Source organism: Pedobacter alluvionis (genome assembly GCF_003664035.1).
Taxonomy (GTDB): domain Bacteria; phylum Bacteroidota; class Bacteroidia; order Sphingobacteriales; family Sphingobacteriaceae; genus Pedobacter; species Pedobacter alluvionis.
Genome location: NZ_RCCK01000012.1, coordinates 115,344 through 346,029, shown reverse-complemented (window position 1 = coordinate 346,029; position 230,686 = coordinate 115,344). Strand labels below are relative to the sequence as shown.

Here is a 230,686-nt window from a genome sequence, read left to right as displayed (position 1 = left end):
TTAAAAAAGTATCTCTAAAAACTTCCTGATGCATTTTGTACCAGGTTTCAGCATCTTGTGAAAAACGTTTTAAAAGTTTCTCATTTTTAATATAATAATAGATCTCAAAATGGGGCGTTTGCAAAACTTTAAAGTCGAGTTTTTTATACCTTACCTTGTTTTGTCCGAAATATTGGGCCTTAACAGAAAAAGAAAGAATAAGCAGGAGCAATAAAGAAGAATATCGCCTTAATAAAGTAGAGCCTATTTTCATATGTGTGGTTTTTAGTAATGATTGTTCAATAATTTACGAAGATGAAACGGTAAAAAATCTGGAAATAAAAATAGCAATTGTTTAAAAGAGTATTAAAAATTTAACACTTTTTAAAATCCCACTACCTATTTTACACAGGCAGTGAGCTATTTTGGTTTATTTCGGTCCAAAAAACTATTGCTGATTGTTATCTTCGTTTTTCTTTTTTTCCTTTTCTTCCTGACGTTGTTTTCTCCGAAGTTCACGTTCCTCTTTTCTGGTTAGTGGCACAGTAGGGGTAACGGGATTTTGAGCAGGCTCTGTTTTATTTTCTTCTTTTTTAACTTCGGGTTCATTGTTTAACGGTTCCGTAGTAACGGGTACTTCGGCAGGAACGGTAAAATCAGTAGAATCAACGGTTACGCTGTCAGTTGATGTTGTATCCCTGATAATTCTTGGACTAGGGCAATTGTAAGTGCGGGTAATATCAACTGTTGCTTTAGGGAAAGGCCCATAAGTATATCCTGATTTCGGATCGAGGTAAACTTTTTCCATAAACTTAGCAAAAATTGGCAGGGCAGTTCTCGATCCTTCACCTTGCTCGCCATTTTTAAAGTGGGCTGTTCTTTCATCACAACCTACCCAAACACCAGTCACCAGATCTTTGGTTAAGCCCATGTACCAGGCATCCACATAATCAGAAGAAGTACCGGTTTTACCACCAATCTGGTTATTTTTCTTAAACAGGTCAGGCCATTCCCATAAGGCCTGGGAAGTTCCTTCAGGTTCTTCCATACCACCACGGAACATATAGGTCATTAACCAGGCAATTTCTTCAGTTAAAACCCTTTTTGTTTTAGGTTTAAATTCATCTATTAAATTGTTATCCTGATCGGTAATTTTTTCTACCAATATGGGATCGGTTTTAATCCCCTTATTCATAAAGGTAGCGTAAGCTTTTACCATCTCGTAAACGGTAACATCATTTGATCCTAAACTTACCGATGGTACAGATTCCAGGTGGCTGTCAATACCACATTCGTGTGCATATTTAACCACGTTATCCCAGCCCACCTTTTCGGTTACCTGGGCAGTAATGGTATTCACTGATTTTGCCATGGCCCAGCGTAAGCTCATTTCGCGGTAGGAAACACTATAATCGGCATTTTTTGGCTCCCAATATTTCGTTTGGCCTTTATCCTGGTAAGCAATTTTAACAGGCTTATCGGTAAATTTATCACAAGGACTCATGCCTTGTTCTAAAGCGGTTAAATAAGCAAATGGTTTAAAAGTAGAACCCGCCTGGCGTTTAGATTGATTTACGTGATCGTATTTGAAAAACTTATGGTCTATACCGCCCACCCAAACTTTAATTTTTCCGCTTGCAGGCTCCATAGTCATCATTCCCGTATTCATGATTTTTCCGTAATAACGGATCGAATCTAAAGTAGAGAATAAAGTATCGCGATCGCCTTTATATGTGAAAATCTGCATTCTTTTCTTTTTATTGAAATAGGCAATAACAGAATCTGGATTGTTAGGGAACTTCTTTTGCAAGAGTGAATAAATCGGAAGGTTTTTCATTGCCCTGTCAGGATAATCAACCTTTTGCTTTTCCGAATCGTACCAGGGATCTTCTTTGCCCCAAACACTATAAAACCTGCGTTGCAAAATCCTCATCTCATCGGCAACCGCTTCTTCGGCATAACCCTGTAGTCGAGAATCGATGGTCGTGTAAATTTTCAATCCATCTTCATAAAGGTCGTAACCATTATCAGTACACCATTTCTCTAAATATTTTGCCACAGCTGCCCTTAAATAAGAGTCACCATCACTGCCATCCTGCATTTTACCTTCTTTCAGTTTAACAGGCTCCTTTGATAATTGTGTTAAACTATCCTTGCTGAGGTATTTGTACTTGTTCATTTGCGCAAGCACTACATTTCTTCTTTCCAAAGCCTTTGCAGGATTTTTAGTTGGATTATATAAGGTTGTTCCCTTTAACATCCCCACAAGCATAGCTGCATCTGTAGTAGCTAAATCTTTTGTCTCTTTATCAAAGTAAATCCGGCTGGCCGTTTTTATTCCGTATGTATTATTACCGAACGAAACGGTGTTCAGATACATGGTGATGATATCATTTTTAGAATAGTTGGATTCTAACTTTACAGCTGTCATCCATTCCTTTAGTTTTACTATTAAGGTTCTAACTAAAGGTATTTTAATCAATAATCCCTGCGATTTATTATAACGTGTACGGTAAAGGTTTTTTGCCAGCTGCTGGGTAATGGTACTGGCTCCACCATCCTTTCCCAAACCAATAACTGCTCGGCCAACTGCCTGCACATCGATACCCCAATGTTTATAAAAACGCACGTCTTCAGTAGCAACCAGAGCATGTATTACACTAGGTGCAATATCATTGTAATTTACAGGCGTTCTGTTTTCTTTAAAATATCTGCCAATCAGTTTTCCATCTGCAGTGTAAAGTTCAGAACCAACACGCAGGGTAGGTGCTTTAATATCCCGGACACTTGGTGAGTAGCCAAATAGCCATAAAAAATTTAATTGCAGGGCAGAAAAGAAAATTATTATAAAAAATAAAAATATTGTAGAATAACGTAAGTACTTGTTCTTTATCTCTTTAAACATATTGGATAAGATGATCTTTAGGTAAAAGCTGTGGCGTTAAATATAAAAAACTCTCTATGCAAATTAACGTATTTAATTTACTTATTTTTTAGTTCTATATTTAAATTAACGATGCATCGATTTATCTAAAATAATACATGATTATGAAGAACGAATTTAAAGGGTTAATTGTACAGGGTGGTGAGAAATTTTCTTTAAAAAATCATAAAACTGATTTTACTGGTAGTTATAACAAAGAAAAAGCTAAAGATGCATTGGTGAATTCGAAAATAGAATTAAACCATTTACAGGAGAAATTATATGCCTCAGGCAAACATTCTGTTCTGATCATTTTTCAGGCGATGGATGCTGCAGGTAAAGACAGTGCCATTGAGCACGTTATGAGCGGACTAAATCCGCAGGGATGCCAGGTTTATAGTTTTAAAGTTCCTACACCAGAAGAATATGAGCACGATTTTTTGTGGAGACATTATAAAGCTTTGCCAGAACGCGGTAGAATAGGCATCCATAACCGTTCGCATTACGAAAACGTTTTGGTTTGTAAGGTACATCCCGAATATATTCTGAGCGAAAATATTCCAGGTTTTGATGATGTTAAAGAGATCCGCAAAAGTTTTTGGCAGCAGCGCTACAATAGCATTAAAAATTTTGAAGAGCATTTAACCGCTAATGGAACGGTAATTTTAAAGTTCTTTTTAAACGTGAGCCAGGATGAGCAAAAACAACGCTTTTTAGAACGTATTGATGATCCTACCAAAAACTGGAAATTCTCTTCAGGTGATATTAAAGAAAGGGCTTTGTGGGATAAATATATGGATGCGTATGAAGATGCAATCAATGCAACAAGTACAGAAGAATCACCCTGGCACATTATACCCGCTGATAAAAAATGGTTTACCCGGCTGGCTATTAGTGAGATTATTGTAGAAAAGTTAAAAAGTTTAGATCTTGAATTTCCGGTACTTGGAGAGGAAGAAACAGCCAAACTGAGTGAAACCAAGCGTATTTTGCTAAGTGAGTAAAAAAATGCAGGCCTATAAGCCGGGTTCTGTTTCCTGATTGCTCAGGCTTCTATCATTTATCCAGTATAAACGTTGCCGTTTATCTCTAACGACCTACCCACTAACATCGGACGGGCAGCCCTTTATCCCGGCATAAAGTCGGGATGTTAGCCTATTTGGTCTTTCAACTCCCGGGGTTTACAAACCACTGCAGTCGCCTGCAATGCTCGTGCGCTCTTACCGCACGTTTTCACCCTTACTCCGACATAAGCCAGAGCGGTATATTTTCTGCTGCACTAATCCGTAATTCAGGTTTTCATTCCTGAATCCCTTTCCGTTAGAAAGCGGGATGCCCTGCGTTGCCCGGACTTTCCTCTCTTCCGATTTTATTCGAAACAGCGATAGAACAGCCTGCATTTTGCGCAAAGATGGTTTTTTTTGACCACAAAAGACACAAAGAGCACAAAGATTTTGTATTTATTTACAATCCTGCAAATCTTTTGAAACCTTCGAATAAGGTACAAAGCCTTGCTTATTACCAAATGAATTGGTAATGAAAACCATTACCTGTGCCACATCAATATCAGCTAATTCAGGGAAAGCTGGCATTTTTTCTTTGTATTCCTGACCATGAATGATCAAAGATTCGTTTGCACCGTTTTTAATAAAACAGGCTAAACGAGCTTTGTTTACCTTTAAAAATACCGAATCGGTAAGTGGGGGAGCAAGTTTACCTAATCCTTCGCCGTTTACACCATGGCAGTTTTGGCATTTGGCTTTATAAATATCTTTTCCGTTCGACATGTAATTTTGCAGATCGATGGTTTCCTGATTTTGACAGGAAACAATGATGCCTATAATAAAAAGGGAAAAAACTGAATTGATAATGTACTTGCGCATGGATGTTTTGTAGTGAAAATCATCCTTTCGATCCGATAGCTAGCGGATCGAAAGGATGATTAAATATAACTTTACTTTTTATATTCGGCCAACAAAACGGGAATATCTTTTTTCAACTGCTCTACCTGATCTTCTTTGGTGCCATCGTAAGCACCGCGGATGCGCCTGTCTTTATCAATTAAAACCAGGTAACCCTGGTGAATATAACCATCTTTAGCAGTACTGTCTTCGCCAACTGCCACTAAGTAGTTTTTTTCGGCCAAAGTGTATACGCTATCTTTTGTACCATAAAGAAATTGCCATTTCGGACCATCTACGCCTAATTTTTGAGCGTATTTTTTTAAAACATGAGGTTTGTCATATTTAAAATCAATTGTATGTGATACAAACATTACATCTGGATTGCTTTTAAAGTCATTATAAACCGTCATTAAGTTACGGTGCATGGTAGGACAGATGGTGGTGCAGGAAGTAAAAAAGAAATCGGCCACATAAACTTTGCCATCCGTTGACTTATTGGTCGTTACAATGCTATCCTGGTTTAAGAAAGACCAAGCAGGAATCGTTTGGTAAACCGTATCAATTTTTTCTACACCTGCAGCATCTTTAACGGTTTCTGCATGGCGCTCGCCATAAAATGGAAGTTTTCTTTCTTGTTTGCAAGATGCGAATAATAAACCTACGCTTATAAGGATTGTGATATAGCTGATATTTTTCATTGTATTATAATTGATTAATATGTTTCAAATTTACTGTATTTTGTTTTTTACTTTTTTATAAAAATCATTAAGCCGAGCAAGCTAACGGTTAAAATTAACAAGGCCGCTAATAAGATAAAGAAATCACGAAAGTTTTTCCCTGCCCAATCCAGGTAATGGAATTTGTGCAGAAAAGCAAAAGAATACCCTTCGTAACGATCGGCATCTGCAATTTTTGCAGCTAAACGGGATGTTTTTGTGTCGATATATAAATTTGTGTGATTGGGAGTGTTATACGTTAGTTTTACAACAGGGAGGCGTTTAAAAACAAACCCATATTCTCTATCATCGAATTTATAGAGTACGCTGGTTTTTATTAGTTTCGCTTTGCAAATGTCATTTTCAGTAACGTTTGAAGTACAACATTCCATTTCGGGCTCATCTGTATCTTCTGATTTGTTTTCAAATTTATTTGCTAAGAATTTAGCATATTCGAGATTACCGTTGTTGAGTTTCGAACTATCTTTTGCATTGATATAAATCGTTTCTTCCGGTAAATCTTCGGTCTTATTGTAGAATACTTGAAAATATACCTGTTTTTTAAACTTTACAAGGGAAATATTGCTCAGGCGGTTCAAATCTAAATTTAAAATGTTATTGGGTATTTTAAGTTCACTAATATTGATGTTTGGCTGGTAAACTATATTTTGAATGGTATTTGAGTTAAGCTTATTCATAATATGATAAGCTCCGCTAAATGCAAAGGTTAATGTTAATAAAGAAATGCAAATTCCAATCTGACGGTGGTAAAGCCTTAAGAAACCAATTTTGCTTCCCTGTTTTGGTTTTTTAAATTTTTTCCAGAGCACACCATAAATTAAAATACCACTTAAAGCAGATAAAGTAATAATGGACAATAAAGCTACCATAATACAGGTTTTAACCACGTTATTACTGATTGCTTCTAAAAATGACCAGCTATGGAAATTATCAAACAGCCACAAAAAGGTTTTTCTTGCATCGGTATTAAAGGTAGCCAATTGAGAAGAGGCTGTTTCTACATAAACATCCATGGCATCTTTTCGGTTAAAACTTACTTTCCAAACCGGAAGATATCTGTTTACATATTTATATTGCTGACTAAAACTTGTTTGAACAGTAATTGATTTAATTTTACTCGAACGGTCTGCGATAAAATAACGGGCCAGATATTCAGCATAACGTTCGTCTCCATTACTTAATGCTATTCCGGTTGTTGTATTAAAATAGTGTAAATCTCCCTTGATACTTTTAAGCTGATAATAGGTTTGCTGATCGAAATTTACTATCCTGAAGTTTTTAAATTCCTGGATATTATTTTTAAGCAAAACATCCTGAAATGTGAGTTTAATCTGCCCCTTATTGATGGGTTTTGGTACTAAAATCTGATGGGCAATTTGAGGCTTAAACCAATTGGACAGAAAAGGATGCATCAATCCGGATAATGTCCAGAAAATAACAGGAATAACTGTAATAAGCCCAATAGTACGATGCCATTTGTACATATTACGCTTGACGCTTTGTTTAAAATTTGATGTTTTATTATTCATCTTTAAAATTTTTTATTTTAAATGAAAGAGGTAAATGAAAACCTGATGCGATCTGATGACATCTTTTGGTACTTCTATTTTTTCCCTGCAAAATTATATTGGATTCCGAACACGAATGTTCTTGGTGCCGCAGGAGTAAAGGTGCTTGTATCTGTTGCATTATTTCCTCTGGTAACATTTGTTGCGTAAAGTGTATTTCCTAAATTCATTACATTACTATATACTTCCACACCTTTAATTTTATACCCAATCCGGTAGTTTAGTAGCGTATAACCATCATATTTAACTGTGTTTATCTGATCCTGGTAGTAAGAAGATAAATGTTGCAACTCTATAGACATCCGCAGATTTGGCAATTGTTTTGGATAATAGTTAAACTCTGTATTGTATACCCAGCGCGGAGCAGATGGCATTTCGTAATTGTTCAGATTCTGTAGGGCATCTTTAGGATTATCACTTACCTGAAAACTGATGAATTTGTGTATGGCAACTGTGCCGCCAAAACGGAAAGAAAATTGAGGCCCAGGATTAGCGGTTATGCCAAATTCAATTCCACGATGCAAAGTTTTTCCCGCCGATTGATAATCGGTTGAATTATCTGGTTGACGGATACTTAGCAATTCATTAGTGCCATTCATTTGGTAAATAGCAATATCAGCATAAACTTTATGGTTAATGAATGTTGCCCAACCTCCAAGCTCATAATTCTGGAAAGTTGCAGGCTCCAGGTTATAATAAAACTGAGCAGGACTGGTGTTAGGCTTTGCTCTGAAAATTGCAGTTAAAGCGGTTGGCGAAAAACCTTGTGCGTAATTGGCATATAGCCCTTTCTCCTGATCGATCTGATAAGTTAAACCAATTTTAGGCGTTAACTTACTATATGCTTTTTCTCCGGAACTGTTGTCTAAGTTATTTATATAGGTAAAACTCATCCTGTCATATCGGAGACCTGTAGAAAATCTTATTTTTTTTACCAGCTCGAAATCATATTGCAGATAACTTGCGGCATTGCGGATTTTGGCATTGTAATCAGATAATTCAATATCCGGACGTTCTTCTTTAAGGCTATATTTTTCAACCGATTTTCCATCAGGACGAAGTTGTGCAATTAAATCAGTTTGATAAGCCCAATAGTCGTTTGGAGAATAATCAAACATGGCCCCGGCAATTAATTTTGAATTTAAGAAATTGAAATGTTGACTGTGCTGCGCAATAACACCATAGCTGCTGAAATTGTTAGCATTAATTTGACCACTTGCAGTAGTTTGGCCTGTTTTCCATCTGATACCATAGGAAGGATTTTGCCCTAATTGATCGTTTCTGTTAAAAATGGTAATAAATGATTTAGCATTTTCATTCCATTCATGTTCAAGGGTTAACCGTGTTCTGTTCGCATCCGATTTGCGGTAAGCAAAATCAGATGTACTCAGGTAGTTTCTACTATAAAAAGCAATACTATCTACACTACCACTCATTTGGGAGTTGTATTTGCCGTAAATAAAATTACCAATTAAGCGTGTTTTAGGAGTGAAATTATATTCTAAACGGGCATTTATTGTTTGTTTATGATAGTCAGAAGTGGTCATCCACGAATTGGTTTGTTTACTGGTTAAACCTCCAATGTAGAATCCAAATTTTCCAATTGTAGCACCAGTGCCAAACTGAAACCGCTTATATCCCCAGTTATCAAATTGAAATCCTGCTTTAGCAGTAGGAACTGTTGTTGGTCTTTGCATGATAAAATTAACTGCACCACCAATAGCTTCTGGTCCGTAGATGGATGAAACCGGACCTTTAACAACTTCGATAGAACTAACCGTATATTGATTAATTTGTAACAGGGCATTGTGATTAAAAACACCCATGGGTCGAATAGGAACACCATCTTCCATATATAAATAATACGGGTTGGTTGTAATTGGCTGTCGGATAGACATCATGTGTTGTTCATTGCCTAAATCGACCATCAAAACACCAGGTGTCTTATTTACCACCTCGAATAAAGTGGTAGCTTTCGTCTCGTCGATTAATTTCGCACTAAGTTTCGTTATTGCAATGGGCGTTTCGCTACTTAACGAAGCTTCTCTATTTGCCGTAACCATAACACTCTGCAAAGTTCTGGAATCGGTTGTTAATTCTATATTTTGATTGTTGTAAGCTTTAATTTCTACATTTTTATAACTGATGCAGCTAATTAAAATATCTGGTGAAGCCTGGCTGCAAGTTAATTCGAAATAACCTTCATTGTTGGTTTTTGTAATGTTAACACTATTTTTTTCCTTAACCAGCGCGGCAACAACAGGTTCCTTTGTTTGCGCATCGTATATTTTTCCTTTAATTGTTTGGGCGTATGCAGCAATATTAAGGCATAGCAAAATGCCTGTTAGTATTTTGAATTTCATTCATTAAAAATTGGGTGGTGATTAATAGTTTCAAACTAACCAGCTGGATAACATTTGTATTTTATAGATAAACATGGCTGCTTAACGCCTGATTGGCATTAACTGGTGCTTTCTATTTGATGTTATTAGTGGTTATAATTAAAAATTAACCCAATTTTGGAGGATGGAATATGGATATGGAAAGATCTTTAACCGGTTTTTCGATGTAAAGATTTTCTGAAGTGATGATGAAATAAGGAATATGATGGTTCAATGCAATAGTCTGAAATCTGGGTTCAGCCTCTATAACTCTTTTAAGGTTTTCCTGAGCCTGTTTATTTTTACCATCAAGGTCTTTCAGTTTTTTTGCAAGGAAACACTGTCCATCACAATGTAATTCAGGATGCTCTTTATTAATACAGAATACACTGGTAATGTATTCTTTGTTCATTTTATAACCAGAATAAATCACCAATTGCATGAAACCGTTGCTAACGGTGCATATAATGATCAGATATATTAAGATTTTTTTGAACATGGTATTGCGCTGCAAAAGTATTAAAGAAATTGGTTGCAGCAAAGGAAAATAAAAATTGGCTGAGTTTAAACTTTAAAGTATAACTTAAAATTGATATAAGGTGATGTTTTTCAGGAATTTAAAGTATTTAAGATTTAACGTATAAAGTTCTAAATCATGAAACATTGCGGTAGATGCAATTAAAGCATCTGGAAGATTAAGATTGTGTGATAAAGAAAATTGCTCCACTAATTTTACTGCTTGTGTGGATATTGGAGAAGAAATGGGTAAAACCACTAAATTATTGATGTCTTTTCTTATTAAACTTAATTCTTTTTTGTTTCTGGCTCCATAAAGTAATTCTGCACAAGTAACATCCGAAATTGCAACGCTGTTTTGACCAATGTTTTTAAAAGTTTCAATGACGGTATCATTTCCTTTATAAATTTCAATAAAGATGTTTGTATCACACAGAACCATTATCTTTTCCAGGCTTTATCACGAAGTTCTTCCGAGTTAATATCGTAGTCACTCCAAATACCTTTGGATAAAGAAAATTCTATCACTTCAGTTGATTTCTCCGCATTAGTGATTCTTAATTCAGCATCAATATCCCATGATTTCAAAAAGTTTAGTAAAGCATCAATTTTGCGCTGTTCTAAATTGTCTTTTAAGATTATCTCCGTCATGATATTATTTTTATTGTAAATATAAGAAATCTATTTTTATTGATTTGACTTCCTTAAAAGGCTGTACGGTTCGTGTCTTACAAGTGATTCTAATATATTTTTGAGTTTGTGCAGCAGACTTTACCTGCGCTTTTAGTTAAAGTAATTTTTTTCTATCTTGCCATACACAAAAATGAAACCTATGAAATTATTTAAAACTATCGCGGTGATGATGGTATTGTCATCATGCGCCAAAAAAGAAGTTCCAGATGTACCTCCAACCTTTAGTGATCCAGATTGGACCAGGCTCGAGATTGCCGATGGGAGAGAAGCCCATGCTGTTTACGGGAATATTGATGATACATTAATGGTATCTACCTTAACTGAAATTTATCAAACTACTGATAGGGGCAAAACCTGGAAAAAAACAAAAGTAAATAATCAACCGATTTATGGTTTTCTATCTGTAAAGGATACTATTTTTGGCTTACAGGCAAACAGCCTGAAGGATAAAGCCGGTCAGAAATTGGCAACTTTTAGTCAGTATTTTAGTTTAGATAAGGGATTTACATGGGATTGGAGCACTAAATTTGGAGTTTCGGAACAGCGATCTCAGGCATTTGCTAGCGTCTCTGTAAATAACCAGTTTAAAATTAAACTTAAAGAAAATATAGAATCTTTTGATGGTGGTCCGGCAAACGGCTCTGGCTATGTTCTTAAAAGTGATATCGAAGTTTTTAAAAACGGAACTTCAAAAATACTTCCGGTCCCATTTGATAACCAGATTACCAATCTACATGTAGATAAACTGGGAAGGCTTTATGTTTCTGCAACACGCAGTATCCATGATAAAAACACAGGCAAATATGTTTCAACTGAAAAGAATCAGCCTGCTATTATTTATATTTCTAAGAAAAATGTAAGAGAGTTGATTGATTAATTAATAATCAGTAGAAAATAGTGTCGTCATTACGAGCGGACCCGATAGTATCGGGTGTAGTGCAGTTGAAAAATCTATCCAGAAAGATCTCTCCATTCCACTGCGTTCAGTCGAGATGACGACACTATAGCAAACTATGCCTGCAAATCGGCCATTACCGCTTTAATTTTTTCTCCAAGCTGTGCATTAACCGAATCAAAATCTTTTCTATCTGCCAAAGGCGCATTTACACTACAATAGAACTTAATCTTAGGCTCCGTACCACTCGGACGTGCAGAAACGATACTTCCATCTTCAGTAATAAATTGCAAAACATCCGAAGTCGGGTAATCCAGTTTAGTTACTTTTCCTGTTGCTAAATCTGTTTCCTGACTCAATTCGTAATCTTTCAATACTGAAACTTTAGAACCGCCTAATGTTGCAGGAGGATTTTCCCTGAATTTAACCATCATGGCTTTAATTTCTTCAGCACCTGATTTACCTTTTTTAGTCAACGAAACCAGATCTTCTTTATAAAGGCCATATTCTACATACATATCCAATAAGGCATTGTATAAACTTGCACCTTTATCTTTGTAATAAGCAGTCATTTCAGAGATAAAAGCTGCAGAAACTACTGCATCTTTATCGCGTACTAAATCGCCGATCAAATAGCCATAGCTTTCTTCGCCACCACCAATAAAGTATTTTTTGCCTTCCAGCTCAGTCATTAACTGACCGATATATTTAAATCCTGTTAAGGTATTGTAATAGGTTACATTTTTCTTTTTGGCAATCTCTTCGATCAGGTTAGAGGTTACAATGGTTTTCACAATAAACTGGTTACCATCTAATTTGCCGCTATCTTGCCAGGCTGATAATAAATAGTTAATTAACAGACTACCTGTTTGGTTACCATTCAGTAGCACCCATTCGCCATCATTATCTTTTACGGCAATACCCACACGATCCGCATCTGGATCAGTTGCCAAAACTAAATCAGCATCAATCTCTTTTGCTTTGTTCATCGCTAAAGTTAATGCTTCTTTTTCCTCTGGATTTGGATAAACCACAGTTGGGAAATTTCCGTCTGGTGTGCTTTGCTCTTCAACTAAGGTTACGTTGGTAAAACCAAATTGAGCTAGCGCTTTAGGCACCAATGTGATTCCCGTTCCGTGGATAGGTGAGTAAACAATTTTTAAATCATGCTGTCTTTTAATGGCTTCCGGAGAAATTGAAAGCGCTGCAATACCATCCAAATAAAGTTTATCTACATCTTCACTAATTAATTCAATATTTGAATCTACACGATCAAATTTTACTTCATCAATGCTTTTAATCTTGTTTACTTCATCAATTACCAATTTATCATCAGGAGAGGTAAACTGGCCACCGTCTGCACCATAAGCTTTATAACCGTTATATTCTTTAGGATTATGCGATGCGGTTAACATGACTCCACTTTTACAACCAAAATGGCGCACAGCGAAAGAAAGCTCTGGCGTGGGTCTTAATGCAGAGAAGAAATATACATGAATCCCGTTTGCTGAAAAAACATCAGCTGTAATTTTAGCGAAATAATCAGAGTTGTTGCGACTATCATGCGCAATGGCCACTTTGATTTTCTCGTTCGGATATTTATTGTTTAAGTAGTTGGCCAATCCCTGTGTCGCAGTTCCAATGGTGTATTTGTTTATCCGGTTGGAACCTGCCCCCATTACACCGCGTAAACCGCCTGTTCCAAACTCTAAACTTCTATAAAATGCATCTGTTAATTCTGTAGTCGCATCTTTATTTACAAGAGCCTGAATTTCTGCCTTTGTATTTTCATCATAATTCCCACTTAACCACTGATTAATTGTGGCTTGCGTTGATTGGTCAATTGCCTGCATTGAGCTGTTTTTTTAATTTAATATCTGGTGTTGAACAAATTTAAATGAATGATGTTTGGTTGAAACCTATTTATTTCAACTCATCCAAATTTTATTTTGTTGAGGGTGTTGCTTTTAAGCTTGTTTTGCTTATTTTCACGCCCCGATACAATAATAAAGAAATTCCGGTATTAAAGTAAAATCATCTTAACTTTTTCACAATCCAAAAGGGATTATGTAAAGTTTTGGCAGTTTTTATCACAGTTAATAATAATTTGAGTAGATGAAAATATTAAAATTTGGGGGTACATCTGTTGGTAGCCCCGAGCGCATGACGAAGTTATTGGATATCATAGATCCAAATGAAGAACAGATTGTAGTGTTATCAGCCGTTTCTGGAACTACAAATAGTTTAGTAGAGATTTCTAATTATTTTTTAGCCGGAGATAAGAAGAACGGAAGTACCGCCGTAGAAAATTTATATCAAAAATATAAGGATTTCGTAATTGAACTTTTGCCCGCTGCTGATTTTCAGGAAATGGGAAATGAAGTGATCGATTACCATTTTAGCTTTTTAGCCGTTTTAACCAATGATATTTTCACTTCAATTGAGGAAAAAGTAGTACTGGCGCAAGGCGAATTATTGTCTACCACTTTATATCACATCTATTTGAAGTCAATTGGAATCGAATCCGTATTGTTACCCGCATTGGATTTCATGAAAACGGATGAAGATAACGAGCCTGATATTCCGTTTACCACAAAGCACTTAACATCTTTGCTGGAAGAGCATAAAGACAATAAGTTATTTATTACGCAAGGGTACATCTGTCGCAATAGTTTTGGCGAAGTAGATAATCTGCGTCGTGGTGGTAGTGACTACACAGCCTCATTGTTAGGTGCTGCGATTCTGGCCGAAGAAGTTCAGATCTGGACGGATATAGACGGTATGCATAACAATGATCCACGTATTGTTAAAGGCACCAGGCCAATTGCCCGGTTATCATTTGATGAAGCAGCTGAGTTGGCTTATTTTGGTGCAAAGATTTTGCATCCTCAATCGGTTTTCCCGGCACAGAAATATAAAATTCCGGTTCGTTTATTAAATACGATGGAGCCTTCTGCGGCGGGTACTTTGATTACGCATGATAGCGAAAAAGGGAAGATTAAATCAATCGCTGCTAAAGACGGGATTACTGCAATCCGCATCCAATCTAGCCGCATGTTATTGGCTTATGGTTTCTTACGCCGTGTTTTTGAAGTTTTTGAGCGTTACAAAACACCAATCGATATGATTACTACTTCTGAGGTGGCCGTGTCATTAACCATTGATGAAACAGCTCATTTACCGCAGATTATCGAAGAACTGGAAAGTTTCGGAACAGTAGAAGTAGATACCAACCACAGTATTGTGTGTGTAGTTGGCGATTTCGGATCAGAGAAACATGGTTTCGCCAGCAGGGTTTTGGAAGGTTTAAAACACATTCCAATCCGTATGATTTCTTACGGAGGAAGCAATTATAATGTATCGCTTTTAATTTTAAGCGAGTATAAAACTGAGGCTTTAAGAAGCTTGCACAATAGATTATTCGAATAAGAGAAAAAAGGCGCCAATTACTACCATTAATCCGATAAGGAAGTGAAAAGCCAAAAAGCTTGATGGTAGTAATCCGTTTTTGTATTTTTTGTAGGAGTTATACAATCCCGCAGAAAGAATAAGAATGATAAATATGGCAGCTGTTATCTTCATTTTTTGATAAATAAAAGGAACAGTACAATAAAAAGTAACACGATAAAAAATCGGATTTTTCCATTGTATTGTTTCCGGGTAATTCTTGCATGTTTTAAATCCAGGTGGTTACCCAAATAAACTAACCCGAAGAATAAAATTAAAATTATAATAAGGAATTTGAACATGTTCGCCGATAAAGATATATCAAAGTTTAACAATATTGAAACGCCTTTTTACTACTATGATACCGATCTGTTGCAAAAAACCTTGCATACCTGTGCAGATGCAGCGGCTCCATACCATTTCCATATCCATTATGCATTAAAAGCGAACTTCAATAGTGTGCTGTTAAACCAGATCAAAGAAATTGGTTTCGGTGCAGATTGTGTGAGTGCAGGAGAGGTGAGAAGAGCTGTTGAAGTAGGTTTCGATCACAAAAAAATCGTTTTTGCCGGAGTAGGCAAATCGGATAAAGAAATCAACGAAGCTCTTGATCTTGATATTTTCTGCTTTAACGTAGAATCTATCCAGGAGCTTGAGGTGCTAAACGAACTGGCTGCTGCAAAAGGAAAAGTGGCACAGGTTGCTATCCGCATTAATCCAAATGTTGATGCCCATACTCACCACAACATTACCACGGGTTTAGATGAAAATAAATTCGGAATTAATTCATGGGATTTACCGGAATGTGCGGAGACTTTAAAAGCTTCGCCAAACCTTAAATTTATCGGCATTCACTTCCATATTGGTTCACAAATTACCAATCTGGATGTGTATAAAAACCTTTGTGTACGTGTAAATGAATTTGCAGCCTGGTTTGAAGATAAAGGATTTAACCTTAAAGTGTTAAATGTTGGTGGTGGCTTAGGGATTGATTATTACAATCCCGATCATCAAATTCCAGATTTCGAATCTTACTTCAAAATTTTTAACGAGTTTCTGACTGTTAAACCTGGTCAGGAAGTGCATTTTGAGCTGGGTAGGGCTTTAGTTGGACAATCAGCATCATTAATTACAAGAGCACTTTACATTAAAAAAGGAAAGAAAAAAAACTTCGTGGTTTTAGATGCAGGGATGACCGAATTGATGCGACCGGCTTTATATCAAGCTTATCACAAAATCGAAAACTTGTCTCAAATCTCAAATCTCAAATCTCAAACCTCAGTTAAATACGATATTGTAGGACCAATCTGCGAAAGTACTGATTGTTTTGGTAAAGAAGTTGAGCAGCCAGAATCTTTCAGAGGTGATATTTTTGCCATCCGTAGTGCAGGTGCTTACGGAGAAGTAATGGCTTCCAAATATAACCTTAGGGATGCCATAAGATCGGTTTACAGTAACGAAATCTAATATCAATCGCCGATACGCAGAACAAATGCTACAAACGTATCGGCGATCTTTTAGGCAATAAGGTGTTAAAACCTGAGGCCAACAGAAAACCTGATGTTAAAGGGTTCTCCTTCAACAAAGAAATAGTTATTCCCGGCATACGGGAAATCAGTTGTAATATCCCCGGAAGAAATATAACGTTTATTCGCCAGGTTATCTGCAATTACCCTAACCCAATATCTCGGATTTGTAAAGCTTACCCCAGCATCAAACTTGGTGTAATTAGGTAAGAAAATATCCCGCTGACTAATTGCAGAGAGTTTTGCAATACTGGTTTGGCCCGCACTCAGTGAAATTTTATTATATCCCTTTAATGGAATGCTGTATTGAATCCAGGTGTTAAAAATTTGTTGAGGCACATCAGGCATTTTTTGTCCTATAATAGAAGGATCGTCTGGCGTAGGATCAAGGTTATTGTCTTTCGTAATTTTAGCATCTACATAGGTGTAATTCGCCACTAATGAAAGGCGATCGGTAATGTTTCCAATCACATCAACTTCAACCCCGTTACTCACTACCTCTCCCAATTGCAGGTAATAAGCTACAGCGCCCGCAGCAGCTGTATAACTTCTAAAATCCCTGGCAGATACATTTTGTTTTGCCGAATGGAAACCATTTATGGTGGTCAGCAGCTTTCCATTAAACCATTTTTTCTTAAAACCAAGATCGAAGCTATTTCCGAATTGAGGGTCTATAGGTCTTGTTCCGGTAACTGTCCGTTGTCCTGCCGTTGCACTGGCTGTAGTTTCAGTTACGACCTGACCCGTTTGCGGAACAAAAGATTGGTCATACAAAAAGTAGATGGATGAAGTAGAATCAGGAGTAAAAGTTAGGGCTAAACGTGGTGAAAAGGCGTGTTGCTTGTATTGATCAGGTGTACGTGGGCCTCTTGTGGTGGTTAAAATATTCTGATTTCTGTATTCTGTATACCGCGCTCCAACTGTCAATAGAAATTGATTAAAGGCAATATTGTCATAAACGTACGCTGCCGTGTAATGAATTTTATTTTCCTGCCTGATGGATCTTTTGGTTACAGCTACCATATTTGGATCGACATCATAATTCGGATTGTTGCGGTCGAACGCGATAGGATTAGTTCCGTAATAGGTTGAAAGCGAATCTTTTCCTTTAGTATAATCGCCACCAACCAGGAGTGTATGTTTAAACTGCCCGGTGTTAAATTTACCATTCAGAAATAAGTTGGTGTTATAGGTTTCACCTAACAAATTAGAATTACTGGATATCCGCTTGGTTTTACCCGCATCATCAAAGCTGATTGAAGTTCTGTTATTTGATGAAACCATATACCATTGCGTAGAAGGAGCCTTCACATAATTAGACTGGGAAGTTAACTGCCAGTTCGAATTGAATTTATGAACGGCTACAAATCTGCCCGTATGTGTTTGTGCAACACTCAACGGAAGGCCAATACCTGCGCTGTAATTTACGCCAATCGGATCTTGCAATACATCTTTATCCTGGCGAAGTTTATTAATGGATGAACCATTTTTTACTTCACCGCGAATGTAATTATATTCGGCAATGACATAAGTCCGCGGGCTGAAGTTATACTGAACTACAGGAGCAATCACATATTTCTCCGTTTTCATGTTGTTCAGGTAAGAATTTTGCCGCTGATATGCTGCGTTGAAACGATAAGAAAACCCTTTGTCTAAAGCTTTACTGCCAACATCAACTGTAGATCTGAAAAGGTTGTAATTACCTCCGGTAAGCTGCACATTCAGTAGCTTTTCTTTCGGTGTTTTGGTAGAAATGTTTAATGTTCCGCCGGGTTCGCCAACAGCACTGATAAATCCGGCCGGACCTTTAATAAATTCCAGATTTTCAATTAAGGCTTCATCATCAAGTGTTGCACCAAGCACCAGCCGGCTGGGCATCCCGTTAATAGTGGTAGCGGCATTAAACCCTCTGATTTTAATGGAAGCAGAATTGTCAAAAGGGGAACTGTTGTATCCGAAATAGATTCCGCTGGCATTCCTGGCCATGTCTTTTAATTGAAAACTTCCTTGCTGCTGTATCAATGCAGAAGAAATACTAATAATGTTTTGAGGCATCTGAAGTAGTGGAATCTGCATTCTCAAGGCTGCCGATAAGGTGTCTTTTCGTAATTTAACAGCTTTTTTTCCGGCAATACTAATTTCTCTTAACTGCTGCGTTCTGTTAGAATCTAATGTAGATTTCGTTTTGCTTTGCTGTTGTGCAAATAGCCGGGGAATGCAAATAAGGGTGATTAATAACAAGTAAAGTTTTTTCTTCATTTCTGTAGTCTTATTAAATTGATGGTAATTGTGTTATAATGGTAATTTGATTTTTGTACTTAAGAATAGGATAGAGAGGGAGATCATCAGCAACCCAAGGATGTCTGTTAAGATATTGGTGTTCTTTCCAGGAGTTGGTTGCATTTTAAATTCGGGAAGATGATGTAGGTCAGCAAGGCTTAAATTTTTATTATGAATAATATAATCTGTCATGAAATCGACCCATGTTTTTTGAAATTGATTGACCTGGTTTTGATAAGATAAATAATCCGTCAGGCCACTTTCTGCTATTGAGTTCAGCAAGTATTGTGTTTTCGTAGCCGGATTAATCCAGCTTAATTTAGCTGAAATCAAATTTTGCTTTCGCGGATACTGATTGTAATGTATTATCACCGAAGTCATTTTCCTGCCCAGAAGATCATAATAAGCACTGAAACGAACGGTGCTATTCTCGCTGGTATCCGCAGCGCTTTTTAAGGAATTATATTTTGGGTGATTCGCATAAAACGTATCAATAAGCGCTTGTTTAGGCATTGCCCAAATGGCTTCGCTGTTTTCACGTAAAGCAACGGCTTCATCCGTTTTTAATGGAATAGGATACTTCTGGCGAATGAAGGCGTTGGTAAGGGCAGGCAATACCAGGAGAAAGAAGCACCATGCAGCCAGTAGGTAGAGTGCATTCACAGCAGAACTTTTGCCGAGTTTGATCAGCATTAAACAGATTGAAAACCAGAATGCCAGATATACTGTAACGGTAAAAAACCATAATAAGGAAGTAGTCAGGTTAAAGGAACTGAGTTGCGAATCACTTATGATTCCGATAGCACTCAGCAACCAGGCCAGTAATGCCACCACGGTAAAACGAAAGCCAAGTTTATAAACGATGATGCGTTTAGGATGCTCTCCCTGAACAGCCAACAGGCGATCAGTTTGTTGTTCTTTCTCTTTCGACCAGGTATTATATGATAATGCGATAGCCAATAATGGAAAAAGGTAAATGATCACATAGGCGAGATCGAAATTTCCGGCTGCGAGCATTTCCGGATTGGCAATTTCAGCATTTGGCGCATTTACTGCATTTCTTTTTCGGGTAATTACTTCATAATAAGGTAATATATCCCTTTGTCCTACAGATAGTGACGATAGTGTTGCAGGTTTGTGTACCGCATTGAGCGGATTCCGGTATTCAATCACAGATGGAATTCCCGCCTGTGCATAGCTGGTTTTTCCTGCTGAGGTAGTGGTATCTGCCTTAAAATTTTTAGCCAGCTCATTAAATTTCTGATCGTAATTTCGTTCCAGACTATCAATAGCAGTAAGCTGTTTTTTAGTTATATGGTAACCATCATAGATGCTGTAGAGACCTGTTAGAAAGAAGAAAGCAATTAAGCACAATACCAATCGCTGCCTGAGAAGCATACGCAGCTCAAATTTAAATATAATTTTAAGCAGGTTCATAATGGCGGGTTAGAGAACGTGAAGCAATAAACTGGAGCAATGCGGCGAGTAGCAGAATCCATCCGGCTATAGCATATAGTCCAATCTGGTTTAACTGAATTACCTTATGGGTAGGTGGAAGCTGATCATCAAAGTTTTGAAGCCGTGCAAAATACTTAGGACCTAGGATATACTCTCCCTTTACATCTTTACTGTGCATGGCCAGCTGCAGATTCAGCTTTTTAATTAAATGATTGCGGTAAGTTTGCGCCTGTTTAAAAAAATATTGGTGATGATAATAGTCTGTGCCAGAGAGCGCCATCGAAATCCGTTTGATGGAGAGAAACGGATTAAAGATTCCCGCTATCGTTAAAAAGTTCTGTTGTTTATCAAATTGTTCTGCTACCTGCGCCAGATAATGGTTAAACACCATATTACGATAATCCTCATGGTATTGAAATGTTAAACCCTCAACATTAAAAGGAAGCTCACTAACGGAGTCTGCATGGTAATTTTTAAGAATATTGTTAACGAAACGTTCCCCACGTTCTGCATAAGGATCATGGCCATTAAGCCCCTTTCTGTATCCTTGTTCAACAAGCTCAGTAAAAGCAGCGCGAGACATAGGCGGATAGCTGCGATCGGCAATTCCGGTGAGTAATTTCGGCGAAATGATGCTCATTAATATCCAGCAGCTCAAGGCAGTTAAAAGTGCTTTTCCAGAATTACCACTGCAGGCTGAAATCAATATGCCCAGCAAAGCAATGAATAAAAAATACAATAGAAATGCTAATATCATCCAAAGTAATCTGGTGAGCAGTATGTCAGATCCGGGAGAGATCAATAGCATCATGATCATCAATAAAAAGATCGGTAAAACCACTGTTATGATAAAAAGGTAACTTGAAATTACCTTAACCCATATTAACCTTGAAGTGCTTAATCCCTGAGCCAGCAGCATTTTCAATGTACCCTGTTCTTTTTCTATGGTAATGCTGGTTGCTGTGATGAAAAGGATTAGTAACGGAATGAGCAATTGCAAAATCAAAGCAAGTGTAAGCCTGCCGAAACGCATGGAACTATCATTTCCTTCCGCATTTGCTGCGTCAGGTTCGTGTTGCAGATGGGCTTCAATACGGTAGGTATTCCCGGCATAGTCATCTAATCCGGTATCAAATACGTTTAACAGATTGATCGATTTAAAAAGGTAGGTGCCAAAGTGTGCGGCATCATGTGGATTCCGTTGTTGATGTGCCCATTGCTGCCTGAAAATTGTATTGGCCTCAATTCTTTGCTTGTGCGCCGATTGATAATCTAAATATGTACAAATGGCAGCCGCAATAAAAAGTGTCCAGATCATTACCGTAGAGATGAGCATCGTCTTGTTCCGGTAAATCACCAGCAACTCTTTTTTTATCAGCATTTGCCAAATGGCAATGTTGTTTTTTTTCATTAAAAGATTAATTTAATAATGCATCAAAGTTGCATTATATTTTACATATTTGCAACTACATTGCATTTACGGTTTTTAAAATTTATTATGGTTAAAGATTTTATCCGCAGGAGAAAGTACCCGTTTTATAAGCAGCCAGATGCCATGGATTGTGGTCCGGTTTGCCTTAAAATGGTTGCTGGTTATCACGGTAAGAATTTTTCCATGCAGCATTTAAGAAAGCTTTGCAAAATCGGGAAGCAAGGCACTACAATGCTTGATTTAATTGATGCCGCAGAAAACATTGGCTTCAAAACCATGGCTGCAGAATTGGAATATAATAAACTACACAGATTACCCATGCCTTGCATAGTTCACTGGCAAAAAGAGCATTATGTGGTGGTTTATGAAGTAAATGATGAATCAGTCTATCTTGCAGATCCGGCACTTAACGGTAAAATAAAATTAGATACAGCTGCATTTTTATCGGGCTGGAATATTAATGATAATGCACAGATTGGCCGGGTATTGTTATTAGAAACAACCCGTTCATTTCATGAAATGGATAGCAAGCCGGAACATAAAACTTCATTGTGGAATCTGGTTCCTTACCTAAAATTACACCGAAAAGGCTGGTTCCCGATAGCGGTGAGTTTGGCACTGGCCAGTGGTTTCTCACTCGTGATTCCTTTGCTAACCCAAATGATCGTAGACAAGGGAATTCAAGGAAAAAATACCAATTTGTTATTGCTGATTTGTTTGGGACAGCTGATGCTTTTTTCTGGCCGGATGCTGATGGATTTTGTTCGGGGGAGGTTGTTATTTAGAATTGGTGCCCGAACGAGCATCACCATGCTGAAAGATTTTCTGGCAAAACTGATGAAATTGCCCTTTTCATTTTTTGACAACCGGCAGGCGGGAGACAATATGCAGCGCGTGAACGATAATCAACGCATAGAGGAATTCCTGACCAACTCACTCATCAATTTTATTTTATCGGCAATTACCTTAATTGTACTTGGCGGCATTTTGCTTCATTACAACTGGCAGATTTTTCTGCTGTTTATTGTCGGCGCTGGCATCAGCGTGATCTGGTCTAACTCTTTTCAACAAAAGCGAAAAATGATTGATCAGAAGAAGTTCAAGGTACTTTCTGCCAACCAGCAATTGCTCCTGGAAATTTTCTATGCCATGCAGGAAATCAAATTAACAGGGAGTGAAGAAGAAAAAAAACAGCTTTGGGAAGGATTACAAGATCAATCATTCGATCTCAAACTTGAAGCATTACAACTTGATCAGCGGATGCAGGGTGTTGGTGCTTTTATTAACGAGGTAAAGAACGTGCTGATCACTTATGCTGCATCCATGCTGGTGATCCATGATCAGGTAACATTGGGTGGTATGCTGGCCATTACTTATATCTGTGGGCAGTTAAATGCTCCGGTAAACCAGTTAGTGGAATTTTCAAGGGTTTCGCAAAATGCAGCATTCAGTTTATTGCGTATAGATGAAGTGCAACAAGAAACTGAAGAAGATTTTGGCGTTGATGATGAAGTGAATGGGGATGGACCAGTGGATATTGAGCTGAATCAGGTATCTTTTCAATATGGGGGCAAACACAGTGCCCAGGTATTAAAAAATGTCAGTTTGAAAATTCCAGCCGGAAAAGTAACAGCTATTGTGGGTACCAGCGGTAGCGGGAAGACAACATTAATTAAGCTTTTACTCAAATTTTATGCTTCATCGGCAGGCAGTATTGAAATTGGTACGCAAAAAATTGAAGCCATTAATGCCAGATCATGGAGAAAACATTGCGGTGTAGTGATGCAGGATGGATATGTTTTCATGGATACCATTGCCAATAATATTTTTGCAGGCGCGGAGGTTAAAGATTTTAATCGTCTTCATGAGGCAGCTACAATGGCCAATATGCATGCTTTTTTCCTGAAAATGCCCTTCGGCTATGAAACCGTAGTCGGTAGAGATGGATTTGGCTTAAGTGAAGGCCAGAAACAGCGCCTGTTAATCGCCAGGATGATTTACCGTAATCCGGATTACGTTTTTCTTGACGAAGCCACTAATTCATTAGATGCACAGAATGAACTTTCCATCGTAAATAATCTCAATACTTTTTTTCAGGGCAAAACGGTACTGATCGTTGCCCATAGACTCAGCACGGTAAAAAATGCAGACCAAATTGTAGTGCTTCAGCAAGGTGAAATTAAAGAAGTTGGTACGCATCAGCAGTTGCTTCAAATCAAAGGACACTATTACCACCTGATCAAAAATCAACTTGAACTCGGCCAATGATCTTCCATTAACCTATAAACCATCTTATGTCAGTCAGAATTTTCCCTTATTCCTTAGTTCGATATGCGAATCTTAACCACGATGTATTCAATCAGCTTACATGGCATCAAGGCGAAAAGCTGATAGAAACGCACCATGGCTACCTCAAAAGAAGGGAAGAATTAAAAAATACTATATGTGATAGCTTATTTCCGATCATCAGTGAACAAACCAACGATCAATTGAGGCAACAGTTAATCAATCTTAAAAGGAAAATATTTAATAACAAACACGTAGATGCAGAACAATCGACGCTTATAAAAGACTTGAATTCCATATCATTATCTGAATCTTTTGAAGCTTATCTGTTAAATGAATCCCTGATCAACAATTTTTTTGAGGTAAACAAGAAGCTATTTAACCACGAATCAACATTACATCAAAAAATTGTTCAGCAAATGGCATTAAACCCTGCGCTGCAAAATGGCTTAATGTTATCCAGCCCAGTGCTTTACACCCAATTGAAAAGTTTTGTAACAAAAGACCCGGAAAATTTTAAGCAAAAAGAGCTCCGAATGGAATTTAGTTTATTGCGGTATCTCAGCCGGATGGCTTTCAAAACTTCGCCATTTAGCAGCTTTACTTTTACTGGCGTGATGACCACCAGTACTCATCCGGTAAACCATCCAAATAAAAATCCTAAAGTTCTGAGTAAGCTGAAACTGAACAATATTCTCTTCGAATACTTACGATCCATACTGAGGCAACATCCGGTATTGAATGAATATTTATCGCTGAAAATTAATATCACAGCAGAAATCAAAGGTGATAAAATACAATTCCTGACTAATTTCAACAACATTGAATCCTTTCAGCAATTGCCTGCAAATCGGCTGCAACTGTTGATTGTCAATTATTTTCATCAAAACCACCAATCAGTTACTTTAGCAGAATTAATAAAATATCTGTCAGATCACGTAGAAAATGCCAGCCACGAAAGCATTAAAGCTTATATCATAAAATTGATCAACACCGGCCTGTTCGAGCCGGGCTTTGGCTTTTCCGGGATGGATGAAAACTGGGACGTAAAACTAATGGCGTTTTTTAAATCTGTACCAGAGAAAAAACACTTAGTAAAGCCTTTAATCAGCCTTTTCGAATCATTGCAAATTCACCGTGAAAGCTATGCAGCAGCAGCAACTAGTGAACGCTATGTTATTTTACAGCAGGCAGAAAGTGCAGTGAACAGCACTTTTCTTCAATTACAAAAAGAAGCAAACTTACCTTACTATACGAGTGCTGAGGAGAAAAAAATCATCGGAGAAAAAGAATCCAAAAATCAAGAGGCCTTTTTAACGAACAACTTTATTCCTTACTATTTTTCGGCACGCAATATTTTTTTTGAAGATTGTTTTACAAGTGAAACTGAAGCATTGCCTGAAAAGGGGATAGCTGAGTTTGCTTCTAAAACGAATGCGCTTGCCAAATTTCTGCTGCCGCTGGATGTGATGCGAAAAGAGCGGATCAAGATGCGCGATTTTTATATTAAACACTATCCTGAACATGAAAAGATAAAAATAACCGAGTTTTACCGGGATTACTATTTTTATGTTAAAAAGCCCGAAAAGGAGCAGGTAAGCCAGAATGACCAGGCATTATCAGATCCAATGCCCTGGAAGACAGCTGTTCTTACCAAACTGGCGCAACAAACTACTTTAGATGATTCATTAAACCTGACCGCTGATTTTTTCGCAGATTTACCTGTTCAACCTGATCTTGGAGAAATTTTATCGGCAGGCGCTTTTGTACAATTTTATGCCTGCGAGGAACGAGCCAAGCTTTACGGGGTAATCAATTCGCTTTTGCCCGGGATGGGAAAGGTAAGCGGAAGATTTCTGTCTTTGTTTGATTCAAAAATACAGGAAGATTTTATCGCTCAGAATGAGTCATTAAATCCAGAAGTAATTAAAGCCGAACTAAATGATGCCTCAACTTTTAACGCAAACATTCACCCTCCTTTGCTAAGTCACGAGCTTACGCTTCCCTCTGGAAATAATATCTATCCTGCAGATCAGCAAATTAATGTTGGTGATTTAAGGGTTTGCCTTGATTCAAATACGAACACCCTTAAACTATGGCTAAATGATCATGAACTCTACAGCTATGATTTGAGTTTGGAATCTTTTTATAACCGTTCTAACTTATACCAGTTATTGGCGCACTTTAATCCTGATGCAAGGATTTCATTACAGCCTTTTATCCAGCTGATCGATCAGTATGAGCTAGGCAGATTTGCAAATTCAGCGCCTGACATTTACCTGCTTCCGAGAATCACATTTGAAGAAACAATAATCATCAGGAGAAAAACATGGAGAATAAAAATTGCCGTAATCCCTGTTCAGCAAACAATGGAGGCTGATTTTGAATATTTTATTCGCTTACATAACTGGTTCGAATTGCAGAAAATACCAATAAAATTCTTTTTGTTTCTAAGGAAACGTGCTTATCAAAACAAAGCTGTAAATGGCGAAATCAACAAAAAAGAAGGTTTGCATGATGATTATAAACCACAATATTTAGCTTTAGATAAGCCGCTGTTTGTGTCTATGTTTAAACGACTTTTGGCAAGAGCAGGAAATAACATCACCATAGAAGAGGTACTTCCGGAACCTGTGGAAGGTGGAGTTAAAGAATATTTAATGCAGTGGTATAATGGATAGCACAATCAAACCAATAAGTTATACCTGGTTCAGTCTGCATATTTACTATACCGGAAATGCTGATGAGCTTTTGATACAGGCCATTGCGCCCTTCATCAGTAAATGGAAATTTTGTTTTTTTGCTGATTCGCCCTGGTTCTTTATCCGCTATTGGGAAGGAGGGAGTCATATTCGGTTGAGACTTCATGCCAATTCGTTTTACCATGAACAGATTACCAGTTCATTAAGTAATGATCTTTGTCAATTTCAAAGTACTTCTTTCTGGGTGGAAAAAGTCCTGTCCATTAAGTACGATCAGGAGATTAGCCGTTATGGGAACGTGGAAAGTATCACCTGGGCAGAACAGCATTTTGCCGCTTCATCTACCTATGTTTTAAACTGGTTACTGATTAGGCGAAATAACAGTCAGATTACTCTACAGGCGGTAAAGCTTCATCTTGTTCTATTATTCTGTGCCGGATTAAAGCCCGAAAAAATCATCAGGTTATGTGATTTTTTTATAAACGGATGGTTACCTAAACTTTATCGCCCAGGTTTGCCGATGAAACATGAAAAGTCATTTTGGCTCAATCAATTTGAACAGGCATTTTCATCCAAAAAAGAAATAGTTTGCCTGGCAGCTGCCTCTTTCTGGGAAGAACTTGCCGCAGAAAGTCTTAATGATGATTTAGCAAAATATATGATGTGCAGTCAGAAAGTTATGGATCAGTATCAAACAGCAGAATTTGATGAATTTAAATTCCAGGAAATCATTTCAAGCCTAATGCACATGACCAATAATCGCCTTGGCATTGCCAATCAGGAAGAAGCTTACCTGATGTATGTGATCAAAACCTGCATCGAATATCTTTTTCAAATGTATCATTCCAATTAAAATCTATGTTTACAGCTGCTCAGATTGAAGTTTTTAACAATCATCTTTATGAAATAAAGAATGATTTGCTCTTGAATAAAAAGGAAAACGCAGACGAGGCCTGGTGGCCAACCCCTTATTACATCAATCCGGATGAATATGCCTTTCAGGAAAGCTATGACATTTTTAATGGCAATTGCGGCATTGCTTTATTCTTTCTTGAACTTTATCGTTTTGACCAAAGCAAAGCGCACATCAGTTTAATTGATAAAATGATGAACAGAATGATGAAATCTGAAGCCATCCTCAAACCCAAATTCTTTGCATTCTACACCGGACTTGGTGGAGTGATTTATACAAATTTAAAGATTTACGAAGCAACCGGAATCCAGAAATATCTGGATAATGCAATGCTATTAACATTATCCAACCAAATTCAGCTTAGCACGGAATTACTGAAAACTGATTTATTAAGTGGTTATACAGGTAATTTGCTGGTATTCACTTTACTTTATCACCACAGCCAGCATGAAGAAGTTTTACGATTGATTCATTTGCTCTTAGACCGTTTGATTCAGGAAGCACGGGTATCAGAGATGGGTTTGAAATGGGATTATCATCAATCGAAAAAAGCATACGATAGCATGACCGGGTTTTCTCATGGGGCATCAGGTATTGCATATTGTCTCATGCAATTGAGTATGTATTTTGATGCACCAGGTTTGTTGTATCTGGCGGAAGAAGCGTTGGCTTATGAAATGCAATATTATCATGCCCCCGCAAATAACTGGCTTGATTTGCGGATAGGCAATTATGAACTTTCAAAACCAGGCGCACATCTCTGGCAACTAGAAACTTTTATTTCAGATATGGCAGGGGCGAATGCCTGGGCACATGGTGCGGCAGGAGTGGGTTTATCAAGGAGTCTTGCATTTGCGCTCACTGAAAAAGAAATCTATTCAGAGCATTGTAACCGCACACTTGAAAAATGTTTATCAGATCTTCAAAACAAACCCCGGCCAGATTTCACTTTGGTAAGCGGCTACAGCGGAATGATTCCGTTTTTGATGTGCAATAAAGACAGAGAGGGAATAGCTGATTATATTTGTGATGCGATTGAAGGAGCCATTAAACAATATCGAAAAACAAATAGCTACAGCGAATACCTATCATCTGGAGCAGATGATTATGGTCTTTTCTCAGGAAAAGCCGGTGTAGGTTATGTGCTTTTACAGCTGATAGCTGGAGATCAATCTGATTCAGTGGCAAAACCAGCTTTACCCAAACCTGCGAAAATAATTAATCTGGAAGGAAGGTTCTCAACGGTTGATATTAAACAGAAGATTTTTTCGTCATACTTCAAAAGAACTATTGGAAAACTTGATCTGTTAGGTATCAGCATTAGCGCACTATATGAAGTGAAGAATATTGATGAATTTAGTGATGTGTTATCTGTCAGAATCAGCCAGATAGCGGGAGCGCATGAATCAATCGGACAATCATTCCGGTTGGAATCAGAGCTATTGAAGCTATGGAAACTTCATAAAGGTTATTTTAGTTATCAGCAACAAAACATTTACCTTAGAAAAAAGGCAGAAAGTGCCAATCAAAAATCAGATTCCGATTTCATGGTACTGAATTTAAAACTGAGTGATCATGTAAAATATTTCGGAGAAGATGAAAACGGTAGTAAGCTTCTTTTATATAGCCATGAAAGTGGTGTGGAAGAAATTAAAATCGGAACCTTTTCAGCCATCATCGTTGAATCTTTGGTTAATAGGAAAATGAAAACATCCCAATTAATTGATGAAATTACCCACGAATATTTTAAACCAGCTACGGAAAAGGAACAAATCAGTCAAAAAATTGTATTACAAATCCGCCTGTTGTTAATGAGTGGTTTTTTATGTGTAGAGGAATAAACAAGGCGCCAAATGGCGCCCTGAAATTGAATTAAGTAACTAGCAGATTACCGTGGTACATCTTACCGGTGGGGTATGATGGTCATCTGTTTGTTCAGTGTGTGTAGGTTCTGATACATTACCTAAACCACCCGATAAACGCATCGCAACTTCACTGTCAATACTGGTTACAAAACTTTCTAACTGAAGGTCTTCTAAGCTCAATGTGATTTTTTCTGATTGATTTTTCATAAAATAAGTGATTAAATATGATGCCTACTGGTGGTTACGGGGTTTCGGCTTATCCCCGGTTGCAACAGTACTAAGATAATCAATCGCAACTATGTTGCAAAATAAATAATATATTTATCGCTACATTGTTGCAATTAAATTTAGGCCAGATTTATTAAAAACTTAAGGCATTTGCTTAATAGGAGACAGGAAGAAATGAAGAGATAAAAAGACAGCTGAGTTATTTTCGCTTTCCAGATGCGATGAATACAATTACACCCGCCACTAAAATAATACCACCTGCGTAAGGAGGCCAATTCACGGACTTTTCTTTATCGGCAGAAATTTGAATGGGGCCGGCATCAACCAGCTTTTCTTTTTTGGTATAGGTAAAACCTGTCCAGATCAGCATAGCAATGCCTACAACGATTAATATAATTCCTAATGTTCTGTTCATAATATTTTATTTCTATCAGAACAGTAATCGCTTCGATAAGTTTTTATTAGAATTTATAACCCAATGAAATCTTGCTTGCCAGATTTATATTTTCGGCTATTTCAAGTGAAAGCGTAATTTTTTTTACATTTAAGAAGTAGCTAAGGTTCCAAGCTTCAGAGCCTTTAATTATTTTATCAAGATCTGCGAGATCACCGTATCTAAAACTGTTAGCTAGTCCTGGTGTTCCACCGATGAAAAGCCTGAAAGCATGTCTAATATCGTGATTACTTCTTCCTCTAAAGATCACTTCTGTCGATAAACCTGTGGTCCAAAATCTTTTCCTATTTGAAACACCTGCATAATTGTAAACTTTACCACTATAAATTTCTTCCCTGAAATCAGCGTACGCTCCACTTTCGGCGCTTAAAGAGTTTTCCCAATTGATAAATCTGAAATCTGTATTTCCATTAGCAGACATGCTATTCAAGCCTATAGAAGTTCTCAGGCCAAAGCCATACATGGTTTTGTTAAAAGCAGAAGGGTAATCTGAATTAGTATCATTAACATTATCTGGATAAGTATTTTCTGCACTGCCCATATAACCAAATACGCCATAAGCAATATGAAATCCTTTAAAAGTATGGGCACGATTGATATTCAGCATACCCAATTCAAATGAAATACTACCATTTCCCGGAGAAGATGCCCCGGCAAAACTTGCTGATGCATGTATTAAAGATTTAACACTGTCGGCTTCCATCGGACGAGGCAGATAGCCCATATTATTTCCAGGTAAAGCAGGGCTAAGGTATGTTCTGCAAGAACTTGATAAAATGATTAAAAGCAGAGAAAAAAGGAGAGCATTAATTTTAGTTTTCATTTTATTTATTCGTCAAAAAAATCAACCAAGCCACCCAGGAAATATTCCTGAATGCCTGAGGTAAAATCTTCATAATCTTCATCAGGGATATTGGTTTGTTTAAACTCCAGTGAAGTTCCTTTTTTATCTTCGTGGAGTTTGATGGTAACAATAGAAGGTTCGTTTTCTTCTCCAAAGTACCATTGCTGCACAATTTGTTTGCCGTAAGTAAATTCGATGTTTTTGCCCGTAATATCTCCATCCCAGAAAGAGAATTCCGTTCCGGGTACTTCTTCAAATTCCACTTCAGCACCTGTCCATAATTTTATGCTGGTTTCTTTGGTAAGGGCTAAATAAACTTCTTCAGGTGGTGCAGGTATGTAGGTGTATTTTTTAAAGTCTTTCATTTTCTTCTATATCTATTGTTTCTTGATTTTTAATAATATTTTCTTCTTGTTCCAGATTATTAATTCTGAAATTTTCATTTAAATCCTGGATTACTGCCTTTCTCCAGTCCGCATCGGGATAAGAAAATACAAAGGTTTGTTTAACACGTTCCGATTTTAAGAAATATGTGATCCAAATAGCAGCAAAAATACCAATTCTGAATACAGAATAAAATTCTGAAGCTCCCAAAATTTCGTTATTTACCAGCTTATTGATATAGATACTCGCTATAGTATCTAATAAAGTAATTAAGAATGAAAAAATAAGGAAGGTAATGTAATATTTTGGAAAAAAATCCCTTCGCTTATAAAACGATACTAATATAAAAATGCTAAAAACAAATAACATCACATTAAATACAACTGTAAATATTACCGACAAATTAAGTAAAAGTGAATGTGCATTTAATTGGATGCCTTGCCATATCTTATCCGTATAAATGTCTTGCTTTAATGCCGCAACCAGTATAATCAGTGGATTTAGTGTAATGCCGATGCCTGGTATAGCTAACCAGCCCCCTAATCTCCATGCATTTTTAATAGAATCCAGATTAACTTCTGTTTTTCTGGTGTAAAGATAAATGGCAATAAATGTGGAGAGTAAAAGTGCCACAAATCCGATTCCAAGTAATTTGAGATTTAGTCCGTCATTTTCAATGGGGCCTGTTCCACCCCAATAAATGCCATAAGATAGTGTATTAAGTATTTCTTTACTATCCTTTATATAATCGTTTATGCTATTAGTTTGTAAAACAGGAGTGAAATTTTGATAATAATACGTTAGTGTTAAAGTATTGAATTTCGCGTTGGCACTGTATAAAAACCTGTAATTCTCATTGTCGATATTTATATTTTCATTCTCGAAATTCCAAATTTCAGGCAGGATAATCCTTACTTCCTGTTCAATGGTACATGGAAATTTTAACGAGAGCGGAGCATTTCTAAATTTCTTGATCGATACAATCTGTTCATTAATCAGATCGCCATAAAAGTAAGCCAAGCGTTTTGATTGGTCAGTTTCGCTACGTGTCCATAAACTATCTATTTCATACGTTTCAGTTACAGATATTATATTTTCAGCTTCATTATCTTTGATCTCAATCGGATCTTTTATGGTTAATCCAGGATAAAGATTTGAATAATACTTTACATAAGATTTTTCAATATTATCTGCTCCCTCATTGTTTAAATTGTCTCTAAAATTATCAGCATAATTGTTCGAATAATCACTGGTAATGCGAAGCGTAGATTTACTTGTTCCAGAGGTATCGCCAACATTAAAAACTACTAATGATTTTAGCTTACCAAGGTTCTGTTGAGCAGTTTCAGTTAATTCTTTATTGCCATCCTTTATCACCAGAACTTTTGCGGTGTATGGAAAGTAATTATTAAAAATAGGTCCACGCTGATTGGCAACAGTTGGATCGATGTAAATTTTTCTATCGTCAAATTCTGCAACTACTGTCTCATGATTAAACACGCTGGGGCTAGGTAACAATGATGCTGTTTCTTTCTTAAGATAAGTATTAAGAAATACCGGATATGCGTTAATACCATTAGCTTTTAATAAATTACATAACAAAGTTGATTTATCTTTGCAATCTCCGTATCGTTGCTTTAATATCTTTTCCGGACTATTTGGGCGGTGCGAATACTCACCGATCTCAATGCCCATGTACCTTATTTCATCCTGCACAAATCTTGTTGCCAGTTCAAGATACTTTTCTTTATTTCCCTTAGCTTTAAGTTTTAATTCTGCTACTTTTTCGTTTATAATGGGAGATTTTTTAGCGTTAAATTGTTGTAAACTCAGTCCCCAGTCTACAATTTCTTGCCAATTGTTATATTCTGATATTTGAACCCTTGCAAATGGATCAAAATCGGAAGGCTCAAAATCATTTGATGGGTAGGTTTTTGACATTGAATTTTGCCACTCAAAAACATTTAAGCCTTTTACAACAGATCTTTTTAAAGGAGGTACACTATTAAAATTCTTAGTTCGGATATTTCTGCCTGGTTTAAAAATGATGTTGTTATAAACGTTAACAATCTGACTGCTACCTTCGAAATAAATGGTGTTTGAGTACTTAGGAAACACGGGATTACTTCCCTGGATCGTGTACGCATATTCAATCCGATCACCCTTTCTAATGTCATCCAATATTAAGTAAGCTGTATATAAGCCACTGTATATAAACCGTGATAATTCTTTTTCATTTTGCAGGATTTTGAAATTCTGTAAAATGAGTTTATCCATTGGCTTATTGTCGCGCCAGATTGTCAATTTATGAAATACGAGCTTTTCGTAACTTGGATCATAAGAAACAGATATCTCAGAGCCATTTTGAACACCGGTACCATTACTGATTTCTCTTATAATGTGCGAATACTGTTCTTTTGTTTCTAAATTGTTCTGTTTTTCAAAAAGAAAAAGATAATATCCATCCTGAATATTTTTGTAAGCTGGTTTACTGTTTACCACCTTTACTGTTTGTAGCCAATCAGGTAATTTCGCATTTATAGCAACCTTTCCTTTTTGCGCAAAAGCCAAATTGGCCATCGCTAAAATAATACAAACTGAGAGCGTAATTTTTTTTATCATATCTATTTAAAAGCGTTTAATCCGGTCACATCCATTCCCGTAATCAGTAAATGTATATCATGTGTCCCTTCGTAGGTAACCACCGATTCTAAGTTCATCATGTGTCGCATAATCGAGTATTCCCCCGTTATACCCATTCCGCCAAGCATTTGGCGGGCATTACGCGCAATATCCAGTGCAATTTCTACACTATTTCTTTTGGCCATTGATATTTGTTCAGCCGACGCCCTGTTTTCACTTTTCAATACGCCAAGACGCCAAACCAATAACTGACCTTTAGTAATTTCAGTCACCATTTCGGCCAGTTTCTTTTGTTGAAGCTGAAAACCGCCAATTGGTTTTCCGAACTGAACACGCTCTTTTGAGTAACGCAAAGCGGTATCGTAACAGTCCATTGCTGCGCCTAAAGCGCCCCATGCAATCCCATAACGCGCCTGATTTAAGCAACCCAATGGTCCTTTTAATCCGCTGATTTCGGGAAAAATATTTTCTTTTGGAACTTTAACATTGTCAAAAACCAATTCACCAGTTGCCGATGCACGTAAGCTCCATTTGTTGTGCGTTTCGGGTGTAGAAAATCCCTCCATTCCTCGCTCTACAATCAAGCCCCTGATTTTTCCAGCTTCATCTTTTGCCCAAACCACAGCAATATCAGCAAAGGGTGCATTGCTGATCCACATCTTTGCTCCATTTAGAATATAATGGCTCCCGGCATCTTTAATGTTGGTTACCATGCCCCCCGGATTGGAGCCATGATCAGGTTCTGTTAAACCGAAACAACCCATCATTTCGCCGCTGGCTAATTTAGGAAGATATTTTTTACGCTGTTCTTCGGTTCCATAGGCATAAATTGGGTACATCACCAATGAACCCTGAACAGATGCCGTAGAGCGAATACCTGAATCGCCACGTTCTATTTCCTGCATCAAAATTCCATAAGCCGTATAGTCTAATCCGGCACCGCCATACTCAACCGGAATGGTAGGACCAAAAGCACCAATATCGGCCAGGCCTTTTATTAAATGTTTCGGAAATTCTGCTTTTTGTGCGTAATCTTCAATAATTGGGCTCACTTCTTTTTTTACCCAATCTCTGGCCGTAGCACGGATTAATTTGTGCTCATCGGTTAATAATTCATCTAATAAATAATAGTCTGGCGCCTCGTACAGGTCTTTTTTTACTGATTTGCTCATGTAATTTTGTATTATCTGGTTAAGAAACCGCGTTCATTTCAAAGGTAACAATTTACGGCAAGGGGCATTATATTCATGAATAAAAATTTAATTTTGCAACTTATAGAACATACATGAACCATTTCAAACAAACAGTAGCTTTAAAAGATGTAAAATGTTTCGCCCTGCATGGTTATTATCCGGAAGAGCAACTGATTGGAAATCATTTTGTTGTAGATTTAGAAACAGAATTTACACCACAGGGTTTTGATGACGAACTGGTACAAACCGTTAATTACGAGGATTTGAATCACATCATCCTTGAAGAAATGAAACATACACAAAAGCTTTTAGAAAGCGTTTTGAAGAATATCATTTCGAAAGTGATTGAATTGTATCCCTTTGTTGAAACTGTACAGGTGAGTATGAAGAAATTAAACCCACCAATGCCTGGCCAGATCGGGCATTCCTTTGTTAAGCTTACTTACAAATCAGCCAATTAAAATGAATTTTACGAAGATAAATGCTGAAATTTTAGCAGAAATTAAAGCTGCCATTGGAGCAGATAAAGTTTTTACTGATGCGGAAAGTTTAGAAAATTATAGTCATGACGAAACGGAGGATTTGCGTTACCAACCAGAGTTGGTGGTAAAGCCAACTTCGCCTGAAGAAGTTTCTGCTGTATTGAAAATCTGTAATGCCCACCATGTTCCGGTTACGCCCCGCGGTGGTGGTACGGGTTTAAGTGGAGCTGCTCTGCCGATTTATGGTGGTGTTTCCCTATCAATGGAAAAATTTAAATCTATCATCGATATTGATACCGAAAACTTACAGGCAACTGTTGAACCAGGTGTGATTACTGAAGAGTTTATTAATGCAGTAGCCGGGAAAGGTCTTTTGTATCCGGTTGATCCAAGCAGTAAAGGCTCTTGTTTTATTGGTGGTAATGTGGCTCATGGTTCAGGTGGACCAAGGGTAGTAAAATATGGCACCATACGCGAGTATATCTTAAATCTTGAAGTGGTTTTGCCTAATGGCGATATCATCTGGACAGGCGCAAATACTTTGAAGTATGCATCAGGCTATAATTTAACACAGTTAATGATCGGTTCGGAAGGTACTTTGGGAGTGGTAACAAAAATTGTGACCAAGTTATTGCCAAAGCCTACCCAGTCGGTTTTAATGATGGGCGCTTTCAGCACAAATGAAGATGCCTGTGCGGCGGTTTCGGCAATTTTTAGAGCTGGCGTTACGCCATCGGCCCTGGAATTTATGGAACGGAAAGGAGTGGAGTGGGTAATCAAATTCGACGACATCAAATTTGATTTAAAAGATGGCGTGGCCGCTCTATTAATGATTGAGTTTGATGGTGATGATTTAGATGATATTTTCAAAAACTGCGAGAAAACAAATGTGGTTTTAGAAGAACACAACTGTACAGAAGTATTATTTGCAGATACTGCAGCTCAAAAGGAAGAATTGTGGCGGATGAGAAGAACCATGGCCGAATCGGTAAAATCCAATTCTGTATACAAAGAGGAAGATACTGTTGTGCCGCGGGCAGCTTTACCTCAACTCATTAATGGAATAAAAGAAATTGGCACAAAATACGGTTTCGAAAGTGTTTGTTATGGTCACGCCGGTGATGGAAATCTACATGTAAACATCATTAAAGCAGGCATGAGTGATGAAGACTGGAAGAACAAACTCAAATCCGGTATTGCCGAAATATTCGAATTAACCACGACTTTAGGTGGGACACTGTCTGGCGAACATGGAATTGGCCTGGTACAAAAAGAATTTATGCCAATTAAGTATTCAGAAATCCACCTTAATTTAATGCGCGGTATTAAAAATGTTTTCGATCCGAATGGAATATTAAATCCTGGGAAGATTATGCCTGATTAATTTTATTCGTCACCCTGAACTTGTTTCAGGGTCTTAATAGTAACCAGTATATTAAGATGCTGAAACAAGTTCAGCATAACGAGTTCTATTCAATTATTTTAACTGCTCAAAAGCCAGCATTTTCTGCTTTTCTTCATCCGGGATAGCTGTAGGTTTGCCTGTAGTATAATTAACTGCAATGCAAACGGTTTTACCTTTACTGCAAATTACTTCTTCAGTCCCTTTTAGTTTCACAATCTGGTAATCCAGGTCAAAACTGGTATTACCAATCCTCGATGTTTTTACATGTATGGCGATTTTATCATTCAAAACAATAGGTAAAATGTAATCCAGTTCTGCATGGGCAATCACGATTCCGGTTTTCTTCCAGTTCCATTTTATAATTTCTTCCCAATATTTGGATCTGGCAATTTCTAAATAGGTAAAGTAAATGGAATTGTTTACGTGCCCCATCATATCGAAATCAATAAAGCGCAAATGGATATTGGTTTTATAGTTGAATTCGTCTGAAAAAGCCCTGATATCTGTCAATTTGTCTTTTGATTTAGGTTTATTTTGCCAAAATGTCTTTAAAATCATAAATTTTTGGTTTGGTATATAAGTTGAATATGGTGTATTATCAATTTAAAAATTAAAAAAATAAAGGATAAGCGATATGACACTAGTAAATTTTAACAACAGAACCCGTAACACAGCTCCTTACTTTAACAATGTTTTTGATTCATTGTTTAGCGATGCAGTAAGTAAAAACAAATTGGTTGATAAATCACCAAATGTAAACATTTATGAAAATGAAACTGCTTATGTAATTGAACTGGCTGCTCCAGGTTTGAAGAAAGAAGATTTCCAGATCAATTTAAAAAAAGACACACTTTCTGTTTGGGCAGAAGTTAAAAAAGACGAAACCCAGGTAACTAAAGATTTTACGCGTAAAGAATTTGATTACAGCTCATTTGCAAGATCATTTAATTTACCAGACAGTGCTGATGGTGATAATATTACTGCTGAATATAAAGACGGGATCTTATCAATTAACATCAGCAAAAAAGACGATGCTAAATTACAGCACAAAGAAATTATAGTATCGTAATAAAAATATTCTCGAAAGAGGGTTTTTCATAATAGTTTAGTTTTTTCAAAGATTATGAAGCTTGCATCAGGTGAATTTGATACAGATGCGATGGATAACTGACGCAGGTTTCATAATAGGTTTAAGTTTAGGTTTTATAAGGTTAATGCTGGATGGCATTAACCTTATTTTTTTTGCTCATATCGTCATGCTGAATTTATTTCAGCATCTTTTCTGCAAAACAGAACCTTATCCCATGTAAAAATCGAGACAGGATTACGAATCCCAGCAGTAGTATTTAGATTGATTTTAAGTTACATTCTTAAAATCACGTTAATCTCATTTTTCGTACTTTTGCGGCATGGAGAGAGAAATTCTGGATACAAAGCGTAAAGCACTAAAAATAAATCTTGACCCACGAATTTACGGCACTTTTGCCGAGATAGGAGCTGGACAGGAAGTTTCACGAAACTTTTTTAATGCTGGCGCAGCATCTGGAACAGTTGCCAAAACCATGTCGGCTTACGATATGACTTTTAGCGATGCCATTTACGGAGCAGAAACCAATGGCCGTTATGTAAGTCAGAACCGGCTTTTACAGATGCTTGATCATGAATTTGGCTTACTCAACGAGCGTTTATCAGGCGAGAAATACGAAAGCCGTACTTTTTTTGCCTTTGCTGATACTGTAACAACGCTAAATTACAAACGCACCAATGAACCACATGGTTGGGTTGGAATCCGTTTCCAAAATGAGCCGGGTGGTTTACCAAATGAAATATTCTTTCACGTCCGTTTGTTGGATACTGACGTAAATATGCAACAGCGTGTGCTCGGTATTATTGGTGTAAACTTACTTTACGCGGCTTTTTACTATTATCAGGATCCTAAAATGATGGTAGAATCGCTGGCTGATAACTTAACCATCGGATCGGTAGAAATCGATTTAATTTCAGTTAAAGGACCTGCTTTTCCAGGCGTAGATAATATCCTGCTTAATCTGTATATGATTATGAAAGATTTCTCGGCCGCTGCCATTTTCGACGCTGACGCACATCCTCGTCAGGCTAAAGATCTTTTGTATAAAAAGGATATCATGATTTTGAGGACCAAATATGGTCAGAAATCATTGCCTAACTTTAATTTATTCAATAAAGCTACTGATCAGTTTAAACGTACCAATAAAGTAGAAGAGGGGAACTTAGCGGTAATGATTGAGGTTTTGTTAACCAACGTTTTAACGGATGAACAAGAAACCCCTGATAATATTGACCTGGAAACAGTGGCTAAAAGAGCACAGGAAATGTGCGATACGGGTAACATCGTAATCGTATCTAACTTTACCCGCCAAAACCGTTTGGCGAAATATTTGGCAAGGTGCAAGCCTAAGAGTGTGGGATTGGCAACAAACATCAATAACTTAAAATTCGTGTTCAATTCTAAAAACTTCACCGGCGAAAACTACTCTGGCCAGTTATTGAGTTACGTAAACGATATGTTTAATACTAATGTGCGGTTATTTGCTTACCCTTTCCTGGATAAAAAGACCAATCAGGTAATTACTACAGCCAATATGCCAATAACACCTGAAGCTAAACCCTTGTTTGATTTTCTTTTGATAAACGGATATATTACTGATATTAAGGATTATAGTGAGGATGAAGTAAAAACAGTTTAGAGCTACATGCTGTCATTCTGAGGAACGAAGAATCTCTAAGCTATTTGTAAAAATTTAAGCTTTTCCACTGCTTGCTTTTAGACTTGTGGGTTATCAGGAAAATGTGTATTTATCGTTTACAGATTCTTCACTACGTTCAGAATGACAAGTTGCGCTAATTAAATTATTTAATCAACTTTTCAATTACCTGCTTATAACTATCGCTTACCGGCAATTCCTTATCATCAATAAACAAAGCATTTTTTCTAATTGATGTTATTTGATTAATATTTACAATAAATGATTTGTGGATCCTTTCTAAATAAGCTGGCAATTGTTCTTCTATACTTTTCATACTCATACGCACCACTGCGGCTTTTGGACTTGTAGAGGTATGGATCTGGATATAATCTTTGAGCCCTTCTATGTAGGTAATCTCATTAAAACTAATTTTCATTAAACTGTAGCCAACATTTACAAACATATAATCCTGTTTGGGTAAGTTGTTATGTTCTGCCGATTGTTTGAGTTCGTACAGGTCTTTAGCTTTATTGCAGGCTTTCATAAAACGATCGAGCGATACCGGTTTCATTAAATAATCCACCACATCAAGTGCAAAGCCGTCCAAAGCATACTGTTTATAGGCTGTAACAATAATTACCATTGGCTTTTTAACCAAGCTCTGGATAAACTGTAAGCCGGTAATACCCGGCATCTGGATATCGATAAAAATGAGATCTATCGATTGTTCCTGCATGATTTTATTGGCAGCAAAAGCATCATCACAACTGGCCACTAATTCTAAAAAAGGAATACGGCTGATGTTGTCAGCCAGTAATTGCAGGGCTAAAGGCTCATCATCAATGGCTAAACATTTTATCATACTGTTAATTTTAAAGTGAGGCAAACATTAAACCAGCCATTTTTTTTCTCAATTTCCAGCTGATGCTCTTTACCATAAAGTAAATTTAACCTTCTGCTTACATTTGCAAGGCCAATGCCCGATGCAGCATCTTTTACCTCAGTATCATCTTCGCTAAATTTATTCCGGACAGTAAACGTCAAAAGTTCGTTTTCTGTTTTTAAATCAACAAAAATCTGCGGTTTTTCGATCATGCCAACGCCATGTTTAAAAGCATTTTCAATAAACGGGATCAGTAACATAGGTTCAATTTCATCAAACTCTCTTTCTATATCAATGTTTGTTTCTATAACTATTTTTTTGCCGAAACGTTGTTTTTGCAGATCGATATAAGCCTTCAGGTATTCGGTTTCCGTTTTGATGGATACTTTTTCTTCATCGGTTTCATAAAGCATATATTGCATCAAACCGGATAATTTCATCACCGTTGGCTCCAATTCGTTACTTTTTAGTCTTACCAGCGCCACAATGTTGTTTAAAACATTAAAAATAAAGTGTGGGCTGATCTGCGAACGTAAAAATGAAAGTTCAGTTTTCATGTTCTCTTGTTCGCGCTGCAAAGCTCTTTTCTCTTCGTTAATCCGGTCAGAAATCATGGTAAAAGCCGCACTGGCTGCAATAGTCAACAAAAATGTTGGTGTATTAAACCAAAGTGTACGGCCAAGGTTGAAATCAAAATCAGGCAGTAAAATCCTGAATAATATAGAGTGAATGGTAATGGCCAAAAGTAAACAGCCAACAAACGATAAGCCATACCACAAATATTTCTTTCTATAAAAAAATGATGGAATTAAAACCTTATTATTTAAATAAAATATAGCAATCCAGTAAAAGTAACTGATGAAATTTAAGCGCAGGAACTGGTTTTCTTCATAACTGCTTAGCGGGTGAGGGGGACGGCTACGGTTAACATTAATTATATAAGGTAAAGTGATCAAAACCACCCATACCAGAATATGAAGGGTAATTTTTATCCACTTTTTGGAGAAATTAATTGTCATTATTTTTGCTTTGGCGCTTTGCATCGCTAAGTTATTATTTATTATGTTTTTACGCTTTGTCACGCTGAATTTATTTCAGGGATTATGTTAAAATGCTTTAAGATCCACGCTTGTGCGGGGATGGCGTTAGCATTAGTGCTTATCGCTATTCGTATCTTAATGCATCAATCGGATCTAAATTAGAGGCTTTTTTTGCTGGATAATAGCCGAAGAAAACACCAGTAATGGCACATACAACAAAGGAAATGATAATTGAAGATTCTGCGATTAAAATCGGCCAGTTTAAGAAATAGGAGATGAGGTATGCTGAACTTACACCCAAAATTACCCCGATAATTCCACCGGTAATACTAATTAATATAGCCTCAATTAAAAATTGCATCAAAACATCTTGTCCACGAGCCCCGATAGACATGCGCAGACCGATTTCGCGGGTACGTTCGGTAACCGAAACATACATAATATTCATAATCCCAATACCACCGATAAACAGTGAAATACCTGCAATAGCGGTTAAAAGTACGGTAAGCATGCTGCTGGTTGAACTGATGGTGCTAATTAACTCGGCCTGTGTACGGACTTGGAAATCGTCGGTTTCTGCCACAGTTAACCTGTGGCTTTCTCTTATAGCATCCGAAATTTCGGTTGTAGCAGCTGCGCTCGAAGCTTCGGTAGTGGCAGAAGCATAAATACTCTGTAGGTAATTGGTTGCCGTAATTCTCTTTTGTACAGTAGTAAAAGGGGCAAGGATAATATCATCCTGATCCTGGCCAAAATTACTCTGTCCTTTAGGTTCTAAAATACCAATTACCTGAAAAGGAATATTTTTAAACCTGATGATCTGCCCGATTGGGTTGCTTCCGTCAGGAAATAGGTTATCGATTACGGTTTTACCCAACAAGCAAACCTTGGCAAAGCTTTTCACATCATTTTCAGAAAAAAGAATACCATCCTGAAGTTTTAATTGGCGGATGTTCAGATAATCCGGACTCACCCCTGTAATGGTGGTTGGCCAGTTATAACCACCTTTAATGGCCTGTCCGCTGGCAGAAACCACAGGCGATAAACCATTTATATTTTTAGATTGTAATTTTTGAATCGCTATAATATCTTCCAGTTTTAAAGTCTGGATGCTGCTTCCCTGCAAACGTACACCGCCAGGTTCATTGCTTTGGGGCATGATGGTAATCATGTTCGAACCCATTCCTGATAATGAAGACCTGATACTTTGTTTCGAACCTTCACCAATGGCCATCATGGCAATTACTGCGGCCACACCTATAATGATGCCAAGCATAGTTAAAAAAGCACGTAGCTTATTTCTTTTTAATGCCCTAAAGGCAATCTTTAATAAATTTATAATGCTCATGATCTTTTCAAATTAGTAATCATCCGATTCTGGTAAATTAGCAAGTGCCTCTTTGGCCGAACGTTGATTTTGGTTAATGCTGTCCTTTTGGATTTTTCCGTCGCGAAGCATAATGGTCCTGGTACTAAAAGCAGCGATATCAGGCTCATGCGTTACAAAAACAATGGTTTTTCCTTCTGCATTCAGTTCCTGCATCAAAGCCATAATCTCATAAGAGGTTCGGGTATCCAGGTTTCCCGTAGCCTCATCGGCCAAAATCATCACCGGGTGATTAACCAAAGCCCTGGCAATGGCTACACGCTGCTGCTGACCACCAGAAAGCTGACTTGGGGTATGATCAAAACGCTCTGCAAGTTTTACCGATTCGAGTGATTTAATGGCTCTTTCTCTTCGTTCTTCCGCTGTAATGGTTTTGTTGTAAAATAAGGGCAATTCAACATTCTCCAGTGCCGATGTTCTTGGTAACAGGTTATAAGCCTGGAAAACAAAGCCGATCTTGGTATTACGCAAACCAGCCAGTTCGTCACGGTTTAAGCTTTTCACATCAACACCATCAAGCAGATAACTGCCTTCAGTAGGCTTGTCTAAACAACCCAGAATGTTTAAAAGTGTCGTTTTACCCGAGCCACTACTGCCCATAATGGTTACAAATTCACCCGCCTTGATATCAAAAGTGATTCCTTTTAAAGCCCTAACGGTTTGATCGCCCATTACAAACTCACGTTTTAAATCGTGTATATCTAATATCTTCTGTTCCATTATTTCCTTCTGTTACCGCCTGGGCGTTTTGGCATAAAAGGACTAGATTGACCTTGTGCTGCCGCCTGACTTTTACCCGTGCGCTGTGAACCTGTAATCACTACATCTGCTGCTGCTAATCCTGATAAAACTTCAACATGTGTATTGTCGTTTATACCGGTTTTAATTTTCTTCTGCACCAATTCTTTCGGACTTTTTTGTACCCAAACATAAGCCTCGTCTGCTCCGGCAGGTTTCCTTTCTGGATTAACCCAGGTCATTTGATATTTACCCGCTAAAGTTGAATCAGGAGCAAACTTTATAGCTTTGGTAGGAATAAGCAGCGCATTATTCACCTCTTTAGTGAAGATGGTGATATTTGCTGTCATACCGGGTTTTAACTTATTCGCATCATTTGAAGTATTGATGATGGTTTTATAAGTAACCACATTAGAGGAAATGGACGGACTTAACCTGATTTCTTGTATTATTCCCTTAAAGGTATCGTTTAAAAAGGCATCAACAGTAAATGTTGCTCTTTCTCCCTTTGAGATGTCGCCTACATCAGCTTCATCTACAGAGGCTTCTACCTGCATTTTAGTCAGATCTTTAGCAATACTGAAAATGGTTGGTGTGCTGAAGCTGGCTGCTACGGTTGTTCCCTCACTAACACTTCTTGAAAGCACCGTTCCATCAATGGGAGAATAAATGCTGGCCAGTGACAGATTCTTTTGAGCAGAAGCAAGTTGAGCCTTAATGCTATTAACCGATGCTTTTGAAGCATTATAGGTATATAGTGCATTATCATAATCGGCTTTGCTCACCGCACCTACCTTATACAGGTTGCTTTGCCGGCTGAAATTACCCTGCTGGTAAACCAATGCACTTTGAGCACTTACCAGATTAGCCTGATATTGATTTACAGTAGCTTCGAACAGGGTTTTATCCAATTCGGCCAATAACTGTCCTTTTTTAACCTTCGAGTTAAAGTCTGCATAAAGTGTTTTAATGGTTCCCGAAACCTGGGTACCTACAGCTACCGTGTCTACCGGTTGCACTTTTCCTGTGGCTGTAACATTTTCTGAAATATAACCCATTTTAGGTTTTTCGGTTTCGAGAACAACCACCTGTTCTTTTTTGCGCAGCGCGAAGTACCAAACAGCAAATAATGCAACTGCGATACCGATGATAATAAATATTGTTTTCTTTTTCATGATTCAAATATTAAGTAGACTAGGCGGTTGCCATCATCATGTATTTTAGTTAGTAATAGGAACTCCTGTATAAAAGTTATAGATTTTGGTATAAAGGCTTGCTGTATATTTTGCCTGAACAAAGGCCTGTAATGCCTGCACATATAAATTTTTCTGTTGCAGGTTTTCTACAATGTTATTGGTACCTTCTTTTAAAGCTGCGTTAGAAATCCTTAACGCCTCGCTTGTATATTTAAACTGCTCTTGCGCAGCGGCATATTGGCTGTTTGCATTTTGTACGTTAATGTAAGCGCGTTCTACATTTTGAGTCAACGTTGTTTTGGCATCTAAAAGCGATAAACGGGCCTGCTCAATGCCGATATTTGCTTTCGCCACATTTGTTTTGGTTACTTTTCTATCAAAAATCGGAATGGAAAGTGTTAAACCTAAGTTTTGATAAAAACTATTATTTAACTGGTATCCATAACCACCGATATTATTATTGTTATAGCCTGTATTTAGCGATCCTCCTAAACTCAGCGTTGGGCGTAAGGTTGATTTTGCTTTGGCCAGTTCGGTGCTTTGAAGCTGGATATTCAATTCTCCGCTTTTAATTTCTGGACGGGTACGCAAGGCTTGATCTTGTGCCGAGGCTAAATTATCCAATGCTGGAGCAACGGCAACGGTATCGGTTGTACTTACTTCGAAAGGTGTATTTGTAGGAATTTGCAACAGTTGCTTTAAGGTTAAAATATTTTGCTGTAAAGTATTTTTTGCAGTAACCAACGTATATTTATCGTTGGCATAAGTGGCCTGCAACTGCAATAAATCTTTTTTGGCTATGGTTCCAAATTTAAATTGCTGTTCTGATTGTTTAACCTGGGCCTCGCTGGTGGTCAACAGATCTTTTAAATAAGTGATATTTTCTCTGGCCAATAAAATATTCAGATAGGCCTGGGTGATGGAGATGGTAATATCGTTTTTAGCTGCTTCTACCGATAAATTTGCGGTTTGCAGGCTGAGTTCTTTGGCCTTAATGTCGTTTTTTAAATAACTTCCATTGTAAAGCGTCATATCTGAACTTAAGCCAAAACCACTTGTATTTTGCAAACCGGATTTATAATTGGTAATGGCTTGTGAAACATTTCCCGATAAATTTGGGAGTACAGCGGCTTTTGAAGCAATTAAATTTTGCTCAGCAGTTTGCGAACTCAGCTTTAAGGTATTGATGTTGATGTTTTTTTCTTTGGCATACTCGATAGCCGTTTTCAGATCCCAAACCTGTGGGATATCCTGAGCTCTGGTTTTGTAGCCCGCACCAAGCAAAATGAGTGCGACAATATATTTAATGTATCTGCTCATGGCGAATAAATTTTGTGTCTATGAACTATTAAACACAAAAATATATCCGGTTAAGGCCGCATTTTAACAATTGAGACCAATGCAGAAAATGCTGCGACGAAAGGTTAAAACTTTGAGATTAGTCAGTTTTGAGTTTTAACAGAAAGAGTAGGCTTGTATGTTATTTTGACCATGATAAAGCTCGTCATTTAGATCGGATCCGATGCTATCGGGTGCAACGCAGCCGAGAACCACGTAAGTGCTCAGCGAAGCTAAATCTATCGAGGTAGATCTCTCCATTCCACTACGTTTCAGGCGAGATGACGAAAATACGAATGGTAAAATAAGTTAAACCGTTCGTAATACCGACCCGGTTTCATTCACTATAAAAGTATGTCGTACACCACATTTCAATGCAAAATTATTACGTTGGTGACCAACCGGAAAATCGAATGCGATAGGGTAGGTATACTCTTTGACCTTTTCCAGCACAATATCATAAATGGTTTTGCCAAATTCTTCGCCCGCATCATCAGGTTTGATTTTAAAACCACCAACAATTAATCCCTTTAGGTTTTTCAGTTTGCCGCTTCGTTTTAGGTTCCACAACATTCTATCAATGCTGTAGAGGTATTCCCCAGTATCTTCGATGAAAAGGATTTTACCTTTTGTATCTAAATCAGAATCGCTATCCGCAAGTGTTTCGATGATACTCAGGTTTCCGCCTACTAAAATGCCATCAACTTTTCCTTGCCGGTTATTCATGTTAGAAGGAGCGGTGTAACCCATTTGCTCACCACTTAAAGCATTTTTTATGGATAAAATCGTTTCAATCTGTATGGGTTCAGCTTTACTCCAATCATCAGGAAAACTATTGCACATTTTGGAGTGGATAGAGGCAATGCCGTAATTTTTTGCCAAATGGCAATGTAAAACAGTGATATCACTAAAGCCAATAATCCATTTTGGCTTTCTTTTGAATAAAGAGAAATCGAGTTTATCGATTATCCGTACAAAACCATAACCACCACGGGCACACATAATGGCATTTATATTTGGATCATCGAGCATTTGCTGAAAATCCGCTAGCCTTTCATCATCGGTACCGCCATAAGTAAAATCGCGTTTGCCAATGGTATCGCCAATTTTTATGGTAAAACCCCAACTTTGCATTTGTAAAACAGAAGGCTGAATCTGTTCCAGGGTAATGTATCCCGCCGGACTTGTTATTCCAATAGTATCGCCAGGTTTCAAGTATGGTGGGATTTTAAAAGATGAACTTTCATTTTCTACTGTACTCGCCAAGGTTTTAAAAGCAGGAAATACAGTTGCAGCTGCTATAAATGAAGAAAGGAAATGTTTTCTGTTCATCTAAAATAGGATAGTGGAATTGATATGGCCAAATATATGATTTAAAATTCTTGCATAAAGAAAAGGGATTTATATCCATAAATCCCTTTTTTAAACCAAACAAATTAATCTGTAAAAGATTAGTATAATGTGAATTATATAAATAACCACGAATGAAATAAAATGTTTTGAGATTTTGAAAAAAGATTAAAGCACTAATATTTATTTGTTCATGAAAGAACTTTCTGTGAGATCATTTACTTTTCTGAATCACTGTATTTGCTAAATAGCCCTGATGGAAACGGAAATACTTTTTGGCTACACAATATTGTATTTGTGAATACATTTCCAAAAAGATTGCAGTGAACAGCAGGACCAAGCCCTGACCATAGGCACTGAAACTGCGCTTCTAAATAATCAAAAAGTTAGGATATTTGGTGGAGATCCTTCGCAGTGCTCAGGATCATGGCATTTACATAAAAGGTAAAGGCTACCCATCGCGGATAGCCTTTGCTAACAACAAAACAAATATAAGATAACCAAATCTTGCCTGATTGAGCAGAATCAGGATAAAGTGTTATGAGATACACTTTGCGGCCTAGTAATGGATTCGAACCATTATAAAGAGTTTATGAAACTCTAACCTTCCAATCGGTCAACTGGCCTTATTTTTATAACTGCTTTAGTGCTAAATAATCTTTCAGCTCTAAAATTTGTTCTTTATTTAAACTATCTTCATCCGTTACAATTATCGGTTCTTCAGTTTCTGTTTGCAACGGATAAATGAGTTTCGGATATTCAGCTATGGCTGGGTACTGAAAATAAATCGACATGATTTTATTGTTTAATTGTTCAACATATTTTTTGTTAATGATTAATGATGAGCAAATATAAAAATAAGTATATAAAATCTATAGATTTAGTAGTTTTTATGTTAAAAAAACATTCCAACTAACTCATTTTCAGCATAATAATTTTTATTTCAGTTCAATTTTATTGAAATATTGAGCTGAAGTTGATAACCCTATCAGGAATAGTTCAATTTTTCCTTCTGATCTATTTTCAAGCCTTTAAATTCAATTTCAGAAAAGCTAATTATTTTAAGGATATTTGCAGTTCAAACATTAAAATAGTAATTGTGTCTTTAGATAAATTAAAACTTAGCAAACCACTTGTAGCGGCCATGACTGATGCAGGATTTTTAACTCCAAAAGAAATCCAGTCCAGAACAATGTCGCGTATTTTAGGTGGACAAGATGTTATAGCGGTGGGACCAGAGGGTTCGGGAAAAACAACAACTTATGTTTTAGCTACTTTAATGAAGTTGAAGTACGCTTTTGAGGAAGCACCAAGGGCTTTAATTTTAGTACCAGATGCAGAACATGTAGATCATGTTTTGGAACAATTTAAATTATTAAACCGTAATAGTACATTTAGAATTTTGGGAATTGATAGCCGCGGTGCTGTTGATACCCAAATGAATGAAATAACAGATGGCTGCGATATTATTGTAGCGGTACCAGACCGCGCCCGTGCCTTGTACCTTAAATTGGCATTAAACACGAATAAAATCCAGTTGTTTATAGTAGATAATGCAGAGCTTATCGTTAAAAAAGGCCTGCAATTACCAGTTGTAGAATTAGCAAACAGTGCTTATAAATCTCAGCATGTGGTGTTTACCGAGGTAATGCACGAAAAATTGAACCACATGATTTCGCCTTTCATGAAAGATTCTACCACAACCATTGAGGTTGATGAAATAGGCGAAAAGCAAGCAGAAGTTTATCAGCAGATGCTTTATCTGGTACCGAATTTCAGAACAAAGCTAAACCTGTTAACCTTATTATTGGGCGATACTGAAATTTTTGATAAAGTTGTGGTTTTTGTAAATACACGTTTAACCGCACAAACAGTTTATAAAAACTTTAATCAGCATAAAGAAGGTGAGATTAGTATCTATCGCTCGCTGTTTTTTGATGATAAAGGTTATGATGATATTGAAGACTTTAAAGATAATTCTGAAGCCAGAGTTTTAATCGTAGCCAACGAGAATTTAGGCGAACTTAATATTGAAGGAATTCCTTTTATCGTGCACTTTGAATTGCCAGAGCAGAAGGAAACTCTAACTCAGCGCATAGTTAAACATGGCGATGAAGATGTAGTGGCCATTACTTTTTCTACCGATATTGAATTGATTGAGGTAAAAAAAATTGAGCAGGCTATAGGCCAGAAACTGGAGGTAATGGAATTACCTGAAGATTTGAAAGTGGTTGATGCTGCTGATAAACCGAAGAAAAAGAAGGGTGCCGAAGAAGATGAATCTTCTGAGCGCGGCGCTGCATTTCATGAAAAGAAAGCCAGCAACCTAAAAAACTACAATTATAGCGCAGGCACTAAAGCCAAAATGACTTATAAGAATAAAAAGGGATTGTCTTAACAACTGGGCGTCACCCTGATCCGATAGCTATCGGATTTATTTCAGGGTCTATTCCGCCAATAAAGTTCCTGAAACAAGTTCAGTATGACGATTTCTACTATATAAAAAAAGCTCCTCAGATATTAATCTGAGGAGCTTTTTCATTAACTGTTGTTTACGATTAGTATAAAGTAAACTCTACACGACGGTTTTGTTGACGGCCAGCTGCAGTTTTGTTTGTTGCAATTGGTTGGTCAGGTCCGTAACCTGTAGCTTCAATTCTTGATGCATTTGCACCTTGAGATACTAAGTAAGCTTTTACTGATTCAGCTCTGTCTTTAGATAAACGTAAGTTTAACTCTCTGCCACCAGTATTATCAGTATGACCAGCTAATTTTAAGCTGAAGTTTTTGTCTACCAATAAACCAGCAACACGGTTTAAAGTAGTGTAAGATTTAGAACGGATAGTTGATTTACCCAAATCGAATTCTAAGTTAGAAATCGCATCTTTAACCACTTTACGATCTTCTTCAGTAATTACTCTGGTTTCTTTAATTACTTCACGTTTAACTTTGATTGGGCAACCAGAACCATCAACAACTGTACCTGATGCAGTACCTGGACATTTGTCGAATTTGTTTGCTACACCGTCATTATCGTCATCACCAAGATCCTTGGCATATTGCTCTCTATCGCGTTGTGCATTTTGCTCAGCGGTTGATAATGCTCTTCTTAATTCAGCACTTTCTTCAGCACTTTGCTGACGTAAGTTAGCCAATGAGCTATAGTTTTGTAACTGAGGTTTTTCTTTACTGCCTAAAGCAAATTCTAAACCTGCGTGTGCATAAGCAAATCTGTCGTTAGTACCACTGTTAACTCCATCAAACTTAGCAGATTTAACAAAATTTACATCGTAACCTAAATCTACATTGATACCTTTGGCAACACCCAATTTAAAACCGGCACCTACTGGTACAAACCAGCCTTCTCTGTAATAACCTGCATCTTGTGTGTTAGCTGGCATAGTTGTAGCACCAGATGACATGTAACCAGCACCGGCTTTTAAGTAAGGGATTATTACCGCATTTTCGTTATTGATGTTAATGTTGGCAACGTTCCAAACTGCTGATAAAGCTCCAGACCATTGGATGTTAGTTTTGTAACCTGTGTTTGCGGCATAAGTAGTATTTCCTGCAGCATCAACACCATTTGCAATTCTTAATTCTTCAACTTTACCTGCAAGGAAATCTGCTTGGATGCCTAATTGAGGTAAAATTTGTTTTTTAATGTAACCACCATAACCGATGTGTTCTACTGGAGTTTGAAATTGGTGATTAGAGTTGCCAAAAATAGTTCTTGGGGTTAGCAAACCTCCATGTACACCTATTGACCAGGTACGGAACTCTTTAGGAGAGAAACGTCCAGTTGTGCTTGTAGTTGTTGGTGTATCCTGGGCAAACAATTGTGATGATAAACCCAATAATGCAACCAACATTGTTGATTTTGTAATTCTCGTATTCATGTTATTCTATTTTTAATATTAGTGTCTTAACAGTTTTTTTATCGTACTGTTTTGCATGGTCTAAGAAAAAATCTTGCCAAACACCATATATTTTATACAAATATCATGTTATCAGAAGATTACGGGTGTAAATTAATTTCACAAAAATGTTACTATGTAACTGAAATTATGTTAGTTTTTGTATAGTATTCTGAACAAAACCTAAAAAAGGTCGTTTATGAAGTCATTAAAATTCTACTTGTGTAATTGGGTTTTTCTTATTGCTCTATAACATCTCTTTGTTTTTCACTGTGAAAAAAGTTTGATAAATTATAACCTCAGTTTAGCGAAGAAATCCCAAAATACTATTCCGGCAGAAATTACGATGTTAAAAGAATGTTTGGTTCCAAATTGCGGAATTTCGATGCATTCATCAATTTTAGCCATTACCTCATCGCTAACACCATCAACTTCATTCCCGAAAATAAGCGCATATTTTTTATTGGGATCGGGTGTAAAAGTATTTAGCATCGTGCTATTCTCTGCCTGTTCAATGGCAATAATTTCATATCCTAAATCCCTAAGGGCATCAACGGCCTGTAAAGTGTCTGTATAGTGAATCCAATCTACAGATTGAGTAGCACCCAGAGCCGTTTTTTCAATTTCGCGATGTGGTGGTTGTGCTGTAATGCCGCAAAGTATTACTTTTTCTAAAGCAAATCCATCAGCAGTACGGAATATTGAACCAACATTGTGCATACTGCGCACATTATCCAAAACCACTACAACAGGCAATTTTTCCTGTGCTTTAAAAGCTTCAATATCCGGACGGTTTAACTCGTCTAATTTTAATTTTCTCATTATTTTTTAAAGTGATTACACCGATGAGGTATAATTACGAATCTGTGGTTATCTGTGGTTAATATATTACAACTTAATTGGACCATTACCAATTTCGCTAATATAAATTGCTGCAGGGTAGCCGATATTAGCTACGTAATAATCTGTTAAGTGTTTTGCAAAGTCTTCTTCGTAACCTTTCTCCAGCAATGCAATTGCACAACCACCAAAGCCAGCGCCTGTCATTCGTGCACCGATTACATGGTCATAGCTGGTACAGAAATCTACTACAGTATCCAGTTCTTTACCGCTTACTTCATATAGTGTTCTTAACGATTCATGTGAGGCATACATCAGGCGGCCAAATTCTTCCAGGTTTCCGCCGTTTAATGCTTTAGCAGCCAAATGAACCCGATCATTTTCTTTAACTACATGTGTTGCACGGTTTAAAATAGTTTCATCTGTTATTAAATGGCTGTGTAAAGCAAACTTTTCAGCGTTAAGCTCACAAAGATAGTGAAGTGTAATTTCTTCGTTTAATAGCTTTAAGGCTGTTTGACATTCAGCAACACGTTCATTATATTTAGAATCTGCCAGTTCGCGCGGTTTATTGGTATTGATGATGGCCAGCACATAGTTGCCTAGATCAATATCAACCATTTTATATTTTAAAGTCTCACAGTCTAAAACAATCGCTTTGTTTTTTTCGCCGAAAGTAACCGCAAACTGATCCATTATGCCTGAGTTTAAGCCAATAAAATCATTCTCCACCCGTTTTGCAATCTTAACAAGATCTAATCGGTCGTAACCCAGGTTAAAATAACTGTTTAAAGCATAAGCCGTAGCGATTTCAATCGATGCAGAAGAAGATAGCCCTGATCCGATGGGGATATTTCCATAAAAAAGAAAATCCAGTCCGGTGATCTCTTTTCCATCTTTGATCATTTCATTAATTACACCTATAGGATAATTGGTCCAATGGCTACCATCTTTTCCATTTAAAACATTGCTTTCAACAGTCGTTTCCATCTCGAAATTCAGGCTCTTAAACCTAAATTTGTTTTCATTATTAGGCGCAATGGCCAACCAGGTTCCCAGGGTAATGGCACAGGGCATTACCAGACCGCCGTTGTAATCAATATGCTCGCCAATGAGGTTAACGCGACCGGGTGTAAAATATATGGCATCGGCTTTTTTATGGTATTGCGCTGCAAATTTTTCCTCAAGGTTAATATTCATTTGGCTAAAATATATTTATTAAAAGCATTAATAGTAGTATGTTTGTTTAGGATACAAAAGCCCTAAGTTACAATTTATGAGCGTTCAGCAAATACCTACCGGAAAAATTATTGATGGCGAAGAAGTTATCGCAATCGAACTAACCAATAGTAAAGGCACTTATGTTAAAATATTCAATTATGGTGCGATCATTAATAAATTCATCGTTAAAAATGCCAAAGGCGAAATGCAGGATATTGTATTGGGCTTTGATACTTTCGACGAATACCTTAATCCGGATTACCTAAACAAGTATCCATATCTGGGCGCTGTTGTGGGACGTTATGCTAACCGCATCAAAAATGGCCGGTTTACCATTGATGGAGAAGACTATCAACTGGCACAAAATGCTGGTACTGATACGCTGCACGGAGGTATAGAAGGCTTTGATAAAAAAGTTTGGGATATTGTTGAAGTGGGCGAAGGGCCACAATCGTCGGTTACCTTACAATATGAAAGTGTGGATGGCGAAGAGAATTTCCCGGGCAACCTAATCATCGACCTTACTTTCGAACTTACCGAAAATGATGAATTGATTTTAAGTTATGAAGCAGAGGCTGATCAGGCTACTGCAATTAATTTAACACACCATGGTTATTTTAACCTGGCACCAGATGGTGGAAATATTAAAAACCACAAACAGCAGATTTTTGCATCAAATTACCTTGAGCAGGACAGTAATTATTCGGTAACAGGCAAATTGATCCCTGTTGAAGGTACGCGCATGGATTTTACAAAATCTAAAGCGATTGGGCAGGATTGGGATGAGGAAGAAGGTTACGACCAAACTTACGTTCTGGATAAAATCTATGGCGATTTATCGCTGGCAACCAAAACAATTGAAGAAGAAAGTGGTTTAGTTTTAAGCGTATATACAACAGAACCGGTAGCACATCTTTATACTTCAAAATATTTGGATGTAAAAAATGGTAAAGGCGGAAGAGATTACGGCAGCTTCGGTGCTTTTTGCGTGGAAACACAGCATCACCCCAATGCCGTAAATATCCCTGAATTTCCAAGTACTATATTAAGACCTGAAGATTTTTACACGCAAACCACCATTTACAAAGTTTCATTAAACAAATAATTATGTTCACTATCGAAAACATTCGGGCAGCAGAATCAAAAATTAAAACTGGTTCAGATTTCCCGCAGTTTATAAAAGAAATTAAGGAATTGGGTGTGAAACGGAACGATGTTTATGTAAGCAATGGCTTATCGATCTATTTTGATGACGAAGATAATGCACAACAGGTGAGTCCTGATGAATATCCAACTTTGGTTATTAATGAAGAATCTTCTGCCGGAAAATTGGAACACGCTTTAGAAGTACATCAACAAGGTGAAACAGATTATATTACCTTTTGTAAACAGGCGGCAGATGCGGGAGTGGAAAAATGGGTTACTGATCTTGATGAGATGACCTGCACTTATCTGGATACAGAAGGAAATGAACTGGTAAAAGAGAAGATACGAACAGCATAAATATGGAGGCCCGAAATTTCGGGCCTTTTTATTTCTCTACAATCTTCGTCTTGACCAAAGTAAAACGTAGTGGAGATCTTTTAAGAAGATTTATTTAAGTGGAGTCAGATGTTAACATCTGACTTTTCAGTTTTTTGGATAAGTTGTTAATTTTAGTGCTTTATAGGTTATTAATGGTTTATTTTAACCACCTGAGACATCTTTGTGCACTAGAGGTTATACTGGTTGATTGATCAGCCTTAATTAAATCCTTTCCAACACCGTTTTAATGGCCTGTTCTACAATTTTATCAGGCTCATTACTGAATTCGAATTTCACACGACTGGCCAAAATAGCATTTACAGAAAGTGCTTTATGCCCCAAAACTTTTGCTAATGCATAAATCCCTGCTGTTTCCATTTCTAAATTGGTAATGCGGCACTGATTGCTCTGAAAACTATTGATAAGTCCGATGAAATCGGGAACTGCATTTTTCGCCCGTACTATCCTGCCTTGTGGAGCGTAAAAACCTGGAGCAGTAATGGTGATGCCATGAAACATATCTTTACCAATGGTATTCAACAGGCCTTTATCTGCAGCTGTTAAATAGGGGTTGATGTTTTTTAAATGACCAAAATGTCTCTTGATGTCATCCATTAAAAGCTGCTCTTCACCAGACGGTTGCTGTAGGTAATAATTCATTAAAGCATCCATGCCCAGGCCGTGTGAGGAAGCCAAAATGGTTCCCATTGGGATATCCGGCTGAACGGCTCCTGATGTGCCTACACGGATAATATTCAGTGAGGTCAACTCTTTTTTTACCTCTCGGGTATCGAAATTAACGTTTACCAGCGCATCCAGTTCATTAAAAACGATATCAATGTTATCTGTACCAATACCCGTTGAAAGTACAGTTACCCTTTTTTTACCTATAAAACCGGTGTGGGTAATAAATTCCCGCTTTCCTTTTTTAAATTCTATCTGGTCAAAATATTTACTCACTTCGCCAACACGGTCTGGGTCGCCAACTGTAATTACGGTATCTGCAATATCTCCAGGCAGAAGATTTAAGTGATATATACTGCCATCAGGATTGATGATTAAGTCGCTTTCGGATATTTTCATATTTGGTTTATATTGTCCCAGCAGATTTGGCTAAAACAGATTTATCTGTGTTGATCCTTTTTATCTGTGGTTACTAATCGTAATCTAATCCCTTTATACATTTTTTGGTTCCCTCAGATTTCGCAAATCAACGCAGAACTAGTGTCTGTGGTTATTAAATTGTGCTGAGATATTTTAATTTAACACCTTCAATTTTATCAAATTTACTCAAAACCTGATTGAGTTGTGCTTTTCTCACTTCAAATTTCAATATACAATTGGTGTCAAACTGTTGTGCTAAAATATGCAGATTTCCCTCCTTGCTCAATTTCATTACATCATTCATCTGTAGGTATTCGAAATGGGCTTCATACACATCATTAACCGTTTTGTTAATGATTTTTGAAGCTTTAATTGCTTCTATACTAGCGTTTTTATACGCGTTAATTAAACCTGGAACGCCTAGTAAGGTGCCTCCAAAATAACGCACAACTACAATTAAGACATTGGTAATGTCTTCTGATAATAAACAGTTCAGGATAGGCCGGCCAGCCGTACCTGAAGGCTCTCCATCATCATTCGTTCTATAAACAGACCGATCTGGCGTTAAACGGTAAGCATAACAAAAATGATTCGCTTTTACATTTTCTGCGCGAAGTTTAGCAATAATCGGCTTCAATTCTGCCTCACTGCGCATCGGATAAGCATAAGCAATGAATTTGCTACCCTTATCTCGAAATATACCTTCTGAGGTATTTTCGATTGTTTTATAAGAATCATCGAACAGCATTTTGTGATAGTGTAATGAAGATAACGGCGGCAATGGCCAAAATTATACCTGCGTAATTTAATTTGTTCAGCTTTTCTTTAAATACAATTACGCCAATTAAGGTACCTGCAATAATTACCCCTAAATTCATGGCTGCAAAAACTGTTGAGGGATTCTCTGCCAGTGCTTTGTGCGCTTTCATGTAAAAAAGAATGTTGCCAAAGTTAAAAAAGCCCAAAATCAGTCCACAAACAACATTAACCAATTGTAATTTTATTTTTCCCGAAATAACCATAGTGATCACAATTAGAAACGATACAACGAATGAAAGGCTGAAAACGGTGAAAAGTGAGGTCGTATAAGGTAATTCTTTGTATAATGCAATTTGTTTAAAAAGGACATCGATTACGCCAAAACCGACAAAAACCATAATAGGGAAAAGCAAGCTTCCTTTGCTGCCTTTTTCCTGATCGGATTTTCGTGAAAAAGTTAAGAAAATAGCCACGAAACCTAGCGCAAGACCAATAATTTTAAGATTATTGAAATCTTCTTTAAAAATAAAATAAGCCGCCAGTATTGGAATAAATAGCGACAAGCGTTGTGCAATGTCGGTTTTAACAATGCCAAGATTCTTTACTGATGCAGCAAGGAATAAAAATATCGACGGCAATAGAATAGCCAGCGCAATATAAATAGGCCATGGTGCGGTAGAATTAATCAGTTTAACATCTGGCTTAAAAAAAAGAAAACATAAGCTTAATGCAACCAGATAATTAATGGTAACGGCCTGAATTATACTGATCTGATACCGCTTGGCCAACTTTAATAATATAGCAACCGTAACGCTACAGCAAATGCTTAAAATAATGTAGATCATTTATTTATGTCGTTTAGATAGATAGAGAGTTCGTCATTTCCGGTTTGTATGGTTTCCTGCAGACTTCCATTAATGTTTGGAGAAGAAACTCCATCACTCCAGCTGGTTGATGAAGTAAAAATACGCGCTTCATCCCATAAGTTAGTATTTAGAAATTGATTTAAAATATTGGCGCCCCCTTCAATAATTACAGATTGTATATCCATCAGGTAAAGCTGAAAAGCAATTTTTTGTGCTAAATAAAAGTGCATATCTTCCATCTGGATATAATGGATATTGTCAACAACATCTGTTTTAACCTCATTAAAGATAATGGTTTTGGCCGCTGCATTAAAAATATGATTGCTTAGTGGCACCTGAAGGTTTTTGTCGATGACGAGACGTATGGGGTTTTTACCAGGCCACTCACGAGAAGTTAACTGTGGGTTATCCATAATCGCAGTCTGTTTGCCAATCAGGATTGCGTCTTCTTCAGTACGCCACTGGTGTGCTAATCGCTTGGCTAAAGCTCCGCTGATCCACTTTTGGTGGCCATCTTTAGTTGCAAAATAACCATTGGCTGTTTCGGCCCATTTTAAAATGATGTAAGGCCTTTGTTTTTCGATCCTGGTAAAAAACCTTCTGTTGAAATAACGGCAATCATCGTCCAGAATTCCACTTACTACTTCAATTCCAGCATTTTTAAGTTTTTCGATTCCTTTGCCATCAACGCTTGAAAAAGGATCTCTATTGCCAATAACTACTTTCTTTAACTGGTGTTTTACCAATAAATCTGCACATGGAGGCGTTTTACCAAAATGTGCACAGGGCTCCAGGTTAACGTAAGCTGTTGCCTGTTTTAGCATGGCCTCAGCCTCATCTCCATATTGATCAAATACAGCTTTAACGGCATTGGGTTCGGCGTGCGATTTTCCATATCCCTGATGATATCCTTCTCCAATAATTTTGCCGTCTACAACAATCACACAACCAACCATAGGGTTCGGACTAACGTTCCCCAAAGCTAAGGCCGCCAGGTCAAGACAACGTTTTATATAAAATTCATCGCTCATTAGCGCAAAAGTAGTAAAAAAAGAGTCATGGCTCTTATCAAAAGAGCGCTGTTATCATCTCAATTAAGTAATTTTGTATGTATGAAGGTAAGAGAATTAGCCGAACATTATGAACTGGAACTTGGCGCTTTATATGATAGTAATGAAGCAAAAGCATTATTTACTATTGCAGCCGAGAAGGTTTTAGCTCTATCTTCAGGTAAACTGATCATGCAAAAGGATATCGACATCAGCTTTATCAATGTGCAAAAACTATTGAGCATTCTTAACGACCTGCAGATTGGAAAACCTATTCAGCATATTCTGGAGGAAGCACATTTTTACGGTTCTGTTTTTAAGGTTAACGAACAGGTGCTTATTCCAAGGCCTGAAACAGAAGAATTGGTAGATTGGATCATTTCAGTTTGCAATACTCAGTTTTCAGTTAACAGTTTTGAGTCACCGAAAAGGCTAAATATGCTTGATATTGGAACTGGATCTGGTTGTATACCAATAACCCTTAAAAAACACTTACCAAACACTCAGGTAGCTACATTAGACGTATCTGTCGATGCTATCGAAGTTGCAAAACAGAATGCCAGGCAAATCGGTGTTGAAATCAATTTTATTACAGCAGATATTTTAACATTTCAATCTGAAGAAAAATTTGATGTTATCGTAAGTAACCCACCTTACATCAGGGATTTAGAAAAAATAGATATGCATAACAACGTGTTAGTATATGAACCACATCTGGCTTTATTTGTGAGCGACGAAAACCCCTTAATTTTTTATAAAGCAATCGCTGATTTTGCTAAAACCAATCTAAAACCTAATGGACAACTTTTCTTTGAAATTAATGAATATTTAGGTAAAGAAACTATTGAAATGTTAGCTGCTAAGGGATTTACTAATATCGAGTTAAGACAAGATATGCAAGGGAAAGATCGGATGGTTAAAGCAGGGGTTTGATGAGAAATAGTCGGGAGTCTGACGTCGGAGGTCCGAAGATATAATGTACTATTAAATCCTTAATATTCTTAACTTCTTAATGGTGAGGAAAATGTTACTACATCAGCTGTCCGAAAGTCCAAAGATTTAGGCCATAGAAAAACAAAACATTAAACTTTTGTGTCTTTTGTGCCTTTTGTGCCTTTGTAGTTAAAAAAAACCACGGATACACCGAAAATTATCCGTATTTGGTATACACCTTAATCATCACCATAATCTAAAAACCATCAACACTTAAGCCCTCGGATGAAATTGCGTAATCACCTCTCTCAAATAATCTCTATCAATGTGCGTATAAATTTCTGTGGTGGTAATACTCGAATGCCCCAGCATTTCCTGCACTGCACGCAAATCAGCGCCACCTTCAATTAAATGTGTCGCGAATGAATGCCTTAAAGTATGTGGACTGATCGTTTTCTTTAATCCCGTAGAAATTGCCAGGCTTTTGATCAGGTTAAAAATCGAAATACGAGAAAGTTTAGCACCAGAACGGTTTAAAAAGATAAAATCTTCATGCCCTTTTTTAATATTTGCATGTACCCGAACTTCATTAATGTAAATGTCGAGCAGTTTTAAGGCTACACCTCCAATGGGTACCAGACGCTCTTTATTTCCCTTTCCAAGTACTTTAATAAATTCGATCTGCGGAAAAAGACTGGAGATTCTAAGTTCTGTTAGTTCAGTAACACGTAAGCCACAGCCATATAATACTTCCATGATGGCTTTGTTCCGCATCCCTTCGGGTTTTGAAGCATCTATTGCAGCAATCAACTCATTAATTTCGTGGATATTAAGCGTGTCAGGTAATTTTCGGCTCAGTTTGGGCGCTTCCAATAATGCAGTAGGATCATTACTGATTATATCTTCGAGCATTAGATAAGAGAAAAAAGCTTTTAATCCTGATATTACCCTTGCCTGTGTACTTGCGAGCATACCAAGCTCATTTAACCATGAAATGAAAGATTTTAGGTCTATTATGGTAATGTCGCTTAATTTGGGTTCTTCATTTAAAGATTGGAAATACTGGATCAACTTATCAATATCATTGAGGTAAGCTGCTATAGAATTGCCAGATAGCGACCGCTCTAACTTCAGGTACGACTTAAATCCTTTAATATATGATGGCCAAAGCATGCTTTTATTTGAGATTTTTTATAACATTGCAACGTTACAACATTATATTATGAAAATACAAATTATTAATGGCCCAAACTTAAATCTATTGGGCGTTCGTGAGCCATCTATCTACGGAAATACCAGCATTGAAGATTACATTAAAGAATTAAAATCAGTTTATCCGGAAATCGAAATTGAATACTACCAAAGTAATGTGGAGGGCGAAATTATTAATAAACTACATGATGTAGGTTTCAGTTATGATGGGGTAGTGCTTAATGCTGGTGGTTATACGCATACTTCTGTAGCCATTGCTGATGCCATTGCCGCTATTAAAACGCCAGTGGTTGAAGTGCATATTTCAAATATCTATGCCCGTGAAGAATACCGCCATGTTTCGTTGACTGGAAAAAACTGTCAGGGGGTTTTAACCGGGTTTGGAATAAAAGGTTACCGTCTGGCTATCGAAAGTTTGTTGGTTTAAATTATCTTAAAATGTTCAAAAATCTAATCTTTATCGCTCTTTTATTTACTGCTCTTTTTGGTTATGCGCAAGAAAATCCCATCAAGAAAAATGTATTGAACGAACAATCTGTTGTAAGAGGAGAAGACGGTCTGGTGTATCCGTTTAATGCCTGGAAAAAATTGATGCAAACGGGCAAGTATGGCATTAAAAGCCGGAAAACTGTTACCGAGAGCGGTCAGCCAGAATATTTGATTTATGAGTTATCGGCTGAGCAGAAATCAGCTTATATGGATAAGATCCCAAAACCAAGAGCTAGCGATTCTTTTAGGGAAGGCGATTTGTTTAATGGCTTAAAAATTACCGATATGAATGGTAATAAATACGATTTAAGAGATAGTACAGGAAAAATTTTCGTGCTTAATTTCTGGTTTATCAATTGTCCTCCATGTAAAAGAGAAATTCCACAGTTAAATGAACTGGTAGCTAAATATAAAGACAATAAAGATGTGGTTTTCCTGGCCATTGCTTTGGATGAAAAATATGATCTGAAAAGTTTTCTTAAATCGACCGCCTTTGATTATAACATTGTGGATGGTGGGAGGTATATAGCCAATAAATATGGAGTTAAAGGTTATCCAACCCATGTTGTGGTTGATAAAAAAGGTTATATCGCCTTTAGTACATTGGGTTTGGCATCCAATACTATATACTGGGTAGAAAAATCAATCAATGAATCTTTGAAGTAGTTTGCCCTAGGACCTTGATCTCGAGCAGTGTATAACGTAGTCGAGAAATCTTTTAAAAAGGATGCTAATTTTTCCGCAGGCTGTCTTATAAATATTGTCATCCTGAGCTTGTCGAAGGACCTGTCTCAAATGTCTTACAAGGCGTTTCGACAGGCTCAACGTGACAAATTCAAAGTGAGATACAGCCTCATGATTATTCTCGATCTATTTTAACTTCGAAAAATATTTAACTTTCTTAATAAAAAATGCCCAAACAACACTATTGTTGTATACTCCTGTATGTTTGGAGTACTCTTTTTGAACCAATTTTCTTTTTTTATTTGTTTTTGACAAGGATTTAAGAAAATGCCAGTGTCCTTTGGTTACTGCCATGGTGAATTTAGGTTTTCCCGTTAGCAGAAAATGCCACCACGCAATAAAATCGATAAACATGCGAATAGTAATCCTGAAAATAGCATCACCTGCAGGTAGGTTTTTTTGCATAATAATCAGGTTATTCCTGAAATTGAGATAAGTTTTAAAAGGATTTTCAGTTTGTAATGTTCCGCCGCCAACATGGTACACTTCAGCATCCGGACAATACATAATTTTGTAGTTCAGGTTCTTTAAACGCCAGCACAGGTCTATTTCCTCCATGTGCGCAAAAAGATCGGCGTCCAATCCACCAGCTTCTCTCCAGCATTTGCTTTTAATGAAAAATGCCGCCCCACTGGCCCAAAAAACCTCAGTTTTATCATTGTACTGACCATTGTCTAACTCATAGACATTGAATAACCTTCCGCGACAGAAAGGAAAGGCATAAATGTCCAGATAACCTCCGGCAGCGCCTGCGTATTCGAACTGGTTTTTGTTCATTTGCCATTTAATTTTGGGCTGTGCTGCTGCAATCTGTGCGTCACTTTCCATTAGGCTTATGATAGGTTTAATCCAGTTTGGAACAACTTCTACATCCGAGTTGAGTAAAATAAAATAATCGGCTTCTACACGTTCTAAAACTTTATTGTAGCCTCCTGCAAATCCATAGTTCTGATCATTTTGGATAATTTTAACAGTTGGGAAGTTTTCTTGTAAAAATGAAACTGAATCATCTGTTGAGGCATTATCGCCCACAACAATTTGTAGGTTATCATATTCGGAAAGCAAAATTCCGGGTAAAAACTGCTTTAAATATGCTTTTCCATTCCAGTTTAAAATTACAACGGCTACTGATGGGTTCATTCTTTTTATTCGGGTTTAAATTTCCAGCGCTTATGGCTCCAGAGCCAGTATTGAGGCTGTTCTTTTATAATGTTCTCTAAAAATTTAAAGTGCAGGTCAGTAATCTCAAATTCTTCCATTTTTTCAGGTTCGAGGCACATGGGCAACACTTCTACATGGTAATAACCTTTTTTAGCCACACTTACCTTAAAGTAATATATCGGTCTTTTGGTTGATTTTGCAATTTTTTCTACACCTAAAAGTGCAGCAGTAGGCTGATTTAAAAAATCTACAAAATATTTGGTTTCTTCTCTGGTAGGAGATTGATCGCTTGCAAAACACAAAAGTGTAGGTTCATTTTTATAGGCGGCCATGCCACGTAGCGTTTGTCGCATAGCAATAAAAACATTGCCATACTTGGTGCGCATACGATCAAACCAGGTTTCGAAAATTTTATTTTTGATGGGTTTAAAAATCACCATGGTTTTGGCCGATATACTCAATCCAAGTGCTAAGGTGCCTAATTCCCAGTTGCCATAATGTCCGGTACAGGCCAGTACACTTTCACCTCTTTTAAAATGATTTTCCAGTTGCTCCAAACCGGTAAACTTTACTCTTTTTAAAGTTTCGGCTTTAGAAATACTGGTCATTTTGATGATTTCAAAAATAAGTTCGGCCAGGTACAGGAAGAATTTTTTCTCAATGGCTTTTATTTCAGCAGCAGATTTTTCGGGAAAAGACTGGGTTAAATTTTGTCTGACAACTTTTTTTCGATAGCCTATTACGTAATAAAGCAGATAATATAGTAATCTTGCAAAAAAAAACAGCAAAGGCAGGGGGAGCAGCGATAACAGGTACAAAAAAAATACGCCAACGTGCGCAATCCCTCTTTTAATCATTATTTTTAAAACGTTTCAGCTACAAACATAAATTTTCAAATGCAGAATACAGCTATACTTCCATTATTTTATCTTCCGCCAGTTGGTTATTTTAGTTTATTGCAAAAACTGGGAGAGGATTTTTTAATTGAAAAACATGAGCATTTAGCCAAGCAGACTTACCGTAACAGGGCCAGTATTTATTCGCCCAATGGCAAACTTGATATTACCGTTCCGGTGGTTAAAGGTGCTAAAACACATACGAAAATGAAGGATGTGCGGATCAGTTACGATTTTAACTGGCAACGTTTGCATTGGTTGAGTTTAGAAAGCTGTTACCGGAGTTCTGCTTATTTCGAGTTTTACGAAGATGAACTCTCGCGTTTTTATACCAACAAATTTGAATTTTTGTTCGATTATAACTTCGAACTTTTAGAGTGGTTAAACAAAAAACTAAAGCTGAATAAGAGCTTTGAGGTAACAGGAGAATATTTTGATGACATCAAACCAGAATTGGATTTCCGTTCGGCCATGAATCCTAAAAAACAGGAAGATATTGTAAACAATAAGTCCTATTATCAGGTTTTTGAAGATAAACATCAATTTTTACCCAACTTAAGTATTGTTGATCTGTTATTTAACCAGGGCCCCCAAGCCCGGCTATATTTGTAACATATGGGAAAAAGCAAGCCACGTAACCGTCATAAACACTATAAAGTTCCAGCGCCTGGCACCAGTCCGGGTTTGTACGCCATCGATGAAGATGCATTAAAGCCACACATTGTATTGCACACTTATAATGATAAGAGTTATAAGAAAACCGAACTGGAAAACATCAATAACATCGATAAACTAATCGAGAACAAAGATTTTTATTACTGGTTTGATATCAAAGGTTTGGCTGATCCCAATATATTTGAAACCCTCTACGATAAACTAGACATTAGCAGGCTCGTGCTTGAAGATATTACGAGCTCTTATCAGCGGCCTAAACTGGATGAATATGATAATGATAAGTATATTTTTTCAGTAAGCAGGCATTTATATTTAGGCGAGGATAATGTACTCTGCAATGATCAGATTTCCTTTATTTTATCGGAACGGACATTGATTACCTTCCAGGAAACTTATGCAGATTGTTTTGAACCGGTAAGGAAACGTTTGGAAATAGGGAAGGGCAACATCCGCATTGGTGGCAGCAGTTATTTAATGTATGCCATCATGGATGTGATTGTAGATAACTATTTTGCGCTTTTGAATTTTTGGGGCGAAGAATTAGATGCGATTGAAGACCGCTTATATGATCATCCTGATAAAAGAATCATGTACGATACACAGGCCATAAAAAGATCTTTGATCACCATTAGAAAAGTAACCTGGCCGGAAAGGGATAAATTGAATGATATTATTCGCACAGACAGCCCTTTAATATCTGACCTGACCAAAACCTATATGAAAGATGCTTACGACCATTGCATCCAGATTATAGACTTTATAGAATCTTTAAAAGAGATTGCATCTGCCAATATTGATATGAACTTATCGATCATCAGTAATCGGATGAACGAAATTATGAAGGTATTAACCATTATTTCATCCATATTTATCCCATTAACCTTTATTGCAGGGATTTACGGTATGAACTTCAGCAGGGAAGACCCCGCAACCGGAAAAATACTGAAAGATAACATGCCGGAATTATATGCTGAACATGGTTATTTATACACCTGGATTGTGATGGGAGTGATAGCTGTTATACAGGTAATTTACTTTTGGCGTAAAGGTTGGTTTAAATAAAACTTTATTTTTAAAATGTACCAGTTTTTGGTAACTTTAATAATATTTTAATATTAAAACAATGGGACGAAATACATCTATGGCTTTAGGAGATCATTTTGAAAATTTTGTTGATGAAAGGATTTCCGAAGGAAGATTTAAAAATGCAAGTGAGGTTATTCGGGCAGGGTTAAGATTATTGGAAGATCAAGAAAACAAAATCAAAATTTTAAGAGAAGCACTTCAGGTGGGAATTGATAGTGGAATGGTTAAGGATTTTGATCCTAAAAAACATCTTGAAATGTTGAAAGCCAAAAAGAGGAAAAATGGCTAAGTTCTCTCTTAGTAACAAAGCGCTTGAAGATTTAAGCGAAATTTGGGATTACACTTATGATGTCTGGTCTGAAAATCAAGCAGACAAATATTATAAGCTACTGATTGGATTTTGTATTCAGATTGCAAAGAAACCTGAAATAGGTAGAAACTATAAGGAGACAAGCCAAAATGTATTAGGATTCAAAGCTGGTGAACATATCATTTTCTATCTGATAATTGATAATGGAGAAATCGAAATAGCTAGGATTTTACACGCTAAGATGGATTTAGGAGCTAAAATGACAGAACTTTAATTGTACTGTAAATGACTAACATTAAAAGTCACTTATTGTAAAAAACAATTTTTAATATATGTAGCTTTAGGGCTTTTTGGTTAGGTTATAGATGCAGTCATTCGAAATAGATAAAAGCGACGTACTCAAAGTTAAAAATGCAATTTTAGCTGGTGATGAGACATTAAAAATAGTTTTAGAGGAATATCATGCCTCAGAAATTGCGATTTTGTTCGAACGTTTGGATAAATCTGAACAACGGCATATTATTAACCTTCTTCCAACCGAGATCGCTTCCGAGATTATTTCGGAAATGGATGAAGAATCTCATCCGGAAGATTTACTTTTTGAGCTTCATCCCGATAAACGTACCGAAATTGTTGAGGAGCTGGATTATGATGATGCGACAGATATTATTTCGCAACTGGAAGATCACGAGCAGAAAGAAATTCTGGAAGATCTTACCGAAGATCATGCTTCAGAAATCAGAAACCTTTTAACTTACGACGAAAAAACCGCTGGTGGTTTGATGAACACAGAACTGATCTGTGTAAACATCAACCTCACCAAAAAAGATGCAATTGACGAGATCATTCGCCAAAGTGAGGAAATGGAGGAGTTTTATACCATTTATGTGGTAGATGACGAGGAGATTTTTAAAGGCATTGTCTCGTTAAAAGATATTATCAAGGCAAAACATAACGCCAAAATAACTGAATTGGTTAAAATAGATGCCGTTTACGTGCATCCCGATACCGACCAGGAAGAAGTAGCCAACCTCATTTCTCAATATAATTTAACCAGTATCCCGGTAATAGATGATCATCAGAAATTATTGGGAAGGGTAACTTTTGATGACGTGATTGATGTAATGGAAGCGGAAAGTACAGAAGATATCTTAAAAATTTCAGGGGTATCGGAAGATGAGGAATTGAGTGGTAACTGGGTAGAAGCGGTAAAATCGCGTTTACCATGGTTGATCATCAACCTGGGCACGGCCTTCCTGGCATCATCAGTAGTTCGATATTTCGATCCAACCATTAAACTGATTCCTTCCTTAGCAGCTTATATGACCATTATTGCCGGGATGGGCGGAAATGCTGCTACCCAGGCACTTGCAGTAACCGTACGGCGTATTTCGTTGTACGATTTAACAGATAAGCAAGCTTATAGAACCGTTTTAAAGGAGTTTACCGTAGGCTTGATCAATGGGGCATCAAACGGATTAATTGTATTTATTTTTGCATTCTTTTTTGATGGGAACCCAATGCTCGGTTTGGTTATCTTCCTGGCTATGACGGGTAATCTGGTTATTGCAGGTATCACTGGTGCAGGTATTCCACTTATTTTAAAACGCGTAGGTATTGATCCTGCCATTGCATCATCTATAATTATTACTACTTTTACCGATGTTTTTGGCTTCCTATTAATTTTAGGATTGGCCAGCAAACTTTTACTATAATCAGGATTTGCTTGATTTTAGGAGTTCGGTATCTTTATCCGAAAGACTGAATTGGCTGCCTGTTAATTAACTAAGACGAATAAAATTAAATCTGTAAAATCTGATCCACATGCAAACAACAAGACACGATTGGACAAAAGAAGAAATATACGACATTTATAACAGGCCATTTTTAGATCTGGTTTACGAAGCTGCAAGTATCCACAGAGAGAATAAAGATTACAATGAAGTTCAGGTAAGTTCATTAATTTCGATCAAAACGGGTGGCTGTGCAGAAGACTGCAGTTATTGCCCCCAGGCAGCCCGCTATCATACCGATTTAGAAGTACAACCTTTAATGCAGGTTGGCCAGGTAGTTAGCGCTGCCGTTAAAGCAAAAGAGGGTGGGGCGTCACGTTTATGCATGGGCGCTGCATGGCGTGAAGTACGCGATAACCGCGATTTTGATCGTGTGATCGAAATGGTTAAGGCTGTGAATGATATGGATATGGAGGTTTGTTGTACATTAGGTATGCTAACCGAAAATCAGGCACAACGTTTAGCCGACGCTGGTTTATATGCATATAACCATAATATCGATACTTCTGAAGATGATTACAAACGCATTATCTCTACAAGAACTTACGATGACCGTTTAAATACCATTAAAAATGTGCGTAAAGCTAAATTAACGGTATGTAGTGGTGGCATTATCGGTTTAGGTGAAACAGTAGAAGATCGCGTTTCGATGTTGCAGACCTTATCAAACATGGAAAAACATCCTGAATCGGTTCCCGTTAATGCTTTGGTGCCCGTAAAAGGTACTCCTTTAGAAAATCAGCCACGCGTTCCAATCTGGGATATGGTGAGGATGATTGCTACTGCACGGATCGTAATGCCAAATTCGGTAGTGCGCTTATCAGCTGGAAGAAATGAAATGAGTACGCTGGAACAGGCTTTCTGCTTTATGGCCGGTGCAAGTTCTATTTTTGCAGGCGATAAATTATTAACTACGCCAAATCCTGCTTTTGTAGATGACATGGCCATGTTTGAACTATTAGGTCTAAAAACCCGTGATGCCTTTAAAAATGGCAGACCCGCAAATACAAGGATTGAACAAGAAGCTATTTAACTAGAAAGTATAATCCAAAAAAAGTCCCGACTAAAACCGGGACTTTTTTGTTACTATTTTTTTATAAATAGTGGTGTCAGATATTACTATCTGACATTAAGTTAACTCCTATGTTAAAGTCAGATGGTAGCACCTGACCTCACACCTAAGTAAGATGCGCTTTACTATACCGCAGTTACCCTTACTTCAATATTTCCTTTTGTTGCTTTCGAATATGGGCAGGCACGATGTGCCTTATCAGCTAAAGCTTGTGCTTCCTCATGAGAAATCCCCGGAATATGAACATCCAGATCAGCAGAAAGTACAAAAGAGTTTCCGTCTTTATTAAACGAAACCAATACTTTCACATTTGCTTCGCTAATATCAACACCTTCACGTTCTGCAACTGAGCCTAAGGCTCCCAGATAACATGGTCCCCAGGCAGCAGCAAAAAGCTCTTCGGGGTTTGTAGCACCTCCTTGTCCTCCAAGTTCTTTTGGTTTTCTTAAATCGAAATCTAAAATACCATCACTCGATTTAATGTGTCCGTCTCTTCCTCCAGTAGCTGTAACTTCAGCTGTATATAGCTTTTCCATCATAATTTGTTAATTGATTAAGTTTAACAAATTATACTTGTCTTTGTTTTTAACAGCCATAAAGACTGCACAATCATAATGCCACGGATAGACAAAACTTAATGAAGCGGATTGTTGGTGCAGCTATCAGAAATGTTGTAAAGATCTGGAATAATTTGCTTTGCAATTTTCCATTTCAGCAAGCGCTTAGGTGACCACTAAGCAAGACGGCTTTTTGTTGACTAAAGTTTTATTTTTACCGATAGTTTATAGATGTCGTAAGCAACTTTCTGGATCAGATCGAATTGCTCCGGAATTAAATCTTCTCCTTTTTTTACCCCTAAACCATTATCGTTTAACCTGATTAATGGCACATTATCAATGGTATCGGTACCTTTTTCCAGATTATCAATAGAAGTATCCAATAGATAATTGGTGTTATTGGCAATAGGTTTTAGGTTATCGAAACTCTCGAAGATAAATTGGTGCTCCTTATTGTAGAGCGAAAGTGTGGCAACATAAGAAGACAATAAGTGACTTAAAGCTGTAAACTGATGCACCTCTTTTATAAACAGCTGTTTGCTTTTGGGTTCAGAAAACATTCTTTGAAACAGGGAAGCCAAATTTGCCGTGCTTACATACACTTCTTTTCGAGCCAGTTTATATTCCGTTCTGTTATAATTTTTCTCAAAATACAACTTAATCACTTGTTCATAATAAGCCTTATTTGCTTTTAGGATGTTGATCATAGCCTCTTTGAGCTTTTCATACTCCCAGGTTGGGAATAAAGAATAACTGGCCAATAACGCAATTCCAGAGCCTATAAAAGTATCATAAATCCGCTCACTAGCCAGCGCTATAGATCCCATACCCAGAAAATCAAACAGGATTAAGATATAGGGTGTCATAAATAGAACACTCACTACATAATTTTTCCTTTGGAAACTATAACAGCCAATCATACAGATTAAAAGGATCACGAATAAAGTATTCCGATCGTGAATGTAAGTTATTACGGCCATACCAATAAACGCCCCAATTGTGGTGCCGATTAAACGTTGATAGTTACGTTCTTTTGTTAAACTAAAACCCGGTTTCGAAATTACCAGGATGGTGAGCAGAATCCAGTAGCTATGAGAGAAATCGAGAATTTGAGCTACTATAAAACCCAAAAGCATCACCACAGTAACCCGTAACGAATGCCTGAAAGTAGAAGAAGTATAGGTTAGATTCTCTGTAAACAGTTTAAAATCGAATTTTTGTCTGGTGATAAATTTCTCTGTATCTACATCAGCTTGCCGAATATCTTTGCTGTTTCTGATTTTAAAATAGCTAAAAATAGTTTTAACTCTCGATAGAATATTCTCAATGTTCACCTCAATGTTTTTTAAGGCAATAATACCCAAAGTATTGTACTCCTGATTTTGATTGTTCTTTTCCAGATTATTAATCTTAATCTTTAACCTTTCAATCTCAATCAGTAAACGTTTTGAAACAACAGGTGTTCCACCACTTTTTAATGCAAATGATATATCGTCAAGAGCGTAAGAGATCCGTTTAATGGCCATCTCATAGTCTGATAATATACCTGCTTTATCAAACTGATCATGCAACTGCTGGTAATTATAATAGGTAGACATTACCTGCTCGAACAGATCGACCATATCTACAAATACCAATAATAAAAATCTGCCCTCGGGAGTAGAATCTCTTACAATTTCGCGGGTTCTAAATAGTAATTCTCTTACCGCATCCTGTTTCTCATGAACTGAGACCTGGAGTTGTAATAAATCCGAATAGGTTTTATCGTAATTATTGTTCTGATGGTAAAATTTGGCCTTCTCCCTTAAAAATTCTGCAACTTCTAAAATAGAATCACTTAACGATTGCTGTACCAAACGGAAAGGACGTAACCTATACACAAAATAGCTTAAACCAGTATACCAAAGTCCACCAGCCATAACCATAAAAGCGTATAATAATACTTCTTGCCATGGACGGATATCATCAATGCTCAATACCATAATCAGTAAAACTGCAGTACCAACTGATGCAGCCCTAACCCCATAGATGTAAAACATCGAAAACACAAAACTTGATACTGCCAGTAGAAAGCCAATAAAATAATGGTTCTTATTTGTAAGACCTGTGATGATGGAAAAGGTAAATATGAGTGCAGTGGTAATCAGCATGGCATTTCTCCGGTGCACCATAGGCCCCGGACTATCAACTACGCTTACACACAAAGCTCCTAAAGATAAAGTCATGCCGTACTTTAACATGCCAAACTGGGCAAAAATTAAAGAGGGGAGCAGAACACCGATGGTAATTCGGAGACCGTCGGCAAAATACGTACTCAATAAAAAGTCTTGTATATTTCTAATGGGTTGCCTAATCTGCATGTTACAAAAATAACATAATAGCGAAGTTTTTTGTTGTGAATAAAATTAAGTTTTTTGCCTTTTTTTTTATTTTTAAGCTGAAAAATGGTAACTCTCTGATTGATAAATTGATAAGCAATGTTTATAAGTTCAATTGTTATTATTGTTAATAACCTTATAAGATGCTGTAATTTTATAGTAAAAACAACGATTATGAAAATTCAACATGTTGATAACCAGTATTTTTAAGTGGATAACTTTGTTTATAAAAACGTTCATTTTTCTCTTGACAAAAGTGTGTTTTCGTGCTAAATTAGATCATATCAAATACGAAGTACTTTGAATTCTGATAAAACAATCCAAAAGAGATAAGGAACCGAAAGGGGAATTGTTTCGGATAGTTTACAGGGAAAACGATTAATTTCAGAAAGGGTTAACCGAGTAAGAATATACATGACCACCGCAAGGTTGGAGAATGAGAAAATCGAACAGGCCCAAACAGAGCTTATGGAAAACTCAGAAGTTTACGGACGGAAGAGTTGGAAATAAATTTTCACGGATCGCAAAAGTTGCAAAACCTAACGAAAACGGAAAAATCAAAGTAACAAGAATTAGATGCTTTAAAATACGACTACGGTTGTTTTTAGAGTTAAAACGGGGAAAGAATCGAAAGAAGACTTCCCCGTTTTTATTTTGTCCAGGATTTTGGCTAATGATCTAAAAAAGAATAGTCAATTTTTCTGCTAATTCTTCTTAAAATATTAAATTTACCAAATGGCCAAAAAAGGTAAATCAATCTCCAATCCATCAAAAAAGATATTCGTTTTAGATACCTCGGTTATTTTATATGATCATGATGCGATAAATAACTTCCATGAGCATGATGTAGCCATTCCCATCCAGGTTTTAGAAGAACTTGATAATTTCAAAAGTGGTAATGACACCCGGAACTTCGAGGCCAGAAGTTTTATCCGTCTGATAGATGAAACTTCAAAACAAAAACTGATCAGCGACTGGATTTCGCTAAAAAGTCCGGATTCGGGCAAATTTAGGGTAGTGCTGAACGAGAAACCTTTAATTGTAGATGCAGAGAACATTTATGGAAAAGGAAAAACAGACCATAAAATTTTAAATGCTGCATTAAGCTTAAAAGAAGAGCATCCTGATAAAAAAGTAGTGCTGGTATCGAAAGACATTTGCCTGAGGTTAAAAGCAAAAGCCCTGGATTTAAACGCAGAAGATTACGAAACAGGAAAGATTAAAAATGTAGATGAGCTTTATGCGGGCAAAACAGAGCTGGTTGATTTCCCGATCGAAGTGATAGAAGAGGTAAAAAAACATGCTTTTATAGATGCAGGTGAATTGGGATTACCGCCAAAAAATGCCAATCACTTTTATATCCTTAAAAATAAAAGGAAAACCGCCAACGTATTTTACAATAATAGCTTAAAAACGATTTCGACCGTTTCTACAGATGCTATTTTTAAGATCAAACCCAAAAATATAGAGCAGGCATTTGCCATTCATGCTCTTTTAGATCCCGAAATCAAGCTGGTGAGCATCCAGGGTAATGCAGGAACCGGAAAAACCTTATTGGCGCTAGCCAGCGCTTTAGAACAGCGTAAAAATTTCAGACAAATTTATGTTACCCGGCCGATCGTTTCATTGAGCAACAAAGATATAGGCTTTCTCCCAGGCGACGCAAAATCGAAAACAGATCCTTTTATGGCACCGATATGGGATAACCTGCGTTTTATTAAGGAACAGTTTATTGGTGATGATAAAATGTCAGAAAAAATTGATGAGCTGATCACGACGGAAAAAATAGCCATTGCCCCTTTGGCCTTTATCAGAGGCAGAACGCTGACTAAAATTTTCTTTATCATTGATGAAGCTCAAAATCTTACGCCACATGAAGTTAAAACAATCATTTCGAGGGCAGGAGAGCATACTAAAATTGTTTTTACAGGCGATATCTACCAGATTGATACACCATACCTCGATTCAGAAAGTAATGGCCTGTCTTATTTAATCGAAAACGCGAAAAATCATCCCCTTTATGCCCATATCACTTTGCAAAAAGGCGAAAGGAGTGAATTAGCGAATTTAGCGAATGCCTTACTTTAGTTTATTCTAAATACAAAACTTATATTTCTTAACCACTAAAAATTCTATTCTATTGGGCTCCATGTTCTCTTTGTTCTTCATCATTATTGCCATTCGGGTAATGAATAAATATCTGGATAAAGATTCTGGTAAATTAACTGTTATGGATAACCCAAATAACGGGACTAATAAAATTGAGAATTTTAGTCCTCTGGTTTTTCATCTAGTTATCATTGCATTGATTTTAATTTCATGTTTCACACCAGGAATTTTAAATGCAGAAAGAATCAAAATCCTGATAGCTGATGGTGTTTTTCAGTTTGTAAGTACAATGCTGATTGTGATCATTGGATTGATAAATCCTTTTATATCTTTTTCACCTGAAACAAGATCAAAACTCGAACAGAAAGCCTCTGAAACTGATTTTGAATGGATGAAATGGCTTTTAGTAAGTAAGAACTGGCAGCTATTGAAAGCGTTTTTTTGTATTGCGATAGTTGCTTATTTTATTTACAAAGGTTATCTGGTTATTCCAAACCTGAACCAAGGAGTGCTATCAGGAATTGCAATCTTTTTAATTTTGTTTTTTGTATTCGGAAATCTCATTCAACTGATTAAAGATCCGGTACTTTTTAAAAGAAAAACTCTGTTCAGGTTATCAATGCTTTATCGCTCATTTAAGCTTTCCTTTTTTATATCGGCAGGATCAATCCTGGCCATTTTTTTGACTGCTACAATCCTTAAATTAGATATTGATAAGCTGGTAAATATCCAGGGGATAATTCTTTTGGTTTACAATGTGGTTATGGCTTATAACGAATACAGGGTATTAAATGCTTAGCTTAATGGTATTTTCTTAACGACCTAAGCGCTATAAACAACCCAATTAATGTTAACATGGCACTCAATATAACGGTGCTCCCGGAAAGCAAAGGTATTTGCCTTCTATAAAATAGAGCAATGGACCGTCTTATTTGATTGAAAATGCGAAAAACCGACCGCTCTATGCCCATATTATCCTCCAGAAAGGGAAGTGCAGCTATTAGCGAATGAACTGTTATAGTGATTTGTTTCCCACAAATTCCGCAGAAAAGGTGCGCAGATTTAAGAGGATTTTTATAAATGTTAGTGTGGAACTTTTAGCTGCCAAATATGATCTGTATAATCTGCGTTTTTTATCTTCTCGAATCTGCGGGAACTAATTAATGATATTTCTTCAAACTTCTTAAACAAATAAATAACCCAATTAACGTTAACACAGCACTCAATATAAACGGTGCTCCTGGAAAATAAACAGGTGCTTTGCCTTCTATAAAATAAGCGAAAATATGCGTCATCACCCATGGTGCAAATATCGCAGCCAAACTTTGTAAACCAGTTAAAACGCCTTGCATTTCGCCTTGTGCATTGGATGGGATCTGATTAGATATTAAACCCTGCATCGCTGGTCCGCCGATTCCGGCCAAACCGTAAGGGAGCATAAAGGCAAACATCATCCAGCCTTTTGACGCAAAAGCAAAGGCCGTAAAGCCGATTACATATAAAATAAGACCAAAGTAAACCGCTTTCTTTTCTCCAATTTTTGGCAAAATTACCCTGATTAATCCTCCCTGTACAATTCCGATCACCAAACCCACGAAACCTAACGAATAACCAACCCATGCCGCATCCCAGTCGAATTTTTCCATGGTATAAAATGTCCAATTCGATTGAACCGAGTGACTTGCGAAGTACAATAAGAATAATGTAATCATCAGCCCCAGTAAAGCAGGATATTTACCGATACTAATCAATGAGCCTATGGGGTTTGCTCTTTTCCATTCGAAAGCCCTGCGTTTTTCAACCGGTAATGACTCAGGTAATATAAAATAGCCATAAAGCCAGTTAATCAAAGATAAACCTGCAGCAACCATAAAAGGAACACGCGTACCAAAATGACTGAATGCACCACCTAAAACCGGACCTAAAATAAAGCCTACGCCAAAAGCAGCACCAACCAGACCGAAATTCTGCGCTCTTTTCTCAGGCGACGAAACGTCAGCAATATAGGCCTGTGCAGTAGTAAAACTCGCTCCGGTAATGCCTGCGATAATCCTTCCTACAAACAACCAGGTAATGGAAGGGGCGAAGGATAAAAAAATATAATCGATACCTAAGCCGAACAAAGAGCTTAATAATACTGGCCTTCTTCCGTACCGATCGCTCATCGCACCGATAATTGGAGAGAATATAAATTGCACCGATGCGTAAGCAAGGGTCAGCCAGCCCCCATATTCTGCTGCCAACCCGAAACCGCCACCGGTAAAATCCTGTATAAGTTTAGGTAAAACCGGAATAATGATCCCAAAACCTGTAAAATCGATCAGGAGGGTTACCATAATAAAACTCATTGCAGATTTTTTTTCGGTTGCCATTTTATAAAAAGTTGAAAAGCAAAAGTATTAGAATTACCTAAGAATGTAAATTTTAGTTCTATAAACCTATCAGGTTTCAGCCGAAATGTTTGATAAAGAACCCTCGTTTATAAACCTGATATAGCGAAAAGCCCACAACGAGCGAGGACTTGGAGCGGTAGCAGGGCTGCAGACCGCCACTAAGATAGAACCCTACATTTCAAAAAAAATGTCAATCCAATCTGACAAAGCTTACATTTTTTAAAATCTAAACAGGTCTGAATCAAAAACTCTTAAATTGGCCTTTAATAACTTAAAATTGCATTGGGAGTGAAAAACCTATAACAAAGGTCAAAAATTTTCCACAATGCCTTAGTTCGGCATAATTTTGTTAAATTCGCAAGGTTATAGTAATACCCTTTTTTAATATCGTTTTAAGTAGCGAGAATAATAATTTATGGCAGAAGATTTAGAAAATCAGCAGAACGACAAAATCATTCAAATTAACATAGAAGAGCAGATGAAATCGGCTTACATTGATTATTCAATGTCGGTAATCGTATCGAGGGCTTTGCCTGATGTACGTGATGGATTAAAACCAGTTCACCGCCGTGTGCTCTACGGCATGTTGGGTTTAGGTGTAACCAGTGGAAAACCTTATAAAAAATCTGCCCGTATTGTGGGTGAGGTTTTAGGTAAGTACCACCCACACGGTGATGCATCGGTATATTTTACCATGGTTCGTATGGCTCAGGATTGGAGTTTGCGTTATCCAATGGTAGATGGTCAGGGTAACTTTGGTCACATTGATGGTGACTCTCCGGCTGCAATGCGTTATACTGAGGCACGTTTTAGCAAACTTGCCGAAGAAATGGTTGCAGATATCAATAAAGATACAGTAGATTTTCAATTAAACTTTGATGATACAGAGCAGGAGCCAACGGTTTTACCCGCAAAAATACCTAATCTTTTAGTTAACGGTTCTTCTGGTATTGCGGTAGGTATGGCCACCAACATGGCGCCACACAACTTAACTGAAGCAATTGATGGTGTGATAAACTATATCGACAATAGAGATATTACGATAGAGGAATTAATGAAGTTTGTAAAAGCTCCCGATTTCCCTACAGGTGGTATTATTTATGGTTATACCGGTGTAAAAGAAGCATTCGAAACTGGTCGTGGACGTATTGTAATGCGTGCAAAAGCAGAGATCGAAAACATTAAAGACCGTGAAGTAATTATTGTTACCGAAATTCCGTACCAGGTAAACAAAGCACAAATGATTGAGCGTACTGCTGAATTGGTTGGCGAGAAAAAACTGGAAGGTATATCGAACATCAAAGACGAATCGAACAAAGATGGTATCCGCATCGTTTATGAAATTAAACGTGATGCAAATGCTTCTATCGTTTTAAACAACCTATATAAGTATACAGCTTTACAAACCTCTTTCAGTGTAAATAACATTGCATTGGTAAAAGGCCGTCCACAGATGTTGAATCTTAAAGATTTAATTGTTCACTTTGTGGATCACCGTCATGATGTAATTGTTCGTCGTACCAAATACGAATTGGCAGAGGCTGAAAAACGTGCACACATTTTAGAAGGTTATTTAATTGCTTTAGATCATTTAGATGAGGTAATTAAATTAATCCGTGCATCAGAAACGCCAGAGGAAGCCCGTTTAGGCTTAATGGAGAAATTCGGGCTAAGCGACCTTCAGGCACGTGCGATTCTGGATATGACATTGCGTCGTTTAACAGGACTAGAGCGTGATAAGATTAAAGAAGAATACGCTGAATTAATGAAAACCATCGAATACTTGAAATCTATTTTAGCAGATGAAGGTTTGCGTATGCAGATTATCAAGGATGAACTGGAAGAAGTGAAACAGAAATTTGGCGATGAACGCAGAACTACAATCGTTCACTCAGCCGAAGACATGAGTATGGAAGATTTCATCGACGATGAAGAAGTTGTGATCACCATTTCTCACGAGGGTTATGTTAAACGTACGCCAGCAAGCGAATTTAAAGCGCAAGGAAGGGGCGGAAAAGGATCTAAAGGCAGTAACTCAAGAAATGAAGATTTTATTGAGCACATGCTGGTTGCTACCAACCACAATTATATGTTGTTCTTTACCGAAGCCGGAAGGTGTTTCTGGTTGAGGGTGTACGAAATTCCGGAAGGTTCGAGAACCAGTAAAGGAAGAGCGATACAAAACATCATCAACATTCCGAAAGAAGAGAAAATTAAGGCCTATATCAAAGTTAAAAACCTTAAAGACCAGGAATATTTAGAGAACAATTTCATCATCATGTGTACTAAAAAAGGTACCATTAAGAAAACTTCTCTTGAAGCGTATTCACGTCCACGTGTAAACGGTATCAATGCCATTAACATTAATGAAGGCGATATCTTATTAGAAGCTTGTTTAACCAACGGTGAAAGCGAAATTGTAATGGCTTTACGCTCAGGAAGAGCCATCCGTTTCAATGAAAAAACCGTTCGTCCGATGGGTAGAACAGCTACTGGTGTACGTGGTGTAAGGCTTGCACACGATCAGGATGAAGTTGTTGGCATGATTGCTGTAAACAATCCTGAAGTTACGGTGTTAGTAGTATCAGAAAAAGGTTACGGAAAACGTACTGATATTGAAGATTACCGTGTAACCAACCGTGGCGGTAAAGGGGTAAAAACAATTAACGTTACTGAAAAAACAGGGCAATTAGTTTCTATAAAAGACGTTACTGATAGCGAAGATTTGATGATCATTAACCGTTCAGGCATTGTAATCAGAATTCCGGTATCAGCATTAAGGGTAATGGGACGTGCCACGCAAGGGGTTCGTTTAATATCGTTAAAAGGTGATGATGAGATTGCATCGGTTACTAAAATTGACCACGAGGAAGACGAAGAAGAAACAGTAGATTTAACAGATGTTGTAGTTACAGACGGTGAAGAAATAGAAGCAGATACTACTCCGGAAGCTGATGATACTGAAGAAGAGGGCGAATCAGATAACGAAACGGAAGAAGAAAATTAACTAAAATTAAGATTAGAATAAAAATTATGAAAAGAGTATTTCTAAGTATATTTCTAGCAGGTGCGGTAAGCGCTGCTTTTGCTCAGAAAAGTGAAGTAAACGCGGCAAAAAATGACTGGGGTTTATTCCAGTTAACTTCTTCAAGCGCTACAACTCCATTGGCAAAAAAACTTGAAGCGTTAGCTAAAGGCCTGGCCCATACTGATAAAGCCATTGCGGATGAAAAATCTAAAGTAATGCCAGAAGCATGGTCTTACCGTGCGCTATTTGCCTCTTCTGCAGCGATTTTAGATTCAACCAGTACTGCAAACGCTGATGCAAATTTGAAAATTGCACAAGAAGCTATTGTTGAAGCAAAAAAACTGGATACTAAAGGTGCTGAAAAGGACAACATCAGTTCAGCTGAAACGAATGTGAGTAATGCAGTTAGAAACGCTGGTGTAATTGCTTACAACAAAAAAGATTACAAAACAGCTTACGAGAAATTTGTTGCTGCAACGGTAATTAACCCACAAGATACTGCGATGTATTTAAATGCTGGTATTGCAGCAAGAAATATTGAAGATTATCCCGGTATGATTACTCAGTTTAAAAAAGTGATCTCTTTAAACTCACCACAGTCTAAAGATTTATATTCTGAAATTATCAATGCTGTTCTAAGCAAGCAGAAAGATACTACAGCTGCTTTGGCCGTTATTAAAGAAGCAAGTGCAAAATTCCCTGAAAATACCGACTGGATTAAAACTGAAACCCAGATATATATTGATAGGGGTGATGCAGCAAAATCTGAGCAAATGTTGGTTGCTTTAGCAGCAAAAGAGCCAAATAACCCTAGCTATCAGGTATTATTAGGCAATATTTATTTCAGCCAGGCTTTAAAACTACAGGCCGATAGAAATAAAATCGATCCTAAAAAAGTAAAAGAATTTAACGAAGTAACCGGTAAAATGAATGCTTTGTTAGATAAATCACTTCCATTTTACAAAAAAGCTTTAGAAGTTGATGCTAAAAACCAGGGTGCATTAGAAACATTGAAAACGATCTATGCTTTTAGAAATGACACTAAAAATTACGAAGATGTCAAGAAACGTTTAGATGCATTACCTAAACAATAATTCTGATACGATTTAAAAAAAGAGCCCTGAAATTTCGGGGCTCTTTTTTTTATGTTTATTTTTATGGTTTATTACGGTTTTATCACATCAATACATTATGCAGAATTGCCTTAAAATATCTTTAACCGCTTTAATTTTCGTCTCTTTTAATGCTGTAGCCCAAAAAAGTCAGATCCTGATTGCCAGAAATTCAGTCGGCAAACTTCAGGCATCTATAGCCAACAAAGAAGATGAGAAAAAGCAGTTAAGCATCATTACAGAAGGCTTAAAATCGATAGAATCTGCTGAAAAAGATAATAAAACCAAAAACTGGACAGAAACCTGGTCTATAAAATCTTACCTTACCTCATTTGCATCACTGATTGATACCGACCCGAACAATGCAAATAAATTTTATGACAGCGCAGTAGAGGCGGTTGCCAAAGCAAAAGCATTAGACCGTTACAATGATAATGGGGGACTTATTAAAGCGTCTGATCACAACATTTTAATCAAAAAGCAGGATAAGGGTAATGAAGCTTATTTTAACAACGAATTTAAAGAGGCATTTGCCGACCTGAAAGAAGTTTCAGATAATTTTCCTGCCGATACTACTCTGGCGTTAAATACCGCGATTTGCGCATTAAATATTCAATCTTACGATGAATCTTTAACTTATTTTAAACGTGCAAAAGAAAATGGAATTAAAAATCCATCTGTTTTTCAGAAAATGGCTCAGATGTACGTAGTGAAATCAGAAAACGAAACCGCTATCAAAACTTTAGAAGATGGATTGGTTTTAAATCCATTTAACCGTTTTTTAACGAACGATTACATCAATCTTTTGCTTGACACAGAAAATTATAGTAAAGCACAGGGATTGATCGAAAATAATTTAAAAGTGGAAAAAGGAAATAAACTGCTTTATTTTCTATATGGTTACCTGCAACAGGTTGGTGGAAATAATGCTACAGCAATTTTAGCTTACGATAAAGCTTTAACCACAGACCAGAATTATTTCGATGCCTTGTACCAATTGAGTTTAGCTTATATCAATACTGCGAATGAAACTTTGCGCAAAAGCGATGCGGACAAAACCGAAAAATATAAAGGTCTAATTAACCGTGCACAATTTGCTTTACAACGTGCCAACGAAATTAATCCAAACGATAAGAAAACTGTACAGTTGCTGATTGATATCTATAACAAAAAAGGCGCAACAGATAAGGCACAGGAACTTAACCGCAAACTTCAGGAACTGTAATTTTATAGGAAATCTAGAGAGGATAGGATAGTGTTCGAAAACACAACTTAACATAATATTAATTATAAGACAAAATTAATATTATGTTATACCGGTAATTACAAAAGCTAAATATCAGTTTAAAATATAGTGTCTAAAACAATTCCGGTAAATAAATTTTTAATGTCATCAGATATAAAAAATTATATTTGGTAAATCTATAATCTAGAAATGTACTTGCCCACTTTCCATACTTTGCTACCTGGGATGAAATTTGGATAAGTGAAAATCATGCGACTAAATTGGCCAAAGTCGGTAAAACAATACAAAAGTTCCTACAGATGCAAAACGAAAACAAGGCTGGTGGCGTCCTTCTCAAATTGCATTTAGATGCAAGTGGTAATCATGAAATAAAAGATGGTCAAATCAAATTTATAAAATATTCAAATCCTGATGAAAAGATATTCATCAAAGACATGGTTAGCTCTAGAGACGATTCAACAACTTTAATTTTGATGATGTACAATTTTCTAACCAGAAAATTTGCAATAACTAGCTAATTACCTTTTATTCAATTACCAAAACAATCAGAATCATTTTGAAACGTATCCCTTATCTTAAGAGTACATTTCACCAAAGTGATTCATTTAAGGATCAGACAAGGTTTAATCAAACAATTTACAGCATTAACTTGTACTAAAACCATGTACGACCATTATAGCTTCGAAGATGCAGCCACTTATCAGATTGAACTCGCCAAACAATTAAAATTTCATCAACTTGAGAGAATTCAAACCATCGCAGGTGCTGATATTTCTTTTAATAAAAACAGCACCACGATGTATGCAGGAATTGTAATCTTAAGTTACCCGGAAATGGTTTTAAAATCATTCGCCTTAGAAACTTATGAAACTAGTTTTCCATACAAAGCAGGTTTTTTGGGTTTTAAGGAAGTTCCGGCATTATTAAAAGTTTGGGAATTGATAGTCGAAAAACCAGATGTTGTGGTATTGGATGGCAATGGGATTTTGCACCCACGCCGTATGGGTGTTGCTTCACATTTTGGTATTTTGGCTAATCAAGCTACAATTGGCTGCGCAAAAAGTCTCTTGCACGGAAAAGATCATCAGCCAGAAAATGTCAGATATAGCACAACAGAAATTAAAAATAATTTAGGTGAACTCCTTGGTTTTGCATTGAAAACAAAGATCAATTGCGCACCTGTTTATGTATCCGCTGGTCATTTAATTACTGCTGATCAAAGCTTAGCGATCATAAAAAACTCTGTCGGAAATTACCGCATTCCCGAACCAACCCGCATGGCCCACAATATTGTAAATGATTTTAGAATTGGAAAACTGAAAGCTGGTTTTCACGAGGTATCAGCACCGCTAACTTTGTTTTAAAAGCCAGTCGTCATTGCGAGAAGGCTTTTTCAGCCGACGAAGCAATCTTACAACGCTCGCTAAGGCTTGTGCTTTAAGATTGCTTCGTATACCTTATAATGATGACAGTTCTATATAATTTTAAACCCAGTTAATCCCTTTTTTTAGCAACTGCAACGTTTTATATTCATCCGAATCTACTTCTGGTTGAACATTATAACCCCAGTTGGCCTGTGGTGGTAAACTCATTAAAATAGACTCAATCCGTCCATTGGTTTCTAAGCCAAATTTTGTTCCGGAATCGTAAACTAAATTAAATTCTACATAACGGCTACGGCGTTGGTATTGCCATTCTTTCTGAGCTTCAGTAAATTCTTTATCCCGGTTACGGTCGATTAATTCGGTATAAATCGGCAAAAATGTTTCACCAATATTAATGGAGAAATCTAAAATCTGTTCCCAGGATAAATTGGTGTTTTCAGGTTTTAAGCGATCGTAAAAAATACCACCAATACCGCGGGTTTCTTCACGGTGTTTAATAAAAAAGTAATCATCAGCGTGTGTTTTGAATTTTGGATAAAATTCAGCACCGAAATCGTCACAAGCCTGTTTTAGCTTATGGTGAAAGAAACGGGCATCGTTTTCGAAAACATAATGCGGCGTTAAATCGATACCGCCACCAAACCAACGTGTTTCTTCATTGAGTTCAAAATAGCGGATATTCATATGAATAATTGGAACCAGCGGATGATTTGGATGAATCACAATTGAAACGCCTGTAGCAAAAAAATCATCTTCTGTCACATTAAAGGCTTTTTTTACCGCTTCCGGAAGCTTTCCATGTACAGCAGAGAAATTTACACCACCCTTTTCGATAATTGCACCATTTTGCATAATCCGCGTACGTCCGCCTCCCCCGCCGCTTCTCTCCCACAGTTCCTCTTCAAATTTTCCTTTGCCATCGGCAATTTCCAATCCACGGCAAATTTCATCCTGAATTTGCTTATATCTCGCTGCTACTTCTTCTTTAAACATGACGGCTTTTCTATTTCTATACAAATTTAAGCCTATTAAAGCAGCTATATTGATTTATGTTTAGATAGTACATTTTATTGACATTGCGGTTAGTTCCTAGTTCAGAGTGCTAAAACTAATATTCTAAATAATTAAGGTCTTTATTAAAGCTTTCTTTTAAATAGACCACAGAAATCATGGCGATCACGGTAACAATTCCCATAACGATAAAACCAGCCGAAACTATGTTATAACGGTGCACAAAAAATTCGAAAGCAAATGTAATTGGAATTAATGCCCCGCGTACAAAGTTTGGCGCCGTGGTGGTAACGGTCGAACGGATGTTAGTACCAAACTGTTCAGCGGCAATAGTAACAAACGTTGCCCAATAGCCAACTGCAAAGCCCATAAACAGGCAGATCAGGATAAAACTACTTTCGGTTAAACCTGTACTGGTTAAATAAATAATTACTGTAATTACAGACAGACTTTGAAAAATAAGTACTGTTTTTCTGCGGGACTTTAATACCTGTGCCAAAAAGCCGCATACCACATCTCCAATAGCAATACCAAAATAAGTATACATAATCCCGGTACCCGCATTCAATAAATCTTTTGCGCCCAGTGCTTTCCCTATTTCTGGCGATTGGGTAACCAGAATACCTACAATAAACCAAAGAGGAAGCCCTAAACAGATACAGGCCAGGTATTTTAAAAACCGCTTCCGGTTAGAAAAAAGCATAAAAAAGTTGCCTTTGGAAACTTCTGAACTTTGCTCAGCATGTTTAAACATACCCGATTCGAAAGTACCTACACGTAAGAGCAACAAAAGCAGGCCCATACCGCCACCTACAAAATAAGAGGTTTGCCAGGTAAAATGTTTGCCGATTGTGGCTGCTGCTGCTGCTCCCAGTAAACCGATGCCAGCTACCACCATCGTTCCGTATCCACGTTTTTCTTTGTCCATAGTTTCGGTAACAAGGGTAATTCCTGCTCCTAGCTCTCCTGCCAAACCAATACCCGCTATAAGCCTGATAATCGCATAAGTGTGTACATCCGTAGCAAAACCATTGGCTAAATTTGCTAACGAATACATTAAAATTGATCCAAATAATACTTTGATTCTGCCGAATTTATCACCGATGATTCCCCAAAGCAAGCCACCAAGCAATAAACCGAACATCTGCATATTGATTACATACTCCCCTTCGGTACGCATGTGTGCTGCAGAAACACCGATATCGGTAAAACTTTTTACCCTTACAACAGAAAATAGAACAAGATCGTAAATATCGACGAAATAGCCCAGAGCAGCTACAATAACTAAGAAAATTACATTACTGCTGTTGGTTTTTGCTTGAGGGTTCATTTAATTATTTGGTTTAAACGCTGAAAGTACGCAATAACACAAATATTTAAAATAGATTTTTCAAAATAAAAGCCACTCTGCGTTAGAGTGGCTTTTAAGATCCTACATAGTAGGGTTCTTTTTTGTAGTGTCAGTTGGCATTTTTGTTGTCGTGTCTGGCATTTTTTTAGATGTTGTATCCATTGGTGCCGTAGTTGTCGAATCCGTTTTAGTGCTGTCTGAAGAACCAGCCATATTTTTTGACGAATTGCATGCTGATGTGGCTATCATAAGAGAACCCGCAAAAGCAAGACTTAAGATTATTTTTTTCATAGTTTTTATTGTTATCTATCATCCTAACAACCTTTTAATCATTTGGTTTTATTTTTTTTCTTCAAAAAGGACATTTTTCAACAAATAACACTGATTGTTAAGAGATTATAGTGAAAACAACTACTATCTGTGATGGATCTTTAATTTATTCTGCAGCCTCGAGATATATTTTCAATTAAAATCAAATTATAACCACGACTATCCAAATCTGTTAAAGCGTCGCTAAGGGTATCATAACATGCATGATCTAAATTACTGAAATATTACTAAAACAACACGGCCAAAACTTTAAAAGGTGATAAAACTTTCTGATATTAGTAAGTATGATAATTTCTCAAAATACCCTTAAATGGGTAATGCGTTTTTACCCACCCCTATTTTTTCAACGCATTTGGGTTCAGAGATTTGAAAATGAATTTAGAAGCTGTACAGTTAAGCTTAGCAAGAGTTTTCTGAATAAAAATTATAACGGTTCTATTTTTGGAGGCACTATTTATGCAGCTACTGACCCGTTTTATGCCTTGTTATTTGATCAGTTAATGCAACGTCGGGGATTTAAAGTCCGTGTTTGGTTAAAGAGCGCCTCTATACAATATTTAAAACCTGGTCGTTCTACATTATATTTTACTATAACAGTAACTGACGACATGCTTGCTGAAGCTGAACATGCCTTAAAAACCATTGGAAAGTTTGTAAAAGCCTATCCCATGGAAATAACCAATAAGAATGGTGAACTGTGTGCGACCGTAATGAATGAAGTATATATCCGAAACCTGCATCAGGGCGAAACGCCCAGAGTTGCTTACTAATTTTTAGATTATGCCGAGTATTAAGAGTTTAATTTTGCAGGGTGAGGGCGTTATGCTCGATTTTAAGAAAACCATTACCAATACCGAGAAAATTGCCAAGAGTCTGGTTGCTTTTGCTAATAATAAAGGTGGTAAATTATTAATTGGTGTGGCCGATGATGGATCTATTAAAGGTGTGAAATCAGAAGAAGAAGAAAAATATATGATTTTAACTTCTGCGCATCAGTTCTGTAAGCCTGCGATTGAACCTTACTTTGAGGAAATTTATGTTGACGATAAATTAGTGCTGGTAGTTAATATTCCTGAAAGTGATACCAAACCGCATTATGCACTTGATGATCAAAAAAAATGGTGGGCTTATATCCGCATTGATGATAAAAGCGTTTTAGCCAGTCGGATTATTGTTGAAGTCCTTAAACAGGAATATAAAAATGACGGCGTGTTAATCTCTTACTCGGAGAACGAGAAAAAACTGCTCGAATACCTGGAGCAGAATGAAAAAATAACACTGAAAGAGTTTAGCAAACTATTACGCAGTTCGTACCGCAAAGCGCAAAAAGTATTGGTTAATTTAATCCTGACCAATGTAATCAAATCGCATACTTCAGAAAAAGAAGAATATTTTACAGCGGTGAGGTAAGGGGCTTTTTCTTGATGGTCGTCATCCTGAACTTGTTTCAGGATCTATTTTACTCGTATTATAGTGATATCAAAGCTAGTAGGAAAGATGCTGAAAGCATGACGAACGAGAGGGCCTCTTGCTAGGAAAACTGGCTGCCAAGAATTGGTCAACCTGAACTTGTTTCAGGGGCTGCTATACATTAACTTTTCTACATCTCTACTTTTTGAGCTTTAAAAAAGCGACCTTTGCAAACTATGTTTTCTAAAATTTACACCAGGTATAAACCTTATTATAAAGAAAATCTTCACTTGGCGCTGCCAATAGTAGGTTCTCAGGTTGGTCATACTTTGGTTCATATGGCAGATAGTATTATTGTAGGTCATTTTACGGATACCATTCAATTGGCTGCTGTTTCGCTGGTTAATAGCATATTCATGCTTATTTTAGTAATAGGATTAGGTATTTCTTATGGTTTAACGCCACTTATCGCACAAGAAAACGGTAGGCAGAATTATGATGAATGCGGAAAACTTCTGTCAAACAGTTTAATCATTAATATCTGTATAGGCATATTTTTATATGTACTGGTTCAATTGGGGATATTTTTTGTCATCGATCGACTTGAACAAACTCCTGAAGTAGTACGCTACGCAAAACCCTATCTGAATCTTTTATCAATTTCAATTATTCCATTATTGATTTTTCAGACCTTTAAACAGTTTGCTGAAGGCTTAGGCTTTACCAAACAGGCGATGTTCGTTTCGATCTGGGGAAATGCGCTCAATATCATCCTCGGAATTATTTTCGTGAAAGGTATGTTCGGTATCAAATCGATGGGTGTTAGCGGTGTTGGTTTAAGTACTTTAATTGACAGGGTTTTAATGGCTACAGTAATGTGTTTTTACGTTTTACGTTCGCAGTATTTTAAAAAGTACCTGACGAGTTTTAAAGCCACGTTTTTTGATAAAATAAGGGCAATTAAAATTGCAAAGATCGGAATGCCGGTTGCCATGCAATACTCTTTCGAAATCAGTGCTTTTAGTGGAGCAGCAGTCCTTATTGGTACGATTGGTGCAACAGAACAGGCTGCACATCAAATCGCGATTAGTTTAGCCGCAATGACTTATATGATTGCCAGTGGTGTAGCTTCTGCAGCGACCATTAAAACTGGAAATAACTTTGGAAAGAAAAATTTTGACGATTTACGTAAATCTGCTATAGCCAGTTATCACGTTATTTTACTGTTTATGTGCTGTACAGCGGTAATTTTTGTATTGGCAAATAAGATGATGCCCTTTATTTATACCGAAGATGCAGCAGTAATTCCTATTGCAGCACAACTATTAATTATTGCAGGCTTTTTTCAATTATTTGATGGTACCCAGGTAGTGGGATTAGGTGTTTTACGTGGCATAGGCGATGTCAACATTCCAACCTTTATTACTTTTTTAGCCTATTGGGTAGTTGGAATCCCTATTGGTTATGTATTGGGATTTCATTTTAACTTAGGCGTTAATGGCATTTGGTATGGGTTAACACTAGGTTTGCTAACAGCCTCTATCCTATTGTTTTTAAGGTTTCAGAATAAAACGAGAAGTTTGAAGGTGGAGCAGATGCGTCCTTAGATAAATTCGTCGTTTCGACCGCAGTGGAGAAATCTATCAAACAGAATTTCTTATGGATAGATTTCTTCATTTCTTCGCTCCAGTCGAAATGATGTGACTAAGTAATAAAACGAGAAATTTGAAGATTATTAATTGTCATTCTGAGCGCAGCGAAGAATCCCTTAACAAAGAGAGTGGATCCTGTGACTTTCCCCAGGCTCAACAGAAGATTGAAGTTAATATACGCTGAGTCAAAACAGATTCTTCGCTGCGCTCAGAATGACATCAAGTGCTACTTTCCTCCAACATTCACCACAACACCAATGGTAAAGATAGAATTACCAGCTGACATGTATTTGCGGTTCTTTAATCCGATATTACTGCTCGTGGTATATTGTAACTGAAAGGTTTTGCTCAGCGCCATACGCGTAAAAAAAACCGGCTCAAAGAAAATATTGTCTTCTTTTGGTTGAACAACTCCATTTAAAAAGAAACGGTCCATTTTAATATGACTGATTCTCAGTGCAGTACCATAATTGATCGGAAAATCGGTTCCAAATAAACGCAGGTTATTTTTCTTTTTCGAACTATAGTTTACCTGTAAAAATGTTTTTCTGTAATCTACATCCTGAACCTCATTGCTAATCAGCACGTCATCCTTAAAATCGCGGAAAGTAATATCGCTCCAACCTTTTCCTACTCCTGCATAAATCTCAATAATCCGGTTATTGTCTGGTCCAAAAGTATCAAAGTAACCACCGCCAATCTCAATTAATTTATGTCCAAAATCTTTGGTTTTTCTTTCGCTGTTCATTCTTGAGCCACTAAACAATAAACCAACATGGTCTGACACGGCATAAGCACCATTAACACTGGTATTACCTTTTAAAGAAATGTGCGCACCGCCACTAAATTCACCCTGTTTACTTAACATAGGCGTATTTGGAACGTTTGGCATATAAACTGAAGAACAACTGGCTGCGAAAAGCACTAAAACGGGGAGTGTAAAACGTAAGTATTTAATCATAGATGTTATATAAACAGATTTTGGTGTTAAAAATTGTGCTAAAGTTCCATTTTCATGAAATCCATCACTCTTTTAAATTCCTCATGCAGACCGGCTTTTAAATGGATTCTTTCCTTTGTAACGGGGTGAATAAACTCCAATTCAGAAGCATGCAGCAACATGGTGGTCATATCCCATTGCTCCTTAAAAAACTTATTCTGTTTGTTGCAGCCGTGTGTCCTGTCGCCAATAATTGGATGTAAGATATGGCTAAAGTGTCTTCTTAATTGGTGCATTCTTCCGGTTTTAGGGGTAGCTTCTACCAATGAATAACGTGAGGTTGGATGTTTGCCAAAAGCTACTTCAACCTCTGCTTTTTGAAGTGTTCTGAACGAGGTGAAAGCATCTTGCATCGTTCCGTTTTCTTTAGCTAATGGATAGTCAATATCCATGGTGTCAGGCGTGAAACCACGCAGAATAGCCAGGTATTTCTTATCTGTCTCTGCATTCATAAATTGTTGATGCATAGCTATTTCAGAAGGTTTATCAAAAGAAAATAATAGGATTCCACTCGTCTTTCTATCTAAACGATGGACCGGACTAACGTGTTTACCCACCTGATCTCTGAGTAACTGAAGTGCAAATTCGGTCGCATCTCTGGCAATTGATGATTGATGCACCAACAATCCGTGGGGTTTATTAATTGCAATTAAATTTTCGTCCTGATAAATGATCTCCAACATATTGCCGCGAAGATAAGGATATTATAGTTTTCGCATCAAGGCCTAGGTAAATAAATCAAAAGCCAATCGGTAGGTATTGCAATGCGCATCAACGATTTCTTTAATATCTGCTGAATACCCTCCGCCCATACTAACCTGTAAAGGCAAGTTTTTATCTTGACAGGCCTGCAGCACCATCCTGTCGCGTTCCTTACATGCGACTTTGCTGAGTGAAAGTTTACCCAACTTATCGGTAGAAAGTACATCCACTCCTGATAAATAAAACACAAAATCAGGTTTGGCTCTTTCGAAAGCCTTTTTTAGATTGACTTTTAAAATAGAGAGGTATTCTTCATCCTGTACGCCATCATCTAAAGGAATATCCAAACTGGAAATTTCTTTTCTAAAAGGGAAATTTTTATCGCCATGCATCGAAAAAGTAAATACCCGTGTCTCATTTTGAAAGATTTCTGCTGTTCCATTTCCCTGATGAACATCTAAATCAATAATTAAGATACGATTGGCTAATTTTTTAGATAACAAGTAATTAGCAGTAATAGCCTGATCGTTTAATAAACAAAAACCTTCGCCCCAGTTACTGCCGGCATGATGTGTACCTCCTGCAACATTAAAGGCAATGCCGTTACTTATTGCAAAATGAGCAGCATCAATTGTTCCTTGGGTAATCCTCAGTTCGCGTTCTAAAAGTTGCGCATTTAAAGGAAAACCTATCCGTCTTTGGTCTTTAGCTGAAAGTGTTAAATCCCTGAGCTGTTCCCAGTATGCTTTTTCGTGAGACAGGAGTATAATATCTGCGGAAACTGGCTCCGGGCTAAATAAATTATGCGATGTTATAGTTCCCTCGTGCAAAAGCTGTTCAGGTATCAATTCATATTTCAACATCGGAAAACGATGCCCTTCAGGTAAAGGGTGTGCGTAAAGCGGATGCCAGGCAATCTTGATCATTAGCCTAAAATCTCTCCTACGTGTTTTTCGATATTGGTACAAATCTGATCTACCGGTAGATCATTCGCATCATAGCCAAAAGGGTTTTCTATTTCTTCAGCTATCAGCTCCAAACTCGCTAATACATAGAGGATAAAGGGAACAATTGGCACCACAAAATAACCTAAACTGAACACCCAGCCAAAGGGTAAAGTGACCACATAAACAAAAATAAATTTTTTAATAAATGCGCTGTAAGAAAACGGGATTGGAGTGTTTTTAATCCTTTCACAGGCGCCGCAGATATCGGTAAACTGATTAAAGTCACTGGAAAGAACAATAAACTGTTCCTGCGAAATCGAACCTTTTTCTAACAACCCGTATAATCTGTTGGTTAAACTACCTGCTATCTGGTTTGGAACATGTTTGCCTTCTTTAACTGCTATCAATAAGCTGTTCTTCCCAAAATACATTTTTTCTCTTAAATGTTCTTTTAGTGCAAAAGCATATTTAGGGATGCCGTATTCAAAAAAGCGAACATCCTCATCAGTCAGTTTAAGCGCTTTAATCTTTAAAGCCAGGTTACGGCTTACATTGGTTAACGATCCAAGCAGTTTCCTGCCTTCCCACCACCTATCATAAGCCGTATTAGTTCTGAAAACCAACAAAAGAGACAAAACAAAGCCCAATAAGCTATGCATCATGCCAATATTGGTTACATTACTAGTTTTAGAAAGCTGAAAGTAATTCAATTCAGCATAAGCAACCAGCCCCGAAAATATAGCTACCCCAAGCATTAAAGGCCAAAGCTTTCTAAAGGTGTCGCTTTTATCAATATGAAAAATGAAGGTACTCCAGTCTTTAGGGTTGTAGTTAATCATTTTTTATTCTTTTCGACGTTAAAATATCTTTACTCACTTTTAGTAGCGCCTGTCCGGCCATGAAAACATCTTCGAAAGAGTTATAAAGTGGAACAGCACTCAATCGGATCACATCAGGTTCACGCCAATCACCAAGGATATGGTTGGCCATTAAGCCATCAAAAATCTGTTTACCATTGCGTTGAGCGATGATTGATAGCTGTGCACCTCTATCTTTAGCTAACTTAGGTGTGATAATTTTATATTGCTCAAATCCTAAATCCTTATTTACTTCGTTTATAATGAATTCGAGATAACCAGTTAAAGTAATACTTTTCTCTCTTAATGGTGCTATGAAACCTGCTTTTTCGAAAATCTGTAGCGAAGCATGGTACAAGGCCATTGGCATTACCTGTGTACAGCTCACCTGCCAACCATCAGCTCCTGCTTCCGGAATAAAGCCTTTTTCCATTTTAAAACGTTTGTTTTCCTGATAGCCCCACCACCCTGCAAAGCGATTCAATTTAGTATTGCTGAAATGTTTTTCGTGAACAAAGATTCCGCTTATTCCCCCTGGACCTGAATTTTGATATTTGTATGAGCACCAGCAGGCAAAATCAACATCCCAATCGTGCAATTTTACAGGAACATTACCTGCGGCATGCGCCAGATCCCAGCCTACAATTGCCCCGATTTCATGGCCTGCTTTGGTAATGGTTTCCATGTCGTACCATTGGCCGGTATAGTAATTTATCCCGCCAAATAAAACCAAAGCGATCTCATCTGCATTTTCTTTGATTTTAGCTAAGATATCTTCGGTATGGAGTATTTCCTCACCTTCTTTAGGAAAAACCTCTATAATCGCTTCTTTTGGATCAAAACCATGAAACCTCACCTGGCTTTCTATCGCATACTGATCGGACGGGAATGCTCCGCCTTCCATAATGATTTTGAAACGTTTGCCTTTGGGCTGATAAAAGCTAACCATTAACAAATGGAGATTTACAGTCAAAGTATTCATCAGGCAAACTTCAGCTGGTAATGCCCCAACAATCGGGGCCATTAACTTTTTAAGTGCCTTATGGTAGAACATCCAGGGTTCGTTTCCATCAAACCATCCTTCCACAGCATAGTTTGCCCAGTTATCAAGCTGACCTTTTAAAACTTCAGATGCAACTTTAGGTTGAAGCCCTAATGAATTGCCACACAGATAAATAAAATCTTTTCCGTTGTAGTTTGGAAATAAGAACTGAGATCTGAAATGACGGAGCTGATCAGCTTCATCAAGTTTTTGTGCGAATGATAGGTTATTTTCGAAATTCATTGGCTCAAAACTACAAAAAAAGCAGGCATTGTTCCCAATCCTGCTTTTCGATTTATTTAATGCTTTTAAAATTTAATTGTATCGTGCTTACCTAAGTCTGGCGTATCACCAGTAACAACTGCTTTTAACATGCTGAATAATACAACAATTTTAGACGATGAAGCATCCCAGTATTCTGCCTCTTCCGGAGTAACTTTAATCAGGATTAATCTTGGGTCTTCGACTCCATCCGGAAACCATGCTTTCACAAATGGTGAGAAATACGCTTCTTTACGAACTTTATCATCTACAAGCTCAGCTTTACCCTTAACGGTAAGGTATGTATTATTGGATGGATCGCTGTAGGCCAGCAATACATTATTTTCTTTTGAAATTTCTTTTGATTTCAGCGAATATTCGTTTGTGTAAAACCACAAACTACCATCGTCTTCGATTTTCGCAGTTCCCATTGGTCTGCTTCCAAATTCATCTGATGAAGAAAATGTGGTAAACATACACGTTCTCACACTTTCGGCCATTTCTTTAAGGATAGCTATATTTTTCTCGTTTTTCATCTTTATTTTGTTTTATAAAGACAACAGGAAGTGCGGTAAAATGTTTCTGGTAATTAAACCTTATTTGGTTTACTTACATATTTATTACCTTTAAGAAAGAATCGCCAGGGCAGCAAAGCATGCTCTTTAGCATAAGCAATACCTACACGCGGTGTAGCCGCAATATCTTCTTCATTATATTTTACACCATGATCTTCGATCCAGATATCACCACCAGAAAGATTTTTTGCGTTAAAGGCTTTATCGATCCCTAATGCTTTTGCCGCAGATCCGGGGCCAGCCGAAATAGCACCTTTTGTATGTGGCATATTTCTCCGTTCTTCAATAATTTCTATACCGATCAGCGGTTCTATACCTCTGATCAAAACGGCATGAGGATCATTTTCAATTGAGGTAACCACATTAAAAAGATGATGCATACCATAACAGAGATACACGTAGGCAATGCCACCTGCGCCATACATGGTTTCGGTGCGGTTGGTACGGCGACCGCCATAAGCATGAGACGCTTTATCTTTTATTCCAAAATAGGCTTCTGTTTCTACAATAATTCCTGCAGTAATTTCATCGCCAATTTTAGTATACAAAACCTTTCCCAGCAAATCTTTTGCAAGACCTACAACATCCTCATTCAGGTAATATTCAGGTTTTAATTTCAATATCAGATATAAATTATCTATTTAACAAAATATGAATAACCTGGTCTAAATAAGCCTGGTCTGTCTCATCAAATTTATTCAACACTTCACTATCCACATCTAAAACACCAATCACTTCATCATTTACAATTAGCGGCAAAACAATTTCTGATTTCGAAGCAGATGCGCAGGCAATGTGTCCGGGAAACGCATCAACATCAGGAACAATAATAGCTGCTGCCTGCTCCCATGAAGCCCCGCACACTCCTTTTCCTTTTTTAATCCTTGTGCAGGCCACCGGACCCTGAAACGGACCCAATACCAGTTCATCCTGTTTCACCAGATAAAAACCTACCCAAAACCAACCAAACTGTTCTTTTAGTGCAGCAGCAACATTTGCCAGGTTGGCTATTAAATCTGTTTCACCGTATAATAGTGCCTCAATTTGAGGAATAATGGATTGATATTGTTCTTCTTTTGATATGTTCCGGGTAATGGTTAAATCTTCTGCCATGTTTATTGCGTTTACAGCCAAAGTTAATCATGATTTACCAAACGCAACTGTAAAGATGATTTAATGACGAAAATTTGAACGACAACCTATTTCTAAAATTATTAGTTTTGAGCCTTATCAATTTAATTAATGATTGTAGCCTTAACCATTACGAAATTCCATCGCCTAACCATTCCTTTTGCATTTATCGGCATGGCGGTTTTAAGATTGCCGCTATGGCTAAATAAAACATGTAGATTCTGGAAATTAATGGGAAGCGGAAAAGATGCTCAGGTAGATCTTGCTCCAGATTATAAGCATTGGGCGGTACTTACTGCCTGGGATAATAGAAACGATTGTGATCGTTTTTACGATAATTCTTTTGTTGTAAAATGGTTTAATTTTTTTGGAATTGAAAGTTTAACTATATTATTGGATCCTTTATACAGTCATGGCTTATGGTCAGGAATAGAGCCGTTTAAAGCTTCAAAAAATAAGATTAAGTACCAGGGTAAAATAGCAGTGATAACCCGCGCAGCTATTAAATTTAATAAATTAAAAGAGTTTAGGCAGAATATAGAACGGGCAGCGAATGCCATGAGAAATGCTCCTGGATTTGTTCTTTCGGCCGGAGTTGGTGAAAATCCTTTTTTTGATCAGGCTACATTTTCCATCTGGACAGATGCAGATAGCATGAAAAATTATGCTTATAAATCATTTGACCATTCTGATGTGATTAAACTCACCAGAGAGCGCCAATGGTACAAAGAAGAACTCTTTGCCCGTTTCGCTATTGTGGATAGTTGGGGTACACTTAATGGAGTATCTGTTGAATTGTAAATAAATATAAAATAAATGAGAGTAGTAGCAGAACTTCCACATCTGGAATGTAAGATTACCATTTTTTCGATGAACCAGAAATTCATCATCAAATTTGAGCAAGGTACTTTTGAGCAAAGTTATAAATTGGCCGAGCTTGACCTGAGTGGAGGAGGCGTAAATGATGTATTCGAAATTTTGGATGAAGAATTTATACAGACTGTTATTGCTAAGTTTAAAATTATGCGAGCTGATTTTACGGCTGCGTATAACAGGCATCAATATTAGTAATAATCTATTTAATTAACTGATTTACAATATATTATATTAGTATATAAAATTATATTCTGAATTTAAGGATATTTTTGGCGCTAAAATGATGTGCTATTGATAGCTTTTATTAAGATAAAGTAATATAAGTTATTGATATATTGATCTTTGAATCATTATACAAAATATAATTTCGACACTTGATTTAGCCAAATAAATGGGAGGTTTAGTGATTTTGGGATGAATATATGTAAATATCGGATTAGAAAGATCGTCATTGCGAGGTGCGAAGCAATCTTAATGTACACGCTAGTAGGTATCGTTTTAAGGTTGTGTTGTCGTTCCAGCAATGACGATCGATCTGTACCTATCATCATACCCCCTCTGTTTTTTAAGCAATACCTTTTGATATAAGCAAAGCTGCGCATAAATAAAATCTGTGTTTATCTGTGCGCATCTGTGGTTAATTGGTAAATTTATCGGCTGGGACCGAAATAAGGAAATGAAGGTTTAAACAGAAACCACTGTATCGTGTACTACTACCCTATACCAGTTTTGAGAGAATTTTTCAACCGCATCTAAATGTGTTTTATCTTCCTGGTAAGCATTATGATCCGCAACATTTGCAAATGTAATAGTTAGCGAATAGGTAAAAGAGTTATCGGTTACGGGGCGTACGGGCGTATTAGCTGCTAGTCCATAACTTAATGTTTTAATATATTTTATTGGTTTTAAACTTTCGAAGAAGTTGGCGAAATCTGCAATTTCAGTTTTAGTTAGTTGAGGTTTTAACCAGAACATTACGAAGTGTTGAATCTGTTCTTTATCAGCGGTAGGGATTTCTGTCATGGGTTCTTTTTTCTTTAAATATATTAATCATTTTTTATTAGACATAAAAAAAAGTCCTGATGTAAACCAGGACTTTCAAATCTTTTAAAAAAAGATTAGTTTTTAGGCTGTACCCGACCAGATTTTCTGTCTTCGCCTCTACCGATTAAATAACCGCCACCAGCTCCAACTAATCCGCCGATTATAGCACCTCTACCTTTTTTCTTATCAATTAAAGCACCACCAACTGCTCCTGCTGCACCACCGATAACTGCACCTTTAGCTGCGTCGCTCCAACCTTTTTTCTTCGCAGTTGGTTGCGTACCACCATAAGCAGCACTTGAGCTACCACCAGAGCTTGCATACGATCTTGATGATCTTGACGATGCTGCTCCTGCCTTTCTGGCTGCTGCTAATTCTGCCTGGTGTTTAGCTTCTTTTTCTTGCTCTGCTTTTGCTACTTCTGCTTTTTTAAAGCTATCTAACCTTAAACTGTCTTTTACTGCTTTAATTGCTAATTCCTTTTCAGCTTGTTGTTGTTTTAATGCAGCTTCTTCTTTTGCTTTATTGTTACAAGCAAATAAAACTGAAGAACTTAATGCGATTACTACCAATATCTTTTTCATAACTTTTAATTTTTAAATGACACTTGTTCAGCTACCTAACCTCGCTAAACAGGTTTCAATGGATGTGTGATTTAGTTAATTAACAGTACTAAGAAAAAATGATGCCAAAATGTTTTGAAAATGGAAAATTATTCCACTAAGTCGGAATACCAGAAGCCGGAAAGTGCTGAGGTTGAGCATGGAGAATCTTCATTTTCATCCGTTTTCCTTGGTGTATTATAAGTTCTGAATACCTTCTCACCTATGGTAAAAGCTATTTTATTCCTAAATATTGGTCCCTCAAAGGCGAAAGTATGAAACTCTCCGTTTTCTCCGCAAGGGTCAATTTCTGCAGGTAATTGATTAATTAAATCCATGCTGATTACTTTTCCACAAAAGTTTTCGAGATTTTGTTGCGTGCAAACAATGATGGTTTTATAGCTCAGGTTTAAGAATTCTTCAATTAATTCTTTCGTATTTTTCTGCCACAATGGGAAGATTGCAGTAATTCCTATTTCTGCTAATTTGTTTTCGCGGTATTTCCGTAAATCTTCCAGAAAGATATCACCAAAGATTGAGTGGGTAATGCCTTCTTCTTTAAACTTAGTGAGGTGCTCTTTCATTGTACGATCGTAGGTTTCCATATCAGGCATTTCTCCTAAACGGATCTGATACAATGGAATACCAATGCTTTCAGCTTGTTTAATCAGCAGGGCTTCTCTAACACCATGCATAGATACCCTATTGTACTTTTCTGTAACCGTGGTAATGAGGTAACGGATTTCTATAGTTTGGTCTAGTAAGGCATAGTGGAGTGCCAAAGTACTGTCTTTACCTCCGCTCCAGTTAAAAATACAAATCTTTTTATCTGGCATTTGACAAAAGTTCTTTTAGCTCTGCAACACCTTCGACTGCATTTTTCTCGATGTTGATTACGTTTTTATAACGTTTTACATCTGGTGTCTTAGGATCAATGATGTATTTGTCGATCACAGATGGCACAAAGTCTATCAGGCCTGCTGCCGGATAAACGGCTAATGATGTACCAATAACTGCAAATACTTCAGCCTGTTTACAAAGTTTAGCCGCTACTTCTATCATCGGAACGGCTTCACCAAACCAAACTACATGGGGCCTGAGCTGAGAACCGAGTTCGCATAACTCGCCCATTTTAATTTCAGCGCCTGTAATGGGATAAACTAATTCTGATTTTAAATCGGATTGCGATTTAGTAATTACACCATGAAGATGGGTAACTTTAGTAGAACCCGCCCTTTCATGCAAATCATCAATATTTTGGGTAATAATTTCTACATCAAAATCTTTTTCCAGTTCTGCCAGTAAATGATGGGCATGGTTGGGTTTTGCCGCTAAAACCTGTCTTCTTCTTTCGTTATAGAACTCCTGTACTAATTCCGGATTTCTTTCCCAGGCTTCTGGTGTAGCTACATCGTATACATTATAACCTTCCCAAAGGCCATCAGCATCCCTAAAAGTTTTTAGCCCACTTTCAGCACTAATCCCTGCTCCTGTTAACACAACTATCTTCATATAATATTATACTGATTGTAGTGATTGCGCGTAATTAATAAACTTCTTAGCCATATTTTCATCAGCTTTAAAAATCTCCGGGTGGAACATACAGGCTAAAGCTTCAATACCTTCTACCAAAGTACCAATGCTTGGCTGGGTAAACATATCAAAGTCGGCAATATAAACCTGATTATTTTTTACCGCTTCTAAATTATCCCATCCTGGTTTCGAGGTCAGCAGCGCCATTTCTTCGAGACTTCTTTTTTGATCAAAACCACATGGGGCAATCACTAAAACCTCGGGATTATACTTCAGAATCTTTTCCCATTGGGTAACAATCGAATCACCCGCAGGGTTCGAAAGCATATCAATACCACCAGCTGCAGCAATCTGAAAAGGAATCCAATGTCCGCAATTATAGATCGGTTCGATCCATTCCATCAGCATAATCCTTTTTAAAGGTGCGCGGTTGGCCCTAAGCTGATCTAAAATATAATCTGTTTTCTTTTTTAGGGCTGCAAGGTAATTTAAAGCCACTTCTTCTTTACCTAGAGCTTTTGCAATGGTAATAGCGCATTCGAATACATCCTGTAAGTTGTTTGGTGATAAAGGAACCAGCGTAGGTGTTTTGCTTAGCTTCATTACTGCGGTTTCGGTACAAACGGTATCGATGTTGCAAACTTCACATATATCCTGTGTAAAAACTACATCCGGTGAAATACTTTCTAACAGCTCATCATCTACCCAATACAAACTTTTGCCTTGTGCTTTAGAGGCTGAAAAAATCCGATCTATTTCGATACTCGAATAGTTTTTGCCTTCTAGTATGCAACGGACAACTTTTGGTTGATCTGCGGCCTCTTTAGGACATTCGAATGTTACGCCATGCAGATAGTCTTGCAGGCCCATATCGTAAATCATTTTGGTAGCAGCAGGTAAAAAAGAAACAACTTTCATGTGGATGTAAGATGTAATAGGTAAAATGGAATTGATTTTCTAAGTTAAAAAAAATCCTCTTTTGAATCGAATCAAAAGAGGATTTCTATTTTTTTGTTTGGTGAGCCACCAATCAGTTAATTATAACTTTTGCGTTTGCAGCTTTAATACCGGGTATTTTGCTTTCAAGATTTCGAAAGCTCCGAAAAGTAATGCAGCGTAAATCACTGTCCCTTCTAAGAATCTGATCTCGAATGGAATGGCTTTAATTAAACAATCTATAAAACCATTTAAGTTTTGAGTAAAGAGTGGGTTCTTATACCACGAACCGATATCGCTTATTATCCAATGGATAAACACGATTACAATTGTAGATAGTAATAAGCTGGCAATATTTACTTTTTTTAATAAAAAACGACCGGCTAAAACCATTAATGCAATTGCAAGGTATGTCCAAAGTTCCTGAACTAACAATATATCTACATACTGTTTATAAATGGTTGTATAAAGCACCAGATCACTTAAAAATAAACTCAATAACGGAAAAGCAAATGCTTTGAGATGATCTTTAAAATAGGCTCCTCCAAATAAAGCTACTGCCCCTATTGATGAGAAATTGGCGAACTTTAATTCATCAGAGTTGAATGTTACCAATAAACGGAATCCCGTTATGGCCAATATCATCAACAGCAAAATTAATGTGCGTGGATTAAATTTTAAATGAGACATTTTATTTTGGTTAATACGTATGCTGCAAAGTTAAATTTTATTAGCGGATATTAAAACTTACACCTGTATTAAAGTTAAAGCCCGGTGTATTGTAGCCAATAATTTCAGTATATTTTTTGTTCAGGATATTTTTGGCATCAAAAAATACTTTCACGCGTTTTTTAGCCAGGGCATATTCTACATACGCATTTAACAGGTTATATGATGGCATCTCTTCATCTAAATAAGATATAAAATTGGTATCGAAACGTTTGCCAAAATAACGGAAGTTGACACTTGCATATAGGTTGCTGGTTGCCTGTGCACCTGCATTAATGCCGAAGGTGTGTTTTGGTCTACGGATTAAAAAATTGGTTGTTCCGGTATTTCCTTCAACAAAAGCATAGTAACCATTAATATTGAAAACACTGAATTTTGCCGCTGGCTCAACCTCAAAACCTTTATACTTTTGGTTACCCTGATTAATATAACCAGTGGTGTAAACGATGGCATCGGTTAAATCGCGTTTAAAACCTGTAATGCGTAAAGTAAATGCCTCTTCATCGATATTTAAGTTTACACCAGCCTCATAATTTTGAGATTTTTCTGGTTTCAGATCAAGATTGGCACCATATTGACCAAACAACATATTCAGTGTAGGTACTTTGAATGCAGTAGATACTGTTCCAAATAATTTTACTTCTTTAATGATGTTAATGCTTGGGGTAACAGAATAGGTATAGTTTTCGCCATATTGATCATGTTTATTGTAACGTCCGCCTACTTCGAGGTTAAAAATGCTTAAATCATGTAAGAACAATGATCCATAAGCAGCGAAGATATTGGTTGTTGGGTTTTTGGTATCAGTAACCAACTTCATTTTTCTATTGTCTATACCAACAAGTAAATCTAATTTACTACCCAGTTTCTGGTTATAGAATAAATCAACTACATTAAGCCTTCCGAAGTTTAAAAAATTACTTGGAAAACCTGCATAACTAGACTTTACATCATTCGAATTGCTCTCGTTGCTATAATTTAGCGTTATTTTACCAGTACTGAATTTATATTCAGAGTTAAAGCCTGCACTGAACTGCTTTAAAATAGATTTATTGGTTGGCAAGCCATCGGTAAACGCATCTTCATCTATTTTATAATTGCCATAGAAATAACGCAGAAAAGGATTAACGGAGAAATGTTTGTCGAGTTTAATCCCGAAATTGGCATTTAAACCATCTGTTTTAAAGCCGTCTTTATCAAACATGGCTGCACTTCCAACTGGTGCTATGGCTTCAGAAATACCATCAGTTTTGAAATGTGTGTAATTGATGTTGTAAGAAAAACCTTCTACACCACCATTTAAGCCGATAGTTCCTTTGTAAGTTTCAAAACTTCCTGCACTGGCAACACCGTAAATGGTATTTCCTTTAGGCCCACCCTTTTTAGTTACGATATTGATTACACCTGCAACGGCATCCGATCCGTAAATGGTAGATTGACCGCCTCTTAAAATCTCGATATGATCGATCTGGTCAATGGAGAACAGACGTAAATCAAATGTACCGCTAATGCTTGAAGGATCATTCTGTACAATACCATCTATTAATACTAAAGTATAACCACTAGCCGATCCCCTGAAAAAGATACTTTTGTCTTTTCCCTGGTTGCTGTTTCCTCCGCTGATGATGATACCAGCCTGTTCATTTAATAAATCGGGTAAAGATTTGCCGTTACTGCGCTCCAATACTTCGCGACTGATGATAGTGACCACTTTTCCGGTCTGGGATTGTTTCTGGTCATTTTTTGTTGCAGAAATTACAACATCTTTAAGCTGCAAACTATCTTGAGTTTGAGCATTAGCCATCTGGCCAATCATTAACTGCGCTAGCCCTAAACTGGCTACAGTTAGCATTCTTTTTTTGTTCATTTGATTGTGAGTTTTGCCCACAGCCAACAGATTAGAAAAGGAAATGAAAATACGAAAACCGTTAAGTACCTCAATCCTAGCTTCAATCCCCGAAAGCTATGAAATTAAACGCTAAAGGCAGGTCTTCTGACTTGCTCCCGTTTTTTCCGTCTTCCCGCTCAGTAGTTAATTGGGCAGTGACTTAAGAATTGAAAAACGTTACAGAGCTTACAGCTGCGGGACAGTTACAGATTTACACTGTATTCCCTTTTAATCCCGGTTGTAAGCCGGGAACCAAAAGCAGCGCAAAGGTAGTAAAAAGAGCACAACAATAGTAAAATACGAATGTTGATGAATTTAGTTTTTCATAACCTGTTAAAAAACATGCAAATGAAAAAGGCCTGCACCAGGCAGACCTTCATAATTGAGCTGTTGTTTATAGGTAGATAGTTACAATTTATTTAATCCCTAAATCAACCGCACCTTTAACTTCGGTAGAAATTTCGCCTAAACTACCTGCATCTGCACTTTGGCCAGTATAAACTTTTACAAAATCGATCGTTTTCAGATCCACTTTACTTCCATTTTTATCAACCGCCCATGATAAGTCCAAGCTGTTATATAAGTTGGTTTTGTAATCATCGCCTGTAGAGTAGCTATCGGTATAACCCCAGTCAAAAGGAGAACTGATAATGATGCTACCTACTTTACCTGTTGATGGCGGTAGCAAAGTTCCTTTAAAGGTTATGTTTTCCTGATTTGCTGCAAATTCAGGATAAAAATTATGCTTATGAAAATTGTTAACCTTTACTTCGCCACTATTTCCCTGGTTATCTTTCCAGGTTACATTGGCAAATGCTTTAGGGTTGGTGTAGGTAATTTCGTAATTTTTAATGGTGGTAGTTTTGGTATACTCGCTTCCAGCCAGCTCATACCATTCATCGTCGGCAAGGCCGTTACCATTACTATCTTGACTAACCATTACAATACCAGGTTCTGAAAAATGATAAGGCGCACCTGATGGATTGCCGTAAATGGCCAAATCGTTACCTGAGTTATTCACTACTGAGTGATCGAAGCCAAAAATAATGTAACCACCAAAACCACCTAAAGAGATCAGGTTCGTGGTGCTTCCAATTAATTTCTGCGCTTGTTCTGGTTTACCAAGTGTTTCGTTCACAAACTGACCGGGAGCTGGTAAATATTCAAAAATACGACTGATGTATCTACTGCTGTTTGCTGTAATATCTACCACAGGAACCGGAACAGTAATGGTATAGGTATGTTTAAATTCGCCAGCTTCGTTGTAACCTTTATATGCTAAAATATAGGTGCCAGCTTTTGTGGCCGTAAAGTTAAAGTTATATAAAGTGCTTACTACTTTACCATCTAATTTCCACTCGTGCTGAAAAGCTTGTCCGTTATTTGTACCCGCACTAAAAGTAGTTATTGCTGCTACTTTAGCCTGCAAAGCACCTGCCTTGATCAGCAGATTTACATCTGGAGCCATTTGTTTATCTTTTTTGCAACTAAATAGGAACAGGCAGAAAAGCAAGGCGTAGCTTATTGATTTTTTCATTGTGTGTGTTTTGTATGTTATTTAAATAAGAATGTAATGTGTGCCGGAATATCGCCAGTGGTAAACGAAAACTTCTTTTTACCTGCTTTATCGAAACAGTAAATGGTACCAGGGCTTACGTAATCTTTTGCATCTGTTAAAAAAATATCTCCAGATGAAGGATCTACTTCAATTCCATATGGAGTAGCTATCAAAGTTTCTGTTCCATCCGTAATAAAATTATTGCTGACAATGGTTTCATCTTTTACATTCAGTTTAACGTATGTGCTTTTTTGTGTCGCATAGCTGTAAGAATATAAATAAGCATCATCACCATTTATGGAAAAATTACTAACTGGAATTTTAAAATCTTTTTTTATCAGATCTGTTTTTGTATCAATAACAAACAAACTTGGATTAATGATATACTCACCGCTTTGGTCCATTTGACCTCTCGAAGAAACATATATGTCGCCATATTGATCTGCACGTAAACGATCTAGGTTAATAGCCACATCTATTTTTTTAATTTCTGTATTGTTTGTTAAATCAATTACAGAAACAGTGCGGTCATAATTTGGATAGTTATAACCGCCAGAGTTGGCCACATACAGTTTATTGCCTACAACCGCCATTTCTTCAGGTTGGTTACCTACCATGATTTTGGTTTTAATGGTGCTTAAAGCAGTAGTATCAACCATGGCCACATAGCCATCATAAGAGGTGATGTAAGCAAAGTTCTTATAAAAGGTTACATATCGCGGGTTATTGATTTCCAATTTGGCTACCTGCCTGGCATTACTGGCGTTCAAGATTTCAACTTTATTGCTTCCGTTAACCACCACATACATTTTGGCACCATAAATCTTAATGTCGTTACCTACATCACCAAGCCCTAAAGTAACAGCTGGGTTAGCAGTACCAAATATATTCCTGGTGTATTTACCATCATCATAGCTATAATAATCTAACGATGATTTGTTAGAACCCCAGTTTCCTTCATTTAAAACATATAAGCCTTTTACTGTTAATGATGGGGTTTTGGCTCCCTGTTCCGAATCTTCATCGAACGGAGTGTCCTTTCTACAGGCAAATGCAAGGGCAGTTAAAAGCAAAAAGCCTGTAAGTTTAAAAAAATGTTGTAATTGGTGTTTCATATTGTGATATTAAATTGGTTTAAAAATTAGTGGATAAAGTAAAACGGTAGTTTCGGCCAGGCATCGGATAATTTAGTACCACATCGTAATACTGGTTAAAAACATTATTGATTTCGGCATTGAAAAAGAACCTGGTTTGTTGGCACGCGAAATTTGCACCAATAGCTAAATCATGCGTATACCAGGGTTTAACATAGTTAGCGGTTATATTGGCTTTTTGGCTATACCTTTCGCCAGTGTAGATATAGCTATAATTAAATGCCAGATTTTTATAATCAATGCCAAACCTTGCAGATCCACTGTGAACAGGAATGTAAGGGATCTGATCCCCGTACCTAAAAGCAGTTGCACTAATATCTACAGCCTTTTCGAAGGTATAATTGGCACTTGCTTTTAACTTTAGCTGGGCAGCAAAATCCCAAACAGTCTGAATATTCGTTTCAAAACCTTTAATCTGTACACGATCTAGGTTAACCATTGTCCATCGGCCTAAATTATTACCCGGAATGGCTACAATTTTATCTTTTACCAGATTATAATAGGCATCAGTCTGAATGGATAAATAAGCCAAACGCTTACCATTTGATGTATGTCCGTAAGTAAAACCTAAATCGTACTGCTTGGTATATTCTGGTTTGAGTTTGGTATTGCCAATAAATGTATAATACAAATCGTTAAAAGTTGGCATTCGGAAAATAGATTTGTAAAAACTCCGAATGCGGAAATCTTTGCTTTGGAAAGGTTGCCACGAGGCCATTAAACTTGGCGTATATTCTTGCCTGTTGGCAGATTGATCGCCGTTCTTAACTTGCTCTGCAATCAGGGTTGCCAAAATATTACCTTGCACAATTAACCTGTTCAAATTCAAGGCACTAGCCAACACCACTAAACCAGTATTGCGGCTTGGGTAAGCAAAATCGTATAAATTGGCATCTAGTCTTTGCAAACTATAATCGGTGGCGAGGGAAATCTCCCAAATTTTAGATATTTTATACAGATTGGCTGCAGAAATATACCATTCGGTTTCGGTATAGCGGTTGTCCAAAAAGCCATTTTGTATTTTAAATTCCGGATCGAGGTAGCGCATAAAACTGTAGGCATACTTCGTGTTGAACATAAAATTGTAGCGCGCACTTTTTTTATTTTGGTATGAAGCCTGAACAAAACTATTATCATCCCATTGGCGTTGCGTAAAGGTGAACCTGTTCGAAACAATAGCTCCGGGCAATCCACGGGCCGAATTGTAGTTATATAATTTAATGTTCCATTTACTGCTATCGGGTAATAATCCAGACAAAGTAGCTTCTACCCTTGCCGATTTAACATCGCTATTGTTCCGGATAATGGTCGTATCATAAGCAAGTTCCTTATACCTGAACCTATATTTCCCATTTGATTCTAAATAGCTGACATCAATAAGGAAGGAGATTTTATTGCTGATTTTTTGTTTATAACTAAGATTTGGATTAATTAATCCAAAAGAACCAGTTTTAAAACTAGCACCAAAACCATACTTTTTCCCGGAAATAAAAATAGGTTGCGCAGTTTTGAGATAAAGTGCACTTGCTGCCGCAAAACCTTTGGCCGGCATCAGCAGCTCAGGCTTCTGACCAACGTAAATGGCAATTTCTTCGAGATTATCTAACGAAAATTTGCCTAAATCTACCTGACCGTTTTGGGCATTACCCAACTGAATACCATCGTAAAATACAGCCGTATGGTTACTGCTCATGCTCCTTACGTTAATGGTTTTTAAGCCTCCAACCCCACCATAATCTTTTAATTGTACGCCTGAAAAGTAGCGAATAGCATCTGCAACCGATAAACTGTTAAGTCTTTTTAAATCATTTCCGTACAATACTTGTACCGGCACCGGAGATAAATTGATTACTCCATTTTTATATTCGGTGATTTTAACCTCGTTAAGTTGATTGATCTTAGCTGTATCAACCTGCCCCACAGCAGTATTTGGCAAAACAATTCCAATACCCAATATGGATGCGAAAGCATAATAAAACCTGATGTTTACTAAAACACCTTTAATTTTAATCATTTGATTGTGAGTTTAACCCACAGCCAACAGATAGAAAAGAAATGAAAATACGAAAAACGTAAGTACCTCACCCCTAGCTTCAATCCACGAAAGCTATGAAATATAATGCTAAGGCAGGTCTTCTGACTTACTCCCGGCTTTCCGGCCTTCCCATTCCGACGTGTCGGGACAGTGGCAAATTGATTGGAAATCCGTTAAGGAGCTTACAGCTGCGGGACAGTTACAGATTTACACTGTATTCCCTTTTAATTCCGGGTGTAAAGCCGGAAACCAAAAGCGCTGCAAAGGTAAGAAAATTAAGCAAGATGTAAAATGCATGATGGAAAATGGTGCTTTTAATAGAAAAACCTAAATTAGGAATCAATTTTTTTCAACTATGAGAATGACTTTAATCCTTGATTTATCAATGATCTGCATACCTGTTATGGAGCAAAAAACCGATACTTTTTTTAAAGTTAATGGAAAGCAAGCCTGCACTTTTTGCTGATCTACTTAATCATCCTCATAAAAACCAGATTCTTTATACTCAGTTAACCGCAAGAAAATGTACCAACCAGATCTAAGCAGATTTAAACTCGATTATTCTTACTGAGATTAAATATTTAAGCCTTTATCAAGTTTATTGCGTATAAATTGTATAAAAAACTATACATTAATTAAAAAATAATATATTCGCATTTCAAAAATTAAAGAATATATCTCTAATGGCTAAATTATTAATAATTGACGATGAGCGTGCGATAAGGAGTACCTTACGCGAAATTCTGGAATATGAAAATTATGATGTTGAAGATATCGACAACGGTATCGACGGCCTCGAAATGATCAAAAAAGGAAATTTCGATTTGGTTCTTTGCGATATCAAGATGAATAAGATGGACGGTATGGAAGTGCTCGAACAGGCACAGCTTATCAAGCCAGACTTACCTTTTATTATGATATCTGGTCATGGAACAGTTGAAACTGCCATTGAAGCCAGCAAAAAAGGAGCTTTCGATTTTATTTCGAAACCACCTGATTTAAACCGTTTACTGATCACTGTACGTAATGGTTTAGACCGTGGAAATTTAGTTACTGAAACCAAGGTTTTAAAGCGTAAAGCAAGTAAAACCCGTGAGATTTTAGGCGAATCAGAATGCATTTCTAAAATTAAGGAAACCATTGAGCGTGTTGCGCCAACCGAGGCCCGCGTATTAATTACTGGTGCAAATGGTAGCGGTAAAGAATTGGTAGCGCGTTGGTTACACGAGAAATCCAACCGTGCTGATAGTCCTTTAATCGAAGTAAACTGCGCTGCTATTCCCTCAGAACTAATCGAAAGTGAATTATTTGGTCACGAGAAAGGATCTTTTACCTCTGCTGTTAAACAACGTATAGGTAAATTTGAACTGGCTAATGGCGGAACTTTATTTTTGGATGAGATTGGCGATATGAGCCTCTCTGCCCAGGCAAAAGTTCTACGTGCTTTGCAAGAGCATAAAATTTCGCGTGTGGGTGGTGAAAAGGAAATTGAAGTAAATGTGCGTGTTTTAGCAGCAACCAATAAAGATTTATTAAAAGAAATTGAAGACGGTAACTTCCGGATGGATTTGTATCACCGCTTAAATGTAATCAATATCCATGTTCCACATTTAACAGAGCGTACGGATGACATCCCTGTTATTGCCCAAAACTTTTTAGAAAATATCTGCAGCGATTATGGAATGCCGGTTAAGAAAATAAATGAAGGTGGTATGGCGGCTTTACAGGCTTTACCATGGACAGGTAACGTACGTGAGTTACACAATATGATTGAGCGTTTGATTATTTTAAGCGATAAGGTTATTACAGAAAATGATGTACGTGCCTTTGCTAATCCAGGCGGTGGTACAAACATTGGCGCCGCAACCAGTACACAAATTGCAGGTGCTGGCGGATCTAACCTGGCTTCTTCTTTCGATTCGTTTAATAATTTTCAGGATTACAAAGATTATGCGGAACGCGAATTCATCAAATTTAAGTTGGAAAAAAACAACTGGAATGTATCAAAGACAGCTGATGAAATAGATATCCAAAGAAGTCACTTATATAGTAAAATTGAAAAGTTCGGCTTAAAAAGAGCGGAATAAGTTGAACTAATTTACAAATCGTCATCTCGACTGAAGCTTAGCGAAATGGAGAGATCTATTAAATTATTTGCTAATAGATTTCTCCACTACGGTCGAAAGGACGATATCACAGGATTTAGGGGTTATCCCATATAGTCATTCTGCCTCATCAGCAATGCCCTGTATTTATTAAAGATAGCTGCTTTAGAAACAAAACCTAAATAATGGTTCTGTTCGGTTAGTACCGGTAAAATCCATACATTATCCTGTTCCATTTTCTCCAGAACCATTTTAAGTTCATCGTTTTCTGTAATGGTATTCGGTGCAGACTGGACCAAATGAGACGCCATTAAATTCCCCTTATCAGGATGGTTGATCATCTCATTAAATAATTCTTCAATATAAATAATCCCCTTAAAATCACCCAGCTCATCAGTAACCGCACAGATATTTTTATGCGATTGCAAAATTTCATTCATCTTAACCGAAATCAGGTCATTCATCTGTAACTTAGGATAACTTTTCTCAATCAGGTATTTCAGTTTCATCTGGTTTAAAACAGTGGTATCTTTATCTTCATGAGATAATAGTTCTCCCTTATCGGCCAATGCTTTAGTATAAATAGAATGTTTCTGAGAACTGCGGTTAATGGCGTAAGATATTGCAGTAGTAATCATCAATGGCACCATTAAAATATATCCTCCCGTAATTTCAGCAATCAGAAAAATACCGGTTAAAGGCGCATGCATAATGGAGCCCAAAGCAGCAGCCATACCAGCCACAATAAAATTAGAAACATTTAGCTGTGCTATTCCTGACAGGTTCACCACATAAGCAAATATAAACCCGATTAAACCGCCCATAATTAAACTGGGTGCAAATGTACCTCCATTTCCACCTGCACCTAAAGTAACCAAAGTCGCTATGGATTTCATGAAAATGGTTACCAGAGTAAACAACACTACTATAGCCGGAATGGTGTTATAATCAGCAAAAATACTATTATTGATGACTGTATGATAATCACCTTTTAGCAAGCCTTTTATCGTGATATATCCTTCACCGTATAAAGTTGGAAACAGAAATACCAAAGCTCCCAACATCAAACCACCTACAATTACTTTGGTATAAGGATGTTTTATTTTATAAAATAATCCTTTTACAGCATAATTGGCTTTGGTAAAATAGATGGAGAACAAACCAATAAAACAAGCCAGTATGACATAGTAGAATAAAGCATTAACCTTCCAGCCTTCAGTAACCAAAAAGAAAAGCTGCTGGGTATAAAATAGTCTTGCTACTACTGCTGCTGTTGCGGCGGATAGTAAAAGCGGAATAAATGCAGGAATGGTAAATTCGGGCAATAGAATTTCGATGGCAAAAACAATCCCCGCTACCGGGCTATTAAATGCTCCTGCAATACCAGCGGCTGCACCACAAGCCACCAGCATGGTAATTTCGCGGTACGATAAACCCAATACACGGCCAAGATTGGATCCAATGGCTGATCCACTGGTTACAATAGGCGCTTCCAAACCTGTCGAGCCACCAAAACCTACCGTAACTGCTGCGGTTATGATCTGCGAATAAATATTGTGTGCTTCTACCTTACTCGATTTTTTTGAAATAGCATAAAGTAAAGGAGTTAATCCTGTTTCGAACTTCGTTTTACGGATAAAGTATTTGATGTACAGTACTGTTAATAAAATACCGATCATCGGAAAAATAAAATACAGGTAGTATTTGTATTTCCAATGCCAATCAGACTGAAGAAATTCTTCGATGTGGTGGGTTAAACTTTTTAAAGCAGCGGCAGCCAATCCGGCTAAAATCCCGACAATTACGGCAAGGATAACTAAGAAATTACGGTTTGATATTTTAGATTTCCGGTACTGGTTAATCTTATCAAGGTAATTTACAAATCTGATGTACATTCTATTGTTTTTTAAATAGAGGGCGATGCCCAAAAGTAACAAAAACAAAGAGAGAAGCCAATTTAAAGGCCTCTTTTATGCATCAAATTTGTCCAATAATTTAATTAATGTTGCAAAATCTTTAGGGTATGGCGCATCGATTACAATATCCTGATCGTTAAGTCCTTTAAAAACCAAATGGCGGGCATGTAAAGCAAAACGTTTCATGATTGGTTGCTCCTCTTCACCCTTGGTTAATTTATAACCTCTTTTAATTGAAGAAAGAAAAACCGGTTTACCTTTATACATATCATCACCCACAATAGCCGCCCTTTGCGTAGCCAGGTGAATACGGATTTGGTGCATGCGGCCTGTTATTGGCTTACATTCCACCAAAGTATAGTGTTTATAATATTTTAACGAGTCGAAAATAGTCTCTGCTCTTTTGCCTTCTGCCCTATCAATAGTTACATTTTTATTGCCATCGTTCAAGATCGGCAGATCAACTGTTAACTGATCGAAAATGACATGTCCATCTACTACCGCATGATAGGTTTTATTCACTTTTCTTCTTTCAAATTGCATGGAAGCATGGCGGTAAGCTTCAGGGTTTTTAGCAATAATTAAAGCACCGGAAGTTTCTTTATCCAAACGGTGACAAACCTGTGCATCATCGCTGTATTGTTTAGCCAGACGTAACACATTGGTCTCTCCAGATCCTCCTCGTTCATCGAGTGAGGCTAAAAATGGAGGTTTATTGATCACAATAAAATCGTTGTCTTCGAAAAGAATAAGGTCTTTAAAATTTGGAAACTTCAAGCTGTGCTGTAATTAATGAAGCGCAAAAGTACGATTTTATTTTTTCTTACAGTCGACGTTGCCCTTAATTTATTCATCTTGCCAGCGCGGGTAATCGTCCTTTAGACTGAAGCGCAGCGAAATGGAGAAATCTGAATCATCAATTTTTTCTACAGCAGTCGAAATGAAAAACAAAAAAAAGCCGCCCCGATGTTTGATCAGAACGGCTTAATACCTTTAGCTTTTATAATTTAAGAAAGTTCAAACTTATAACCTACTCCTTTTACGGTTGATACATAAGTTTCACCTAATTTTTCTCTAAGTTTACGAATGTGAACATCGATAGTCCTATTAGTTACCACTACTGAATCTTCCCAGATATTTTTTAGGATCGATTCGCGTGTATAAACTTTTCCTGGTTTTGACGCCAGTAAATACAAAAGCTCAAATTCTTTTTTGGCCAATACCACTTTGTTACCGCCTTGAAAAACCAAATAAGCTTCACGGTCGATTACTAAATCTCCAATTTCCAATTTGTTCTCAGATACTTCTTCCGTACCAGTATTTCTTCTTAGAATAGCATTTATACGGCTCACTAAAGCACGTGGTTTAATTGGTTTTGCGATATAATCATCAGCACCTACATTAAAACCTGCAATTTCTGAATACTCTTCACTTCTGGCGGTTAAGAAAACCATAAATGTATTCTTAAACTCGGGTATTGCACGCATTAAACGGCAAGCCTCAATCCCATCCATTTTAGGCATCATAATATCCAGGATAATCAAATCCGGATGTACCTTTTTCGCAACAGTAATTCCTTCCTGGCCATTGGTAGCTGTGAAAACCTGATAACCTTCTTTTTTAAGATTATATTCAATAAGCTCCAGAATATCTGGTTCATCATCAACAATTAATATTTTCTGACCTGCGTTGTTCATAGTTAAATATTTGTTACGAAAGTAGTGTCTATGATGCAATATTTAGTTAAGTCTAAGTTAAGAAATTGTTAATTACTTAAATTAGTTTAACATGGAATTTTTTTTAACGTAACGTTTTAGCTAAAAAGCCTTCCAGTTCGTCGCCACGCAAGTTTTTAGCTACTATTTTTCCAGCAGGATCAACCAGATAAGAAGTTGGGATGGCTTGTACCTGATATTTTTTTACCGTTTCGCCGTTAAAGTCTTTTAATTCTGATACATGTGTCCAGGTTAATCCATCTGCTTTCACTGCACCTAACCACGCAGCCTTATCAGTATCTAACGAAATGCCAATAATATCGAAGTTCTTATTTTTATATTTATTGTAAACTTTAACTACATTCGGATTCTCCTGGCGGCAAGGCTGGCACCATGATGCCCAAAAGTCGATCAACACATATTTTCCTTTATAATCTGATAAACTTACCGGTTTGTTCTCTGCTGTATTAATGGTAAATGCCGGAGCAACCTGCCCCACCTGAACCGCTTTTAAAAGCGCCATCTGTTTTACAAAAGCATCAACCGTAGCATTGCCTTTAATTTCTTCTTTAACTTCATCAGCAAATTTTACCAGTTCTGCTTCAAATTCTTGTGGACTTAAAGTATTCATGGCATAGAAACTGGCTAACGTACCTTTATTGTCTTTAGCAAATTTTATAATCTGTGTATTCAATTGGTTGATATAAGATTCGTACTGAGGTTTCATCGATTCTAATACAGCGGCCCTGTTTTGAGGTTGTGTTGCCACTTTTGCTTCAAAATCGGCCTGTAGTTTTTCTACCTGTTTGGCAAAATTATTTCTAATGGCATTCAGTTCTGATAATTTTTCCACCTCATTCGCTCCTGAAATTTTATACGCCATGGTTTTATCAGCCAAATCAGCTTGTAATTTAATGTCGTCGCCATTTTTTGCAATTAACATAAACTCATGGTTACCTACCGATACCCTAAAGAAATCAACCGATGGCGTTTTACGGATGAATTTAAATTCACCTTTTTCTGATAAATTAGTTGAATCGATTGCAACCATATTGCTGTTTTGCATGCCGTATAAAAATACTTTCTTCTCCTTACCCGGATTCTGGAAAGTTCCGTCAATCGTAAAGCTATCTTTAGATTTACATGCAGTGAAGGCAATCGCGATCAGCATGATCAGGCTCAATTGTTTTAGTCTCATTATTTCAGTTTTTCAAGTATTAATTCATTTAATTTTTTAGCATCGGCTTTTCCTTTGGCTAGTTTCATTACCTCACCAACAAACAAACCTAAAACACCCTTTTTACCTTTCTTGTACGCTTCTACCTGTTGAGGGAATTTATTTAACACTTCATCAATAAAACCACTTAATTCGTCTCCATTTTCAGAAATAAGTAAGTTTAATGATTGCGCTAAATGGGTCACGTTTGCATTTTCCTTTGATTCAATAGCTGGCAATAATTGTTGAATGGCAATCTGTTGGGTAATTTTTTTATCATCAACCAAATTAATTGCCTCCGCTAACTGCTCAGGTTTTACTTTAAAATCGGTAATGCCAATCCTTTTTTCATTTAAAACAGCCCTTATTGGACCGATTAACCAATTGATCAGGCTTTTTTTATTGTTTACAACCGGTTTGGATGTATTAAAATAAACCAGAAGATCTAAATCCTCTGCAAATAATGCTGCATCTGCCTTGCTGATTCCAAAATCGGCAATCAATTGCTCTGAAATTTCATTTGGCAAAGCGGGCATCAATGATTTGATCTCTGCCAGCCAATCATCTGAAATATGAATGGGTTGTAAATCAGGATCAGAAAAATAACGGTAATCATTGGCTTCTTCCTTGGTACGCATTGGAGAAGTAGTCCCTTTATCAGCATCAAAATTCAAGGTACTCTGAATAATCCTTCCTCCATTGCTAATCACTTCTACCTGACGGCCAAATTCAAAATCCATTGCCCTACGTACGTTACGCATCGAGTTTAGGTTTTTTACTTCGCAGCGGGTTCCAAATTCGGTAGTGCCTTGCGGGCGTATAGAAATATTGGCATCGCAACGTAAACTGCCTTCCTCCATATTGCCGTCACTTACATTTAAATGCCTTACCAGTTTCCTGATTTCACTCAGCAATACCGAAGCTTCTTCCGAACTGCGAATATCGGGTTCGGTTACAATCTCGATTAATGGTACACCTGCGCGGTTCAAATCAACCAACGAATAGTTATCGTCCTGATCATGAATACTTTTTCCAGCGTCTTCTTCCAGATGTATTCGATTGATTCCAACTTTCTTCTTAGAACCATCAGCCAATTGAAGTTCTAAAAAGCCATTTACACAGATTGGTTGATTATCCTGAGTAATTTGATACCCTTTTGGCAAGTCTGCGTAGAAATAATTTTTCCGGTCGAAATGATTGATCTGGTTGATGGTACAATTTAAAGCTAAACCAATACGGATTGCTTTGGCTACTACTTCTTTGTTTAACTTAGGTAATGCCCCAGGCAATGCCAACGAAACCGTAGATATATTTTGATTAGGTAAAGCCCCAAAAGATGCACTATCAGCAGAAAATATTTTCGTATTTGTATTTAACTGAACGTGGATCTCTAATCCTGAAACGAGTTCGAAAACAGTTTGGGGGCTTGTTTCTTGTAAAGGCATTTAAAGCTTCTTATTGTTATAAGTTTTATTAACCAAAGGTTACAGTTCAATACAGATTTAATCTATGGTTAAGTATTAATGTGTCAAATATAGTTATTATTTAGTCTTTCGTTAAAAAAGGCTTGATGGAGAAATTTTTAAAAACTCCTGCCAGGGCAATCCGCCTGCTCCAACTAAAAGAATTTTATCTGGCTTATACATTTTACTAAAAGCGTCCATTCCAGAAGTGCCTGTAACCAATCCTGTACTTTTAACTTCTATGCCGATTACTTTACCACGTTTTTCTAAGATGAAATCTACTTCATCGTTTCTGTGTCTCCAATAAAATACTTTGTAACCTTCTACAAAAGAATGATTTAACAGGTGCGCACCTATTGATGATTCGACCATTCTCCCCCATTCTGCCGGCTGTTTTCTGATCTCTTCGAAGAATTCATTTCTTTGAGCGCTTACCAAAGCATTATTATGCACCTGGAATTTTGGACTGGATGAACGCTTACGGATTACATCAGCAGCAAATTTTTCAATACCACCCAGCAAACCTGCGGTATCTAATAATTGTAAATAATGCGACAATGTTGTGGTATTGCCTGCATCAGAAAGTTGGCCTAATATTTTGGTGAAAGACAGGATCTGACTGGAATACAGACAACCCAATTCAAACAAACGTTTCATTAAAGCAGGTTTGTCTACACGGGTCAGCATTAAAATATCTTTCGAAATACTGGTTTCTATCAATGCATTAGAGACATAGTTTTTCCACCGCTCTTCATCGTTAATTAAGTCCGCAGAACCTGGGTAACCACCAAACCATACATATTGTTCGGCAGTAAAACCAAAAGCACTTTCCATTTCAGCAAAACTCCAATGTCCTAAATAAGTTAATTCGAATCTTCCAGCTAATGATTCAGTTAGTCCTTGTTGAATGAGCAGTCTGGAAGATCCTAATAAAATTACTTTCAAGTTTACTCCATTACGCATGTCTTCATCCCATAGGCGCTTCACAATTTCACTCCAGTTGTCAATTTTCTGAATTTCATCAATAACAAGAAGATATTCATTAATCCCGGGTTCTTTTAATAGTTCTCTGGTATTAAACCATATTAGTTCGATCCAGGTTCTATCTGAAGCAGCAACAGCATCTGCAGACTCAAATATACAAGGCATATCAATTTCCTTGATCAATTGACTTATCAAGGTTGTTTTGCCTATCTGCCTTGGACCCACAAGCACTTGAATAAACCTTTTTGGTTCATTCATTACCTTTACAAGTTTCTGTAAATAAGACCTTTGGAACATATTTTACAATTTACTCAATGTATTGAGTAAAATTACTCAATGTCTTTAGTAATTCAAAATAATTGCTAATATTCTAATCAAAATGCTTATAACTATAATAACATTATTGTAATGTTAAAGGTAAAAATTTTTAAATAAATATCTGTTATTGAGTTAATTATACATGTTTTAACAAATTACTCAATAAGCTGAGTAAAATTACTCAGTTACTTATATAATCGTTAAAGAATGTTAAATAGTGTTGCTTTTAACTAAACCAAAGCCAATTGCTATTGTCTATCCAGGTAACACACAAAAGAAACCTTTAATTAAAAAACATTATGAAAAAGTTAGTTTTATTTACTGCAGTTTTGATGGTTTCATTACTCAGTATAAACAATGCAAAAGCACAGGTTAGCTTAAATATCAATATTGGTGCTCAGCCAGTTTGGGGTCCAACAGGATATAATCATGTAGACTATTATTATTTTCCTGACATAAATGCCTACTATTATGTACCTACTGCACAATACATTTACCCTAACGGCGGACGTTGGGTTTGGGTAAGCAACTTGCCCGCCCAATACAGGAACTTTGATTTATACCACGCCTATAAAGTGGTGATTAATGAGCCAAAACCGTATTTGAGAAACAATATTTATGTAACCAGATACAGTAAATATAAAAATTATGGTGGTCGCCAAAGCATTATAAGAGATAGCCACGATACCAAATACTATGTAGTAAAAGGACATCCTAATTATAACCAAAGGCCGGTAAGAAACGTCACAGTTATCAATAACCGCCCTAATCGTGTAGTGCGAAAAAACGTAATAAGACCTGCTCAAAATAATGGACGTCCTCAATTTAACAATGGTCGAGATAACCGCCCGGATAGGGATAACAGAAAAGGCCGTGATAACGAACGCCATTAAAATTAATATTTAGTTGTGGTTAAAGGAGTTTCGAAAGAGGCTCCTTTTTTTATATGTCTGTTACAATAGAAGTTTTGGCACAGCATTTGAATTATTGAAGTACACACAAATAAATAGATTATTATGAAAAAGCTATTCATCATTTCCGCGATTTTAGGTATCGTGGCTTTAACATCTAATCAATCTAACGCTCAGGTAAATATTAGTGTAAATGTTGGTAGTCAACCAAACTGGGTTCCTGCAGGTTACCAAAACGTTAATTATTATTATCTACCAGAAGTACAATCTTATTATTACGTACCGCAAAGGCAGTTTGTTTATTTGAATGGCAACCGATGGACAAGATCGAGATATTTACCAGCAAGGTACAGAGGTTATGACCTGCGTCACGGGCGTAAAATTGTAATGCACGGAAATAACCCATATCGCTATTATAACACACATAGAGTAACCTATGTTAGCCACAACAACTATTACCGTTCATCATACGGTGGTGGCGATAGGATCAGATATCGCGGACTAAAAAATCATTACAAACCTCATCATGTAGATCGCAGGCATCATGATAGAAGGGTAAATCCGGGTTTATCCTTCAGAGGACACCAAGAAAAACATGGTCATGGTCATGGCAGACATTAAACTAAAAAAGAGGCTTTTAGCCTCTTTTTTAGTTTAACAGCATCGTCACCCTTAGTTGATTTCAGGGTGTATTTTAATTTGCTAGTGACTTGGTATAAAACTCTCAGCTTTTTCCAAAACAGCTTTTAATCCCGCTGGATTTTTACCGCCTGCTGTAGCATAGAAAGGCTGTCCACCGCCGCCGCCTTGGATTTCTTTACCCAATTCGCGAACAATATTTGATGCATTTAATCCTTTCTTTACCAGGTGATCAGAAAGCATTACCGTTATTCCCGGTTTACCATCAATTTCTGTAGTGAAAACCAAAAACAGGTTATCAACCATATCTTTCAAAGAAAAAGCCAGGTTTTTAATGGCTTCGGCACTTTGCAGATCGATGTGTTCTGCAATCAGGTTGATTCCATTAATCCCTCTTACATGGTGAACAATTTCATGTTTTAAAGTATTTACGCGCTCTATTGTCGATTTTTCTATTTCCTTTTTCAGTTTTGAATTCTCATCCAATAAAGCCTGAACAGAAGCTGATAAATCTTTACTTCCGTTTAATAAAGCTTTTAACTGTCCTAATTCTTTTCTTTGATCTAAGAAAAACTGCTCTGCTTTATCAGCTGTAATGGCTTCAATACGGCGAACGCCTGCGGCAACGGCGCTTTCAGAAACAATTTTGAAAGAACCAATCTGCCCGGTTGCTTTTACATGTGTACCTCCGCAAAGTTCTTTAGAAAAATGATCGTCAAAAGTAATCATACGAACAAAATCGCCATATTTTTCACCAAACAGAGCCGTTACACCACTTTCAATGGCATCCTGATAAGGAACATTACGTTGTTCTTTTAACTTAATGTTCTGACGAATTTTCTGGTTCACAATTACTTCAATCTGTGCTAATTCCTCGTCAGTAACTTTAGCAAAGTGAGAAAAGTCGAAACGCAGGTAATCTGCATTAACCAATGAACCTTTCTGGTTAACATGTTTGCCTAAGACCTGTTTAAGGGCTGCATGCAATAAGTGTGTGGCAGAGTGGTTGTCTTCCGTTAAAATACGTTTATCTTCATCTACAACTGCCCAGAATTTGCCTTCCAGATTATCGGGTAGGATATCGGTAAAATGAACGGTTAGGCCGTTTTCTTTTTTGGTATCAGTAATATCTACCCAAAACTGGCGGCTATGGTCTTCTAAACGGCCAGTATCTCCTACCTGACCACCACTTTCGGCATAAAAAGGTGTCTGGCGTAAAACAATTTGGTATTGTTCTTTGCCTTTGGCTTTTACTTTACGGTATTTTAAAATTTCTGTTTCGATTTCTAAGTCATCGTAGCCTACAAATTCGCTTTGATCTTCTGTATTTACAACAATCCAATCGCCAGTATCTATGGCTGTTGCCGCGCGGCTATCGTCTTTTTGCTTTTTCAATGCCTGTTCGTAGCCAACCAGATCAACGCTCCAGCCTTTTTCTCTAGCCATTAATTCTGTTAAATCGATTGGGAAACCAAAAGTATCTGATAATTCGAAGGCAAAAGCTCCTTCAACCATACCGTCAGTAGCCTGATATTTTTCAAAACGTTGAATTCCTGTAGATAGGGTTCTCAAGAAAGAAACTTCTTCTTCCAGTACTACTTTCTGAACGAAATCCTGTTGTGAAATCAGTTCATCAAATACACCTTTAAATTGCTCAGCCAATAAAGGAACCAATTGATTTAAGAAAGGCTCTTTAAAGTTTAAAAACGTATAAGCATAACGTACGGCCCGGCGTAAAATCCTGCGGATAACATAACCTGCTTTATTATTTGATGGCAATTGACCATCGGCAATAACAAAAGAAATGGCACGGATGTGATCGGCCATTACTCGCATGGCGATATCTGTTTTCTCGTCGGTACCGTATTTAATTCCAGATTTCTCCGCAATAAACTGAATCATTGGCTGAAAAACGTCCGTATCGTAGTTAGAGGTTTTTTCCTGTAAAACACGTACCAGGCGTTCGAAACCCATTCCGGTATCAACGTGTTTAGCTGGTAAACTTTGCAATGAACCATCTTTTAAGCGGTTAAACTGCATAAATACATTATTCCAGATTTCGATTACCTGAGGATGATCTGCATTTACCAAGGTAGCACCATCAATTAAAGCTTTTTCTTCGTCGGTACGGCAATCTACATGGATTTCAGAACATGGCCCGCATGGTCCGGTATCACCCATTTCCCAGAAATTGTCTTTTTTATTTCCAGGTAAAATATGGCTTTCATCCACATATTGTTTCCAAAAGTCATAAGCTTCCTGGTCTTTTTCCAGGCCTTCTTTTTCATCGCCTTCGAAATAGGTAACATATAATTTTTCCTTCGGGATTTTGTAAATCTCAGTCAGTAACTCCCAACTCCAGGCAATGGCTTCTTTTTTAAAATAATTGCCGAAACTCCAATTACCCAGCATTTCGAACATGGTATGGTGGTAGGTATCAATCCCCACCTCTTCCAGATCGTTATGTTTGCCTGAAACACGTAAACAGCGCTGGGTATCAGCAACACGAGTATACTTTATGGTGGCCTCCCCTAAAAACAGATCTTTAAACTGGTTCATACCCGCATTGGTAAACATTAAAGTGGGGTCGTTTTTAACCACAATCGGTGCGGAAAGAACAACATGATGTTGTTTCGATTCAAAAAAACTAAGGAATGCCTGTCTAATCTCTTTTGCTGTCATTTCAATATTATTGGAGGGAACAAAATTAAAATTTTATTGCGTTAATAAGGAAAAATCGAGCTACATTTGAATACTTTAATTAATCGATATAAAACACTCATAATCAACTATAAAATATGCCTTATAAAGAAAGAGACATTAATAAGATGTATTATACCATGGGTGAGGTGACTGAAATGTTTAATGTCAACGCATCGCAGATCCGTTTTTACGAGAAAGAATTTGATATCCTCCAACCCAAAAAAAACAAGAAAGGTAACCGCCTTTTCACACCAGAAGACATTGAAAACCTAAAAATTATTTTCAACCTGGTTGATGAAAAAGGTTTTACACTAAAAGGTGCCAAAGATTATTTAAAAAACAATAAAACAGGTGTTAGAGAGAATCAAAAGATTATTGATTCATTAGAAAAACTGAAAAGTTTTTTAGTAAATCTGGCAGAAGAACTGTAAGCACGCTATTCTCTTATACATAGATCTCTTTGAGTTCATTTAAGTAATTAAAAAAATACATTTTTTGTAGTTTTTTTAATTATTTCCTTATCTTAGGATTACCAATACAAAATCACCCTATTTTTTTATTAACCAGTTTAACCCCTGCTTATGAAAATATGGTATGTATTGTTGCCTGTCCCTTTTCCCTATTCTTTAGTTCCCAAAAAGCATTTGGGTGTCGGTTTATCTGCATTAGTTCGTAATGGGCTGCTGCAAGCAAATCCCTTTAGAGATACCTTGTTCCGTAGCCGGGATCTGATCATCTCATGGATAACTGACCTTTATCATAAATTTATAACTGGAAGTGGTTATGCATTTAAAATCTTAACTGTTGCCTTTGTAATAATTGGATTTATGGCAAATGCCCAAACCAACACACAGGAAACAGCTATACGTGATATTTTGGAAAGCATGGCTGAAAATCTCCCCGATGATTACGATATGACCGAGTTGGTTGATGTATTGGAGAAATATCGGAAACACCCAATTAACCTGAATCGCACTTCGGTAGAAGAATTAAATACTTTGGTATTCCTGTCTCCATTACAGATTGGCAATTTCTTTACCCATTTAAAGGAAAATGGTGCGCTTGCTGATGTGCTGGAATTACAAAGCATTCCTGGCTTTGATATTAAAACGATTCAAATGCTGCTCCCATTCGTAACATTAACCAATATCACCGAATATCAGCAGCTCAGTTTTAGAAACCTCGTGCATACTGGTGAAAATGACCTGATGGTGCGCTTAGCGCAAACTTTACAAAAACAAAGAGGTTATACTGATTTACCAGGCAACAGGTATTTAGGTTCGCCAGAGCGATTTCAGATGCGATACCGGTATCAATACAGTTCAATTCTATCGGCAGCCATAACTTTAGATAAAGATGCAGGAGAAAAATTTATTGGTAGGCCTTTCGATTTTTATTCAGGAAATATTGCACTATTCAAATTAGGTAAATTGAAAAAATTGGTAGTTGGCGATTATACACAACAATTTGGTCAGGGCTTAACCTTATGGTCGGGTTTTTCTTTTGGTAAAGGACCTGATGTAACCAGTGTAGCTAAAAAAGATTTGGGGTTAAGGCCTTATAATTCTACAAACGAATATTCCTTTTTTAGAGGCGCTGCCGCAACGATTAATTTATTTAAGAATGTAGATATTACTCCATTTATTTCGTTCCGCAATCTTGATGCGAGTCAAAAGTTAGATGCTGAAGGAAATTTAGTTCAGTCGACGATTAATCAAACTGGCTTGCATAGAACGCCTACTGAGATTAAGAATAAAGGTGTTTTGGCACAGTGCGTATTTGGCGCAACGATTCAATATACCAAAAACGAACTTGCTGTTGGAGCAATTGCTTATCATACCAATTATAAGAATCGTTTTATTACGCAAACTGCAGCTTACGATCGGTATAGTTTCACAGGTAAATCATTAACTAATTTAGGTTTATATTATAATTATACCTATAAAAATATGTACCTCCATGGTGAAGGAGCAAAAGGTTTGGGCGGTGGCTTTGCCTATATTAATGGTGTACTCATTAGTTTGTCGTCATCAGTTTCTGCCGCCTTAACCTATCGCAATTATGCTAAAGATTACCACAGTTTCTTTAATCAGGCAGTATCCGAATCGAGCGAAGCCGTAAATGAAAGAGGATTGTATGCGGGCTTAAATGTTAACCCAAATAAACATTGGGCCTTTTCTTTCTACGGCGATTTATTTCGGTTCCCCTGGTTAAAATACCGGGTTGATGAACCTTCAAAGGGCTACGAAGTTTTAGCTCAGGCCATTTATATGCCAAGCAAAACCTTTAAAATTTTAGTTCGGTTTAAATCAGAAAATAAACAACAAAATACAGATCTTGATGTTCCTGTAAACTTTTTAGACCCTGTAAAAAGAGAAGGTTACCGGACCGAGGCAAATTGGCAACTGAACAAGAATTGGCATTTTCAAAACCGGATAGAGGTTTCTCAATATAAAAAGGGAAGTGCAAACAGGGAATTTGGCTATCTTATTTATCAGGATATTGACTATTCGCCAATGTTCGCTAAGCTAACCGGCAATGTAAGATTTGCCTATTTCAATACGCCTAGTTACAACAGTAGAATTTACGCGTATGAAGATGATGTTTTATACAGTTTTGCTTTTGGATTGTATAATGGAAGGGGTTTTAGGACCTACCTCAACCTTAAATACAATGTAGTTAAAAAACTAAATGTTTGGATCAGATATGGGTTATTTGTTTATAAGGACGTAAACACAGTAGGTACTTATCTGGACGAAATTAAAGGGAATAAAAAATCGGAAGTTAAAATTCAAGTACGCTATCAATTTTAAACAATGTTTAAGACCGAGTATATTTTTGTCAGGATCTTGTTTCCTTTTATTTTGGGCATCTCTATTTTTTATTTCTTCCCGGCCTTAGCATATATTAAATGGTTGACCTTAACGCTAGTTGTTGTTTTACTGAGCATTCTATTTTTAAACGTTACTTATAAAAGATTCAATATCTATCGTTACAAAGGTGCAGTTGGTATTTTGATTTACATACTTTTTTTCAACCTTGGTAGTTTGTTTTGCCTGTTTAATAACGAAAGTTTAAACCAAAGTTACTTTGCAAAAACCAATTGCAATTATTTAAAAGTTTGGGTTAACAATGAGCCTCAGCAAAATGGCAATATTGTGCGCTTTAAAGCAAAGGTAAGATCTGGATATCAAAAAGATAAACAGATCAGCTTATCAGGACAAATGCTGCTTACCGTAAAATTAGATAGCCTTAAACCTATCCAACTAAAGTATGGAGATGAAATGATGATTTCGGTTAGCCATACCGAAGTGGAACCGCCATATAATCCTGCAGAATTTGAATTTAAAGCCTGGCTAGGCAGTCAAAATATTTATCATCAGGCATTTATAGATCAGAACCATATCGTTAGCACCAAAAATAATGTTGGTAATCCGATCATAAAGATGGCCTTAAACTTAAGAGAAAAGCAAGTAGCAAAATACAGAAAATTAATTAAAAGTGACGAAGCTTTTACTGTGGCCTCTACCCTTATTTTAGGTTACCGTGCCGATTTAAGTAAAGAAACTTTATCGGCCTATTCCAAAACAGGAACCATTCATGCTTTATCGGTATCAGGAGCGCATGTAGCTATTATCTATGTTGTTTTAGATTTTATGTTCTTCTTTTTGAATAAGAATAGGGCATTAAGAATAGTTAAACTACTACTCCTCTGTACTTTGATTTGGGGATATGCTTTGTTAACCGGATTATCGCCTTCTGTTGTTCGCTCAGCTATCATGATCAGTATTTTAATAACGGCTAAAGTTTTATCTAAGAAAACCAATAGTTATAATGTTTTAGCCTTTTCCGCATTTTGTCAACTCGTTTACAATCCTTTTTTAATCTGGGATGTTGGATTTCAACTCTCCTACCTGGCCGTATTTGGACTAATTTATCTTCAACCCAAAATCTACAACCTTCTTTATACTGAACATAATTGGATAGATAAGTTATGGAGTTTCACATCCATGTCTTTAGCGGCACAAATAGTCACGTTTCCATTAAGTATTTACTATTTTCATCAGTTTCCATTTTACTTTCTCTTTGCTAATCTTTTCATCACCATCCCATTAATATTAATGATGTATTTGGGGATTTTAGTATTAATTCCATCATTCGGGTTTCTGGCGCCGATTTTTGAATGGATCATAAATTTTACGAATGCTGTATTAAAATGGATTGCCAGTTTGCCTTATGCCAGCTTTTCATCAATATGGATTAATCTGCATGAATTTGCCTTGTTGAGCCTTTCGCTAGGATTGTTTATTTATGCATTGACAAAATTTAACAAACAACTTTTATTCTCTTCTTTATTTCTATTTGTTTGTTATCAACTTTTGATTGTGCGCGATGATCTAAAGGTTTTTCACCAGAGAAAAATCATTTTCTTTTCCCTAAGAAAAAATTATGCGGCTGCGTTTATTAATGGAAAAGAAGCTGTTTTAATTTCAGATTTAAATAGTGAAGATAAAAACTATGTCTTCTCTATTCAACCAGCATTAGCCCAATTACAATTAAAGAAGATATATTTTATTAATTTCAAGAAAGACACCGTTTTGGGACAATTTATATTAAAGAACAACCAGATTGCCTTTTTTCAATATAGGATACTTTTGATTGACGAAAATCTGAACAACAAAAAGATAAATGGAAATGCTATTTTTTCAAGTATCTGGTTAAGCGGGAATACTAAATTTAATTTAGCAAAAATGGATGTTGATGTAAAATATAAAACTGCAATAATCGATGCCTCTAATAAGGATTATAAAATTCAGATCCTAAAGAAGCACATGGAGAATAATGATAAAGATGTACATGTTTTAAAGAAAAATAAAGCATATTTGGTGCAACTAAGCCAATAACATGGAAAATCTGGTTTTATATCAGGTTGCTGAAAGAATAGCAACAATAACAATCAACCGGCCCGAAAAGAGAAATGCGTTAAACCCTCAACTTATCGCTGAATTAACTACCGCATTTATAAGGGCATCAGAAGATGATCAGGTAAAAGTGGTCATATTAAATGCAAATGGTGATGCATTTAGTGCTGGAGCCGATTTAGCATATCTTCAGCAATTACAGCACAATACATTTGAAGAAAACGTAGCCGATTCTAATCATTTAAAAAAACTATTTACCACTATTTATTACTTAACAAAGGTGGTTATTGCTCAGGTTGAAGGTCATGCCATTGCTGGTGGCTGTGGTTTAGCGACCATCTGTGATATTATTTTTGCTACTCCTGAAAGTAATTTTGGTTATACTGAAGTGAAAATTGGTTTTGTACCCGCTATAGTTTCCTGTTTTTTAAAACAAAAGGTGAGCGAATCCATCATCAAGGAAATTTTACTAACTGGAAAAACTTTCTCTGCAGAGCAGGCATTAAAATATAATTTGATAAATTTTGTAACAAATTCATCCGATATTCGTCAAAAAACGGGAGAATTTGCACTAAGTTTGTGCAAGGAGAGTTCAGGTAATTCATTAATGATTACGAAACAATTGATTAACCAAACTGTTAATCCACACTTAGAAAAGAGTTTGGAGATTGCGGTACAGATCAATGCCCGTGTAAGAGAAAGTGAGGATTTTAAAAAGGGGATTTCTTCATTTTTGAAAAAAGAAAAAATTAATTGGTAAATAACTTAAACTAAAATAAAAACATGTTCAAATCAATCAAAACTAGTGTTGTAGCTTTAATCTTAGTAAGTACTGCTATAATTGCTCATGCACAAAAGAAAATTGCTGAAGGTACTTTGGTATTTGCTGTAACCGCTAATGGCGCAACAACCGACGTTAAAACTAAATTTAACGGCAACTTAACTAAAATAGAAATTGAAAATGGGCCTGCCATGGTTAACATTATTTCAAATACGGCAGATAAAACCGGATTATTATTAATTGACGTTCCTGTAGCTCAAAAACAGTTTGCAGTAAAGGTGAGCAAAGCAGAAACAGAAGCACAGGAAGCTTTATTGCCAAAATATTCTGATTATAAAGCAACTGGTGAAAAACAAACAATTGCTGGATTAAGTGCTGAAAAATATACCTATAAAGATGACAAAGGTGCAGTTCATGAATTATGGGCAACAAAAGATATTGATATTGCTTCAGTTACCAATGGTGGTTTTTTTAAAGGCTTAGGTGCACTTCCTGTAAAATATTCTGCGTTAATTAATGGAGTAAATTCAGATCTGGTACTAAAATCTCTTTCTGAAGCCAAAGTTGGAGCCATTAGCACTGAAATTCCTGCCGGTTACGAAGTAGTAACTATGGAAGAATTGAAAGCCATGCAAGGTGGTGGTGAATAATTAACCAATTCCAGATAATTTACGGCTTTTTAACTGCCGGCTTTTTATTTAAATTAGCCGAAAAGTTAAAAAGCTTTTTTTATGCCCCAAAATTATATATGATTAAAAACTTATTACTCAGATTATCAATTGCCTGCATGGCAATATGTACGCTAATTGATGCAAAAGCCCAAAGTATCAACTGGGCAAAAGATGGTAACTCCTACTACCAGATTGCAAGCGGAGAAATTATTTCGGTTACCCTCCCTAAAAGCGACAAAAAAACAATTATTTCCAGAACGTTATTAACACCAGCAGGAAAAGGTAATGCCATTGCGGTAAGAAGTTTCCAATTGTCGGATGATGGTACAAAAGCATTAATTTACACCAACAGTAAAAAAGTTTGGCGTTATGATACCCGTGGCGATTATTGGCTGGCAGATTTAACCGCTAACAAGATTACCCAGATTGGAAAAGATAAACCTGCATCATCTTTAATGTTTGCAAAATTATCGCCCGATGGAAGTAAAGTAGCTTATGTAAGCAAACACAATTTATATGTAGAAAATATTGACGGAACTGGCGCTAAAGCCTTAACCACTGATGGCGCAGACCGCATGATCAATGGTACTTTTGATTGGGTTTATGAAGAGGAATTTGATTGCCGTGATGGTTTTAGGTGGAGTCCGGATGGGAAATCTATTGCTTATTGGCAGATTGATGCGACCAAGATCAAAAACTTTTTGATGATCAACAATACTGATTCGATTTATCCGTATACTATTCCGGTTGAGTATCCAAAAGTGGGCGAAAATCCATCTGCTTGTAAAGTTGGCATAGTTGATATCGCCACTGCGAAAACAAACTGGTTAAACGTTCCGGGCGATAATATCCAGCATTACATTCCACGGATGCAGTGGGTGCCAAACAGTAACAACATTATTTTACAACAGCTTAACCGTGAGCAGAACGAAAGTAAAGTGTTTATCTGCAATGCCAGTACCGGAGATGCAAAAGCGGTTTATACTGAAAAGGCAAAAGCCTGGATTGATGCACAGGATGAATGGAAATGGTTAAACGACAATAAAGAATTTACCATCGTATCAGACAAAGACGGTTGGAACCATTTGTATAGAATCAGTATTGATGGAAAAAAAGAAACATTGGTTACAAAAGGTAACTATGATGTAATTGATGTGAAGTTGATTGATGTAAAAAACAATATGGTTTATTTCCTTGCTTCACCAACAAATGCCACTCAGAAATATCTTTTTAAAACGAAGTTAGATGGCAAGGGAAAATTAGAGCAGGTTACCCCTTCTGTTTTACCAGGAACACATAATTATGATATTTCTCCAAATGCAGCTTTTGCCCGTCATACGTATAACAGTTCAATCGTAAGGCCAATTACCGAGTGGATGAATTTTACTACCGGGAATCCATTTACGATGGATGGAAGCATAACTACCCAATTATCAAAACAGGAAGCTGCTAAAAACAAAGTTGAATTTTTCAAAGTAACCACCGAAGATGGCATTGAAATGGACGGATGGATGAAAAAACCTGATAATTTTAATCCTGCTAAAAAATACCCGGTTGTATTTTATGTCTATGGTGAACCTGCTTCTCCTACAGCAGCGGATACTTATGGCGCAGGAAGAAACTTCTTATATGCTGGCGACATGGCCAAAGATGGTTATATCTATATTTCAATGGATAATAGAGGTGCCCCTGTACCAAAGGGAAGCACTTGGCGTAAAAGTATTTATAAAAACATCGGCGTGCTTAATATCCGCGACCAGGCCATGGCAGCTAAAAAACTATTGGCGACTAACGCTTTTATGGATAAAGACCGTGTAGCCGTTTGGGGCTGGAGCGGCGGCGGTTCATCTACCTTAAATCTAATGTTCCAATATCCAGAAATTTACAAAACAGGTATTGCAATTGCAGCGGTTGGTAATCAATTAACCTACGATAATATTTATCAGGAGCGCTATATGGGTACCCCTCTCCCAAGTAAAGAGGCGTATATTAAAGGTTCTCCTGTTACTTATGCTAAAAACTTAAAGGGAAATTTATTGTATATCCATGGTACCGGCGATGATAATGTACACTATCAGAATGCCGAAATGTTGATCAATGAACTGATTAAAAACAAAAAGGTTTTTCAACTGATGAGCTATCCTAACCGTACACACAGTATCTCAGAAGGTGAAGGAACAAGCGAACATTTATCGTTAACCTACACCAAGTTTTTAAAAGAAAACTGCCCTCCGGGAGCAAGATAGAAAATTTTAAAAAGCAGCTTTCGGGCTGCTTTTTTTTATGCGATAAAACTTTGGGTAAGCATAGCGGTTACAATAGCTATCCCGAAACTTAACAAAGTTCCGATCAGTACGTATTCGGTTAGTTTCAGATCGTGTTTTTCTTTTAGGTCGCCAAACCTGAATATCGATTTTGCGGCAAGTAAAAAACCAACAGCCTCAAAATGATTGGTAAGTATAAACAGAAAAATCAATGTCCTTTCCAATATCCCAATGTATTTACCTGCATTCTCTAATGATTTTGGGCTGTCGGGCTGATTGTCCGGGATCCATTTAGCAATGATCACCTTCATTACAATCGATGTAGGCATGGTTAAAAACAAAGCACCTGAAATTAACACCCAGGTATGTGGATCGTTTAAAAAACCAATATCCAGGCTTCCTTTATAGAAAAGATGCCACACGGCCACAATCGAGCTAAGGTGCAAAACCTGATCAGCAAAAAATAGTAGACGGGTATTTTTATGGGTCTGAAATATGGATTTTAACGCATCAATGATCAAATGGATGATACCTATTGTTAAAGCCGTTTTCCAAACATCAAAACTTAAAAAAATAACAAATATCAGAGCCACATGTATCATTACATGTAAATAGAGCTTGGTTGATTTTAATTTTCTGCTCTCTTTATCTTTTACCCAGGTATTTGGCTGCAAAAAGAAATCACCGATTAAGTGGGCAATAATAAGTTTGATTAAATAGATATCCATTATTTCAAAATCGTCTGGTTCAATTTTTTACGGTAAAGCCTGTCCATTTCCATTATTTCGGTATAATGTGCGCGTTTTAGCGCTTCGCTTACCGAAGATTGCGTTCTGCCTGAAATGGCTGCAAGTTCGCTTTGTAACAGGTTTTCATTTTCCAGCGCAAGTTTTACCATTTCTGCGGCTACTATCCCCCAGCTATCCATGGCAATTAACGACAGTTTAATTATGATATTAATTTCTTCATCAAAATCAGGAAAATCCGTTTTAATGGCTAAGTTGGTTTTAGCCTGCTTTAAACTATCAAAGGCTGCCCCCGAGTTGATAAAGGCATCTCCACTTGATTCGGAAAGCTTTTTACGCTTATTTTTTATCCCGCCAATACCAATGCCCATCCTTACGTCGGCAGGTTTATTTACCCTTATACATGCTTTTAAATAAGCAGCCACCTTAATTGCATTTTCCGGCTCAACCTCAACCTGAAAACTATCCCCACGAAAGATTTCCCACTTGCCATGTTGGCCTGAAGTTGCTTTTAACGCTGTTTTTAAGCTCAACAACCAGCTGTTTTTAATCTTTCTCGAACCTACAATATCACCTGTTACAATACAAATCATACTACAATATCGAATATATTATTCATATTTCAAAAATAATATCGGCTAATTAGCCGATATTTCAATTTATCTGGTAATTAGCCGATATTTTAAATTATCGGGTTTTTAGCCGATATTAATTTAAAACTAATCAATAAATTTATTGTTTACTAGCTATGGCACTAATAGAATTTACCAAAAGAGGGATTTACTGTAAGCAAGGCAATTTTTATGTAGACCCTTGGTGGCCTGTAGATTATGCAGTAACCACACATGGGCATAGTGATCATGTTCGTTTTGGAAATAAATACTATCTCTGCCATACTTTAACAAAGCCTATCATCAAACGCAGGATCAGCGAAGATTTAAATGTAGAAACATTGGAATATGGAGAAAGCATTACCCGTAATGGCGTGAATATTTCATTTTTCCCTGCAGGGCACATTATTGGATCGGCACAGGTACGGCTCGAATATAAAGATGAAATTTGTGTTATCTCTGGTGATTATAAAATTGAAGATGACGGCATTACCACGCCTTTCGAGCCTGTAAAATGCCATTCTTTTGTTTCTGAAAGTACTTTTGGCTTACCTGTTTACAAATGGCAAAAGCAGGAAATTGTTTTTAATGGCATCAGGAGCTGGATAAGTGATAATATTACACAACAAAAAACAAGTGTATTAATTGCCTATAGTTTGGGCAAAGCACAACGTTTAATTAAAAACCTGGCTGGTGATATCCCTATTTATGTACATAACAGTATTGCTAACCTGAATGAAGTAATTATTGATGCAGGTGTAAATCTTCCCAAAACTATCCGAATTACTCCTGAAACCACTAAAGATGAATTACAGAAAGGAATTGTAATTGTACCGCCTGCCATGCGGGATAGCCGCTGGATTAAAAACTTAACCCACCCGGTTACTGGTATATGTTCCGGCTGGATGCAAGTTCGGGCGCATCGCCGTTGGCAAAGTGCCGATGCAGGCTTTGCGCTGAGCGACCATGCAGACTGGCCCGGCCTAATGGAAGCTATTACTGCAACAGGCGCAGAAAAAGTATACGTTACACATGGTTTTACAGCTGCTTTTAGCCGGTTTTTAAACGATGCAGGTATAGAAGCTGCTGAAGTGTTAACTAAGTTCGGGCAAGAGGATGATGAGGAAAATAAAGTAGATTTGGTTGATCAAAACGAAAATAAATAAGGATGAAACGTTTTGCCCAATTGATCCAACAGCTCGAACTGAGCAATAAAACCAATGATAAAATTTCGGCATTGGTTAATTATTTTAACTATGCCGATGATAAAGATAAAGTATGGGTAATTGCCTTATTTACGGGTAAAAAACCTAAAAGACCAATTAAATCAGCCCTGCTTAAATACTGGGCGATAGCCATTACCGAAACACCAGAATGGTTATTTGCCGAAAGTTATGCCAATGTCGGCGATTTAAGCGAAACCATTGCTTTATTATTACCCCCTGCCGAAAACACATCAAATTTACAATTGCATACATGGATAGAAGAGTTGCACGATTTGGAAGGTAAAGATGATGAAACGAAAAAAGAATTTATTTTAAATGCCTGGAATAAACTAGAAACACAAGAACGTTTTATTTTTAACAAACTAATCTCTGGAAATTTCAGGATTGGTGTTTCCAATAAAATGCTGGTTAATGCGCTGGCTAAACAGAGTAGTTTAGATAGTGCGCAGATTATGCACAGCATCATGGGTAAATGGAATCCTTATGAAATTACCTTTCACGAACTGATCAATGGTATCCATGTGAATACCGATAATTCCTGGCCTTACCCCTTTTGCCTCGCGTATGCTTTAGAGCAGGAACCTGAAAAACTGGGCGATATTTCCGAATGGCAGGCCGAATGGAAATGGGATGGTATCCGCGGGCAGATTGTAAAACGGAATGGAGAACTCTTTATCTGGAGCCGTGGAGAAGAACTGGTTACAGAACAGTTTCCTGAGTTGCATTTTATGATCGATGTTTTGCCTGATGGCGTGGTTTTGGATGGCGAAATACTGGCTGTGCAGGATAAACAGGTGTTATCATTCAGTACATTACAACAACGCTTAAACCGTAAAACAATTAATAAAAAACAATTGGAAGAAGCTCCTATTGGATTTTTTGTTTATGATATTTTAGAATATGAAGCCAAAGATTTCAGGCAGGAACCTTTAAGTATAAGACGAAAAATACTTGAGCAATTGAACGGTGATTTAGATGAAAGTCCGGTGATAATATCTCCGGTAATCAATTGCAGTTCGTGGGAAGAATTGGCTGATTTAAGACAAACTTCGAGATCGATCAACAGCGAAGGGATTATGCTTAAAAAATTAACCTCTCATTATCACAGTGGAAGAAAACGGGGCGATTGGTGGAAATGGAAAATCAATCCCTACACGGTTGATGCGGTAATGATCTACGCCCAAAAAGGAAGTGGCAGAAGGGCTAACTTTTTTACCGATTATACCTTTGCAGTTCGTGATGGTGAAAACTTAGTCACGATTGCAAAAGCCTATTCGGGCTTAACAGATAAGGAAATTAAAGAAGTAAATTCGTTCGTAACCCGTAATGCAATTGAAAAATTTGGACCGGTACGTACAGTAAAACCCGAACTGGTTTTCGAAATTGCTTTTGAAGGAATTGCGGAAAGTAAACGGCATAAAGCAGGTTTAGCTTTACGTTTTCCACGTATATTGCGTTGGCGAAAAGATAAAAAAGCAGATGAAATTAATACTTTGGAAGACTTGAGGCAGTTGTTACAATCTACCTTGTAATGCGATTCCATGGCCTGTGTCCTCATAGACCATTATCATAACTCAAAGATTTCGGTCAGTGGGGACACAGACCGAGGAAATAGGTATTTTTAAACCTCGCAGGTTTTAAAAACCTGCGAGGTTTTGAGGACACAGACTGAGGGGTGGTTTAGCTTGAACAGCTTGCCTGGCGATTTTAAACCCGACAGGAGCGGCACCCTTTTTTGCTAGAATATAATTGATGTCAAAAGAAAAATCACAAAAAAGGTAAAGCGTATGGCGGGACTGCTGTAACCGAAGGAGTACTATTATTGCTTTTCAAAAAAAAATTAAGCCATGCTTTGTGTCTGCACAGACTATAATTCGAGAATTTTCGGTCTGTGAGGACACAGTCCGAGGAATATAACTATCAAAGAAACAGTATTTAATCATGGATCAAACCAAAACCAAAGGTTATAAAAAGATAAAAGCCTGGCTAAAGACCAATAAACGTAAGCCTTTTCAGTTTCAGGAAGATGCCTGGCAGTATTATCTGAATGGTTACAGTGGTTTGGTAAATGCGCCTACAGGTTTTGGGAAAACATTTTCTTTATTTCTAGCAGTAGTGATTGAAGCTTTAAATGCCTCAGAAGCGAACAACAAAAAAGCGAAAGATCGTTTGCAGTTAATCTGGATTACCCCACTCCGCTCTTTGGCTAAAGATATTGCAAGGGCCATGCGCGAAACTTTACTGGAGCTGGAATTAGATTGGCACGTTGGTGTGCGCAATGGTGATACCTCTCAGGCAGAAAAATTGCAGCAGAAAAAATCGATGCCAGAAATTTTATTGATTACCCCGGAAAGCCTGCATTTGTTACTGGCACAAAAGGGTTCCTCAACCCTATTCCGAAATCTTAAATGCATTGTGGCGGATGAATGGCATGAACTTTTGGGCAGTAAACGGGGTGTGCTGGTTGAGTTAGCCGTTTCTCGAGTTAAAGGCTTACAAAAGCTTGAAAAAAATCAGTTTTTAAGGATTTGGGGGATATCAGCAACCATTGGAAATATTGAGGAAGCGCTTGATGTGCTCGAACCTAATATCGAAGCCAAGCGGATTATTGTTAAAGCTGATTTAGAAAAGAAAATCGTAATTAAATCCATTATACCCGACGATATTGACACACTACCCTGGGCAGGGCATTTAGGCTTAAAACTGGCCTATAAATTATTACCCATTATCGAGAAAAGTAAAACGACCTTAATTTTTATCAATACCCGCGGACAATCGGAAATGTGGTATCAGCATTTGTTGAATATCGAACCGGAACTGGCGGGGAGAATTGCCATACACCATGGATCGATAGATTTTGAGCTTCGTAACTGGATTGAAGATGCCTTACATACGGGACAGCTTAAAGCCGTTATTGCTACTTCCTCGCTGGATTTGGGGGTAGATTTTAAACCTGTTGATACCGTTGTTCAGGTAGGATCGCCAAAAGGTGTTGCCCGTTTTTTACAAAGGGCGGGCCGCTCTGGCCACTCCCCGCATGAGGTATCTAAAATATATTTTTTACCTACTCATGCTTTAGAACTGGTTGAAGCGGCAGCAATTAAAGAAGCGGCTAAAACCAACAATATAGAAAGCAGAGAGCCTTTTATTATGGTGTTTGACACCTTAGTTCAATACCTGGTTACATTGGCCATAGGCGACGGATTTGATGATAAAGTTATTTATGAAGAAATTAAAAATACACATGCTTTTAAACTTATTCTTCCTGAAGAATGGACCTGGGTTATGCAATTTATCACCTCTGGAGGAGATAGTTTAAGTGCTTATACCGAATTTAAAAAGGTAGTTAAGGATGAAGATGGGCTTTGGAAAGTGAAAAGCAGGCAATTGGCCATGCGACACAGGTTACATATCGGAACAATCGTAAGTGATGCGATGCTGAAAGTCAAATTCATTTCTGGCGGTTATATCGGAATGGTGGAAGAATATTTTGTTACCCGTTTAAAAGCCGGAGATAATTTTCGTTTGGCCGGACGAGTTTTGGAGTTTGTTCAGGTAAAAGACATGACGGTTGTAGTAAGATTAAGTAAACAGAAAAACGCAATTTCGCCAAGCTGGAATGGCGGCCGCTTACCCCTATCTTCCAATTTAGGATCAGTTTTAAGAAAAAAATATAATGAGGCGTTGGATAAAACCCATCAGGATGAGGAATTAGATTCTGTTTATCCACTATTCTTATTACAGGAAAAGCGATCTCACGTACCCAAAAACGACGAATTACTGATAGAACTCATCAATAACAAAGAAGGTTTTCATCTCTTTGCCTATCCATTTGAAGGGCGTTTGGTGCATGAGGTTTTGGCAGCGCTGGTAGCGTATCGTTTAAGTAAATTGCTACCCATCAGTTTTTCTATTGCCATGAACGATTATGGCTTTGAGCTTTTGAGCGAAATAGAAATTCCAATGGACGAATCGATTGCCTACGAGGTTTTTTCACCTAAGAACTTAACCGAAGACATTACGCTGAGCATCAATTCAACTGAAATGGCAAGAAGGAAATTTAGAGATATTGCCTGCATTTCCGGACTCGTTTTCCAGGGCTATCCGGGCAAATATGTAGCCAATAAGCACCTCCAGTCATCTGCTGGTCTATTTTTTAATGTTTTTAGCGATTACGATAAACATAATTTACTTTTGCGACAGGCTTACGATGAGGTTTTTTATCAGCAACTGGAAGAACCCAGGTTAGCAGACGCTTTAGAAAGGATTCAGAATGGAGCGATTATTATCACCAATCCGAAAAGTTTTACGCCACTATCTTTTCCAATCAAAGTAGACAGTTTGCGGGAAAATATGAGTTCAGAAGAATTAGAACAGCGGATTGCCAGAATGAAGGCCGAATCTGAGAAAATTAAATAAATACATCTTCTTGCGACCTGTCGAAAATTAAAAGATCCTTCGACAAGCTCAGGATGAAATAGCATAAAATAAATGACCATTACAAGCCAGGGTGAAGAACTGATTTTAGATAAAGAAAGGGCTTTATTTTTACCCAAGCATCAACTTTTAGCCATAAGCGATTTGCATTTAGGTAAATCCGCACACTTCCGTCAGGCCGGTTTGCAAGTACCTGCTACCATTGCGCAAACAGATCTTCAGCGTTTAAGTTTATTGATTAAACAGTATAACCCAAAAACACTGCTGATTAATGGTGATATGTTTCATCATGGTTTGAATACCGATATTGATGAATTTTTAGCATGGAGAAAACAATATCAGGAACTTAATCTTCTATTGGTAAAGGGGAATCACGACAGACTTTCGGGTGCCAATTATGCTGCGATGAACATCGAAATACATGAATCAAATTATTGTTTAGGGCCTTTCTGTTTTATCCATGATGCACCCAATTGTACCGATGAAGAATTGTATCCTATCAGTGGCCATATCCACCCAGGTGTAACTATAGTGGGTAAAGCGAAACAAAGATTAAAATTTCCTTGTTTTTATTTCGGCAAGGATTATGCTGTTTTACCTGCTTTTAGCTTGTTTACAGGGCTTTATACTATCTATCCGAAAGCAAACGAACGTATTTTTGCGGTAACGCCTAAAAGTGTTGTAGAAGTTTAGTGGCTAAGCATGTGTATCAATCACCTGCTTCAATTGCGAAGCTTGTAAAACACCACTTTGCCTCCATACCTGCTTTCCTTTTTTGAACAGAATTAAAGTAGGAACACTTTGAACATTGAACGATGAAGCGGCTGGTTGATTTTTATCGATATCTACTTTAATAATCGATACTGAATCTCCCAACTGCGATTTTAATTGTTCCAAGATCGGTTTCATCATTTTACAGGGACCACACCACTCAGCAAAAAAATCTACCAATACAGGTTTATCACCGTTAATTAAATCTGAAAACTTAGACATGATATTTATCTTTATTTAGAAACAACAAATAATTGGATTGGTTTTTAACTTAAGAAGTCAAGTTTTTTTAAAACTTGACTTCTTAATGTATTTTCGCTCTGAAAATCAGCGATTATTTAAGCGCTTATTGGCAATTCTGCAGCTAAGGCAGCAACCCAACCTTCAAACAAAGCTTTTTCGATTTTGATTACTTCAGCTGCATGATTTTCCCAATCGTCAGAAAAACTAACCAATTGATTCATCATTTCTTCAAGGTGCCCTTCCTCTTCCAAAATAATGGATTTTACGTTCACCTTGCTTTTAGCTTCATCTAAAACGGCCTGATAAATTGGATACAGTTCATCTGCACGCACTTCGATGGCGTAAGTCACAAATAAATACGCCGCGAATTTTAAGTCGTAACCGGAAAGATTAAATACAGCTTTTAAATAACGGCAAACCGCAATATCTAAAGCATGTAAATAGTATTTTGTATGATTTGGAGATAACAGCTCGGCATTGGTATAAGTTTTACAAAGCGCGTCGTCAATCTTCGAAATTTGCTTTTTTAAATAATAAGCATGACGATGTTCTTCTGCAGCATGTTTAAGAATAATCAGGTTTACATTTTCTTTATGCTCAGAAGCTGAAATCTTCTTTGCACCTGCATTTTCCATATAAGATAACGTATTTAACCATTTGGCATGCAATACGTTATCCGAAACTATCGATTTTAAATTTGACGCTAACATTCTTGATTGTTAAACTGGTAATTGTTGGTATCAAGCCAACTGAAAACTTTTAATTGAAAACTGCAAACTGATTAAATTTCTCTGTTCAGGTCCCAGCTTTCTAAATAATCTGCAACTCTCCGTACAAACATTCCTCCAAGAGAACCATCTACAACCCTGTGGTCGTACGATAATGATAAAAACATCATATGCCTGATCGCAATCACATCACCGTGCTCGGTTTCCAACACTGCAGGTTTCTTCTTAATGGCGCCCACTGCCAAAATTGCCACTTGTGGCTGGTTAATAATTGGCGTGCCCATTACATTTCCGAAACTACCCACATTGGTTAATGTAAAAGTTCCACCTTGCGTTTCATCAGGCTTTAATTTAGAGTTTCTCGCTCTAATAGCTAAATCATTAACTGCTTTTGTTAAGCCAACTAAATTTAACTGATCAGCATTTCTAATTACAGGAACAATTAGATTTCCACTTGGTAAAGCAGCAGCCATACCAATATTGATATCACGCTTTTTGATAATCTGTGTGCCATTAACTGAAACATTGATCATCGGGAAATCTTTTATTGCTTTAGCAACTGCCTCTACAAATATTGGAGTAAATGTTATTTTTTCATTTTCACGTTTCTCGAAACTGTTTTTTACTTTATTACGCCATAAAACCATATTGGTTACATCGGCTTCAACAAAAGAAGTAACATGCGGAGAAGTGGTTTTACTCATTACCATATGATCGGCAATCAACTTGCGCATCCTGTCCATCTCAATAATTTCGTCGCCACCACTCACACTGGTTGTTGAAGTTTTATTTACAACCGGTGCTGAACTTACTTTATTTTCTACTATTTGGCTTGTTGGTGGTGCAGGTGGCGTTAAAACAACTGTTTTGGTTTTTGAAATGGATTCTCCATTATTTTTATCAGCGATATATACTAACAAGTCATCTTTAGTTAACCGTCCGTCAGCACCAGAGCCTTTAATCGCATCTAACTCAGCTAATGAAATATTTTCTTGAGCAGCAATACTTTTAACCAGAGGGGAATAAAAGCGTTCAGACGCGCTGAAATCAGTTGCTACGTTCGCATTTTCTGATGGTAGTTGTTCAATACCGGGAATAGTCTCAATTTTTTCTTCAGCTACTGGTTTTTCTGCAACTGGTGCTTCAGTTGTAGCGTCCTTTCCGCCTTCGGTTTCAATAATGGCAATTACATCGCCCACCTGGGCAACTTCATCTGCAGCAAATAACTGTTTTACCAATTTACCGGCAACCGGAGATGGAACTTCAGAATCTACCTTATCGGTAGCGATTTCCAGAATGGTATCATCTAAATCAATAGAATCACCTGGTTGTTTTACCCATTTAATCACCGTTGCTTCCGCAACACTCTCACCCATTTTTGGTAACAATAGTTCGTATTGAGCCATATTAAATTACAGTATTTTATATTGGTAACGCTACAAAAATACAGTTTTTATTCTTTCTAAACTGTTTCTTTAAGGAGATTTAATAACATGGCCAATGCCGATGCAGCAGAACGTTCAATGTTTTGAATCCGTTTGTTACTGAAATTAAACACCTTAGCTACAGTTTTGTTTTTTGAAGAAATTGCAATCCATACCGTACCAACCGGTTTATCGTCTGTTCCACCCCCCGGACCAGCTATGCCACTAACGGCAATGGCGTAATCGGTTTTAAAATGTTTTATTGCGCCTTCGGCCATTTCGGTCACAGTTTGCTCACTTACGGCACCGAAGGTGTTTAACGTACTTTCTTCTACGCCAAGAATAGATTCTTTAAGTTCGTAGGCATAAGCTACTGCCCCACCCCAATAAACCGAAGAAGAACCAGCATGTTGTGTAATTAAATGGGCAATGTATCCACCGGTACAGCTTTCTGCTGTCGATAAAGTAAGTCCTTTACTTTTCATGAGGTTCAGAATCGCTTTTTCCAGGGGAATATCTTCATCGGTTACCACAAACTTATTCACTTTTGATATGATCTGTTTAGCGTAAACTTCAACCTCTTTGTTCAATTCTGTTTCATTATCGCCTTTGGCTGACAAACGTAAACGTACCTGCCCTAATTTTGGCAGATAAGCCAGTTTGATATGCGCCGGTAAGCTATCTTCAATTTCCTCAATCTCTTTGGCCAGAAATGATTCGCCTATATTTGCCGTGAGTATGGTTTTGTGAACAATAAAGGGCAACTTAAATCTGCTTGTAATTCTGGGTAGAATTTCATCATCCATCAGGTACATCATCTCGTAAGGCACACCTGGCATGGATACAAAAATGGTGTTGTTTTGTTCAAACCACATGCAAGGCGCAGTACCATTTTTATTTACAATAACCTCACAACCATCAGGAACATCGGCTTGCTGAATATTAATATCCAATAAAGGACGTTTGTATTTTTCGAAAATCTGACGAACCATTTCCAATGCACCAGGATCATTACGGAAGCCCATATTGAAATACTTTGCCAAAGTTTTCTTGGTAATATCATCTTTGGTGGGGCCTAGACCACCAGTAATTAAAACAAGATCTGCACGTTTTTCGGCAAGTTCGAGCGCTTCTAAAATATGTTGTTCATCATCAGAAACTGAAGTAATCTGCTTAACGGAAACGCCAATTAAATTTAACTGTTTAGCCATCCAGGCAGAATTGGTATCAACGATTTGGCCAATGAGTATCTCATCGCCAATGGTAATTATTTCGGCTAGCATAAATTTATCGGTATGTGCTGTAAAAACCTTGTCTTTTGCTCAATTTCAAATCCTGCAATATTGATGCCTTAACTTTTATGGTAAGAGAATAACTTTTGTAAGCACCAAATGGAACCCATTGTACACTCATATCCCAACAATGTAAATCGCGATAAATAGCTAAATTCATTGGTGTTAAACCATTATTCTTAAAATCGTAACCAGATTGAAAAGTAACTTTCCACTTTGGTGTTAAGTTAACATCGCCATTAAATGTTAATGTGTTCGAAAGGCTGGTCGTGTTTCCGTCATTTTGATATTGGAAACTATAAGCAAACGAGAAGTTCCAGGGAATGTTAAAATCAACGAAGGCATTCGGATCACGACTTATAGCCGCCAATTGTTCTGACTGTATATCAGTCAACCCTTTTTTATTGGCTGCTTCACCTAATTTATCGTTAGCCTCATTTTTACGTTTTAACGCTTCTGGGTTTAAACTGTAATCGAACGAGAAGCCAAAGTTGGTTAAACGGGGTAAAAATTTACCTTTTTGAAAAAATAAACGATCTTCTCTAATTTTTGAAGACAGGCCATTAACCAGGGTATCTTTAAGTGAATATGGATCTAATGTTCCATTGTAATTTATCCCCAATTTATCTGTAAACTGCGACCGGCCACTAAAACCAATGGTAGATAATTTGTAGGATGTAGCCAGGAAATTATATGAACCACTAAAACTCAAACCCTGGATGATTGGGATCTTTTTTGAGCCAGTTCCGGTTGTATCATTCTTATTCCTCACCTTTAGTTCAACGGTATTATCCAAACCAAAACCAATTGACGCGTTGGGGCCACCAAAAGAACCTGGCTGTGCCATACCATCAAAAATAGAATATTTTAAAGGTTGCCCGCTGATGTAAATTTGATTTCCATCCTGATTTATTGCGGGTCTAAAAGGCCCTGCCCCTGCTTTGGTAAAATCCGGAGAGTAAGAGAAAGATACATTTGGGGTCATTACATGCCTCATTGCCTGTATCTTACCGGCCGGATTAAAATCTCTTCTTCCGTAAATTTTAGTCGACATACTTGTTGACAAACTATAACTTCCTGCTCTTTTAAAGCCACTGATGGTATCTTCCCTAAATGAAAAAGTATTGTCGGCATAACTGGTGTATCTTCTATTTACACTCTGGAAATTCCAAACTTCGTTGTAGGTACCGCCCAAACTAAAGTTAAGATATTTCAAAGCTGTGAACGACATATTTATAGGAATACTGTGCGAAAAACCACTCCTTAAACGTTTTAAACCATCATTTTGAAAAAGCAAACTATCAAAAGTATCAATGCGATTTGTTCCCTGTAAGCTATAACCTACCGTAATTTTTTGATACCATTTTTGCTCGCCTACTGCATTTTTAGAACTAAATGGGTTAAATGTAGGCACGTTGAAAGTCATTTCAGGTAATCTAAGCGATATTGCTCTTGTACTTAAAGTCTGATCACTTGATGCAGCCAAAGAGAAATTCATGCCGTTAGAATAAGCCTTAGCATAACTGATACTACTACTTGTCGAGTTGGTTGCTATCGTATTAATATCGTAAGAAGCACCAGCAGCGGTATTTTTATAGTATCCTCTTCTTCCCGTTGATACCAATCTTACACTTGCACTAAATGTAGTACCAGGATTGGCATTGGCATTTTGGCTATGGCTCCAGTTAATACTAAAGTTTTTGGTGGGGTTTCTAAAAGCCTCAGTGCCTTCTAAACCATCTTTAAAACTAGAGTAAGCTAAGTTGATATTACCATTGTATTTATATCTTTTGGTATAATTACTCAGTACGCTCGTTTCATAAGAGCCGTTGGTATAAATAGAACCTAAAAGTTTAGCATCCCAATAATCGTTTAATCCGAGATAATAACCACCGTTTTGTAAGAAAAATCCCCTTGTTGCATCTTCGCCTGGTGTGGGAAGGATTACACCTGATGTTCGTTTATTTGGTTTAGGAAAAAATGCAAATGGCAGCCCCAGGAAAGTAGGAATATCTTCAATAATCATGTAAACTGGTCCCGTAATAATCTGCTTTTCCGTTACTACCCCTTTAGAAATCATTAATCCAAAATGAGGATGTGGAAGATTACAGGTACTGTACATTACATTTTTAATGTGCAACTCATCATCTATCTGCTTTTTACTCTGTCCGCCAGAGAAGAAACCACCTTCCTGCTCAGAAAAAACACCATATACCTTGGCCCGGGTTGTTTCTGAATTGTAAAAAATAGAATCGGCTATGGCAGTTCCTTCGGCACCTGATTTAAAAATCGGTTTCCCGCTATATCTACCAGTTTTTGGATCTTTAACACCACGGGCGAAAATAGAATTTTGCTTTTTATCATACTTGATAAAGGCCGCATCTAGCTCAAAATCACCGTATACCACCCTTGCATTTCCGTATAAATAGACAATACTTTTATCGGCACTCATTTTTACCGAATCCTCTGCTTTGTATTCTACTTTCTGGTCAATACTGCTGTTATTTTTGCCTGTCTTTTTAGTGGTATCCTTTTTGGTTGTGTCTTGCCTGATGATTTGTTGCAATGAAAAATGAGAAAATGCGTTAGCTTTACCAACAACAAGTGTTAATAAAATGACAGATATTAGTAAAATAGAGCTCTTCAGGAGTTTCAAATTCGTGTTTGAATGTTATTTTTGCACCGATGTTTAATCAAAAACGTTCAAAATTAGTGAAAAATATACCATTGATGTATCTTAAATCCATTTTAACAATTATTATTTATTTAGTGTTATCAAATTCATTTGATAATCAGGTGTTTGCGCAGGAATATAAAATTAAAACAATTGTGATCGACGCCGGTCACGGTGGTAAAGATGGTGCAACGCATGGAGTGTATTCTAAGGAAAAAGATGTGGCACTTAAAACCGCATTAAATCTTGGCCGGGCGCTTCAGGATAGTTTGAAAGATATTAAAGTTATTTATACCCGCGAGTCGGATGTGTTTATTCCTTTATATGAGCGTATCAATATTGCAAATAATGCAAAGGCCGATTTATTTATTTCCATTCACTTAAATGATATGCCTGTTAGGGTATCAAGAGTGGTAGATTATTATAAGAAAGTACGGGGTAGAAAAGTACCCGTTTACAGAACCGTTACCTCTAAGAGCACCTCAACAAGAGGAACGGAAACCTTTGTATCTGGAACAGGCCGTTTAGGTGAACAGGATGAAGTGATCAAAAGAGAAAATGCATCCATGTTTCTGGAAGAGAATTATCAGAAAAACTATGAGGGTTTTATTGCGAATACCCCCGAAAGTGATATTATGTTATCCTTAATGAAACAAACGAATAGAGAGAGAAGTTTAAAGTTTGCTTCAATGCTTCAGCAGGAATACGTTAATGCTGGCCGGATCAACCGGGGCGTACAAGAGAAAAGCCTTGCCGTTTTGGCTCGTGCAGCGATGCCCGCCGTATTAACAGAAATAGGTTTTGTGAGTAATCCGGAAGAAGAGGACTATATGAACTCTCCTGAAGGACAAAATGAAATTGTAAGTGGCATTATTAAAGCGATTAAAAATTATAAACGTATAGCCGAAACATCATTTTAAATATCCTTTAATATCCCGAATGCATGAAGATTAAACTTCTGATTACAATATTCTTATTTTCGTTACTCGTTGTTGAAAAAGTACCCGCTCAGGGATATAAGATCAAAACAATTGTTATTGATCCTGGCCATGGAGGAAGAAAACCTGGAGCCTCCGGTAGTTTTTCGAAAGAAAAAGATATTTCGTTGAAGGTTGCTTTGAAGCTAGGTGCATTATTAAACGAGGAAATGCCTGAAATTAAGATAATTTTCACACGTAAAACAGATATAGACGTTGATTTATACAGAAGGGCCGAAATAGCGAACGAAGCTAAAGCAGATCTTTTTATATCCGTACATTGCAATTCAATGCCTCCAGGCAACAAGCATATTAAAGGTGTTGAAACATTGGTTGCAGGATCGCACCGGTTAAAGGAACAAGATGCGGCCATACGCGAGAATGCCGATATTAAATTGGAAAAGAACTACAAAAGTAAGTATGATGGTTACGATCCGGGTAATCCGAGTAGTTTTATTCTTTTATCGCTTTTAAAAAATACCTTTCGAGACAAAAGCATTAAATTTGCAAAATTAGTACAGAACAGTTATATCAAACGGGATGAGCGATTTAGCCGCGGTGTTAAAGAACAGGGGGTTTTGGTATTGCAACGCTGTGGTATGCCTGCAGTTTTAACAGAAGTAGGTTTTATCTCGAATACAGAGGAAGAAAAATATATTAATTCTCAAAAAGGACAGAACGAGATCGCCAATTCTATTTTGGAAGCAATAAAAACATACAAAAAAAATATTGAGGTTAAATAAGTGGCATTATAAATGATAGTTATTTTAACTTTGAAAAAAAATATAAATCAGATACCAAACAAATAGTGCCGCCTTTATGTATTTATAGGGTTTAGCACAATAAAAAAATAATACGCTCTAACAAGTGAAGAAAACAGATCTCAGCACTTGTAGCCATTAAATAAAACACTCATGAAGATTAAGAACGAAACCAAAGTAGGTATTTTAGCTGCATTTGCCATTGCTTTATTAATAATTGGATATAATTTTTTAAAAGGAAATTCAATTTTCTCAAGTGAAACTACATTATATGCAAAATATACCAGGGTTGACGGTTTAACTGTATCAAAACCTATCCTTATTAATGGTTATCAGATTGGCCGCGTGGCTAAATTGGAGCTACAGGGAGACGGTAGCATTATCGCTACGTTAAGCGTAAACAGTAAGTACGAAATTCCCGAAAACAGTATTGCGCGCTTAGAAGGTACAGATCTTTTGGGTAGCAAGGCTATTGTAATGTCGTTAGGTAACTCTAAAAAAATGGCTGAAGATGGTTTTACCTTAAATGCTAATGTAGAAAAAGGTTTAATGGAGCAGGTACAGCCGGTTCAAAAGAAAGCGGAATTAATCATCGGTAAAATGGATTCTATTTTAAGTAGTGTCAATTCTATCCTGAACCCTAACTTTCAGAAAAACGTTGATAAAAGCTTTAATAGTATTGCGGGTACATTAGCTTCGTTAGAAACAACCTCGAAAAAAGTTGATGGTTTAGTAGGTTCGGAAAGTAAACGTATTGAAGCTATCTTTAGGAATGTAGAAGGCATTACTGCAAACTTAAATAACAACAACCAAAAAATAAGTGATATTTTAACCAATATTAATACCGTTACCGATAAGTTTGCTGCTGCAAACTTTAAACAGACTTTAGATAATGCAAACAATGCTATTGCTGATTTACAAAGCGTAATTTCTGGAATTAAAAGTGGAAAAGGCAGTTTAGGATTGTTACTAAACGACGATAAAATGTATCAGAATTTAAATAATGCTTCAAAAAATCTTGATGAATTAATGATTGATTTGAAAGCTAACCCTAAGCGTTATGTTCACTTCTCTGTATTTGGAGGTGGCAATAAAAAAGATAAGTAATTAATTTTTATAAATGCGAAAGCCTTACAGTTTTAAATTGTAAGGCTTTTTTTATGGCGTTCGTCATGCTGAATTTATTTCAGCATCTAGCCCCTGAAATAAATCCGATAGCTATCGGATCAGGGTAACGTCTCGACATTACATCATTTTTTAATTATTATTAAAGATAATCTGACTCGGGTTAAAGTTGAAAGGTCCTTCCCTCAACAGCTAACTCCGTATTTTCGAAAACAGACTGTGCTTCTTCTAAAAGCATTTGTAAGGTTTTGTAACGTGAAGAAAAATGGCCAATGAGTAATTTCTTAGCTTCACTAATTTTTGCTACCTCTGCTGCCTGCAAAGCGGTAGTGTGATGTGTTTCTTTAGCCCTGTCCAATAAGTCGTGCATAAAGGTAGCTTCGTGGTATAAGGTATCGCAATCTTTTATAGTAGCAAAGTAACTTTCGTCAAACAAGGTATCCGAGCAATAGGCATAACATCGCGGTGCATCTGGCTCGGTAGTGTAATCTTGACTGCGCAAAATATCGCCATTGGGCAGTTCTACATCAATTCCTTTTTTTAAGGCTGTATAATAAGCCATAGGCACTTCATCAGTCTTCTCTTTTATTAATTTACGTTGTCGTTTCTTTTGCTGAAAGATAAAGCCTGTAGTAGGGATACGGTGATTTAAAACAATGGTTTTAACTATTAAATCGTTATTCTCGAATATCTGTATTGACTGATCGGCTTCGATTGGAAAAAACTCAATTGGATACCTCAACATGGTATCGGAATGTTTAAACTGGATTTCTAAAATTTCCAATAAAGGTGTGGGACCAAATATCTGCATGGGTTTTGACCTGCCATTTAAATGCAAACTGGAGAGCAATCCGATTAAACCGAAATAATGATCGCCATGTAAGTGGCTGATAAAAATATAATCTATACGGGCTGCTTTAAGGTTGTATTTAGCCAATTGTTGTTGTGTACCTTCACCACAATCAATCAGGTAATATTTTTCATTACAATTTAACAGTTGTGCAGAAGGATTCCTGTTAAATACAGGAGTTGCAGAACTGCTTCCTAAAATTGTAACTTCAAATTTCATCATGATAAGATATAAAAAGCCTCGTAGATCTTTAGAAACTACGAGGCCGGAATGTTATTTAAATATTTTGTTATTTAGCGCCTCTAAACTCTTTCTCTAACTCATCCATAAAGATAAAATCAGTAGCTTCATCTATTGTATTAACAAACGTTACAGATTGAAATATGTTTGATAATTCGATAATTGATGCCAGCTCATCATTAATTCCGGTTACAATAAATAATCCGCCTACCGATTTGCAAAGCCTGTCGCCAACCAATAAGCAGCTTAAATCCTGTGCATCACTACACTCTGTAACATAACTTAAATCAACAATTATATTCTGAAATCCCTCTGCATTAAGCAAATAGAACTCTGATTTTAAACCTGGGGCGTTGTCATTTGTAAACTTATGTTCTTCTAACTTTAAGCTTACATATTTATCGTGTTTATCTACTGAAAATTTCATCTCTCTAATCTTTATGGTACTAATGTATAAATTTCTTTCGAATTTAAAGTGTTTCTAAAGCCTTTAAAACATTAGTCTCAATGCGGCTTGAAATCGCATCAGCATCAGCTTTTATAAAGGTCTCCCCTACAATTTTTTCATAAAGTTCAATGTAACGTTCTGAAATTGAATTTACGATTTCAGGTGTCATATCTGGTACAACTTGTCCATCTTTTCCCTGAAAACCATTTTCAATTAGCCATTTTCTAACAAACTCTTTTGAAAGTTGTTTTTGTGGTTCATTGTTACCCTGGCGATCCTGGTATCCTTCAGCATAAAAATAACGGGAAGAATCTGGAGTGTGAATTTCGTCGATCAGGTAAATTACACCATCAGCCATACCAAACTCGTATTTCGTATCAACTAAAATCAATCCGCTTTTTGCAGCAATCTCGGTTCCCCTTTGGTATAAGGCATGCGTATATTCTTCTAACTTTTCGTAATCGGTTATGGAAACAATGCCTTTTGCTAAAATATCTTCTTTTGAAATGTCTTCATCATGCCCAACTGAAGCTTTGGTTGTTGGTGTAATAATTGGCTGAGGCAATTTATCATTTTCTTTCAATCCATCAGGCAAAGAAACGCCACATACCGAACGTTTCCCCGCGCTATATTCACGCCATGCGTGACCTGCTAAGTAACCTCTGATTACCATTTCAACCTTAAATGGCTCACAGATACGGCCAATGGTAACCATTGGATCTGGCACGTCTAAAACCCAGTTGGGAACGATGTCCTGAGTAGCTGCTAAAAATTTAGCTGCAATTTGGTTTAACACCTGTCCTTTAAATGGAATGGCTTCAGGCAATACGACATCAAAAGCAGAAATACGGTCAGATACCACCATTACCATAAACTGGTCGGCTATAGTGTATACATCGCGGACTTTACCCTTGTAAAAATTACTTTGATTTGGAAAATTGAAATGAGTTTCTTTAAGTGCTTTCATGAGGGGATAAAAATAGGAAAAAAGTGTGAAAGTCCGAAGTGTTGAGTCCATAGTCCAAAGTCAATTTAGACTCAAGACTATAGACTAGCGACTCAGGATTCAACTATTGAATATCACCGTAAGCTTTCAAGATATCTTTTACCAATTTATGTCTTACCACATCTTCGCCGCTTAAGTAAATAATATCGATACCTTTAATATCTTCTAAAATCCTTAAGCCGTTGAATAAGCCAGACATTTGTTTTTTAGGTAAATCAATCTGTGTAACATCACCTGTAACAATAAATTTTGCGGTTGGGCCCATACGGGTTAAAAACATTTTTAACTGCATATCGGTAGCATTTTGAGCCTCATCTAAAATCACAAAGCAATTATCTAAGGTACGGCCCCGCATAAATGCCAGGGGTGCAATTTCTATTGTACGGTTTTCGATGTAGAATTTCAATTTCTCAGCAGGGATCATATCATCTAATGCATCGTATAGCGGGCGTAAATACGGATCGATTTTTTCCTTTAAATCGCCTGGTAAAAACCCCAGGTTCTCTCCTGCCTCAACCGCCGGCCTGGTTAAAATGATGCGTTTAATTTCTTTGTTTTTTAAAGCCCTAACCGCTAGTGCTACTGCAGTATATGTTTTTCCCGTCCCGGCAGGACCTATGGCAAACAGAATATCGTTTTTAGCAATACTACTTACCATTTTACGCTGATTTGCAGTTCTTGCTTTTACCAACAGACCGTTTGTGCCAAAAACAATTACTTCTCCTCCACTACCTGTTGGTTGTTCTACATCTTTTTTTGCAACGCCCGCTGCCTTTGCACCTAATATTGTTTCCACATCATTATTGCTTAATGAGCTGTATTTTTCAAGGTGCGCAATTAGTTGATTAAACTTCTCTTCGAAAGCCTTAAGTTCCTGTTCATCACCGAGAACCTTAACCTCACTACCTCTCGCAACAAGTTTTAACTTTGCGAAAGCGCCTTTAATCATTTCGTAATTCTCATTGTTCGGCCCCCAAAAGTGAGCAGGATTTACGGTATCCAGGGTTAATTTTAATTCGTTCAAACTGTAGTATTTTAAAAAGTTATCGGGGTATTATTAATTAAAATTTGAATATTTGCAGACGCTTAGGCCTGTACACAAGAATAAGCAATAATAATGAATTTTTAATGGGGATTATTACTTTAACAACAGATTTAGGTTCAAAAGATTTTTACCAGAGTGCCCTTAAAGGTAGTCTGTTGAGTCTTATGCCTAATGTTAATTTAGTTGATATTACCCACGAGGTTCCATCATTCAATATTTCGTACGCTGCCTTCGTTTTAAAAAATGCTTATCCTTACTTTCCGAAGAATACGGTGCACCTAATCGGCATCGATTCTGTATACAGCGAAAACACCAAATATATTGCTGTAAAGCACCGTGATCACTTTTTCGTAGGGGCTGACAATGGCATTTTCTCTCTTCTTTTTGATGATGTTCCTGAAGATGTGGTAGAGCTGAACATTATGCAGGATCTTAAGTACCTGCACTTCCCCTTGGTTGATATTTTTGTTAAGGCAGCAACACATCTGGCCAAAGGTGGCAAACTGAAAGACATCGGTTTACCTGTAGCAGAGATTGAACAGAAGATGCTTTTACACCCTGTAATTGAGCGGGATGTGATCCGCGGAAGTGTAGTGTACATTGATACTTTTTGCAATGTGATTACCAATATCACCAAAGATCTTTTTACCAAAATACAGAAGAATAGAGATTTTACGCTTTATTTTAGAAAAAGTGAAACCATTACACAGCTAAGCTGGCACTATAATGAAGTGCCGGAAGGCGAAAAACTTTGTCTGTTCGGCATTAGTAACCATCTGGAAATTGCCATTAATAAAGGAAAGGCAAGTGGATTGTTAGGGTTACATCTTGGTGATATTGTAAGGGTTGAATTTCATTCTTAAAAGCGAAAAGACCAAAGATAAAAGACTAAATCGAAAAAATCCATATAGAAATTATCGTCCTTTCGACTGAAATGGAGAAATCTATTGCCAAACTTATTTCCAGATAGATCTATCCGTTCCCTTGTACTTCAGTCGAGATGACGAATATTTTGGGAACTTTGCATTACAAATGAACTAATGACGACCGAACCAATAAAACAACTTCTACTCTTTTCGCGTTTATATCTACATGAAGAAATATTTTTATCTGCTCTCGCTTATCTTATTTAGTGTCCAGGCTTTTGCACAACAGGATACTGCCGCTTATGCAGCACAACGCATTAAAGTAAATTCACTGCTTCAAGAACGAAGTGCAAAATTTGGCCAGTATGATGAAAGTTTAGCGCAGCGTTCAGGCATTTTTGGGTGGCAAACGAAGAAAGACATCAAAAATTCTAATGAAATTCTCCGTCAGGTGGTTTTAACCGACAACAATATTTTTAAGGAACTGAAAGTCTTAATGGATTATAAAGATTTGCAGAACCAGCAGAAAGTAGCTGTGGCAGATAATTCACAGGAACGCATAGAACGTTATATGCAAACCATTAAAAAATTACAGGATCAGAACGCACAGCTTAAAGAAGATTTAGAGAAAAAAAATAAAGGAGGTTTATCAACCTATATTATTGTCTTTTTGATTTTAATAATGGCTGGCGGATTTTATTTCTTCAATAGAAAACTACAGAGGTATGAAAAAAGGACTGTTTAAAATCTTGGCGAAGATAAACAAAGTAGTTTTGCCAAGTCTTTATAAAAAGGATCCCAATAGGCTGACTACTTTTCAGAAAGCGATTTTAGGCTATCGGTATTGGGTTACAACAAATGCGTTGGACTAGTTTAGAAAAGAGGCTGTATCATAAATTGTAATTCAATTGAATTTGTCACGTTGAGCCTGTTTAAACGCCTTGTAAGACATTTAAAACAGGTCCTTCGACAAGCTCAGGATGACAAATCTATATTTATGAACAGCCTCTTAAAATATTATTATTTCTTAAAATGCTCAATAATCAATGTAGCCAATTCCGTACCAATACGTTCCTGTGCTTCGTTGGTTGACGCACCAATATGCGGCGTTAAAGATATTTTAGGGTGTGTTAAAATCTCTGCCAATGGTGTAGGTTCGTTATCGAAAACATCTAAACCTGCAAAAGAAACCTTACCAGAGTTTAAAGCTTCAATTAAAGCTTGCTCATCAATTGTTCCACCGCGTGAACAGTTTACAATGCCTACCCCATTTTTCATTTTAGCGAATTCTGCTGCACCTAAAATCGGTTTTTCAGCAAATGGAGTATGTAAGCTGAAGAAATCACTTCCTGTAATTACCTCATCTAATGAAACTGTTTTAATTGGAATACTTACCGATTTGCCACCCTGGAATTCCAAAGTAATTTCAGATTCAGATGGATATAAATCGTAGGCTAATACATTCATGCCTAAGCCTAAAGCCACTTTTGCAGTTGCACGGCCAATACGACCAAAACCAATAATACCGATGGTTTTTCCGCTTAATTCAGTTCCTTTAGCATAAGCTTTTTTAAGGTTATTGAATTGTGTAGCGCCTTCAACAGGCATTTTACGGTTTGCATCCTGTAAAAACCTGATACCGGTAAATAAATGTGAAAAAACCAATTCGGCAACTGATAATGAAGATGCAGCAGGCGTATTTACCACTGCAACACCTTGACTGCGTGCATATTCTACATCGATATTGTCCATGCCAACGCCACCTCTACCAATTAATTTGATATTTGGTACAGCATCAATTAATTCTTTTCTAACTTTTGTTGCGCTACGGACAGTAATGGCATCGTAGTTTTTTAAAGCTTCGGCTAATTTATCCTGAGGAATGGTTTCTGTATCAACCTGGAAACCTGCTTTTTCTAATAATTCTTTTCCGATCGGATCAATCCCATCGTTTGCTAATATTTTAATCATTTTATATATGATTGCACAGATTTGATTGATTACACCGATTAAATAATCGCATTAATCATCTGTGGTTAAAATTTAAATTAATTTGCTTTTGCTTGTTGTTCCTCAAATATCTGCATGGCCTCGACCAAAGCATGAACACTTGTAATTGGCAAGGCATTGTACATCGAAGCGCGGAAACCACCTACACTTCTGTGGCCTTTAATCCCCACAATACCTTGTTCTTCTGCATATTTCAAAAATGGTTTTTCCAATTCTGAATTTTCCATTACGAAACAAATGTTCATTCTGGAACGGTCTTCAACTGCGCAAGTTCCTTTAAACAATGGATTACGATCGATCTCCCTGTAAAGTGCCTCAGCTTTTTGTTTGTTCTCTTTTTCAATTTCTGCTACCCCACCTTTAGATTTTAACCAACGAAGGTTTAATAATGCAACATAAATAGAGAAAACCGGAGGTGTGTTATACATTGAACCGTTATCGATATGCGATTGATAGTTCAACATAGATGGAATTTTACGGTCAATTTTACCTAAAATTTCATCTTTAACAATAGCAATGGTTAAACCTGCTGGACCAACATTTTTTTGCGCACCGGCATAAATTAAATCGAACTGAGAAACATCGATTACACGGCTCATGATATCTGATGACATATCGCAAACTACAGGAACATCGGTTTTAGGTACTTCGAAAAGCTCTGTTCCATAAATAGTATTGTTTGAAGTATAATGGAAATACGCACTATCAGCAGGGATTTCAAAATCTTTCGGGATGAACGTATAATTCGCATCCTTAGAAGATGCAACTACATTCACATTGCCGATAAATTTAGCCTCTTTTAATGCTTTGGTTGCCCAAACACCAGTGTCTAAATAACTTGCTGTTTGCCCATCGCCCAATAAGTTCATCGGAACCATCGCAAACTGTAAACTTGCACCACCTTGTAAAAATAAAACGGAATAACCCGACGGCACATTTAATAATTCTTTTACCAACTTATCAGCTTCAGCAACAACTGCCTCAAATTCAGTTGTTCTGTGCGAAATCTCTAAAATTGATAATCCATCGTTAAAATCTAAAACAGCCTGAGCTGCTTGTTTAAACACTTCTTGAGGTAAAATACAAGGGCCTGCGCCAAAATTATGCTTCATCTTATTATATAATGTTTTATGGGCGTAAATGTAAAATTTTTATAGCAGTTATGCCCATAAAATCGTCACCTAAAAAATTAAATTTTGTTAAAAAAAAGCTATAAATTGATTGATTTATTGCTGTTTTTGCAATTAAATCGTTTAACTGAAATGAGCCGGAACAAACCTGTCATATTTCGTAAACCTGTTAGGTTTAAATGGAGCAAATCAACTCCTAATACAAGCTCTGTAAGATAATACGATCTGAAAATTACACTAATCATTCCGCGGGGTTTCCAAAATTTGAAGATTCTCCCGGATCAGTTAGCAATTCTCAATCTGCAGTTTGCATTTATCGGTTCGCGATTCTCAATTAACGATTTACAATTAAGTTCATAGGAAGAATTAAAAAGCCTTTTAGGACTAAACTTAGTTTTTCAACTTCACAATTAACTTTAAATTAAATTGCCGGCCGGTTAAATAATTTGGTATGGCATATTGTACATTATCTACATCTTTTAGCCAGAGATAAGAAACGGTATTATTGAGATTCAGCATATTAAAAACCTCAAAAAACAAAATTACAGCATTAAAATTTCTATCCAGAAATTTTGGTTTATGTATAGCTGCATCATCTAAAAAATCCTTTGAAAATCCGATATCAACCCGCTTGTAAGATGGAATGTAAAACTTGTCTAAATACCTGGGTGTTTGCGATGGTCCAATTGGCAAACGCGAACCATAAAGTGCATTAAGGTGAACCTTATATGTCGGGCTATTCAAAAGCCTGTCCTGAAAAAATATGGAAAAATTCAGGCGTTGATCTGTTGGCCGTTTTAAGTAGCCCGGATAAATTGTGGTTCCATTTTGAACATAACTATCATCAATAATATCTTCATTGGCATGCATTACCGACATTCTGAAATAAGAAACCAAATCTTTAACAAACTCGCCACCAATACTGAAATCAGCACCGTAAGCGTAGCCACGCGACACTTCGTTCGCCAGGTATTTAATTCTCAGGTTATCTATTTTATATGGAATCAATCTGTCTGAATATTTAAAGTAAGCTTCTGAAGTAAACTTTAACCTTGTGCCTAAAGCATCAAAGGCATATTCGTAACCCAGCGAAGTATTATAAGAACTTTGCGCTTTTTGATTGATATTTAATTGTCCTGAAAAATCGCGTATAGTACGGTATGATGGTGGTTGTTTGTATACACCTGCAGAAAACCTCAGAATCTTATTGTTCGAATTTGGCCTATAGGCGATCAATATCCTCGGGCTGATCAGTAATTGTTTACTTAAAGAGCTATAAGTCGACCTTGCTCCCAGCTGTAATTCTGCAGAACCGGAAAGCGAATAACTATCCTGGATATAAGCGCTATAATTGCTGATATCAAGATTGTTTTTAACATTGATTACGTTTTGCAAAACAATGTTTTTGGAGTTATTGGGTAAGATAAACCCAGCAGAATCGGTATAATTGTATTCGTTTAACTGATCCTTATATAAAGATTTATCGAATTTTAAGCCCCAGGAAAAAACATGGTTATCAAAATTCTGGTCGACCTTAATTTCAGAAGCAAAAATTTGGGTATTTAAACTATTTCTTCCATAATTATAATAGCTACCAATCCCCTTGTTTTTACTTACCGGTCCAAAATTCTCCCTAGGAAAGCTATTATCCACTTCGTCAAAAATATAGCTGCCGTTAATATCAAAACGTTCCCTTTCAATAGTGTTAAAATAGCTATTGATAAACTTGATGACCAAATTTGGTTCTGGCGAGTATGTTGCGGTAACAGCGCTACCTGAGGTTTGGTAATCGTCAATCTCCTGTCCAGTGTAATCAACGTTTAACCTTAATGTAGTGCTTAAAGTACCAAACTGAGTTTCTCTGTTTGTGGGCACCAGTTTAAACTGCCCAAGATTAAAACTTCCCAAATAACTGATATTGAATTTCGGCGAAAAATCGTACTGATAAAGCAGCTGTGCATCGGCAAAATTAGGACTATAACTACCTTGCTCATCTTGTTTAATCAGCACGCTCGAATTATTTTTATAGCGTAAGCCAGCCAATAAAAAACTGTTTTTAAATATCCTTTTTGTAATTAACGAGGTATTTAAAAGACTGGTGCTAAAAGTAGTTTGATTGCTATCTGGTTTATCGTATCTGATATCTAAAATAGAAGAAAGTTTATCGCCATATTTCGCTTCAAAACCACCGGCAGAGAACTTTGCTTTACTGACTAGGTCTGAATTGATAAAACTCAGCCCCTCTTGCTGTCCGTTGCGGATCAATACTGGCCGATTAATTTCTACATCGTTAATATAAATAAGGTTTTCATCAAAATTGCCTCCCCGAACGCTATATTGGGCACTTAGTTCGTTATTTGTAGATACACCAGGCAGCGTTTTGAGCATGCTTTCAAAATTACCAGAAACCAATGGCATGGAGGATACATCTGCAATATTTATGGTAGTGGTGTTACTTAGCTGATTCTGTTTATTGGTGATGTTAACCTGCTCTAACTCATTAATATTAGCGATTAAGTTCACTTGTTTAACAATCCGCGCACCTGAACGTTCATTAAATTTGATGGTTTGGGGCTGGTAACCTAAAAGAGAATATTTAATGCTAAATGTTTTCGATTTTGAATAAATGGTATATACACCAAATTCATCAGTAACTGTTGATTGCGCCTGTCCGAGAACGATAACCGTAACTTGGGATAGCGGTAACTTTTCATCGCTATAAACTATCCCGGAAACCCTAACTAAAGGCTGCGCTACAGCAAAACTACAACCGACAATTAAAAGGAGAAGGATTAGCCGAAATTTGAGCATTTTTAGTATCGAGATAAAAGTATTAAGTATCAAGATAAAAGTATCGAGATAAGGCATTAATTATCAAGACAATTATAACGCTATACTCCTTATCATTAGAACAATTTAGCAATAAAAACAATTAAATGCTTATACTACTGGTTAACTGTTTCATCTTAGCAATCATTTCCGTTGGGTCATCCGTCGCGAAAATTGCATTTCCGGCTACAAAAGCATTGGCACCTGCTGATACTAATGTAGCAATATTTTGTAAGCCAACACCACCATCAACCTCTATAATCAAGTTTTCGTTTACACCTTGAATCAAGGCTTTTAAATCTTTAATTTTCTTATAGGTATTGTGAATGAACGCTTGTCCTCCAAAACCTGGATTAACCGACATAATCAATACCAGGTCCAGATCTTCAATCACATCCTGTAATAAGGTTACGGGAGTATGCGGGTTCAACGCTACACCTGCCCTGCAACCAGAAGCTTTTATTAATTGAATCGTTCTATGCAAATGCGTGCAGGCTTCGTAATGTACGGTGATACGGTCAGCACCTGCTTTCGCAAATTCACCGATAAATTTATCCGGCTCAACAATCATTAAATGTACATCCAAAGGTTTGATAGCATGTTTTTTTACAGCAGCCATTATCGGGAAACCAAAAGAAATATTTGGCACGAAAACACCATCCATTACATCAACGTGGAACCAATCGGCCTCACTTTGGTTAATCATTTCAATATCGCGCTGTAAGTTGCCAAAATCGGCAGAAAGTATGGATGGGGCAATAATATGTTTCATATTTATTATGTTTCGTCATTACGAGGCACGAAGTAATCTATGCGACTGTGATGCCAAAAGAGATTGCTTTGTGCCTTGCAATGAGGATTTGTATTTTGGTTTTTACTAAGTATGCAAGTTACAAAATCATTTTAAACAAATTAGGTTGCAACAAAAACCATTTCAATCAGACTGAATAATACGATTAGATCTGCTTTCCAGGAATAATTTTGTTGAAAAAAAATGGTTATTTTAGTGATAAATAAAAACAATATTCTTATGAAAACAAAACAATTAATTTTTGCGGGTCTCGCGATTCTTATCGTGAGCGTAACTTTTGGTTTTACAATGAATAAACCTAAAACACTTCTCAAAGTTGGCACAATTAAAAAAGCAGTACGTCCGCCCGGACCAGGCATTCTCATTACTGCAATGGCTGGGAGTAATTATGGTGATTACCATTGTGCAGAGGTTGTATCTGTTTTTGTAGCTAGTGCAGAACACAAAATTAAAACGGGTACACCTATATACACGAATTCGCATTTAACAACTCCATGGCCTAATGGAATAATAACAAATATTACAACAGGCAATTCTTATTTTGTCATCAATGGGATTATTATGGGGGCAGCGACTCCTTGTTAAAAAATACATTACATAATAAAAGACCCTTTCAGTGTAAAACTGGAAGGGCCTCGAATATTTAAAGTCCCTTTAGGGGATTTAGGGGTTACGCTTGTGGCGCTGCTGGTTTTTCTGGTCTTGGCAATAAAACTTTGCGGGAAAGTTTCATTTTACCTTGTTTATCAATGTCTAACAATTTAACTTCGATTTTATCACCTTCTTTTAATACACCGTCCATAGTTTCTAAACGCTCCCATGAAATTTCAGAGATGTGTAATAAACCATCTTTACCTGGCATAACCTCAACAAATGCACCAAACGGCATAATTGATTTTACTTTACCCTGGTAAACTTCACCAATTTCTGGTTTGGCAACAATGTTACGGATACGTGTAACCGCTGCATCAATAGCTGATTTGTTATCAGCAAAAACTTCTACAATACCTTTACCATCAACTTCTTCTATAGAGATTGAAGCACCGGTTTCGCGTTGCATTTCCTGGATAATTTTACCTCCAGGGCCGATAATTGCACCAATAAATTCTTTATCAATAGTTAAAGAAACAATACGTGGAGCGTGTGGTTTGTAATCTTCGTTAGGGCTGCTAATGGTTTTCTTCATCTCGTTTAAGATGTGTAAACGACCTTCTTTAGCCTGTAACAAAGCTTTAGTTAAAACTTCGTAAGATAAACCATTGATTTTTAAATCCATTTGACAAGCAACGATACCGTGTTCGGTGCCGGTTACTTTAAAGTCCATATCACCTAAATGATCTTCATCACCTAAAATATCAGAAAGGATTGCATATTTACCAGTTTTCTCATCGGTAATTAAACCCATTGCGATACCAGAAACCGGAGATTTGATTTTAATACCAGCATCCATTAATGCTAATGTACCAGCACAAACAGTTGCCATTGATGAAGAACCATTAGATTCTAAAATATCGGAAACGATACGGATGGTATAAGGATTTGCTTCACCTTGAGGCAATACTTTTTTTAATGAACGTTGTGCTAAAGCACCGTGACCAATTTCACGACGGCCAGCGCCTCTGTTTGGTCTAACTTCACCAGTTGAGAAACCAGGGAAATTATAGTGCAATAAGAATTTGTTGTAACCATTAAAGAAAGCACCATCAATCATTTGCTCATCATCTTTGCTACCTAAAGTAACTGATGTTAAGGATTGAGTTTCGCCACGTGTAAATACAGCCGAACCGTGAGCAGCAGGTAAATAACCAACTTCACTCCAGATTGGACGGATTTCTGTAGTCTTACGACCATCTAAACGGATACCTTCGTCTAACAATAAATTTCTGATGGCATCGTACTGAACATCATGGTAATAATGTTTAGCCATTGCTTTAGTTAAATCTGCAGTATCTTCTGGCATTGCTTCGAAGAATTCGTTAATGATTGCAGTGAAACCTTCTTTACGAACATCTTTATTGCCACCAGCTTTCGCTACAGCATAAACTTTATCGTAAGTATCAGCATAAACTTTAGCTTTTAAATCAGCATCATGATCTTCGTGGTTATATTCACGTTTAACCGTTTTGCCTGTCGCCTCTGTTAATTCAACCTGAATAGCACATTGAACTTTAATTGCATCGTGTGCAAATTTTAAAGCCTCAACCATTTCGTCTTCCTGAATTTCATCACACTCACCTTCAACCATGCCTATGTCGTTAGCTGAACCGGCAACCATAAATTCTAAAGTTGCGCGTTCTAATTCGCTGGCTTTAGGATTGATAATTAATTTACCATCAATTTTAGCCACACGTACTTCAGAAATCGGACCGTTGAAAGGAATATCAGAAACTGATAATGCAGCAGATGCCGCTAAACCTGCCAAACAATCCGGCATAATATCTTTATCAGCAGAGATTAAAGAGATCATCACCTGGGTATCAGAGTGATAATCACTTGGAAACATTGGGCGTAAAGCTCTATCTACCAAACGGGATATTAAAACCTCGTAATCAGATAACCTTGCTTCACGACGTAAAAAGCCACCTGGAATACGACCGGTAGCCGCGTATTTTTCTTGATAATCAACCGATAAAGGTAAAAAATCAGTACCTGGTTTAGCGCCAACAGTAGATACAACAGTTGCTAACAACATCGTATCGCCCATTTTCACTACAACCGAACCATCAGCTTGTTTAGCCAATTTACCAGTTTCGATTTCTACAATTCTGCCATCGCCCAAATCGAACGATTTTTTTATTACATTCATTTAAATAGAATTATGGTGTGTTTTCCTCTTTCTACACACCGTTGTTTATATATGTTTTTGTTTTTGCAAACGAAGATAAGGTTTAAAAAGCCTATTTATAATAAATCCCGTTAAATTATTTAACAGGAAATGTAAAAAGCCATTCCCTGAAGAATGGCTTTCGCTGATAAAATTCGCTTATTTTTGTTTAATGATATCACGAAGCGATAAAGCTTTGATGATAGCACGGTAGCGCTCAATATCTTTTTTGTATAGGTAAGCCAAAATACCGCGGCGTTTACCTACCAATTTTTGAAGTGACAACTGAGTAGAGAAATCTTTACGATTTTTCTTTAAGTGTTCTGTTAAGTGCGCAATACGGTATGTAAATAACGCTACTTGACCTTCTGCAGAACCCGTGTTAGATTCTACTTCGCCGTGTTGTTTAAAGATTTCGGCTTTCTTTTCTGGACTTAAATACATTCTTGAATAATATTAAAGCAATAAAAATTAATTAATTGTGGCGCAAAGATAAGGTTGTTTTTGGTTAAAAACAAGAGGTGTTTTTAATTAACTTGAATCAGATAAGCCAGTAGAAATTCGTCATCTCCTGAAGCGTAGCGAAATGGAGAGATCTATCTTCATAGATTTCTAGACTGCGTTGCACTCCGCTCGAAATGACGACTCGAGACTTATAATCGCAAATATTTTAATGCTTTTGACTAAAAAACTAATCTTACTCTATGACGATTGCACCAGGAAAGATTAAAAATTAAATCATCAGAATAAAGATTAAACTGTTACTTCTTTATCAAAAGACATAAAGCAATTATATGGTTGGCTTACGAATTACAAGCCCCTTGCCTTGCGGAGATTTTAATGGCTTGCCCCCCGTTCATGGTAACTGAAATGTAATTAAGCTGCAGAACCAAAAAAAACCGTTGCTCGGAGGTACGACTCAAATAAACAGCATCACGTTCCTCAACAATTATTTCGCGTGGAGTATTGACATCGTATAATTTGAGTTTTCCCATTTCATATAAAAAATACAAAAAAAGTAAGTAATACTTTACCTTTCTTCACATTTAGTAAGCAATACTTTACAATCAAGCTTTATTTATACTTTTGCAAAAACATTTACCCTTGGAAAAGAATCAATACAGCATTTTCGAAAGTGAATTACGTGTCCGTCCGGATGATATCGATATGTTTAATCACGTACATAACAGCAAATACCTGGATTATGTACTGGCAGCACGTTATGAGCAAATGGAAAAGTTCTACGGCATGCCCTGGGAGCATTTTACCAAACAAGGTTTAGGCTGGGTAGTAAGTCACGTCGATATTAATTTCAAACGCCCCCTGCTATTGAACGATTTAATGCTGATCAGAACCGGAATCTTAGCTATGAATGATAAAGGCTGCTCTGTTCAGTTCGAAATTATTAATCATAAAACGGGCAAAGTGGCTTCAGATGGTATTTTTGATTACGTACTAATTGATTTAAATACCGGTAGAGGAACAAAAGTTAACGAAGAAATGATTAAGGCCTATAGTATTTAATATTGATTACACAGATTAAATAGATTAGAAGGATTATAATTCTGTGGATTCCGTGTTTCCGTGGCAAAAAGAAATCGCAAAATTTAATCAATCCCTTGAAAATTGGTCATCAAAACTTGACAATTCAAAATTTTAGCTATCTTTGCTTTATCAAAAAGACCAGAGCCATGATAGTATCTGCAATCCGTTTGAGGTTTTAAGTAACTGAGGATTCCCTCCATTTCAATTTTAGGTATGTGCGCTTAACCGCGTATCATTGGTTTATACATCACAATTTATTTTTATTATATGTCACAGTCTACAAAGGCACAGGGCAAACTATCGTCATTTTTCGATATTCTAATCCAGTCCTTAAAAGGTCACGAAGTTGATCTCACTTCCATTAGTATAAAACGCGCCATTATTTTATTGGCCATTCCCATGATGCTGGAAATGGCTATGGAATCAGTTTTTGCCTTGGTTGATTTATATTTTGTTGGCCATCTGGAAAATAGTAGCCATGCCATACAAACCGTTGGTTTAACGGAATCAGTGTTAACCATTATTTACTCATTAGCCATTGGTTTGAGTATGGCTGCAACTGCAGTAGTTGCACGTAGAGTTGGCGAGAAAAACCCAGAGGCGGCATCAAAAGCCGGAATGCAGACTATTCTAATAGCGGTTTTCGTAAATGTTATCATCAGCATCCTGGGTTTAATTTACGCCAGAAATATCCTATTGCTCATGGGGGCCTCAACTGAAACAGCAGAACAGGGTGTGCCATTTGTTCGGATCATGATGGGTGGAAGTATAATTATTGTACTCTTATTCTTAATCAATGGAATTTTTCGAGGTGCAGGTAATGCAGCTATCGCAATGCGGAGTTTATGGATCGCCAATATTGCCAATATCATCCTCTGCCCTATTTTTATTAACGGTTTTGGACCAGTGCCGTCATTTGGTTTAACGGGCGCTGCAATTGCAACCACAATTGGTCGTGGTTTGGGGGTTAGCTACCAGGTATACAATTTATTTAGCGGTAAAAATGCGCTTAAGATACGTATCAGCCATTTTATTCCAGATTTTACGCAAATTAAGGCGATTGTTAAGATTGCTGCTCCAGCTATCTTTCAGTTTGTAATTGCAAGCTGCAGCTGGGTGTTCTTAGCGGAACTGGTTGCTACTACTGGTGGTGATACGGGATCGGCAGGTTACCAAACTGCACTACGGCTGATGATGTTTTTTATGTTACCTGCCTGGGGCTTGAGCAATGCAGCTGCAACTTTGGTTGGACAGAATTTGGGTGCGGGCCACATAGATCGTGCTGAAAAGTCCGTTTTCCAGACCTTAAAATACATTTTGATTTTTATGGCGGTAGTAAGTGTACTCTTTCTTACTTGTGGGCATTTGTTCGCTGCATTTTTTACCTCGGATGAAAAGGTAATAACTATTGCCAGTAAGGCCCTTAAGATTATGAGCCTTGGTTTTGTGATTTATGGAGCTGCGATGGTTTTTAGCAGTGCATTCAATGGTGCCGGCGATACCTGGACGCCTACAAAAATTAATGTTTTTGCATTTTGGCTGTTCCAAATTCCTTTGGCTTACTTCTTAGCGAAATATTTAGAACTGGGTCCAACCGGAGTTTTTATTGCTATACCAACGGCAGAGGCTGGAATTGCTGTAGCTGCTTACTTCTTATTTAAAAAAGGTAAATGGAAGAAAATTAAGGTTTGATTTTCACCTCAGATAGGCACAGTTGAATTGCTAATTGAATATGATCTGTGTTTATCAGTTGTTAATTAAGCACCGGATAATAAATCCTTTCAAAAGAATTACTACAGATGGTTAATAAACCTGATTGGAACGAACACGCAATGCAATGGAGTAAAGTGAAAAGCAGGACTACTGTAGCCGAAAAGCCACTGTATTTGCTTTTCAAATCAAAGTGCTTGGGGTGGATATTTTCTAGATTAAAAATTACCTTAAAAAACATATCTTTGTGCAAAGATGAAGCATATACGTAATTTTTGCATTATTGCACATATCGACCACGGTAAGAGCACCCTGGCTGATAGGTTATTAGAATATACAGCGACGATTTCGCAGCGTGAAGCGCAGGCGCAATTGCTCGACAACATGGATTTAGAGCGTGAGAGAGGCATAACGATTAAAAGTCATGCCATACAAATGAACTATAAGGTTGGTGATATTGAGTACAATTTTAACCTGATTGACACACCTGGACACGTAGATTTTTCGTACGAAGTTTCTCGTTCCATCGCTGCCTGTGAGGGTGCATTACTAATTGTAGATGCTTCGCAAGGGATTCAGGCTCAAACCATTTCCAATTTATACCTGGCTTTAGAGCACGACCTTGAAATTATCCCGATTTTAAATAAAATGGATTTGCCCGGGGCTATGCCTGAGGAAGTTAAAGACCAGATTATTGATTTAATTGGCTGTAAACGTGAAGATATTATTCCTGCGTCTGGTAAAACAGGTTTAGGGATTCCTGATATAATTCAGGCCATCGTAGACCGCGTTCCTGCTCCTGTTGGAGATCCGGAAGCACCTTTGCAAGCGTTGATTTTCGACTCTGTTTTTAACTCATTCAGAGGGATTATCGCTTATTACAAAGTGGTAAATGGCGAGATTAAAAAAGGTGATAAAGTAAAATTTATCAATACAGGCAAAGAATACCTGGCTGATGAGGTTGGTATTTTGAAGCTGGATATGGCACCTCGTAACGTGGTTAAAACCGGCGATGTGGGTTACATTATTTCTGGCATTAAAGAAGCCAGAGAGGTAAAAGTTGGTGATACGATTACAACTGTGGCCAGACCGTCGTTAGATGCCATTCAAGGTTTCGAAGAGGTTAAGCCAATGGTTTTTGCAGGGATTTACCCTGTAGATACTGATGAATTTGAAGAACTGCGTGAGGCGATGCATAAGTTGCAGCTGAACGATGCTTCTATCGTTTTCGAACCGGAAAGTTCTGCGGCCCTTGGTTTTGGTTTCCGTTGCGGTTTCTTAGGAATGCTTCACATGGAGATTATTCAGGAGCGTTTAGAGCGTGAGTTCGATATGACTGTAATCACAACGGTTCCCAACGTATCATACATTGCACACACTACAAAAGGTGATGAGTTTATCGTAAATAATCCATCTGATTTGCCAGATCCAAGTAAACTGGATTCGGTTGAAGAACCTTACATCAAAGCAAATATTATTACCAAGTCTGATTTTGTTGGCCCTATAATGTCGCTTTGTATCCAAAAACGAGGAGCGATTATTAATCAATCCTATCTAACATCTGACAGGGTTGAGTTGGTTTTTGAGATGCCAATGGCCGAAATCGTATTCGACTTTTATGACAGATTAAAAACACTTTCTAAAGGATACGCTTCGTTTGATTATCACCAAATCGGTTACCGTAAATCTGATTTAGTGCGATTAGATTTATTGTTAAACGATGAGCCTGTTGATGCGTTATCATCACTAATTCACCGCAGCAACGCTTACGATTTCGGAAAGAAAATTTGCGAGAAATTAAGAGAATTAATCCCTCGTCAACAATTCGAGATTAAAATACAGGCTTCAATTGGAGCTAAAGTTATTGCCCGCGAAACGCTTAGTGCTTTACGTAAAGATGTAACGGCTAAATGTTATGGTGGTGATATTTCCCGTAAACGTAAGTTATTGGAAAAACAGAAAAAAGGTAAAAAACGTATGCGTCAGGTGGGTAACGTAGAAATTCCACAGACAGCGTTTATGGCAGTTTTGAAATTGGATTAAAATAGAATCAAGATACAAGTATCAGGTATCAAGATTCTCGCAAATTTAAATAATAGTTAAAATTATAAAGAGCAATCAAGTAGACCATTTAGTCTTGATACTTGGTACTCACTACCCGATACTTTTAAAATGAAATTATTAGACGGTAAATACGTATCAGAAAAAGTTAAAGTTCAAATTGCGGAAGAAGCCGCTGAATTTTTAAATAAAAACGGTCGCAAGCCACACCTGGTTGCCATTTTGGTTGGTAACGATGGCGGCAGCGAAACCTATGTAGCGAGTAAGATGAAAAACTGTGAAAAAGTTGGCTTTAAATCATCACTACATAGATATGATAACTCGGTAACAGAAGCAGAATTATTGGCAAAAATTGAAGAAATTAATCAGGATGATGATGTGGACGGATTAATTGTTCAGTTGCCTTTACCTAAACATATTGATCCGGAAAAAGTAACTGAAAAGATCGATTATCGTAAAGATGTAGATGGTTTTCATCCTGTAAATTTGGGCAGGATGATGCGTAATCTACCTTGCTTTATTCCGGCAACGCCTTATGGTATTTTATTGATGTTGCAAGAATACGGTATCGATACTACAGGAATGCACTGTGTTGTTGTTGGTCGTAGTAACATTGTGGGTAGCCCAATGAGCATTTTAATGGCCCGTAACGCAAATCCAGGCAACTGTACGGTAACACTTACCCATTCACGTACTAAAGATTTAAAAGAGCAGGTCTTACAAGCAGATATTGTGATTGCCGCAATTGGTAAAAAGAATTTTGTTACGGCTGATATGGTAAAACCTGGCGCTATTATTATAGATGTAGGTATCAACAGGGAAACTTCTACAGAAACCAAATCTGGCTTTAAGTTATTTGGAGATGTAGATTTCGATAATGTGGCACCTAAAGCCTCTTACATTACGCCTGTTCCGGGTGGTGTAGGCTTAATGACGATTGTAGGCTTATTAAAAAATACATTGGCATCAGCCAGGAAAGAAATATACTCTTAAGGTTGAGGATTTAAAGACAGAAGGTCTAAGACAAAGCTCAAAACAAAAAACAAAAGCGGTTCATATATTTGAGCTGCTTTTTTTTTACGTATACTATTTTTAAATTATACGTGTATTTTGTATATTTGTTTTATAAAACAACAAGACAATGGATGCTAAACTAACATTAAGCTTTAACCAAAACGTAGTTGATAGGGCAAAAAAATACGCTGCTGAAAACAACATCAGTCTTTCTCGCCTGGTAGAGCATCTATTAACACAGGTTACTGCTAAAGAGTACAAATCTTTAGAAGACTTTCCAATTTCGGATTGGGTGAGTATGGTTGCTGAGGGTGAAGTAGAATATAAAAAAACACCAAAACCAACACGTAAAGTTTCAAAAGATGAATTCTTTTCTTCTAAAAAGTAATCGATGGAGATATTTTTAGATGCGAATGTTCTTGTTTCTGTATTGAATAAGGAATATCCTCTTTATACCTACTCGTCGAGAATTTTAAGTTTAGCATCGCATCCAAATTTTGAAATTTATACTTCTCCACTTTGTTTAGCTATAGCATTTTATTTCGCAGAAAAAAAGCATAAATCACATTTGGCCAAACAGAAAATCGATTTGCTTTGCCAACATATTAAAATTGCAGGAAATTCATCAAAAAGTGTTTTGGATACCTTGTCGAACAAATCAATTCACGATTTTGAAGATGGTTTAGAATATTATGCTGCCAAATCTGTTAATTGTAAATGTATTATCACAGAAGATATTGAAGATTTTTATTTCTCAGAAATTGAAATTTTGAACTGTCAGGAATTTTTTAAAAGATATTTGCTAAATTGAGTTTATAATAGACTCGGCAATCTGATCTGATAGCTATAGGATTTATTTCAGGGGCTTAATTAGAGAGCTGTTGAAATAAATCAGCCTGACGGGAATAGATCATCCCCAAAGTTTACTCCACCAGCTTTCTTCAAAACCGATATAGAGACCATCTTCACGTAACTCAGTTGGATAGATATTGATATAGTCGCCCTGTCCTTCGGCTCCCCTGCCTGTAGTTAAACTATATTCATATCGATGGATTGGGCAAACCAGGTTTCCGTTTTTGCACCAGCCACCACTAAAATGGCCACCAGCATGGGGACAGTGAGATTGGGTAGCAATGATTTCATTTTTATTGTTGATCAGACAAAGCTGTTTTCCTGCAAGCTCAATTGTTTTAATTGTATCAGGTTGAGGAATTTGATTCTTATTTAGCGCCTTAAACCACTTCATTCTGCTAAAATACTGCAAATAAATATCACTCTTGTTTCATCTTTCTATTAAATTTCAAAAGAGGAACAGCATCACCATATTTTTTTAGGATATTTGCATCCTCAAAAATGAAACAAGAAATACCAGAAGACGGCACATTACTTCCTTTAATGGAAGAATTTTATACTATACAGGGCGAAGGATTTAATACTGGTAAAGCAGCTTATTTTATCCGTTTAGGAGGCTGCGACGTGGGTTGCCACTGGTGCGATGTTAAGGAAAGCTGGAACGCCGAAATGCATCCACTTACCCCAGCTGATGTAATTGTAGAGAATGCCGATAAATTTCCGGGTAAAGCTGTTGTAATTACCGGTGGTGAACCCTTAATTTATAATCTTGATTATTTAACCAACAAATTAAAAGAAAGAGGTATCCTTACCTTTATCGAAACGTCTGGTGCTTACCCACTTTCCGGAAATTGGGATTGGATTTGTTTGTCGCCAAAGAAATTCAAAGCACCAAGGCCAGATATTACACCATTTGCACACGAATTAAAGGTTATCGTTTTTAATAAAAGTGATTTTAAATGGGCAGAAGAATATGCCGCAATGGTATCTCCTACCTGCAAATTATATCTTCAGCCAGAATGGTCTAAGTCAACAGAAATTACTCCATTAATTATTGAGTATGTAATGGCTAATCCTAAATGGGAGATTTCCTTGCAAACACACAAGTTTTTAAATATTCCTTAAATTACTTTACATTAGCTTTAATAACCAATGTTAATGTATGAGGTTTTGTCTATTCTTATTTTTGAGCCTATTCAGTTTTAATACTTTTGCTCAGGTTTCGGGTAATAAAAAAGCGCAAAACTTTTTCGAAAAAGCAAATCTATTCATTCAAAAGCAAGATTACACCTCGGCAGAACAGGTATTAAAAAGTGTTGTTGAAGCTGATCCTTTATTTCAAAATGCTTATATACTGCTAGCTGGAGTTTGCAAGGCACAAAAGGAATATCAGGATGCCAGAACGGCCTACGAAAAAGCGATATTAATTAATAAAGCGGTGGCTCCCGAAATTATTTATAACCTCGCAGAAACAGAATTTGCTACACAGGATTATTTAAAAGCAAAACAGCATTTTAGTGATTTTTTGATGCTAGATTCCTCATCTGATAGAGTAAGAAGAGCAAAAAAATACCTTTTAGACTGTGATTTTGCTACCATTGCAATAAAGAAACCGGTAAAATATAGCCCGATAAATTTAGGTGAAGGTGTAAATACAAATGATGCGGAATACTTCCCAGCAATAACTGCTGATGGCGAAACCCTGGTTTTTACCCGCCAGATTAATGGAAATGAAGATTTCTGGACGTCACAGCTTAAAAATAATTCATGGAGTATTGCTACTCCCTTGTCAAGCAAGATTAATACGACTAAGTACAATGAAGGTGCCCAAACCATTTCGCCTGATGGGAAATACCTGTTTTTTACAGGATGCAACCGACCAGATGGTTTAGGCAGGTGTGATATTTATGTTTCTCACCGTGAGGGGAAAGATTGGGGTGAGCCTTATAATGTTGGTCAGCCCGTTAATTCTGAATTCTGGGAGTCACAGCCTGCTATTAGCCCCGATGGACGGACTTTATATTTTATTAGCAACCGGCCTGGCGGATATGGTGGTTACGATATTTGGAAAAGTACCATTACTGATGATGCCAAATGGGAACCTGCCATTAATCTCGGGCCGGAGATCAATACGGTTTTCGATGAGAATACCCCTTTTCTGCACGTAGACGGTAAAACTTTGTATTTTTCTTCTAATGGTTGGCCAGGTTTCGGGAATAAAGATATTTATTATAGCAGAATGGATAATGAAGGCAAGTGGCAAAAGCCAATTAATATCGGATATCCAATCAACTCTTTCGAAGATGAGAGCGGCTTGGTAGTGAGTGCCAATGGCAATTCTGGATTATTCTCATCAAACTTAAAAGGTGGTTATGGCATGCAGGATATTTACAGTTTTGGCATCCCTGAAATAGCTAAACCGCTAAAGGTATCTTATGTGAAGGGAATTGTAAGAGACCTGGATACTAAAAAAACGATCGAAAGCAACGTTCAGGTCGTAGATCTGAAAACCAATAAAACTGTTTTCGATGATTATACCGATCCAGAAACTGGTCAATTTTTAGCTGTAATGCCTGTTGGAGGTAATTATTTGTTTAACGTAAATGCCGAAGGCTACATGTTTTATTCTGAAAACTTTGAGCTCAAAGCTGGGAACATTAATAAACCTTACCAGATTGAAGTTTACATTGAAAAAATAAAGCAAGGCGGAAATGTAACCTTAAGAAACATTTTCTTCGATACCAATAAGTTTAATCTTTTACCCGCCTCTATTCACGAATTGGATCTGCTTATTGATTTTTTGCATCAAAATGAAAAAGTACAGATTGAAATTCAGGGACATACCGATAATATTGGTGATGATAAATTGAACGAAAAGTTATCTTTTAATCGAGCCAACGCCGTTTACGAATACCTGATTAAAAAGAGTATTGATGCAAAAAGGCTTACCTTTAAGGGCTTTGGAGCAAGTAAACCGATCGCTAATAATAAAACTGAATCGGGCAGGAAAAACAATCGTAGAACTTCGTTTGTGATTACTAAAATATAGTACATTTTATTTATGGAAAAAGAGATTGAAATTGAAGATTACGATATAGAAATTATAATGTTGGAGCAATATAAGCATCTCAATATTATACTAGAAAATTCGTATTGTACAACTTGCAAAAAGACATCAACCATTACAAATTATAAATCTTATTTAAATAAATTGAATGATATTATTTTGAGAGGTTTTTGTCTTAAATGTGGAGGGCCTGTAAATCGGTATATCGAAACCGGAGAAAATATTCAAAGCGCAGCGGTTGCTGAGCATATTAAAAATGTGCTTAAAATTTCAAAGAATAAGAAGTTTTAGAAACTAGAATTTCTCTTTGGAACAATATTTTGTGTAACTCCTTATAAACAAATCGTTAACAAAATAATTTTCAAAAATGCTCAGCCAATTTATACTTTTATAACATGGACAATGTAAAACCACTACCCGACTTATCAGCAGAAGAACAACGTGTTTTAGGCTCTTTAATAGAAAAAAGCCGCACTACACCCGATTATTACCCAATGACTATAAATAGTTTAACGGCTGCATGTAACCAAAAAAGTTCGAGGAATCCTGTGGTAAATTACGATGAGGAAACCATAACTTTAACGCTAAACCAACTTAAAATAAAAGGTTTAATTTCCACAGCTACAGGAGGATCTAGTCGCGCAACAAAATATAAACATAATCTGGCTATTGTTTATCCCTTATTACCTTCGGAGTTGGCTATTATCTGTCTGTTGCTTTTACGTGGTCCATTAACACCCGGGGAAATTAATAGCAATTCGGGAAGATTATATGAATTTGAAAGTATAGAAGAAGTTTTAGAACAGCTTCAAAAATTATCAGATGAAGAACCTGTCTTTGCAAAACAACTGCCCAAGAAAGCTGGTCAGAAGGAAGCTCGTTTTGTGCATCTTTTAGGCGAACAGGCTGAAATCACTACAGCACCTGATACCGAAGCGGTAGCTGTATCGCAGTTTGATCCCACTGAACTGGAAAACAGAATAGAAAAATTAGAACTGGAAATTGAAGAATTAAAAGAGTTGGTTAATTTGTTGATGGATAAATAACTAGTTCATTAGTGTTTGTAACTCATCATCATAACTAAAAGTCAGTATGAGCGTAGTCGAAGATCCATGACAAATTAAGCTACAAGTGCTTTCATTTTAATTCCATGTTTTGAAACTAATCTAAGATAGATTTCTCCAAAGTTTTTATCATGTTTAACGGCTACTAAAGCAGGTAAATACATTGCCTTTCTAAGATGCCTGTTTCCCTTCTTAGATATTTTTGGTTTTCCTTTTACTGATGTTCCTGATTGTTTTTCTTTCACGTCCAAACCAGCATAACTTGTAAGTTGCTTTTTATTTCTGATCAGCTCAAACCCATTTGTTTCAGCCAAAATAATTATGACGGTAAGTTTCCCAATTCCTGTTATACTACAGATACGTTTTATTTCTGTGCTTAGATTAGCATCACCATTGACAATCATCTCCAAATCAGCTTTTATTTCTTTTTCTTGCTTATTCAACAGATGAATCCTTTAATTAAGTCGTTGCAGGCTGCGTTCATTCGGTTCCACTTCAGACTTTTCAGCATGGACCTGGTTCTTTACAACAACGCGTTCACTTACAATCTGGTCACGCTCTCTTGTAAGCTGTTGAAGCATATGAAAGATTTTCTTAGGCCTATGCCATTGATCAAGATTTCTTTCTAGTCCAAACTGTGCGATCGCCTCAGAACAACTTTTATCTGTTATGGTTTTGTTTTCAAGTGTTCGAATATAATTGCTGATTTTATTTGGTAGAACAATAGTTACTTCACGAAGCGTTTAGGTTAGGGCAGTCCCGCTCCCGCTTCTGCCAATTTGAAGAAAATTGGCATCCCGCTTCGATCGGGTTTAGGTGGCAAAGCCGGTTAAACTATTTGGGGTTGCAAGTTGCAGAAGAAACGATGGGGCACTACGCTATTAAACCTCTAATAGCTGCAGAAACCTATGTATATAAACCTGATTGCAATGGAAAGCACGCAAGCGAGGTACGAGTGCGGACTTGTAATAAAAAGCAGGACTAACAATAAAAAGAACTACTATGTTTGCTTTCCAAAAAAAATGGAGGTTTTATAAAATAAGATTTGCTTTAATAGATCTCGACTACGTTGCACCCGATTGAGCTATAGGATTCGCTCGATACGATCGGGCGTGATCGAGAGGACGACTCTATAAAAAAAGAGAAACCATAACTGATTTCTCTTTTTAAAATATTCTAAAGATATGATTAAGCTTCTACTGGATGTTCTTTAGCGGCCAAATACCTTTCAGCATCAAGCGCAGCCATACAACCAGAACCTGCAGCGGTTACCGCCTGACGGTAATACATATCCTGCACATCGCCACAGGCAAAAACGCCTTCTATATTGGTTAAAGTAGACCCTGGTTTAGTAGTTAAATAACCGGTTTCATCCATATCTAACTGGCCTTTAAAAATATCGGTATTAGGTTTATGACCAATAGCCACGAAGAAACCTTCTACGGCGATATCAGATTCGACACCTGTTTTGTTATTTAAAACTTTAACTGCAGTTACATTTTTGCCGTTACCTAGAATTTCCTGCGTTTCGGTATTGTAATGAACCACAATATTTGGGGTTGCCAATACGCGGCTAACCATCGCTTTAGAAGCTCTGAATTCATCTCTACGCACCAATAAGTGCACAGTTTTACAAAGTTTTGCTAAATAAGTTGCTTCTTCGGCTGCCGTATCTCCGGCACCTACAATAGCAACATCCTGGCCTTTAAAAAAGAAACCATCGCATACTGCACAGGCAGAAACACCAAAACCATTGTATTGTTGTTCACTTGGTAAACCTAACCATTTAGCAGTAGCACCGGTAGCAATAATTACGGTATCAGCTGTAATGGTTTTAATTTCGTCAACCACTACTTTATGTGGTGTTGAAGAGAAATCTACCGAACTTACATAACCGAAACGGATATCGGTACCAAAACGCTCTGCCTGCTTGCGGAAATCTTCCATCATTTCTGGCCCCATAATTCCTTGCGGGTAGCCTGGAAAATTTTCTACATCCGTAGTTTGCGTAAGCTGTCCGCCAGCTTGCATTCCGGTATACATTATTGGCTTTAAATCAGCTCTGGCAGCATAAATTGCAGCAGTATAACCTGCAGGGCCTGAACCTATAATTAAACACTGAACGTGCTCGTTTTCTTGTGACATTATATAGTGTGTTTGAAATTCATTAATCGTAGCACAAATTTAACGCTTTAAATAATTGTTAGCAAATGCGCTTTGTCAACATAGTTTACTTATTAACAGTTAAGGGTGGGGCGCATGGCGAAAAGCGCTAAGCTGATAGCGTTTGGCGCATGTCACTAAACTCAGGTGTATTCAGGTGGCTTAGGTGGTAAAAAATATCTTCGTGGTGTCAGATGTTACCATCTGACACCACATCAAAAAATATTATTTTAAATCAAGCCTAATTAAATAGATCGTTTTTTCACTTCTGAAATACTTTTGGCTTTTAGATTTAATGCTTGTAATCTCATTTGCGCTAATGAAACATTAATTTTTTTTAAGTTAACTTTCCTACCTAACTGATCCATTTCCGAAAATGATATTTTGTAATTCATGCTTGATTATCAATACTCTTACGCTAAAAAGGAATTATAAACTATCAGATGGTAACATCTGACAGCACTTATGAAACTAAGTTTGTATCACTCCTACATTAAACTTCCTGGTAATCGGCGATTGGTTGGCCGCCTCTATTCCCATCGAAATTACTTTCCTGGTTTCTAAAGGATCGATTATCCCATCAACCCAAAGCCTGGCTGCTGCATAATAAGGTGTGGTTTGACTATCGTATTTATCGGTAATTTCTTTTAACAATTCGGCTTCTTTCTCTGGTGTAATTACCTCTCCTTTTGCTTTCAAAGAGGCTTGTTGAATCTGCAACAATGTTTTTGCCGCCTGTGAGCCACCCATTACGGCAATTTTTGCTGTTGGCCAGGCATAAATCAAACGTGGATCGTAAGCTTTACCGCACATTGCATAATTACCAGCACCATAAGAATTGCCCAAAACAATGGTGAATTTTGGCACAACAGAATTGGCAACTGCATTTACCATTTTAGCACCATCTTTAATAATGCCGCCATGTTCTGACCGGCTGCCCACCATAAAACCAGTAACATCCTGTAAAAAAACCAATGGAATTTTCTTCTGGTTACAATTCATAATAAAACGAGTAGCTTTATCGGCACTGTCAGAATAAATTACGCCACCAAATTGCATTTCACCCTTTTTCGACTTCACTACTTTACGCTGATTGGCTACGATCCCCACTGCCCATCCATCAATACGGCCTAAACCACAAACAATACTTTGTCCGTAGCCTTTTTTATATTCTTCAAATTCTGATCCATCAACCAGACGGTTAATGATATCCATTATTTCGTAAGGTTTATCCCGGTTTTCAGGAAGGATACCATACAGTTCTTCTTCTTTCTCTTTGGGTTTAGCAGGCTTGATACGATCGAAACCTGCATGCTGAGGTGCGCCCAGCATACTCATGATGTTTCTGATGCTATCTAAGCAAGCCTGATCATTAGGATGTTTATAATCGGTAACGCCAGAAATCTCGCAATGTGTGGTGGCACCACCTAAAGTTTCATTGTCCACTTCTTCCCCTATGGCTGATTTTACCAGGTAAGAACCTGCTAAAAAAACAGATCCGGTTTTATCCACAATCATCGCTTCATCGCTCATAATGGGTAAATAGGCTCCTCCCGCAACGCAAGCTCCCATAATGGCCGAAATCTGCACAATCCCTTCAGACGACATGATGGCATTATTACGGAACATCCTCCCAAAATGTTCTTTATCTGGAAATATTTCATCTTGCATGGGCAAGTATACCCCTGCACTATCAACCAGGTAAATTACGGGCAAACGATTTTCCATGGCAATTTCCTGCGCGCGGAGGTTCTTTTTCGCAGTCATCGGAAACCAGGCCCCAGCTTTCACAGTAGCATCATTGGCTACAATCATACATTGCCTGCCACTTACATAGCCGATAACACATATTACTCCTGCAGATGGACATCCGCCCTGCTCGGCATACATGCCATCAGCGGTAAAGGCTCCGACTTCTAAAAAGTCAGAATCTTTATCAATTAAATAAGCAATCCGTTCGCGGGCCAGCAGCTTACCTTTCTCTTTTTGTTTTGCAGCGTTTTTTTCGCCACCTCCCAGGTATATTTTTTTGAGTCTGGTTTTCAGTTCGTAAACCAACTGTTTATTTACATCCTCGTTTTTGTTGAATTCGATATTCATGGAGGCAATTTAAATTTAATTTTAGAAAAACAATATTGACCAAAACGGTTTCTGGTCTAAGGGAAGGTTTAACAGCAAAGCGCACTAAGTTTTTTTAATACCGTTACTTCAACCGCAAAGTATGCAAAGGATAGTTGCAAAGAGCGCTAAGTGTTTTACCACAACGTTCACAGAGATAAAGGCACAGAGGGCATAGCATTGATATATATGTGTTTTTCAGTTTATCCCTGGCTTTTTTTACCGCAAAGCACGCAAAGAAAAGTCCGTAGAGCATGCTAAGTGTTTTTACCACAAAGTTCACAGAGATAAAGGCACAGAGGGCATAGCGTTGAGAATATATATGTGTGTTTTCAGTTTATCCCTGGCATTTTTACCACAAAGCACGCAAAGGATAGTCGCAAAGCATGCTAAGTCTTTTTAACCACAGAGATCACAAGGAAAAGGAACAGAGGACATAGAGTTTGGATTATGTGAAAAATCTTCGTGTTTTCCGTGGGTCCATGGCTTTTTTTACCGCAAAGTACGCAAAGGATCGCCGCAAAGAGCGCTAAGTGTTTTTAACCACAGAGATCACAAAGGAAAGGCACAGAGGACATGGAGTAATTAATGAGAAGTTTGGTTAACCCCGAAAATGCAGAGCTTGTTAAAAAGCGCCAATCGCATAACGCCGGACGCTGATCTCTTAACTACTCTTGATACACTACTCCGTCAATTTTTATTTTTTGATATTTTTCTGCCCAGCCTTTGCCTTTGATATATTTTACTTCAGATGGATGCCCTTTTAAATTGGGATGATAAATGGGATCGAATGAAAAAGTCATTTCCTGATCTGATTTTTGAACTACAGTTACTTCATTATCATTCTCATCCTTTTCGCCAGTGGTAAAAAACTTATCGCCTATTTTAGCATTAAAATCAGCACGAATGTAGGTTTTAGTAGGGCTATCGGGGTAACTTTCCACTAATCTATTCCTTTCATCGATCCGCAGATATACAGTACTACTCGCATCGCCACCAACCAGGGAATAAAATTGGTAAAAAAGTTTTTTGTTGATCCTTACGGTGTCTTTAATCTCGGTATAAGATTGAGCATTCATATACCATAAATTACCAATCTGCATGGGTAAAAATGAATCGGCTGCCGAATTTTGATCTTTACTCGTTTGGCAAGACATGATAAACAGACTGAATAAAATAAAAATTAAGGAGTTTAGTTTTTTGATCATGAGCGAATCTGTTTTCTTATTTACGTTAAAGATAAACAATTCGCTGTATTGTAATCGTTAATTCACAAAATGATACAAGAAAACTACCTCTCCGCTAAAGGCAGGCTTTTTCTGATCTTCAATTTCCATTTCGATGGCCATGTTTACCTTGGTTACTCCACGTAGGTTAATAATTGAAGCCAATTTAGCTTTTAACCTAACCTTACTGTTAACCGTTACGGCTTGCGCGAACCTTAAACTTTCTATCCCATAGTTGATCTCCATTTTTAAGTTTTGAATATCAACAATTTCTTTCCATAAATAAGGAATTAAGGATAAGGTTAAATAACCGTGTGCAATGGTTGCTTTAAATGGTCCTTCGTTTTGTGCCCGCTCTTCATCAACATGAATCCATTGATGGTCTAATGTAGCGTCGGCAAATTTGTTGATCTGTTCTTGTGTAATGGTATGCCATGAAGAAATGCCTAATTCCTTGCCAAGGTATTGTTCAAATTCTGCGTGGGAGGTAATGATTTGCATTTTGGTTATATTTAAGCGCCGAGCGTTATGCGGCTGGCGGGTTGATAATTGCTTTTTTAGAGTTGATTAATGTTTTTTAGGTTCATTTGGATATAGATGTTTTTTGGCTGATGGTTCATGGTCTTATAGCTCATAGTCAAAGTCTACAACCGGCCTATTAACTATTGACCATGAACTATTGACTATCAGCCATGAACCATTAAACTATTAACGATGATCCATAAGCAACTGGCTATCCTGCAGTTAACTCAAGTTCCTATCCCTAAACCAAACCTCGTCCGGAATAGCAGAAAAATCGTCCATCTTATTGATTAAAATTTCAGCATCTGCTTCGTTAAAAACCAGGTCGCGGTTGGCAGGTTTCAAAAATTTACTTTGCACCATGATATCCATCTGAGCAAATAATGGATCATAAAAACCATTTACATTTAAAACGCCAATAGGTTTGTGATGCAAGCCAAGCTGTAACCAGGTTAATACTTCAAAAAATTCTTCGAGTGTTCCAAAGCCGCCGGGTAAAATCACAAATCCATCACTTAAATCGGCCATTTTCTGTTTTCTCTGGTGCATATTTTCAGTCACGATCATTTCAGTTATTCCCTTATGTCCAACTTCTTTATCCATTAAAAACTGAGGGATGATACCAGTAACCGAACCGCCAAGTTCCAGTACATCGTTGGCTAGAACCCCCATCACCCCAACACTACCGCCACCATAAACCAACTTAATCTGCTGTTTTACTAAAGTTTCTGCTAACTGTTTTATCGCATTGCGTAACTGTATATCTCCGTTAAAGTTTGAGCCACAGTACACACAAACAGATTTAAGCTTATTCATTTTTTTAAAATTTACCGAAGTTAAGATTTTATCGGCTTTCTATAAATTTTAATTCTGCACAAAGCTGTTACAGGACCCCTTATTTTAATTAAACCTTTTAGGTTTAAAAAAAACTACAAGGTTTGATCGTATAATTTTTTTCCAAGAACCACCGACTTTCGACTTTGTTAAATAAACCTGATTGAAGAGAAAGCCCACAGCGCAGCGAGGACTTGAAACGGAAAGCAGGACAGCTGCTCCCGATTAGTACCAGCCCTCTCATTTTCTAACTAATATTGACCACCTAAGCCAACTGGGGACAATAAGTATTTTTAGCACAAAAAAGGAGCGGCATTACACCACTCCTTCTAACCAAATATAAGAGAGAAAAGATTAATTGAGAGATTAGAAAGCAAAACGGATAGTTGCGCCATAAGTCCTCGGATCGCCCAATACCCCCGCATACAAACCGGAGTTACCTGCAGCAGCCTGTAATTGCTCGTAATAGTTTTTATTTGCGATATTTCTGCTCCAAACAAATAAAGAAAACTTATCTGATTTAAAACCTAACCTTGCATTAAATAAAGCATAACCTTTAACATTTAGTACGCTTGATGGCGTAGGATTTGAAGAGTATTCTGAACGGTAACTGGCATCACCAGCGACGAAATACCTGCCTTCTCTAGTTGCTAAATTACCAGGGGTACTGAGTTCCGAACCACCTGAAATATTCCATTTTGAAATACCAGGTAACCTACCTCCGGAAGCATCTTTAAATGCTACTTGCGTAGCAACTCCATTTACCAATTCCGTATGTCCGGTTTCTTCTAAAGGAAGAGGTGCATTTGTAAACTTTACATATTTGCCATCTAAATAAGCCAAAGCAGCATTTAAAGTTAAAAACCGCTCTAACTGATAAGTACCATCAATTTCCAATCCTTTTACCCTTACTTTTTCAGCATTTGCCAGATAGCCTCTATTTACACCCAATTGTGGAGACTGAACATTGGTCTGGTAATCTTTAATATCAGTATTAAATAAACTAAGATTCACGATAGCACCTTTAAATGGCTTTGTTTTAGCACCCAGCTCATAATGTTGAACATACTCCGGTTTAACCACCGCTACAGATAAATCGGCTGCGCCAGTTGAGGTAGTTGGCAAACCGCCTACGTTAACACCAACGGGTTTGTAAGCAGTAGAGAAAGTTCCATAAACATTTAAGTTATGCGTTGGGCGGTACGATACGGTAAAGTTACCTGATAAATTGTTGTTGTCTACCTTGGTCGTAAACTGCTGATTGGCATATACCGCCGCTTTAAGCGCCAATAATGCTGCATCAGTGGTCTGTAAACCACCATAGGTAACCCTGTCGTAATCAACATCTTTTTTATCATAAGTATACCTTAAACCTGGCAATACGTGCAGGTTTTTGAAAACTTCCCAATCAACCTGTGCAAAAACAGCAGCACTTAACGATTTGATGGTAGAATTGGTTTTAATTCCAAAGCCATCTAACAAACCAGGGGTTGAATATAAAGCCTGACTGCCTGTATTACTGGTTTGTACAAATCTCCACTGATCTTTACCTACTTCTTCTGTTTGTGCCAATCCTTTTAAATTCTGGCCCAGGAAATAAACACCGATTACTCCACTTAATTTCTCAGTAATATTACCCGCATATCTTACCTCCTGTGAGTATTGATCGTGACGTGAGGTACCCTGCGATTTGGTTAGCGCCGCTAATTCTGAGAAATCCCGATCATTTGTAGGATCCCAGTTCCAAAATCGCCAGGCGGTGGTTGAAGTAAGCGTTCCATTGCCGATTTTGTAATCTACATTTAATGATATACCACCGATTGATTGATTGTGCCTCCAGGGGGTATTGGTATTGATCTCCCTTGAAAAAGGATCGATTTTAGGTTGTTGATAGCCTAAATCAGACACAATTCTGGCATACTGGCGGTAAGCACTTCTTTCAGTCGTAGTTACACCGGCAATGACCAAAGGATAACCTGCCGGATGCTGAATACTTACATCGCCGCTTAACAATACCTGTAATTTCTCCGAAGGACTATAATATAGCTGCCCTTTAAAGCCGAGATTATTCTGTCCGCTGTACTTGCGCTCTTCCCTGGTGTTCCAGATGGTACCATCACGTTGTGTACCCGAAATGGAGATTTTTGCAGCAAGATCTTTTGCAAGTGCGCCGGAAACTGATGTTTTAGCCTGAATAAAATTATAATTCCCTGCGCTCAATTCTATTTTTGCACTTGGTGTTAAAGTTGGTTTACTCGTAGTGATGTTAAATGCACCTGCTGTTGTGTTTTTACCAAATAAAGTACCTTGTGGGCCACGTAAAATTTCGATCTGCTCAATATCAAGAAAATCAGTAGAGGTAGCAGCCGGACGTGCATGGTAAACACCATCTACATAAAACCCTACTCCAGGATCGATACCATCATTGGTTAAACCAAAGGTAGACCCTAAACCCCTGATATTTAAAGTGGTATTTCTGGCATTAGAAGCATATAACTGTACAGAAGGTACCAATTCCTTCAAACGGTTAACATTAAAAGCACCAGCATTTTCTGCAGCACGGCCACCAATAACAGTAATTGGAATGGGTACATCCTGTAAAACCTCTGAGCGCCTTCTGGATGTTACCACGATTTCATCTAATAGCGCATTTTCTACTAAAACCAGTTCTATGGGCGTCTCCTGAAGTTTTAATATCTGAAAATCCTGTGGTTTATAACCCACCGAACTTACCTGAAGGTAAAATGGTGTTTCTTGTTTTACATTAATGCTGAAGACACCATTTTCATCGGCCACTACAGCTTGGTTTGTTCCCCTCACCTTTATGGTTGCATTCGGGATGGTGGTGCCATTGCTTGTTTTAATTACACCGGTTACTGCACTTTGGGCAAAAGCGAAACCTGCCGAAAGTAAAAATGAAAAGAGAAAAAGTAAACTTTTGTTCATAATTATGTTGATAGTTTGTTTAAATGCGGTTGATTAATGACCCGTTGGAATTATGCGATTACTGTTTTAGAATGGCTACAACAACAATACGAGTGCGTTTTTTGAATTGCTTTCATAATTACTATATAAATACTATAGATTTAGTAGACAAATATATTAAAAAATATTATCCTCCAAATTTTATTTTGTGATTTTTATAAATAGCCGCAAACCCTCGCAGGTTTTAAAAACCTGCAAGGGTTAAATAGAAAAACGAGTCTATCGTAAACCGATGACCCGTTTTTCTATTTATTAGGAAAGATTGAGTAAATATTACCTTCAACCTTCTCCCTCTTACCTTCTGCCTTAACCCTATCTGGTGTAATTAGGTGCTTCTTTGGTGATAGTGATATCGTGTGGATGACTTTCGCGCATACCTGCAGCAGTAATCTGTACAAACTGTGCTTCTTGTAAAGCTTCAATATTTGCGGCTCCACAATACCCCATGCTTGCACGTAAACCACCAATGTATTGGTACATTACTTCAGCCAAGGTACCTTTAAATGGTACGCGACCAACAATACCTTCAGGAACTAACTTTTTAATATCGTCTTCAACATCCTGGAAATAACGGTCTTTAGAACCTTGCTCCATCGCTTCAATTGAACCCATTCCGCGGTAAGATTTAAATTTACGTCCTTCGTAAATAATGGTTTCACCCGGCGATTCTTCTACTCCTGCAAATAACGAACCCGCCATTACGGTACTTGCTCCTGATGCAATTGCCTTAGCAATATCACCAGTATGTTTAATACCACCATCAGCAATTACTGGTACACCTGTACCTTTCAATGCTTTAGCACATTCGTAAACGGCATATAACTGAGGAACACCAACACCGGCAATAATTCTGGTGGTACAAATAGATCCCGGACCTATACCTACTTTAACAGCATCAGCACCAGCATCAGCCAGGAATTTTGCAGCAGCACCAGTAGCAATATTACCAACAATCACCTGTAATTCAGGGTATTTAGCTTTTACTTCTTTTAATTTATCAACTACTCCTTTAGAGTGACCGTGAGCAGTATCGATGGTAATTACATCAACTCCGGCTGCAACTAAAGCATCAACCCTTTCAATGGTATCGGCAGTTACGCCAACGGCGGCACCTACACGTAAACGGCCCCGTTCATCTTTACAGGCAACAGGATAATTTTTTACTTTCGAAATATCTTTAAAGGTGATTAAACCACTGAGGTAACCATCTTTGCTTACTACGGGAAGTTTCTCGATTTTGTGGTTCTGAAGAATTTCTTCTGCCTGTACTAAAGTAGTACCTTCTGGTGCAATGATTAGATTATCTTTTGTCATTACTTCAGAAATCGGCCGCTTCATATCTTTTTGGAAACGTAAATCTCTGTTTGTAATAATTCCAACCAGTTTATTATCGCTGCTTACAACCGGAATGCCACCAATTTTATGCTCTTTCATGATCTTGAAAGCATCGGCTACAACAGCTGTTTCCAATAAGGTAACGGGATCCTGGATCATACCACTTTCTGAACGCTTAACTTTGCGTACTTCTGCAGCTTGTCTTTCTATGGTCATGTTTTTATGTAACATCCCGATGCCACCATTTTGTGCAATTGCAATGGCAAGTTCAGCCTCTGTTACGGTATCCATTGCGGCAGAAATCAATGGAACATTAAGTTTGATTTTTTTTGTTAAAAAAGTGGATGTATTTACTTCACGGGGCAGAATTTCGGAATATGCAGGCACTAATAGTACGTCGTCGTACGTTAAACCTGTGGCGATAAATTTTGTGGAATCGAGTTGCATAGCAAATAAATTAGGATTTATTATTTGCCAGGCAAAGATACGAAAATAATGCGAAAACAAAAGCGTCGAGTTAAAATTACTTAAATATTAAGCTTGCCTGACAATTCCAGACCCTGGATTTAATTAAGCATTATTTTCTTTGTTGCGCTTGCCTATATCTATAAAAATCAAACCTGTTAGACGAAAATTATTTCAAAATAATTCGGAGAATGTTTTTATACTTGCAGAACCAAACAACTAATTTTATAATGCAGAAAAATGCTCTCAAATTTCTGACTTTAATGCTTTGCATTGGAGTTAGCACCGCCTATGCCCAAACTACTCAACCTGTAAAAAGAGAATTTAAGTTTGGTAAAATTGCACCAACAGAATTCGAAGTAAAAGCCTCGGGACAAGACTCTTCGGCTTCGGCGATTAAACTATTCGATGTTGGCGATTGCTATTTTGAAATAGGCCAGTCTTTAGGTGGATTTGTTTATGTTTTTGAAAGGCACATACGTTATAAAATCTTAAATAAAAACGGTTATGATCTTGCCAATTTTAAAATCGAACTTTACAAAAGCAATAACTCTAGGAAAGAAGACCTTAACTACATGGATGCTGCAACCTATAACATGGTTGATGGTAAAATGGTGACCAGCAAACTTAACAAAGATGCCAAGTTTACCGAAGAGTTTAACCAAAATTATGTGATCAAAAAGTTTGCACTTCCTAACGTGAAAGAAGGTTCGATCATTGAATTTAAATATAAGATCAAATCAGATTTTATTTTTACGTTACGCGGCTGGCGGTTTCAATCAAGTGTTCCTACACTTTGGTCGGAATATAATGTGAGAATACCAGAGTACCTGACTTATAAGAATAACATAAGTGGGTATTATTATCAGATCGATCATCCGCTTCATCAAGATGTAAATGCAAGCTACTTATCAGGCGTGCATTCTACCGCTGTTTATGATAAATATTGTGCTGCTAATGTACCTGCGTTGAAAGAGGAGCCGTATGTAACCACCATGGATGATTATACTCCTAAAATCGAATTTGAACTTAGGGCGACCCAATTCCCAGGCACGATTTACGAAGACTTTAATGGTTCGTGGTCAAAAATTATTAATGGGTTGGCTAGAGATGAAAAATTTGGCGGTTTTATTAATAAAAATAGTTATGCCAAATCGGTGCTTCCGGGCATTCTAAAAGGAGAAAAAGATACCCTTGCCGCTGTAAAACTCATTTTAAACTATGTTAAAAACAACTTAAAATGGAATAAAGAATACTCGGAATATGCTAAAGAAACCAGTCCAAAAAGCATTTTCGAAAAGAAAACAGGTTCGTCTGCTGATATTAACCTTTCCTTGTTAAGTTTATTAAAAGAAGCGAAAATTGAGTCCTATCCGGTGCTGATCAGTACAAGAAAAAATGGAGAACACCCAGGATATCCACTAGAATCGGCGTTTAATAATGTAATTGGCGTTACCCAGATCGGGAATACACTTTATTATCTTGACGCAACAGATAAGGATTTACCTGCCGGAATGTTGGATTACGAAAACCTGAGCCACCGAGGCTTTTACATAGATTTAAAAAATAACGATGGCAAATGGCTTTCTACCGAACCGAATATACCGAGCGAAAAGATTTTTGTGTATAATATGGTGCTGGATAAAGAGCATAAACTATCGGGAACAATCAACCAATATTCTAAAGGTTATGCAGCCTTAAACCTGCGCAATAAATATAGGACTACTAATAACGAAACAGAATTTGTTAAAAACTTCAAAAAAGACAAAACAGGCCTTGAAGTTTCTGCTTACAAAATCGACAACCTCGACAATCTTGATGAACTGTTGACAGAAAGCATGGATGTTACAATTGAGGATAATGTTGAGGAAGCCGGCAACCTGGTATACTTCACCCCGCTCCTTTTTGAGAGAACAAAAGAAAATTTATTTAAACTGGAGCAGCGTAAATTCCCGGTTGATTTTGCCTATCCATTTAAAGAAAGCTACCGCATTACAGTAAACTTTCCTGAAGATTATGAAGTAGATAAACTTCCTAAAGGAGGTATTTACAAACTTCCGGAAGAGAGCGGAACCTTTACCATTAATTATATAGCAGAAGGCAAAACCTTGATGGTAAAAAGCAGCATCAACGTCAACAAATCGCTTTATACGCCAGAAGAATATTTCGATTTAAAAGAATTATTTAAAACAGTTGTAGAAAAACAGGCTGAACAAATTGTATTTAAAAAGAAAGGATAATGAAATATTATTTAAGTTTAGCGCTTTCGCTTTTGGGTATTAATACTGTGTTTGCACAGACAGATTATGATGTAGCAAAAATTCCCGAAAACCTGAAAAAAGATGCAATTGTGGTGATCAGGAATGAAGAATCACTTTTTGATGTTAAGGGATTGGGAGCAGCAAAAATGGATTATAAAATAGCAATTACCATTTTAAACAAAGCAGGCGACCAATATGGAGAAATGGCAGAGGTTTATGATAAATTCAGCAGCATATATAACATCAAAGCGACCCTTTACGATGCTGCAGGCAAAAAAATAAAAGACTATAAAAGTTCTGATATTAATGACCAAAGCCTGATTTCCGATTTTTCGATCTTTGAGGACAATAGGATGAAGCTCTTAAAATTTGTAAGTATAACCTATCCGTACACCATAGAATATAGCTATAGCCAGGACTATAACGGACTACTTTATTTCCCTTCGTGGCGAGACCTGAAAGGTTTTGGCGTATCGGTAGAAAAATCGGCCTACACCATTCAAAGGGCAAAGAACTACAAAATGAGGTACATTACGAGTTCGAATTTAAAGACCGACTCGGTAATTAATGGAGAAAAAGTACAGTATAAATGGAAAAGTGCCAATGTTAGTGCAGTTGCTGAAGAGCCTTTAAGTACAGGGATTGATAATATTGCTACCTGGGTTAAAGCTGCTCCAAATCAGTTCGAATATGATGGCTCGACAGGTAATTTCGATAACTGGAAAAATTTTGGTTCGTGGTTGTTTACGTTAAATCAAGGTGGAAATAAGCTTCCGGAAGCAACCAGGTTAATGGTACAGAATTTAATTAAAGACGCTAAAACATCAAAAGAAAAGATCCGGATTCTATATAACCATTTGCAGCAAAACACCCGTTATGTAAGTGTTCAACTAGGAATAGGTGGCTTCAGGCCTATTTTAGCCGAAAAAGTGGCACAGGTGAATTACGGCGATTGTAAAGCGCTTTCTAATTATATGAAGGCTTTATTAAACGAAGCAGGAATTCCCTCAAATTTAATCGTTATTGGAAATGATATGCCCAGTTTAAACCCCAATTACTCGAGTGTGGGGCAGGCCAACCACATGATTTTATGTGTTCCTCTTCCAAAAGACACTACCTTTTTAGAATGCACCAGTCAATATAAACCAATGGGATTTATTGGCTATAGCAATTCTGACCGGAATGTATTAATGGTAACTGAAGACGGAGGGAAAATAGTGCATACCCCAGTTTACAATGCCAGGGAAAATTATCAGATCAGAAAAACCAAAATTATATTGGCAGAAGATGGTACGGCCAGTTCTGAAATAAAATCAACCTATGGCAACGCACAATTTGAAGAAAATTTTTCGATGACTTTAATGGAACCTGTTGATCTTAGGAAAAAAATAATTGAAGAAAGTTCCATTCCGATGGCTGAGCTGGTTAGTTATAAGTATGCACAGCCAGACAAAACGGTGCCTGTGCTAACAGAAGAGATTAACTTTAAAACCAATCCACTATTAACCAAAGGTGGAGATAAGTTGTTTTTAGTGGTCAATCAGGTTAACCGTCGAGAAAGCGTTCCGCTTAAAGTAGAGGGAAGAAAAACATACTTCGCTGTTCCCTTTAGTTATAATGATGATGATGAAATTAGTTACATCTTACCAAAAGGATACAATGTAGAGTTTATTCCAAAAGATATTACCATTACTTCGGAGTTTGGGTCGTACAGCGCTAAATTCAGTATAAAAGACAATACGATTGTTTATAACCGCACGCAAACCATGAATAATAAAAAGTACCCACCAGAAAAATATGGGGAGTATGTAGATTTTTATAAAAAGATCTATCAGGCCGATAAACAAAAAGCTGTTTTAGCTAAAACCTTATAAATTATGATTACTGAAAACCAATATTTTGATGGCAACGTTAAATCGCTGGGTTATGAAACCGCTGAAGGCAAATCGACTGTTGGCATTATCAATCCGGGAGAATATACCTTTGGTACGGATCAAAAAGAAATTATGCTTGTTATAGAGGGTAAATTAGAAGCCTTACTTCCTGATGCCAATGAATGGCAAAGCATTAAAGCAGGCGATAAATTCGAAGTTCCCGCAAATTCATCGTTTAAAGTAAAAACGACTATACAAACGGCATATTTATGCCAGTATAGGTAGTTTAAAAAGAAGTCAGGTTTTAAAAACTTGACTTCTTTAATTAAGCTATTCGCACTTACTTATTCCCAATGACTACTTCAGTAAAATGATCTGTAGTCAGGTATTTATTCGCCATGGCAAGTAATTCTTCAGCAGTAATGGTCTTAACTGTCTCTATATATTTGGCATAGTAATCGTAATCCAATCCTGCGAAATAAATATTCTTGAATTTATCGGCATGGGAGAAAACGTTCTCCAAACTGCCCAACATAGAACCCAGCATGTAGTTCCGAACCAGGTTCAGTTCCTTGTCCCCTACCAGTTCAGTTTTCAATATCTCGATCTCTTTATAAATCTCAGTTAATGCAGCCGCACACACATCAGCACCAACTTCGGTAGCGATAAAAAGATAACCTGCCTGCTGCAGCGAAGAAACCCCTGAACCAATGCCATAAGTATAGCCTTTATCTTCACGGATATTGTTCATTAAACGCGAACCAAAATACCCACCTAAAACGGTATTTAGAATCTGAAGTCCCGAGAAATCTTCATGTTTACGGTTTATGGCCAATTGACCAATCCTGATAGCAGACTGCAAAGCTTCTGGTTTTTCGGTATAAATAGTCTGTTTTGCAGTTGCGGCAAAATCAAAACTGTTTTTTATTGCATTGCTCTTTTCCCAATCTTTACCAAAGGCATCGTTTAGCAAATTAAAACTTGCCTCATCAAACTTTCCGGAAACAATAATGGTGCAGTTGTTAGGTGCATAAGCCGCTTTAAAATAATCAACCAGGTCTTCACGTTTTAAACCATCATAATGTTCAGCCTGTATATTTACACCATAGGCGGTATTACCAAATAAAGCGTGCGCAAACTCCTTTCTCGCGAGAATATCGTTTTTCTTGAGGTTTACCTGCAGTTTTTGTTTCTGGTTTTGGATGTAAATATCAAGTTCCTGCTGTGGAAACTGACTTTCTGATAGAACATCTTTCACAATCGGTAATACCGAACGTAAATGTTTATTTAAAGTATATAACGTAACCGAAGATTGATCCTGGACATATTCTGTTTGGAAAAATGCACCATAAAAATCAATTTGTTCGGCTATCTCTTTTGCCGATAATTTATTTGTTCCATTATTGATCAATGCGCTCACTGCAATAGCCTGCAATGGTTTTTCGGATTTCCAGTTAACATTATCGAAAATAAATTCGATACGCACCAGATCCTGTTCGCCAGAATAGATAGTGAAAACGGATATACCATTATCTAATACTTTTTTCTCCGGATGGATAAAATTTATTGTCGATACCTGCTTAAAATCAGGCGCCTGTTGTCTGTTAAGCATTTTCTTCAGTTAAGTAATATAAAGTAGATGATGATTTATGGTTAAAAGTTTCGTTAGATATCCTTTTGATATCTTTTGCCTCTACTTTTAAAAATTCTTCCGTTTCCTGGTTCAACATAGCAGCATCGCCCAATAGTTCGTAGTAAGCCAGGTTCATCGCTTTATCAAGCAGGCTCATCTCAGAAAACACGAGTACTGATTCTACCTTATTCTTTACCTTAGTTAATTCAGTTTCAGAAACGAGTTCGTTCTTTAATTTTTCCAGTTCAGCCCAGATTGCCTTTTCGGCAGTTTCAATTGTAATCCCCTCAACCAGTTTACCCTCAACAATAAACAAACCCGGATCTAAACTACTTGAAATATAGGCGTTGATATCGCTGAAAAGTTTTTGTTCTTTCAACAGGCTATTGTACAAACGCGAAGACTGTCCCCGTGATAAAATATCGGATAATAAATCAAAGGCGTAATAATCCTGATTTAATCTTCCCGGTATTTTAAAAGCCATATAAATCGCATTTAAGGGTACATTAGCCCTAACCGTTTCTTGCCTGGCTTCAGTTTGAGAATCTTCCTGAATTAAATTTCGATTATATTTCTCACCTGCCGGAATTGGTTCGAACCATTTTTCAGCCATTTTTTTCACATCTGCTGTTTTCACATTTCCGCCAACAACCAAAATTGCATTTTGTGGCGTATAATGTTTTTTGAAAAATGCTTTTACATCATCCATTGTTGCATTTTCAATATGCGAAAGTTCTTTACCAATAGTTGCCCATCGGTAAGAGTGCTTTTTATAAGCCAGTGGACGCAATTTTAACCAAACATCACCATAAGGCTGGTTAAGGTAACGTTGCTTAAATTCCTCGCTTACTACATTCCTTTGCGTATCTAAACTTTTTTCAGAAAAAGCAAGGCTGAGCATCCGGTCGCTTTCCAGCCAAAATGCCGTTTCTATGTTTTCTGCAGGCAGCGTGATGTAATAATTCGTAATATCATTGCTCGTAAAAGCGTTGTTCTCACCACCTACCCGCTGCAAAGGTTCATCGTAATTCGGAATATTTACCGATCCGCCGAACATTAAATGCTCAAATAAATGTGCAAAACCGGTTTTTTCAGGATCCTCATCACGGGCACCCACATCATATAAAATATTTAAAACTGCCATTGGCGTTGTTGCATCTTCATGCACCAAAACTTTTAAACCATTGGCAAGTGTAAAACGATTAAAATCTACCATATCTAATTTTAGAACCGTAAAGATATTGTTTTAAGGGAAATTGAAAGATGGAAAATGTAATAGGGAAGATAAAAAAGCAAAACATACGAAAAATTACTTCTTAAACACACCAATCTTTTACTAAAGACTGACGACTTGGGACTCACGACTAAGGACTTTTCTTTATCTTTGTAATATGAATACAGCCGATTTACTGCAAAGGGCATTACATTTCGATTTTTTGAGCCTTGAAGAAGGTGTACATTTATACCATCATGCTGATACTGCATCGTTAATGTTTGTGGCGAATGAATTGAGGAAGATTCAGGTACCCAGTGGAAAAGTAACCTGGCAGATCGACCGTAATGTAAATACCACCAACGTTTGTATTGCCAACTGTAAATTCTGTAATTTCTTCCGCAGGCCTGGCCACGACGAAAGTTACATTACTGATATTGAAACGTATAAGGTAAAGATTGAAGAGACTTTCCGTTTAGGTGGAGATCAATTGTTATTGCAGGGCGGCCATCACCCCGATTTGGGTTTAGCATTTTATGCTGACCTATTCAAAAAACTAAAAGAATTATATCCTGATTTAAAACTGCATGCTTTAGGTCCGCCAGAAATTGCACACGTTGCAAAACTTGAGGGTATGACGCATACCGAAGTATTAAAAGTATTAAAGGAAGCCGGCATGGATTCTCTGCCTGGCGCTGGTGCAGAAATTTTAAACGACCGCGTAAGGCGTTTAATTTCAAAAGGTAAATGTGGTGGACAAGAATGGCTTGATGTAATGCGTGCATGCCATCAATTAGATATTACCACATCAGCAACCATGATGTTCGGCCATGTTGAAACCATCGAAGAGCGTTTTGAGCATTTGGTTTGGATCCGCCAGGTACAGAGTGAAAAACCAGCGGACGCAAACGGATTTCTGGCCTTTATTCCCTGGCCTTTCCAGGATGACGGCACTTTATTAAAGAGGTTACGTGGAATCAGCAACAATGTAACAGCTGATGAATATATCCGTATGATTGCCTTGAGCCGCATCATGTTGCCAAATATTAAAAATATTCAGGCGAGCTGGTTAACGGTTGGAAAAGCTACTGCACAGCTTTGTTTACATGCAGGTGCTAACGATTTTGGATCGATTATGATTGAAGAAAATGTAGTATCGGCTGCTGGTGCACCGCACCGGTTTACCGCAAACGGCATTCAACAATCAATTAAAGCGGCAGGTTTCGAACCGCAGTTACGAGGACAAAAATATAATTATAGGGATTTGCCTGAACATTTAGAAGAGCAGGTGATTACGTACTAATGTAAAATGGATGATGTGAGATGGATGATGGAAAATGCATTTTATTGTACGCGTAAATCCTAAAAACCTATCATCTTAAAAATCTTATTCAAAAAAGGGAAGTAAAACCAAGTTCTACCTCCCTACCTTAAACCAAACATTACCTAATTAATAATGTGAATATGTTTGTTTATACACTATAATTTTTTTCCGTCCCTTAAGAATAAGTTCGCAATAGTTACTACACTCGCTTTATCTAAAGGCTCGTCAAAACTTTCAACCGCTGCAGCTTTGGTTATGCCTGCATTGCCACCTATTCCCACAATGTTTGCACCAGCTTGTACGGTTAAATCTTCACCAGCATATACCGCATCAACAGCAGCTACCCCTGAATCATTTGCCTGCCCTGAAGCACCAAGACTAACCCATGGTTTGTATACTGCTGTACCAGCTGCTGTACGCATTTGACGGATATGCGAAGCATGACGTGCTTCTACGGAATGGATTTGTAAAGCGGTTTGCAATACAGGACTACCTAATAAGGCTCCTGCCTGACCTTTGTACGCTCTAACTCCTGTATCTTCAAAACCTTGTGCTACAGCCAAAAAAGTATTATAATCAGAATATACCGAAGCAAATGCTCCACCAGCCCTAAAATCGGTATCTGCGTATGCAATAGGAGCACGGGCAGAACTTCCCAAAGCGCCTACCAATAAATCAACGTGCGCTTTTTCGTGATCACGAATGATAGTAATAGCTGCTTGGCTGGCCGCATTAGGAAAATTAAAGGTAACATCGGTTACCGATGATCCTGCAGTTTTGCCTACAATACAGTGATTATAAAAATGGTATTCTAAATACTCTAACGATAAAGCAAAGTTTAATACATCAACAACCGCAGTAGGTAAAGCTGTTTGTCCGTATGCTTTTTGAAACATTGAACCCAGAGCCAGCGGCATAGCAGCTAAAGAGATTTTTTTGCCCATGTTGAAAAAGCTTTTCATTGCGGCCCTTCTCGGATTTAAACGCTCATAGATTTCACCGTCAACTTTTTCAATTTCTTCTAATATATTTACGATATTCATGATTTTCTGATTTTAAAAATTAAAGATTGATTACATTAATTTTGGTTTTAACATATTTTCCAGCAATGGCTAATACCTTATCGGGCGTTAATGCGGCGTCTAAACCACCTGCGTTATTAGCACCGAGTGCAGTAAGACTATTAAGATCAGCAAATGTTCCATTTGAGACTAAATCACGTACATAAGCTGCGTGGCGGGCTTCAACTGAAACAATCTTACCGGCTAACAGCAAATATGTTGCATTTTTCAATCTTGATCCGGCACCATTATAAGCAGCAACACCTAAATCTTCAAAAGCCATAGCGGCACTTAGAACGCTTGCTTCGCTGGTAAAATCAATTGATGAGAAATCTACCTGTAAACTGCCGATTGCAGATGTGGTTAGAGCTGCTTTGAAAAATTCTCTATGTGCAATTTCGTGAAACTGAATATCCTGAAAATATGCCTTTTTTGCTGCAGCATTTGACCCAGTAAATTGGGTATTACTATTGGCAACCTGAATATAGAATGCAGCTTCCAGTTGCTCTAAAGCATAAGCATAATTTAATACCCCAATATCATCTTTAAAATCTAAGGTTGCGCCTCCATTCATACTTGGGTTTTCATAACCGCGGTCTTTTTTACAACCAGCTGCTACCAAAGCAATACCTGCAGCACCTGCACCTGCATACTGAAGAAAGGATCTTCTGCCTACAGTTTTGTCAAATAAACTTTCTTCCCGAAGTTCACCTTTTGTTTTTAGTTCATTGTTTTTCATAGTACTCTATGTTTTAGTGGTTTTGAATTCGTTTGATGATACATACGTGACAATCAAAACGCTGGTTTTTTTGATTTGTATTTTTTTTTGTAAGACCATTTTAATACATTCACCAACCTATAGCTATGACCCTACTAAAAGCCATTATTGTTGATGATGAGGAATTTGCACGCTCATCTTTATTTTTTTTACTGCAACAGAACTGCCCGCAGGTAGAAATTACGGGTATTGCAAGGTCTGTAGCGGAGGCAAAAGATATTTTAGCAAATCATCCCATTGACCTGATTTTTTTGGATATTGCCATGCCTGGTGGTAATGGCTTTGAACTGATCCCGGATGCACAAAAACACAATGCAGCCGTTATATTTACCACTGCTTACGATCAATATGCACTAAAGGCAATCAAAGCAAATGCACTCGATTATTTGTTAAAGCCAATTGATATTGATGAACTTAAAATAGCTGTAGAGAAGGTTTTTCAACATATCAAGCTTTTTAAAAGCCAGAATGAAAACGACGAAAGAATCAATAACCTGGCTTCCAGTTTAAGCTCACGATCAGAAATCAGAAAGCTTACACTCCCTTATGGACAGGGTTTTAAAATGATTGATATTGACGATATTATCTACATTGAAGCCGATAGCAATTATTCTATTGTACATTTAAGTAATCATGACAAAATAACGGTTTCGAAAGTTTTACGGGAATTTGAGGAGCTTTTACCCGGCGACCAGTTTGTGCGGATCCATAAGTCGAGCATTATCAACCTTAACCATTTAAAAGAGTATAATTCTAAAAACGGACTTCAGGTTTTTTTAAAAAATGGAGAAAGTATTAATATTTCCAGAAGAAGAGCAAGCGATTTTTTTGAAAAAATAAAATTATTTACAAAAGCGAACAGTGATCATTAAACTAGGCAAAAAAGTAGCATTATTTGCTGAAAAAGCAATCCTGAAATTAAACTTCAGCCGCTCTTTTATTGCTTTTTTATTTGGGATCATTTTATTTAGCACCCCCCAAAAGTTACTTGCACAAACCACCTATCTCCCACATTACACCTCCAAAAATGGTTTAGCCAGCAATAACTGTTATTACATTTTACAGGATAAAAAAGGTTTTATATGGATTTCAACAGATAATGGATTGAGCCGTTTTGATGGTACAAATTTTCAGAATTTTACGATCGAAGACGGACTTCCAGATACGCAGATCCTGCAGATGAAAGAGGATAAAGAGGGCCGCTTGTGGTTTTTTGCCTTAAACGGTCAGCTCAGCTACTTAAAGGAAGGAAAGTTTTACAACCAGGATAACGATGAGTTGCTTAAAAAGCTGAATTTTAATACGGTAATTGTTTCCTTTTTAGTAGATAAATCAGGAAGGATCTGGCTCGGAACAAACGCCAATCTGATTGTTTGCTGGGACGGAAAAACCATCAAAAAATATATTTCCCCAAACCTAAATGATAAATTTATTAATGCCTTTATTCATGAAGATGAGCAAGGTAACATATTTGCATATAGCGACTTAAGTGTACAGAAATTTAATGGAAAAACTTTTTCCATGATCAGGTCAAAAGTGCAACCCCTCTCCTACATGACTGCTGCAAATAGCAGCCACAGATCTTTATTTTACCTGGATGGCGGAGGATTAAAACAATATACACACGGAAACATTAACGACCTCATTTCTATCCCTCAGAACCTGATCAAGAACATGTCGGGATATTTTTATTATGATGTTACAAACAAAGAAGTCTGGTTGTCGAATGCTAACGGAGCCTTCGCGCTTGATAAAAGCGGAAAAACAGTCCAATACCTTCAGGATATTTCGGTTAACCAGGTAATTAAGGATAATAACCAGAACATGTGGTTTGCCACCAATCAGGGAATTTACATGCTTCCGAATACGAATAACCGGTTATCGATTATTGATGCAGAATCAGGTCTGAGTAGCAACGTAATCAAAAGCATTACTAAAGATGGAAAAAATCGCCTTTGGTTAGGTACTGATGACGCTGTAATTGACGTATTAACCATCAACAATTACCAGGTAGATGAGATCGGTTTAGACGATTTTAAGAAATACAAAACCATTAAACAGATTACTTTCGACCCAAAAGACCAGTCCATATATTTTGCATCCGATTATGGAATGGGTGTTTTCAAAAATATCTATAAAAGCAGTAATGAAGTAAGTTATTTAAAAGAATCGAATAACTCGATGTTCGTAATTAAACACTTTAGCGTAGGTAAAAATAACAATCATCTTGCCCTGGCCCTATCATCAGGTGTTGTTTTCTTATCGGACAGAAGAACAAAATTCGAATTTAATGCCGCAAAATACCGGGAAAAAGAAGATTTCTTTAAAGATCGTTCCTACCATGTTTTTTACGATCGGGAAGGCAGTTTGTGGTTTTCTAATATTAACGGGTTATCTCAATTTTCTAAAGGGAAACTCATTAAACACTACGAAAATCATCCATTACTCACCAAAAGAATAAACGATATACAACAGCTGGCAGATGGAACACTAATTTTGGCAACGGATGGCTATGGTCTAATCTTTTACAAAAATAACCAGATTACAAGGCAGATCACTCAAAAAGACGGATTGACCAATAATGTCTGCACTAAAATATTCGTAAAAAACAGCGAAATATGGGTGTTAACAAATAAAGGGGTTAACAAAATTGCAGATTATCCCGATCAACCCAGCGTAGCCAATTTTGATTACGGTAAGGATCTTTTGAGTGACGATATCAATAGCTTGTTCATTGATGACAGCACGGCCTATTTTGCAACAAACAAAGGCCTGATCTTATTTAAATATAATAATAAAAACATCGTTAAGAATCTTCCCAAGGTGTACGTTACCTCTATCATTAAAGATAACGAACGTTTACCGGTCGACCAGGGCAATTTCACGTTCGAAACCGGCAATAATACCATTTTATTTACTTTTAGTGCGGTTGATTTTACCACCAGCGATATTACCTACCGTTACCGTTTAAATGAAAATTCGCCCTGGATAGAAACCCGTACCAGACGATTAGATTTTTCTTCACTGCAATCAGGCGATTATGTATTTGAAGTAAGTGCAAAAAGCCAGAACGGTAATTGGGGCTACCCGGCCAAAATCGCATTTACCATTAAAAAGCATTTTTGGCAAAGCCTGTGGTTTTTATCTATTTTAATATTACTTGTGGCTTATATCTTTTACAAGGTAGCTGTTTACATTACCCGTAAGCAGAAAGATAAGGAGCAAGCGCAATTGCTATTAAAAAACAAAGTACTCATGTTGGAGCAACAGGCTTTACAGGCGATGATGAATCCACACTTTGTATTTAATGTGATGAACTCCATTCAGCATTACATTAATACGCAGAATACAGCGTCTGCGAACAAGGTTTTAACGGGATTTGCCAGATTGATCAGAAAAAACCTGGAAATCTGTACAAAGAGTTATATATCACTTGAAGAGGAACTTGAATACCTGAACCTCTATCTCAAACTGGAGAAAAACCGGTTTGGTGATAAATTATCCTATGTTTTTAGTGTTGATGAAGATATCGACAAAGAAGAAACCTTTATCCCATCTATGTTGTTGCAACCTTATATAGAAAATGCAATATGGCATGGCATTATGCCAAAAGAAACCGACGGCGAAATTCTGATTAACATTAAACTTCAGGATGAATTCTACCTTAACATCGAAATTATTGATGATGGGATTGGGATTGATAACTCTTTAAAGCAAAAAAAAGATACCCATATTAGCAAAGGCATGCAATTAACTAAAGAAAGATTGCACCTTTTAGGTCAGATTGGAGCAAAACCTATACACTTAAACGTGAGACAGAATACCACAAATGGTACAACGGTATCCATTTCTATACCATTAAAATAGAAAATTTACCGTTTACTCAATTATTAATACCACTCACTAAATATAATCTGAATCGAAGCCTCTTTAGCCTTAAACTTGTGTTAGAAATAAACGATAGTGTTTATCAAAGACGTTCTTATAGAATTGATATAGATATTTAATAACCTAACCTAAAACTATATCTTAATTCAGGTTTCATTTGTGTGTTGAAAGCGGTCTTGTTTTTAAAAGCGAGACCGCTTTTTTATGTCCAAAAATTCTATTTTTGTTTATGCCCAATCACAACATCACCAGGCACATTGAAGCCCTTGTATTTTCTTCCAACCAAAGCATAGGTACGCAAGAAATTATACTTGCCCTAAACGCTGTTTTCAATGAAAAATTTACAGAAACACAAGTCTTCGAAAGCGTAGAACAGATTAAGGAAAAATATAGCCATGATGATTTTGCCATCGAATTGGTCTTCTTAAACAATGGTTACCAGTTTCTCACCAAAAAAGATTATCATGAAACCGTTAACCAACTTCAGTTACACCGTTCGAAGAAAAAACTTAGTCAGGCGGCTATGGAAACCTTAGCCATTATAGCTTACCGCCAGCCCATTACCAAATTAGAAATTGAACAGATCAGGGGGGTAAATTCGGATTATTCAGTGCAACGGCTGCTGGAAAAAGAGTTGATCAGTATTGATGGTAAAGCTGAGAGTCCCGGCAGACCCATCCTTTACAGCACCAGTACATTATTTATGGATTATTTTGGTTTAAATAACCTAAACCAACTTCCACAATTAAAAGATATTGTTAAAGAAGAAAATACCGTAGGAGAAAATGTGGAATAAATAAAATTATTTTATTTATTCACAGCTTGTTATTAAAAATTTTTTTTTCGTATTTTTAAAGTATAAAAGCAATTTTTATTTTTGTGTTATGAAAGCGCCAAACAAACTCCCAACTAAGCCGACTACCAAGAAACAGGTAGACGAAGATGATGATCTTGAAGATGACGATATTCAAACAACAAAAAAGAAGCCTCAAGATGATGAAGATGATGATTTTGATATCCCATTAGATGATCTTGATAATTTCGACAATTTCGACGATGACGACGACGATTATTAATATTTAAAAAAACATATATTTGAAAAAGCATCCGCCCGCTTGGTAGGATGCTTTTTAATTTTAAAATCTGCCCATGCAAGTTATATCGGTAAGCAATACATCATTAAAAAAAGACTTTCTAAACACACCAAAAATCCTATATAAAAACGATAAAAACTGGATCTGTCCATTGGATAGTGAAGTTGAAAATGTTTTTAATCCAGAAAAAAACATTTTTTTTGCGCATGGAAAATGTACACGCTGGGTTTTAAAAGACGATGCTGGAAAACTGATTGGCCGTGTAGCAGCTTTTATCAATGAGAAAAAAGCCTACCACTATGATCAACCTACAGGTGGCATGGGCTTTTTTGAATGTATTGATGATGAAAAAGCTGCCTTTCTTTTATTCGATACAGCAAAAAACTGGTTAGCCGAAAATGGTATGAAAGCGATGGACGGTCCGATTAATTTTGGTGAAAACGATACTTTCTGGGGCTTATTGGTTGAAGGCTTTACCCCTCCTTCGTTCGGCATGAACTACAACTTTCCCTACTATCAGAAGTTTTTCGAGAGCTATGGTTTTGTTACCGAATATGAGCAATTAACCAATCACATTAACCTTACTATACCTTTTCCGGAACGTTTTACAAAAATTGCGAACTGGGTAAGAAATAAACCGGGTTATACTTTCGAATATTTCAGCAAAGCCAATTCCAGCAAATACATTAATGATTTAATGGAAATTTACAATGATGGCTGGCAGGATTTTGAAAACTTCGTTCCCATTAAAAAGGAAACTCTTGAAGAAAGCTTTAAAAGCATGGAACCTATTATGGATGAGCACCTCATCCAGTTTGCATATTTTAATGGCGAACCCGCATCTTTTGTAGTGTTGATTCCTGATGCAAACCAGATGATCAAAGGTTTTGATGGTAAATTGGGTTTAATTGAAAAATTAAAGTTTGCTTACCGCCGCTGGGTGGGCGTTACCCGCATGAGGGCGATCGTGATGGGTACTAAACCTAAATTCCAAAAACATGGCCTGGAATCGGTTCTTTTTATCCGTTTAGGTGAATATGTACTGCCTAAAAACCAGTATAAAGAACTCGAGTTAAGCTGGGTTGGCGATTTTAATGAACAGATGATTGCTATCCATAAAGCCACAGGTGCCACTTTTGGTAAAAAGCACTTAACAATGCGGAAGATATTTTAAACTTAAAACAGGTTCATCACCCGCCAAGGTTCGTGTCTCCACGAACCTTTTTCTGTTTGCCATGGATTCAGTATCCTCCTCGATTGCCCCTCATCGTCCTCGTTTATAACGAGGATGAAGGAGAATGGCGATTGTATCGCCTTAAAGCTTTCCTTTCGCATTACAAATGCGAATCTCGCTAATCCTCGTACGAGGACTATCTTTTGCAAGGAATAACCTTCATCGTCCTCGTTTGCAACGAGGATGAATGAGAATAGCGATTGTATCGCCATATAGCTATTCTTTCGCATTACAAATGCGAATCCCGCTAAACCTCGTACGAGAACTATCTTTTCAAGGAATAACTTACGCGCTTTTATACTTCGGAAGATTAATCAACAGTACACTTCCCAAAATTATTACCAGTCCGATCACCTGCGTAAGACCAATCACCTCGTTGGTAAATGTTAAGCTCAACAATACCGCCACCACTGGGTTTACATAAGCATAGGTACTCACCTGTGTAGCCGGACGTACTTTAAGCAACCACACATAAGCACTGAATGCTGCAATGGATCCGAATAGAATCAGGTAAATAATAGATAGCCAGGCATCTAATGATATATTTCCCCAGTCTAACATTTTGAATTCTGACTTCAAAATGCCACCTGGAATAAAAGCTAAACTGGCCATTAACATCTGCCAACCCGTATTAACAGAAACCGAACTGCCTGTAGTAGGATGGTATTTCGAATAAAGTGATCCTCCGGCCCATGCTATGGGTCCGAAAACAAGTAATACCATACCTATAATCTGCAGATTACTTTGTGGTTTATCAAGCGCTTGTACAATCTGATCGCCAAATAAGAGCACAACGCCTAAAAAGCCAATCACTAAACCCGATACAATATACTTATTACTCAGATTTTCTTTCCAATGCGATTTATCTAAAATAACGAACCATATTGCTGCTGAAGCCACCATAATAGCCACTAAACCGCTGGGAATAAACTGCTCTACCCAAATTACGATTCCGTTACCCAAGCCCAACATTAAAATACCACTCACTGTAGCAATTTTAATGGTTTTTAGGTTAAAAATCTCCTCTCCTTTAACCTTGCACCAAATTAACATCAGCACTCCCGCAACAGAAAAACGGAATGCCCCTAAAATAAATGGCGGGAAACCAGCCAATGCCTTTTGAATAAAAAAGTATGTTGAACCCCAAACAATGTATACGATAGCAAAAGCCAGGTAAACCATTACCGGAGATGCCGTTTTATTTAAATTTGTCATGTTCTTATTGTTCAGGAATTACCATTTTTTTCTCTTTTACGGTTTCCAACACAATCGTGGTTTATTTAAAAAATATTTTATATTCCAAGCTTATCATACAGATCGATAACCTTTTTACGGAGTTTATTAATTTCTTCTTCCTTTTCGATCAGTTCTTTTTTAAGTGCAATGAGTTCTTCTGAGGGATCCGTAATTACAGCTTGACCAGATATCAACTGCATTACAGGCACCTTAAACGTTTTGGAAATCTGGAGTAAACGGGAAATATTGAGATCGGTCTGGCCTGTCTCTATTTTACAAAAGGCCGGAGTCGAGATATTCAATTTTTTAGCAGCATCAGCCTGGCTTAACCCTAAAGCCAGCCTGCTTTGTTTAATATGATCTCCGATGCTTTTCATACTTTTTTTTAGATTTGAGATATTAGACGTGAGATAAGAGAAGCTGAATCCATCTCAAGTCTCACATCTATCTTTCTAATGAAGCCGCCAGTTCAGGCAGATCGAAACCTGCATAATTACCAGAGCTCATCATCAATAGATTAGCATTTTTATAGTTCAAACTCAATAAATAAGCTTTTAACTTAGCTGCATCATTAAAAAACTTCAGTTTTGGATTAGCAAAAGCCTGCTGCACATCATCTTCAGAAAAAGGTTCCATGCGTTTTTGTTCGAAAGATTTAATATCAATAAATACTATTGCTTCGTCGGCTTTATCCATTGCCCCGGTGTATTCTTTCAAAAAGTCTTTATTCAAACTGCTAAAAGTATGTAATTCAATACAAGCTATTAATTTACGGTTGGTAAACTGCGCTTTAACCGCATCGATAGTAGCCTTTAATTTTGATGGAGAATGCGCAAAATCTTTGTAAACATTGGTCGATTCATCGGCTGATATTACCTCTAAACGTTTTGCTGCTCCAGTAAAAGAGGAAATGGCTGCATCAAATTCATTTTCATTGATTTCCAATTGTTTACATACCAATTTCGCTGCATTCAGATTCATCAGGTTGTGATTGCCAAAGAACTTTAAAGCGGTTTCTCCTGGCAGGAGGTAAGTTATTCCGTTCCTGATTTCATGTTCTGGAATAGCATAACCGATTTTAGTTACATGAGCTTTGGAATTGGATACAACCTCATTCAGGTCTGCATCCGCTTTACAATAAATTAAAATTCCGTTAGCTTCAATAGTATCGATAAATTTATCAAACTGCAAAGTATAATCTGCATAGGTTGGAAAAACATTGATGTGATCCCAGGCAATACCGCTGATTACCGCAACATTTGCCTTGTAAAGATGAAATTTAGGTCTTCTATCAATCGGTGATGATAAATACTCATCCCCTTCGATAATCATTACAGGAGCTTCTTCTGTAACTTTTACCATGGTTTCGAAACCTGCCAATTGTGCACCAACCAGATAATCGAAATCACGTTTATAGTAATTTAGCACATGTAAAATCATGCTAGTAATGGTTGTTTTACCATGACTGCCACCAATGACTACACGAAGCTTATTTTTACTCTGCTCATAAATGTATTCAGGGTAAGAATAAATTTTAACGCCTAATTCTTGTGCTTTCAATAATTCAGGATTATCGATCCGTGCATGCATGCCTAAAATTACCGCGTCTAAATCTTTGGATATACGGTTTTCATCCCAGCCCATTTCAGCTGGCAATAAACCATATTTACCCAAACGGGATTTTGCAGGCTCAAAAATCACATCATCCGATCCCGAAATCTGATATCCTTTTTTATGTAAGGCAATGGCCAGGTTGTGCATCGCACTCCCACCGATTGCTATAAAATGTATGTACATATTTTTTTGTTTTAGATTTGAGATGCTAGATTTGAGATATGAGACACAAAATTGGAGACCGGAGGTGTGAAAACAAATCCTGCGTCTTAGACCTTTAAACCTTCCGCCTTCTACCCTTCCACCTTTTTCTCAAACTGTGCCGCTACCCAATCACCATTCTGTTTATGATCAACGTATTTAATGCCGTATTTAGCACATTCAGCAGTAATCATTCCCAGATCAGGATCTAAATAAAACCCACTGAAGAAAATTTTGCCTCCGGCTTTCAATACTTCTGCATAACGATGAATCTGATCGAGCAGGATATTCCTATTAATATTGGCAAAAATAACATCGTATTCGTCGTTAGGAATCACCTCTTTACTTCCGCAAAGCGCCTTTAAATGACCTACCTGATTAAGCGCAGCATTTTCTATCGTGCTTTCGTAGCAGATATCGTCATAATCGATAGCCATTAAACTTTTAGCACCTAGTTTTGCCGCCAGAATAGCCAAAATTCCAGTTCCACAACCCATATCCAGGATATTTTTATCCTTTAGGTCGGCAGCTAAAATATACTGCATCATCATTGTGGTGGTTTGGTGGTGACCAGTACCAAAAGCCATTTTTGGATCGATCACAATCTCGTAAGGATACGATGGCTGAGGCTCATGAAAGGTTGCCCTCACATAACACACGTCGTCGATAATTAGCGGGCTAAAATTTTTCTCCCATTCGGCATTCCAGTTTTCATCGGCAACATCTTCTAAGATATAATCTGTTGCAAATTCTTCTCTGTAATTGCCCAACAGATCTTTTAATTCCTGTTCGTTAAAGTTATCCTTGATTACGAAAGCCGTAAAACCACCCTCACTGTCTTCGAAAGTATCGAAGCCTAAATCGGCAAGATCGCTGATGAGCAGATCCTGTTGATAATCTTCGATACCTTTGAATGTAAATATTGCTTTAGTATATTGCATTTAGCTGTTTAATGCTTTAATAATATCTGTAAAATCGCGTGATTTTAACGATGCACCACCAATCAGGCCACCATCAATATCGTTCTGAGAAAATAAACTTGCCGCATTTCCTGGGTTACAGCTACCACCATATAAAATGGTTGTATCATCAGCCACATTAAAACCATAGTTCGCTTGAATCTCGCTACGGATAAACGCATGAATATCTTGCGCCTGCTCTGGAGAAGCGGTTAAACCCGTACCAATAGCCCAAACCGGCTCGTAAGCAATAACCAGTTTTTTGAAGTCTTCTTCGGTTAAACTAAAAATTCCTTCTACCAATTGTTTTTTCAATACTTCGTAATAGCTTCCGTTGTTACGTTCATCTAAAGTTTCGCCAATACAGAAAATGGGTATTAAGCCATTAGCTAAAGCAATTTTAGTTTTTTCAGCTAATAAGGCATCGCTTTCAGCAAAATATTGTCTGCGTTCTGAGTGGCCCAAAATCACATATTCTGCGCCAACAGATTTCACCATTTTAGCTGAAGTTTCGCCGGTGTAAGCACCGCTTTCTTTATCGCTGATATTTTGAGCGCCAATTTTAACATCGTTACCACCCAATTTTGCCAAGCTGTTTAAATGAATAAATGGTGAGCAAATAATAGCCAGCTGATCGCCTTTGCGTTCATCTTTAACCATATTTACAATTTCGCTGAACAACGAAACACCTTCATTATAATCTAAGTTCATTTTCCAGTTACCGGCAACAATCTTTTTTCTCATTTTGTATTATTTAATGGTTGGTTGATCTTTTCAGATCAGGTTTTATATTAAAATCGTCTATACGATTCGGTTAATTCAAATACTTTCTCAAGAATGTTCTTTTCTGTCTCATCAAAAGCGATGTCCTTCCTTGCAAATACCTTTTCGGTCGTTCCAAACATTTTATCCAGTCTGTAGGTTTCAAAACCACTTGCACCTCCCCAACTAAAATCAGGAACATGGTTTGGTGGGAAACCCGCACCAAAAACATTAGTACCAACACCTATTACACTACCGGTATTGAACATGGTATTAATACCGGATTTAGCATGATCGGCCATGATTAAACCGCAAAACTGCAAGCTGGTATTGCGCATTTTCCGGCCTTCGTAATCATACAGTTTTACTTCGGCATAGTTATTTTTTAAATTCGAGTTATTGGTATCCGCCCCAATGTTACACCACTCACCCATCACCGAATTGCCCAAATAACCTTCATGGCCTTTGGCCGAATTACCCCAAATTACCGAATTGTTAATTTCGCCTCCGGCGCGACTATTTGGACCAATTGTTGTACCCGAATATATTTTTGCACCCATTTTCACGGATGAATTATCACAAAGTGCAAAAGAGCCTCTGATCAAGCTACCTTCCCAGACTTCAGCATTTTTACCAATATAAATTGGGCCATACGTAGTATTAAAAACGCTGCATTCGGCTTTTGCTCCCTCTTCGAGAAAAATATCATCACCAAGTAACTGATTGGTATTACTGATGTTTGCCGAGGTACGCCTCTCGGTTAACAATTTAAAATCTTTTCTGATCTCCGCTGGATTATTTCCGAAAATATGCTCTGGATAAACAATCCGTATAAAATCTCCGGCATATTCTATCTGCTTTAGCGACTTAACAGCTTCAAGATCGTGTTGACCGGCAATATAAGCTATAACAACCTCTCTTTTATAAAGTACTTCACCCGCTCTAAGGCCTGAAATAGCATTAAGCAAAGCTTCATCAGGACAAATGGAACCGTTTATAAACAGATCGGCATTAGGCTTTGGCGCAAATTTTATAGAAAGGTAATCCTGGGTATAAAAACCAAAATCTGCTTTTAAATATTTTGCCCATTTTTCGGCAATAGTTAAAATACCAATCCGTAAATCGGCCACAGGCCTGGTAAACGTAAGTGGACGCAGGGACATCCAGGAAGCATCATCAAATAGATTGATTGTCATAAGCAACAAAAATAAAAAAAGTCCCGATGCTTTTGGCAAAGGGACTTCAAAAAATGCTTTTTGTTGCTAAAATTATTTCTTAGCGTAACGGTTTTTGAATTTATCGATACGTCCTGCTGTATCAACCAATTTCATTTTACCTGTATAAAAAGGGTGTGAAGTGTGAGAAATCTCTAATTTATAAAGAGGATACTCGTTACCATCTTCCCATTTAATTGTTTCTTTAGTATCTACGCAGGATTTTGTTAAGAAAGCATATTCGTTAGACATGTCTTTAAAAACAACTGGTCTATAGCTTGTTGGGTGCAAATCTTTTTTCATCGTGTTTTTTATTTTCTTTTAATTGTGATGAAGCTATCTCGCTAATGCTTCGATGGTTTCATTTGAATATTATTTTTAGTTATTTGTGTGAAAGCATCAAGAACATTCTTGCAATTTGCTGGCAACAACGCTTATGACATTTCCTATTAGTCTTTCTACCTCTATTTTAGAGGATGCAAATATCTTAATTTTATTTTTGATTTACAAGCCTAAATAAATAATTTTAAATTATATGTTTTTCTATCTACAGAAGATGCTAAAACATACCGATAGCCCGGTTAGGCAAAAATAAACTTTCTAAGCTGAATATTGTTTTTCAGATATTTAAAAAATATATGTAAATTTGATTTATGAGAAAACATGGCGAATTAGATGGCATCATCCATGCCGATAGCAGCGGAAAGCTCTATATTAAAAGTCCTGATTTTTTTGCACAGCCAAGGGTGATCGAAATGGTGGGTGCATTAATGCAATCGAGTATTTTTAAAAAGATAGAAAAGGATAAAAACAAGAAATAGCCTTAAATATGCCTTTTAACCTACTTTTATTCCCTCTTGTAGGTGGCTATTATATATTAATCAGATTCAGGTACCTGCGGTATGTACAGTACCGGTTGGAAAGCCAACGTATATTATTAAACTCTGCTTTTGCGGGTATCTTATTACTCGGCGCATGTTTTGTGTTAAGGGCGATTTTTATCGCCATCTGGCCGGAAACGGTTGAACACCTTAGCAAATTACTCCCCATCCATGCACCCTATTTCGGCACCACCAGCCTATCGTTATTAGTCGCGGTAGCCGCCACGGAAATTGCCAATCTTTTTATCAATCGCCTGAAAGCTATTAAAAGAGCCATAGCTACATCTGGAAATGAATTTGAACTATTACTAAGTTCATCTTTTTTTGATGCCCACCTTTTACAGTTTACCATGGATAGTGGCAAATTTTACATTGGCTGGGTGAAAGAACTACCAAAACCCTTTACCACCAGTTATATCCGTATTACCCCTGCTTTTAGCGGTTACCGCAAGGCTGATGATAAGGAACTTGTTTTTACCACACAATATTTAACGGTTTATGCCAGTTATATTGAGGACGGCTCTGTAGCGAATACCGATGAATTGAAAACAGATCTTGTACTGAAAGCTGATAAGATCAATTCTATTTCTTTTTTTGATATGGATATGTATAACCGCTTTAATCCGGCACAAGAAGAAACATCTTAATCCTTTTTAGGGCTATATTTGTTCCAGGTTTCTATTTTGGCCTTCTGACGGGCGATATAGGCATCAGCAATTACTTCAGCCGAACTCGAGCCCTCTACGGTTTCTAATAATTCTTTTAATTTATACTGATCTACATCTGCCTTATATAAAATCTGAATCAGTTTTGGAAAGTCGTTATCGATTAAATAAGCAAAAGCATCAACCATTGCGCTACGCAATTGATTTTCGGAAAGATGATCTGGTATATCGAAATCTTTGCTGATGATGCTAATTAATGACATGGAACAGGATTTTTAGGATTATAGGATTTTAAGATCAATTATTAACATTAGACTTAAGCAATTTGCACTAACGGAAGAACCACAAGCCAAAGTTAAATAAACCTGATAAAAGCGGTAGCTCCCGATTTAAGCACTATTTTTTGTCTTTTATTTATGGTGTGCTTGCTTGTTTCACAGGTTTCATCGGGACTATAGCGGTTAGCAGGACTGAAAAGGCTATGAAATACGGACCTTTCGTTTTCAAAATCAAACTTTAGGCGCTTCTTAAGATCCCCGCATGCGCGAGGATGACGGATCTCAAAGAATACCCATCTTCCATTTTACCTCTCCCATCTTCCATGCCTAAATCCATTTAATTTCCTGGCAAATTTCGATCAACACGCCATTGGTATCTTTGGGATGCACAAAACACACCATTTTATTATCTGCCCCTTTTTTGGGCGACTCGTTGAGCAGTACAAAACCTTCCTGATGCAAACGTTCCATTTCGGCCAGGATATCATCAACCAGGAAAGCGATATGATGAATCCCCTCTCCTTTTTTCTCAATAAACTTAGCAATTGCACTATCTGGAGCCGTAGCCTGAAGTAATTCTATCTTGTTTTCACCTGTTTTAAAAAAAGCAGTATTTACTGATTCTGACGCAACCTGCTCAGTTTTATAACAATCGGTATTGAGCAATTTCTGATAAACCGCTATAGAACGGTTAAGGTCTTTTACCGCGATGCCGATGTGTTCTATCTTATTCATAGACTATAAGGTTATGTGAATGTAAAAATGCGGCTTTTATCTATAAGCTCATAGCTATTATTTATAATTGTTAAATAAGTTTTTTCGTATCTTTGTGATATAATTAACAGAATAGAGATGAAACAGCCGATATATTTAGATAATAATGCTACAACACCGTTAGATCCACGTGTGCTGGAAGCAATGCTACCTTACTTTACTGAGAAATTTGGAAATGCCGCAAGTCGTAATCACGCGTTTGGCTGGGTGGCTGAAGAGGGTGTAGATTACGCCCGTGAGCAGGTAGCCAAATTAATCGGCTGTACTGAAAAAGAAATTATTTTTACATCAGGCGCAACTGAGGCCGATAACCTGGCTATTAAGGGCGTATTTGAAATGTACAAAGAAAAAGGTAACCACATTATTACTGCGGTTACTGAACATAAAGCAGTTTTAGATACCTGCAAACACTTAGAGAAAAATGGCGCACGCGTTACTTATTTAGGTGTTAAAGAAGACGGTTTAATTGATTTAGCTGAATTAGAAGCTGCTATGACTCCTGAAACTATTTTAGTTTCGATTATGTATGGCAACAACGAAATCGGCGTAATCCAACCGGTAAAAGAAATTGCAGCTATTGCGCATAAACACGGTGCTTTATTTATGACTGATGCTACGCAGGCAGTTGGTAAAATTCCGGTTGATGTAAATACGGATGGTATTGATTTAATGGCTTTCTCGGCACACAAAATGTATGGTCCGAAAGGTGTTGGTGTACTTTACGTTCGTCGTAAAAACCCGAGAGTTAAAGTAACTGCACAAATGGATGGTGGTGGCCACGAGCGTGGCATGCGTTCTGGTACCTTAAACGTTCCGGGGATTGTTGGTTTAGGAAAAGCCTGCGAACTTTGTCGTTTAGAAATGGAAAGCGAATCAATTCGTTTATCAGCTTTACGTGATAAGTTAGAGACTACTTTAAACAAAATGGAAGAGAGTTATGTTAATGGTAATACACAACACCGTTTACCACATGTAGCCAATATCTCTTTCAAATATGTGGAGGGTGAAGGTTTAATGATGGCGATGAGCGATTTAGCGGTATCTTCAGGATCGGCTTGTACTTCAGCTTCTTTAGAGCCTTCTTATGTATTGAAAAGCTTAGGTTTATCTGATGATTTGGCTCACTCTTCTATCCGTTACGGTTTAGGAAGGTTTACAACTGAAGCAGAGATCGATCAGGCGATTGAAGTGACTCAAAAAGCGGTTAATCACTTAAGAGAACTTTCTCCACTTTGGGAAATGTTTAAAGAAGGAATCGATTTGAGTAAAATTGAGTGGGCAGAACACTAAAAAGGTAGAGGGTTGGAAGGTTTAAGGTAGAAGGTTAATTGCCAAACGCCTTACGCAATTCGCCAAACGCTAAAGTAATAATTAATAAATAAAATTATCTCCTAAAGGAGACTTAAGAAATAGAAATCATGGCATATTCAGAAAAAGTAATTGACCATTACAATAACCCACGTAACGTAGGTACTTTAAATAAAGACAGCAAATTTGTAGGCACAGGATTAGTTGGTGCACCTGAGTGCGGTGATGTAATGCGTTTACAAATTGAAGTTGGAGAAGATAACGTAATCACTGATGCTAAATTTAAAACGTTTGGTTGTGGTTCGGCTATTGCTTCTTCTTCTTTAGCGACAGAATGGTTAAAAGGAAAAACAATTGATGAGGCTTTATCTATTGATAACATGGATATTGTTGAAGAATTGGCTTTACCTCCAGTAAAAATTCACTGCTCGGTTTTAGCAGAAGATGCAATTAAATCGGCTATTAACGATTACCGTGTTAAAAATGGCCTGGAAGCTATTGTGTTAGAAAAATCGCACCATTAACAAGTATCAAGTATCAAGATTGAAGTATTACAGTCTTGATACTTGATACTAAATACTCGATACTATGATAACGATAACAGATAAAGCAAAAGATAAAATAGACCATTTAATGCAGGACTCGGAAATGGGTTCTGATTACTTTTTACGCGTTTCGGTAAAAGGTGGTGGCTGTTCAGGCTTATCATATAATCTGGATTTTGATAACGAAGAACAAAAAGGCGATCAGTTTTTTGAAGATAAAGGAATCAAAATTGCTTTGGACATGAAATCCTTTCTTTATTTGGCTGGAACTGAATTAGATTTCACTGACGGCTTGAATGGAAAAGGTTTCAACTTTATAAACCCAAATGCCAGTCGTAGCTGTGGCTGTGGCGAAAGTTTTTCTGTATAAATTTAACAGCAAAAAGAAAGCGGCTTAGGAGATTTTCCGAGCCGCTTTTTTGTTATTTGAGTTGGGATGGTTTACTGCTAATGGTATTTCTTTCAGTAATCGCAGTGGTTTTGCTATTAAAATCTGTAGGTTCAGAAGTATAATCGCCATCAAAGGCAACCCTGCCTTGTCCCTTTCTAATGGTATTAGGTCCTGCGTGAGAATCGTCGATGTTAATGATTCCTGCAATTCCATTTTTAATACTATTGCCGTCTTTTTCTCCAGACATTAAAAAAGCATAAAAACTATAACCACCGTTTCTATACGCTTTTACCTTTCCGTAAATGGTAAATTTATTTCCACTTCCACTAATGGCGGTTACGACACTGGTATCTGCTGCGCCAATAAAGTTTTTGCCCAGCATTTTAATACTGAAATCGCTGGTACTTTGCTCATAAAATTTAACTACGCCATCCATAAGTAAATAACCAGGAGTATAGGGATCGTTGGGTATATTACTGCTTTTTATAGTGAAAGGCTTAAATAAGTAAGAGCCATCGACATTTGGGGGCATAGTACCCTTATTTATAGTAAAACCCAGTTTGGTTAAGCTATCTACATACTGTTGCGGAATAATATCTTCTATTTTCTTGGTCAAGATTTCTTCGTCGCTTGGATTAATATCTTTGCTTTTAGAGCAAGCCGCAAATTGCAGCACTACACCTACTATTAAAGCAAATGCACATCCTTTGGCTAACATAGTTAAGTTTGTTTTTGTTGTTTTCATCATGCAAATTTTAATTCTAAGTTTTAAAATGCCCAATTGCAACTGTAGTGCCAATATCCAGTAATTTAGCTCAAATAGATTAAAATAACGATAAACCACTATATAGATCTACCTAAAACCAGGTATTTCCATTAATTTTTAAACTAAACTGCTGTCCTTTTTTTTTACGGTCTTTTTGTAGTCGCTTAAATTTTATATTTTTTATTTAATTTTAGAATAGGTTTATCACACTGTTGCTATTATTAAAGCTAAAAGTATTATAATTGTTAAAATAACGAACATTCAGATTACGAGCATGCCATTAATAAACGAATTTTCAACAGTTCCTACTTTGTTGCGGAATGTTGTTAAAAATATTCACAAGCCTCAGGACACTTTTTTAATCCATAAACAAGGCGCAGAGTGGGCTGAAATTTCTTATGAAGATACCTTAAAAAGAGCTGATGCTGTTTCTGCATTCTTCCTGGAAAAAGGGATAAAAAAAGGCGATCGTTTAGGCTTAATGATTGAGAATTCTCCTGAATATGTATATTATGATCAGGGAATCCAGCAAATTGGTGTAATTAACGTATCTATTTATCCTACACTTTCTGAGCAGGAAGTAGCCTATATTCTTAACGACTCTGGCATAAAAGCTATTCTTGTTGGAAATAATTTTCTTTACCGTAAGGTTTTAAAAGTCGCGGCTAATTGTAAAGAATTAAAATATATTATACCAGCTTTTAAAGATTTCGAAAAGGTTACTATCCCTGCAGATGTTAATGTAGAAGTAATTGCTTTTTCAGATATTCTTGCACTAAAACATCAGGTTACGGCTGCCGAAAAAGCAGAAATAGAACAATGTAGAAGTCTGGTTTTACCTGAAGATGTTTCTTCTTTAATTTATACTTCTGGAACAACAGGAACTCCGAAAGGCGTAATGCTTACCCATTACAACTTTGTTAAGAATGTGGAGGTTTGTTTACAACAAATCCCGGTAATTGATCAAACAGAAACTTTCCTTTCCTTTCTGCCACTATCGCATGTATTCGAACGTACAGCAACTTACCATGTTTGCTGCGCACAAGGCTGTAAAATTGCTTTCGCACAAAGTTTAGAGTTATTGGCCAAGAATATGGGAGAAGTTCGCCCTACCGTGATGAGTTGCGTTCCGCGTTTATTGGAGCGGATACATGATAAAGCGATTAAAGGAGGAACTGCAGGCGGAGGTACAAAAGCAAAAATATTTACCTGGGCGCTTGAAACAGGCAATAAATACCGTTTAGCAAAAGAGGCCGGACAAAATCCTGGTTTCATTTTGTCAGCCAAAAAGGGAATCGCAGAGAAATTGGTTTTCAGTAAAATTAAAGAAAAAACTGGTGGCCGGTTAAAATTTATGATTTCTGGCGGAGCCGCCCTACCTAAAAATGTGGGTGAGTTTTTTGGCGATCTGGGCATTAAAATATTAGAAGGTTTTGGTTTAACGGAAACTTCGCCGGTAATGTCAGTAACCGAATACCACAGACAGGTTTATGGCACCGTTGGTCGAGTGATTCCTGGCATTGAAGTAGGCATACAAGATGTAGAAAGCAAAGCAATGCTGAGCATCCAAACACACAACACTTTTAACGAAGAATTTGAATGCGCCGAAGGCGAAGTAATTGTTCGCGGCCATTGTGTGATGAAAGGTTACTTTAACAAACCAGTAGAAACAGCCGAAGCGATAGATAAAGATATGTGGTTCCACACCGGAGACATTGGCCGCTTTTATAAAGGTAACCTGCAGATTACCGACCGTTTAAAAAACATGATCGTAAATGCTTATGGCAAGAATGTTTACCCAACTCCGGTAGAAAATATTTACCTAAAAAGCCCTAAAATTGATCAGCTTTTCTTAATCGGAGATAAACGTGAATTTATTACAGCAATCATTATTCCTAACAGGGAAACCTTAGAGGAAACCTTTAAGCTTAAACCATCGTTTTTTGAGGAGGCTGATCCATTTATCCGCGATCAGGAAATTATAAATTGGATGGAGCAGGATATCAAGAAAATCTCTGGCGAACTGGCTAAATTTGAGCGCATAAAAAACTTTAAGATCAAACGGAATCCTTTCAATATAGATGAAGGTGAAATTACGCCTACCATGAAAGTGAAGCGCCGCATTGTAGAAAAGAAATATGCAGAAGCGATTAACGAAATGTATGAGGAAGGTATAGAAGCCGAATCATAATTAAAAAGGGCCATTATTACAAATTGTAATCGTGGCCATTCATTTTGTAAAGCTTTATATCAGTTACAGATCCATGCCGTTTGCATCGGTTGTTAATATTTCGCTCATATAATCAAAGAAAGGACGCATATTTTTAAATTCCTGATTACAATACGCTAAGTAATCTTTACTTAAAACTTCCTGATCAGTGAAATGATGAATTAATAAAAATTGTTTATAACGCAACAGATCGATGTCCTGATGATCTCCATCAAAACCTTTTGGAGCAGTCTTTAATTGTTCGCCTTTCAATGTCTCGAAGGAAGCAATAAAAGTTTTATCATTTAATATATCTCTTAAGGGCTGGGCATCAAAAGCTATATTTTCCCTTATCAGTTTTAAATCCTGAGGAGAAGGCCCGAAAAAGCCACCGGCTACAAAACTATTACCTGGTTCGATATGAAAATAGTAGCCACCCCTTCTTTGTTTGCCTGCCCGTTTAAAACTTCCGCTCCAGTGTGTTTTATAAGGTGTTTTATCATTTGAGAAACGCGTATCGCGATAAATCCGGTATAAACTTTTCTTGCCAGACGGTGTTTCGATTACGTCATGGGTATTCATAAGGTCTAATAAATCCTGTGCAAAAGATTCTACGTATGCCAGTTCTTTTTGATAGGCTGTTTTATGGTCATTAAACCACTCGCGTTCATTGTTATTTTTCAATAAGCTTAAAAACTCAAAACTGGAAGGTGGTATTTGTTTTATATCGGGCATCGTTTTTAAAATAGGCTAAATCACTCCAAACAAAGATACCATCTGTAAAAGACTAAATTCATATCGTTCAAAAAATTTACCTGATGAAACCCTATTAAATTTATAAAGAGATTTATTTATTAGCTTTACCTATCATTTGCCATAAACGATGAAACACGATTTATTTTTTGAGCAGGTTTGGGATTTAGCCAGAGAAATACCAAAAGGCAGGGTAACTTCTTACGGTGCAATTGCAAAAGCCATTGGTACGCCTAATCTATCAAGAATGGTTGCCAGAGCCATTGGCGCTTGCGGGGCAGCACAGCCTCCTGTGCCTTATTATAGGGTAATTAGCAGCAACGGCTTACTGAGCGGCGACCCATCATCTACAGCAAAAAGGCAGGAACTCCTCGAACGCGAAGGCGTGGAAATTAAAAACCTTAAAGTTCAAAACCTTAAAAAAGTATTCTGGGATCCGTTAATTGATCTGGAATAAAACATTATAGACAAAGCTTCCTACCTTTCATTATTTATCTTATTGGATTTTAACGTTGTCAAATAAGGTGTTATATCTAATAAAGCATTTAGTAATTACAATAGCTTTCTTATCTTTGCAACCATCTGTTTTAAATGGATAGCTAATTAGTACTGAAAATTGATTTTTTTTCAATATAAATTCAAAATTTAATCAGCTAATTATTCCCTTTTCATTAAAGCACCAAAATTTAACAATAACAAAAAATGCAAAATTATTATTTTGCAAAAAATACCTGAAATGAGTATAGGATTATCAGAACAAGAAGTATTACGACGTGAGTCGCTAAAACAATTACGTGCACTGGGCATTGAGCCTTATCCTGCCGAAGCATATGAAGTAAATGCATATGCTGCAGATATATTAGCTAATTATGAAGCAGATAAGACAGCATACAAGACGGTAGTATTAGCAGGTAGAATTATGAGCCGCAATATTATGGGTGCTGCCTCTTTTACAGAGTTACAGGATTCTACCGGTAGAATCCAGATCTACTTAAAGCGTGATGAACTTTGTCCGGGCGATGATAAAACGCTATACAACACCGTATTTAAAAAACTTTTAGATATCGGCGATTTCATTGGGATTAAAGGATACGTATTTACTACACAAACAGGCGAAATTTCTGTACACGTTACTGAGTTTAAGGTACTTTCTAAGTCACTACGTCCGCTACCAATTGTTAAACGTGATGATGAAGGAAACGTATATGATGGATTTACTAATCCGGAACTACGTTACCGCATGCGTTATGTAGATTTAACGGTAAACCCTGATTTTAAACAGATCTTCATTAAACGCAGCAAGGTGATTAACACCATGCGCAATTATTTTGATAACCAGGGTTGGATGGAAGTAGAAACTCCTATACTACAGCCTATTCACGGCGGCGCTGCTGCACGTCCGTTTGCCACACACCACAATACTTTAGATATGCCACTTTATTTGCGTATTGCAAATGAGCTTTATCTAAAAAGATTGATCGTTGCAGGTTTTGATGGCGTTTATGAGTTCGGTAAAATGTTCCGCAACGAAGGAATGGACCGCACACATAATCCAGAGTATACTTCTATGGAAATTTATGTAGCCTATAAAGATTATATCTGGATGATGGCTATGGTTGAAGAATGTTTGGAAAAAGTAGCCATTGCAACCAATGGTTCGGCAGTAGTTAAAGTTGGTGAAAACGATATCAATTTCGAAGGACCATACGAAAAACTGACCATGTACGAATCGATCCAAAAATATACAGGAATTGATGTTTCGAAAATGACTGAAGAGGAACTTTTGCAAACCTGTGCATCATTAGGCATCGAAACCGATTCTACAATGGGCCGCGGTAAATTAGTAGATGAAATTTTCAGTGATAAGGTAGAAGCCAATTTAATCCAGCCTACATTCATTACAGATTACCCGATCGAAATGACACCGTTGGCTAAAAAACACCGTACTGCAGAAGGATTGGTAGAGCGTTTCGAAATATTTGTGAATGGTAAAGAAATCGGAAATGCGTATTCAGAACTGAATGATCCAATTGATCAAAAAGAACGTTTTGAAGATCAGTTGAAACTTGCTGATCGTGGTGATGCCGAAGCAATGGCAATGGATGATGACTTTGTTCGTGCTTTAGAATATGGTATGCCTCCTACCTCAGGTTTAGGTTTTGGTATCGATCGTATCGTGATGTTAATGACCAATCAAAGTACCATCCAGGAAGTTTTATTCTTCCCGCAGATGCGCCCGGAGAAAAAGAAAATAGAAATGACACCAGAAGAAACAGAATTATATTCATTGGTTTCGGAAGGCGAACAATATTTGTTAACTGAAGTAAAAGGAAAGCTAGCCGATTGGAGCAACAAGAAATGGGATACCACTTTAAAGGCTTTAACAGCAAAAGGAATCTTGAAAGTTGCCAAAACAGATGATGGCTTATTTCTATCGCATAAATAATTAATTTGTTAATCTAACGGCAAAACACAAGACCGGATTTTAACATAAACATAACATAAACTTAAAAGGCTTGCTAACAAATGTTTAGCAAGCCTTTTCTATATTTACAGCAATCGATCATTAAAATCATTGCGATATGAATACGTCAAGTTTAGAAATCAACGAAAGAGAATACTGCATTAAATTAAGCAAAGATGCTTTTGATTTAACGCTGGTACGTCAATTAATAAAAAGAATCCAGGCAGAAGCCTTATTTTTCTCAAGAGTGAAAGCTGAAGAAGAAGATATCTTAAGCAAAAGAGCTCAGAGAGAAGAATTTGAAGGATTCGATTATTTAGGAGATAAGTAAAATATGACCGTCACCCTGATCCGATAGTTATCGGATTTATTTCAGGGCCTATCAAATGCTGAAATAAATTCAGCATGACGCGCTGGTTATTAATCCACCTCCAGAGTTCCCTCTACTGAATCATCCATTGTTTTCCCTGTAATTACGGATGCAGCCATTTTCAAAAATGCAACCGCAGTACCATGTTTGGTATCCCAATAGTATCCTTCTGATGGGATTACTTTAATCAGTGTAATATTCGGGTCGTCTTTCCCACCCTGAAACCAGGTCTTAATAAACGGACTCCAAAGTTCATCGATTTTCGCCTGATCCCTGCTGATTTCAGAAATACCATAAATATTTACAAAACCTGAATGGGCACCTGCCTGAAACAGCAAATGTGTAAATGGATCGGCAGAGATTTCATCATTTTTATGACTGTCTTTCATGCTCATGAACCAGATATTACCTTCATCATCCACCTGCTGAATAGCCATTGGCCTTACAGATAATGGTATACCTGTTTTAATATTGGTGCAGAAAAAACAACTTTCAGCTTTTTCTGCCAACTCCCTCAGTTTTTCAATGGCTGCTTTGCCACCCAGATCTTTAATGTTATTTTCTTCCTGAGTATTGTTCGTACTTCCTTCTTGTGATGTTGCCATATTTTTAGATTTTATATAAACTACAATAGAAAATGGAATTTGGTTTTGAGTTTTTGCGGAAAGCGGACAGCGAAAGGCGCATAGCGGTTGGCGACGAGTGTTTAGCGCAGTAACAGAGAACAGATTTATTGATATGGTTATGGATTTTTAATGAAAGGCAATATCTTTAAGTAATGGATATCAAAAAACCGAAAGCTTTTAAGGCTGAGATTAAAGTTATAGGCATCAACCCTTTTGTATTTGTACCAGAAGAAGCATTAAACTATATTTTTCATCAAGCAGGAAAAAACAAGGGCCAATTACCCATTACAATGAAAATTGATGGACATGAGTTTAAACAAACCCTGGTTAAATATGCCGGAGATTGGCGTTTGTACTTAAATACACCCATGCGAAAAGCAGCCGGAAAAGATATTGGCGACACCGCAACTTTCGAAATTGAATTTGATACTGAAGAACGGACAATTATTATCAATCCTAAACTGGTAAAGGCCTTAACGGAAAATAAACAGGCCAAAGATATATTTGATGGTCTTGCCCGTTATTTACAGAAAGAAATTATACGTTATATTGCCAACATTAAAACGGAAGAATCGGTTGACCGTAATGTAAAAAAAGCTATTCAGTTTCTTTTGGGTAAATAACGGTTTATTGGTAGAGATGGGATTTAAAGCATTATTCATTATAGTACAAAGGCCAATTATTAACTGTCCTTTGTACTATAGTGTTATTTTATAACAGTCCTCGCTTTTTAAGCATCGGTTTAATATCAGGATTATGTCCCCTGAAATTAAAAAACATTTTGCCAAGATCTTCCGTATTTCCTTTTGACAGAATCATGTCCCTAAAACGCTGACCATTTGCCCTGGTTAATCCTCCATTCTCCTGAAACCACGAGAAGGCATCATTTTCCAGCATAGAAGTCCAGCTGTAAGCGTAATAGCCTGCAGCGTAGCCATTACTCCAGATATGCAAAAAATAGCTGGAGCGGTAACGTGGCGGCACATACGATAAATTTAAATTGGTTTTCTTTAAAGCCTCGGCTTCAAATTTATCTACATCCTGCAATGGAGAACCCGGAGAAATTGTATGCCATTGCATATCCAGATCTGCCGCTGCCAAAGCTTCTGTAAAAATATACCCCTGGTTAAACGAACTCGCCTTTTTAATTTTATCCAGCAAAGCCTGCGGCATCTGAGCTCCGGTTTGATAGTGAAGGGCATAATTCTTCAGTATTTTAGGATCAGAAGCCCAATGTTCATTAAACTGAGAAGGAAATTCTACATAATCGCGTGCTACGTTCGCACCCGAAAGACTTGGATATTGCTGGTTAGCAAACAGACCATGTAAACCGTGTCCAAATTCATGAAACATGGTGGTAACATCGTCAAAACTAATTAATGCTGGTTTTCCCGCTTCGGGTTTTGCAAAATTGCAGACATTATAAATTACCGGTATCGTGCCGAATAGCTTTGATTGTGGAACAAGATTATCCATCCAGGCACCACCATCTTTGTTATCACGTTTATAGTAATCGCAATAAAACAGACCTAACTGTTTTCCATCTTTGTCCATCACATCAAAAACACGAACATCTTCCTGGTAAACAGGCAAATCTTTACGTTCCTTAAAAGTAATACCGTAAAGTTGTGTGGCGGCATAAAAAACACCGTTAATGAGTACCTTATTTAACTCAAAATAAGGTTTAACTTCATTTTCATCCAGATCGAATTTTGCTTTACGAACTTGTTCGGCATAAAAATCCCAATCCCATGGCTCTAGTTTAAAGCCACCTTTTTGCTGATCGATTACGGCCTGTATATCTGCCGCTTCACTTTTTGCCTTCGCGGTAGCAGCAGGAATAACTTTGCTAAAAAAATCTTCTACTGCTTCAGGTGTTTTAGCCATCTGATTTTGTAATTTCCAGGCTGCATAATTTTTAAAGCCAAGCAATGCCGCCTGAGCAGAACGGATTTGTGCAATTCTTGAAATTATTTTGCGGGTATCGTTTGCATCGCCTTTTTCTGCCCTGTTCCATGATTTCTTAAAAAGTTCTTCTCTCTTGGCACGATCGGTCGTGGATTGCAATTCGGGCTGTTGCGTAGTATTTTTTAAACCTTTACCCGCTGCCTGTAACTGTGCAGTAAACTTCGCGCCCAAAGTTGCTTCTTCTTTATTAAGCACTTTAAGCTTGTCTTTGTCAGCATCAGATAGCTTTGCTCCTGCCAATTCAAATTTTTGGTAATAATACTCCAGTAAGCGTAACGATTCGGCATCCAGTTTCAGCCGATCTTTCTTTTTGTAAAGAGTTTCTACCCGATTAAAAAGTTTTGTATTTAAGTAAATGGCATCAGTATTTGCAGTTAGTTTAGGCGCTTCCTCTTCTTTAACCTTTTGCAATTCAGGATTGGTATTGGCGCCTGTAAGCAGGTTGAAAACCATATTTGTACGGCTCAATAGTTGTCCGCTTTTTTCGATGGCCAAGATGGTATTTTCAAAGCTCGGTACATCGCTCTGATCTGCAATTTTCCGGATTTCATCCATTTGCTGCTTCATCCCTTCTTCCAATGCCGGTTTAAAATCGGCGTTTTTTATTTTGTCAAAGGCAGGAGCCTGAAAAGCAAGTGCGCTTGCTTTATAAAAAGGATTGGCCGTTGAAAAGGTTTCGCTGCTTTCTTCAGCATTTTTTTTGTTATTGCAGGCACCCAGAATGGCTAAAAAAGCCAGCATGGGTAAATAATACACTTTTTTCATGAATATTTAAAAGTTAGGTATCCATAAAAATAGTAATTTATATGTTGCAATTTTCAATAAACAAAACTGAGCTGAAACAAAAAAGCCATCTCAATTTTGAAATGGCTCTATATAAGATATGATCAATACTATCTGTAACGAACTTGCTGCTGCTTGTCCATCATACCCATCTGATCTTTCATTTGTTTAATCTGATCGGCCAGTAATTTATTTTTATCTGCTTTTTTCGCTTCAGCAAGATACATGGTTGCTTCACGTTTGTTACGTTTAGCCATTGCAATACCTGCTAAACTTAATTTTGCCAAAGCAATGTTATGATCCATTTGCATGCCCAGGCTCAAAGCAGCTTTGAAATATTTTTCTGACTTCATCGGTGCTGTTCTGCTTTCGATTAACCCGATCAATAAATTATAATAACCATGTTGAACTTTAATCAACTGCGTTTCATAATTGGTAATCCGATCTAAAAACATTTTTGCTTTAGGCATGTTATCTTTTCTGAGGAACCATTGTGCTAAAAGCATGTTCTCATTAAAGAAATAGGTTACCAGTACAATTATCCCCAATAAAATGGAAACAATACCCCAAGGCCAGAAACCGAAAATAAATAAAGCTACTGCGCCACCCAGTAAAGCAAACCCCGCAATTAATCTGATAATATTTGGCATAAATTTATTCTAATTGTTTTTTTTTGCAAATATCGTGTTTAAATGGCAGAAATTAGATTTTAAAACAATAATTTCAGTAAAAATTTAAAAGCTCACAAAAACCGTCCCGTAAATATGAAAATCCTCTTATCTATAACCCTAATTGTAATCGCAATGAATGTTTCTGCACAGGAAGTTAATAAAAAAATCCACGATCAAGTTCACAATAAAGATATCTTAATCAATGCTTGTACGCGTGAAGGCATCACCACCTTTCCTGAGTTTAAAGAAATGTACGATCCACTTTATGCGGCATATATACCAGATGCAGCAACCATGATCGAATTGAAAAAACTGGTTAAAAATGAAAAGATCAAAATTGTTTTAGGTACCTGGTGTGGCGACAGTAAAGCAAATGTTCCTAACTTTTTTAAAATTTTAGATGCCTTACACTTTAAAGAGAAAAACATAGAAATTATAGCCGCTGACGGTAATAAAAAAGCTGAGAATGGCATTTTAGACGGCCTGGATATTTCCAGGGTACCCACATTTATAGTTTTTGATAAAAAAGGCAATGAACTGGGCAGGATTACAGAAGGTCCAAAAACAAGCCTTGAGGGGGATTTATTGGCGATATACAAGAAGAAGTCTTAAAATTTTTGAGAGTTTTTTGTTCATGGTTCATAGTCTAATGGTTCATAGTTTGATACTTAATGGTTGATTGCCTAAGTTTTTCATTGTCGATAACCTATTGGCTTATACTTAGCCACCCTGACCATTGACTATGATTTATAAACCATGAACTATCGAACCATCGACTAAAAATTTATTTACTAGACATTACCCCGAAATCCATTTTACATCTTACATTTAATACATCTTACATCAATATTATGTCTGCAGCATTAGAACCAGGTTGGTTAGCCGTTTTAGAGGGAGAATTTGAAAAAGACTACATGAAAAACCTAAAGTCTTTTTTACAGGAAGAGAAAAACAAAGGAGCAACTGTTTATCCAAAGGGCACAGATATTTTCAACGCATTAAACACCACTCCTTTTGATCAGGTTAAAGTGGTAATATTGGGTCAGGATCCTTATCATGGTGTTGGCCAGGCACACGGCCTTTCTTTTTCCGTACAACGCGGTGTAGCGGTTCCACCCTCGTTAAAAAATATTTACAAAGAGTTAGAAACTGATATTGAAGGCTTTAAAACACCAAATCATGGCCACTTAACCCATTGGGCAGAGCAGGGTGTATTATTGCTAAATGCAACATTAACAGTCCGTGCTTCGGAGGCTGGTTCACACCAAAACCGGGGATGGGAAATTTTTACAGATGAAATAATTAAAGCTTTATCTCAAAAACGCGAGCATATTGTTTTTTTGTTGTGGGGTAAATACGCTCAGCAAAAAACATCATTAATAGATCAAAAGAAACATTATGTACTTACAGCTGCTCATCCATCGCCATTTTCTGCCTACAATGGTTTCTTCGGATCGAAACATTTTTCGAAAGCAAATCAGCTTCTGGTTCAAAATAATTTAAAACCAATCGACTGGAACTTACCAGCCTAATGAATACCTATTTTATTAGTGGTTTAGGTGCCGATAAAAGGATTTTTTCTAAGTTAAAACTTAATAAAGAAATCAATATCATTCATATAGATTGGATTACTCCGAATAAAAATGAATCCTTAGCTTCTTATGCTGAAAGATTAAGTAGCGCTATAGACTTAAGCCAGCCATTTGCTTTGGTAGGCGTTTCTTTTGGAGGGATGATTGCAGTAGAAATAGCGAAGCTTTTAAAACCCGCTACTGTCCTTATCATTTCCAGTACCATGTTAAGTATGCATCTACCTGCACTTTACCGGTTTTTGGGGAAGTTAGGTTTATTGAAGCTTATTCCAGCAAAGTTTTTAAAGTCATCAAACAAACTCACACAGAATTACTATTTCGGCACACGCTCGGGCAGCGAAAAAGCATTACTCAGCAAGATTATAAAAGATACTGATCCCTATTTTTTGAAGTGGGCTATCGGAAGCATCCTAAACTGGGAGAATAAAATTAAACCAGAAAGGATTTTTCACATCCATGGCACGAATGATAAAATCCTCTATTCAAGAAAAGCAACACCTGATTTCGTGATCGAAAATGGAACCCACTTCATGGTTTATCAAAATGCTAAGGAAATTTCAGGAATTATTGATAAATTGCTTTTATAATTCGATCAACGAATTGCTTAAATCATCGCAAAAACATTATTAACTAACTAATGGATTTTATGATGAACAAAACTTTTCTCGACCAATTGGAATACAAGGTTACAGGTGCTTGTATTGAAGTAAACAAAATTCTCGGTCCTGGCCTCCTTGAAAGCGTGTATCAAAAGTGCTTAATGTGGGAATTACAATTGCAGGATATAAATTTTACCGCTGAACATCCAATTATACTTTCTTACAAAGATGTTTTATTAGATACAACACTTAAAGTAGATTTGGTTATTGAAAAATGTTTAGTATTAGAGTTAAAAGCAGTTGAAAGTATATTGCCTATTCATGAGGCGCAGATTTTAACGTATATGAAATTGCTTAAAATACCTAAAGGCTTGTTGATTAACTTCAATTCAACCAATATAGTTCATAATGGAAAAAAGAGTTTCGTAAACGAATTTATGTACAGCATTGACAATTAACATATAATTATGAAAGACCAACTTAGATGCTCTTAGGTGGCTTAGGTGGTAAAAAATAGATGAACCACCTAAGTCATCTGAGTACACATTAGCTTTTAGCAACTATTATTGCTTTGCTATTAATACTCCAATGGTACAATAGGTTCTTTCTTTGTAGTCGACATGATCATCATCGTCTGGAATGTTTTCACTACAGAAATCTTACTGATTTTATCCATAATTAAACGTTCATACGCTTTAATGTCTTTCACATAAACCTTTAACAAGAAATCGGCCTGACCTGTAACGTGGTGACATTCGGTAATTTCTTTAATTTGATTTACTTCATCCAAAAAGATTTGGATGGTGTTATTTTTATGAAAATCAAGTTGAATCTGAATAAAGGTTTTAATACCTAAACCCAGTTTTTCTTCATCTACCAGGGCATGATAGCTTTTAATATATCCTGCCATTTCGAGCTTACGTACACGCTCTAAAGTTGGTGCAGGTGATAAACCAATTTCTTGTGATAAAAGTAAATTGGTAATTCTTCCGTTCTCTTGAAGAATTCTTAAAATTTTAAAGTCTATTTTATCTAATTCAGATGCCATACGGTGTTAAAGGTATTTCAGAATACAAACATAACCAAATTAAATTCTAAATTTTAACATAATTTATCATATATATTTTAAATAATAATTTTTAGATTTACCTAAAAATAAAATTAGATAAACATAAATGCAGAGTTATACCGAAGAGAACTATCTAAAGACTATTTATCATCTGGCGGAGAAAACAATAAACGTTCAAACCAATGCTATTGCAGAGCAAATGCAAACTAAACCAGCATCGGTTACTGATATGATTAAGAAATTAGCCGATAAGGGCCTGATTGATTACATTAAATACCAAGGGGTTACCTTAACCGAAACAGGAAAAAATACAGCGATAGATATTGTACGTAAGCATAGATTATGGGAAGTTTTTTTAGTAGACAAATTAAACTTTAAGTGGGACGAGGTACATGATGTGGCCGAAGAGTTAGAACATATTAAATCGATTGAGCTAATTGAAAGATTAGATGAATTTTTAGGTTTTCCGAAAGCAGACCCTCATGGCGACCCGATCCCGGATAAAAACGGGAGATTTGCTAAAACCCAGTTTATTAAACTGATCGAATTAAAAGTAGGAGATTCGGGTACCATTACCGGAGTGAGTCAGCACAGTTCTCCTTTTTTAAAACATTTAGAAAAATTAGGGCTTACTCTGGGCAAACAAATCCAGGTTAGTGATGTTACCGATTTCGATGGTTCAGTTGAGATCCGGTTATCCGATAAACAAGTTAATATTAGTAGAGAAGTTGCAAAACATATTTTAATCAGCAGTAATGGCAAAAACTGAGTCACTAAGTGAAGTACATCAAAGCGTAAATACAGATAAAAGAAAAGGCTGGAGAAGAATTCTGGCCTTCATAGGTCCGGCTTATTTAATAAGTGTTGGCTATATGGATCCAGGTAACTGGGCAACAGATTTAGCGGGTGGCAGTAAATTTGGTTACCAGTTAATTTGGGTTTTACTGATGTCTAACCTCATTGCATTGCTTTTGCAATCGCTGAGTGCCCGCCTGGGTATTGTAAGGGGATTGGATTTAGCCCAGGCTTCAAAACAGGCTTACCCACGCTGGGCCAATATTCCACTATTTGGATTGGCACAAACCGCTATTATTGCATGCGATCTGGCAGAAATTATCGGGATGGCCATTGGTTTACAGTTACTTTTTGGCCTGCCATTAATCTGGGGCATTTCAATTACCATTTTCGATACCATTTTATTGCTTTTCTTACTTAATAAAGGCATGAGGGCCATGGAAGGTTTTATTGTTTCGATGGTCTTTATTGTCGGGATTTCCTTTTTGGTTGAAATGTTTATTGTAGAGCCATCACTTAAGGAAGTAGCCAAAGGTTTTGAACCCTCCATACTCAATGGTGATGCACTTTATATTGCCATCGGGATTATTGGCGCAACGGTAATGCCACACAACCTTTACCTTCATTCTTCTTTGGTACAGACCAGAAAAATAGAACGGAGCAACAAAGGGATTAAAGAAGCTTTAAAGTTTAACCTCATTGATACCACGGTAGCACTAAACCTGGCCTTTTTTGTTAATGCGGCCATATTGATTCTTGCTGCTGCTGCTTTCTATAAAAATGGCTTACACGAAGTAGCCGAAATTCAGGATGCGCATAAACTCCTTTCGAATATTTTTGGCAATGTAGCGCCAACTCTATTTGCCATTGCGCTAATTGCAGCCGGACAAAGCTCTACCGTTACCGGAACTTTAGCCGGACAGATTATTATGGAGGGGCACATCAATTTAAGGATCCAACCCTGGCTACGACGTTTGATTACACGCCTTCTGGCAATTATTCCTGCATTTTTCACCATTCTGCATTATGGCGATGATGCTCTTGGGGGCTTATTGGTATTAAGTCAGGTGGTTTTAAGTTTGCAGTTGGGTTTTGCCATTATCCCTTTAATCCATTTTACATCAGACAAAAAACTGATGAAAGATTTCGCAATCAAACCTTGGGTAAAAATTTTGGCCTGGGCAAGCGCTCTCGCCATTATTGCGCTCAATGTAAAACTGGTTGTTGAAGAAATAAGCGGCTGGGCAAAAGAAGCCAATAATTGGTGGATTTATGTGATTGTAATACCGGCATTAATCCTAATCGTACTCCTCCTGCTCTATGTTTTCTTCCATCCGCTATTGGAAAAGAAAAAAGATGCATCCAGACAAATTGTACCTCATGGAGATGCTTTAGATATCGGCAAAATCGAGAAGATCACTTATACAAAAATTGGTATTGCAGTAGACTTTTCTAAAAACGACAGAAACACGATCAGGCATGCTTTAATTCAAGGTGGCAAAGATGCACACTATTACCTGATCCATGTTGTAGAAACTGCTGCTGCCCGTTATCTTGGCAAGGAAGTAATGGACCATGAAACGCAGAGCGATGCTGCGAACCTGGAGAGATACAGAGCTAATCTCGAAGATCTTGGATATGATTCTACACCCTTTATTGGTTTTGGAAACACCGGTAAAGCCATAGCCGATATTAGTAACCGGAACGAAATGGAGCTTTTGGTAATGGGTGCACACGGACATAAAGGTTTAAAAGACCTTATTTTCGGCACTACGGTAGATTCTGTGAGGCATAAGGTGAATATTCCCGTACTGATTATCAGGTAAGTCTTAGCTACCTCCCTAACTTACGCCATACCCAGAGCTAAATTATGATTAACCACAGATAAAAAGGATGAACACAGATATATGAGAATCTGTGTTTATCTGTGCATATCTGTGGTAAAAAAATAGTTATTATTTATTCACCACTGTCATCAGCTTGTTGATGCCGCCATCGCCTGATTGATACATTAATAATTTACCTGCAGGTGAATATAAGTACATGGATGGGTACTTTTTTGGTAAAAATGTTGGAATAAATATTCGTTTTTTATCCTGTAGTACCAACACGTTTGGTTTTGCATTTAAACCTTTGGCATAAGAATCGAAAAACTGTGGAATGATATAACCTTCATCCATGGTAATCATATAAATATTTACATTCTTAAACTTAGCATAATTGGTATTCAATATTTTGCTTTCACGCTGACAATGCTCGCAGGTACAATCGAATAATATAAAAAGGTTCTTTTTGCCTTGTTTAATATTGGTATTAGAAAAAGCTTTTCCATCCAGGCGGTAAAAAGTAAATTGTGGCAACAAAGTTGGCTGCTGTGCTTTAACCTGGAAAGTAATGGCTAATAATAAGATTAAAAGTAGGTTTCTGAATTTCATTTTTGATATTTTATCTCCAAACTTAACGGAATAAATACGAACATAATAATATATCATTAGCTTTTACAAACTGATGAACATTTTTTATCCAAGAGAAGTCAAGTTTAAATATGCACATTGCCAAAAAACTTGACTTCTCTCCAATCCAAGCATTATAATTAGAAAATGAAAGCCAGTTTTTCATGGGTACTGTTGTCCCGCCATCCGCTTTATTCCGATGAAGGATCGGAATGTTCGCTCCTGTCGGGTTTAGGAACAAGGTGTTTGTGAGTAGCCAATTGGTTTGCATTTCCTTGCAACAGCCTCTGTTAAATAAACACGATTGACGCGGAAACCAAAAGTTTTTTCTGCTTTTGTTGCAGCAAAAGCGGGACTGGAGGCTGCCAAATGCTTCTTCCTTACATTTCCAGATATTAAAGAAGTCAAGTTTTAAAGCGATTTGGCTATTCAAACTTGACTTCTTTAATTCATACAATTGAAATAAAACTAAATTATCACATCATTTTTTAAGATATTTGCAACCGGTTGAGGGCAAATCGCATAAACGGTTGTCATCCTGATCCGATAGCTATCGGATTTATTTCAGGACCTTTACGGTTACAAAGATGCTGAAAGGAGTTCTGCATGACGTGCGGGTATTTTATATCTTCATTTGCGATCTTAACATTATACTTTATATACAATTGTATATATTACAACAACATACTTTATTAAAATTTTGAAAAACGACATCAACATAAAAAATAAAAGAGCATATTTCGACTATAATCTCTTAGATAAATACGTAGCCGGTATTGCCCTTTTAGGAACTGAAATAAAAGCGATCAGACAAGGTAAAGCCAACATGACGGATGCATTTTGCATGTTTATTGGCGGCAATCTTTTCGTGCGCAACCTTCATATTTCTGAATATAGCCACAGTTCTTTTTATCACCACGATATAAAACGCGACCGTGCATTATTATTACAGAAAAAAGAAATCAGAAAGCTAAAGCTTAAAGGCGAAGAAAAAGGTTATACTATTGTTCCTTTACGTATATTCATCAACGAAAGAGGTTTTGCTAAAATGGAGATTGCCCTGGCTCAAGGTAAAAAAGAATTCGATAAACGTGATAGCATTAAGGATAGAGATACGAAGCGGGAGTTGGATAGAGCGATGAAGCGTTAGTTTAGTCTTCAGTCTGAAGTCTTTAGTCCTGAGTCCAAATTGACTTAAGACTGAGGACTTTGGGCTAAAAGACTACCACGCCTGGTCGCCAACTAAGGGTACAAACCTAAAGGTATCTAACACAATTTTTTCGTAGTCGGTTTCGCTAACACGGATAACGGTAACCATTTTCTGCGTTTTCTCATCTCCTACCGGGATAACCAGAATGCCACCAATTTTTAACTGTTTTAATAAGATCTCCGGAACCAGGGGAGCGCCAGCGGTAACGATTATTTTGTCGTATGGTGCGTGCGCAGCAATTCCTTTAG

Annotated in this window: 210 protein-coding genes, 1 other RNA gene and 2 riboswitches (2 of these 213 only partly in view); of the genes, 91 read left to right on the top strand and 120 right to left on the bottom strand. The window is 37.1% G+C overall.

Going from position 1 to position 230,686, the window contains the following annotated elements:
* Both BCL90_RS15450 and BCL90_RS15445 read right to left on the bottom strand, forming a co-directional pair.
* Nucleotides 1-253, bottom strand: the start of a protein-coding gene (locus BCL90_RS15450) for a peptidase MA family metallohydrolase (RefSeq protein WP_121284900.1). The gene continues 2,921 nt to the left of window position 1, outside the view; only the first 253 of its 3,174 coding nucleotides appear in the window; the start codon lies at nucleotides 251-253; its stop codon lies off the left edge, out of view.
* 174 nt (nucleotides 254-427) lie between these two features.
* Nucleotides 428-2,884, bottom strand: coding sequence for a transglycosylase domain-containing protein (locus BCL90_RS15445; protein ID WP_121284899.1), 2,457 nt, complete (start codon nucleotides 2,882-2,884; stop codon nucleotides 428-430).
* 143 nt (nucleotides 2,885-3,027) lie between these two features.
* Here BCL90_RS15445 and BCL90_RS15440 point away from each other — a divergent pair, with 143 nt between their 5' ends.
* Nucleotides 3,028-3,906 carry a polyphosphate kinase 2 family protein gene (locus BCL90_RS15440; RefSeq protein ID WP_121284898.1) on the top strand — a complete coding sequence of 293 codons (879 nt, stop codon included), beginning with the start codon at nucleotides 3,028-3,030 and terminating at the stop codon, nucleotides 3,904-3,906.
* On the opposite strand, the gene rnpB is transcribed toward BCL90_RS15440, so the two are convergent.
* From rnpB to BCL90_RS15400, 8 genes are all read right to left on the bottom strand, one after another.
* Nucleotides 3,906-4,303: RNase P RNA component class A (gene rnpB, locus BCL90_RS15435), an RNA gene on the bottom strand. The genes BCL90_RS15440 and rnpB overlap by 1 nt on opposite strands.
* Nucleotides 4,304-4,362: 59 nt before the next feature.
* Entirely contained in the window at nucleotides 4,363-4,785 is a 423-nt protein-coding gene (locus BCL90_RS15430; RefSeq protein WP_121284897.1) for a c-type cytochrome, read from the bottom strand.
* A gap of 71 nt (nucleotides 4,786-4,856) precedes the next feature.
* On the bottom strand, nucleotides 4,857-5,504 hold the full coding sequence (locus BCL90_RS15425; protein WP_121284896.1) for an SCO family protein: 648 nt from the start codon (nucleotides 5,502-5,504) through the stop codon (nucleotides 4,857-4,859).
* Between the two features lie 47 nt (nucleotides 5,505-5,551).
* Nucleotides 5,552-7,072: a PepSY domain-containing protein gene (locus BCL90_RS15420; RefSeq protein WP_121284895.1), complete on the bottom strand. Its 1,521-nt coding sequence runs from the start codon at nucleotides 7,070-7,072 to the stop codon at nucleotides 5,552-5,554.
* 74 nt (nucleotides 7,073-7,146) lie between these two features.
* Nucleotides 7,147-9,474, bottom strand: coding sequence for a TonB-dependent receptor (locus tag BCL90_RS15415; protein WP_121284894.1), 2,328 nt, complete (start codon nucleotides 9,472-9,474; stop codon nucleotides 7,147-7,149).
* Nucleotides 9,475-9,619: 145 nt separating this feature from the next.
* Nucleotides 9,620-9,904 (bottom strand): hypothetical protein, encoded by a 285-nt coding sequence (locus BCL90_RS15410; protein ID WP_132397827.1) that lies wholly within the window; start codon nucleotides 9,902-9,904, stop codon nucleotides 9,620-9,622.
* Nucleotides 9,905-10,075: 171 nt separating this feature from the next.
* A complete protein-coding gene (locus BCL90_RS15405; RefSeq protein ID WP_121284892.1) occupies nucleotides 10,076-10,450 on the bottom strand; it encodes a type II toxin-antitoxin system VapC family toxin in 375 nt (124 codons plus the stop codon).
* Nucleotides 10,450-10,659 (bottom strand): hypothetical protein, encoded by a 210-nt coding sequence (locus BCL90_RS15400; RefSeq protein ID WP_121284891.1) that lies wholly within the window; start codon nucleotides 10,657-10,659, stop codon nucleotides 10,450-10,452. Before BCL90_RS15400 ends, BCL90_RS15405 begins: the two co-directional genes overlap by 1 nt.
* Before the next feature lie 181 nt (nucleotides 10,660-10,840).
* On the opposite strand from BCL90_RS15400, the gene BCL90_RS15395 reads away from it, so the two are divergent.
* A complete protein-coding gene (locus BCL90_RS15395; RefSeq protein ID WP_134380664.1) occupies nucleotides 10,841-11,578 on the top strand; it encodes a hypothetical protein in 738 nt (245 codons plus the stop codon).
* A gap of 134 nt (nucleotides 11,579-11,712) precedes the next feature.
* Here BCL90_RS15395 and BCL90_RS15390 read toward each other — a convergent pair whose 3' ends face one another.
* A complete protein-coding gene (locus BCL90_RS15390) occupies nucleotides 11,713-13,449 on the bottom strand; it encodes a phospho-sugar mutase (RefSeq protein ID WP_121284889.1) in 1,737 nt (578 codons plus the stop codon).
* A gap of 262 nt (nucleotides 13,450-13,711) precedes the next feature.
* Between BCL90_RS15390 and BCL90_RS15385 the strand changes: the two genes are divergently transcribed.
* Nucleotides 13,712-15,025 carry an aspartate kinase gene (locus tag BCL90_RS15385; RefSeq protein WP_121284888.1) on the top strand — a complete coding sequence of 438 codons (1,314 nt, stop codon included), beginning with the start codon at nucleotides 13,712-13,714 and terminating at the stop codon, nucleotides 15,023-15,025.
* Here the strand turns inward: BCL90_RS15385 and BCL90_RS25745 are convergent.
* Nucleotides 15,014-15,178: a hypothetical protein gene (locus BCL90_RS25745; protein ID WP_166792216.1), complete on the bottom strand. Its 165-nt coding sequence runs from the start codon at nucleotides 15,176-15,178 to the stop codon at nucleotides 15,014-15,016. The genes BCL90_RS15385 and BCL90_RS25745 overlap by 12 nt on opposite strands.
* A 165-nt stretch (nucleotides 15,179-15,343) precedes the next feature.
* Between BCL90_RS25745 and lysA the strand changes: the two genes are divergently transcribed.
* Complete coding sequence (gene lysA / locus BCL90_RS15380) at nucleotides 15,344-16,510, top strand: diaminopimelate decarboxylase (RefSeq protein ID WP_121284887.1); 1,167 nt, start codon at nucleotides 15,344-15,346, stop codon at nucleotides 16,508-16,510.
* 65 nt (nucleotides 16,511-16,575) lie between these two features.
* Here the strand turns inward: lysA and BCL90_RS15375 are convergent, their stop codons facing one another.
* Genes BCL90_RS15375 through BCL90_RS15365 form a run of 3 tightly spaced genes read right to left on the bottom strand, consistent with a single transcriptional unit; the run spans nucleotide 16,576 to nucleotide 21,718 of the window.
* Complete coding sequence (locus BCL90_RS15375) at nucleotides 16,576-18,828, bottom strand: TonB-dependent siderophore receptor (RefSeq protein ID WP_121284886.1); 2,253 nt, start codon at nucleotides 18,826-18,828, stop codon at nucleotides 16,576-16,578.
* Nucleotides 18,829-18,861: 33 nt separating this feature from the next.
* Nucleotides 18,862-20,286, bottom strand: coding sequence for an ABC transporter permease (locus BCL90_RS15370; protein ID WP_121284885.1), 1,425 nt, complete (start codon nucleotides 20,284-20,286; stop codon nucleotides 18,862-18,864).
* The gene (locus tag BCL90_RS15365; protein WP_121284884.1) at nucleotides 20,273-21,718 is read right to left on the bottom strand and encodes an ABC transporter permease subunit; all 1,446 of its coding nucleotides are present in this window, start codon (nucleotides 21,716-21,718) and stop codon (nucleotides 20,273-20,275) included. The genes BCL90_RS15370 and BCL90_RS15365 overlap by 14 nt, the downstream gene beginning before the upstream one ends.
* An 87-nt stretch (nucleotides 21,719-21,805) precedes the next feature.
* On the opposite strand from BCL90_RS15365, the gene BCL90_RS15360 reads away from it, so the two are divergent.
* From BCL90_RS15360 to BCL90_RS15345, 4 genes are read left to right on the top strand one after another with little or no spacing between them, the layout of a single operon-like run.
* Nucleotides 21,806-24,007, top strand: a complete 2,202-nt coding sequence (locus tag BCL90_RS15360) for a peptidase domain-containing ABC transporter (protein ID WP_166792215.1) — start codon at nucleotides 21,806-21,808, stop codon at nucleotides 24,005-24,007.
* A 26-nt stretch (nucleotides 24,008-24,033) separates the two neighbouring features.
* On the top strand, nucleotides 24,034-26,706 hold the full coding sequence (locus BCL90_RS15355) for a lantibiotic dehydratase (RefSeq protein ID WP_121284882.1): 2,673 nt from the start codon (nucleotides 24,034-24,036) through the stop codon (nucleotides 26,704-26,706).
* A complete protein-coding gene (locus BCL90_RS15350; RefSeq protein WP_121284881.1) occupies nucleotides 26,699-27,580 on the top strand; it encodes a thiopeptide-type bacteriocin biosynthesis protein in 882 nt (293 codons plus the stop codon). Before BCL90_RS15355 ends, BCL90_RS15350 begins: the two co-directional genes overlap by 8 nt.
* A gap of 5 nt (nucleotides 27,581-27,585) precedes the next feature.
* The gene (locus BCL90_RS15345) at nucleotides 27,586-29,481 is read left to right on the top strand and encodes a lanthionine synthetase LanC family protein (protein ID WP_121284880.1); all 1,896 of its coding nucleotides are present in this window, start codon (nucleotides 27,586-27,588) and stop codon (nucleotides 29,479-29,481) included.
* 39 nt (nucleotides 29,482-29,520) lie between these two features.
* On the opposite strand, the gene BCL90_RS15340 is transcribed toward BCL90_RS15345, so the two are convergent.
* The 6 genes from BCL90_RS15340 to BCL90_RS15315 form a co-directional block, all read right to left on the bottom strand.
* Nucleotides 29,521-29,712 (bottom strand): pinensin family lanthipeptide, encoded by a 192-nt coding sequence (locus BCL90_RS15340; protein WP_088302624.1) that lies wholly within the window; start codon nucleotides 29,710-29,712, stop codon nucleotides 29,521-29,523.
* 220 nt (nucleotides 29,713-29,932) lie between these two features.
* Nucleotides 29,933-30,148: a hypothetical protein gene (locus tag BCL90_RS15335; protein WP_121284879.1), complete on the bottom strand. Its 216-nt coding sequence runs from the start codon at nucleotides 30,146-30,148 to the stop codon at nucleotides 29,933-29,935.
* A gap of 46 nt (nucleotides 30,149-30,194) precedes the next feature.
* Nucleotides 30,195-31,010 carry a hypothetical protein gene (locus BCL90_RS15330; RefSeq protein ID WP_121284878.1) on the bottom strand — a complete coding sequence of 272 codons (816 nt, stop codon included), beginning with the start codon at nucleotides 31,008-31,010 and terminating at the stop codon, nucleotides 30,195-30,197.
* Between the two features lie 5 nt (nucleotides 31,011-31,015).
* Entirely contained in the window at nucleotides 31,016-31,396 is a 381-nt protein-coding gene (locus BCL90_RS15325) for an SRPBCC domain-containing protein (RefSeq protein ID WP_121284877.1), read from the bottom strand.
* Entirely contained in the window at nucleotides 31,383-34,037 is a 2,655-nt protein-coding gene (locus BCL90_RS15320) for a DUF3857 domain-containing protein (protein WP_121284876.1), read from the bottom strand. Before BCL90_RS15320 ends, BCL90_RS15325 begins: the two co-directional genes overlap by 14 nt.
* Nucleotides 34,038-34,039: 2 nt before the next feature.
* Entirely contained in the window at nucleotides 34,040-35,230 is a 1,191-nt protein-coding gene (locus tag BCL90_RS15315; protein ID WP_121284875.1) for an acyl-CoA dehydrogenase family protein, read from the bottom strand.
* Nucleotides 35,231-35,343: 113 nt separating this feature from the next.
* On the opposite strand from BCL90_RS15315, the gene folB reads away from it, so the two are divergent.
* A complete protein-coding gene (folB, locus tag BCL90_RS15310) occupies nucleotides 35,344-35,712 on the top strand; it encodes a dihydroneopterin aldolase (protein ID WP_121284874.1) in 369 nt (122 codons plus the stop codon).
* A gap of 1 nt (nucleotide 35,713) precedes the next feature.
* On the top strand, nucleotides 35,714-37,117 hold the full coding sequence (locus BCL90_RS15305) for an FAD-binding oxidoreductase (RefSeq protein ID WP_121284873.1): 1,404 nt from the start codon (nucleotides 35,714-35,716) through the stop codon (nucleotides 37,115-37,117).
* A 93-nt stretch (nucleotides 37,118-37,210) separates the two neighbouring features.
* On the opposite strand, the gene BCL90_RS15300 is transcribed toward BCL90_RS15305, so the two are convergent.
* Nucleotides 37,211-37,696: an acyl-CoA thioesterase gene (locus tag BCL90_RS15300; RefSeq protein WP_121284872.1), complete on the bottom strand. Its 486-nt coding sequence runs from the start codon at nucleotides 37,694-37,696 to the stop codon at nucleotides 37,211-37,213.
* 76 nt (nucleotides 37,697-37,772) lie between these two features.
* On the opposite strand from BCL90_RS15300, the gene BCL90_RS15295 reads away from it, so the two are divergent.
* Nucleotides 37,773-38,207 (top strand): Hsp20/alpha crystallin family protein, encoded by a 435-nt coding sequence (locus tag BCL90_RS15295; RefSeq protein WP_121284871.1) that lies wholly within the window; start codon nucleotides 37,773-37,775, stop codon nucleotides 38,205-38,207.
* A 340-nt stretch (nucleotides 38,208-38,547) separates the two neighbouring features.
* Complete coding sequence (locus BCL90_RS15290; protein WP_121284870.1) at nucleotides 38,548-39,864, top strand: nicotinamide mononucleotide adenylyltransferase; 1,317 nt, start codon at nucleotides 38,548-38,550, stop codon at nucleotides 39,862-39,864.
* A gap of 163 nt (nucleotides 39,865-40,027) precedes the next feature.
* On the opposite strand, the gene BCL90_RS15285 is transcribed toward BCL90_RS15290, so the two are convergent.
* From BCL90_RS15285 to BCL90_RS25740, 8 genes are all read right to left on the bottom strand, one after another.
* Entirely contained in the window at nucleotides 40,028-40,726 is a 699-nt protein-coding gene (locus tag BCL90_RS15285; RefSeq protein WP_121284869.1) for a LytR/AlgR family response regulator transcription factor, read from the bottom strand.
* Nucleotides 40,723-41,766, bottom strand: coding sequence for a sensor histidine kinase (locus BCL90_RS15280; protein ID WP_166792214.1), 1,044 nt, complete (start codon nucleotides 41,764-41,766; stop codon nucleotides 40,723-40,725). Before BCL90_RS15280 ends, BCL90_RS15285 begins: the two co-directional genes overlap by 4 nt.
* 145 nt (nucleotides 41,767-41,911) lie before the next feature.
* Entirely contained in the window at nucleotides 41,912-43,135 is a 1,224-nt protein-coding gene (locus BCL90_RS15275; protein ID WP_121284867.1) for an ABC transporter permease, read from the bottom strand.
* Between the two features lie 12 nt (nucleotides 43,136-43,147).
* Nucleotides 43,148-43,894: an ABC transporter ATP-binding protein gene (locus BCL90_RS15270; protein WP_121284866.1), complete on the bottom strand. Its 747-nt coding sequence runs from the start codon at nucleotides 43,892-43,894 to the stop codon at nucleotides 43,148-43,150.
* A complete protein-coding gene (locus tag BCL90_RS15265; RefSeq protein ID WP_166792213.1) occupies nucleotides 43,894-45,087 on the bottom strand; it encodes an efflux RND transporter periplasmic adaptor subunit in 1,194 nt (397 codons plus the stop codon). The genes BCL90_RS15270 and BCL90_RS15265 overlap by 1 nt, the downstream gene beginning before the upstream one ends.
* 45 nt (nucleotides 45,088-45,132) lie before the next feature.
* Nucleotides 45,133-46,428 (bottom strand): TolC family protein, encoded by a 1,296-nt coding sequence (locus BCL90_RS15260; RefSeq protein WP_121284864.1) that lies wholly within the window; start codon nucleotides 46,426-46,428, stop codon nucleotides 45,133-45,135.
* A 327-nt stretch (nucleotides 46,429-46,755) separates the two neighbouring features.
* Complete coding sequence (locus tag BCL90_RS15255) at nucleotides 46,756-47,778, bottom strand: S66 peptidase family protein (RefSeq protein ID WP_121284863.1); 1,023 nt, start codon at nucleotides 47,776-47,778, stop codon at nucleotides 46,756-46,758.
* 650 nt (nucleotides 47,779-48,428) lie between these two features.
* Complete coding sequence (locus BCL90_RS25740) at nucleotides 48,429-48,590, bottom strand: hypothetical protein (protein ID WP_166792212.1); 162 nt, start codon at nucleotides 48,588-48,590, stop codon at nucleotides 48,429-48,431.
* A gap of 305 nt (nucleotides 48,591-48,895) precedes the next feature.
* Here BCL90_RS25740 and BCL90_RS15250 point away from each other — a divergent pair, with 305 nt between their 5' ends.
* Nucleotides 48,896-50,194: a DEAD/DEAH box helicase gene (locus BCL90_RS15250; RefSeq protein WP_121285159.1), complete on the top strand. Its 1,299-nt coding sequence runs from the start codon at nucleotides 48,896-48,898 to the stop codon at nucleotides 50,192-50,194.
* A 160-nt stretch (nucleotides 50,195-50,354) separates the two neighbouring features.
* Here BCL90_RS15250 and BCL90_RS15245 read toward each other — a convergent pair whose 3' ends face one another.
* The 3 genes from BCL90_RS15245 to BCL90_RS15235 form a co-directional block, all read right to left on the bottom strand.
* Nucleotides 50,355-51,695 carry an OmpA family protein gene (locus tag BCL90_RS15245; protein WP_121284862.1) on the bottom strand — a complete coding sequence of 447 codons (1,341 nt, stop codon included), beginning with the start codon at nucleotides 51,693-51,695 and terminating at the stop codon, nucleotides 50,355-50,357.
* A gap of 309 nt (nucleotides 51,696-52,004) precedes the next feature.
* Entirely contained in the window at nucleotides 52,005-52,535 is a 531-nt protein-coding gene (locus tag BCL90_RS15240) for an RNA methyltransferase (RefSeq protein ID WP_121284861.1), read from the bottom strand.
* Nucleotides 52,536-52,601: 66 nt separating this feature from the next.
* Complete coding sequence (locus tag BCL90_RS15235) at nucleotides 52,602-53,753, bottom strand: galactokinase (protein ID WP_121284860.1); 1,152 nt, start codon at nucleotides 53,751-53,753, stop codon at nucleotides 52,602-52,604.
* Nucleotides 53,754-53,829: 76 nt separating this feature from the next.
* Here BCL90_RS15235 and BCL90_RS15230 point away from each other — a divergent pair, with 76 nt between their 5' ends.
* Together BCL90_RS15230 and BCL90_RS15225 are read left to right on the top strand one after the other, a co-directional pair.
* Nucleotides 53,830-54,879 carry an aldose epimerase family protein gene (locus tag BCL90_RS15230; protein WP_121284859.1) on the top strand — a complete coding sequence of 350 codons (1,050 nt, stop codon included), beginning with the start codon at nucleotides 53,830-53,832 and terminating at the stop codon, nucleotides 54,877-54,879.
* Between the two features lie 2 nt (nucleotides 54,880-54,881).
* Nucleotides 54,882-55,277: a DUF1398 domain-containing protein gene (locus tag BCL90_RS15225; RefSeq protein ID WP_121284858.1), complete on the top strand. Its 396-nt coding sequence runs from the start codon at nucleotides 54,882-54,884 to the stop codon at nucleotides 55,275-55,277.
* A 243-nt stretch (nucleotides 55,278-55,520) separates the two neighbouring features.
* Here the strand turns inward: BCL90_RS15225 and BCL90_RS15220 are convergent, their stop codons facing one another.
* The 4 genes from BCL90_RS15220 to ribD all read right to left on the bottom strand — a co-directional run bounded on the left by BCL90_RS15220 (nucleotide 55,521) and on the right by ribD (nucleotide 59,058).
* On the bottom strand, nucleotides 55,521-56,381 hold the full coding sequence (locus BCL90_RS15220; RefSeq protein ID WP_121284857.1) for a nucleoside phosphorylase: 861 nt from the start codon (nucleotides 56,379-56,381) through the stop codon (nucleotides 55,521-55,523).
* A 154-nt stretch (nucleotides 56,382-56,535) separates the two neighbouring features.
* Complete coding sequence (locus tag BCL90_RS15215) at nucleotides 56,536-57,150, bottom strand: IMPACT family protein (protein ID WP_121284856.1); 615 nt, start codon at nucleotides 57,148-57,150, stop codon at nucleotides 56,536-56,538.
* Nucleotides 57,137-58,006 carry a DMT family transporter gene (locus BCL90_RS15210; RefSeq protein WP_121284855.1) on the bottom strand — a complete coding sequence of 290 codons (870 nt, stop codon included), beginning with the start codon at nucleotides 58,004-58,006 and terminating at the stop codon, nucleotides 57,137-57,139. The genes BCL90_RS15215 and BCL90_RS15210 overlap by 14 nt, the downstream gene beginning before the upstream one ends.
* Nucleotides 58,003-59,058, bottom strand: coding sequence for a bifunctional diaminohydroxyphosphoribosylaminopyrimidine deaminase/5-amino-6-(5-phosphoribosylamino)uracil reductase RibD (gene ribD, locus BCL90_RS15205; RefSeq protein ID WP_121284854.1), 1,056 nt, complete (start codon nucleotides 59,056-59,058; stop codon nucleotides 58,003-58,005). Before ribD ends, BCL90_RS15210 begins: the two co-directional genes overlap by 4 nt.
* A 27-nt stretch (nucleotides 59,059-59,085) precedes the next feature.
* On the opposite strand from ribD, the gene prmC reads away from it, so the two are divergent.
* The gene (prmC, locus tag BCL90_RS15200) at nucleotides 59,086-60,009 is read left to right on the top strand and encodes a peptide chain release factor N(5)-glutamine methyltransferase (protein WP_244095089.1); all 924 of its coding nucleotides are present in this window, start codon (nucleotides 59,086-59,088) and stop codon (nucleotides 60,007-60,009) included.
* Nucleotides 60,010-60,282: 273 nt separating this feature from the next.
* Here the strand turns inward: prmC and xerD are convergent, their stop codons facing one another.
* On the bottom strand, nucleotides 60,283-61,182 hold the full coding sequence (xerD, locus tag BCL90_RS15195) for a site-specific tyrosine recombinase XerD (protein WP_121284852.1): 900 nt from the start codon (nucleotides 61,180-61,182) through the stop codon (nucleotides 60,283-60,285).
* Nucleotides 61,183-61,231: 49 nt separating this feature from the next.
* Between xerD and aroQ the strand changes: the two genes are divergently transcribed.
* Both aroQ and BCL90_RS15185 read left to right on the top strand, forming a co-directional pair.
* Entirely contained in the window at nucleotides 61,232-61,648 is a 417-nt protein-coding gene (aroQ, locus tag BCL90_RS15190; RefSeq protein ID WP_208529883.1) for a type II 3-dehydroquinate dehydratase, read from the top strand.
* A gap of 11 nt (nucleotides 61,649-61,659) precedes the next feature.
* A complete protein-coding gene (locus BCL90_RS15185) occupies nucleotides 61,660-62,376 on the top strand; it encodes a TlpA family protein disulfide reductase (protein ID WP_121284851.1) in 717 nt (238 codons plus the stop codon).
* A gap of 204 nt (nucleotides 62,377-62,580) precedes the next feature.
* On the opposite strand, the gene BCL90_RS15180 is transcribed toward BCL90_RS15185, so the two are convergent.
* On the bottom strand, nucleotides 62,581-63,594 hold the full coding sequence (locus tag BCL90_RS15180) for a glycosyltransferase family 2 protein (protein WP_121284850.1): 1,014 nt from the start codon (nucleotides 63,592-63,594) through the stop codon (nucleotides 62,581-62,583).
* Between the two features lie 5 nt (nucleotides 63,595-63,599).
* Nucleotides 63,600-64,472, bottom strand: a complete 873-nt coding sequence (locus BCL90_RS15175) for a lysophospholipid acyltransferase family protein (RefSeq protein ID WP_121284849.1) — start codon at nucleotides 64,470-64,472, stop codon at nucleotides 63,600-63,602.
* 39 nt (nucleotides 64,473-64,511) lie between these two features.
* Between BCL90_RS15175 and BCL90_RS15170 the strand changes: the two genes are divergently transcribed.
* The 6 genes from BCL90_RS15170 to bioB all read left to right on the top strand — a co-directional run bounded on the left by BCL90_RS15170 (nucleotide 64,512) and on the right by bioB (nucleotide 69,408).
* Nucleotides 64,512-65,123 carry a WbqC family protein gene (locus BCL90_RS15170; RefSeq protein WP_121284848.1) on the top strand — a complete coding sequence of 204 codons (612 nt, stop codon included), beginning with the start codon at nucleotides 64,512-64,514 and terminating at the stop codon, nucleotides 65,121-65,123.
* A gap of 3 nt (nucleotides 65,124-65,126) precedes the next feature.
* Nucleotides 65,127-66,248 (top strand): magnesium/cobalt transporter CorA, encoded by a 1,122-nt coding sequence (gene corA, locus BCL90_RS15165; RefSeq protein WP_166792211.1) that lies wholly within the window; start codon nucleotides 65,127-65,129, stop codon nucleotides 66,246-66,248.
* 61 nt (nucleotides 66,249-66,309) lie between these two features.
* The gene (locus BCL90_RS15160) at nucleotides 66,310-66,561 is read left to right on the top strand and encodes a type II toxin-antitoxin system ParD family antitoxin (protein ID WP_121284847.1); all 252 of its coding nucleotides are present in this window, start codon (nucleotides 66,310-66,312) and stop codon (nucleotides 66,559-66,561) included.
* Nucleotides 66,554-66,856, top strand: a complete 303-nt coding sequence (locus tag BCL90_RS15155) for a type II toxin-antitoxin system RelE/ParE family toxin (protein WP_121284846.1) — start codon at nucleotides 66,554-66,556, stop codon at nucleotides 66,854-66,856. The genes BCL90_RS15160 and BCL90_RS15155 overlap by 8 nt, the downstream gene beginning before the upstream one ends.
* A 91-nt stretch (nucleotides 66,857-66,947) precedes the next feature.
* Nucleotides 66,948-68,297, top strand: a complete 1,350-nt coding sequence (gene mgtE / locus BCL90_RS15150) for a magnesium transporter (protein ID WP_121284845.1) — start codon at nucleotides 66,948-66,950, stop codon at nucleotides 68,295-68,297.
* Nucleotides 68,298-68,406: 109 nt separating this feature from the next.
* On the top strand, nucleotides 68,407-69,408 hold the full coding sequence (gene bioB, locus BCL90_RS15145; protein ID WP_121284844.1) for a biotin synthase BioB: 1,002 nt from the start codon (nucleotides 68,407-68,409) through the stop codon (nucleotides 69,406-69,408).
* A 164-nt stretch (nucleotides 69,409-69,572) separates the two neighbouring features.
* Here bioB and BCL90_RS15140 read toward each other — a convergent pair whose 3' ends face one another.
* Together BCL90_RS15140 and BCL90_RS15135 are read right to left on the bottom strand one after the other, a co-directional pair.
* Nucleotides 69,573-69,983 carry an organic hydroperoxide resistance protein gene (locus BCL90_RS15140; RefSeq protein ID WP_086546445.1) on the bottom strand — a complete coding sequence of 137 codons (411 nt, stop codon included), beginning with the start codon at nucleotides 69,981-69,983 and terminating at the stop codon, nucleotides 69,573-69,575.
* 221 nt (nucleotides 69,984-70,204) lie between these two features.
* Nucleotides 70,205-72,364 carry an FUSC family protein gene (locus tag BCL90_RS15135; protein WP_121284843.1) on the bottom strand — a complete coding sequence of 720 codons (2,160 nt, stop codon included), beginning with the start codon at nucleotides 72,362-72,364 and terminating at the stop codon, nucleotides 70,205-70,207.
* Nucleotides 72,365-73,117: 753 nt separating this feature from the next.
* Between BCL90_RS15135 and BCL90_RS15130 the strand changes: the two genes are divergently transcribed.
* Together BCL90_RS15130 and BCL90_RS15125 are read left to right on the top strand one after the other, a co-directional pair.
* Entirely contained in the window at nucleotides 73,118-74,470 is a 1,353-nt protein-coding gene (locus tag BCL90_RS15130) for a PhoH family protein (protein WP_121284842.1), read from the top strand.
* Nucleotides 74,471-74,531: 61 nt separating this feature from the next.
* Nucleotides 74,532-75,290, top strand: a complete 759-nt coding sequence (locus tag BCL90_RS15125; RefSeq protein WP_134380661.1) for a hypothetical protein — start codon at nucleotides 74,532-74,534, stop codon at nucleotides 75,288-75,290.
* 361 nt (nucleotides 75,291-75,651) lie between these two features.
* Here the strand turns inward: BCL90_RS15125 and BCL90_RS15120 are convergent, their stop codons facing one another.
* Complete coding sequence (locus BCL90_RS15120) at nucleotides 75,652-76,863, bottom strand: TCR/Tet family MFS transporter (RefSeq protein WP_121284840.1); 1,212 nt, start codon at nucleotides 76,861-76,863, stop codon at nucleotides 75,652-75,654.
* A 436-nt stretch (nucleotides 76,864-77,299) separates the two neighbouring features.
* On the opposite strand from BCL90_RS15120, the gene gyrA reads away from it, so the two are divergent.
* The 5 genes from gyrA to BCL90_RS15095 all read left to right on the top strand — a co-directional run bounded on the left by gyrA (nucleotide 77,300) and on the right by BCL90_RS15095 (nucleotide 83,634).
* Nucleotides 77,300-79,891: a DNA gyrase subunit A gene (gyrA, locus tag BCL90_RS15115; RefSeq protein ID WP_121284839.1), complete on the top strand. Its 2,592-nt coding sequence runs from the start codon at nucleotides 77,300-77,302 to the stop codon at nucleotides 79,889-79,891.
* A 26-nt stretch (nucleotides 79,892-79,917) separates the two neighbouring features.
* Entirely contained in the window at nucleotides 79,918-81,006 is a 1,089-nt protein-coding gene (locus tag BCL90_RS15110; protein ID WP_121284838.1) for a tetratricopeptide repeat protein, read from the top strand.
* Nucleotides 81,007-81,103: 97 nt separating this feature from the next.
* Nucleotides 81,104-82,249 carry a tetratricopeptide repeat protein gene (locus BCL90_RS15105; protein ID WP_121284837.1) on the top strand — a complete coding sequence of 382 codons (1,146 nt, stop codon included), beginning with the start codon at nucleotides 81,104-81,106 and terminating at the stop codon, nucleotides 82,247-82,249.
* A 320-nt stretch (nucleotides 82,250-82,569) separates the two neighbouring features.
* Nucleotides 82,570-82,788, top strand: a complete 219-nt coding sequence (locus BCL90_RS15100; protein ID WP_134380658.1) for a hypothetical protein — start codon at nucleotides 82,570-82,572, stop codon at nucleotides 82,786-82,788.
* Between the two features lie 144 nt (nucleotides 82,789-82,932).
* On the top strand, nucleotides 82,933-83,634 hold the full coding sequence (locus BCL90_RS15095) for an endonuclease V (RefSeq protein ID WP_121284835.1): 702 nt from the start codon (nucleotides 82,933-82,935) through the stop codon (nucleotides 83,632-83,634).
* Nucleotides 83,635-83,754: 120 nt separating this feature from the next.
* Here BCL90_RS15095 and hemF read toward each other — a convergent pair whose 3' ends face one another.
* The 3 genes from hemF to BCL90_RS15080 all read right to left on the bottom strand — a co-directional run bounded on the left by hemF (nucleotide 83,755) and on the right by BCL90_RS15080 (nucleotide 86,308).
* Nucleotides 83,755-84,648 (bottom strand): oxygen-dependent coproporphyrinogen oxidase, encoded by an 894-nt coding sequence (hemF, locus tag BCL90_RS15090; protein WP_121284834.1) that lies wholly within the window; start codon nucleotides 84,646-84,648, stop codon nucleotides 83,755-83,757.
* A 115-nt stretch (nucleotides 84,649-84,763) separates the two neighbouring features.
* The gene (locus BCL90_RS15085; RefSeq protein WP_121284833.1) at nucleotides 84,764-85,996 is read right to left on the bottom strand and encodes an MFS transporter; all 1,233 of its coding nucleotides are present in this window, start codon (nucleotides 85,994-85,996) and stop codon (nucleotides 84,764-84,766) included.
* A gap of 102 nt (nucleotides 85,997-86,098) precedes the next feature.
* Nucleotides 86,099-86,308, bottom strand: coding sequence for a coproporphyrinogen III oxidase (locus BCL90_RS15080; protein ID WP_121284832.1), 210 nt, complete (start codon nucleotides 86,306-86,308; stop codon nucleotides 86,099-86,101).
* Between the two features lie 323 nt (nucleotides 86,309-86,631).
* Here BCL90_RS15080 and BCL90_RS15075 point away from each other — a divergent pair, with 323 nt between their 5' ends.
* The 3 genes from BCL90_RS15075 (at nucleotide 86,632) to BCL90_RS15065 (ending at nucleotide 89,364) form a co-directional block, all read left to right on the top strand.
* Nucleotides 86,632-87,117 carry a PaaI family thioesterase gene (locus BCL90_RS15075; RefSeq protein ID WP_121284831.1) on the top strand — a complete coding sequence of 162 codons (486 nt, stop codon included), beginning with the start codon at nucleotides 86,632-86,634 and terminating at the stop codon, nucleotides 87,115-87,117.
* Between the two features lie 10 nt (nucleotides 87,118-87,127).
* Nucleotides 87,128-87,757 (top strand): AlbA family DNA-binding domain-containing protein, encoded by a 630-nt coding sequence (locus BCL90_RS15070; protein ID WP_121284830.1) that lies wholly within the window; start codon nucleotides 87,128-87,130, stop codon nucleotides 87,755-87,757.
* Between the two features lie 236 nt (nucleotides 87,758-87,993).
* Nucleotides 87,994-89,364: an MATE family efflux transporter gene (locus tag BCL90_RS15065; RefSeq protein WP_121284829.1), complete on the top strand. Its 1,371-nt coding sequence runs from the start codon at nucleotides 87,994-87,996 to the stop codon at nucleotides 89,362-89,364.
* A 271-nt stretch (nucleotides 89,365-89,635) separates the two neighbouring features.
* Here the strand turns inward: BCL90_RS15065 and BCL90_RS15060 are convergent, their stop codons facing one another.
* The 8 genes from BCL90_RS15060 to BCL90_RS15025 all read right to left on the bottom strand — a co-directional run bounded on the left by BCL90_RS15060 (nucleotide 89,636) and on the right by BCL90_RS15025 (nucleotide 95,906).
* Complete coding sequence (locus tag BCL90_RS15060; protein WP_121284828.1) at nucleotides 89,636-90,370, bottom strand: hypothetical protein; 735 nt, start codon at nucleotides 90,368-90,370, stop codon at nucleotides 89,636-89,638.
* Between the two features lie 38 nt (nucleotides 90,371-90,408).
* Nucleotides 90,409-91,092 carry a pseudouridine synthase gene (locus tag BCL90_RS15055; RefSeq protein WP_121284827.1) on the bottom strand — a complete coding sequence of 228 codons (684 nt, stop codon included), beginning with the start codon at nucleotides 91,090-91,092 and terminating at the stop codon, nucleotides 90,409-90,411.
* A gap of 42 nt (nucleotides 91,093-91,134) precedes the next feature.
* Nucleotides 91,135-92,037 carry a histone deacetylase family protein gene (locus BCL90_RS15050; RefSeq protein WP_121284826.1) on the bottom strand — a complete coding sequence of 301 codons (903 nt, stop codon included), beginning with the start codon at nucleotides 92,035-92,037 and terminating at the stop codon, nucleotides 91,135-91,137.
* On the bottom strand, nucleotides 92,037-92,897 hold the full coding sequence (locus tag BCL90_RS15045) for a bestrophin family protein (protein ID WP_121284825.1): 861 nt from the start codon (nucleotides 92,895-92,897) through the stop codon (nucleotides 92,037-92,039). Before BCL90_RS15045 ends, BCL90_RS15050 begins: the two co-directional genes overlap by 1 nt.
* On the bottom strand, nucleotides 92,890-94,200 hold the full coding sequence (gene kynU / locus BCL90_RS15040; protein ID WP_121284824.1) for a kynureninase: 1,311 nt from the start codon (nucleotides 94,198-94,200) through the stop codon (nucleotides 92,890-92,892). Before kynU ends, BCL90_RS15045 begins: the two co-directional genes overlap by 8 nt.
* Nucleotides 94,201-94,265: 65 nt before the next feature.
* A complete protein-coding gene (locus BCL90_RS15035) occupies nucleotides 94,266-94,754 on the bottom strand; it encodes a pyridoxamine 5'-phosphate oxidase family protein (protein WP_121284823.1) in 489 nt (162 codons plus the stop codon).
* A 53-nt stretch (nucleotides 94,755-94,807) separates the two neighbouring features.
* Nucleotides 94,808-95,413, bottom strand: coding sequence for a DNA-3-methyladenine glycosylase (locus tag BCL90_RS15030; protein WP_121284822.1), 606 nt, complete (start codon nucleotides 95,411-95,413; stop codon nucleotides 94,808-94,810).
* 13 nt (nucleotides 95,414-95,426) lie between these two features.
* Entirely contained in the window at nucleotides 95,427-95,906 is a 480-nt protein-coding gene (locus BCL90_RS15025; protein WP_121284821.1) for a GAF domain-containing protein, read from the bottom strand.
* Nucleotides 95,907-96,035: 129 nt separating this feature from the next.
* Here BCL90_RS15025 and BCL90_RS15020 point away from each other — a divergent pair, with 129 nt between their 5' ends.
* The gene (locus BCL90_RS15020) at nucleotides 96,036-96,725 is read left to right on the top strand and encodes a DUF3291 domain-containing protein (protein WP_121284820.1); all 690 of its coding nucleotides are present in this window, start codon (nucleotides 96,036-96,038) and stop codon (nucleotides 96,723-96,725) included.
* A gap of 15 nt (nucleotides 96,726-96,740) precedes the next feature.
* Nucleotides 96,741-96,992 carry a hypothetical protein gene (locus BCL90_RS15015; protein ID WP_121284819.1) on the top strand — a complete coding sequence of 84 codons (252 nt, stop codon included), beginning with the start codon at nucleotides 96,741-96,743 and terminating at the stop codon, nucleotides 96,990-96,992.
* Nucleotides 96,993-97,484: 492 nt separating this feature from the next.
* Here the strand turns inward: BCL90_RS15015 and BCL90_RS15010 are convergent, their stop codons facing one another.
* From BCL90_RS15010 to BCL90_RS14965, 10 genes are all read right to left on the bottom strand, one after another.
* Nucleotides 97,485-97,823 carry a Dabb family protein gene (locus BCL90_RS15010; RefSeq protein ID WP_121284818.1) on the bottom strand — a complete coding sequence of 113 codons (339 nt, stop codon included), beginning with the start codon at nucleotides 97,821-97,823 and terminating at the stop codon, nucleotides 97,485-97,487.
* Nucleotides 97,824-97,918: 95 nt separating this feature from the next.
* Nucleotides 97,919-98,428 (bottom strand): YMGG-like glycine zipper-containing protein, encoded by a 510-nt coding sequence (locus BCL90_RS15005; protein ID WP_121284817.1) that lies wholly within the window; start codon nucleotides 98,426-98,428, stop codon nucleotides 97,919-97,921.
* Between the two features lie 128 nt (nucleotides 98,429-98,556).
* On the bottom strand, nucleotides 98,557-99,282 hold the full coding sequence (locus BCL90_RS15000) for a Dph6-related ATP pyrophosphatase (RefSeq protein ID WP_121284816.1): 726 nt from the start codon (nucleotides 99,280-99,282) through the stop codon (nucleotides 98,557-98,559).
* Nucleotides 99,272-99,958, bottom strand: a complete 687-nt coding sequence (locus BCL90_RS14995; RefSeq protein ID WP_121284815.1) for an SIR2 family NAD-dependent protein deacylase — start codon at nucleotides 99,956-99,958, stop codon at nucleotides 99,272-99,274. The genes BCL90_RS15000 and BCL90_RS14995 overlap by 11 nt, the downstream gene beginning before the upstream one ends.
* Nucleotides 99,959-99,964: 6 nt before the next feature.
* Nucleotides 99,965-100,897, bottom strand: a complete 933-nt coding sequence (locus tag BCL90_RS14990; protein ID WP_121284814.1) for an ABC transporter substrate-binding protein — start codon at nucleotides 100,895-100,897, stop codon at nucleotides 99,965-99,967.
* Nucleotides 100,898-101,017: 120 nt separating this feature from the next.
* On the bottom strand, nucleotides 101,018-101,605 hold the full coding sequence (locus BCL90_RS14985; protein ID WP_121284813.1) for a DUF6580 family putative transport protein: 588 nt from the start codon (nucleotides 101,603-101,605) through the stop codon (nucleotides 101,018-101,020).
* Between the two features lie 40 nt (nucleotides 101,606-101,645).
* On the bottom strand, nucleotides 101,646-103,511 hold the full coding sequence (locus tag BCL90_RS14980; protein ID WP_121284812.1) for a TonB-dependent receptor plug domain-containing protein: 1,866 nt from the start codon (nucleotides 103,509-103,511) through the stop codon (nucleotides 101,646-101,648).
* Between the two features lie 99 nt (nucleotides 103,512-103,610).
* Nucleotides 103,611-103,804, bottom strand: a riboswitch (cobalamin riboswitch).
* A 143-nt stretch (nucleotides 103,805-103,947) separates the two neighbouring features.
* Nucleotides 103,948-105,069 carry a PKD domain-containing protein gene (locus BCL90_RS14975; protein WP_121284811.1) on the bottom strand — a complete coding sequence of 374 codons (1,122 nt, stop codon included), beginning with the start codon at nucleotides 105,067-105,069 and terminating at the stop codon, nucleotides 103,948-103,950.
* A gap of 17 nt (nucleotides 105,070-105,086) precedes the next feature.
* Nucleotides 105,087-106,205: a YncE family protein gene (locus BCL90_RS14970; protein WP_121284810.1), complete on the bottom strand. Its 1,119-nt coding sequence runs from the start codon at nucleotides 106,203-106,205 to the stop codon at nucleotides 105,087-105,089.
* Nucleotides 106,206-106,224: 19 nt separating this feature from the next.
* Nucleotides 106,225-108,258: a TonB-dependent receptor plug domain-containing protein gene (locus BCL90_RS14965; RefSeq protein ID WP_121284809.1), complete on the bottom strand. Its 2,034-nt coding sequence runs from the start codon at nucleotides 108,256-108,258 to the stop codon at nucleotides 106,225-106,227.
* 95 nt (nucleotides 108,259-108,353) lie between these two features.
* A riboswitch (cobalamin riboswitch) is annotated at nucleotides 108,354-108,549 on the bottom strand.
* Between the two features lie 413 nt (nucleotides 108,550-108,962).
* Between BCL90_RS14965 and BCL90_RS14960 the strand changes: the two genes are divergently transcribed.
* Nucleotides 108,963-110,366, top strand: coding sequence for a sigma-54-dependent transcriptional regulator (locus tag BCL90_RS14960; protein WP_121284808.1), 1,404 nt, complete (start codon nucleotides 108,963-108,965; stop codon nucleotides 110,364-110,366).
* A gap of 122 nt (nucleotides 110,367-110,488) precedes the next feature.
* Here the strand turns inward: BCL90_RS14960 and BCL90_RS14955 are convergent, their stop codons facing one another.
* From BCL90_RS14955 to BCL90_RS14930, 6 genes are all read right to left on the bottom strand, one after another.
* The gene (locus BCL90_RS14955; protein ID WP_121284807.1) at nucleotides 110,489-112,279 is read right to left on the bottom strand and encodes a chloride channel protein; all 1,791 of its coding nucleotides are present in this window, start codon (nucleotides 112,277-112,279) and stop codon (nucleotides 110,489-110,491) included.
* 75 nt (nucleotides 112,280-112,354) lie between these two features.
* A complete protein-coding gene (locus BCL90_RS14950; RefSeq protein WP_121284806.1) occupies nucleotides 112,355-113,077 on the bottom strand; it encodes an RluA family pseudouridine synthase in 723 nt (240 codons plus the stop codon).
* 230 nt (nucleotides 113,078-113,307) lie between these two features.
* Nucleotides 113,308-113,997 (bottom strand): response regulator transcription factor, encoded by a 690-nt coding sequence (locus BCL90_RS14945; RefSeq protein ID WP_029274338.1) that lies wholly within the window; start codon nucleotides 113,995-113,997, stop codon nucleotides 113,308-113,310.
* 103 nt (nucleotides 113,998-114,100) lie between these two features.
* A complete protein-coding gene (locus BCL90_RS14940) occupies nucleotides 114,101-115,213 on the bottom strand; it encodes a TlpA disulfide reductase family protein (protein WP_121284805.1) in 1,113 nt (370 codons plus the stop codon).
* Nucleotides 115,213-116,676, bottom strand: a complete 1,464-nt coding sequence (gene gatB, locus BCL90_RS14935; protein WP_121284804.1) for an Asp-tRNA(Asn)/Glu-tRNA(Gln) amidotransferase subunit GatB — start codon at nucleotides 116,674-116,676, stop codon at nucleotides 115,213-115,215. Before gatB ends, BCL90_RS14940 begins: the two co-directional genes overlap by 1 nt.
* 111 nt (nucleotides 116,677-116,787) lie before the next feature.
* Complete coding sequence (locus BCL90_RS14930) at nucleotides 116,788-117,936, bottom strand: ATP-binding protein (protein ID WP_244095088.1); 1,149 nt, start codon at nucleotides 117,934-117,936, stop codon at nucleotides 116,788-116,790.
* A gap of 359 nt (nucleotides 117,937-118,295) precedes the next feature.
* On the opposite strand from BCL90_RS14930, the gene BCL90_RS14925 reads away from it, so the two are divergent.
* Both BCL90_RS14925 and BCL90_RS14920 read left to right on the top strand, forming a co-directional pair.
* A complete protein-coding gene (locus BCL90_RS14925) occupies nucleotides 118,296-118,889 on the top strand; it encodes a hypothetical protein (RefSeq protein WP_121284802.1) in 594 nt (197 codons plus the stop codon).
* Nucleotides 118,890-119,012: 123 nt separating this feature from the next.
* On the top strand, nucleotides 119,013-119,528 hold the full coding sequence (locus BCL90_RS14920; RefSeq protein ID WP_121284801.1) for a hypothetical protein: 516 nt from the start codon (nucleotides 119,013-119,015) through the stop codon (nucleotides 119,526-119,528).
* Nucleotides 119,529-119,609: 81 nt separating this feature from the next.
* On the opposite strand, the gene alaS is transcribed toward BCL90_RS14920, so the two are convergent.
* Nucleotides 119,610-122,228, bottom strand: a complete 2,619-nt coding sequence (gene alaS / locus BCL90_RS14915) for an alanine--tRNA ligase (RefSeq protein WP_121284800.1) — start codon at nucleotides 122,226-122,228, stop codon at nucleotides 119,610-119,612.
* A gap of 116 nt (nucleotides 122,229-122,344) precedes the next feature.
* On the opposite strand from alaS, the gene BCL90_RS14910 reads away from it, so the two are divergent.
* From BCL90_RS14910 to BCL90_RS14885, 6 genes are all read left to right on the top strand, one after another.
* On the top strand, nucleotides 122,345-122,680 hold the full coding sequence (locus BCL90_RS14910) for a MerR family transcriptional regulator (RefSeq protein ID WP_121284799.1): 336 nt from the start codon (nucleotides 122,345-122,347) through the stop codon (nucleotides 122,678-122,680).
* Between the two features lie 150 nt (nucleotides 122,681-122,830).
* Complete coding sequence (locus tag BCL90_RS14905; protein WP_244095087.1) at nucleotides 122,831-125,062, top strand: helix-hairpin-helix domain-containing protein; 2,232 nt, start codon at nucleotides 122,831-122,833, stop codon at nucleotides 125,060-125,062.
* Nucleotides 125,063-125,065: 3 nt separating this feature from the next.
* Nucleotides 125,066-127,153, top strand: coding sequence for a ComEC/Rec2 family competence protein (locus tag BCL90_RS14900; RefSeq protein WP_121284798.1), 2,088 nt, complete (start codon nucleotides 125,066-125,068; stop codon nucleotides 127,151-127,153).
* Between the two features lies 1 nt (nucleotide 127,154).
* On the top strand, nucleotides 127,155-127,931 hold the full coding sequence (locus BCL90_RS14895; protein ID WP_121284797.1) for an enoyl-CoA hydratase/isomerase family protein: 777 nt from the start codon (nucleotides 127,155-127,157) through the stop codon (nucleotides 127,929-127,931).
* Nucleotides 127,932-127,954: 23 nt separating this feature from the next.
* On the top strand, nucleotides 127,955-128,602 hold the full coding sequence (locus tag BCL90_RS14890) for a DUF4412 domain-containing protein (RefSeq protein WP_121284796.1): 648 nt from the start codon (nucleotides 127,955-127,957) through the stop codon (nucleotides 128,600-128,602).
* A 98-nt stretch (nucleotides 128,603-128,700) separates the two neighbouring features.
* A complete protein-coding gene (locus BCL90_RS14885) occupies nucleotides 128,701-130,869 on the top strand; it encodes a S9 family peptidase (protein WP_121284795.1) in 2,169 nt (722 codons plus the stop codon).
* A gap of 35 nt (nucleotides 130,870-130,904) precedes the next feature.
* Here BCL90_RS14885 and BCL90_RS14880 read toward each other — a convergent pair whose 3' ends face one another.
* Nucleotides 130,905-131,615 carry a DUF3307 domain-containing protein gene (locus tag BCL90_RS14880; protein ID WP_121284794.1) on the bottom strand — a complete coding sequence of 237 codons (711 nt, stop codon included), beginning with the start codon at nucleotides 131,613-131,615 and terminating at the stop codon, nucleotides 130,905-130,907.
* The gene (locus tag BCL90_RS14875; protein ID WP_121284793.1) at nucleotides 131,615-132,226 is read right to left on the bottom strand and encodes a SatD family protein; all 612 of its coding nucleotides are present in this window, start codon (nucleotides 132,224-132,226) and stop codon (nucleotides 131,615-131,617) included. The genes BCL90_RS14880 and BCL90_RS14875 overlap by 1 nt, the downstream gene beginning before the upstream one ends.
* 155 nt (nucleotides 132,227-132,381) lie before the next feature.
* Here BCL90_RS14875 and BCL90_RS14870 point away from each other — a divergent pair, with 155 nt between their 5' ends.
* The 4 genes from BCL90_RS14870 (at nucleotide 132,382) to pdeM (ending at nucleotide 138,600) form a co-directional block, all read left to right on the top strand.
* Nucleotides 132,382-133,410 (top strand): ligase-associated DNA damage response exonuclease, encoded by a 1,029-nt coding sequence (locus BCL90_RS14870; RefSeq protein WP_121284792.1) that lies wholly within the window; start codon nucleotides 132,382-132,384, stop codon nucleotides 133,408-133,410.
* 2 nt (nucleotides 133,411-133,412) lie between these two features.
* Nucleotides 133,413-135,002 (top strand): ATP-dependent DNA ligase, encoded by a 1,590-nt coding sequence (locus BCL90_RS14865; protein WP_121284791.1) that lies wholly within the window; start codon nucleotides 133,413-133,415, stop codon nucleotides 135,000-135,002.
* A 409-nt stretch (nucleotides 135,003-135,411) separates the two neighbouring features.
* The gene (locus tag BCL90_RS14860; RefSeq protein ID WP_121284790.1) at nucleotides 135,412-137,889 is read left to right on the top strand and encodes a ligase-associated DNA damage response DEXH box helicase; all 2,478 of its coding nucleotides are present in this window, start codon (nucleotides 135,412-135,414) and stop codon (nucleotides 137,887-137,889) included.
* Between the two features lie 72 nt (nucleotides 137,890-137,961).
* A complete protein-coding gene (gene pdeM, locus BCL90_RS14855; RefSeq protein WP_121284789.1) occupies nucleotides 137,962-138,600 on the top strand; it encodes a ligase-associated DNA damage response endonuclease PdeM in 639 nt (212 codons plus the stop codon).
* Between the two features lie 3 nt (nucleotides 138,601-138,603).
* On the opposite strand, the gene trxA is transcribed toward pdeM, so the two are convergent.
* From trxA to BCL90_RS14830, 5 genes are all read right to left on the bottom strand, one after another.
* A complete protein-coding gene (gene trxA, locus BCL90_RS14850; RefSeq protein ID WP_121284788.1) occupies nucleotides 138,604-138,900 on the bottom strand; it encodes a thioredoxin in 297 nt (98 codons plus the stop codon).
* Nucleotides 138,901-139,016: 116 nt separating this feature from the next.
* Nucleotides 139,017-139,631 carry a hypothetical protein gene (locus tag BCL90_RS14845; RefSeq protein WP_121284787.1) on the bottom strand — a complete coding sequence of 205 codons (615 nt, stop codon included), beginning with the start codon at nucleotides 139,629-139,631 and terminating at the stop codon, nucleotides 139,017-139,019.
* 71 nt (nucleotides 139,632-139,702) lie between these two features.
* Nucleotides 139,703-141,055, bottom strand: a complete 1,353-nt coding sequence (locus BCL90_RS14840; RefSeq protein WP_121284786.1) for a dihydrolipoamide acetyltransferase family protein — start codon at nucleotides 141,053-141,055, stop codon at nucleotides 139,703-139,705.
* 56 nt (nucleotides 141,056-141,111) lie between these two features.
* Nucleotides 141,112-142,356 carry a competence/damage-inducible protein A gene (locus BCL90_RS14835; protein WP_121284785.1) on the bottom strand — a complete coding sequence of 415 codons (1,245 nt, stop codon included), beginning with the start codon at nucleotides 142,354-142,356 and terminating at the stop codon, nucleotides 141,112-141,114.
* Nucleotides 142,357-142,360: 4 nt separating this feature from the next.
* Entirely contained in the window at nucleotides 142,361-145,021 is a 2,661-nt protein-coding gene (locus BCL90_RS14830) for a putative LPS assembly protein LptD (protein ID WP_121284784.1), read from the bottom strand.
* 74 nt (nucleotides 145,022-145,095) lie between these two features.
* On the opposite strand from BCL90_RS14830, the gene BCL90_RS14825 reads away from it, so the two are divergent.
* From BCL90_RS14825 to BCL90_RS14815, 3 genes are all read left to right on the top strand, one after another.
* Nucleotides 145,096-145,959, top strand: coding sequence for an N-acetylmuramoyl-L-alanine amidase family protein (locus BCL90_RS14825; RefSeq protein ID WP_121285155.1), 864 nt, complete (start codon nucleotides 145,096-145,098; stop codon nucleotides 145,957-145,959).
* A 23-nt stretch (nucleotides 145,960-145,982) separates the two neighbouring features.
* The gene (locus tag BCL90_RS14820) at nucleotides 145,983-146,759 is read left to right on the top strand and encodes an N-acetylmuramoyl-L-alanine amidase family protein (protein ID WP_121284783.1); all 777 of its coding nucleotides are present in this window, start codon (nucleotides 145,983-145,985) and stop codon (nucleotides 146,757-146,759) included.
* Nucleotides 146,760-146,930: 171 nt separating this feature from the next.
* Nucleotides 146,931-147,884, top strand: a complete 954-nt coding sequence (locus BCL90_RS14815; protein WP_121284782.1) for an MlaD family protein — start codon at nucleotides 146,931-146,933, stop codon at nucleotides 147,882-147,884.
* Between the two features lie 181 nt (nucleotides 147,885-148,065).
* Here the strand turns inward: BCL90_RS14815 and BCL90_RS14810 are convergent, their stop codons facing one another.
* From BCL90_RS14810 to BCL90_RS14795, 4 genes are all read right to left on the bottom strand, one after another.
* The gene (locus BCL90_RS14810) at nucleotides 148,066-148,971 is read right to left on the bottom strand and encodes a ribonuclease Z (RefSeq protein WP_121284781.1); all 906 of its coding nucleotides are present in this window, start codon (nucleotides 148,969-148,971) and stop codon (nucleotides 148,066-148,068) included.
* Nucleotides 148,972-149,041: 70 nt separating this feature from the next.
* The gene (locus tag BCL90_RS14805; RefSeq protein WP_121284780.1) at nucleotides 149,042-149,419 is read right to left on the bottom strand and encodes an STAS domain-containing protein; all 378 of its coding nucleotides are present in this window, start codon (nucleotides 149,417-149,419) and stop codon (nucleotides 149,042-149,044) included.
* Nucleotides 149,420-149,462: 43 nt separating this feature from the next.
* On the bottom strand, nucleotides 149,463-150,407 hold the full coding sequence (locus tag BCL90_RS14800; RefSeq protein WP_121284779.1) for a phosphoribosylaminoimidazolesuccinocarboxamide synthase: 945 nt from the start codon (nucleotides 150,405-150,407) through the stop codon (nucleotides 149,463-149,465).
* A gap of 103 nt (nucleotides 150,408-150,510) precedes the next feature.
* Complete coding sequence (locus BCL90_RS14795) at nucleotides 150,511-151,470, bottom strand: PhoH family protein (protein WP_121284778.1); 960 nt, start codon at nucleotides 151,468-151,470, stop codon at nucleotides 150,511-150,513.
* Nucleotides 151,471-151,574: 104 nt separating this feature from the next.
* On the opposite strand from BCL90_RS14795, the gene BCL90_RS14790 reads away from it, so the two are divergent.
* Both BCL90_RS14790 and BCL90_RS14785 read left to right on the top strand, forming a co-directional pair.
* Nucleotides 151,575-152,354 (top strand): SAM hydrolase/SAM-dependent halogenase family protein, encoded by a 780-nt coding sequence (locus BCL90_RS14790; RefSeq protein ID WP_121284777.1) that lies wholly within the window; start codon nucleotides 151,575-151,577, stop codon nucleotides 152,352-152,354.
* A 229-nt stretch (nucleotides 152,355-152,583) separates the two neighbouring features.
* Nucleotides 152,584-153,102, top strand: coding sequence for a hypothetical protein (locus tag BCL90_RS14785; protein ID WP_121284776.1), 519 nt, complete (start codon nucleotides 152,584-152,586; stop codon nucleotides 153,100-153,102).
* A gap of 275 nt (nucleotides 153,103-153,377) precedes the next feature.
* Here BCL90_RS14785 and BCL90_RS14780 read toward each other — a convergent pair whose 3' ends face one another.
* The 4 genes from BCL90_RS14780 to rpe all read right to left on the bottom strand — a co-directional run bounded on the left by BCL90_RS14780 (nucleotide 153,378) and on the right by rpe (nucleotide 159,098).
* On the bottom strand, nucleotides 153,378-154,328 hold the full coding sequence (locus BCL90_RS14780; protein WP_208529882.1) for a D-2-hydroxyacid dehydrogenase: 951 nt from the start codon (nucleotides 154,326-154,328) through the stop codon (nucleotides 153,378-153,380).
* Between the two features lie 77 nt (nucleotides 154,329-154,405).
* Nucleotides 154,406-155,479, bottom strand: coding sequence for a 3-phosphoserine/phosphohydroxythreonine transaminase (gene serC, locus BCL90_RS14775; protein ID WP_121284775.1), 1,074 nt, complete (start codon nucleotides 155,477-155,479; stop codon nucleotides 154,406-154,408).
* A gap of 408 nt (nucleotides 155,480-155,887) precedes the next feature.
* Nucleotides 155,888-158,308: a TonB-dependent receptor gene (locus tag BCL90_RS14770; RefSeq protein WP_121284774.1), complete on the bottom strand. Its 2,421-nt coding sequence runs from the start codon at nucleotides 158,306-158,308 to the stop codon at nucleotides 155,888-155,890.
* 121 nt (nucleotides 158,309-158,429) lie between these two features.
* Complete coding sequence (gene rpe, locus BCL90_RS14765; RefSeq protein WP_121284773.1) at nucleotides 158,430-159,098, bottom strand: ribulose-phosphate 3-epimerase; 669 nt, start codon at nucleotides 159,096-159,098, stop codon at nucleotides 158,430-158,432.
* Between the two features lie 258 nt (nucleotides 159,099-159,356).
* On the opposite strand from rpe, the gene BCL90_RS14760 reads away from it, so the two are divergent.
* Nucleotides 159,357-159,722: a hypothetical protein gene (locus BCL90_RS14760; protein ID WP_134380656.1), complete on the top strand. Its 366-nt coding sequence runs from the start codon at nucleotides 159,357-159,359 to the stop codon at nucleotides 159,720-159,722.
* A gap of 85 nt (nucleotides 159,723-159,807) precedes the next feature.
* On the opposite strand, the gene pnp is transcribed toward BCL90_RS14760, so the two are convergent.
* The 3 genes from pnp to BCL90_RS14745 all read right to left on the bottom strand — a co-directional run bounded on the left by pnp (nucleotide 159,808) and on the right by BCL90_RS14745 (nucleotide 162,956).
* Nucleotides 159,808-161,943, bottom strand: a complete 2,136-nt coding sequence (pnp, locus tag BCL90_RS14755) for a polyribonucleotide nucleotidyltransferase (RefSeq protein ID WP_121284771.1) — start codon at nucleotides 161,941-161,943, stop codon at nucleotides 159,808-159,810.
* A gap of 177 nt (nucleotides 161,944-162,120) precedes the next feature.
* Entirely contained in the window at nucleotides 162,121-162,405 is a 285-nt protein-coding gene (gene rpsO, locus BCL90_RS14750; RefSeq protein ID WP_121284770.1) for a 30S ribosomal protein S15, read from the bottom strand.
* 359 nt (nucleotides 162,406-162,764) lie between these two features.
* A complete protein-coding gene (locus BCL90_RS14745; protein ID WP_121284769.1) occupies nucleotides 162,765-162,956 on the bottom strand; it encodes a hypothetical protein in 192 nt (63 codons plus the stop codon).
* A 109-nt stretch (nucleotides 162,957-163,065) separates the two neighbouring features.
* On the opposite strand from BCL90_RS14745, the gene BCL90_RS14740 reads away from it, so the two are divergent.
* The 6 genes from BCL90_RS14740 (at nucleotide 163,066) to BCL90_RS14715 (ending at nucleotide 169,102) form a co-directional block, all read left to right on the top strand.
* Entirely contained in the window at nucleotides 163,066-163,485 is a 420-nt protein-coding gene (locus BCL90_RS14740) for an acyl-CoA thioesterase (protein WP_121284768.1), read from the top strand.
* Nucleotides 163,486-163,773: 288 nt separating this feature from the next.
* Nucleotides 163,774-165,198 carry an MATE family efflux transporter gene (locus BCL90_RS14735; protein WP_121284767.1) on the top strand — a complete coding sequence of 475 codons (1,425 nt, stop codon included), beginning with the start codon at nucleotides 163,774-163,776 and terminating at the stop codon, nucleotides 165,196-165,198.
* Nucleotides 165,199-165,471: 273 nt separating this feature from the next.
* Nucleotides 165,472-167,259 (top strand): translation elongation factor 4, encoded by a 1,788-nt coding sequence (lepA, locus tag BCL90_RS14730; protein ID WP_121284766.1) that lies wholly within the window; start codon nucleotides 165,472-165,474, stop codon nucleotides 167,257-167,259.
* 129 nt (nucleotides 167,260-167,388) lie between these two features.
* Entirely contained in the window at nucleotides 167,389-168,270 is an 882-nt protein-coding gene (locus BCL90_RS14725; RefSeq protein ID WP_121284765.1) for a bifunctional 5,10-methylenetetrahydrofolate dehydrogenase/5,10-methenyltetrahydrofolate cyclohydrolase, read from the top strand.
* 148 nt (nucleotides 168,271-168,418) lie between these two features.
* Nucleotides 168,419-168,679: a DUF6364 family protein gene (locus BCL90_RS14720; RefSeq protein ID WP_121284764.1), complete on the top strand. Its 261-nt coding sequence runs from the start codon at nucleotides 168,419-168,421 to the stop codon at nucleotides 168,677-168,679.
* A 3-nt stretch (nucleotides 168,680-168,682) separates the two neighbouring features.
* Nucleotides 168,683-169,102, top strand: a complete 420-nt coding sequence (locus BCL90_RS14715; RefSeq protein ID WP_121284763.1) for a PIN domain-containing protein — start codon at nucleotides 168,683-168,685, stop codon at nucleotides 169,100-169,102.
* Nucleotides 169,103-169,201: 99 nt separating this feature from the next.
* Here the strand turns inward: BCL90_RS14715 and BCL90_RS14710 are convergent, their stop codons facing one another.
* Nucleotides 169,202-169,537: a Rieske (2Fe-2S) protein gene (locus BCL90_RS14710; RefSeq protein ID WP_121284762.1), complete on the bottom strand. Its 336-nt coding sequence runs from the start codon at nucleotides 169,535-169,537 to the stop codon at nucleotides 169,202-169,204.
* Between the two features lie 107 nt (nucleotides 169,538-169,644).
* Between BCL90_RS14710 and BCL90_RS14705 the strand changes: the two genes are divergently transcribed.
* The 4 genes from BCL90_RS14705 (at nucleotide 169,645) to BCL90_RS14690 (ending at nucleotide 173,256) form a co-directional block, all read left to right on the top strand.
* A complete protein-coding gene (locus BCL90_RS14705; protein WP_121284761.1) occupies nucleotides 169,645-170,268 on the top strand; it encodes a 7-carboxy-7-deazaguanine synthase QueE in 624 nt (207 codons plus the stop codon).
* A 37-nt stretch (nucleotides 170,269-170,305) separates the two neighbouring features.
* Nucleotides 170,306-172,192 (top strand): OmpA family protein, encoded by a 1,887-nt coding sequence (locus BCL90_RS14700; protein WP_121284760.1) that lies wholly within the window; start codon nucleotides 170,306-170,308, stop codon nucleotides 172,190-172,192.
* A gap of 12 nt (nucleotides 172,193-172,204) precedes the next feature.
* Complete coding sequence (locus BCL90_RS14695; RefSeq protein WP_121284759.1) at nucleotides 172,205-172,501, top strand: hypothetical protein; 297 nt, start codon at nucleotides 172,205-172,207, stop codon at nucleotides 172,499-172,501.
* 104 nt (nucleotides 172,502-172,605) lie between these two features.
* Nucleotides 172,606-173,256: a YceH family protein gene (locus tag BCL90_RS14690; protein WP_121284758.1), complete on the top strand. Its 651-nt coding sequence runs from the start codon at nucleotides 172,606-172,608 to the stop codon at nucleotides 173,254-173,256.
* 74 nt (nucleotides 173,257-173,330) lie between these two features.
* On the opposite strand, the gene BCL90_RS25925 is transcribed toward BCL90_RS14690, so the two are convergent.
* From BCL90_RS25925 to guaB, 9 genes are all read right to left on the bottom strand, one after another.
* Nucleotides 173,331-173,717 (bottom strand): transposase, encoded by a 387-nt coding sequence (locus BCL90_RS25925; RefSeq protein ID WP_208529881.1) that lies wholly within the window; start codon nucleotides 173,715-173,717, stop codon nucleotides 173,331-173,333.
* Nucleotides 173,718-173,729: 12 nt separating this feature from the next.
* Entirely contained in the window at nucleotides 173,730-173,999 is a 270-nt protein-coding gene (locus BCL90_RS25920; RefSeq protein ID WP_208529890.1) for an IS110 family transposase, read from the bottom strand.
* A gap of 463 nt (nucleotides 174,000-174,462) precedes the next feature.
* On the bottom strand, nucleotides 174,463-175,419 hold the full coding sequence (trxB, locus tag BCL90_RS14680) for a thioredoxin-disulfide reductase (protein WP_121284757.1): 957 nt from the start codon (nucleotides 175,417-175,419) through the stop codon (nucleotides 174,463-174,465).
* 489 nt (nucleotides 175,420-175,908) lie between these two features.
* A complete protein-coding gene (locus BCL90_RS14675) occupies nucleotides 175,909-177,537 on the bottom strand; it encodes an acyl-CoA carboxylase subunit beta (RefSeq protein WP_121284756.1) in 1,629 nt (542 codons plus the stop codon).
* A 686-nt stretch (nucleotides 177,538-178,223) separates the two neighbouring features.
* On the bottom strand, nucleotides 178,224-178,763 hold the full coding sequence (locus BCL90_RS14670) for a hypothetical protein (protein WP_134380654.1): 540 nt from the start codon (nucleotides 178,761-178,763) through the stop codon (nucleotides 178,224-178,226).
* A gap of 57 nt (nucleotides 178,764-178,820) precedes the next feature.
* Nucleotides 178,821-179,282: a MaoC family dehydratase gene (locus tag BCL90_RS14665; RefSeq protein WP_121284754.1), complete on the bottom strand. Its 462-nt coding sequence runs from the start codon at nucleotides 179,280-179,282 to the stop codon at nucleotides 178,821-178,823.
* A gap of 243 nt (nucleotides 179,283-179,525) precedes the next feature.
* On the bottom strand, nucleotides 179,526-180,119 hold the full coding sequence (locus tag BCL90_RS14660; protein WP_121284753.1) for an LOG family protein: 594 nt from the start codon (nucleotides 180,117-180,119) through the stop codon (nucleotides 179,526-179,528).
* Between the two features lie 384 nt (nucleotides 180,120-180,503).
* Nucleotides 180,504-183,083, bottom strand: a complete 2,580-nt coding sequence (locus BCL90_RS14655) for a TonB-dependent receptor (RefSeq protein ID WP_121284752.1) — start codon at nucleotides 183,081-183,083, stop codon at nucleotides 180,504-180,506.
* 351 nt (nucleotides 183,084-183,434) lie between these two features.
* A complete protein-coding gene (guaB, locus tag BCL90_RS14650; RefSeq protein WP_121284751.1) occupies nucleotides 183,435-184,904 on the bottom strand; it encodes an IMP dehydrogenase in 1,470 nt (489 codons plus the stop codon).
* Between the two features lie 248 nt (nucleotides 184,905-185,152).
* Here guaB and BCL90_RS14645 point away from each other — a divergent pair, with 248 nt between their 5' ends.
* From BCL90_RS14645 to ppnP, 3 genes are read left to right on the top strand one after another with little or no spacing between them, the layout of a single operon-like run.
* The gene (locus tag BCL90_RS14645) at nucleotides 185,153-187,162 is read left to right on the top strand and encodes a DUF3858 domain-containing protein (protein ID WP_121284750.1); all 2,010 of its coding nucleotides are present in this window, start codon (nucleotides 185,153-185,155) and stop codon (nucleotides 187,160-187,162) included.
* Nucleotides 187,162-189,057 carry a DUF3857 domain-containing protein gene (locus BCL90_RS14640; RefSeq protein WP_121284749.1) on the top strand — a complete coding sequence of 632 codons (1,896 nt, stop codon included), beginning with the start codon at nucleotides 187,162-187,164 and terminating at the stop codon, nucleotides 189,055-189,057. The genes BCL90_RS14645 and BCL90_RS14640 overlap by 1 nt, the downstream gene beginning before the upstream one ends.
* 3 nt (nucleotides 189,058-189,060) lie before the next feature.
* A complete protein-coding gene (ppnP, locus tag BCL90_RS14635; protein WP_121284748.1) occupies nucleotides 189,061-189,342 on the top strand; it encodes a pyrimidine/purine nucleoside phosphorylase in 282 nt (93 codons plus the stop codon).
* Nucleotides 189,343-189,397: 55 nt separating this feature from the next.
* On the opposite strand, the gene BCL90_RS14630 is transcribed toward ppnP, so the two are convergent.
* Entirely contained in the window at nucleotides 189,398-190,669 is a 1,272-nt protein-coding gene (locus tag BCL90_RS14630; RefSeq protein ID WP_121284747.1) for a M16 family metallopeptidase, read from the bottom strand.
* Nucleotides 190,662-191,906, bottom strand: coding sequence for a M16 family metallopeptidase (locus BCL90_RS14625; RefSeq protein ID WP_121284746.1), 1,245 nt, complete (start codon nucleotides 191,904-191,906; stop codon nucleotides 190,662-190,664). Before BCL90_RS14625 ends, BCL90_RS14630 begins: the two co-directional genes overlap by 8 nt.
* Nucleotides 191,907-192,081: 175 nt before the next feature.
* Here BCL90_RS14625 and BCL90_RS14620 point away from each other — a divergent pair, with 175 nt between their 5' ends.
* The gene (locus BCL90_RS14620) at nucleotides 192,082-193,206 is read left to right on the top strand and encodes a CofH family radical SAM protein (protein ID WP_121284745.1); all 1,125 of its coding nucleotides are present in this window, start codon (nucleotides 192,082-192,084) and stop codon (nucleotides 193,204-193,206) included.
* 176 nt (nucleotides 193,207-193,382) lie between these two features.
* Here the strand turns inward: BCL90_RS14620 and BCL90_RS14615 are convergent, their stop codons facing one another.
* A complete protein-coding gene (locus tag BCL90_RS14615) occupies nucleotides 193,383-194,270 on the bottom strand; it encodes a ferritin-like domain-containing protein (RefSeq protein WP_121284744.1) in 888 nt (295 codons plus the stop codon).
* A gap of 19 nt (nucleotides 194,271-194,289) precedes the next feature.
* On the bottom strand, nucleotides 194,290-195,027 hold the full coding sequence (locus BCL90_RS14610) for a ferritin-like domain-containing protein (protein WP_121284743.1): 738 nt from the start codon (nucleotides 195,025-195,027) through the stop codon (nucleotides 194,290-194,292).
* Between the two features lie 125 nt (nucleotides 195,028-195,152).
* On the opposite strand from BCL90_RS14610, the gene BCL90_RS14605 reads away from it, so the two are divergent.
* From BCL90_RS14605 to BCL90_RS14585, 5 genes are all read left to right on the top strand, one after another.
* The gene (locus BCL90_RS14605; protein ID WP_121284742.1) at nucleotides 195,153-195,938 is read left to right on the top strand and encodes a LytR/AlgR family response regulator transcription factor; all 786 of its coding nucleotides are present in this window, start codon (nucleotides 195,153-195,155) and stop codon (nucleotides 195,936-195,938) included.
* On the top strand, nucleotides 195,928-198,933 hold the full coding sequence (locus BCL90_RS14600) for a ligand-binding sensor domain-containing protein (protein WP_121284741.1): 3,006 nt from the start codon (nucleotides 195,928-195,930) through the stop codon (nucleotides 198,931-198,933). Before BCL90_RS14605 ends, BCL90_RS14600 begins: the two co-directional genes overlap by 11 nt.
* A gap of 250 nt (nucleotides 198,934-199,183) precedes the next feature.
* Nucleotides 199,184-199,750: an SMC-Scp complex subunit ScpB gene (gene scpB, locus BCL90_RS14595; RefSeq protein WP_121284740.1), complete on the top strand. Its 567-nt coding sequence runs from the start codon at nucleotides 199,184-199,186 to the stop codon at nucleotides 199,748-199,750.
* An 88-nt stretch (nucleotides 199,751-199,838) separates the two neighbouring features.
* Entirely contained in the window at nucleotides 199,839-200,030 is a 192-nt protein-coding gene (locus tag BCL90_RS14590) for a hypothetical protein (RefSeq protein WP_121284739.1), read from the top strand.
* 73 nt (nucleotides 200,031-200,103) lie between these two features.
* Nucleotides 200,104-201,222: a GNAT family N-acetyltransferase gene (locus BCL90_RS14585; RefSeq protein WP_121284738.1), complete on the top strand. Its 1,119-nt coding sequence runs from the start codon at nucleotides 200,104-200,106 to the stop codon at nucleotides 201,220-201,222.
* 345 nt (nucleotides 201,223-201,567) lie between these two features.
* Here BCL90_RS14585 and BCL90_RS14575 read toward each other — a convergent pair whose 3' ends face one another.
* The 7 genes from BCL90_RS14575 to BCL90_RS14545 form a co-directional block, all read right to left on the bottom strand.
* Complete coding sequence (locus BCL90_RS14575; protein ID WP_208529880.1) at nucleotides 201,568-202,497, bottom strand: EamA family transporter; 930 nt, start codon at nucleotides 202,495-202,497, stop codon at nucleotides 201,568-201,570.
* A 77-nt stretch (nucleotides 202,498-202,574) separates the two neighbouring features.
* Nucleotides 202,575-202,895, bottom strand: a complete 321-nt coding sequence (locus tag BCL90_RS14570) for a helix-turn-helix domain-containing protein (RefSeq protein WP_121284735.1) — start codon at nucleotides 202,893-202,895, stop codon at nucleotides 202,575-202,577.
* 67 nt (nucleotides 202,896-202,962) lie between these two features.
* Nucleotides 202,963-204,315, bottom strand: a complete 1,353-nt coding sequence (locus BCL90_RS14565; protein WP_121284734.1) for a UDP-N-acetylmuramate--L-alanine ligase — start codon at nucleotides 204,313-204,315, stop codon at nucleotides 202,963-202,965.
* Nucleotides 204,316-204,425: 110 nt separating this feature from the next.
* Nucleotides 204,426-205,274: a 50S ribosomal protein L11 methyltransferase gene (gene prmA / locus BCL90_RS14560; protein ID WP_121284733.1), complete on the bottom strand. Its 849-nt coding sequence runs from the start codon at nucleotides 205,272-205,274 to the stop codon at nucleotides 204,426-204,428.
* Nucleotides 205,275-206,036, bottom strand: coding sequence for a triose-phosphate isomerase (tpiA, locus tag BCL90_RS14555; protein ID WP_121284732.1), 762 nt, complete (start codon nucleotides 206,034-206,036; stop codon nucleotides 205,275-205,277). It lies immediately after the preceding gene.
* A gap of 47 nt (nucleotides 206,037-206,083) precedes the next feature.
* Nucleotides 206,084-207,250 (bottom strand): GlmU family protein, encoded by a 1,167-nt coding sequence (locus BCL90_RS14550; RefSeq protein WP_121284731.1) that lies wholly within the window; start codon nucleotides 207,248-207,250, stop codon nucleotides 206,084-206,086.
* 72 nt (nucleotides 207,251-207,322) lie between these two features.
* Nucleotides 207,323-207,571 carry a type B 50S ribosomal protein L31 gene (locus BCL90_RS14545; RefSeq protein WP_025142617.1) on the bottom strand — a complete coding sequence of 83 codons (249 nt, stop codon included), beginning with the start codon at nucleotides 207,569-207,571 and terminating at the stop codon, nucleotides 207,323-207,325.
* A 350-nt stretch (nucleotides 207,572-207,921) separates the two neighbouring features.
* On the opposite strand from BCL90_RS14545, the gene BCL90_RS25735 reads away from it, so the two are divergent.
* Together BCL90_RS25735 and BCL90_RS14540 are read left to right on the top strand one after the other, a co-directional pair.
* Nucleotides 207,922-208,089 (top strand): hypothetical protein, encoded by a 168-nt coding sequence (locus tag BCL90_RS25735; RefSeq protein WP_165902591.1) that lies wholly within the window; start codon nucleotides 207,922-207,924, stop codon nucleotides 208,087-208,089.
* An 8-nt stretch (nucleotides 208,090-208,097) separates the two neighbouring features.
* Nucleotides 208,098-208,796, top strand: coding sequence for a hypothetical protein (locus tag BCL90_RS14540; RefSeq protein WP_121284730.1), 699 nt, complete (start codon nucleotides 208,098-208,100; stop codon nucleotides 208,794-208,796).
* On the opposite strand, the gene BCL90_RS14535 is transcribed toward BCL90_RS14540, so the two are convergent.
* The gene (locus BCL90_RS14535; RefSeq protein WP_121284729.1) at nucleotides 208,793-209,077 is read right to left on the bottom strand and encodes a hypothetical protein; all 285 of its coding nucleotides are present in this window, start codon (nucleotides 209,075-209,077) and stop codon (nucleotides 208,793-208,795) included. The two genes, BCL90_RS14540 and BCL90_RS14535, sit on opposite strands and share 4 nt — an antisense overlap.
* Nucleotides 209,078-209,419: 342 nt before the next feature.
* On the bottom strand, nucleotides 209,420-209,827 hold the full coding sequence (mce, locus tag BCL90_RS14530) for a methylmalonyl-CoA epimerase (protein ID WP_121284728.1): 408 nt from the start codon (nucleotides 209,825-209,827) through the stop codon (nucleotides 209,420-209,422).
* 117 nt (nucleotides 209,828-209,944) lie between these two features.
* Between mce and BCL90_RS14525 the strand changes: the two genes are divergently transcribed.
* The 3 genes from BCL90_RS14525 to BCL90_RS14515 all read left to right on the top strand — a co-directional run bounded on the left by BCL90_RS14525 (nucleotide 209,945) and on the right by BCL90_RS14515 (nucleotide 212,089).
* Nucleotides 209,945-211,156 (top strand): IscS subfamily cysteine desulfurase, encoded by a 1,212-nt coding sequence (locus BCL90_RS14525; protein WP_121284727.1) that lies wholly within the window; start codon nucleotides 209,945-209,947, stop codon nucleotides 211,154-211,156.
* 128 nt (nucleotides 211,157-211,284) lie between these two features.
* Nucleotides 211,285-211,698, top strand: coding sequence for a Fe-S cluster assembly scaffold IscU (gene iscU, locus BCL90_RS14520; protein WP_025142622.1), 414 nt, complete (start codon nucleotides 211,285-211,287; stop codon nucleotides 211,696-211,698).
* Nucleotides 211,699-211,762: 64 nt separating this feature from the next.
* The gene (locus BCL90_RS14515; protein WP_121284726.1) at nucleotides 211,763-212,089 is read left to right on the top strand and encodes a HesB/IscA family protein; all 327 of its coding nucleotides are present in this window, start codon (nucleotides 211,763-211,765) and stop codon (nucleotides 212,087-212,089) included.
* 52 nt (nucleotides 212,090-212,141) lie between these two features.
* On the opposite strand, the gene BCL90_RS14510 is transcribed toward BCL90_RS14515, so the two are convergent.
* Nucleotides 212,142-212,858 (bottom strand): hypothetical protein, encoded by a 717-nt coding sequence (locus BCL90_RS14510; protein ID WP_134380651.1) that lies wholly within the window; start codon nucleotides 212,856-212,858, stop codon nucleotides 212,142-212,144.
* A gap of 292 nt (nucleotides 212,859-213,150) precedes the next feature.
* Between BCL90_RS14510 and BCL90_RS14505 the strand changes: the two genes are divergently transcribed.
* Entirely contained in the window at nucleotides 213,151-215,067 is a 1,917-nt protein-coding gene (locus BCL90_RS14505) for an AMP-dependent synthetase/ligase (protein WP_121284724.1), read from the top strand.
* A 63-nt stretch (nucleotides 215,068-215,130) separates the two neighbouring features.
* On the opposite strand, the gene BCL90_RS14500 is transcribed toward BCL90_RS14505, so the two are convergent.
* Entirely contained in the window at nucleotides 215,131-215,820 is a 690-nt protein-coding gene (locus tag BCL90_RS14500; protein WP_121284723.1) for a DUF2461 domain-containing protein, read from the bottom strand.
* A 148-nt stretch (nucleotides 215,821-215,968) separates the two neighbouring features.
* Between BCL90_RS14500 and BCL90_RS14495 the strand changes: the two genes are divergently transcribed.
* From BCL90_RS14495 to BCL90_RS14485, 3 genes are all read left to right on the top strand, one after another.
* Nucleotides 215,969-216,295, top strand: a complete 327-nt coding sequence (locus tag BCL90_RS14495) for an MGMT family protein (protein WP_121284722.1) — start codon at nucleotides 215,969-215,971, stop codon at nucleotides 216,293-216,295.
* 279 nt (nucleotides 216,296-216,574) lie between these two features.
* Nucleotides 216,575-218,284 carry a lysine--tRNA ligase gene (gene lysS, locus BCL90_RS14490; protein ID WP_121284721.1) on the top strand — a complete coding sequence of 570 codons (1,710 nt, stop codon included), beginning with the start codon at nucleotides 216,575-216,577 and terminating at the stop codon, nucleotides 218,282-218,284.
* Between the two features lie 136 nt (nucleotides 218,285-218,420).
* On the top strand, nucleotides 218,421-218,633 hold the full coding sequence (locus tag BCL90_RS14485) for a hypothetical protein (RefSeq protein WP_121284720.1): 213 nt from the start codon (nucleotides 218,421-218,423) through the stop codon (nucleotides 218,631-218,633).
* Nucleotides 218,634-218,722: 89 nt separating this feature from the next.
* On the opposite strand, the gene BCL90_RS14480 is transcribed toward BCL90_RS14485, so the two are convergent.
* Nucleotides 218,723-219,277 (bottom strand): pyridoxamine 5'-phosphate oxidase family protein, encoded by a 555-nt coding sequence (locus tag BCL90_RS14480; RefSeq protein ID WP_121284719.1) that lies wholly within the window; start codon nucleotides 219,275-219,277, stop codon nucleotides 218,723-218,725.
* Nucleotides 219,278-219,450: 173 nt separating this feature from the next.
* Between BCL90_RS14480 and BCL90_RS14475 the strand changes: the two genes are divergently transcribed.
* Nucleotides 219,451-219,921, top strand: coding sequence for a YdeI/OmpD-associated family protein (locus BCL90_RS14475; RefSeq protein WP_121284718.1), 471 nt, complete (start codon nucleotides 219,451-219,453; stop codon nucleotides 219,919-219,921).
* Between the two features lie 88 nt (nucleotides 219,922-220,009).
* Here the strand turns inward: BCL90_RS14475 and BCL90_RS14470 are convergent, their stop codons facing one another.
* Together BCL90_RS14470 and BCL90_RS14465 are read right to left on the bottom strand one after the other, a co-directional pair.
* The gene (locus tag BCL90_RS14470; protein ID WP_121284717.1) at nucleotides 220,010-222,031 is read right to left on the bottom strand and encodes a M3 family metallopeptidase; all 2,022 of its coding nucleotides are present in this window, start codon (nucleotides 222,029-222,031) and stop codon (nucleotides 220,010-220,012) included.
* 128 nt (nucleotides 222,032-222,159) lie between these two features.
* Nucleotides 222,160-222,699: a DUF2892 domain-containing protein gene (locus BCL90_RS14465; protein WP_121284716.1), complete on the bottom strand. Its 540-nt coding sequence runs from the start codon at nucleotides 222,697-222,699 to the stop codon at nucleotides 222,160-222,162.
* Nucleotides 222,700-222,813: 114 nt separating this feature from the next.
* Here BCL90_RS14465 and BCL90_RS14460 point away from each other — a divergent pair, with 114 nt between their 5' ends.
* The 4 genes from BCL90_RS14460 (at nucleotide 222,814) to BCL90_RS14445 (ending at nucleotide 225,369) form a co-directional block, all read left to right on the top strand.
* Nucleotides 222,814-223,332 (top strand): thioredoxin family protein, encoded by a 519-nt coding sequence (locus BCL90_RS14460; protein ID WP_121284715.1) that lies wholly within the window; start codon nucleotides 222,814-222,816, stop codon nucleotides 223,330-223,332.
* Between the two features lie 239 nt (nucleotides 223,333-223,571).
* Nucleotides 223,572-224,252, top strand: a complete 681-nt coding sequence (gene ung / locus BCL90_RS14455) for a uracil-DNA glycosylase (RefSeq protein ID WP_121284714.1) — start codon at nucleotides 223,572-223,574, stop codon at nucleotides 224,250-224,252.
* On the top strand, nucleotides 224,252-224,899 hold the full coding sequence (locus BCL90_RS14450; protein ID WP_121284713.1) for an alpha/beta hydrolase: 648 nt from the start codon (nucleotides 224,252-224,254) through the stop codon (nucleotides 224,897-224,899). Before ung ends, BCL90_RS14450 begins: the two co-directional genes overlap by 1 nt.
* Nucleotides 224,900-224,958: 59 nt before the next feature.
* On the top strand, nucleotides 224,959-225,369 hold the full coding sequence (locus BCL90_RS14445) for a GxxExxY protein (RefSeq protein ID WP_244095086.1): 411 nt from the start codon (nucleotides 224,959-224,961) through the stop codon (nucleotides 225,367-225,369).
* Nucleotides 225,370-225,488: 119 nt separating this feature from the next.
* Here BCL90_RS14445 and BCL90_RS14440 read toward each other — a convergent pair whose 3' ends face one another.
* Complete coding sequence (locus BCL90_RS14440; RefSeq protein ID WP_025142637.1) at nucleotides 225,489-225,959, bottom strand: Lrp/AsnC family transcriptional regulator; 471 nt, start codon at nucleotides 225,957-225,959, stop codon at nucleotides 225,489-225,491.
* A gap of 127 nt (nucleotides 225,960-226,086) precedes the next feature.
* Here BCL90_RS14440 and BCL90_RS14435 point away from each other — a divergent pair, with 127 nt between their 5' ends.
* A complete protein-coding gene (locus BCL90_RS14435; RefSeq protein WP_121284711.1) occupies nucleotides 226,087-226,749 on the top strand; it encodes a metal-dependent transcriptional regulator in 663 nt (220 codons plus the stop codon).
* A complete protein-coding gene (locus BCL90_RS14430) occupies nucleotides 226,736-228,601 on the top strand; it encodes an Nramp family divalent metal transporter (RefSeq protein ID WP_121284710.1) in 1,866 nt (621 codons plus the stop codon). Before BCL90_RS14435 ends, BCL90_RS14430 begins: the two co-directional genes overlap by 14 nt.
* A gap of 129 nt (nucleotides 228,602-228,730) precedes the next feature.
* Here BCL90_RS14430 and BCL90_RS14425 read toward each other — a convergent pair whose 3' ends face one another.
* Nucleotides 228,731-229,210, bottom strand: coding sequence for a TlpA family protein disulfide reductase (locus BCL90_RS14425; protein ID WP_166792210.1), 480 nt, complete (start codon nucleotides 229,208-229,210; stop codon nucleotides 228,731-228,733).
* 718 nt (nucleotides 229,211-229,928) lie between these two features.
* Between BCL90_RS14425 and smpB the strand changes: the two genes are divergently transcribed.
* Entirely contained in the window at nucleotides 229,929-230,378 is a 450-nt protein-coding gene (gene smpB, locus BCL90_RS14415) for an SsrA-binding protein (protein WP_090496795.1), read from the top strand.
* A 72-nt stretch (nucleotides 230,379-230,450) separates the two neighbouring features.
* Here the strand turns inward: smpB and BCL90_RS14410 are convergent, their stop codons facing one another.
* Nucleotides 230,451-230,686 carry the final stretch of a protein-L-isoaspartate(D-aspartate) O-methyltransferase gene (locus BCL90_RS14410; protein WP_121284707.1) on the bottom strand. Its footprint extends 421 nt past the window's final position, so only the last 236 of its 657 coding nucleotides appear in the window; the start codon falls outside the window, past its right edge — the gene reads right to left on this strand; it ends in the stop codon at nucleotides 230,451-230,453.

Coding starts and splice junctions, on each gene's coding strand:
- BCL90_RS14590 (WP_121284739.1), top strand. CDS start 199,839: ATGAAAGCGCCAAACAAACTCCCAACTAAGCCGACTACCAAGAAACAG.
- BCL90_RS14760 (WP_134380656.1), top strand. CDS start 159,357: ATGAAAACAAAACAATTAATTTTTGCGGGTCTCGCGATTCTTATCGTG.
- BCL90_RS14695 (WP_121284759.1), top strand. CDS start 172,205: ATGGAAAAAGAGATTGAAATTGAAGATTACGATATAGAAATTATAATG.
- xerD (WP_121284852.1), bottom strand. CDS start 61,182: ATGCTTTGGCCATCATATATTAAAGGATTTAAGTCGTACCTGAAGTTA.
- BCL90_RS15410 (WP_132397827.1), bottom strand. CDS start 9,904: ATGAACAAAGAATACATTACCAGTGTATTCTGTATTAATAAAGAGCAT.
- rpsO (WP_121284770.1), bottom strand. CDS start 162,405: ATGTATTTAAGTCCAGAAAAGAAAGCCGAAATCTTTAAACAACACGGC.
- BCL90_RS14930 (WP_244095088.1), bottom strand. CDS start 117,936: ATGAATGAACCAAAAAGGTTTATTCAAGTGCTTGTGGGTCCAAGGCAG.
- BCL90_RS14540 (WP_121284730.1), top strand. CDS start 208,098: ATGCCTTTTAACCTACTTTTATTCCCTCTTGTAGGTGGCTATTATATA.
- BCL90_RS15110 (WP_121284838.1), top strand. CDS start 79,918: ATGAAAAGAGTATTTCTAAGTATATTTCTAGCAGGTGCGGTAAGCGCT.
- BCL90_RS14985 (WP_121284813.1), bottom strand. CDS start 101,605: ATGTCTCATTTAAAATTTAATCCACGCACATTAATTTTGCTGTTGATG.
- BCL90_RS14525 (WP_121284727.1), top strand. CDS start 209,945: ATGAAACAGCCGATATATTTAGATAATAATGCTACAACACCGTTAGAT.
- BCL90_RS25745 (WP_166792216.1), bottom strand. CDS start 15,178: ATGAAGATAACAGCTGCCATATTTATCATTCTTATTCTTTCTGCGGGA.
- BCL90_RS14470 (WP_121284717.1), bottom strand. CDS start 222,031: ATGAAAAAAGTGTATTATTTACCCATGCTGGCTTTTTTAGCCATTCTG.
- BCL90_RS14800 (WP_121284779.1), bottom strand. CDS start 150,407: ATGAAAGCACTTAAAGAAACTCATTTCAATTTTCCAAATCAAAGTAAT.
- BCL90_RS14925 (WP_121284802.1), top strand. CDS start 118,296: ATGAAAAAGTTAGTTTTATTTACTGCAGTTTTGATGGTTTCATTACTC.
- BCL90_RS15335 (WP_121284879.1), bottom strand. CDS start 30,148: ATGAACAGAACATTAGGAATTATATTAATCGTTGTAGGCATTGCTATG.
- BCL90_RS14920 (WP_121284801.1), top strand. CDS start 119,013: ATGAAAAAGCTATTCATCATTTCCGCGATTTTAGGTATCGTGGCTTTA.
- BCL90_RS14900 (WP_121284798.1), top strand. CDS start 125,066: ATGTTTAAGACCGAGTATATTTTTGTCAGGATCTTGTTTCCTTTTATT.
- mce (WP_121284728.1), bottom strand. CDS start 209,827: ATGAATAAGATAGAACACATCGGCATCGCGGTAAAAGACCTTAACCGT.
- ribD (WP_121284854.1), bottom strand. CDS start 59,058: ATGAGCGATGAATTTTATATAAAACGTTGTCTTGACCTGGCGGCCTTA.
- BCL90_RS14480 (WP_121284719.1), bottom strand. CDS start 219,277: ATGGCAACATCACAAGAAGGAAGTACGAACAATACTCAGGAAGAAAAT.
- BCL90_RS15440 (WP_121284898.1), top strand. CDS start 3,028: ATGAAGAACGAATTTAAAGGGTTAATTGTACAGGGTGGTGAGAAATTT.
- BCL90_RS14835 (WP_121284785.1), bottom strand. CDS start 142,356: ATGCTAGCCGAAATAATTACCATTGGCGATGAGATACTCATTGGCCAA.
- BCL90_RS14505 (WP_121284724.1), top strand. CDS start 213,151: ATGCCATTAATAAACGAATTTTCAACAGTTCCTACTTTGTTGCGGAAT.
- BCL90_RS14625 (WP_121284746.1), bottom strand. CDS start 191,906: ATGGTAGATTTTAATCGTTTTACACTTGCCAATGGTTTAAAAGTTTTG.
- BCL90_RS15095 (WP_121284835.1), top strand. CDS start 82,933: ATGTACGACCATTATAGCTTCGAAGATGCAGCCACTTATCAGATTGAA.
- BCL90_RS15340 (WP_088302624.1), bottom strand. CDS start 29,712: ATGAAAAATCAATCAGAAAAAATCACATTGAGCTTAGAAGACCTTCAG.
- alaS (WP_121284800.1), bottom strand. CDS start 122,228: ATGACAGCAAAAGAGATTAGACAGGCATTCCTTAGTTTTTTTGAATCG.
- iscU (WP_025142622.1), top strand. CDS start 211,285: ATGGCATATTCAGAAAAAGTAATTGACCATTACAATAACCCACGTAAC.
- BCL90_RS15320 (WP_121284876.1), bottom strand. CDS start 34,037: ATGATAAAAAAAATTACGCTCTCAGTTTGTATTATTTTAGCGATGGCC.
- BCL90_RS15225 (WP_121284858.1), top strand. CDS start 54,882: ATGTTCACTATCGAAAACATTCGGGCAGCAGAATCAAAAATTAAAACT.
- BCL90_RS14840 (WP_121284786.1), bottom strand. CDS start 141,055: ATGGCTCAATACGAACTATTGTTACCAAAAATGGGTGAGAGTGTTGCG.
- BCL90_RS15045 (WP_121284825.1), bottom strand. CDS start 92,897: ATGATTAACTACAACCCTAAAGACTGGAGTACCTTCATTTTTCATATT.
- BCL90_RS14990 (WP_121284814.1), bottom strand. CDS start 100,897: ATGAAAGTTGTTTCTTTTTTACCTGCTGCTACCAAAATGATTTACGAT.
- BCL90_RS14500 (WP_121284723.1), bottom strand. CDS start 215,820: ATGCCCGATATAAAACAAATACCACCTTCCAGTTTTGAGTTTTTAAGC.
- BCL90_RS14875 (WP_121284793.1), bottom strand. CDS start 132,226: ATGATTTGTATTGTAACAGGTGATATTGTAGGTTCGAGAAAGATTAAA.
- BCL90_RS15445 (WP_121284899.1), bottom strand. CDS start 2,884: ATGTTTAAAGAGATAAAGAACAAGTACTTACGTTATTCTACAATATTT.
- BCL90_RS14435 (WP_121284711.1), top strand. CDS start 226,087: ATGCAGAGTTATACCGAAGAGAACTATCTAAAGACTATTTATCATCTG.
- BCL90_RS14575 (WP_208529880.1), bottom strand. CDS start 202,497: ATGACAAATTTAAATAAAACGGCATCTCCGGTAATGGTTTACCTGGCT.
- BCL90_RS25735 (WP_165902591.1), top strand. CDS start 207,922: ATGAGAAAACATGGCGAATTAGATGGCATCATCCATGCCGATAGCAGC.
- scpB (WP_121284740.1), top strand. CDS start 199,184: ATGCCCAATCACAACATCACCAGGCACATTGAAGCCCTTGTATTTTCT.
- BCL90_RS14905 (WP_244095087.1), top strand. CDS start 122,831: ATGAAAATATGGTATGTATTGTTGCCTGTCCCTTTTCCCTATTCTTTA.
- BCL90_RS15290 (WP_121284870.1), top strand. CDS start 38,548: ATGGAGAGAGAAATTCTGGATACAAAGCGTAAAGCACTAAAAATAAAT.
- BCL90_RS15130 (WP_121284842.1), top strand. CDS start 73,118: ATGGCCAAAAAAGGTAAATCAATCTCCAATCCATCAAAAAAGATATTC.
- BCL90_RS14790 (WP_121284777.1), top strand. CDS start 151,575: ATGGGGATTATTACTTTAACAACAGATTTAGGTTCAAAAGATTTTTAC.
- BCL90_RS15255 (WP_121284863.1), bottom strand. CDS start 47,778: ATGAACAGAAAACATTTCCTTTCTTCATTTATAGCAGCTGCAACTGTA.
- BCL90_RS14425 (WP_166792210.1), bottom strand. CDS start 229,210: ATGAAATTCAGAAACCTACTTTTAATCTTATTATTAGCCATTACTTTC.
- BCL90_RS15375 (WP_121284886.1), bottom strand. CDS start 18,828: ATGAAGAAAAAACTTTACTTGTTATTAATCACCCTTATTTGCATTCCC.
- BCL90_RS15260 (WP_121284864.1), bottom strand. CDS start 46,428: ATGAGCAGATACATTAAATATATTGTCGCACTCATTTTGCTTGGTGCG.
- BCL90_RS14805 (WP_121284780.1), bottom strand. CDS start 149,419: ATGAAATTTTCAGTAGATAAACACGATAAATATGTAAGCTTAAAGTTA.
- BCL90_RS14515 (WP_121284726.1), top strand. CDS start 211,763: ATGATAACGATAACAGATAAAGCAAAAGATAAAATAGACCATTTAATG.
- BCL90_RS14975 (WP_121284811.1), bottom strand. CDS start 105,069: ATGAAAAAATCAATAAGCTACGCCTTGCTTTTCTGCCTGTTCCTATTT.
- BCL90_RS14510 (WP_134380651.1), bottom strand. CDS start 212,858: ATGATGAAAACAACAAAAACAAACTTAACTATGTTAGCCAAAGGATGT.
- ung (WP_121284714.1), top strand. CDS start 223,572: ATGTCTGCAGCATTAGAACCAGGTTGGTTAGCCGTTTTAGAGGGAGAA.
- BCL90_RS14960 (WP_121284808.1), top strand. CDS start 108,963: ATGGCTAAATTATTAATAATTGACGATGAGCGTGCGATAAGGAGTACC.
- BCL90_RS14570 (WP_121284735.1), bottom strand. CDS start 202,895: ATGAAAAGCATCGGAGATCATATTAAACAAAGCAGGCTGGCTTTAGGG.
- bioB (WP_121284844.1), top strand. CDS start 68,407: ATGCAAACAACAAGACACGATTGGACAAAAGAAGAAATATACGACATT.
- BCL90_RS15010 (WP_121284818.1), bottom strand. CDS start 97,823: ATGACAGAAATCCCTACCGCTGATAAAGAACAGATTCAACACTTCGTA.
- BCL90_RS15065 (WP_121284829.1), top strand. CDS start 87,994: ATGTTTTCTAAAATTTACACCAGGTATAAACCTTATTATAAAGAAAAT.
- BCL90_RS15345 (WP_121284880.1), top strand. CDS start 27,586: ATGTTTACAGCTGCTCAGATTGAAGTTTTTAACAATCATCTTTATGAA.
- gyrA (WP_121284839.1), top strand. CDS start 77,300: ATGGCAGAAGATTTAGAAAATCAGCAGAACGACAAAATCATTCAAATT.
- BCL90_RS14475 (WP_121284718.1), top strand. CDS start 219,451: ATGGATATCAAAAAACCGAAAGCTTTTAAGGCTGAGATTAAAGTTATA.
- BCL90_RS14660 (WP_121284753.1), bottom strand. CDS start 180,119: ATGAATAAGCTTAAATCTGTTTGTGTGTACTGTGGCTCAAACTTTAAC.
- prmC (WP_244095089.1), top strand. CDS start 59,086: ATGGCTCTTATCAAAAGAGCGCTGTTATCATCTCAATTAAGTAATTTT.
- BCL90_RS14700 (WP_121284760.1), top strand. CDS start 170,306: ATGAGGTTTTGTCTATTCTTATTTTTGAGCCTATTCAGTTTTAATACT.
- BCL90_RS15350 (WP_121284881.1), top strand. CDS start 26,699: ATGGATAGCACAATCAAACCAATAAGTTATACCTGGTTCAGTCTGCAT.
- BCL90_RS14460 (WP_121284715.1), top strand. CDS start 222,814: ATGAAAATCCTCTTATCTATAACCCTAATTGTAATCGCAATGAATGTT.
- BCL90_RS14735 (WP_121284767.1), top strand. CDS start 163,774: ATGTCACAGTCTACAAAGGCACAGGGCAAACTATCGTCATTTTTCGAT.
- BCL90_RS15140 (WP_086546445.1), bottom strand. CDS start 69,983: ATGGAAAAGCTATATACAGCTGAAGTTACAGCTACTGGAGGAAGAGAC.
- BCL90_RS14965 (WP_121284809.1), bottom strand. CDS start 108,258: ATGATTAAAATTAAAGGTGTTTTAGTAAACATCAGGTTTTATTATGCT.
- BCL90_RS15270 (WP_121284866.1), bottom strand. CDS start 43,894: ATGGAACAGAAGATATTAGATATACACGATTTAAAACGTGAGTTTGTA.
- BCL90_RS15005 (WP_121284817.1), bottom strand. CDS start 98,428: ATGAAAAAGATATTGGTAGTAATCGCATTAAGTTCTTCAGTTTTATTT.
- BCL90_RS15080 (WP_121284832.1), bottom strand. CDS start 86,308: ATGAAAAAAATAATCTTAAGTCTTGCTTTTGCGGGTTCTCTTATGATA.
- BCL90_RS14465 (WP_121284716.1), bottom strand. CDS start 222,699: ATGCCAAATATTATCAGATTAATTGCGGGGTTTGCTTTACTGGGTGGC.
- BCL90_RS15400 (WP_121284891.1), bottom strand. CDS start 10,659: ATGACGGAGATAATCTTAAAAGACAATTTAGAACAGCGCAAAATTGAT.
- BCL90_RS15370 (WP_121284885.1), bottom strand. CDS start 20,286: ATGAACCTGCTTAAAATTATATTTAAATTTGAGCTGCGTATGCTTCTC.
- BCL90_RS14450 (WP_121284713.1), top strand. CDS start 224,252: ATGAATACCTATTTTATTAGTGGTTTAGGTGCCGATAAAAGGATTTTT.
- BCL90_RS14860 (WP_121284790.1), top strand. CDS start 135,412: ATGGATCAAACCAAAACCAAAGGTTATAAAAAGATAAAAGCCTGGCTA.
- BCL90_RS14865 (WP_121284791.1), top strand. CDS start 133,413: ATGAAACGTTTTGCCCAATTGATCCAACAGCTCGAACTGAGCAATAAA.
- BCL90_RS14495 (WP_121284722.1), top strand. CDS start 215,969: ATGAAACACGATTTATTTTTTGAGCAGGTTTGGGATTTAGCCAGAGAA.
- BCL90_RS14895 (WP_121284797.1), top strand. CDS start 127,155: ATGGAAAATCTGGTTTTATATCAGGTTGCTGAAAGAATAGCAACAATA.
- BCL90_RS15025 (WP_121284821.1), bottom strand. CDS start 95,906: ATGGCAGAAGATTTAACCATTACCCGGAACATATCAAAAGAAGAACAA.
- BCL90_RS14620 (WP_121284745.1), top strand. CDS start 192,082: ATGAATACAGCCGATTTACTGCAAAGGGCATTACATTTCGATTTTTTG.
- lysA (WP_121284887.1), top strand. CDS start 15,344: ATGTTCGCCGATAAAGATATATCAAAGTTTAACAATATTGAAACGCCT.
- BCL90_RS14885 (WP_121284795.1), top strand. CDS start 128,701: ATGATTAAAAACTTATTACTCAGATTATCAATTGCCTGCATGGCAATA.
- BCL90_RS15315 (WP_121284875.1), bottom strand. CDS start 35,230: ATGAGCAAATCAGTAAAAAAAGACCTGTACGAGGCGCCAGACTATTAT.
- BCL90_RS14630 (WP_121284747.1), bottom strand. CDS start 190,669: ATGCTTAACAGACAACAGGCGCCTGATTTTAAGCAGGTATCGACAATA.
- BCL90_RS15305 (WP_121284873.1), top strand. CDS start 35,714: ATGAATTTTACGAAGATAAATGCTGAAATTTTAGCAGAAATTAAAGCT.
- folB (WP_121284874.1), top strand. CDS start 35,344: ATGAACCATTTCAAACAAACAGTAGCTTTAAAAGATGTAAAATGTTTC.
- BCL90_RS15395 (WP_134380664.1), top strand. CDS start 10,841: ATGAAATTATTTAAAACTATCGCGGTGATGATGGTATTGTCATCATGC.
- BCL90_RS14705 (WP_121284761.1), top strand. CDS start 169,645: ATGAAACAAGAAATACCAGAAGACGGCACATTACTTCCTTTAATGGAA.
- BCL90_RS14940 (WP_121284805.1), bottom strand. CDS start 115,213: ATGAGACTAAAACAATTGAGCCTGATCATGCTGATCGCGATTGCCTTC.
- BCL90_RS15215 (WP_121284856.1), bottom strand. CDS start 57,150: ATGCTGTTCGATGATTCTTATAAAACAATCGAAAATACCTCAGAAGGT.
- gatB (WP_121284804.1), bottom strand. CDS start 116,676: ATGCCTTTACAAGAAACAAGCCCCCAAACTGTTTTCGAACTCGTTTCA.
- BCL90_RS15035 (WP_121284823.1), bottom strand. CDS start 94,754: ATGAAAAACGAGAAAAATATAGCTATCCTTAAAGAAATGGCCGAAAGT.
- BCL90_RS15050 (WP_121284826.1), bottom strand. CDS start 92,037: ATGATCAAGATTGCCTGGCATCCGCTTTACGCACACCCTTTACCTGAA.
- lysS (WP_121284721.1), top strand. CDS start 216,575: ATGAGTATAGGATTATCAGAACAAGAAGTATTACGACGTGAGTCGCTA.
- BCL90_RS15075 (WP_121284831.1), top strand. CDS start 86,632: ATGATAATTTCTCAAAATACCCTTAAATGGGTAATGCGTTTTTACCCA.
- BCL90_RS15240 (WP_121284861.1), bottom strand. CDS start 52,535: ATGAGAAAATTAAAATTAGACGAGTTAAACCGTCCGGATATTGAAGCT.
- BCL90_RS14725 (WP_121284765.1), top strand. CDS start 167,389: ATGAAATTATTAGACGGTAAATACGTATCAGAAAAAGTTAAAGTTCAA.
- BCL90_RS15060 (WP_121284828.1), bottom strand. CDS start 90,370: ATGATTAAATACTTACGTTTTACACTCCCCGTTTTAGTGCTTTTCGCA.
- BCL90_RS14710 (WP_121284762.1), bottom strand. CDS start 169,537: ATGAAGTGGTTTAAGGCGCTAAATAAGAATCAAATTCCTCAACCTGAT.
- BCL90_RS15245 (WP_121284862.1), bottom strand. CDS start 51,695: ATGAATACGAGAATTACAAAATCAACAATGTTGGTTGCATTATTGGGT.
- BCL90_RS14980 (WP_121284812.1), bottom strand. CDS start 103,511: ATGAACAAAAAAAGAATGCTAACTGTAGCCAGTTTAGGGCTAGCGCAG.
- BCL90_RS15125 (WP_134380661.1), top strand. CDS start 74,532: ATGTTCTCTTTGTTCTTCATCATTATTGCCATTCGGGTAATGAATAAA.
- BCL90_RS14880 (WP_121284794.1), bottom strand. CDS start 131,615: ATGGATATCTATTTAATCAAACTTATTATTGCCCACTTAATCGGTGAT.
- serC (WP_121284775.1), bottom strand. CDS start 155,479: ATGAAGCATAATTTTGGCGCAGGCCCTTGTATTTTACCTCAAGAAGTG.
- BCL90_RS15180 (WP_121284850.1), bottom strand. CDS start 63,594: ATGAACCCATCAGTAGCCGTTGTAATTTTAAACTGGAATGGAAAAGCA.
- BCL90_RS14675 (WP_121284756.1), bottom strand. CDS start 177,537: ATGAATATCGAATTCAACAAAAACGAGGATGTAAATAAACAGTTGGTT.
- BCL90_RS14870 (WP_121284792.1), top strand. CDS start 132,382: ATGGCACTAATAGAATTTACCAAAAGAGGGATTTACTGTAAGCAAGGC.
- BCL90_RS15070 (WP_121284830.1), top strand. CDS start 87,128: ATGCCGAGTATTAAGAGTTTAATTTTGCAGGGTGAGGGCGTTATGCTC.
- BCL90_RS15210 (WP_121284855.1), bottom strand. CDS start 58,006: ATGATCTACATTATTTTAAGCATTTGCTGTAGCGTTACGGTTGCTATA.
- BCL90_RS14615 (WP_121284744.1), bottom strand. CDS start 194,270: ATGAATATCGTAAATATATTAGAAGAAATTGAAAAAGTTGACGGTGAA.
- BCL90_RS15055 (WP_121284827.1), bottom strand. CDS start 91,092: ATGTTGGAGATCATTTATCAGGACGAAAATTTAATTGCAATTAATAAA.
- BCL90_RS15415 (WP_121284894.1), bottom strand. CDS start 9,474: ATGAAATTCAAAATACTAACAGGCATTTTGCTATGCCTTAATATTGCT.
- BCL90_RS15230 (WP_121284859.1), top strand. CDS start 53,830: ATGAGCGTTCAGCAAATACCTACCGGAAAAATTATTGATGGCGAAGAA.
- BCL90_RS14810 (WP_121284781.1), bottom strand. CDS start 148,971: ATGAAATTTGAAGTTACAATTTTAGGAAGCAGTTCTGCAACTCCTGTA.
- BCL90_RS15425 (WP_121284896.1), bottom strand. CDS start 5,504: ATGAAAAATATCAGCTATATCACAATCCTTATAAGCGTAGGTTTATTA.
- BCL90_RS14440 (WP_025142637.1), bottom strand. CDS start 225,959: ATGGCATCTGAATTAGATAAAATAGACTTTAAAATTTTAAGAATTCTT.
- BCL90_RS14955 (WP_121284807.1), bottom strand. CDS start 112,279: ATGTACATCAGATTTGTAAATTACCTTGATAAGATTAACCAGTACCGG.
- trxB (WP_121284757.1), bottom strand. CDS start 175,419: ATGTCACAAGAAAACGAGCACGTTCAGTGTTTAATTATAGGTTCAGGC.
- pdeM (WP_121284789.1), top strand. CDS start 137,962: ATGACCATTACAAGCCAGGGTGAAGAACTGATTTTAGATAAAGAAAGG.
- BCL90_RS15185 (WP_121284851.1), top strand. CDS start 61,660: ATGTTCAAAAATCTAATCTTTATCGCTCTTTTATTTACTGCTCTTTTT.
- BCL90_RS15325 (WP_121284877.1), bottom strand. CDS start 31,396: ATGAAAGACTTTAAAAAATACACCTACATACCTGCACCACCTGAAGAA.
- BCL90_RS15015 (WP_121284819.1), top strand. CDS start 96,741: ATGAGAGTAGTAGCAGAACTTCCACATCTGGAATGTAAGATTACCATT.
- BCL90_RS14970 (WP_121284810.1), bottom strand. CDS start 106,205: ATGAAACACCAATTACAACATTTTTTTAAACTTACAGGCTTTTTGCTT.
- mgtE (WP_121284845.1), top strand. CDS start 66,948: ATGCAGTCATTCGAAATAGATAAAAGCGACGTACTCAAAGTTAAAAAT.
- BCL90_RS15405 (WP_121284892.1), bottom strand. CDS start 10,450: ATGGTTCTGTGTGATACAAACATCTTTATTGAAATTTATAAAGGAAAT.
- BCL90_RS15135 (WP_121284843.1), bottom strand. CDS start 72,364: ATGCAGATTAGGCAACCCATTAGAAATATACAAGACTTTTTATTGAGT.
- BCL90_RS14640 (WP_121284749.1), top strand. CDS start 187,162: ATGAAATATTATTTAAGTTTAGCGCTTTCGCTTTTGGGTATTAATACT.
- BCL90_RS14655 (WP_121284752.1), bottom strand. CDS start 183,083: ATGAACAAAAGTTTACTTTTTCTCTTTTCATTTTTACTTTCGGCAGGT.
- guaB (WP_121284751.1), bottom strand. CDS start 184,904: ATGCAACTCGATTCCACAAAATTTATCGCCACAGGTTTAACGTACGAC.
- pnp (WP_121284771.1), bottom strand. CDS start 161,943: ATGAATGTAATAAAAAAATCGTTCGATTTGGGCGATGGCAGAATTGTA.
- BCL90_RS15170 (WP_121284848.1), top strand. CDS start 64,512: ATGCAGAATACAGCTATACTTCCATTATTTTATCTTCCGCCAGTTGGT.
- BCL90_RS15155 (WP_121284846.1), top strand. CDS start 66,554: ATGGCTAAGTTCTCTCTTAGTAACAAAGCGCTTGAAGATTTAAGCGAA.
- hemF (WP_121284834.1), bottom strand. CDS start 84,648: ATGTTTAAAGAAGAAGTAGCAGCGAGATATAAGCAAATTCAGGATGAA.
- BCL90_RS15000 (WP_121284816.1), bottom strand. CDS start 99,282: ATGCCAGATAAAAAGATTTGTATTTTTAACTGGAGCGGAGGTAAAGAC.
- BCL90_RS15360 (WP_166792215.1), top strand. CDS start 21,806: ATGGTTAAAGATTTTATCCGCAGGAGAAAGTACCCGTTTTATAAGCAG.
- BCL90_RS15085 (WP_121284833.1), bottom strand. CDS start 85,996: ATGAACCCTCAAGCAAAAACCAACAGCAGTAATGTAATTTTCTTAGTT.
- aroQ (WP_208529883.1), top strand. CDS start 61,232: ATGAAAATACAAATTATTAATGGCCCAAACTTAAATCTATTGGGCGTT.
- BCL90_RS14770 (WP_121284774.1), bottom strand. CDS start 158,308: ATGCTCAAATTTCGGCTAATCCTTCTCCTTTTAATTGTCGGTTGTAGT.
- BCL90_RS14820 (WP_121284783.1), top strand. CDS start 145,983: ATGAAGATTAAACTTCTGATTACAATATTCTTATTTTCGTTACTCGTT.
- BCL90_RS14565 (WP_121284734.1), bottom strand. CDS start 204,315: ATGTACATACATTTTATAGCAATCGGTGGGAGTGCGATGCACAACCTG.
- BCL90_RS14545 (WP_025142617.1), bottom strand. CDS start 207,571: ATGAAAAAAGATTTGCACCCAACAAGCTATAGACCAGTTGTTTTTAAA.
- ppnP (WP_121284748.1), top strand. CDS start 189,061: ATGATTACTGAAAACCAATATTTTGATGGCAACGTTAAATCGCTGGGT.
- BCL90_RS15220 (WP_121284857.1), bottom strand. CDS start 56,381: ATGAAAATATCCGAAAGCGACTTAATCATCAATCCTGATGGCAGTATA.
- BCL90_RS14845 (WP_121284787.1), bottom strand. CDS start 139,631: ATGTTAGCGTCAAATTTAAAATCGATAGTTTCGGATAACGTATTGCAT.
- rpe (WP_121284773.1), bottom strand. CDS start 159,098: ATGAAACATATTATTGCCCCATCCATACTTTCTGCCGATTTTGGCAAC.
- BCL90_RS15265 (WP_166792213.1), bottom strand. CDS start 45,087: ATGAAAAAGAAAACAATATTTATTATCATCGGTATCGCAGTTGCATTA.
- prmA (WP_121284733.1), bottom strand. CDS start 205,274: ATGCAATATACTAAAGCAATATTTACATTCAAAGGTATCGAAGATTAT.
- BCL90_RS14720 (WP_121284764.1), top strand. CDS start 168,419: ATGGATGCTAAACTAACATTAAGCTTTAACCAAAACGTAGTTGATAGG.
- BCL90_RS15365 (WP_121284884.1), bottom strand. CDS start 21,718: ATGAAAAAAAACAACATTGCCATTTGGCAAATGCTGATAAAAAAAGAG.
- BCL90_RS15280 (WP_166792214.1), bottom strand. CDS start 41,766: ATGACAATTAATTTCTCCAAAAAGTGGATAAAAATTACCCTTCATATT.
- BCL90_RS14745 (WP_121284769.1), bottom strand. CDS start 162,956: ATGGGAAAACTCAAATTATACGATGTCAATACTCCACGCGAAATAATT.
- BCL90_RS15430 (WP_121284897.1), bottom strand. CDS start 4,785: ATGCGCAAGTACATTATCAATTCAGTTTTTTCCCTTTTTATTATAGGC.
- BCL90_RS14945 (WP_029274338.1), bottom strand. CDS start 113,997: ATGAACAACGCAGGTCAGAAAATATTAATTGTTGATGATGAACCAGAT.
- BCL90_RS14610 (WP_121284743.1), bottom strand. CDS start 195,027: ATGAAAAACAATGAACTAAAAACAAAAGGTGAACTTCGGGAAGAAAGT.
- BCL90_RS14780 (WP_208529882.1), bottom strand. CDS start 154,328: ATGATTAAAATATTAGCAAACGATGGGATTGATCCGATCGGAAAAGAA.
- BCL90_RS15275 (WP_121284867.1), bottom strand. CDS start 43,135: ATGAGCATTATAAATTTATTAAAGATTGCCTTTAGGGCATTAAAAAGA.
- BCL90_RS14815 (WP_121284782.1), top strand. CDS start 146,931: ATGAAGATTAAGAACGAAACCAAAGTAGGTATTTTAGCTGCATTTGCC.
- tpiA (WP_121284732.1), bottom strand. CDS start 206,036: ATGAGAAAAAAGATTGTTGCCGGTAACTGGAAAATGAACTTAGATTAT.
- BCL90_RS14645 (WP_121284750.1), top strand. CDS start 185,153: ATGCAGAAAAATGCTCTCAAATTTCTGACTTTAATGCTTTGCATTGGA.
- BCL90_RS15300 (WP_121284872.1), bottom strand. CDS start 37,696: ATGATTTTAAAGACATTTTGGCAAAATAAACCTAAATCAAAAGACAAA.
- BCL90_RS15105 (WP_121284837.1), top strand. CDS start 81,104: ATGCAGAATTGCCTTAAAATATCTTTAACCGCTTTAATTTTCGTCTCT.
- lepA (WP_121284766.1), top strand. CDS start 165,472: ATGAAGCATATACGTAATTTTTGCATTATTGCACATATCGACCACGGT.
- BCL90_RS14690 (WP_121284758.1), top strand. CDS start 172,606: ATGGACAATGTAAAACCACTACCCGACTTATCAGCAGAAGAACAACGT.
- BCL90_RS14825 (WP_121285155.1), top strand. CDS start 145,096: ATGTATCTTAAATCCATTTTAACAATTATTATTTATTTAGTGTTATCA.
- BCL90_RS15355 (WP_121284882.1), top strand. CDS start 24,034: ATGTCAGTCAGAATTTTCCCTTATTCCTTAGTTCGATATGCGAATCTT.
- BCL90_RS14585 (WP_121284738.1), top strand. CDS start 200,104: ATGCAAGTTATATCGGTAAGCAATACATCATTAAAAAAAGACTTTCTA.
- BCL90_RS14430 (WP_121284710.1), top strand. CDS start 226,736: ATGGCAAAAACTGAGTCACTAAGTGAAGTACATCAAAGCGTAAATACA.
- BCL90_RS15120 (WP_121284840.1), bottom strand. CDS start 76,863: ATGGCAACCGAAAAAAAATCTGCAATGAGTTTTATTATGGTAACCCTC.
- BCL90_RS15285 (WP_121284869.1), bottom strand. CDS start 40,726: ATGATAAAATGTTTAGCCATTGATGATGAGCCTTTAGCCCTGCAATTA.
- BCL90_RS14715 (WP_121284763.1), top strand. CDS start 168,683: ATGGAGATATTTTTAGATGCGAATGTTCTTGTTTCTGTATTGAATAAG.
- corA (WP_166792211.1), top strand. CDS start 65,127: ATGGGAAAAAGCAAGCCACGTAACCGTCATAAACACTATAAAGTTCCA.
- BCL90_RS15390 (WP_121284889.1), bottom strand. CDS start 13,449: ATGCAGGCAATTGACCAATCAACGCAAGCCACAATTAATCAGTGGTTA.
- BCL90_RS14665 (WP_121284754.1), bottom strand. CDS start 179,282: ATGCAAATCATTACCTCCCACGCAGAATTTGAACAATACCTTGGCAAG.
- BCL90_RS14605 (WP_121284742.1), top strand. CDS start 195,153: ATGACCCTACTAAAAGCCATTATTGTTGATGATGAGGAATTTGCACGC.
- BCL90_RS25740 (WP_166792212.1), bottom strand. CDS start 48,590: ATGTCGATTTATTTTCAGTACCCAGCCATAGCTGAATATCCGAAACTC.
- BCL90_RS15330 (WP_121284878.1), bottom strand. CDS start 31,010: ATGAAAACTAAAATTAATGCTCTCCTTTTTTCTCTGCTTTTAATCATT.
- BCL90_RS15160 (WP_121284847.1), top strand. CDS start 66,310: ATGGGACGAAATACATCTATGGCTTTAGGAGATCATTTTGAAAATTTT.
- BCL90_RS15385 (WP_121284888.1), top strand. CDS start 13,712: ATGAAAATATTAAAATTTGGGGGTACATCTGTTGGTAGCCCCGAGCGC.
- BCL90_RS14535 (WP_121284729.1), bottom strand. CDS start 209,077: ATGTCATTAATTAGCATCATCAGCAAAGATTTCGATATACCAGATCAT.
- BCL90_RS15420 (WP_121284895.1), bottom strand. CDS start 7,072: ATGAATAATAAAACATCAAATTTTAAACAAAGCGTCAAGCGTAATATG.
- BCL90_RS14445 (WP_244095086.1), top strand. CDS start 224,959: ATGATGAACAAAACTTTTCTCGACCAATTGGAATACAAGGTTACAGGT.
- BCL90_RS14995 (WP_121284815.1), bottom strand. CDS start 99,958: ATGAAGATAGTTGTGTTAACAGGAGCAGGGATTAGTGCTGAAAGTGGG.
- BCL90_RS14910 (WP_121284799.1), top strand. CDS start 122,345: ATGCCTTATAAAGAAAGAGACATTAATAAGATGTATTATACCATGGGT.
- BCL90_RS14785 (WP_121284776.1), top strand. CDS start 152,584: ATGAAGAAATATTTTTATCTGCTCTCGCTTATCTTATTTAGTGTCCAG.
- kynU (WP_121284824.1), bottom strand. CDS start 94,200: ATGAATTTCGAAAATAACCTATCATTCGCACAAAAACTTGATGAAGCT.
- BCL90_RS15175 (WP_121284849.1), bottom strand. CDS start 64,472: ATGATTAAAAGAGGGATTGCGCACGTTGGCGTATTTTTTTTGTACCTG.
- BCL90_RS15235 (WP_121284860.1), bottom strand. CDS start 53,753: ATGAATATTAACCTTGAGGAAAAATTTGCAGCGCAATACCATAAAAAA.
- BCL90_RS14485 (WP_121284720.1), top strand. CDS start 218,421: ATGAATACGTCAAGTTTAGAAATCAACGAAAGAGAATACTGCATTAAA.
- BCL90_RS15295 (WP_121284871.1), top strand. CDS start 37,773: ATGACACTAGTAAATTTTAACAACAGAACCCGTAACACAGCTCCTTAC.
- BCL90_RS14550 (WP_121284731.1), bottom strand. CDS start 207,250: ATGACAATCAATCTATTTGATGATGCTTCCTGGATGTCCCTGCGTCCA.
- BCL90_RS15100 (WP_134380658.1), top strand. CDS start 82,570: ATGCAAAACGAAAACAAGGCTGGTGGCGTCCTTCTCAAATTGCATTTA.
- BCL90_RS14890 (WP_121284796.1), top strand. CDS start 127,955: ATGTTCAAATCAATCAAAACTAGTGTTGTAGCTTTAATCTTAGTAAGT.
- trxA (WP_121284788.1), bottom strand. CDS start 138,900: ATGTCTAAGTTTTCAGATTTAATTAACGGTGATAAACCTGTATTGGTA.
- BCL90_RS15020 (WP_121284820.1), top strand. CDS start 96,036: ATGATTGTAGCCTTAACCATTACGAAATTCCATCGCCTAACCATTCCT.
- BCL90_RS14670 (WP_134380654.1), bottom strand. CDS start 178,763: ATGATCAAAAAACTAAACTCCTTAATTTTTATTTTATTCAGTCTGTTT.